We start from the raw sequence: 230,686 nt of genomic DNA, 5'->3' as shown, positions 1-230,686 counted from the left end.
CTGGTGCCCACGGCGGGCGGCGTCGAGTATCTGCGTCTGCTCGGCCGGTCCACCCGATTCCGGCGCACCGACGGCGAGTTCGCGGTGGCCGAGGAGGTTCCGCTGCTCGGCCGGTGGAGCACGTGGCTCGCGGACCGCGCCGGTGTGCCCGGATCGAGCGTGCTGTTGGCGATGACCGATCTGCTCACCCAGGCGTGGGTGACCGGCCAGAGCGCACTGGAGGACGGCGACCTGGCCGCGCTGCTCGCCTGGATCGACCCGCCGGCCGGGCAGCGCGGGGATCAGGCGGCCCGCGAGGTCGAGGGCGGCCCGACCGCGGGGCCCGCGACCGATCCGGCGTTCGACGAGCGCCTGGTGCCGCTGATCGCCGCATTCGACGAGGCGGTGGCGGCGGAACGGGCCGAGGCGGCGGACACCGGTGTGCGCACCGATCCGGGGCCGCGCGGTCGGGATGCCGAGCAGGCGATCCGCACCGCGCTGGCCGCCGAGTTGCTGCCGACCTGGGATCGCATGTGGCGCGGTGTGGAACTGCTCGGCGCGCTGCCCCCGGGCGGGTCGGTGGCCGGGCGTTGGGAGGCCGATCGGGCCTCGTACAGCTTCTTCGCCGCCGATCTGGCCGACCCCGAGTCGCGTCCGCAACCGCGGGTGCCCGGTGCGGTCTCGGCCGCGGCCCAACTGGCGACCCGGGAACGGGCGCAGGCCCGGTTGCATGCCGAACAGGTGCGCGACGACCCGCTGTTGATGGCCGCCGTCCGGCTCGCGGGGGAGGCCTTCCGCGGCGAGCTGATCGCGGTGGACGCCGAGCGCACGGTCACCGAGCCCGGGAAGAAGACCGCCCGCCCGCGTCCGATGTTGACCTTCGCCACCGACGACGAACCGCTGTTCGGGCCGGGTACCGACCTCGCGTGCGTCGAACGCCCGGACGCGAAGGCTCGGGTCCTGGAGACCGAGCCCGGCCGGGTCGTGCTGGAACTGCGCGGCGGGATGGGCGGCGGCAAGGCGCCCAAGCCGGGCAGCGTGCCCGAACCGGGCGAAGTCCTGTGCTGGACCTCGCTGATCGCCGAATTCCGGCGCGGCCCGGACTGGCCCGCGGTCGAGGACACCCCCTGGACTCACGGCGGCCCGCCGCCGGAGCCCGAGCCCGAGGCCGCCCCGGAGGCGGACGACGACGCGTTGGAGGAGTGGTCGTGACGACCGTGCGGACCGCTCACCCCGAGGGCAACCCGGCCGCGCTCGCCGCCGCCGCGACCGACGCCGTGCTCGCCGACCTCGGCTCCGGTGCGCATCGCGGCGTCGTGGTCGATTCGCCCCCCGGCGCGGGCAAGTCGACGCTGGTGGTGCGCGCGGCGGGGGAGCTGGCCCGAGGCGGCGAGCGGCTGATGATCGTCGCGCAGACCAACAACCAGGTCGACGACCTGCTGGTCCGGCTGGTCGAGGACCACCCGGGGCTGACCGTGGGTCGGTTGTCCGCCACCGGGTACCGGCTGCCGCCCGCGCTGGTGGGCACGTCGGTGCTCAACGCGGAGAAGGCCGAGGCGCTGGACGCGTGTGCGGTGGTGGTGGCCACCGCCGCCAAGTGGGCGCTCGTGCAGGACCGGCGCTGGCCGTGGGCGATCGTCGACGAGGCGTACCAGATGCGCTCGGACGCGCTGCTGCTGGTGGCCCGGCTGTTCGACCGGGCACTGTTCGTGGGCGACCCCGGCCAACTCGACCCGTTCGCGACCGTGGACACCTCGCGCTGGCACAGCCTCAGCTACGACCCGTCGCAGAGTGCGGTGGTCGTGCTGCGGCGGCACAACCCGGATCTGCCGGTGCATCGACTCCCGGTGTCCTGGCGGCTGCCCGCGAGCGCGGCGCCGCTGGTGTCGGAGGCGTTCTACCCGTTCACCCCGTTCCGGTCGGGGACCGGTCCGGGCGAGCGGCTGCTGCACTTCGGCGCGGCCCGCGCCCACGACGCGTACGACGCGGCCGTGGACGTCGCGGCGACGTCCGGGTGGGGCCTGCTGGAGTTGCCCGCGCGGTTCACCGCGGCGGCCGACGACGAGGCGGTACAGGCGGTCGCCACGCTGGCCGCGCGGCTGCTCGCCCGGGGCGGGACCGCGATCGGCGAGCGCACCCCGGACGGGGTGCCGCTGGACGCGTCCCGGATCGCGATCGGCGTCAGCCACCGCGAGCAGCGGGCGCGGGTCGAGTCGGCGCTGCGCGACCTGGGCGCGTCCCGAATCGTGGTGGACACCGCGAACCGGCTCCAGGGTCGCGAATTCGACGTGACCGTGGTGCTGCATCCGCTCTCGGGTCGTCGCGACGCGACCGAGTTCCACCTGGAGACCGGCCGGCTGTGCGTGCTGACCTCGCGGCATCGGCATGCGTGTCTGGTGGTCGCCCGGGCCGGCATCCCCGAACTGCTCGACGCGCATCCCACCGCCGACCCGGTCCACCTCGGGGTGCCGGTCAGCTTCCCGGACGGCTGGGAGGCGAACCAAGCGGTGCTGGCCGAACTCGCCCGGCACCGGGTCGCACTGTCCGGGTGAGCACACACGCACGCCGGTCGGGCCGGGCCCGACCGGTGCGCGGGCCCCGGTGCGGCGCCGGCTACTCGCCGCGCTCCAGCAGCAGCTTTCGGCCGTGCTCGATCATCTTCGCCGTGTACTCCTCGCCCCAGCCCGCCCGCGCCGCGACCTGAGCCGTCGTCAGGTGGTCGAAACGATTCGGATCCGCCATCCGCGCCGCGGCCATCGCCTGGTAGTCCACCGCCCGGTCGGCCGCCGCGCGGAACGCCTCGGCCAGGTCCGTCGAGCGGGCCAGCACCTCCTGGGGATCGGTCAGATCGTCCAGGTCGAAGAAGCGTTCGTCGGGCGGCTCGGGTACCGCGGGCTCGAACAACAGCGGCGCGGGCCGCATACGGGGCTTGCGCGACTCGGACGGCATGCGCGGATTCCTTCCGACAGTGCAGACGTGCTGACGACGAAGACGGACACGGGGGAGCGGCGGGATCGGCCGAAACCGGCCCGCAAGATCCCGCGCCCTTGCCATTGTCGCCAACCGGACGCCATCCGAAAGACCCTTGCCCGAAAGAGGGACGACAGCCCGGCACGTGCCCCGATAAACCCCGAATCGGCGGCGGGAACCGGGCCGTGCAGGCGGTTTCGGCGGCCGGTAAACCTCCCGGCGCCGGTCCGCACAGGCGGATGCGCCCCCTCGCACAGTGGCGAGGGGGCGCATCGCGTCCTACCGGTACCGGCCGGGTCGAGCAGGTATTGGGGGAGCCGCTCGTGATGTCAGGTCCCCGACCGGTACGTCCGGGGGGCGATCTCAGATCGCCTGCTGGTGACGCTCGGCGAGCGCGCGGGCGGCCTCGGCGATCGCGGCGCGGACGTGCCGCAGCGTCGTCAGGCGGTTGTCGGGCGTCGGCGGCACGAGCCACACGAGCGGCCCGTCGTTCTGCTCCGGCGGCGGCGGGAAGGTGATCCAGGCACCCCGCCCGTGGTGGCGCGGGCCGAGTCGGCGCTCGCGCGGCCGCATCGGCATCACGGCGGTCGGCGGTACGAGGAACCCGATCCGGCGGTAACGGCGGTCGAAGATGACCGGACCGACCGGCACGCGGTGCGCGTGCAGCGTCGCCAAGGCCTCACGGCCGAGCCGGTCCTCCACCTCGATCACGTCGAACGTCTCGCCGGCTGCGACCAGGCGAGGGGCGTACGGGTTCCGAAGCGCGTCCTGCGGCAGCGCTGCCAGCGTCGTTCGGTTCACGTCGGCGTCCATCGGTGAGGCGGTCCTCTCGTTTCGTCGTGGAAACGGAATCGTCCTCGGGGGCCGGGAGGTCCTCGAAGCGTCCTCTTCGTCCTGCACAAGCCCGAAGCGTCCGACTTCGGGGGCGTCCGCTTCTGCCTTAGATGCAACCAGGTCGGCACACCGTGTGACGAGGCCCGCGGTGGGACTCCTGCAGGACGCGCTGAGGACTCTTGCCGCCCTAACGGGCTAGAGGCATGACGCCGCAGGTGGGACGGGGTCACGATCGAGATCCAGCACGGAGCGGTCGGGCCCGGTCTACCGCGTGACCGGGTCCACGCAGTCATGTCCGTCACCACGACTGTCCGTCACCACGACGCGTATGGGAGGACGCGGTGCAACGACGTACCTTTCTGGCCGGCGCCGCCGTCGCCGGCCTCACCGTCAAGAGTTCCGGCGCATACGCCTCCTCGGGGCCGGCAGCCGCGCTCCCCGATCCCACCGCCTATGTCGCCACCACCGCCCGGCTGCGATCCCGCTACTGGATCGAGGAACCCGGGCGACTGCTGCCGGTGGTGGCCGAACACGCCCGCAACGGCGCCCGGCTGCTGGCCGAGGGGCCGGAGGGGGCGCACTACTCCGCGATCGCGGAGACCGCGCTGCTCGCGTCGAGGATCGCCTTCTTCGACCTGAGCCTGCGCGGGCCGCACGTGCGGCGCTGGCAGGACCTCGCCCTGGACGCGGCGGACCGGGGTCGGGACGGCTCGCTGGCCGCCGCCGTGCTCGGGCACATGGCGTTCGCGCCGGCCTGGACCGGGCGTGGCGGGGAGGCCCGGGACACCCTGGCCGCGGCGCGCGAGCGCACCACGGGCGGCGACGCCGGGCCGACGCTGCGGGCGTGGCTGGACGCGATCGCGGCCGAGGCGGAGGTCCGGCTCGGCACGCCGGACGCGGCCTTTCCGCTGCTGGATCGCGCCGCCGATACGTACGCGCCGCCGGAGACGCCCGGTTCGTGGACGGCGGACGGGCCGCCGGCCTGGCTGGACTGGTTCTCCGCGGCCCGCCTGGAGGGCTTCCGGGGTGCCGCGGAGGTGGCCGCCGGGCGCTCGGCCGAGGCCCGGGCCAGCCTGGAGCGCACGCTCGCCGGGTTGCCTGCGCACAGCCACAAGCAGCGGGCGATGACGCTGGCCGAACTGGCGGCGACGGCGGTGGGGGCGCGCGAGCCGCAAGACGCCTGTCGGCTGTTGGAGGAAGCGCTCGATCTGGTCGGGGTACAGGGGTATGCGACGGCGGTGGATCGGGTGCGCACGGTGCGGGCGTCGCTGGCGCCTTGGGCGCGGGAGTCGTTCGTGCGGGAGGTTGACGATCGGTTGCGCTCGGGCGGCGGGGCGCGGCCGATGGAGGGCTCGGCGTGACGTGCACGGTCTGTGGCCGAGGTGGCCTCAGGCGCCGGCGGGGCTGTTTGGCCTCATGCGCCGGCCGGGCTGGGTTCGCCTCAAGCGCCGGCGGGGCTGAGTGGCCTCAAGCGCCGGCCGGGCTATTTGGCCTCATGCGCCGGCCGGGCTGGTTCGCCTCAAGCGCCGGCGGGGCTGAGTGGCCTCAAGCGCCGGCCGGGCTATTTGGCCTCAAGCGCCGGCCGGGCTGGGTTCGCCTCAAGCGCCGGCGAGGCTGAGTGGCCTCATGGGCCGGCCCGGCTGCTTGGTCTCAAACGCCGGCCTGGGTGAGGGGCCGGCGTTCGGAGGTGGTTTTTTTATGGTTCGGTGATGCCGTTGATGCGGGCGACCGCGGCGGGGAGTTCGCCGAGGGACTCCAGGCGTAGGTCGGTGACTGCGATGAGTTCGGGGTCTTCGGCGACCAGGTAGCCCCAGGGGCCGCGGCGTACGTGGGCGGTGCGGAGGCCGGCCAGGTGGGCCGGGCGGACGTCGTTGTCGAGGCGGTCGCCGACGTACAGGATCTCCTCGGCCGGGCACGGACATTCGGCGACGAGGCGCTCGAAGAAGGCCGGCTCGGGCTTGCTGATGCCCCAGTCGTCGGAGGTCGCCAGCAGGTCCACGCCCAGGTCCAGGCCGCGCAGGATGACGCCCGCGTTCACGGTCTGGTTGCCGACCACGCCCAGCCACAGGCGCTGGTCGCGCAGGGCCTTCAGGCACGGTCGGGTGTCGGCGTAGAGGTCTTCCTCGCCGAACCACTCGGGAAAGCCCGCCTCGGTGCGCGCGGCCCGCTCCACGGTCAGGTCGAAACCGGGCCGAAAGCGCTGGAACACCTCGCGATAGTCGAGGCCCTGCGCGATCACCGCCCCGAAGGTGGCCGCGAACGTGTGTCGGGGCACCCCGAGCCAGTCGGCCCAGGTGCCGTACTCCCGCGATTCGTCGACCAGGGTCTCGCCCACGTCGAACACCACGGCGCTGATCCGCATTACCGCTCCCCGCTGTCGTCGCCTGTCGGCCCCGTCTCTGGTTCGCCGTGCCTCCGTCCACCATGCGGGGTCTGGGCCTGTCAGGCCGAGCCCGACCGGGTTCGTCCGCCGTTGCGGCGGCTTGTCCGATCGGCATGTGCCCGATGACGGAATCCTTGCCGTTGTCGGGCGCGGGACCACCCAGAAGGTACCGCTTGCCTGCGAGGCAAGCGTCGTTCGGAAGTCGTATCCGGCTGACCTTGATCGAAATCGTTCATTGGGCACGATTCGGTGTGATCAGGCGGCGCTTCTTTGATCGACATCGATCGGTTGAACGGTCTGTTTCGACTCGGCCCGGCGCATCGCCACCCCGTCGCGTGTCCGGTCCACCCCGCGCAGCACCCACGGCGACGCGAGCGCGCCCAGCCCCATCACCGCGAGCCCCGCGACCACGTCCGCGAGGTAGTGGTTCGCGGTGCCCAGTACCACCACGACCACGAAGAGCGGATAGAGCACGCCCAGGACGCGCGACACCCGACCGCGACCGTGCCGCCACAACTGCCACCCGCACCAGGCGGCCCAGCCCACGTGCAGGGACGGCATCGCCGCGTACTCGTTGGTCATGTGCTCCATGCCGCGCGGCGCGCTGGCACCCCCGCCCCACCAGCCCCAGGACGCGAAGTGCGCCATGGTGTCGGTGAAGCCGTCGATCATCCGCGGCGGCGCGGTCGGGAAGAGCATGAAGCCCGCCAGCGAGACCACCGTGGCGATCGCCAGCGTGGTGCGCGCGCCCCGGTAGCGCTCGGGGCGCCGCCGCCACAACCAGAACAGCACCAGCGGGGTCACCAGGTAGTGCAGCGTCGCGTACGCGTAGTCGCAGACCACGCCGACGAGCACGTGGTTGGTGACGACCTGGTTGAGCACCCGTTCGGGATCGAGGTGGGTGAGCGACTCGACGTGCAGTATTCGCTCGGCGTTGCGCAGCGCGGCGTCCACGTCGCCGCGGACCACGAGTCGGCTGAGCGAGTACGCCTCGTACAGCACTGCGATCAGCAGCAATTCGGTCCACCAGCGCGGACGCCGGCGGGTCGCGGCGGGGGTCGGAGGCATCCGTCCAGTCTGCAATACCCGCAGGCCGAACCCGGCGCCGCGTTCGGACGGTACGGCCGGCACCCGCCGCCGGGCCCGGTGCGGAGCGGCCTCCAGGCCATTGATGACACGTGTCACACATGATAGAACGTGTTTCACTTTTGTCCGGCGGGCAGCCGCCGACAGCAGGGCGGGGACCGGACGTCGGCAGGGACGCCCGGCCGCGCCGGTCGCACCCGTGCGACGTGGATACCGGAGGTTGTCGTGGCCGACCCCGACGAGGTCACCCGCCCGCAGACGAGCACGCGGGACCTGGCGACGGTGCACGACCAGCTGCTCGCGTGGCTCAGCGGCCGGCTGCCCGAGGGTGCGGCTCCGGAGATCTCCGAGCTCAAGGCCCCCTCCGGCAACGGGATGTCCAGCGAGACGCTGCTGTTCGACGCGACCTGGACGGTGGACGGCGAACGCCGCACCGAGCGCTGCGTGGTGCGGATGCGTCCCTCGATGGACGCCAAGCCGGTCTTCCCGACGTACGACCTGGACAAGCAGTACGCGGTGATGACCCTGGTCGGCGAGCGCTGTTCGATCCCGGTGCCCGCGCTGCTGTGGAACGAGCCGGACGAGGGCCCGCTCGGCGCCCCGTTCTTCGTGATGCGCCGGGCCGAGGGCGCCGCGCCGCCGGACGTGATGCCCTACACGATCGACGGCTGGATGCTCGCCGCCACGCCCGAGCAGCGCCGCCGGCTCCAGGAGGAGTCGGTCGCCGTCGTCGCCGCGATCCACGAAATCGACGCGAGCCCCGAGGAACTGGCCTTCCTCCAGTACGAGGGCACCGGCGAGACCGCGCTGCGCCGGCATCTGGACGACCTGCGCGCGTTCTACGAGTGGGGCATCGAGGGGCAGCGCGTCCCGCTCCTGGATCGTGCGTTCGAGTGGCTGGAGGACAACTTCCCGGCCGAGGTCGGCCCGGACGTGATCAGCTGGGGCGACGCCCGGATCGGCAACATCCTGTACGTGGACTTCGAGCCGACCGCGGTGCTGGACTGGGAGATGGCCGCCGTCGGCCCGCGCGAGCTGGACATCGCGTGGATGATCTTCATCCACGCGTTCTTCCAGGACATCGCCACCCGCTACGGTCTGCCGGGTCTGCCCGACCTCATGCGCACCGAGGACGTGTGCGCGCACTACGAGAAGCTCACCGGCTACACACCGCGCGACATGCGGTACTTCGAGATGTACGCGGCGGTGCGCCACGGCGTGGTGATGGCCCGCATCGCACACCGCCAGTGGCACTTCGGCGAGCGCGAGCAGCCGGCCGACCTGGACGAGACGGTGCTGCACCGCGGACTGATCGAGGCGATGATGGCCGGCACCTACCGGGAGCGCGCCGACGGGAGCTGACCCCCCGTCGTCGCGACCCGCACGCCCGCCGTGCGACGGGTGCGCTCCCCGAGCCCGGTGGGTGCGCACCCGGACAAGATCCCGAGGGGTTAGGCTGGGCTCTTCACCATCATCCGTAGCGGGCGCCATGACCCGTGCGGGTGATCGTGTGTGACGGGCGACATCACGCGGACACCGTCCGTGTTGTTGTCGGTAGCATGAATCACCGGGGGCGACTCCGGGGGTAGCTGCCGGAGGTGCCGCATGACGATCGGGGGACTCGACCCGCCGGCCGGTGCAGGTGTGCCCAAGGGTGCACCGCGAGCCGCGGGTGACGTTCCGAGCCGGAGCATGTCCGACCGCGTCGGACGACTCTCCCGCCGGCCTGTCCAACAACCCATCCAGCGACTGGGTCTGGCCGCTGTCACCTTCCTCACCGGAAGTCGTCGACGCACGCCGGACGCGGTCGAACCGCTGCTCCAGGTGCATCGTGTGCACCACCCGAAGGCCGACGTGACGGCCATTCAGGAGGCGTACGCGGTCGCGGAGTTGTCCCATCGCGGGCAAATGCGCAAGAGCGGCGAGCCGTACATCACGCACCCGCTCGCGGTGGCCACCATCCTGGCCGAGCTGGGCGCGGACACCACGACGCTGGTCGCGGCGCTGCTGCACGACACCGTCGAGGACACCGACCTGACGCTGGAAGAGGTCCGCGCGGCGTTCGGCGACGACGTCACGCACCTGGTCGACGGCGTGACCAAGCTGGAGCGGGTCGACCTGGGCGACCGGGCCGAGGCCGAGACGATGCGCAAGATCATCGTGGCCACCGGCCGGGACCTGCGGGTGACCGTGATCAAGCTGGCCGACCGGCTGCACAACATGCGCACGATCCGATATCGCCGCCGGGCGAGCCAGATCCGCACCGCCGAGGCCACGCAGGAGGTGTTCATCCCGCTCGCCGAGCGGCTGGGCATCCACGTGCTCAAGTCGGAGCTGGAGGACATCGTCTTCGCCACGCTCCGGCCCGAGGAGCACGCCGCGACCGCGCGCACCGTCGGCGCCAGCCAGGCGGCCACCGACGAGGCCGTGTCCAAGCTGTGCACGACCGTCAAACGTGCGCTGCGGGACGCCGGGATCGAAGCGGAGGTATCGCCGCGCGCGCGGCACCACGTATCCGTGCGCCGAGTACAGAAGCGGCGTGGGCGCGAGGAGCTGGGCCCGTTCGACCTCTGCCGGTTGATGATCGTGGTCGACGCGGACACCGACTGTTACGGCGCGCTCGGCGTACTGCACACCTGCTGGTCGCCGATCGCGGGCGAGTTCAAGGACTACATCGCAACCCCCAAGTTCAACCTGTACCAGTCGCTGCACACGGCGATCACGCTGCCCGAGGGCGACAAGGTCGAGGTGCTCATCCGCACCCGACGCATGCATCGTCTGGCCGAGTTCGGCGTGGTCGCGCACACCGGCAAACCGGACACCGGGCCGGACGCCCCCGAGCAGCTCGCGTGGTTGCACCGGCTGCTCGCGTGGCAGGGCGGCATCCCGGACGCGCACGTCTTCTGGAGCTCGCTGACCGCCGACCTGTCGGCGGACCGCGAGCTCCTGGTGTTCACCCCCGGTGGCCGTCCGCTCACCCTGCCCGCCGGATCCACGTGTGTGGACGCGGCCTATGCGATCGACGAGCAGACCGGCCACCGATGTATCGGCGCACAGATCAACGGCCGCCTGGTGGCCCTGAGTTCGGTGCTGGCGGACGGCGAGACGGTATCCATCATCACCGCCCCGCCGGGCGCCGCGGCACCGTCCAAGGAATGGCTCTCGTTCGTCCGCAGCCCCCTGGCCCGGGTCGCGATCGAGGCCTGGTTGGCCAAGTACCCGCACGGCATAGAGGGCCGGATCGACCCCCTGCTCGCCCCGCCGCTGGGCAATCTGGCCGCCACCGGCGAGGCCGCCCGGGGCGCGTCCGCCCCGGGCCCGACCGCACCTGCCGGGGACGCCGCCCAGGCCCCGGCACGGACCCGGCGCCCGCCGTCCGACCCCGGTGAGGCCGTGGTCAGCGTGCCGGGCTCGCCCGGAGCCCCGGTCCGACTGGCCCGCTGCTGCACCCCGGTCCCGCCGGACGAACTCGCCGGCTTCGTGATCCGAGGCGGCACGGTCGCGGTACACCGGGCCGACTGCACCAACGTGCAACAGATGCGCCGCGCGGGCCGGGACGTGGTCGCCGCGACGTGGCTGCCGCACCAGGCCGACCAGGGCTACCGGGTCACCGTGCAGATCGAGGCCCTGGACCGCCCCCGACTGCTCGCCGACGTGACCGCCGCGATCGACGCGGAGGGCGCCGACATCACCTCGGCCTCGATCGCGCCGCCGCAGCAGATGCGCGTACGCCAGACGTACACGATCCGGCTGGCCGACCTCGCGACCCTGCCGAAGCTGCTGCGGGCGTTGCGTCGGGTGCAGGGCGTCTACGACGTGTACCGGGCTCGTCCGCGGGTGCACCCGCGGGTGGCGGACAACTGACGTCGGGCGGCGGTTCGGCTACTGCTGCGGTTGTTGTTCGTGCGCTTCGTGCTGTTCCTGCTCGGCGGGGGCGGCGGCGGGGTCCGCGGTGTCGCCGCGCAGGACGTCGTTGAACCGGGCCAGGTGGTCGGCGAGGGCGCCCAGTTCCTCCTTGGGCCAGGCGGCGAACCGTTCCGCCATCACCGCGAGGCTGCGTTGCCGGGCGTCGGCCAGGCGCTGGTGGCCGGCGTCGGTGAGGGTGATCAGGTGGGACCGCCGATTGGTCGGATCGGTGGTCCGGGTGATCAGCCGGGCCTCCTCGAGCGCGGTCAGTTGTCGGCTGATCGTGGTCTTGTCCAGGCTCAGTCGGCAGGCGAGTTCCTTGCCGGTGGAGGTACCGCGCTCCTCCAGGTGGGCAAGCAGGTGGTATTCCGCCTGGGTGATCCCCGCCGCGTGCAGCGGGGGACCCATCAACAGCCGAATCAACCGGGTGGCCGCACCCACTTCGCGGACCACTCGCCGCTCAACGCTGTCCGACATCGCCTTGCTCCTCAACACCATGCGCCCTGAATGTGCGCCAAGAGTGCCCGAAACAGTTGCAAAACACAACAAGCTGTAAGGGCCATCCGAGTGCCACTCCCCGAAGCCCGCGAACCCACCCCCGAACCCGACCGCGAGTCGGCGGCGACCCACGCGAGATCCGACCGGGATCGACGGTGCCGAACGGGCATCGGGCGTTGATCGCCGGCCGGGCGCCTCCCGTCCCGCCGTCGTCCACCCGGCCCGGGCATCCGGACGCCGCTGCTCGGGTCACGGCATCCCGGGCAGGTCCGGCAGGTCCGTGCTGACCCGGAGGGCGAAGTCGGGGCGGCGCTTTTCCAGGAAGGCCGACACGCCCTCCCGGACGTCGGCCGAGCCGCCCGTCCAGTGCAGGGCGCGGGACTCGTGCAGGTGGGCGGTTTCCGGGTCGGGGACGGTCTGCATGCCCCACAACAACCGCCGGGTCAGCGCGATGGCCACCGCCGGGGTGTTCTCGGCGATCGTACGGGCCAGTTCACGGGCCCGCGGCAGCAGGTCCTGCGGCGGGACCGACTCGCGGATCAGGCCCGCCTCCTTCGCCTCCGCCGCGTCGAAGACCCGGCCGGTGAAGCACCATTCGAGGGCCCGGTCCAGGCCCACCACCCGCGGCAGGAACCACGTCGAGCAACCGTCGGGAGTGATCCCGCGGCGGGCGAAGACGAAGCCGAAGCGGGCGGCGGAGGAGGCGATCCGGATGTCCATCGGCAGCGTCATGGTCGCGCCCACGCCCACCGCCGGACCGTTGATCGCCGCGATCAGCGGCTTCTTCGAGCGGTACAGCCGCAGCACCAGTCGGCCGCCGTCGTCGCGGAACGTGTCCGCGTCGTCCACCGCCTCCTCGAAGCGCTTCGCGTGTGCGGCCGGGTCGAACGAGTCGGCGCCCGTCTCCAGATCGGCTCCCGCGCAAAACGCCCGCCCGCTCCCGGTGAACACCACCACCCGGACCTCGTCGTCCGCGTCCGCCCGGTCCAACGCGTGCGAGATCTCCCGGCGCATCCGGTAGGTGTACGCGTTGAGGCGGTCCGGTCGGTCCAGCGTCACGGTCAACACGTTGTCCTCGACGGCCGTCGAGATCTGCTCGTAGTCCACCCAAGCCCCCCGGTTCGCACGCGTGTCGGTGGTACCCGTCCGGCCACCCTGCCGGGTGATCATGTCGATTGCCAGGGTTCCCGCAATGCGATCTCCGCACTAGCTTTGATGCGCTCCTACCCCGGTACAAGTCGCTCGCAGTGTGCAGGAGGTGGACCCACCGGATGCTGGATCGGACACAGGCCCTGGCCGAGCTCACCGGACCCGAATCGGCCTACGCGATCGAGGAGGTCGTCCACGACGGCATCCCCTGGCGGGTTCTGAGCAAGGCTCCGCCGACGCTGCGTGCGGTCTTCGAGGACCTGGCGGCATACGGGACCCGGGACGCGCTGGTCGCCGGCGACGAGCGGATCGACTACGCCGAGCAGCATCGACTGGTCGCCCACCTGGCCCGGCACCTGGCCGTCGAGTGCGGGGTGCGGCGCGGCGACCGGGTGGCCATCGCGATGCGAAACCACCTCGAATGGCCGCTCGCGTTCTGGGCGACCCAGGTCATGGGTGCGGTCGCAGTGCCGCTCAACGCGTGGTGGACCGCCGACGAACTGCTGTACGCCGTGGAGGACTCCGGCAGCACGGTGCTGATCTGCGACGGCGAACGCGCCGACCTGGTCCGGGGCCGGCCGGCCCCGAGCACGGCGCCCCGGCTGCTGGTGGTCCGTCCCGAGGAGCCGCCGGCCGCCGGCGAGACCGACCTGTCCGCGCTGCTGCGCTCCTTCACCGGCGAGTGTGCGCTGCCGGCGGAGGGCCCGGAGCCGTTCGACGACGCGACCATCCTGTACACGTCCGGCACCACCGGACGGCCCAAGGGCGCGGTCGCCACGCATCACAACCACACCACCAACCTGCACACGATGCAGCTGATGAAGGCCGTCGGGCTGGTTCGACTGGGCCTGCCCGCCGCCGAGTTGGCCAAGGGTCCGGCCGTGTTCGAGGAGCTGGGGGCGGGCCTGCCCACGCCGAGCAACCTGCAGGTCTACCCGTTCTTCCACATTGCCGGGCTGGCCGGTCTGTACATCGGCGCGGCGCAGGGCGCGAAGTTGTGCCTGATGCACCACTGGGACACCGCCACGGCGCTGGAGCTGATCGAGACCGAGCGGATCACCACCGCCAACATGGTGCCCACCCTGCTGCGTCGCCTGGTCGAGTCACCGCTGCGGGCCGGGCGCGACCTGTCCAGCCTGACCAGCCTGGGTGCCGGCGGCTCGCCGGTGCCGCCGGACCTGGTCGGGCAGGTGGGCGCCATGTCCGGCAATCCGATCGTGCCGTTGAACGCCTACGGGATGACCGAGACCACGTGCGTGGTGGTGGCGAACTCGGGCGACGACTACTACGCCCATCCGGACAGCGTCGGGCGGCCGGTGCCCACGACGGATCTGCGGGTGGCCGATCCGCTGACCGGCGAGGAGTTGCCGACCGGGCGCACGGGCGAGATCCGCTTCCGCGGCCCGCAGGTGGTCCGCGGCTACTGGAACCGGCCGCGGGAGAGCGAGGAGGCGTTCCCGGACGGGTGGTTCCGCACCGGGGACCTCGGCTACACCGATGCCGACGGGCTGCTGTACGTGGTCGACCGGCTCAAGGACGTGATCATCCGCGGCGGGGAGAACGTCTACTCGGCCGAGGTCGAGGCGGTCCTGTTCGAGCATCCGGCCGTATCCGACGTCGCGGTGGTCGGGGTGCCGCACCACGACCTCGGCGAGGAGGTGGCCGCCGTGGTCCGGCTGCACGTGGCGGGCGCGGTCACCGCGGCCGAACTGCGCGGGCACGTGGCGCGCCGGCTGGCCGCGTTCAAGGTGCCCACGCTGGTGCGGTTCACCGAGCGGGCGCTGCCGCGGAACGCGGTGGGCAAGGTGCTCAAGCGCGAACTGCGCGACATGCTGACCCTGTGACGTCGGGAGCCGCTCACGCCTCGTCCCGGAAGCCGTAGCCGTCCAGGCGGTGCTCCCAGTGGGTGAGGTCGTCCCAGACCTCGATGACCAGCTCGTGATTGGGGCCCAGCACCCGGATGACGTCCGGGACGAGCGCACGCAGATGCAGCACCGCGCCCACGTAGTTGCCCGCCTCGCCGTCCCAGCGGGCCCGTTCGCGGCGGACCCGCAGGGTCTCCAGGTGGTCGGTGCCCAGCACGTGGACCTGATCCTGCAGCAGGTTCTTCAGCAACTGCGCCGCGTCGGCCGGGCGGCCCGCCTTCCCGGTCCAGTGCGCCAGTGCCCGCCGGGCGCGCAGCGTGTCCGGGGACAGCGCGCCGCGCAACCGTCCGCCGTCGGAGATCACCCCGCGCAGCAGGGTTATCGCCGCGACCGGATCCCCGTCCTTGCCCAGCCGCGCGGCCAACTGCTCGCGCAGCATCAGCGTATCCGGGTGGTCCACCCCGAACTCGCGCATCCGCTGCCCGAGTTCGGCGCGCAGCGCTTGGAGCGAGTCGCTCGCGTGGACCGGGCGCGGCTCGGCCACGTTCGGGACCAGCCGGACCGGCTCGTCCCCCGTCGGTCGCGGATCCTCCGCCACGATCGGGTCCGAGGTCGGTACTCCCCACGGTTGCGGTGCGAGGTTGCGCGGCGGCACGACCGACAGCTCCAACAACCGATCGCACACCTCCGCCGCGCTCGCCGGCCGGTTCTCCGGTCGCTTGGCGAGCAGCGCGAGCACGAGCGCGGCCAGGTCCTCGGGCACCTCCAGCCGAGTGTTGCGGACCGATTCGGGTGCGCGTTGCAGATGGGCGGTCATCATCGAATGCGGACGGTCCAGGCCGAACGGCGGCGCACCGGTCAACAATTCGTGCAGCACACAGCCCACGCTGTACAGGTCGGCTCGGCCGTCGATGCGCCCGCCGAGGATCTGCTCGGGCGACATGTAGGCGGGCGTGCCGATCATGCTTCCGGGCATCGTGATGCCCGCGCGCGAGGACACCTTCTCCATGTATCGCGCTATGCCGAAGTCGAGCACCTTGACCACGCCGCGCGAGGTCACCATGACGTTCGCGGGCTTGATGTCGCGATGCAGTACGCCGCCCGAGTGCGCGACGTCGAGGCCCTCGCACAGCTGGATCGCCCACCCGACCACGTGGCCGAGCGGCAGCCATGCGCCGTCCGCGACGAGCTGCGCCAGCGAGCGGCCGGTGATCAGCTCCATCGCCAGATACATGACCTTGCCGTCGGTGCGGCGCATGTCGGCCGGTCCCGGGCCGAGGGCGGAGGTGATCTGCGCGTCGTGCACCGTCTCGGCCTCGTGGGTGAACACCCGGGTCTCGGGATCGAGCCGCTCGCGGTCGAGCCGTTCCCGGTCGGACAGCTCCGGCTCGGTCGGCCCGGGACCGGTCCGGCGCTCGACGACCTCCTTCCGGCCCTGGTCGTGCACGACGATGATGTTCGGTGAGGACAGCCCGCCGACGATGATCGCCTCGCGGCCGAACCGGTCCACGCTGTTGTTGGACGCCCCGAACGACTCCTTGAGCACCTTGACCGCGACGAACCGCTGCATCTTCTGGTCCCAGGCCCGCCACACGGTCGCGTTGCCTCCCGAGCCCAGCCTCTTGTCCAGCCGATATCGGCTGCCAAGCCACAACTGAGCCACCGCAAACGCCTCCCCGTACGCGCCGTATGGATGTGATTCTTTCGTAGCAGCGTGCGTGCGGGGAACGGTATGCGACATCACCACCCGCACGCCGATCGGGTCGGCCGCACGGAGATCGCGGCGACCCTCGATCACCTGCGGTGACGGCCGCTACGGTCGAGGCCATGACCGAGATCGTGATTGTGAACTCGCCCGATGAGCCGCCGGACGCGTGGGATGCGAGCGTCTTCCTGGCCGGCCCCACCCCCCGCGCGGCGCACGTGCCCTCCTGGCGACCGGCGGCGCTGAAACTGATCCGGGAGCGCCGGCGCCGGCCGGGCCGCCTGGTGGTGTTCGTGCCCGAGCCCGGCGAGGGGCAGTCGTGGCCCACGCATCAGGTGCAGCGGGACTGGGAGTTGCGCAATCTGGACCGCAGCGATCGGGTGCTCTTCTGGATCCCGCGCGATCTGCGCGACCTGCCCGGACTGACCACCAACGACGAGTGGGGCTGGCTCAAGGACTCGGGCCGCGCGGTGCTGGGCACTCCGCCGGACGCACCGCACGTGCGCTATCAGCGGGCCTATGCGCTCGGTCACGACGTGCCGGTACGCGACACGCTGCCCGCGACGGTCGACACCGCGCTGGACGCGCTCGGGACCGGCGCGCCGCGTACGGGCGGGGAGCGGGACATCCCGCTGAACGTGTGGCTGACCCGGGCCTTCGAGGATTGGTACGCGGCCCAGCGGGCGGCGGGCAACACGCTGCTCGGCGGCCGGATCGCGTGGGTGTGGCGGCGCGGCGCGGCCACGTGGTTGTGGGCGGCGCACGTGAGGGTGGCGATCGCCGCCGAGGGCGGTCGGGTCAAGGACGACGAGGTGGTGCTCGGCCGGCCGGACGTGACCGCGGTGGTGCTCTACCGGCGCGCCGAGCCGCTCACGGCGAGCACCGTGGTGCTGGTGCGCGAGTTCCGCTCGGCGGCCCGTACGAAGGACGGCTTCGTGCACGAACTTCCGGGTGGGAGCGGGTACACGGCGGCGGACGGGTGTACCGAGGTCGGCCAGGAGACCGGTCTGGCGTTGTCGCCGGAGCGGCTGCGCCCGCACGGCTCGCGGCAACTCGCGGGCACCCTGACGGCGCATCACGCGCACGTGTACTCGGCCGAACTCACCGAGGCCGAACTGGCCCTACTACGCAGCGACCCCGGCCCACATGGTGTGGCCGGGGACGGGGAACGCACTGACGTCGAGATCACGACGTACGGCGAACTGCTGCGGTGCGAGCGCGTCGACTGGTCGACGCTGGGGATGCTGGCGGCGGTGTTGACGGGCGCCGCCGAGGATCAGCGGTAGTTGCCCAGGCCCGTGCAGGGGGCGTGCCGCTCGACCAGGCAGACGGTGTCGTCGACGGTCATCAGCCGGCCGCCGACGATCTCCGGGGTACGGAACGCCGGAGTCTGCACGGTGACGAGCGGGCGCGGGCTGAGCGCCGCGACGTACGGCTCGCCACAACGGGTGCACATGGCGGGGGCGGTGAGGGTCTTGAGCATGTCGGCTCCTCCGTGACTGGTGAAGTTAACCTTCCGTTCACCTTCGATTCGGTCTCCAGTTTCCTTCTTGTCTGCGGAAATGTCAACTGTGTTGGCCTACGAGGGTGGCGGCCCATATGGCATCCTGACAGGGTGGATCACGAGGATGTCGACCGGGAGCACCCCGATTCCGCCGGAGCGGGTCTGATCAGGGCCGCGAAGGCGTATCGAAGGACCGAGAAGGCGCACGAAGAGGCGCGTCGAGAACTCAAACGGGCGGCGGTGCGGGCCATGGCCGCAGGGGTCAAGCAGTCCGAGGTGGTCAAGGTGACCGGGTGGACGCGCGAGTACCTGCGCCGGCTGAAGAAGGACAGGAAGGACCACGGCGACGACTGAGGCCGGGCCCCCTCGGGGACCCGGCCTCGGTCGTGTGCGCCCGGCGTGCCCGGGGCTCAGGCGTTGTCGAGGTCGTCCAGATTCTCGAACTCGGACATGTCGGCCGGACCGGGCACGTCCTGGAGCGGGCACAGCACGTGCCGCTCGACCACGTAGGTGGTGCCGGCCGCGTTGAACACGTGCCCGGACACGGGGGCGTCGATGCGCGAGAGGTAGCGCCGCTGGGTGGGGATCAACTGGGCGATGTACGGCTCGTTGCAGCGGGTGCAGGTGGCCGGGGTCGCGGTCGGCGAGGCCGAGGCGTAGCGGTCGAGCGCGTGCACGAGCCGGTCGGCCAGGTGCGCGGCGGTGCGCTGGGTGGTGGCCACCCGGGTGGGGTCGCCCGCCTCGCGGGACTCCGCGCAGGCGCGCATCGCGTCGCCGATGCGGCGCAGCGCGACCTTGTGGAACGGCGGTGCCTGGCTCGCGAGCGCGTCCGCGCGGTCGGCGATCGAACCGGCGGAGCCGGCGAAGGCGGGGTGCCGCTGGGCGCCGGCGGCGCCGAGGGCCGAGACATCGGCGGCAAGACCGCGCAGCGCGGCCACGTGCTCGGGCGTCAAGGTCATGATGTGCCGTTCCTTTCTGCCGTCCGACGGGAGGCAACCCGTCCATAGTGAACAGATTCGATCGATAAACGCCATGGAATGTGACAATCGGCACGTTGGTGCCCGGTTTGCACATGTTTGTCGAACGGTAGACCTCTCTGTCGCCCACCATCCGCGGCGGCGCGGGCCGACATGCCGGGTTCGCGCCGATTCGACCCCCGAGCCGAGCGTGGGGCGACGGTGGCGGCGGTACCTCCTCGGCGTCGTAACGGTCGCGGCGACGTAACCATTACGCAATGGCCGAAAAGATTCCCTTGTGACCGGCGGAGCCGGGGGAGGAGAGTCACGACCAACATCGTTTTAGGGGGAAATGCATGCGCACCATCAAAGTCGGGCTGATCGCGGTGATGCTGACCTGCGCGGTCGGGGCATGTGGGAGCGACGGGGACGGCGGCTTCGGTGGGCTCGGGGCCCCGAAGACCACCGAGGCGAGCTCGGACGCCACGGCGACGGGGAAGACTCCGACGAGCCGGGCCACCGACGAGGACACCCCGCCGCCGACCAGCAGCCGGCCGACCACGTCGCGCCCGCGCACGACGGCGCCGGCCTCGCCGACCTCGACCGGTGCGAGCGGTGGCGGCAACGACTGGAGTTCGCTCTACTCGACGAACTTCCTCAACGGCTGCCTGAGCACGTCGAACAACAACACCCGGTACTGCCAGTGCGCGCTGACCGAACTCCAGGGCAAGTACAGCCAGGCCCAGATGAACGCGTTCGACCAGGAGTACGCCCGGACCAACAAGCTGCCGTCCGAGTTGCAGACCACCGTGCAGAAGTGCCTGAACACCTGAGCAGGCCCGACGACGGTCGAGCCGTGCGGGGGCGCGGCGGACCGGTGTGAACGAGCCGTCCCGCCGCCGCGACCCGATGCGGCCGGCGGGACGGCCCGCGTTCAGTGGGCGATCGCGTCGATCAGCGCTCGGGCGCCGCGGGCGAGCAGTTCGCCGGCCACCACGACGCCGAGCTTGTCCGGCTCGGCGCCGTGGTCGGTGGCCTCCAGCAGGTCCGCGCCGTCGGTGGAGTACACCGCCGCGTGCAGGGTCAGGCCGGTCTCGGTGCCCGTGCAGTAGGCGGCGATCGGGCTGTGGCAGTGGCCGCGCAACTCGCGCAGCAGGGCGCGCTCGGCCTCGACACAGGCCCGGGTGGGCGCGTCGTCCAGGGCCCGTGCGGCGGCCAGGACGGGCGCGTCGTCGATGCGGCACTGCAGGGCCAACACGCCCGCGCCGACCGCGGGCAACATCTGACTGGTGGTCAGGATCTGGGTGATGCGCGGCCCCTGGCCGATGCGTTCGAGGCCCGCGACGGCCAGGATCAGGGCGTCGTATTCGCCCGCGTCCAGCTTGGCCAGCCGGGTGTTCGCCGAGCCGCGGATCGGCACCGCGGTCAGTCGCGGGTGACTGCGCCGCAGTTGCGCCGCGCGCCGGACCGAGCTGGTGCCGACCCGGGCGCCGGGCGGCAGGTCGGCCAACCGCGCGCCGACCACGCAGTCGTGCACGTCGTCCCGGGGCAGGTAGGCGGCGACGGTGAGCCCCTCGGGCAGCGGCACGTCGCCGGGCATGTCCTTGAGACAGTGCACGACCAGGTCCACCTCCCCGTCGAGCTGCGCGCGGTCGAGTTCCTTGACGAACGCGCCCTTGCCGCCGAGTTCGGCCAGGCTGCCGCCCCAGCGGTCGCCGCTGGTGGACATCGGGACGACGACGGGTTCGTGCGGACGTCCGGGCAACAGGGAGGCGACGAGCCGGGCCTGGGCGAGGGCCATGGGGGAGGACCGGGTACCGATGCGGAGCTGCATGGCCGACACGGTAGGCCTGCGGCGCGCCCGGCACCGCATTTTCCCCCGACCCGATCCCTCGAACGTGGGACGCCGACCCGCGGGTCGGTCGGGAGGTCGACCGGACCTGCCGTTCGGCCCAACCCTCGTGTCCTTCGGGCGGTTCGCCGCGTTGGCGGGTTGCGCCCTTCCCGGCGTTCGAGAGCGTCCCGTATCGAGACAAGGATCCGTCCCATGCAGCGCATCGTCCGCGGCCTTCTGGTCAGCACGGCCGTCATCGCGACTCCCATCGTCGGCGCGACCGTGGTGGTCGCCGCCCCGGCCGGCGCCGACACGCACACGGTCCGGGCCGACACGATCGACGCGGCGGGCGGCATCTGCGGCAACGGGGCCGACCTGCCGGGCTTCATCAACCCGGCCTTCGCGCAGCGCTGCTGACGCTCCGTCGGCGGCCGGCACGGGCCCCGGGTGGGCCCGCGCGGACGGCCGCACCGGGCGGGGCCGTGACTCCCCGGCCCGATGCGGCCGTGTTCCGGCGGTGCGCCGTCCCGGCCGCACCGGTGCGGCTCCGGGCCGAGGGGCAGCCCGCCTCGACCCGGGAAGCGCGCCGTCCTAGAGCACGAGGTCCGCACTCAGCCGCAGGTCGCCCACCGAGCGGCCGACGCGCAGCGTGTATGCGCCCGGCGGGGTGGTCCACGCCGCGCCCTGCTCGTCCCAGCGGGCCAGGGTGCGTGCGTCGATCTCCACCGTGGTGGTGACCCGCGCGCCCGCCTCGGCGTCGATCGCGGCGAAGCCGACCAGGCGGATCGGCTCCGGCCGACCCATCAACGTGCCGTCGGCGGTCTCCAGGTACACCTGCGCCACCTCGCGACCCGCCCGCTCACCGGTGTTGGCCACGGTGATCTCGACGCTCACGCCGCTCGCGTCGCCCTTGACCGCGACCTGCTCGTACGCCCAGGTCGTGTAGCCCAGACCGTGCCCGAACGGGTACGCCGGCGCCGCCTGGCCCAGGGCCCAGGCGCGGTAGCCGATGTTGCTGGACTGCACCGCGTAGTGGTGCTCGTCGTTCACCCGGGCGGTGGAGTAGACCGGTACGTCGGCCTCGGCCGCAGGGTAGGTCGTGGGCAGCCGGCCGCCCGGCTCCACCACCCCGGTGAGCACGTCGCCCAGTGCCGCGCCGCCCTCCTGGCCGGGCAGCCATGCCCACAGCACGGCGGCGACCTCGTCCCGCCACGGCATCAGCACGGGCGAGCCCGCGTTGACCACCACGACGGTCCTCGGGTTGACCGCCGCGACCCGGCGCACCAGTTCGTCCGAGCGGCCCGGCAGCGCCAGGTTCTCGCGGTCGAAGCCCTCGGACTCGATGTCGTCGGTGGTGCCGACCACGACCACGGCGACATCGGCGGCGCGCGCGGCCTCGACCGCGGCCTCCAGTTCGGCCTCCTCGGACCGGCGCGGGTCCGCCCAGCCCAGACCGAGTGCGGCCATGAAGAACTGCTCGCCCTGGCTGAAGTCGACCCGGATCCGCATCGGCGTGCCGGCCGTCGCCTCGACCTCGATGCGAGTGGCCTCGGGTCGCATGATCATCTCGATCACGTCGGTGCCCTCGGGGGCGGTCATGTCCACCGTGCGGGTCGCGCCGTCGATGCTCACCTCGAACCGGCCCGCGCCGCGCACATCCAGGATGTTGGTCCCGGACACCGTCGGGGTGACCGTCGTGCGCAGCCGGATCACCGCGGCCCCGGCCGGAATGTTGTCCGGCCAGAACATCAGGCTGGAGCCCGACCGGTGCTCGGAGGAGAGCACGGTGCCCGCGGCGTCGAGGAACTCGGCGCGCAGCCCCGGCTCGCCGCTCTCCGGGTCGACGGCCGTGTCCAGGGACAGGTCGGCGAGCGCACGGTGGGTGAACGCGCCCTCGGTCAGCGTCAGTTCGACGTTCTCACCGAGTGCGGCCCGCAGGCCCTCGGGGATCGAGACCACGTGCGCGGGGTTCACGTGTGCGCTGCCGCCGCCCTGCGCGGACAGCCGCAGCGCGTTCGGGCCGATCAGCGCGACGCGGGAGAGCGCCGAGGGGTCGAGCGGGAGCGTCCCGTCGTTGCCCAGCAGCACCATCGCCCGCGCGGAGATCGCGCGCAGCGTGGCGACCGCGTCCGCGGGCGTGGTGGTCGCGGCCGGCGTGCGCTCGCCGAGCACGCCCACCCGGGCGGCGAGGCGCAGGATCCGGGTGACCCGCTCGTCGATCAGCGATTCGGCGACCCGGCCCTCGCGCACGGCGGCGAGCAGCGGTTCGCCCCACACCTTGGCCGGACCGGGCATCGCGATGTCGGTGCCGCCGGCGGCGGCGGCCTCGGTGGAGCGAACCGCCATCCAGTCCGAGATCACCACCCCGTCGAAGCCCCACTCGTCCTTGAGCACGCCGTTGACCAGCCGCGAGTTCTCGGTCATGGTCTCGCCGTTGACCCGGTTGTACGCGCTCATCACGAGCCAGACCCGACCGGTGCGCACGGCCTCCTCGAACGGCACGAGGTAGACCTCGCGCAGCGAGCGCTCGTCGATCCGCGAGTCGTAGGACATCCGGTCGTCCTCGGTCTCGTTGCCGACGAAGTGCTTGATCGTGGCACCGACACCGGCGGACTGCACGCCCTCGATGAAGGCGGTCGCGATCCGCGCGGTCAGCAGCGGGTCCTCGGAGTAGCACTCGAAGTGCCGACCGCCCAGCGGGCTGCGGTGCAGGTTCACCGTCGGTGCCAGCAGGACGTGGATGTCCTTGTCCCGGGTCTGCGCGCCCATCACGAAGCCGGCTCGGCGGGTGACCTCGGGATCCCAGGCGGCGGCGAGCGCGGTGGGGCTGGGGAACAGGAGCGAGGTGTCGCGCTCGTCCCACGTGACGCCGCGGACGCCGACCGGGCCGTCGGAGACGCGCAGCTTGCGCAGGCCGATGCTCGGGATCTCGGGAAGCGACCAGAAGTCCTCGCCGACGATCAGCGAGAGCTTCTCCTCCAGGGTCAGCCGCGCCACCAGGTCGCGCAGCTCGTCGTCGCCGGGCTCGTTGTCGGTGGGGGTGCTGTGAGACGCCATCGTCTGCCTTCCGCTTGCGTAGCCGATCGACCCGCGGTCCGGGCGACCCGCCGAACGAGTCGCCCGGAGGATCCCGTCGTACGCTAGCCGGAAAACCTATTACACGGTAGCTTTGTTATCGCGACGTAACATACACCTCGACAGGCTCCCGCCGGGACACGGCAGGATGACCACATGGACGCACAACCGGAGGACCTCCCCGTCAACCCGCCGACCCCGAGCCGGGCCGCCCGGGCCAGACCACGCGGCCGCGGATACGCGTCCGGGGATGCCCGACGCACCCGCATCCTCAACATCGCGCTCCAGGAGTTCGCCGAGAACGGCTACCGCGGCACCTCGCTGGCCCGGATCGCCGAGCGCGCCGAACTGACCCAGGCCGGCCTGCTGCACCACTTCCGCAGCAAGCAGGAGCTGCTGATGGCGGTGCTCGACCTGCGCGACCGGATGGACATGGAGCATCTGGACGTGGGCGTGCTTCCGCTCGGTGGCGAGGCGGCCCTGGGCAAGCTCGCCGAACTCGCCGAGCACAACCGCAACATCCCCGGGCTGGTCCAGCTCTTCACCGTGCTCACCGGCGAAGCGGTGACCACCGACCACCCCGCACACGACTGGGCCCAGGACCGCTACGCGGTGCTGCGTTCGAGCATCACCGCGTCGCTGGAGGCCGGCCGGGCATCCGGCGAGCTGCGCGCGGACGTCGATCCGCCCGCGGTCGCGGCGCAGGTCTTCGCGATGATGGACGGCCTGCAACTGCAATGGCTGCTCGACCCCGAACGCGTGGACATGGCAACGCTGTTCCGCGACTACGTGGAGCACCTGCTGCGCCGCATCCGGGCCTGATCCGAGCCCGACCCGAGCCCGGCTACGCGGTCGTGCCCTCGCCCGCGGTCAGCTCGCGCAGCACCGCGCCCAGGTCCCAGTTGGACAGGCCGGCCAGCGCCTCGCGGAAGACGGTGAGCCCGAACAGATCGCCCCGGGCGGTCATCCGACCGGTGGCCAGTGCCTCGCGCGGCGCGTGCCGGTCGTTGAGCAGGATCACCCGGCGCGCGGTGTCGTAGTCCATGTGCACCACCAGATCCGGACCCGGCAACAACCCCGGGCGCACCAGCACGCGGCCCTGGAAGACGTCCAGGTGCAGCTCGGCCGGGTCGTCCCGCTCCGGCACGTCGCTCACCACGATGTCCACGATCGCCGGATGCGACGTGCGCTTCTCCGGATCGGGCGTGATCAGCCGGCTGAGCCGGGACACCGCCGCGATCCACGCGTCCGACATGAACGGGTGCCGATCGAGCGCGGGCTCCTCGTCGCCGACCGGCTCCGGCCCGCCCCGGGTCGGCTCGGGCTCCTCGCGCAGCACCTTCCCGAGCTCCTCGCCGAGCCGACGCGCGGCCGTACGGCGCATCGCCCGGGCCAGCTCGGCCTCCACCGCCCGCAGCGCCAGCGGTCGCATCCGGCGGATCATCTCCGCCGTCTCGTCCGCGTCGCCGTCGGCGGGCAGCAGATGCGACTCCATCAGCCGACCGAACCCCTCGGACACGTGCTCCATCGCCGCACGCAACATCCGCAGCTGCTCGGTGACCGCGGCCACCGGTACGCCGGCCGCGTGCAGCTCGGCGCCCACCGCGAGCTCGCGCGGGCTGGGCACCCGGAACACGGTCAGCGAGTCGTCCTCGGGTTCGAGCAACCCCAGCCGCACCGCCCCGGCGAGCGCGACCGGATCGGACAGGCCGCCGAACATCGCGATCAGCTCGGCCCGGGTCATCCGCTCCGGCGTCTCGTCGCTCCACGGCCCGCTCGCCTCGGCGACCAGCCCGAGCACCGCGCCGAGACTGCGCCCGCCGTCCCACGCGTCGAGCAGTTCCTTGATGCTCACCAGGCTGTAGCCGCGCTCCAGCAACTGGCCGATCAGCCGGAGCCGGCCCAGATGGCCGTCGTCGTACAGGGACACCCGCCCCTGTCGCCTCGGCCGCGGCAACAGCCCGCGATCCTGGTACGCGCGTACATTGCGTACGGTCGTGCCCCCCTCGCGGGCGAGGTCCTCGATCCGGTACTCCGCCAACCTCGTGCCTCACGATCCTCGTGCCCCGTGTCCGCGGCCAACGTAATGCAGATGTGTTCGAGGTTCGATGCGGATCCGATCGAGGTTCGATCACGGGACGCCGGGAAAGGCGCCGGAAGACACGGAAAACGAGCGGCGAGATCACGGCGGAGCCCGGATCGCGCGCGCGGGGACCGTCAGGGAATCACCACGACCGGTCGCTTGGCGTGCTTGACCAGGCGGCACGCGACCGAACCGAAGATCCGGCTGGCCAGCCCGGTGGACCCGCCGACCACGATCGCGTCGGCGGTGAATTCGCGCGCGACGTCCTCGATCTCGTGGCAGATGTCGCCCCCGCGCTCGACCAGGATCCACGGCACGTCGCTGAGGTGATCCGCGCAGGCCAACTCCAGGCCAAGGGCCTCGGAGCGGCTGTCCGGCACGTCGATGAAGACCGGCGGCTCGCAGCCGGCCCACACGGTGGCCGGAATCCGGTTGGCCACATGCACGATCACCAGCCCGCCGCCGAGCCTGCGCGCCATGCCGGACGCGTACGCCAAGGCACGTTCACTGGACTCGGACCCGTCGAAACCGACCACGACGGGATGTTGGAACGCGGGATCGCGCTGATGAGGAGAGTCGGGACGGAGCAACGGAGTGCCGTCCGGAAGGTCACTGAACTCGAAAGCAGCCATGGGAATCGGGCGTCTTTGCTGTGGAGGGGCGCCTCGGGGCTTCCTGGTACCAGATTACTGCGCCGACCCGCACATTCGAAGTGTCGACCGGGGTTCTCCCGGACAAAAACGACACCACGACGCGTGCAGGTCGGGGCTTGGTGAGGTTCGCCGGACCACGCACGGGGATGGCGCCCCCGACAAAGCCTCGGCGAGACACGCACATTAGCCGGACAACGCCGTGAATGGGGAGACCCGGGCAGCCGTGTGGGTGATTGTGATCCGGTCGCAGTCGGTTCCCGGCACTCACCGAGGGCGGTCGGCGGCCCGGTTCGGGCCGGTCGCCGGGCTCGTTCGGGCCGGCCGCGGAGGCTGTACGGGGCGGCTTCGGGCCCGTTCGAGGGTGCGCGCTGACGCCGCAGGAGGGAACGGGCGTTACCCCGGGCCCCGCCCGAGCGTTGGTCAGGACGACACCGTGCGTCCGGGCGACCGCGTCGAAACGGGCGGCGATCCGCAGGTTGGACGCCGACCCTCCCTCACGCCGACCCGCGCCGCGGCGCCGACGTCGAACCTGTCTGACGGCCCGTCACGCGCCGGGCCGTCGGCGGGTTCGACGTACTCCCGGACGCGCGTGCTCGTCGGCGGCCTCCACTCGTCCGCCGGCGGGCCGGTTCGCGGGCGCTCACATGGTCAGCAACACGCCTCCGTAGGCCGCGCCGGCGATCAGCACCCAGGACGCGAAGCCCAGGAGCAGCGCCCGCCAGCCGGTGCGCACCAGCCGATTCAGGTCGACCATGCTGCCCAGGCCGAACAGTGCGGCAGCCAACAGCAGGTCCTGCGCGGTGCCCGCGACCTCCAGCGCCGAGGTCGGCAGCAGACCCGTGCTGCGCACGCCGACCATGGCCAGGAAGCCGACCACGAACAGCGGCATCAGGGCCGGCCGCCGCGCCCCCGCACCCCCGGTGTCGCCCGCTCGCGCGGCCCGGCGGCGCAGCGCGTACCCGGTGCCCACCACGATCGGCGCGAGCAGCAGCACCCGCATCAGCTTGACCACCACCGCGGTGTGCAGCGCGACCGGCCCGGCCACGCCGCCGGCGGCGACCACCTGGCCGACGTCGTGCACGCTCGCGCCGACCCAGCCGCCGTACCGCACCGCATCCAGGCCCAGCGGCGCCCGCAGCAGCGGCAGCGCGACGATCGCCAGGCTTCCGCACAGCGTGACCAGCGCGACGGCGGTGGCCACGTCCTCCTCGTCGCTGTCGCTGACGCCGTTCATCGCGGCCACGGCGGAGGCGCCGCAGATCGAGAAGCCGGTCGCGATCAGCAGCGGTTGATCACCGGGCAGACCGATCCGCCGCCCCAGCCACCGGGTGCCGAAGAAGGTCAGGACGACCACCCCGATCACCATCGCCACCGGCGCGAAACCGAGTCCGACGATGTCGCCGAGGGCGAGCTTGAGGCCCAGCAGCACCACCCCGGCGCGCATCAACCGCTTGCCCGCGAAGCCCAGCCCCGGCGCGGTCGCGGCGGGCAGCGCGCGCACGTTGGCGGCGAGGATGCCCAGGGCGACGGCGACCGTGAGCATCGGCAGGCCGGGCCAGAGCCGATGCGCACCCCAACTCGCGGCCACCGCGAGCACCGCCGCGAGCAGCCCCGGCCACAATCGCGGCTTCGCCGGCTCGGAGCCGGCCGAAAGCTGCGTGTGGTGCGTGCGGTGCGCGGCGGTCAGGGTCATGAACCCCACCCTCGACCCGGCGCACTCGTCCGGGTAGCGGTCGATTGCCTGGTAGGTCATAGGGTTTGGCTATGACCTCGCCGGCGCGCCCCTCGGACCGACTGCCCGACCTGTACACGCTCGAACTGCTCGTCGCGGTGACCGAAAGCGGCAGCCTGGGCAGCGCGGCCCGCCGGTTCGGCATCAGCCAGCCCTCGGCCAGTGCGCGGATGCGCACGCTGGAGCGGCGGCTCGGGGTGCGCCTGCTGGAGCGCAGCACCACCGGCTCGGTGCCCACCGCCGCCGGTCTGGTGATCACCGACTGGGCCCGCGGCGTGCTCGACCAGGCGCACGCGCTCGTGGAGGGGGCGGCCGCGCTCAAGGCCCGGCAGGAGGACCGGCTGCGGGTCGCGGCGAGCCTGACGGTGGCCGAACACCTGGTGCCCGGGTGGCTGACCGCGCTGCGCGAGGCGGTGCCCGGAGTGCACGTGGGCCTGCAGGTGACCAACAGCCTGCACGTGATCGAGGCACTGCGGGCGGGCGAGGCGGATCTGGGCTTCGTCGAGGGGCCGTGGGTCCCGCGCGACCTGCAGTCCGCGGAGGTGGGCCGGGATCGGCTCGTGGTGGTGGTCGCGCCGACGCACCCGTGGGCCCGGCGGCGGCGCCCGATCGCCGCAGCCGAGTTGGCCGCGACGCCGCTGCTGCTGCGCGAGGCGGGTTCGGGCACCCGGGAGACGCTGGAGCGGGCCCTCGCCGCCTATGACGGAGTCGCCGTGCCGGCGCTGGAGTTGGGCGCGACGGCGCCGTTGCGCTCGGCGGCGATCGCCGGGTCCGCGCCCGCGGTGTTGTCCGATCTCGCGGTCCGCGAGGACCTGGCCGACGGGCGTCTGGTGGCCGTGCCGATGGCCGATCTGCCCGCCCTCGACCGGATCCTGCGGGCGGTCTGGCCGCGCGGTCGGGAACTGCCGGAGGCGGCCCTGCACCTGCTGCACGCGGCCCGCAGGCGCCCCGGGGCCTGACGGCTCCGGCAAATGTCGACAAGTTCCGCGATGTGACCACCGTCACAAACACGCATATCTACATAACGTCACGTAGAGAACACCATGCATAGACAAGGTAAGAGAGAGTAAGTTCCGATCTTGGGTTACGTGAGTGACGCCTGTGACCTACTGGGGCGTGAGGGGTGAAGGGGGCGATCGGGGCCATGAGCAGGATCGACAGCCGTAAGGACCGGCGACGAGGGCGAGCCCGCGTGGTCGATGCCGACCACCCGGCCGAGATCGCCGCGATCGACGGCGTCGATGCCGTCCCGGTCGGCGATGCGGACGCGGTGGTGATCGTCGCGGCGTCCACCGTGCTGTCCGAGGCTCCGCCCGAGAGCGACTCGATCGAGGACGACGGCGACCTCACCGACGACATCGACTTCGACGGCGAGTACGACCCCGACGCCGAGGGCGTCCTGGCTCCGGGACGCGAGCGCCCGCTGCTCGGTCGACGTCGCCCGGACACGATCGCGGTGTTGCTGTTCGCGAACTCGCCGATCCTGGAGAGTTCGATCCCGATATCGGTGTTCGGGGTGGATCGACGCGACGCCGGCGTACCGAACTACCGATTACTGGTGTGCGCGGCCGAACCCGGACCGCTCCGCACCACCGGCGGCGTCGAACTGATCGCGCCGTACGGCCTCGACGCCCTCGCCCGGGCGGGCACCGTGATCGTGCCCGCGTGGCACTCGCCGTCCCGGATGCCACCGCCGCCCGTGCTGGAGGCGCTGCGCCGGGCGCACCGCGAGGGAGCCCGGATCGTCGGCCTGTGCGGCGGCGCGTTCGTGCTCGCCGCGGCCGGCCTGCTGGACGACCGTCCGGCGACGACGCACTGGATGTACGCCCCCGCGCTGGCCAAGCGCTACCCGAAGGTCCGGGTCGACCCCCGCGAGCTGTACGTCGACGACGGTGACATCCTCACCAGCGCCGGCACCGCGGCCGGCATCGACCTGTGCCTGCACCTGGTCCGCCTCGACCACGGCCCGGACGCGGCCAACGCGCTCGCCCGCCGACTGGTCGTGCCCGCCCACCGGATCGGCGGTCAGGCGCAGTACATGGACTTGACCCTGCCCGAGGAGATCAGCGGCGACCCGCTGGCCACCGTCATCTCGTGGGCGCTGGAGAACCTGGCCGAGCGCTTCGACATCGAACAGTTGGCGACTCGCGCGTACATGAGTCGGCGCACCTTCGACCGGCGTTTTCGCACCCTCACCGGCAGCGCTCCGCTGCAATGGCTGCTCACCCAGCGGGTGCTCCAGGCCCAGCGGCTGCTGGAGACCACGGACCTCCAGGTCGAGGAGATCGCCCGCCGTTGCGGGTTCCGCTCGCCGGTCGCGCTGCGCGGACATTTCCGCAAACAACTGGGTGTCCCGCCGGCCTCCTATCGGGAGACCTTCCGCACCCGCAGCCCGGAGGAGACCGGCGACGAGGAGGTGTGTGCCCGGGCCGTAGGGTGACCCTATGAACGACCGCTTGGTCTGGATCGACTGTGAGATGACCGGACTCGACCTGTCCCGGGACGCGTTGGTGGAGGTGGCGGCCCTCGTCACCGACTCCGAGCTGAACATCCTGGGCGACGGTGTCGACGTCGTGATCCGCCCGCCCGCCGAGGCGCTGGCCGGCATGCCCGATGTGGTGCGCAAAATGCACACCGCTTCAGGTCTGCTGGAGGAGCTGGAGGCGGGCGTCAGCCTGGCCGAGGCCGAGGCCGAGGTGCTCGCCTACATCAGGAAGCACGTCCCGGACGGGCGCAAGGCACCGCTGTGCGGCAACTCGATCGGCACCGACCGGGGCTTTTTGGCCCGGGACATGCTCGACCTGGAAGCCTTCCTGCACTATCGGGTGATCGACGTCTCCTCGATCAAGGAACTGGCCCGCCGCTGGTATCCGCGGGTCTACTTCCAGAGCCCGCCGAAGGCCGGCAACCACCGCGCGCTGGCCGACATCCACGAGAGCATCGAGGAACTGCGGTACTACCGCGAGGCGATCTTCGTCCCGGACCCCGGTCCGGACAGCGACACCGCCAAGGCGATCGCAGCCAAGTACGGCCACAAGCCGGCCGAACACGCGTAGGCCGTGTCCGGCGGATCCTGGTGCCGCCGCCGAACCGAGCCCGGAATCGACGCCGCGCGGGGCGCCGGATCGGCCTCGCGGAAACCCTGCGGCGAGCAGCCTCCGCGAGCCTGTACACTTTTCCTCGCCGGGACGGAACGCCCCGGCGATGGTGGGTGTAGCTCAGCTGGTAGAGCACCTGGTTGTGGTCCAGGAAGTCGCGGGTTCAAGTCCCGTCACTCACCCCAGACGAGGTCCCGAGGCACGCGAGTGCCTCGGGACCTCGCTCGTTGTGCGCCGGTTGTCGCCTCGATGTGCCCGATGTCGCCGTTCGCGTTGTGTGCGGCGCCGCGTGCGGCGTAGCGTGCGGTCACCTGAGGGTTACGCATGCGTCATCGGGAGGGTTTCGATCATGAGCACCGGCGAGTCCGAGCAGCCGTCGCGGCAGCAGTTGGACGACGAGAAAGCCGCGCTGTACGCCATGGACATCAGCGGTGTCACGTGGATCGGCTACGGCGAGGACACCACCGGCGAAGGCATCGTGGAGACCGCCGAACTGCCCGGTGGGGGCATGGCGATGCGCAACTCGATCCACCCGGAGGGGCCGATCCTGCGGTTCACCGAGGGCGAGTGGACCGCGTTCGTGCTCGGGGTGCGCGACGGCGAGTTCGACCTGGACCGGCTCGCCGAGCCGCTGCCGGAGCAGCGCGGCTGACGACTTCGCCGAGATCTGCTCCGGGCGCCGTCCGGCGCCCGCCCGGCGGCTGACCTGACGCTTCGTCAGGCCGGCGGGCTCGAGGGCGTCATCCGTTTCGCCCGTTTGGCAATCCGTGTACCGGTTATCCCTCGGTGGACGCCCCACCGACGAGGGAGATCCGTGTCCACAACCACCTCCGGGGTGGAGATCAGCGCGGTCGGCCTGGCGGCATCGGGACCGGACGGCACGATCTTTCGCGACGTCCGGCTGACCGCGCCCGCGGCGGGCCTGACCGTGCTCGTCGGGCCCGCCGGCGCCGGCCGCACCTCGCTGCTGCTCGCGCTCGGCGGCCGGTTCCGCACCGACGCCGGCAGCGTGACGGTCGCGGGCAGCCGCAGCGCCGCGACCGCCCGGGCACACACCGCGGTGGCCCGCGCCCGCCCCGGCCTGGACCTGGAACCCCACCTGTTCGTCGCCGAGACGGTCGCCGAGCGCCGGGCCGTCGGCGGCGGCCGGCCCACCGAACCGGCGCTGGCCCGGATGTACGAGTTGTTGCGGATCGACCCGCCCGACCGGGTCCTGGTCGAGCACCTGGCCGCGGTGGACCAGTTGTTGTTCTCGGTCGCGCTGGCCGCGGCCGACCGGCCCGGCGCGGTCCTGGTCGACGACGTGGACAGCGGTATCGCGGGCGCCGACCTGCTGCGCGCGTGGCGGGCCCTGCGCGAGTTGGCCGACACCGGCATCACCGTCGTCGCCACCGCGACCGATGCGCCGCGCGGCGCCGACGTGGTGGTGGATCTGCCCGGACACCACCTGTACCCGAGAGGCGGTACCGCCTGATGGGTGTGCTGCGCCTGGCCTGGCTCGAACTACGGCGCTTCCGGGGCCCGTTGCCCCGGCTGGTCCCGGTCATGCTGATGCTGGTGCCGACCCTGTACGGCGCGCTGTACCTGTGGTCCAACTGGGACCCGTACGGCCGGCTGAACCAGGTTCCGGTCGCGTTCGTGAACGAGGACCGGCCGGTGGACGTGCGCGGGCAGCACATCGACGCGGGCGGCCGGCTGACCGAGGTGATCCGCACGGACGAGAACTTCAAGTGGAAGGTCACCGACGCGAAGCAGGCCCGCAAGGGCCTGGAGGACGGCGACTACCACTTCGTGGTCACCGTGCCGCCGGACTTCAGCGCGACGCTGGCCACCACGGCGTCGGCGCAGCCCAGGCAGGCGAAGTTGTTGATGACGCTCGACGACGCCAACGGCTTCATCATCGGCAAGATGGCCGAGGTGGCCAAGACCCGCCTCCAGCAGCAGGTTTCGGCCACCACGCAGAGCACGCTGGTGCAGCAGCTGTACGGGCAGACCGGGGAGCTCAAGGACCAGCTGGCCCGATCCGCCGACAGTGCGCGGCAATTGGCCGGCGGCGTCGGTACCGCGCCGCCGGATCAGCTCCGGGAGGGAGCCGAGCAGCTCGCCGGCGGCCTGACCCGGTTGAACGAGGCGGTGCCGGCTCCACCGCCGGCGCAGGCCGCGGGCGAGGACGCGCGGGTGCTCGGCGCGCCGGTGACGATCGAGGTGACGAACCTGCATCCGGCGGATCTGTACGGCCGCGGGTTGGCGCCGTTCTTCTTCGGCATCGCGCTGTGGGTGTTCGGGCTGGTCGGCTTCCTGCTCCTGCGGCCGTACAACCCGCATGCGCTCGCGGGGCGTGCGGGCGCGGTCAAGGTGGCCCTCGCCGGCTGGTTGCCCGCCGCCGCGCTCGGCCTGGCGGGTGCGTTCGTGTTGTACGCGGTGGTGCAGCTCGGGCTCGGACTGGATGCCGACGATCCCGGACTGAGCCTGTTGTTGATCGCCCTGGCGGCGGTCACCTTCGTGGCCATTGCGCAGTTCCTGCGGGCCGCGCTCGGCGCGGTGGGGGATGTGCTGATCCTGGTCCTGCTGATGCTCCAGCTCACCTCGTGCGGCGGGTTGTATCCGGTCACCACGACGCCCGAGCCGTTCCAGGCGCTGCATCCGGTGCTGCCGATGACGTACCTGGTGAACGGTCTGCGGGTCACCCTCACGGGTGGTGAAGGGGAACGATTGGCGGTCGCCTTCGCGGTCCTCGGCGGGTATCTGGTGGTGGCGCTGATCGCAACCGTGTTCGTGGTCCGGCATCGGCGGATGTGGACGATGGCGTCGCTGAAACCGGCCGTGGAGTTGTGACCACGCACTACCGATGGGTCAATTCGCTCCCCCGTACGGTTGTACCCGGGGAGCGCAACCACGCCCGCTCCGTGCACGTCGCCCACAATCAGGGGGTACCGCGGGTTTGCCACCTGTGGTGGAGGAGGGAGAATCAGCGGCGATGAACGAGCAGGAGATACAGAAACTGAGGGCCGAGGCCGAGACCCGGGTGCGGGAACTCGGGCCCGAGCACCCCGGTTCGCTCGACGCGCGCGCCGCGTGGGCCCGGGTGGTCGGTGACGAGGGCAGGCCCGCAGAGGCCGCTCGGATGTTCGGCGAGCTCGCGGGTGACTACGCGCGCGTGCTCGGCCCGCAGCATCCCGACACGCTCCTGGCCCGGCACAACCATGCCTACTGCCTGGGGTTGTCCGGGAATGCGGTCACCGCCGAATCGCTGGCGCGCGACGTCGCGGCCGACTGTGTCCTGGTGCTCGGTCAGGACGATCCCGAGACGCTCAACGTGCGTGCCGGGTGGGCCCGATGGATCGGCGAGTCGGGCGACGCCGCGGGCGCGGCGCGGATGTTGCGGCCGATCGTGGAGGAGGCGACCGACGCGCTCGGGCCGGTGCATCCGGACACGCTGACCATCCGACACCAGCACGCGCACTGGGTGGGCCGTTCCGGCGAGACGATCCAGGCTGCCCGGTTGATGGCGGCGATCGCGGACGAGCGCGGCGAGGTGCACGAGCCGGACGACCCCGCGGCGTTGACGGCGCGGCACGACCGGGCGATGTGGGCGGGCGAGGCCGGCGACGTGTCGGTGGCCCGGGACGCGCTGATGCACCTCGTCGAGGACGCGACGCGTGTGCTGGGGCCGGACCACCACGACACGTTGGTGATACGGCACAATCACGCGCACTGGACCGGCGAGTCCGGCGACCCGCTGGGCGCCCGGACGTTGCTGACCCAGCTGGTCGCGGACTGTACGCGGGTGCTCGGCGAGCAGCACCCGGACAGCGAGAACGCCCGACGCGGGCTGATGTGGTGGACCTACGGGCCCAAGGCCAACGACCCGGCGCCCACGTTCGCCACGGCGGTGGGCAACAGCTCGGTGCGGGCGGGGCGGCCGGCGAAGGAGCCCAAGCCACCGAAGCCGCCGAAGCCGGCAAAGGCGGCGAAGGTGCCGAAGCCTGCTCGACCGGCGAAGGCGAAGCGGCCGGAGCCGGCCGGGGAGGCCGGCGGGCCGATTCCGTCGGCCGACGTCGCGTCGCCGTTGCCGGCCGCATCGGCCGCGCCGACCGAGGTGGTCTCGGTCGGGTCCGGGGCCGGTGGCGTCGTAGCGCCGCCGCCCGCGGAGCCGGACGGGGACGTCACCGCGTTCGCGCCGGTGGCCGGGCTCACCTCGGACACCGAGGAGAACGCGGCGGTGTCGGCCGGGTCGGCGGCGCCGGCCGCGCGGCCCCTCGCGACCGAGGAGACGGCCCCGGAGCCCGCTTCGGGTCGGCCGGCCGGGGCATCCGCATCCGCGCGGGACGAGACGCCGGAGAGTGCGGTGACTCGGGTGTCGAGCGTGGCGCCCGACGACGAGCCGACGCACGTGAGTCCGCCGGCTCGGCCGACGTCGGCGCCGGCCGGTGCTGCTTCGGCCGGCTCGGCGGATGAGGTCACCCCGGTCGGGGAATCGGCCGGGGGACGCGACGAAGAGCCGGACGAGACACCAGGCGAGAGGGCCGGCGAGAAGAAGTAGTCGCGAGACGAAGTGGGTCACGACGTGTGGGGCGCCGGCGGAGTCATCCGCCGGCGCCCCACACGCGTGTTCGGTCGGCCGTCGCGGCCGGTTCGTCCGACCCGGCGCTCGGCCGGGCGAAGTGCGCGGCGGCGGGAGCCGTTCGCCTGTGTCCGCCGACCGATCGTGCGTGTCCGCCGACGTGGTTCCGGCCGGGAACCTTGCGCCCGTAATGATCACTTGAGGCCGTCATATGTACGCAACCTGTTCGAAACGGGGAAAGGTCAGGATGCAGGACAGGTAATGGAGGAGGTGTCGCGTGTTGTACCGACTGAGGGTGTCGCTGCCCGATCGGCCCGGATCGCTCGCGCGGGTCACGCAGTTGCTGGGTGCGGCGGGCGCCGACGTGATGCAGATGACCGTGCTCGAACAGCTCGGCGGCCGTGCGGTCGACGAGTTCACGCTCTCCTGGGGTGGTGAGCGGGACATCACCGCGCTGATCGCGGCCATGGAGCGCTCGGTGGGGGTTCGCGTCGAGGGCTGCTGGGCGGCCGGCGAGGTGCCGGGATCCGCGCCGGAGCTGGACGTGCTGGGTCAGGTGGCGCGCGATCCGGGACGGGCGGTGGCCACCCTGATCGACGCGGCGCCCACGCTCTTCCACGCCGACTGGGCGGTCGCCACGCGCGGCGGACGCGGCCGGCAGTTGGTACACCAGAGTTGGCGGGCCCCGGAGGCGCCGGCGCTGCCCGCGCTCACCCCGATGCGGCCGCTGGCCTTCGCCTACGAGGGTGACGCGATCGGTCACGGCGCGGCGGCGCCGATCGGCGCGTCCTGGCTGACCCTGTACGTGGTCCGCCACGAGGGCCCCGCCTTCCACCGCACCGAACTCGAACGCCTGGGTCGCATCGTGGACGTCGCCCTGGGCGTCCTCGGCGAACGCGGCGCGGCAAAGGCCGCGGGCGGCACCGTGTAGGAGCCCGGTCGGGCGTGTCCCGTGCCGCCTACATGCCCATGCCCGGCACCATGCCCGACGCCCCTTCCGCGCCGCCCTCGCGGGTTTGGGATGCCCGGGACGGGAACCATTCGCGGCTATTCGGCGTGTAACGATCGGAACAACTATGATTGTGTAATTGTGCGCGCACTTCGGGCATCGAGCCGAGCGCACATCGAGCGCGGGGGCCCGACGAAGGCGACGACGACGTGCAGGACAAGGATGGGACGTCCCCGGCGGCCGACGCCGTCCCGGGGGCGTCGGGCGGGGAGCCGGGGCCGGGAGGCCCGGGTCGTATAGAACGGCGCGTCCGGGATCGGCGGCGCCGTCGCCGTCGCATCCTCGCGTGGACCGCCGCGGGGCTCGTCACCGTGCTGCTTGCCGCCGGGGGCTTCGGCTGGTGGTTGTACGACCGTCTCAACGGCAACATCCGCACCCAGGACTTCGCCGACCAGCTGACCGATCGACCGCCGCCCACCGGCGGGATGAACGTGCTGCTCGTGGGCTCCGACTCGCGCGCCGGCGACAACGCCGAGTACGGCCGGGACGAGGGCGGCACCCAGCGTTCGGACACCACGATCCTGCTGCACGTGCCGGAGGGGCGGAAGACCGCGATCGCGGTCAGCTTCCCGCGTGACCTGATGGTGAACGTGCCCGCCTGTCGGACCACGGCGGGTGGCACCCAGCGCGCCTACTTCGGCCAGTTCAACAGCGCGATGGAGGTCGGTGGCGTGCCGTGTGTGGCGGCCACCGTGGAACGGCTCACCGGCGCCCGCATCGACCACCAGATCACCGTCGACTTCACCGGCTTCAAGAAGGTCGTGGACGCGCTCGGCGGTGTGCCGATGCACATCGACCAGCCGATCGACGACAGTGCCGCGCATCTGCAACTGCCCGCGGGCGACGTCAATCTCGACGGCGAGCAGGCGCTCGGCTTCGTGCGGGTGCGCAAGAGCATGGGCGACGGCAGCGACATCCAGCGCATCGCCCGTCAGCAGGAGTTCCTCAAGGCCCTGATCAAGAAGGTCCAGGACGAGAACCTGCTGACCAACCCGGCCAGGGCGTACAACGTGATGGATGCCGCGACCAAGGCGATCACCACCGACTCCGGGATCAACTCGCTGGTCAGCCTGTACGACTTCGCCAACGGCCTGCGCGGCATCCCGTTGGACCGGATCGAGTTCACCACCACACCGCTGATCGACTACGCGCCGGACCCCAACCGGGTCGCGCTCAAGCAGCCCGAAGGGGCCCAGTTGTTCACCCGGCTTCGCGACGGTGCGCCGGCGCCCGTCCCGCCGGCGCCCGGAACGGCTGCGCCGGGTAGCACGAATCAGGGCACTGCGGGACGTTAACCGTCACCCGGCCGTGACCCCTGGTCGTTGAACTGTACGGTGCAGGGGTCCACCGACGACGCAGCGTCCGGGCCCTCGGGGCAGACCCGGTAATGGGGCCGCCCGCGACGCTTTACGGTGGACTCGCGAGGGTGCTGGGTGCGGACCGAGGGGCTGGTGGCAGGGGCGCCATGACGGGTCGGGTTCTTCAGGTGGTGCAGGGCACTCGTTGGCGACGGCGCGCGGGTGAGTACACCTCGATCGGGGCCGCGGTCGGTGCCGCGGCGGCGGGCGACTCGATCCTGGTCGCGCCCGGGACGTACCGCGAGGACGTGTCGATCGCCGTCCCGGTGACGGTGGTCGGCTCGGACGGTCCGGGGACGGTGGTGCTGACCGCAGCCGACGGCGTCGCGCTGACGATCACGTCGGATGCGGCCGTGCACGGTCTGGTCGTCGAGGGCGGCGCCGGCGTGTTGTCGCCGGCCATCGTGATCGAGGGCTGCGCGCCGATACTGGAGGAGTGCGTGGTCCGCGCCGCCTCGGTGGTCGGCGTGGAACTGCGCGCGGGAGCCGACCCGATGGTGCGCCGCTGCCGGGTGAGCAACCCGCAGGGGGTGGGCATCGGGGTGACCGGCCGCTCGCGCGGCACCTTCGAGGACTGCGAGATCGGCGACACCGGTCGCGAGGGCTTCGACGTGCGCGAGGGCAGCGCGCCGATCCTGCGTCGCGGGCGGGTGCGCGACGCGTCCGGGCACGGGCTGCGATTCACCGGCCCGGGGACCACCGGCAGCGTGCAGGAGTGCGAGATCCACGACGGCTCCGACGCGGAGCCCGCGGTGTTCGTCGGCGACCAGGCCTCGCCGCACCTGACCGGCCTGCACATCCACGACGTGGGCGGCGGCGGCATCTGCGTCGCGGGCGGCGCCGCGCCGATCATCGCCGACTCGCGGATCGAGCGGGTCGGCTGGGCGGGCATCTCGGTCGGCGGGCAGGGCAGCGCCGGATCGCTCTCGCGTACCGAGATCACCTCGGTCAAGGGCACCGGCGTCCAGGCCGACGACCTGGCCACGTTCTCGCTCGACGACTGCACGATCCGTGATGCCGAGGGCAACGGCGTATCGGTCGACCGCGGCGCCAACCTGACCCTGGTCGGTTGTCGGCTGCGCGACATGGGCCGCAACGGCGTCGACGTGCACGGCCACTCGGAGGTCACCCTCAGCGGCTGCACGATCCGCAGCTTCGGCCGCAACGGCCTCTCCCTCGCCGACCACGGCGCCCGCGCGTCCGCGATCGACTGCGAATTCCACGACTCCACGGGCGGCAAGCCGGCCGTGTGGGTGGCCGACGGTGCCGACGCCGCGCTGGGCGAGTGCCGCATCCACGACGTGCTGGACGGGGTCAAGGTGGCCGGCTCCGGCACCGGCCTGTCCATGCACGACTGCGAGATCCACGACGTGGACGAGACCGGCATCGGGATCGGCGCGGGCGCGGTGGTCTCGGTCAAGTCCTGCAAGGTCCGCAAGGCCACCACCGGCGTGTGGTTCATGGAGTCGGACTGCGGCGGCATCATCGCCGACTGCACGATCGAGGACACCACCGACGGCGTCTCGGTCACCGGCGCGGCCGGTCCCACCGTGCGCCGGGTCCGGGTGGACCGGGCGACCGGTGAGGGCATTCGGATCTCCGGCGGTGGGCGCGGCGACTTCGAGGACTGCGAGGTGCTGGGCGGGCGCGGCTACGGCGTCAACGTGCGCGAGGGCTGCCACCCGGTGTTCACCCGCTGCACCACGCGCGACAACGCCAAGGGCGGCTTCGAGTTCGCCGGCCCGGGCCCGGTGGCGGTCGAGTGCACGTCGCAGGGGGACGGGGCGAGCGGCGCCGAGACACCGGCCGCCGGCGGGATTCTGGGTACGCCGAGCCCGGTCGCGGCGGCCGGCGCGCAGCCGCAGGGCGTGGCCAGGCTCACCGCCACGCTGCCGATCCCGGGCGCGCGCGACGGCGTGGCCGCCGACGAACACATCGCCGAGACGTCCGGGCGCACCGTGGACGAATTGCTCGCCGAATTGGACGGCCTGGTCGGGCTGGCCGGCGTCAAGACCGAGGTGCGCAACCTGATCGACCTGATCTCGGTCGGCCGGCGGCGGGAGGAGGCCGGCCTCAAGGCGCCGACGCTGCGCCGGCACCTGGTCTTCACCGGCTCCCCGGGCACCGGCAAGACCACGGTGGCCCGGCTGTACGGCGAGATCGCGCAGGCGCTCGGCGTGTTGCGGATGGGCCACCTGGTCGAGGTCTCCCGGGTCGACCTGGTCGGCGAACACATCGGCTCGACCGCGCCGCGCACCAAGGAGGTCTTCGACCGGGCCCGCGGTGGCGTGCTGTTCATCGACGAGGCCTACAGCCTGGCTCCGCCGGATCCCTCGCGCGACTTCGGCCGGGAGGCGATCGACACACTGGTGAAGATGATGGAGGACCACCGCGACGACGTCGTGGTGATCGTGGCCGGCTACACCGACGAGATGGAACGCTTCCTGGGCGCCAACCCCGGCTTCGGGTCCCGGTTCTCACGCACCATCACCTTCCAGGACTACTCGGCCGACGAACTGGTCGAGATCACCCGCAAGCAGGTGAGCGAGCACGAGTACGTGCTCACCGACGACGCCTGCGACGCGCTGCTCGGCTACTTCCGCCGGCTTCCGCGCGGTGCCGCGTTCGGCAACGCGCGTGAGGCGCGACGTACGTTCGAGGCGATGATCGAGCGGCATGCGACCCGGTTGGCCCAACTGCCGGGCGCGGGCATGGAGGAGTTGCGCACATTGCATCCGGAGGATCTCCCCGAGTTGCGGTGAATCGGCCCGCGTGGGCGGGGTAACGGCCGATGAGTGCGGTCGTCCCGCGCCGCAGGGGGATGGTGCGCAAGGTTGTGGATGGTTTGCGACGGCGAAGGAGCCTCACGTGCCGGTCATGGGCATCGACATCGGCGGGACCGGGATCAAGGGCGCGCCGGTGGACACCGACGCGGGACGGCTGACCCACGAGCGGGTGCGGCTGCTCACGCCCGAACCGTCCGAGCCGCAGGCGGTGATCGGTGTGGTCCGCGAGGTGCTGGAGCAGTTCGCCGACACCGACGGGCCGGTCGGCATCACCTTCCCGGGCGTGGTCCGGGACGGCATCGTGCGCACCGCGGCGAACGTGGACAAGTCGTGGATCGACCTGGACGCCGACGCGCTGTTCACCGCGACGCTGGGCCGGCCGGTCTCGATGGTCAACGACGCGGACGCGGCCGGGGTGGCCGAGATGCGCTTCGGCGCGGGCGCGGGGCAGCGCGGCACGGTGCTGATGCTGACCTTCGGCACCGGCATCGGCAGCGCGCTGTTCGTGGACGGCAGGCTGGTGCCCAACACCGAGCTGGGCCACCTGGAGCTGGCCGGCCACGAGGCCGAGCACCGGGCCTCGGCGGTGGCCCGGGAGACGCACGAACTGTCCTGGGAGAAGTGGGCCGGGCGGGTACAGGACTACCTGCGGCACGTGGAGATGCTCTTCTCCCCGTCGTTGATCATCATCGGCGGCGGGATCAGCAAGAAGCCGGAGAAGTTCCTGCCGTACATCAAGGTCCGCGCCGACCTGGTGCCCGCGAAGCTGCACAACGACGCGGGCATCGTGGGCGCGGCGATGCTGGTGACCGGCGACTGACGACCGACGCCGAGGCCCTGCGCGCCGACGCGCTCAGAGCGGATCGCCGTGGGTCTGCTCGCCCGCCAGGAAGGTGGCGAGCACGTCGAGATCGGTGATCGCGCTCGGCGCGACCGTGTACGGGTCGGCGGACAGCACCACCAGGTCGGCGTACTTGCCCGGGGTGATCGAGCCCGTGATGTCGTCGGCGAAGAGCTGGTAGGCCGCGTCCAGGGTCTGCGCGCGGATCGCCTGGGCCACCGTCAGCCGCTCCTCGGGGGCGAGCACCCTGCCCCGGCGCGAGCGTCGGGTGGTGGCGACGGTGATGTTGTGCAGCGGGTTCTCCGGCGTGCTGGGCGGGTCGTTGTGCAGCGAGATCCGCATGCCGGCGGCCACCGCGGACCCGGCCGCCGCCCAGCGGGCGCCGTACTTGGGCCCGAACAACTCGTCGGTGAGCACCTCGCCCCAGAAGTAGACGTGGTCCATGAACACGCTCGCGGTCACCCCGAGGGCCGCCGCGCGGGTGAACTGGTCCGGGCGCATCGCGCCGACGTGCTCGATCCGCAGCCGGTGGTCCGGGCGCGGGTAGCGGGTGAGCACGCTCTCGTAGACGTCCAGGATCATGTCGATGGCGAGGTCGCCGTGTGCGTGGCAGGCGAGTTGCCAGCCGTGCGGGAAGTACGCCTCGACCACTTCGGCGAGTTGGTCCCACGTGTAGTTGGTGCTCGCGTGCGGGCGTTCGCCGCCGCCGAGTCGGCGGGTCAGCTCGGTGTCCAGGTACGGGAAGGACACCGCGATCGTGCCCGCCCAGGGTGAGCCGTCGACCCACACCTTGATGCCGTTCTGCCGGATCAGGTCGTCGCCGGCGTCGGGTCGGCCGGTGCTGCGCAGGGCGGCGGAAGCCGGTTCGTACAGGCGCAGTCGGGTGCTCGGCGCGGGTCTGCGGGCGGGGTCGAGCAGCGCGTCGCGCCACGGCGCCAGACAGGCCATCTCGCCGGCCATGGTCAGGCCGACGGCGCTCATCCCGGCCAGGGTGTCGGCCAGGCCGGGCGGCAGTACGTCGCGGCGGCCGGGGAGCGGTCCGGTGGGCGTGGTGATCTCGGCGATCGCCTCGATGCCGTAGGCCGAGCCGTCCGGCTCGCCGTGCGCGTCGCGCCCGTATCGGCCGCCGGGTGGGTCCGGGCTGTTCCGGTCGATGCCGTGTCGACGGCCGGATTCGCGGTTGTACCAGGCCAGATGTCCCGAGTGGTGCACCACCACCAGCGGGCGATCGGGGGCGAGTCGGTCCAGGAAGTCCTGGTCGGCGAGCGGCAGATCGGGAAACGAGAGCGGGTCCCAGCCGTACATCAGCTCGTGCCCGTTCGCGACGCCCGCCCGGATCGCGGCGAGCACGGCCTCGGCGGAGTCCATCGACGCGGCCCGGATGTCCGCAACGGATCCCTTGCCGAACAGCAGTGCCTCGGCCACCGCGTGGCCGTGCGCCTCGACGAATCCGGGGAGCACGCAGCGCTCGCCCAGCTCGACCACGCGGGTGGCGGGCCCGATCGGCATGTCGGCGGCGTCTCCGACCGCCAGGATGCGACCGGCGCCGATCGCCACGGCCTCGGCGCGGGGTCGGTCCTCGTCCACCGTGATCACGGTTCCGGTCAGGACCAGGTCGGCGCTCGGGGTGTCCTGGGCCATGGTGCGGCTGCTCCTGTCGGGACTTTCGGAACTTTCGAGATCCCGGGCGATCCTGGGGATGTGTGGGATCTGCGGGACCTGCGGGATCTGCGTGGGCTCGGCCGTGGTCGGTGCGCCGGGGTCGTGGGCCCGGAGGGGCGGGTGTGGCGCGTGGGGTCTACGGGGCGGATGGTGCCACCGATCGGGTACCCGGTCGATCCCGGCGCGAAGCACGCAGTATGCCGCCCAGCAGCTCGGCGATGTTCCACGCGTCGTCGATGCCTCGGTGGTGGGTGCCCTCCAGCGGGAGGCCGGCGTGCTCCAGGGCGGCGGCCATGCCGAGTTCGCGGTCCAGGCCGTGTGCGAGCGAGTACAGCGACTTGGCGTTGAGGTGGCGGGTGCCGAACGGGTACGGGACGCCCTCGGCGGCGCATTGGCGCTCGAACTGCTGCCGGTCGTACTCGCCCCAGCTCGCCCAGACGCGCTGGTGGGCCCTGAACTCGCCGCGCAACAGGGCGCATGCGTCGGCGAAGGTGTGGCCGGTCGCCACATCCGCCTGGGTCAGCGTGGTCAGCTCGGTGCAGAACGCGCCGACGGTGGAATGGGTGGGGCGAACCAGGATGCCGTGCCGGTCGACGCGCTCACCGGTGGCGATGTCGAGGGTGGCGAGGCCGATCTCGATGATCTCGTTGCGTTGCCCCTCCGGGGTCGGGCCGTCCCAGCAGGTCGCCTCGACATCGATCACCAGCAGCAGGTCCATCAGTCGTTTTGCCATGCCGGTCAGCACAACACCTCGGCGGGCGTGCTACCACTGGTTTTGTTCTGACGGTACGTCAGATGTTTGGTCCACCCGTCCACGGAGGAGTTCGAAATGGGTACGCACAAGACATCACCCGAGACCGGCGTCGTGATCACCGGCGGTGCCTCGGGCATCGGGCGGGCCACCGCGCGGGCGCTGGCGGCGACCGGCCGACCCGTCGCGCTGTGGGACATCGCGGCGGGCCCGGTCGAGGAGGCGGCCAAGGAGATCGAGGCCGAGCACGGGGTGCCGGCGCTCGGTCTGGCCCTGGACGTCACCGACACCGAGGCCCACCCTGCCGCGATCCACGCCTCGGCCGAGGCGCTGGGCACGATCGGCGGCTTCGTGCACGCGGCGGGCATCGTCGACTCGACCCCGATCACCGAGGTCACCGCGGAGAACTGGGACCGCGTCCTGGACGTCAACCTGCGCTCGTTCGCGCTGCTGGTCCAAGCCCTGACCCCGCACCTGCGCGAACACGCCGGGTCCGCGATCGTGGGCATCGCCTCGCTGAACGCGATCGTCGGCAACGCGCTCAACCCGTCCTACTGCGCATCCAAGTCGGGCATGCTCGGCCTGAACCGCTCGATCGCCGCCAAGCTCGCCGAGTACCACATCCGCAGCAACGTGGTCTGCCCCGGCTACATCGAGACCCCGATGCTCGCCCGCTCCTTCGCCCGGCCCGGCACCCGGGAGCGGATGGAGAACAGCTCCCCGCTGCGCAGGCTGGGCCGCCCGGAGGAAATCGCCGGCGCCGTCCGCTTCCTGCTCAGCGACGAGGCCTCCTTCGTGACGGGCACCCACCTGATGGTCGACGGAGGTATGACGGAGACGGTCTGAGCCCATGCCTCCCGGCGGTCGCGGCGCCTCCTCAAGGCCCCGGGACCGCCGGGAGGTGTAGCTCGGACGGGTGAGCCGAGGAGCGACGAGCCGACGTGGGCAGGTGGCGCTGCCAGAATTACGGTGAACCGGCGAGGGAGCCGACGTCCTCGGGAGCGCGCACATGCGTGCCGTTTTCGATCACGAGTGGACCGCCGGAGACGTGTTCGCGGTTCAGGAGAGTTCGCTTGTGCGCATCGAGCTCCTCGATGGTATCCCGTTGTTGTCACCGTTGCCGGGTCGTGGACCCCAAGACCCTGACCGTCGAGACCTACACGCTCGCCGGCGACACGTACGCGGCATCCGGCTCTGCCTAGCCGGGCTCCGTGACCACGCTGCCGGCGTTCGCGCCGATCGTGCTCGACCCGGGCACGTTGCTGCGGATGCGGTGACGGGGCGCCCATCAGGGCTTCGGTTCGAGTCCGCCTACTTCGGGTGGAGTTCCACCATCGTGACCTCCGGGGGTGCGCCGATGCGGACCGGTGGGCCCCAGAAGCCGGCGCCTCTGGTGATGTAGAGCATCGTGTCGTCGACCCTGTGCAGGCCGGCGACGGCCGGCTGGTCGAGCTTGACCAGGAGTTGGACCGGGAACATCTGGCCGCCGTGGGTGTGGCCGGAGAGTTGCACGTCGACGTCGTACTTGGCGGCGTCGTCCACCTGGACCGGCTGGTGGGCGAGCAGCACCACCGGGCGGGACGGGTCGCGATTGCCCAGTGCCTTGGCGAAGTTCGGGCCGTCGTGGTGGGACTTGCCGGTGACGTCGTTGACCCCGGCCAGGTCGAAGGCGGCGCCGCCCCGGGCGATCTCCAGCCGATCGTTGGCCAGCGTGCGTACGTTCAACTCGGCGAGTTCGGCGACCCAGTCCGCCGCACCGGACATGTAGTCGTGGTTGCCGGTGACGAAGAAGCTGCCGTATCGGCTGGTCAGCCGCCGCAACGGCGCGGCGTCGCCGCCCAGTTGCCCGGCCGTGCCGTCGGCCAGGTCGCCGACGATGGCGACCAGGTCCGGATTGGTCCGGTTGATCGTCTCCACCACCCGCGTGGTGTGTGCGCGCCCGAGCAGCGGACCCAGGTGGATGTCGCCGACCACCGCGATCCGGAACCCGGCCAGCCGCGGATCCAGCCGCGCGACCGGTATGCGCACCCGCACCGTGCGCGGTGCGCCCAGGGCCCGGGTCATCCCATAGCCGACGGTGCCCAGCGAGGTGCCCGCCGCCAACAGCGCGACCGACCGGCTCAGCACCAGGCGGCGATCCGGCCCCAGGGGCGTGCCCGGGGCGGCGGCCTGCGGTGCGGGAGCCGGTGGGGCGGGCTCCCCGCCGTCCGGATCCGGCCCGTCCGCGCCGACGGGCACCGCGACCGGCAGTTCGGCCGACAGCTCGGCCGACACCGGCTCGGCCGTCGCGCGCCGCCGCAGCGCCCGCAGCGCGAGCACCCGGGGCACCTCCAGCACTCCGAGCGCGAGCACGACGTACAACAGCAGGGCCATCCAGACGAAGCCCGGCCACGCGATCCACTCCGTGCCGCGCGGGCCGAACGCCTTGGGCAGGACCAGCGCACCCACCATCGACAGCCCGAGGGCGATCACCGCGCCCGCGCCGATCCGCCGCACGAGCCCCGACCGGGTGGTGTCGCGCACCAGCCGCCGCCACACGTAGAGGTGCACGCCGACCAGCAGCGCGAGCACGGCCACGGCCGCGACGATCACCAGGACAACGGTCAAGGCAGGACTCCCGGGTGAATGGATGTTTCCCAGGAAGCGTGTCACGCCCGCGTCGGCACCGGCATCCGGCTCGCGGAGTATCCGAGCCTGCTCCCGTGGGCGCAATGCGGCGCCGTTCGCCGTATTCGGTGTCGAACTCGCCGACGACGCGGTTCGCCTCGCCGACCTCGAACCCGCCCGCTGCCCCACCATCGCCGTGCTCGGCCACGAGAGCGACGGCATCCCGTCCGAGGCGTTCCCCCACCTCGACGAGATGGTGGAGATCCCGATGATCGGCACCGGCACGAGTCTCGATGTCGCGGTGGCCGGGTCCCTGGTCGCGTACAAGCTCGCGGGTCTGCTCCGACGGCGGGTCCTATGCTCGGTGCCATGGTGCGTGTACGAACGTCGCTGGGCGGCCTGATCGGCGAGGAGTCGGACGGTGTTCGGATCTTTCGGGGGGTGCCCTTCGCCGCGCCGCCGCTGGGACCGGCCCGGTTTCGGCCGGCCGGGCCGCCCGCGGCCTGGGACGTGGATCGGGACGCACGCGAGTTCGCCCGCGCGGCGCCGCAGCCGATGGGTCAGTACGGGGCCGCCCCGGTGGCCGTCGACGAGGACTGCCTGTACCTGAACATCCACGCGCCCGCCCAACCCGGCCCGCATCCGGTGCTCGTGTGGGTGCACGGCGGCGGATACACCGGCGGCGCGTCGTTCGAGGGCGTCTACGACGGCAGCGGGTTCGCCCGGCGCGGCGTGGTGGTGGTCACGCTCGCCTACCGGCTCGGCGTACTGGGGCTGTTGCACCTGCGGCACCTGTTGGGCGACGAGTACGCCGCCTCCTCGGCCAATGCGCTCCTGGACGTGGTGCAAGGGCTGCGCTGGGTGCGCGAGCACATCGGCGCGTTCGGCGGGGATCCCCGCCGGGTCACCCTCGGCGGAGTCTCGGCCGGGGCCAAGCTCACCGCCAATCTGCTCGCGCTGCCCGCCGCGCGCGGGCTCTTCCGGCGGGCGATCGTGCAGAGCGGCGGGGCGCAGACGTTGCGCAGCGTGCCCGAGGCCGAGCAGGCCACCGGTGACGTGCTGGCCGCGCTCGGGATCACCCCGGACCGGGCCGCGGAGCTGATCGAGGTGCCCGTGGCCGACCTGCTCGATGCACAGGCCGAGGCGATCGGGCGCGGCACGGCGCGGTTCGTGTTCCGGCCGGTGGTCGACCCGGCCGGGCCGCTGCCGGTGGCCCCGCTGCGGGCGATCCGGGGCGACGTGCCGATCCTGCTCGGGTCCAACCAGGACGAGGAGCAGATGTTCGTGGTCACGGAGGGCACGGCCGCACGCGAGCCGGTACCCGCCGACCTGGCCAACCTGCGCCGTCCGGACGCGCTGGCCGACCTGGTGCGCACGTACGCGGAGCTCTACCCGGAGCTGAACGGGCGCTCGCGGCGGATCCGGCTGCTCACCGCCGAGTCCTACGGGATACCGACCGTCCGGCTCGCCGAGGCGCAGCTCGCGGCCGGCGGCACGGCCTACATGTACCGCTTCCGCTGGGCGCCCAGGGCGCATCCGCAACGACTCGGGTCGCCGCACGCGATCGACATCCCGTTCGTGTTCGGCACGCTCGACACGCCGCTCGGCCGCTGGCTGACCGGGGGTGTGCCGCCCGCGGCACAGGAGTTGTCCGACCGGATCCAGCAGGCGTGGGCCGCGTTCGTCCGGGGCGGGCCTCCGGTGGCCGACGGGCTGCCGGAGTGGCCCCGGTACGACCCGATCGAGCGGCACACGATGCTGCTCGACGTGCCGGCGACGGTGGTCGGGGATCCGGATCGGGAGGAGCGGCGGGTGTGGGACCACGCGATGTGAGCCCGGTCGGGACGGCCGCGCTCGCCGACCTGATGCCGTGGGGGACGAGCGGGATCGGCACGGGACGGACGTGGGTGTACGCGCCCGAACGGGAGACGCTGCGTCGGCGCTGGGCCCGGTTGGCCGCCGCCGAGGACCGGAACGCCCTGTTGCAGCCGACCCGTTCGCGGAACGAGACGTCCCGGCCCGCGCCGTTGCCCGGGTGTGACGCGCCGGCCGGGCCGCTGGCGCGTGAGGTCGGTGCGACGCCTCGGCTGGTGCGGGTCGCCCGGCGGCCGTTCGATCGGCAGTGGTTGGTCGCCGACCACCGTGTGGTGGACTTCGCCCGGCCCGAGTTGTGGCGGGTGCGCGGGGATCGGCAGGTCTACCTGACGCAGCGTCAAGCGGGGGATCCGTGGCCGCTGTTGTGCAGTGCCCTGCTGCCGGACGCGGCCCACCACGGCGGTCGCGGCGGGCGGGTCGCGCCGCTGTATCGGGACCCGGCGGGCCGAGAGCCCAACCTGGCGCCCGGACTGGTCGAACTGCTCGCGGCCCGGCTCGCCGTCCCGGTCGCGGCCGAGGACCTGTTCGCCTGGATCGTGGCGGTGACGGTGGACCCGGCGCGGGTGCCGCTGACCGCCGACCCGCGACTGTGGGCGGCGGGCGTCGAGCTCGGCCGTCGACTGATCGCCCTGTACACGTTCGGCGCGCGGTTCGGCCGCCCCGGCGAGGGCAAACCCCGACTGCCGGGCGGCCGGCGCCCGTTCGTTCGCGAACCGGTGCCGGCCCGGCCGATCGGCGCGACCTACGACGAGGAGAGCCGTTCGCTGCTGCTGGGCACCGGCCGGATCGGGCCCGTCCCGCGCGAGGTGTGGGACCTGGGCATCCTCGAACCGTGGATCGCGGCCCGCACCGAGCCCCCGGGCGAGGGCCTGGAACGCGTCCGCGAGCGCACCTGGTCGAGCGATCTGACCAGCGAACTGATCGACCTGCTGCACGTGTTGGGCCTGCTCGCCGACCTGGCCGAGGAGCAGGCCACGCTCCGCACCCGGGCCGCCGAAGCCCCCACCCTCGACCCCTGCGCCCTGCTCCCGCCCGCCCCCGCGACCCGCCGCCCACCGACGGTCCTCGACATCACCGAGGAGGGCCCGGGCGGCCAGGCCGTCCTGGTCTGACCACCCGGCGGGTTCAGCGAAAGAAGATCGACGTGTCGAGGACGGCGTCGAAGGGGTCGGGCACGGGAATGCGGCCACCGAAGGGGACGGTGTGCCGCTCCTGGTACTTGCCGTCCGAAGGGGATGCGAAGAGGGTGACTTCCTGTCGGAGCGGGTCGATCAACAGGTAGAGCGGGATCGGCCCGGAGGCGTAGCCGAATGGCTTGACCTCACGGTCGTCGTGTTGACTTTCGCGACCGGCGGAGACGACCTCGACGACGAGATGGACGACGTCGGCGGGAAGCTTCCAGTCATCGAAGTCCCAGTTTGCGTCTTCGTCGAAGACAACCATGTCGGGGACGTATCCGTCACCACCGATGCCGGGAAGCATGATGGTGACGGGGGACATCGGAACGTCCATGCCTTCGGGAAGGTTCGGTTCCAGGAACCTCGAGAACAGTCGGCGCAGCAGCCCGCCATGTCCGCTGACAGGAGTGGGTGACATCACGATGCGGCCTCCGATCAGCTCCACCTGGACGGTTTCCGGTGCCTCTATCGACTCGAAGAGGGCAGCGATAACGGAGTCGGTGGACTGGGGGCCGTTGCCCATCTCGATGCCTCCTGTGGATGCCTGCGAACGCTTACCACCCTACCGAGGCACGAGAATCACTTTCCCGATATGTGACAAACCGGGAAGGTGTTCCGTTGTGTGGTGGTGCCGGGCTCAGATCGGACGCGGGGTGTTCAGTTCCCTGGCGTTTCCGCCCATGATCATGGCTTTGGTGCCTTCGTCGAAGGGCTCGAGTTCGCTTTCGTAGTCCCTCGGGTCGGGGAGACCCTCGATGTGCGGCCAGTCGGAGCCGAAGACGACGCGACCGGGGCCCATCAGGTCGACCACCTCGGTGAGGTCGTCCTCCCAGAACGGGTTGATCCAGACGTGCCGCCTGAAGGTCTCCACCGGGTCCTCGGGAAACAGACCGGGGATCTTGCGGCCGACCGACCGCAGCTTGCGGAAGAGATCGCCGAGGAACTCGGAGCCGTTCTCCACCGAGACCACGCGCACGTTCGGGAAGCGCTGGAACAGGCGATCCAGGATCAGCGACGCGAGGAAGTCGAAGATCGGCCGCTCCATCGTCCACAGCATGGTCACCGACGGACCGCCTCCCCCCTTGAAGTCGGTGCGCAGGCCCTGTTTGCGGCTGTATCCGTTGGCCGAGTAGCCACTGTCGCCCGCGTGCACGATCACCGGCACGCCGGCCTCGTTCACCCGGGCCCAGAACGGGTCGAAGACCGGGTGCCCGGGTGGGTACGGGCCGTCCGCCGTGTTCGGCGCGGCCGGGCGCATGCACACGATCCGGGCGCCGCCCGCCAGCGCGCGATCCAGGTCGGCGAGGGCGGTTTGCGGGTCGGCGAGCGCGATGTAGGGCGCGGCGAAGATCCGGTCCCGGTAGGCGTACCCCCAGTCCTCCTCCAGCCAGCGGTTGAACGACGAGTACAACTGCCCGACCGCCGCCGGATCGTGCGCGAGCGCCGCCTCGTAGACCATCCCCAGCGTCGGGAACAGCCAGATCCCGTCCAGCCCCTGACTGTCCATCACCGCCAGCCGGGCGTCCCGGTCGCGGTATTCGGGGCGGATCGGCTCGCGCTCGCGCAGGTACTCCAGCGGGTTGCGCCCGGAGGGGTTGCCCCGGAAGTACTCGGCCATCGCGCCGGCCTTGGCGATCGGGTCGAAGGTCGGGTTGACCACGGCGTGGTTCACCGTGCCGCCGATCACGTGGTACTTGCGGCCGTTGATCTCGCACCACTGGATGACCTGTTCGCCCAGCCTCGGATCCAGGTGTCGGGTGAAGGCGTCGATGGCCTCGTAGTAGTGGTTGTCGGCGTCGAAGACGCGCATGGCGAAGACCCCCTCGGAGCGGCACGAATCCGGACGCGGTCCGGACGCGGTTCCGGATCGGGGTTCGGCTCCGGCTCCGGTCCCGGTGTCCCGGGATTGTCGCTCGAATCGTGACGCCGTTACAAGGTAAGGAAGGCTGTCTTTTTTTGGGATGTCGATCAGTTCGCCGTCCGGTGCTCCCGCGCGGTTCGGCACCGAAGCTGCGCCGGTGTCGCGGTGCGGGACTTCCCGTGTGGGTGATGGCTGCTGGGCCGAACGAGGGAACGGTTCGCGCGGCGAAGGTCGGGGACGGGCCCGGCGACCTAGCGTGGTCGGGTGAGCAGACACGGAAACCGTCGGGCGGCGTCGCTGGTGGTCGCGCTCGGCGTGACCGTGCTCGGCGCGGCCGCGGTCCCGGTCGGGGCCGCGGTGCCGCTCACCGGATCCTCGCCCGCGGTCGGCCGCAGTTCGGCCGAGGCGCTTCGCCGGCCGATCCCGCCCCCGTTGCCGTCGCTGTCACCGTTGCCGTCGAGCCGGCCGCTCCGGCCGGGCGTGCGGCTGCCCGGGATGGACGCGATCCCCGCGGAGCCCTGTCCCGACCCGAGGCTTTCGAGCGCGACGGATCGGGACGAGGCGGACTTCACCTCGCTCCTGCACGACCGCACCCGCACCCTCGGCGGCGCTCCGAGCCGGCCGGACTGCCCCGGCCTGCCGGATGCCGCCCGCAGCGCCGAGCCGGGCGCCGCGCCGGCGGTGTCGCCCGGCGCCCCGACCCGGCCCGAGGCCGATCGAGCCGGAGCCGGACCGCATCGACGGCGGGCGGACGGTCGCGCGCCGTCGGTCCCCGGCAAACTCCCGCGTCGGCCCGGCTCTCCCGGCCCGCGCGACGCCGTGGCCAAGGACCGCGGCGCCGCCGCCAAGCGGGCGGTCCACGACGGGCCCGCCGTGATCGCCCGCCGAGCCATCACCGACCACGTCGCGAACACCGGCTCGGCCCCGCTGCTGCCGCTGAGCCTGGCGGCGGGCGCCCTACTGCTCGTCGGCGGCCTGACCCGCGCCGCCGGCCGCCGCGACCGCCGCTGAGGCGAGCGCTCGCCGCTCCCGAGCGCACGGCCCCGTCCGTTGGGTTGCGCGGCGAAGCGGCTCGTGTGCCCCTCCGCTCACCGTGCCTCGCAGCGCCGCGTCCCGGCCCCGTCCGGCCGCGACCCGCCCCGCTCGCGCGTCCCCTACCGCTCCAGGCACCCCCGTACCGCGTCGATCAGGCCGAGTGCCCGTACGTCCGTATGTAGGGGGGACTGGCCGTTCGTCACGTATGCGAAGGCCAGCCCCGATGCCGGGTCGGCGAAGGCCAACGGGCCGCCGCTGCCCGGGTGGCCGAATGCGGCGGAGTCGGTGGAGACGGCGAAGAACGCGGTCTCCGGCTTCATGAACCCGAGGCTGAACGCGGTGTGTTCACCCAGGATCCGATCCGGACCCTCGACCACCGTGCGGGTCACCTCGGTGACGGTCGCGGGCGAGAGCAATCGCACACCGTCCAGCGTGCCGCCCCCGGCGAGCATCGCGTACACCCGGGCCAGCGCCCGGGCGTTGGTGACACCGAGCCCGGAGGGCACCTCCCACGTGAGTACGTCCGGGTCGTGATCCGCGCCGGGAGCGGCGAGTTCGGGCAGTGCGAGCATCGCCCGTCCGAGGTCGGAGTCCAGGTCGAGCAGCGCGGGATCCGTCGGTGCGAGAGTGGTCAGGTGCGCGAGCCTGGGCACCACGGTCGCGGGCAGGCCGATGTGCGCGTCCACGCCGAGCGGTCCGGCCACCTCCTCGGCCAGGAACGTGCCCACCGTGCGACCGTCCACCCGGCGGATCAGCTCGCTCGCGTAGAAGCCCCAGGTCACCGCGTGATAGCCGTGCGCCGAACCGGGTTCCCATACGGGCCGCTGGGCGGCCAACGCATCCGCCAGCGCGTCCGGAACGGCCACCTGGGCGAGTGTGATCGGCTCGTCCAGGAACGGCAACCCGGCCTGATGCGAGAGCAGTTGGGCCACCGTCACGTCGCGCTTGCCGGCCGCCGCGAACTCCGGCCAGTAGCGGCACACCGGCAGCGCGGGATCGAGCAGCCCCCGGTCGATCAGCACCGCCAGGCAGGTCGCCACCAGGCCCTTGGTGACCGACCAGACCACCTGTACGGTGTCCGGCTCCCAACTGCGCCCCGCGTCCGGTTCGGCCAATCCGCCCCACAGGTCCACCACGGGCGCCCCGTGCAGGTGGACCGCCAGCGCGGCGCCCACCTCGCCGCGGAGCGCGAAGTTCTCCTCGAACGCGGCCTGTACGGGCGCGAATCCGGGCGCGACGAAACCGTCGACGTGCATCGTGTGGTCCTTTCGCGAGCGCTCGAAGTACCCCACCCCCGCCGGCGTGGCCGGCGGCCTTCGCCTCGTCAGTTCCGGGGGGTGACGCCTTCCAGTACGAGCGCCGTGAATTGGGCTTCCAATTCGGGCAGAGTGCGGTCGACGCCGGACTTCCAGCCGGCGGTCAGCCACAGCGGATAGGCGAGATAGCGGTAGACCAGCTCCGGGTCCAGATCGGCGCGGAACTCCCCGGACTCGATCCCCTCTCGGAGGGTGTTCAGCCACAGGTCGCGGACGCGCATACCGTCCATCGCCAGATGCGCGAAGCGCGGCAGCGTGGCCAGGTACGCGTAGTCCCGGACGTACATCGTCGCCGCGTCGGGGTGGTGCTCGATGGTGCGGAACGCGGCATGCACGAGCCCGCGCAGCCGGTCGCTCGACGTCTGCGCATCGGCGAACGCCTCGTCGTACCAGGTGGACAGGTCGCGCATCGCGGCGGTGAGGATCTCGTCGACCAAGTCCTCTTTGGAACCGAACCAGTGGTAGATGCTGCCCGCGAGGATGCCCGACGCGTCGGCGATCTCACGGACCGTCGACGCGACAACGCCCTTGCGGGCGAACAGCGTTGCGGCCTCGGACAGGATCACCTCCCGGCGCGGAAGTGCTTCGGGTTCCGTCTTCCTGCGTGCCATGAGCGCCCGTTCTCGGTCCGGCGGGTGGATGAGGCTGCCTTGGTGCTGTGCAGCCTAACCGCAGGTGGAGCGGTTGCCGTTGATCTGTGGGGGATTGCCTTCAGGGAGAACCTAAGGAAGAACCTGACTGCCTATCTAACATTTGTTAGATTGTGCTGAACCTTCTACGCCAGTTCCCGAAGCGCTGTCAAGTCCCTTGCCGGCGAAGGTGGTTGCGGTCTAGCTTGAGCCGCATCCGGGACTCCGTGGGGGATGGCCGGGCGGGGAGACGACGCGAGAGGCGTTGGCTCCCATGGCTCGTTGGACGACACACACGGCGCATGCCGTGCGCACGACATGCACCGCGAGAGCAGGGCGAACCAGTCGGCGACCCGTCGGGGGCGATCCCCGTACGGGCGGCTCGATCCGGTCCGCCCGCATCGCGCCGTCGATCGGCGCCCGCGGCAGCGCATCGGCCGAACTCCCGGCGTCCGTACCCGGCGTGTCCTGAATCATGGCCCGCCTCGTCGCGCCGCTTGCCGCCGTCGCCCACCCGGCGATCGGCTGCCCGGTCACCGGTCCGGGGGAACTCCCGTGGACCGGCCACCGGTTGCGTGACACCCCGGGGATGTTGACGCGTCCGGTTCCGATTCCCGTGTTCGTGGTGCGCCCGCAGGGGCTGTTCCCGACTCGGGCGACCGGATCGGGCGGGACGAGATGAACCAAACCGGTACAGAAATCGTGTCGTGGCCGGGAGGTGACGCCGGGTCAGGAGGGGAGTCGGCGTCCGACCGGGGCGCGGGGGCCGCCCCGGATACATCCGGGTCGTGGTCGGACGGGGCGGGGGAGCCCTGTTCGCCCATCGATCCGGCTTCCGGTTCGGCCCCCGATACGGGTGGTGCGCGGGCGGGGGGTGACGCCGTGTCAGGTATGGCGTCCGGTCCCGCGCGCCGCCCGGGGGAAGGGTCCGAGGCCGGGGCGCGCCCGCATGCGCGCCCCGGCTCGGGGCCCGGAGGGCCGTGCGGTCGGCGGCCCGAGGCAAGGCTCGCCGCGGCTGCTGTCGCCGCGGCGTACGCGGAACCGCTCGGGGAAGCGGTGCCCGCGGGTTCGAGCGACCCGGCCACGCGTGCGCGAACGGCCGTCGTGCACGCGCGCGAGCCGGGTCATTCGAAGGAGGGCGACCATGCCTGACCCGGTGCGGCTGTACGCGTCCGGACCCGAACCGATCCCGGCCACCGCTTCCGATCAGGTCCGCCAACCCGTCCTGCGGGCCCGGGACATCCGGGTGGACTTCGCCGGGGTCCGCGCCGTGGACGAGGTGTCCGTGCGGGTGGATCGCGGCGAGGCGGTCGGCGTGATCGGCCCGCACGGCAGCGGCAAGACCACCCTGTTGAACGCGATCACCGGAGTGGTGCCGGCCACCGGCGATCTGTTCGTGGCCGGGCTGCCGGTCCGCCTGGGCAGCCCCGAACGCTCGCGCCGGGCCGGCCTGGTCCGGATGTTCCAGACGCCGCAACCGGTGCGTGCGCTCTCCGGCGCGGACAACGTCGTGCTCGCCGGCTCGGACATCCGGCATCGAGGGCTGCTCGCGGCCTGGTTGTCCCGCCCGCTGATGGCGCGGGTCGAGCGGGAGCGGCAGTTCGGTACCCGGGTCACCCCGGATCGGGCCGGTGCGCGGGGTCGATCCGAACGCGGCGCGGACGTACTGACCTACGGCGAACGGCGGTTGCTGGACATCGCGCGCGGGATGGTGGCGGTGCCTCGGGTGCTGATCCTGGACGAGCCGAGCGCCGGGTTGAACGAGCGCGAGACGGACGCCCTGCTGCTGCTTCTGCGCGGCGTAGCGGCGGACGGTGTGGGGCTGTTGGTGGTGGACCACAAGATCGACTTCGTCGACGCATTGTGCGATCGGGTCACCGTGTTGGAATCCGGCCGCGTGGTTGCGGAGGGCACGCCGGCCGAGGTGCGGCGGGACCGCCGCGCCGTGGACGCATGTTCCGGGGGAGTACGCGATGCCTGAGACCGAAATGCCACACGTCGACGTCGACCACGTCACCGAAATCGCCGGGATCGGCAGGATCCCGGAGCAGCGGGCGGGCACACCGGACCCGGCCGAGGGCCGCCGGATCGGCGCGCTCGCCGAGACCGCCGCGACCGGTGCGATCCGGGAGCGGCGGGCGGGCACACCGGGGCCGATCGAAGGCGCCCGGTCCGCGGTCGACGGGCTGCCCGGCGATCTCGGCGCCCTGCCGTACGAACCCGACGCCCCGCGCACCCAGACGCGACTCGTGGTCGCGGTCGGCGCGAAGCCGGGCGGACGCGAGCCGCGCGCCGCGCACGGGATCGGTCGCGCACGGCGCTGGATCCGGCTGCGTCGGTCGTAGCGGTGCCGGGCGGAGCATCGAAGACCCGCCCTACAGCCCCGGCGCGCCCGGCGGGTACTTGATCGCGTTCTTGACCATCTTGTCCCGCAGCGCCTGCGCCGGGTCGATGCCGAGCCGGTCCGCGAGCCCGAGCAGGTAGGCCAGCACGTCCGCGATCTCCTCCCGGACGTGCTCGCCGCGCGCCGGGTCCGACATCACGTCGGCGGCCTGCTCCGGGGTCAGCCACTGGAAGATCTCCACCAACTCCGCCGCCTCCACGCTCAGCGCCATCACCAGGTTCTTCGGCGTGTGGAAGGGCTGCCAGTGCCGCTCCGCGGAGAACGCGACGAGCGCGGCGGTCAGGTCGGCGAGGTCGGAACGGGCCGGGGGAGTGGTGTCCATCCCCCATGCCTACCGCATCCGACGCGCCCGGCGCGCACCGGTCGTGTCACCCCGACGAGAGAGAATGACCGTGGACACGTCCGGTCGATCCGGCGGGTCCGAAAGCCGTCGTCCGCTCTGGAAGGTTCGCATGAGGGTCGCCACCTGGAACATCAACTCGATCGGGGCCCGGCTGCCCAAGCTCCTCGAGTGGCTGGAGCGGGCCGCGCCCGACGTGGTGTGCCTACAGGAGCTCAAGTCCACGCCCGAGGCATACCCGACCAAGGAGCTTCAGGAGATCGGCTACGAGTCGGCCGTCAACGCCGGCGGGCGCTGGAACGGCGTCGCGGTGTTGTCCAAGGTCGGCCTGGCGGACGTCACCCTCGGTCTGGAGGCCGGGCCGGGCTTCCCGGAGGTCGACGGGCCGCACGAGGCCCGGGCGGTCTCCGCGACCTGCGGCGGCGTGCGCGTGTGGTCGGTCTACGTGCCCAACGGTCGCGAGGTGGACAACCCGCACTACGCCTACAAGCTGAAGTGGTTGACCGCGCTGCGCGCCGCGGTCGCCGCGGATGCGGCGGGCCCGCGACCCTTCGCCGTGCTCGGCGACTTCAACGTCGCGCCCACCGACCGGGACGTGTGGGACATCTCGCTGTTCGGCGAGAACTCCACGCACGTGACGCAGGCCGAGCGGGACGCGGTCACCGCGCTGGAGGGGGTCGGGCTGCGCGAGGTGATGCCCCGGGCGCTCAAGTACGACGTCCCGTTCACCTACTGGGACTACCGCGAACTGGGCTTCCCGAAGAACAAGGGCATGCGGATCGACCTGGTCTACGGCAACACGCCGTTCACGACTTCGGTCACCGACGCGTACGTCGACCGGGAGGCCCGCAAGGGCAAGGGCACCAGCGACCACGCGCCGGTCGTGGTGGACCTGGACGTCTAGTCCCGCGCCCGGCCACGTTCACCCCGTCGCGGCGCCCGGCACGGCACCTCGCCGCCCCGCCGAGAACGTCGCCGGGCGCGGCACCAGGATCCTGCCCGCTCTCGGAGGCCGTCGGTCGGCTCCGAGAGCGGGTGCGTTCGGGCGCGTTGCGCCGCGGTCGGGCGCACGACAGGTCGGGCGGGCTACAGATACAACCCCTCGCCGCCGTGTTGCGGTCGTTCGACCTCCACCGGTGCCGCGCCGTTGCGCAGCGCGTACAGCTCGGCGAGGGTGGCCTGGGTGCCGATGCCGTCGGCCGTGCCGAGCCACTCGCGCGCCTCGGTGAAGTCCAGCGGGCCGACGTCGATCTGGGCCAGGCACCGACCCGGGCGGACCACCGCCGGATGCAACCGGCCGAGGTTCTCGTTGGTGGTGATCGCGACCATCACGTTGCGGCCCTGCCCGAGCAGCCCGTCGGTCAGGTTCAACAACCGGGACAACGCCTGACCGGCCGAGCGCTTGGCCTCGCCCCGGATCAGTTCGTCGCAGTCCTCCAGGACCAGCAGCCGCCACCGCTGCTTCTTGGACTTGTCCTGCGACTCCTCGTCCTCGTCGCCGCGCCCGATCGCGACGTCCATCAGATAGCCGGTGTCGCCGAACAGCGCCTCCGGGTCGAGCACGCAGTCCATCCGGCACCAGTCCTGCCACGAGCGGGCCAGCGCGCGCAGCGCCGTGGTCTTGCCGGTGCCGGGCGGGCCGTGCAGCAGGATCAGCCGGCCGGACACGTCGTCCGGGGTGACCTTCATCAGCCGATCGAAGGCGCCGGCGGTCGGCGCGGTGTAGTTGCGGCGGATGTCCTCCCACGGCGCGGCGGTGATCGCCCTGGTGGTGCGGTACGGCCCGCGCCGGGCGGAGAAGTACCAGAAGCCCATAGCGACGGCCTCGTCCTTGGGCGGCGGATCGGCCACCGCACCCTTGACTGCCTTCTTCAGCACCGCGCGGCCGACCTTCTCGTCGACGGCGGTCACGGTCACCTCGCCGCCGCCGCTGCGCCAGCGGACCGAGCGCAGGGTCCAGCCGTCGCCGACGGCGAGTTGGGAGGAGCGGTCGTCCTCCTCGACGGCGCGCACCACCTTGGCGCCGCGGGGCACGAGTCGGGCGCCGGGTTTGACCCGGTCCAGGCGGGTGGTCCGGGCCCACGGCTGGGCGCCGGTCAGGAAGGCGGCGAGAGCGAGTCCGTCCACGGCGTCGTACGGGGTGTCCGCGTCATCGAGCCCGAACACGAAGGGCAGCAGCGTTGAGGGGTCGTCACCGGCTGAACTCGGCGCCCCATCCGCTGGGCGGGGCGTCTGGCGAGGCATCGACATGATTTCGATGATCCGGTGCCTCGGGCCGTCCGTACAGGGGTTTTCGGGTAGCGGTTTCCCGGCCCGACCGGTGCCGGCCGGCGACATACGGTGACGGTTCCGGGTCGCCGCGCGGGGGCGGGCGCCCGGGTGGGACGGGCGTTCGAGGGCTCGACCCGGGCCCGGTTCGGCGGCCCGACCAAGATCCGCCGGGCGCGGCACTAGCCGTCGTAGACCGCGTCGAAAGCGGTGAGCGCGGTCGTGATCGCCTCGTCGCGGGTCAGGCCGAGCCGGTGCGCGCGGTGCGCGTATTCGAGGGCGGCCTCGCTCGCGGCACGCTGTGTGGTGTCGCCGACGGCGGCGACGAAGCTCCCGGACCGGCCCCGGGTCTCGATCACACCGTCCGCCTCCAACTCGCGGTAGGCGCGGGCGACGGTGTTGGGTGCGAGTCCGAGTTCGCCGGCCAGCCCGCGCACGGTGGGCAGCCGGGTGCCGGCAGGCAGCACGCCGGCCCGGGCCTGATCGGCCAACTGGGCCCGGATCTGTTCGAACGGCGCGACGGCGGAGGTCGGATCGATGGTGATCACCATGCCCGCGAGCGTAGTGCCGAGGGCGCCGCCGACACCGGTTTGCGCACCGGGAGGGTCGTGCGGTGGGCGTCGGTCCACCGGCCGCCCTGTCGGTTTTCGGATCCGGGAATCGCCGGACGGTCGCAAGCCGGTCCGGCAGGGTGGGAGGACGGCGACGGACGGGGGCTTGGCGTGGCGGCGGAGACGTACGACGAGCGGTTGGGCGCGGAGGACGTGGCCGAGTGGCGGCGGATCGGCCGGGTTCGGCGATACACGGACGGCGATCGGCTGATGCGCGAGGGTGAGCACGCCACCGAGGCGCTGTTCCTGGCGGCCGGCCGGGTCAAGGTGGTCAGCAGCTCGGAGGACGGCCGGGAGGTCGTGCTCGCGTACCGCCGACCCGGCGAGGTGTTCGGCGAGATCGCCGCGCTGGACCGGGGTCCGCACTCGGCCACGGTGATCGCCATCGGCGACGTACTGGCCTGGTCGCTGACCACGGATCAGTTCCTGCTCTTCCTGAACCGGCGGCCCGGGGTGGCTATCGGCCTGCTGATGGTGATGACCCGTCGGCTGCGCCAGGCCGACGCGCAGCGGCTGAACTACCGGGCCAGGAACGTGCTGGAGCGGATGGCCGAGCGCCTGCTCACGCTCGCCGAGCAATGCGGTGAAGAGGTCGGCGACGGTCGCCGTCGGGTGGCGATCCGGGTCACCATGCCCGAGCTCGGCGCTTCGGTCGCGGCCGGGCGCGAGTCGGCGGTCAAGGCCTTCGCCCGGCTGCGCGAGATGGGCGCGGTCTCCGTCGATGCCGAGCGCAGATTCGTCATCGAGGATGCCGAATCACTCGCCCGCCTCGCGGCGGGTCGCGCCCGCGAATCCTGAGCGGAGGGTAAAAGTACGCGGCGCCGAGCGCACGGCTGCGGCACGGTGGACCCGTCGAACCCAGCGTGGTCACACGCTCACCGAAGGGGGAATCCGTGTCCGATATGCCATCGATCCGGGCATTGTTCGCCGTGGACGCCGAGAAGTTCACGCACAACCGGGACGTACTGCTGCCCAAGGTTCGCGAGGCCATCGGCACGGTGGTCCGGGAGGCGTTCGCGCGGGCCGGTCTGGACTGGGACGAGCAGGTGGCGCACGTCGACGACACCGGCGACGGGCTGATCCTGACCATGGCCGACGACCGCACACATCAACTGGTCGACGCGGTCTACTGGTTGGATCGCGGGCTGCGCAGCCGGGCGCGCCTGCACGAGGGCCCGTCGCTGCGGATGCGAGCCGCCGTGCACGTGGGCCCGATCCACGTGTCCGACGGTTCGGGGGCGGCCAAGAACGAGCTGTGTCGACTGCTGGACGACGCCTTCGTGCGCGCCGCGCTGCGGTCGACCAAGGGCCATGTCGCCGCGATCGTCTCGGACATCGTGTACCGCACCGCCGTGCTGGGCGGATACACGGAGGCGGTCGAACCGGCCTGGTTCCGCCGAGTCGAGTCGCACGTCAAGGACACCCGGCAACTCGCGTGGGTACACGCGCCGGCGAACGATCTGCCGGCGGCGCTGGACCCGGCGCCGGCGGCCGAACCCGAGCGACGACCGGAACCGGTGGCCGCATCCGCCCGGCCTGCGGCCGGCGCGCCGCGTCCGGAACCGGGCGCGGGCGGGCAGCAGTTCCACATCGGCGGCAACCTGCACGGGAACAACGTGCTGGGCAGCACCCACCACGGCGACATGAACTTCGGCACCGACGGCCGGAACGACCACCGGGACCCGGACGACGAGCCGCACTTCGGCGGCCCGGCCCGAGGCGTCTGAGATGACCGTCCCGGACACGCGACCGCTCGACCCGGTCGCCTCGGTCGACGGCGGACCGCCGCACGAGGGCGTCGACGAAGTCGGCGGGGATCGGCCGCGGTTCGACCCGCAGCAGAGCGACGAAGCGTGGGCCGACGAGGAGTTCGCGCTCCTGGACGCGGCCACGACGGTGATCGTCAACTTCAACGGCACGACCGGCAACCACGTCTTCGGATCGCGGATGTTCGGGGACATGACCGCCGCCGGCGGCCCCGGCACCGCGAGCCGGCCGCGGCAGGCGCGGGAGGGCCCGATCTGGAAGGAGGAGAGCGATCTCGTCTGCCGCACGTTCGTGCCGCCGAAGGGATACCTGCGGGCCCGCGGCATGATGGCGCGGCATCTGATCCTGCTGACCGGCGAGGCGGAGTCGGGAAAGCGCACGCTGGCCCTGCACCTGATGCAGGACCAGTACGTCGAGAAGGTGATCGCGCTCGACCCCGAAGAAGACCTGATGACCCGCCGGATCCAGCGCGGCCGGGGCTACGTGATCGACTCCGCCGCCGCGGACCTGCTGGCCGGCTACACCCGCCACGACCTCGAAATGTTGCGCCGCCGGCTGGCCGAGCGGGACAGCGTGCTGGTGGTGACGGCGGTCGCCACCGCGCCGGTGCTCGCGCTCTGGGCGCCCTGGCACGTGCCGTGCGAACGGCCCGATCCGCTCCAGGTGCTGCACAGCCACCTCGCCTACCACCTGGGTCGGGATTGGGAGCGCCGGCATCTGGACCTGGTCGACGAGGACATCGCCGAACTGGTGCGTGCCGACGGCGGCCGGCCGGATCGGGCCGCGACCATCGCCGGCGACCTGGCCGATCTGGCCGACGGCAGGTTCACCAGGACCGAGGTGTTGACCGCGCTGCGTGATCGCGACCATGCCGCCGTGGACGGCTGGCTGCGCGCCAATCCCGGGCGCGCGGACTGGGCGCTGATGATCGCGGCGGCGGTCTTCGAGGGGCAGGACTACGGCATCGTCACCGAGCGGGCGACGGCGCTGCGCGAGACGTTGGCCGAGCACCTGCCGATCGCGACCGGCGAACCGCTCGACGGCTGGCCGCCTCGGGCCCGCGCGGCCCGGCTGGAGTCGATCAACGCGACCTCGGTGGCCGCCGACGCGACCCGGGGTGGTGCCCGCTACCGGCTCGACGTGGTCGGCTTCAACCGGCCGCACTGGGCGGCGTCGGTGCGGGCGCACATCTGGGACGTGTATCCGGACCTGCGCGACCCGCTCCTGGACTGGTTGGCCGCGACCCCACGGCACCCGCTGGACGTCTACCGGGTCGCCGCCCGGGCCGCCGGCGACTTCATCGCCACCGGCCGCGGGCACCGGCCGCTGGCGCCGGTGCTGCGCTGGGCCCGGGACGACGACGCCAAGCGCGCGATGGCGGTGCTGGCGTTGAAGACGGCGGCCCAGGACGCGGTCGTGGCCACCCAGGTGCGGCATCTGCTGACGAGTTGGAGCCGGGACACCACCCGCTCGGGGCTGCGGCTGATGGCGGCCCGGGCGTACCCGGGGCTGGCGTCGGTCTATCCCGGCCGCACGTTGACCGACCTGCTCCGCCTCGCCCGGACCGGGGACCGTTCGGTGGCGGCGGCGGCTCGGGAGGGAATCGTGGCGCTGTGCCGGGACGGCATGCGCGCGGAGTCGGTGCTGGAGCGGGTGGAGGACTGGGAGGAGGCGACGGCCGCCGCCGAGATGGCGGCCGCGCTGGTCGGCGAGGACGCCGGCAGCGAACTGCTGACCGGTGAGCGGTTCCTCGCGGTGATCCGGCTCGCGGTCCGCGATCGGGACGGATACGCCGTGGTGGCCCGGATGTTCACCACGCTGCTCGGCTCCACCCGCGGTGACCGCGAGCGCGCCGCAGCCCTGCGGGAGACCTTCGCGCTGCTGTTCCGGCCCGGGCGCGGCTACGGCCTGGAACGCCTCGCGTACGACCTGACCCGGCTGGCCTACGAGGGCCTGCCCAACGGCGACGTGATCGACATCGCGGTGCTCGAACCCGCCATCAACGCGTTCGAGGAGCCGCCGGTCCCAACGAACGGGGGAGCAAGCTCATGACCGACCACCACACCCTCCTGGTCCGGCCCGCCACCGGCTCGCGCGGCCTGACCTGGCTTCGCCATCGGCTGGGGCTGCACGCCGATCACGTGCTGGTGGTGCCGTCGAGCGCGCGCCCGACGCCGACCTTCGCGGAGGTGCGCGGGGCTCCCGAGCTGTGGTGGGTGGCGGCGCGCGAGTTCGCCGACATCCGTGACTTCGAACTGCGGGTCGGACCGGACGGGGAGCGCGTCTGTCGAGTGCAGGTACAGCTGCACTGGTGGGTACACGACGCCAGGACGGTCGCGCTGCATCGCCCCGTCGACGCCTTCTCCTTCATTTGCCGTGACGTGGAGAATCGCATCCGCAAGGCGACGGCCGGGGTGCACGACGCCGACGAGGGTCGACTCCAGGACGAACTCGACGCCGCATTGGCCCACCCGATGGCGCTGGCGGAATACGGGCTCAGCTATCGCCCGGTGGGCGCCTTCCTGCACGCCGAGGGAATTCCGGACGTTGTCCGCGCGGCGCTGGACCAGGCGCGCTGGGCGGTGCCGCTGGAAAAGGAGGAACAGCGGCTCACCCGGGTGCGGTTGGAGTTTCACCGGGCGCTCATTCGAGAGGGCCCGGAGGCGCTGGTCGCGTACTGGCTGACCCGATTTCCCGATCAGATCAAGGCGGTGGTCGATCATCTCGATCGCCACGGCTCGGCCGCGAGTGCGGATCTCACGTTGAGCACGGAATTGCTTGCCCTGCTCGGCAGCGCCGATGACTTCGAGCGCAATCAACTGCGGAAGTCGATCGTCGCCGGCCTTGCCGCCTCCGGGCCGCGGGGGGTGGAGCTGCTGGGCACCCTGGGCCTGTGGGACGGCCTGGTGGAAGGCGGTCCGGACCCGAGGGGCGAACCGGGGACGCGCGGGTAGTGAATCGGGCACGGCCAGGGGCCGCGTACCATTTTCGGTGCGCGGCCCCGGTGGTTCGGACGGTTCGGCGGTTCCGGCGGCGGCGTGTCCGTCGCGTTTCACGGACGCCCTACTGCCCGTCCGTCTCCCGGTTCATCGTTCGTGCGGCCCGATTCATCGGCCCGCTTATCGACCGCTTCCCGGTCCGCTTATCGTTCCTCGCGGAAGAGCACGTGCTTTCCGGCGGCCGGGTCGTACTTGCGCAGCGTCATCCGGTCCGGATCGTTGCGCCGGTTCTTTCTGGTCACATAGGTGAAACCGGTCCCGGCCGTGGACCGAAGCTTCACGATCGGACGAAGCTCGTTGCGAGCCATGCACGCCTCCCGGAGTTTCGAAGTCTTGTCCCGATGTTGCTTCAAGGCGCCCGGGTGTCCGGATATTCCGTTGCCCCGGACCCGGCCGATTCGACACCCGACGGGGCGTGCTCGGCGTTTCCCGGGGATCGGCGAGCCCGTCCCGACCCGTGATCGACGGGCCCGGAAACTCCGGGCGCGGCACGGGTCCCCGATGGGATGCTGACCGGGTGAATCGATCGGATGTGCTGCTTCAGATCCCCGCCGAGTTGCAACAGTTCCTGCCGCCGAGGCTGCGCGGGCTGCCGGTGAGCATTCCCGCCGACGGTGATTCGACGATCGGACACCTGGTGGAGTCGGCCGGACCGCCGCTGCCCGAGGTCGGCGGCCTGCTGGTGAACGGCCGCGAGGTCGGGCCGGGACACCGACCGGTCGGCGGCGAGGTGGTGGACGTGCTGCCGATCCGGCGCCCGCAGGCCATCCCGGAGTACGCCGACACGCCGCCGCGTTTCCTGCTCGATGTGCACCTGGGCGCGCTGGCCCGCCGGATGCGCCTGGTCGGGATCGATACGGCCTACCACAACGACTGCGACGACCCGACCCTGGTGATCCAGGCCAACGCCGAACGTCGGGTGCTGCTCACCCAGGACCGCGGCCTGCTCCGGCGCAAGAACCTGTGGTTCGGCGCATACGTCTACGGGATCCGCGCGGACGGCCAACTCGACGACCTGCTGCGCCGGTTCGCGCTGCCGCTCGCGCCCTGGACGCGCTGTACGGCGTGCAACGGCGAGCTGCGGGCGGCGACGCGCGAGGAGGTCGAGTCCGAGGTCGAGGCGGGCACGCTGGACAAGGTGGACTCGTTCGCCCGGTGCCGCGCGTGCGACCGGGTGTACTGGCACGGCGCGCACGGGGGTCACCTGGACGCGATCGTGGAGGCGGCCCAGCGTACTGTCGCGAGCATCCGCTGATGGTTACGGTCGGGGCATGGACGCTCGCACCGGTAGGCGCTGCCACAACGTACTGAACCCGCTGCATTCGCTCGTCTACTTCGCACCCGAAGGCGATGTCGAGTTCGCCGCCATCGGGCTGAAGAAGGGGCGGATGGGCTACTTCGCGTCCCGGGCCGCGCCGATGGGAGCGGTCGGCGCGGCCGTCGTTCGGGCGACCTTCTACAACTTCGGCCCGGACCTGATCGGCAAGCACATCCCGGCCGCCTGGGACCTGGCCGCCCCGGAGGCGGTGCACGCGGCCCGGATGCGCGTGGTCGACCGGGCGCTGCGTCGACTCCTGGGCGAGGACGTGATCCGCTCGGCGGAATTGCGCGAGGCGGCCGACCTGTCCCTGTCCTGCGCGCGGGCGGGCGGCCCGGGGGGCCGGGCGCTGTACGCGGCGTACGCCGAACTCGACCCGCCCGACCCGGCGGAACAGCCGCACCTGGCGCTGTGGCACGCCGCCACGCTGATTCGCGAATATCGCGGCGACGGGCATGTGATGGCCCTGGTCGATGCCGAACTGGACGGCATCGAGGCGCTGTTCACGCACACCGCGACCGGGCGCGGGTTCGTCCCGGAGTTCGCGGTGGGCAGCCGCGGCTGGACGGCCGAGCAGTGGGAGGCGGCCCGCGACCGGCTGGCCGGCCGCGGCCTGGTCGACCCGACCGGCGCCCTCACCGACGCGGGCCGGGCGCTGCGGCGCTCCATCGAGGAACACACCGACCGCCTCGGCCGCGCCCCGTTCGACCACCTCGGCGACACCGCCACGGCCCGCCTCACCGACCTGGCCGCGATGTTGACCGGTACGGCCCTGGCCAACGGCGCGTTCCCGGCGGGGGTGTTTGCCACGCCGACGGGCTGATCCGGGCGGGCTGAGCGGCCCGGAGGGTCGGCCCGGGGCGGGGTCGGCCCGCACGAGTGCCGATCTCGCGATCTCGCGATCGAGGGCCGGCCCGGCCTCGGCCTCCGCTTCGGCTCGGTGCGCCCGGCCCCGCCCCGCCCTCGACTCAGCGCACCCGGCCCCGGGCCCGCAGGGGTACGGACGGCAATGCCGGCGCGTCCATCCGAGGTCCGTCGTAGCCGGTCACCGTGCCGAAGTCGGACCCATCCGCCCACGCCGTGCGCGCGGCGGTGATCTCCTCGCCGGTGCGCGCGACGAAGTTCCACCACATCACTATCTCCTCGGCGAACGGCTCGCCGCCGAGCAGCATCAGATCGGCCCCGTTCGCCGACCGGATCGACAGCGAGGTCCGCCCGCAGCCCAGATACAGCAACCCGCCGGGGGTGAGCGGCACACCGTCCACCTCGGCCTCGCCCGACATCGACATCACCGCGTACTCGAAGTCCGGCTCCAGCGGCGGCCGGACATCGGTGCCCGGCGCCAGGGTCAGATCCGCGCCGACGAGGGGGCTGTAGGTGGTGCCGGGCGAGGTGGACCCGTCCAGGGTGCCCATGATCACCGTCGCGGTCAGTCCGCCGCCGGTGACCAAGGGCAGTTCGGCGTGGTGCTCGAAGTGCGGGTCCACGTGCCGATGCGCGTCCGGCAGCGCGACCCACAACTGCGCGCCGTGCAACAACCGGGCGTGCTCGCGCGGCGACTCCTCGGAGTGCGAGATCGCCCGGCCCGAGGTCATCAGCCCCAGTTCGCCGGGCCGCACGGTGGCGAGGCTGCCCAGGCTGTCCCGGTGGAGCACGCTGCCCTCGCGCAGCCAACTCACCGTCTGGAGTCCCAGGTGCGGATGCGGCGGCACCTGCATGCCGGGCTCGTCCGCGATGTCGTCCGGCCCGTAGTGGTCCACGAAGCACCACGCGCCGATCATCCGTCGACCCAGGCTCGGCAACAACCGGCGGACCATGGTGCTCTCGCCCAGCTGTACATCGCGCGACTTCAGCAACTCGCGGACGGGTTCGCCGGGCACATCGGCCCGGCCTCCGCACGTGGTCAGGGTCGGTCGGGTATCGAGATTGCTCATGGCGCCAACGGTACGCGGACCGGGAGAGGGCGCATTCGGCGCTGCGCGACCGGGGCCGTGTCTCCGGCCCCGCGCGGGCCGGTCCGAGGGCGGGTTCTAGGATCGGCAGGAAACGGACGATCCCGCGAATTCCTCCGGGACTTCTCCCGGCCCGGAGGGACGACACGCGTGCGGCTCGGCTTCCTCACCCATGTGGCCGGCGCCGGAGACGCCCGTACGGTCTACCGCGAGACCATCGAACTCGCGGTGGCCGCCGAGGAGTTCGGCTACGACTCGTTCTGGGTCGCACAGCACCACCTGGGTGCACAGGGCGCGTTGTCGCCGTCACCGTTCGTACTGCTCGCCGCGATCGCCGAACGCACCACCCGGATCCGCCTGGGCACGGCGGTCGTGGTGGGCCCGACCGAGCACCCGATCCGCCTCGCCGAGGACGCCGCCGTGCTGGACACGCTCAGCGGCGGCCGGCTCGAACTGGGCCTGGGCGCGGGCTCCGACCCGGCCACATCCGAACGGTTCGGCATCGCGCACGAGAACCGCCACGCCCGCCTCCGGGAGACCGTGGACACCGTGCTCGACCTGTTGACCGGCGCCGACCTGGTCCCACCCGCACCCACGCTGCGCGACCGGATATGGCTCGGCACCGGCAGCCCGGACGGCATCGCCTGGGCGGTCGACCGCGGCCTCGGCATCCTCTCCGGCCGCCGCTCCAGTGGCCCGGCCGGCCCGCTGCCGGGCGACCGCGAGGCGGCGGAACACCTGGCCCGCCACACCCCGGGCAGGGTGGCCCTGTCCCGCCCGATCCACCCCGGCCCGCCGGACACCCTGGCCGAGCACCTGCTTCCCTGGATCACCCGAGCCCACGCCGCCGGCCGCTTCCCGGTCGATTTCACGCCGACCGACTACCTGGCAATCGGCAACATGTACACCGGTCCCCCGGAATCCGTGGCCCGTTCCCTGATGGCCGACCCCGGCTACCCGCACGCCACCGACCTCCTCTGCCACACCCAACCGGCCCGCCTCCCGCCGGCCGCCCTGCTCCCCGCAATGCGCCGCACGGCCCGAGAGGTCCGACCGCTCCTGGCCGCCGGATAGTCCGGGTCAGGCCGCCGGCCCGTTCTGGCTGAGCGCGAAGGCGGTGGCCTGGAGGGCGACGGCGGCGAGGACCAGGGGGAGGGTGATCGTGGCGCGGCGGCCGCCGGGTCCGCGCGAGGGTCGTACCAGCGCGATCAGTGCGGTCACGAAGCTGATCGCGAACAGGCCGAAGACCCAGGGCAGTCGGGTTTCGTACCAGTCGCGGCACGTCTGGTTGGCGCAGGATTCGGTGGCGCCGCCGAAGCCGATCAGGACGAACAGGTCGGTCATGGCGACCACGACGAACGCGAACAGGCCGACGACGAACGCCGCCGCACGGGCGAAGCCGTCGCCGTTGCCGCTCGGGGTAGGCGTGTAGGTCATGCGGGTCACGCTAGGCGGCGGGTCCGACGCGGGCATCCGTACAAGTACTCACTTCCCGCACTCGAGCGTCCGCCCACCGGAGCGGTGCCGAAGCGGCGCCGGTGCGTACCCGGGGCACCCGCTCGATGCGCGCGTCCCTACAGCACCACCACCAACGGCGTCCCCGTCCGCGGGTGCGTCCGGACCTCCGTGTCGATGCGGTACACCCGCTCGATCGTCGGCGCCGTCAGGACCTCCGCCGGTGTGCCGGTCGCCACCTGCCGGCCGTCGGCCAGCAGGCAGATCCGGTCGCAGAACATCGCCGCCAGGTTGAGGTCGTGCAGTGCCACCAGCACACTCACGCCCAGTCGGCGGACCAACCGCAACAACCCGAGCTGGTGGTGGATGTCGAGGTGGTTGGTCGGCTCGTCCATCACCAGCAGGCCCGGCTGCTGCACCAACGCCCTTGCCACCAGCGCCCGTTGCCGCTCGCCGCCGGAGAGCAGCGCGAACGTCCGCTCGGTCAGGTCGGCGAGTTCGAGCAGCTCGACCGCCGCCGTCACGATCGCCCGGTCGGCCGCGTCGTCCGGATCGAGCAGGCCCTTGTGTGCCGAGCGGCCCATCGCGACCACGTCCCGCACGGTCAGCGGAAAGTCGGTCGGCATGTCCTGGAGCACCGTGCCGATCCGCCGCGCGGTCCAGCGCGCCGAATGGGTCCACACGTCCTCGTCGTCCAGAAGCACCCGGCCCGAGGTCGGTCGGTTCACCCGGTACACGCTGCGCAGCAGGGTCGATTTGCCACTGCCGTTGGGACCGAGCAGGCCGACCACCTCGCCGGGCAGCACGGTCAGCGACACCGCGTCCACCAGAGCCCGGTCGCCGACGGCGAAGGTGACCTCGTCCAGGACCAGGCGCGCCGCGGGTCCGCTCATCGCGCGCCCGCTTCCCGGCGCGCGTCCCGGCGCAGCAGCCAGACGAAGAACGGGCCGCCCACCAGCGAGGTCACGATGCCCACCGGCAACTCCTGCGGGGCGAGCACCGTACGCGCCACCAGGTCCGCGCAGATCGCGAACACCGCGCCGAGCAGCGCGGCCACCGGCAGCGCCCGCCGATGGTCGGCGCCGACCAGCAGCCGGACCACGTGCGGCAACATCAGGCCGACGAAGCCGATCACCCCGCTGACCGCGACCACGACCCCGGTGAGCACCGCGGCGAGCAGGAACATCCCCTGCCGGAACCGCTGGACGTCCAGACCGAGCGCCGCGGCGCTCTCCTCGCCGGCCAGGAGCAGGTTGAGGTTGCGTGCCTGGAGGAGCAGTACGACCAGGCCGAGCGCGAGCGCGAGGGCCGGTACGAGCAGCAGCGTCCAGCGGGCCGCGCCGAAGCCGCCCAGCGTCCAGAACAGCACCTGGGCGGCGAGTTGCGGATCCGGTGAGGTGAGCACGAGCAGGCTGGTCAGCGAGGACAACACGGCGCTGACCGCGACCCCGGCCAGGACCAGCCGTACCGCGGTGACCCGGCCGCCGGAGCGGGCCACCGAGAACACCACGAGCAGGGTGAGCAGGCCGCCGGCGAACGCGGCCGCGTTGAGGGTGAGCGCGCCGAGCGACAGGCCGCCGACCGACGCCACGCCCCAGCGCATCACCAGGACCGCGCCGCCGGCCGCGCCGGCGGAGACGCCGAGCACGTCCGGCCCGGCCAGCGGGTTGCGCACGATCGCCTGGATCACCATGCCCACCACGGCCAGCGTCGCGCCGACGACCGCCGCGAGCAGCACCCTGGGCAGTCGGGTGTCGGCGATGATCAGGTCGTGGGCGCGGCTCCAGGACGGTTGCACCCACGCGTCGCCGCCGATCCGATGCGCGAGGATGCGCCACGTCTCCGACCACGGCACGGGCACCGATCCCACCAGCAGCCCGGCCGTCGCCGCCGCGAACAGCGCCACGAGCAGGGCACCGACCACCAGCGGGAGCCGTACCCGGCCGCCCGGCACGTCGACCGGGCGGCCCGGGCCCGGCACCGCCGGCGGGCCGCCGCGCAGGATGGCGACCCGTACCGCCGTCGGGTCCCGATCGATCGTCATGACCGGTCGGGGTGCAGCTGCTTCGCGAGTTCCTCGACCGCGTCCACGGAGCGCGGTCCGGGCTGGGCGACGGACAGCGAGACCACCGGGAAGGCGTTCGCGCGCAGTGCGGGTACGTCGGCGAGTACGGGAACGGCCCTGAGTGTGCTGATCTTGGCTTCCACCGACGGCGTCACGTAGTCGTAGATCAGCACCACGTCCGGCTTGCGTTCGGCCACCTGTTCCCAGGAGACCTTGGTCCAGCGCTCGTTCAGATCGGCGAACACGTTGGTGCCGCCGGCGCGGGTGATGATCTCGTCGAGCATCGAGTTGCCGCCCGTGGTCTGCGCGGCGTCGGCGCCCGAGTTGTACACGAACACCTTGACCGGTGTCGTGCCCGCGAGCCGCGCGGTGACCGCGTCCAGCCGTCGGCGCAGTTCGGCGACCGAGTGTTCGGCACGCTCGGGGACGCCGAAGATGCCGCCGATGGAGCGGAGTTCGTCGTAGAGCCGGTCGAAGGTGACCGGCGCCTTGGCGCAGCCCTCGGGGTTGAGGTGGGTCCTGACGTTCAGCTCGCCGAGCCGGGCGCGGGTGTGGCCGGACGACTCCGAGAAGCCGTCGGGGTAGCCCGAGTAGACGAAGTCCGGCGTGGCTTCGAGCAGTTTCTCCAGTGAGGGCTGCGCGTCGGCGAGCACCGGGATGCGCGCGTACGCCTCCTTGTACCTGTCGCCGATGGTGCGGCCCTTGAGGTACGCGGTGCCCACCATTCGGTCGGCCAGCCCCAGTTCGAGCATCAGCTCGGTGGCGTTCGAGGTCAGCGTGGCGGCGCGTTGCGGCGGCCGGTCGTAGGTCGTGGTGACGCCGCAGTTGTCGGCGTCGGTGTACGGCTTGTAGGCGACGGGCGCGGGCGCGCTCGGCTTCTTGTCCTGCACCGCACCGCCGCACGCGGTCGCGAACAGCGCGAGCGCGGCAACCGCGGCGGCCCACGTGCGGGTGCGGGGCATCGGGGTCGGTATCCGCCCAGGCATCGGCGTCCGTATCCGCCCAGGTGTCCGCCTCGGAATCGGCGTCCGTGTCCGCCCCGGTATCGGCGTCCGTGTCCACATTCGTGTCGGCATCGTCGAAGCTCTCCCTTGCGAGTCCTCGTCGGGGAACTCGGGAGGGAGCGCGGCGGCGGACACCGTGCGGCGCCGTCGTCCGACGGACCCGCCCGCGAGGTCCCGGAAGTCCGCGTGCGCGAGGCGAACGCGGGCGACGGCAGGTCTTCGGACTCGTGGGCGGGTTCCGATCGCCACGGGTGTGGCCGGATTTCCTACCGGTCGCCGCTTCCCGGATCCCGTATCACCGGGCCCAGTGCGTGATGGCGACTTTCGTTCCCACTTACCGCTGCGGGGCAGTTCCGGATTCGCACCGGATTCCCTCTTGCGACACCCGGAATCGGTCGAAGCCGGGTGAACCGTTCGCAAGGGCAGCCTAACCATGGTCGATTCGGCGGCCGACCGAGGGGGCCGCGCGGGTCGCCGCAAGCAGGGGCACCGGGGCTTGGATCGGCCCGATCCGGATCGGCGGGCGAGGCGGTTCGGGGCGGGCCGATCCGCGCGAGGTCGGCCCGGGCGAGGTCGCCCCGACCGAGTGGCCCGGAGCCCGTGGCGCCGCCCGTCGCTTCGGCCGCTACTCGGCGACCAGGATCTCCAGCCCCACGTCGCGCAGCGCGTCGAGCGTGTCCGGGTCGGCCGGTCCGCTGGTGATCAGCAGGTCGATGTCCGCCAGCGGGCATACCTCGGCGAGTTCGACCCGACCCAGCTTCGACCCGTCGGCGACCACGACCCGACGCCCGGCCGCCCGCAACATCGCCCGCTTGGCCTCGGCCTCGGGCAGGTTCACGTTGGTGATGCCGCCCGTGGGGTGCACGCCGTTGCAGCCGAGGAAGACCGTGTCGGCGTGGATGCGCTCCAGGATGTGGTCGCCGAGCGGATTGATCAGGGAATGCTGCAACGGCCGCAGGGTGCCGCCGGTGACCACGACCGAGAACCGGGGGATGGCCCGCTCCAGCTCCAGGGCGATGGTCAGCCCGTTGGTGAACACCACGAGGTCGCGCAGGTCGTCGCGGTCCACCAGGGCCCGGGCCACGAACGTGGTGGTCGTACCCACGTCCAGGACCACGCTCTCGGACGGCGACACCAGCGCCGCGGCAGCCTGCCCGATCAGCGTCTTCGCGGGTGATGCCGAGGTCAGCGCCTCCTCGAAGGACGGCTCGACCCGGGGATCGCGACCGGTGAACATGGCGCCGCCGCGGACTCGGCGCAGCCGGCCCTGGCGCTCCAGCACCTCCAGGTCGGCCCGGACCGTCACGCGCGAGATGCCGAACGCCTCGGCCAGGTCGGTGACCTTGGCGAAGCCTCGATCCGCGATCGTCGCGGCCATCCGGGCGCGGCGGCCCTCGGCGGGCAGACCGTCGGTGTCGTCGTCAGGCATGGCCGCCATCTTGCGGACACCTTCCGAAACTTGTCAAACCGCAGGTGGTCCCGGGCGGATGGCGTCCGGGACGGCAGAAATGGCAAGCGTCCTGGGCGCTACGACTTTCTGATTGACAAGTTTTGGAAAGCTTCGCAAGATTGAATACATGAAGAAGACGCAGGCCGTCATGGCCGACGGTCGCGAGATCGTCTACTACGACACGCGGGACGACGCGGTCCGCACCGCCGTCGATCCGCGTGATCTCGCCCCCGTGGTCAGTGGCTCCGAGATGCGCTACGACCGACTGCTCGACGAGTGGGTCGTGGTCGCTTCGCACCGGCAGACCAGGACCCACCTGCCCGCCGCCGACGCGTGCCCGCTGTGCCCGTCCACGCCCGAGCGGGCCACCGAGGTCGCCGAGGCCGACTACGAGGTCGTCGTCTTCGAGAACCGCTTCCCGTCGATGTCCGGGTCCTCGACCTCCGGCCGGGCAGGCCAGGACCCTTCGACACCCGTTGCCGGCGGCGCTGCGGCCGGGCGGCCCGAGCCCGGCTGGGACCACGACCCGTTCCCGAGCCGGCCGTCCGGCGGACGGTGCGAGGTGATGTGCTTCACCCCCGAGCACGACGCGTCCTTCAAGGACCTCACCCCCGAGCGGGTGCGCCTGGTACTGGACGCGTGGACCGACCGCACCGCCGAATTGTCCGCGCTGCCCGGCGTCGAGCAGGTGTACTGCTTCGAGAACCGCGGCCGGGAGATCGGCGTCACGCTGCCGCACTCGCACGGGCAGATCTACGCCTACCCGTTCGTCACCCCGCGCACGGCCACGATGATCGCGAGCACGGCCGCGCACCGGCACCGCACCGGTCGCAACCTGTTCGAGGACGTGCTCGCCGCGGAGCGGGCCGACGGATCGCGGATCGTGGCCGAGGGCGAGCACTGGACCGCGTTCGTGCCCGCCGCCGCGCGCTGGCCGTACGAGGTGCACCTGTACCCGAACCGCCGGGTGCCGGACCTGCTCGCGCTGGAGGAGGCCGCGCGCGCCGAGTTCGGCCCGATGTACCTGGATCTGCTCGGCCGCTTCGACCGCCTCTTCGACGGCGAGCCCGCGCCGTACATCGCCGCCTGGCAGCAGGCGCCGGTCCGCTCGGGCCGGGTCGACTTCGCGCTCCACCTGGAACTTTTCTCGATTCGACGGGCACCGGGCAAGCTGAAGTACCTTGCCGGGAGCGAATCGGGGATGGGTGTGTTCATCAGCGACGTTCCGCCGGAGACCGCGGCGGCACGACTGCGGGAGGTCGGCGAATGAGGCTCATGGTCACCGGCGGAGCGGGCTACGTGGGCAGCGTCGTCGCCGCCCACCTGGTCGCGGCCGGCCACGACGTGGTGGTGCTCGACGACCTGTCCACCGGGCATCGCGACGCGGTCCCGGACAAGGCGGTGTTCGTCGAGGGCCGGGTCCAGGACGCCGCCCGGCACCTGGACCCGTCGTTCGACGCGGTCCTGCACTTCGCCGCGTCCTCCCTGGTCGGCGAGTCCGTCACCGGGCCGGCCGGGTACTGGCACAACAACGTGGGCGGCTCGCTCGCGCTGCTGGACGCGCTGCGTACGCACGGCATCACCCGCTTCGTGTTCTCCTCCACCGCGGCCGTCTACGGTGCCCCCGAGGTCTCACCGATCACCGAGGACGCGCCGTGCGCGCCGACGAACCCGTACGGCGCCTCGAAGCTGACGGTCGATCACCTGATCACCTCGTACTGCGCCGCGTACGGCCTGCGGGCGGTGAGTCTGCGCTACTTCAACGTCGCGGGCGCGTACGGCCGGTACGGCGAGCGGCATGCGACCGAGACCCACCTGATCCCGCTGGCCCTCCAGGTGCCCAACGGCACCCGCGGCTCGGTCGCGCTGTACGGCACCGACTACCCGACGCCGGACGGGACGTGCGTGCGCGACTACATCCACGTCGCCGACCTGGCCGACGCGCACCTGCTCGCGCTCGCCGCGACCGGCGAGGGCGGCGCCGCGACCGGGCACCTGATCTGCAACCTCGGCAACGGGACCGGCTTCTCGGTCCGGGACGTGGTGGACGCGGTCCGCACGGTGACCGGCTGCGCGGTACCGGCGCACGAGGCGCCGCGCCGGGCGGGCGATCCGCCGGTGCTGGTGGCCGCCGCCGACCGGGCGCGCGACGTGCTGGGCTGGCGGCCGACCCGGACCTCGCTGGAGGACATCGTGGCGGACGCGTGGACGTTCCTGCGGGACGGCGAGGCGGCGTGGTGAGCGAGTTCCGCGTCGAAGGCGTCTGGGCGGCGCCGGGCCGGGTCAACGTGATCGGCGAACACACCGACTACAACAACGGGTTCGTACTGCCGATCGCGATCCCGCACACCGCGCGTGCCGCCGTCGGACGGCGTACGGACGGCCGGCTGCGGCTGGCATCCGGGCACGCCGGGAGCGAATCGGTCGACCTGGCGATCGCCGACCTGGCGCCCGGCGCACTGGACGGATGGGCCGCGTACCCGGCGGGCGTGGTGTGGGCGCTGCGCGCGGCGGGGCACGAGGTCGGCGGAGCCGACATCAGGATCGACAGCGACGTGCCGGTGGGAGCGGGGCTGTCCTCGTCGGCGGCACTGTCCTGCGCGGTCGTGCTGGCGCTCGACGACCTGTACGAACTGGGCCTGGATCGCGTCGAGTCGGCCCGGGTCGCGCAGCGCGTGGAGACCGACTTCGTGGGCGTCCCGGTCGGCATGCTGGACCAGATGGCCTCGCTCGGCTGCGTCGCGGGCCATGCGTTCTTCCTCGACTGCCGCGATCTGACCGGCAGACACGTCCCGTTCGACTGTGCGAGCGCGGGGTTGCGGCTGCTGGTGATCGACACCCGGGCCCGGCACGCGCTCGTGGACGGCGGGTACGCGGAGCGCCGGACCTCCTGCGAGGAGGCGGCGCGACTGCTCGGGGTGCCGTCGCTGCGCGAGGTGGCCGATCCGGACGCGGCCCTCGCGGCGCTGCCGGACGGGCCGTTGCGCCGTCGGGTGCGGCACGTGCTCACCGAGAACGCGCGGGTGCTGCGTGTGGTCGAGGCGCTGGAGGCCGGCGATGTCCGGGCGATCGGGCCCGAGTTGACCGCGTCGCACGCGTCGATGCGGGACGACTACACGATCTCCTGCGCCGAACTGGACACCGCCGTGGACACCGCGCTGGCGACCGGCGCGCTGGGCGCCCGGCTGGTCGGCGGCGGCTTCGGCGGCTCGGCCATCGCGCTGGTCGACGCGGACCGCTGCGCGGCGGTCGAGGAGGCGGTCGAAAAGGCCTTCGCGGCCCGCGGCTTCACCGCACCGCGGTTCTTCCAGGCGGTGCCGTCGGCGGGCGCACGCCGCGAATCCTGACCGACCCCGGGCCCGGCTCCACATCGGACCCGGGGTCCACCACCCTCGGGCGGCCGAACGACCATCGCGGTCGCCCGGCCGCCCGATCCGCCATCGGGGACCGGAAGCCGACGGCGACGCGGAGGTTCCCCGCGACCTCACGCGCGCCCCCTCGCGTTCCCTCCGCCGCCGGCTCCAGGCAGTCGGCCTGAGGCCGGCCCTGTTCCGGGCACCTGCCGCCGTGTGATGTCCACCGGTATCCGCGACGACGGCCGGTCGCAAATCCCCAACATCGGCCTCGGCGCCTTGGTACCGGGTGTACCCGATTGCCCACCTGACCGACGCCGAGGCGGCCACACTCGCCGAGACGCTGCTCCGGCCCCGGCGCATCCGATGACCGCCGACAGCCACGAACCGGGCACCACCGAGGAGACCACCGCCCCGAGGAGATCACCGCCGAACTCCACGACCGTCCCGCCCCGGCCCCGCCCGTGCCGCGCGACCGCCCGAGCAACGCCCTTCCGAACCCGGTCCTCCATGCTTCCGAGCCCGGCTTTCCGCACTGCGGGACCCGTATGTTTCCGGCCGGCACACCGCCTTGCGCAAACGGCACGAAGGGGGCACATCGCGGATCCGGGCGGCCGTGAGGAGGCACCCCGTCACCGCTTGCGCAAGCTCGGTCACGGTCGGGTGCCGGCCGTTCCGCGAGCACCCGACGGCCTACCGGTACGGCCGCCGGGCATGCGCGTGCGCACCTGCTCTGACCTGCGCGGACGCCGCCCGGGGGTGCGGGCGGCGGACGGCGGCGTGGCGGTGCCCCCGGCAGGACTCGAACCTGCGACCAAGTGCTTAGAAGGCACCTGCTCTGTCCACTGAGCTACGAGGGCGTGGGCGAATCAGGATCTTGCACCGGATCCGGTCGCGGCACAACAGAATAGGGCCGTGTGCATGCCTCACCGGCGTTCCGGTGGTCACCGTTACCTGATCAGACGCAGTTGGCGGCCAGAATGTGATCAGAGAAGGGCCGAAACGGGCTGAGGGAGGCGCAGTGGGTCCCACAAGGACTGTACTTGTCGGCTATGGCGTGGGGGGCTCGGCCTTCCACGCGCCGGTCATCGAGGCCGTGGAGGGGCTGGAGCTGGTTGCCGTGGTGACCGGGAATCCGGAGCGCGGGGCGCAGGTGCGCAAGCGGCATCCGCAGGCCGAGGTGATCGGGACGACCGACGAGATGTTCGCTCGCGCGGGTGACTTCGACCTCGTGGTGATCACCGTGCCGAACCGCTTCCATGTCCCGCTGGCGACCCGTGCGTTGGAAGCCGGGCTGCATGTGGTGGTGGACAAGCCGTTCGCCGGGACCGTCGCCGAGGGTCGGGAGCTGGTTCTGACCGCGACCCGCCGGCATCGGAGGCTGGGGGTCTACCAGAACCGCCGGTTCGACGGTGACTTCCGGACCGTGCGGCGTCTGGTCGAGGAGGGGCGACTCGGCGAGGTGTACCGGTTCGAGTCGCGGTTCGAGCGGTGGCGTCCACAGGTGCGGACCTCCGGGTGGAAGGAGCAGGCCGATCCGGCGGCGCTGGGCGGGATCCTGTACGACCTGGGGACTCACCTGATCGATCAGGCCGTGGCGCTGTTCGGGCGACCCACGCACGTGTACGCCGAGTTGGGCATCCGGCGGCCGGGGGCGCTCGTGGACGACGACAGCTTCGTGGCGCTCACCCACGCGGGTGGCGTGCGGTCGCACCTGTGGATGAGTGCGACGGCGGCCGACCTCGGACCGCGTTTTCGAGTGCTCGGGTCGACGGCGTCGTACGTGAAGTTCGGGATGGACCCGCAGGAGGAACTGCTGCGCGCCGGGGCCGAGGTCGGTACGCCCGGGTGGGGGACCGAGCCGCCGGCGGCGTGGGGAGTGCTCGGTACACCCGGCGACACGGTGCCGGTGGAGACCGAGCCGGGCGCCTATCAGGACTACTACGCCGCGTTCGCGCGTGCGGTGCGCGACGAGGGTGAGCCGCCGGTGTCGTTCGATGAGGCGCTGGCCGTACTGGAGACGATCGAGGCGGCGCAGCGATCCTCCGCCGACGGAGTGACCGTCACGCTGTAACGGTGGCGGCGCGTTGGGAATACGGACAATTCGGGCAGTGGTCGCCCGTGGTGATCATGGGAAGCGACACCTTGTCCGCAGCCCTCGCCGACCTACGGGACAGGGTCGCGGCGACGTGCTTCCCGCTCGACGTGCCCGGCGCCGTGCAGGCGCGGCTGGCCCGCCGCGAGTTGATCGAACAACTCGACGACTACCTGCTGCCCCGCCTCGCGGCGCCGCGCGCACCGCTGCTGGCGGTGGTCGGCGGGTCCACCGGTGCGGGCCGGTCCACCCTGGTGAACGCGTTGGTCGGGCGCGAGGTCACGCCGGCCGGGCCGCTGCGGCCGACCACGCGGGTACCGGTCCTGGTGTGCCGCTCGGGGGATCGGCACTGGTTCGCCGCGGAAGCCGGGATCGGGCTGCGGTTGGACGAGCGGGTGCCGCCCGGGATGGCGCTGCTCGACGTACCGGACATCGACTCGGTCTCCGCCGACAACCGGCGGGTGGCGGTACGTCTGCTCGGCGCCGCCGACCTGTGGATCTTCGTCACCACCGCGTCGCGCTACGCGGATGCCGCGCCGTGGCATCTGCTCCGGCTCGCACGCGAGCGCAACACGCGTCTGGCGATCGTGTTGAACCGGGTGCCGACGGAGGTGCTCGACGGGGTTCGGGCCGACCTCGTGCGGCTGTTGCGGCAGGCGGGGCTGGGCGACGTGCCGCTGTATCCGATCGTGGAGACCGAGCCCGGTGCCGGGCTGCCCGAGCGCAACGTGGTGCCGATTCGCACCTGGCTCGCGGAGCGCGGCGCGGATCCCGACGCGCGGGCCGCGGTGGTCCGGCGCACCGTCGGCGGGCTGCTGCACAGCCTCGATCGGCGGGTGCCGCCGCTCGCGCAGGCGGCGGGACGACAGTACGAGGCGGTCGATCGGGCGCGGGCCTGTGTGGACACGGCCTACGCGGCGACCTCGCAGTGGGCGCTCCGGGCGCTCGACGACGGGTCGTTGTTGTGCGGCGCGGCGGCGGGGCGTTGGGCCGACGGTGACGTCGCGGGAGCCGCGCGGGCGGTCCGGGAGAGCCTGGACGCGTTGGTGGCGGACGCGTTCGCGCGAGGCGCCGAGCGCTCGGCGGGATGCCTGCCGCCGGGCGCGGTGCGCCGGTCGGCGCCGGAACCGCTCGCGTGGCCTGGCGATGGCGAGCCGCTCGCGCTGATCGCGGCGGTCGGCGGCCCCGTGTCGGGGCCCGGCATCGGCCGGGAGGCGGCCGGCCGGCTCGGCACCCGGATCGGATCCGAGCCCGCCGCACGGCTGATCCTGGACGTCCACCGGGGACTGCGCGGCGTCGTCGCGGCGGCACTCGACGGCGAGCGGGCACGCCGGGTGGCGGCGATGACCCCGCTGCCCGCGCAGGACGGGACGGGGCTGATCGAGGCGCTCGACACGGTGCGGAGGAGCGCGTGAGCGCGCGGGCCACGGGTGCGGGCCACACGGAGCGCGTGTTGCGCGACGGGTGGGGGAAGGGTCGCGGCGCGGGCGGGGGACGGGTGCGCGTGGGGCCCGAGGGTCGCGGTGACATGGATGTGTCCTGCCGGGCCCGGGGTGTTGTGGATTTCGGTGGGTTCGCCGGCGCGCGTTCCCGGGTGTGTGGCGTGTGGTGCGACGTGTTGTGGACGAGCGGATGACCGCCGGTGGGCAGTATGTCGATCGGTTTGCCGTGCGGCGGGCCCGGCATGCGAGTGGGACCGAGGAGTCCGGGCGGCTGATGGCCCGATTGGCCGCACTCGATCGGACCGCGACGCTGGCCCGGGACCGGCTGCCCGACGCCGATCTCGCGTTGATCCACGATTTGCTCGGCCACGCCGAGACCCGGCTGGGTACCGCCGGCTGGCACACCGTGGTCGCGCTCGCGGGTGCCACCGGCGGTGGCAAGTCGTCGTTGTTCAACGTGCTCACCGGGCTGCGGCTGGCGGATACCGGTGCGCGGCGGCCGACCACCCGAACCACCCTGGCGTGCGCGTGGGACCCCGAGGGCGCGGCGCCGTTGCTGGATTTGCTCGGCATCGAACCGGTGCGCCGGGTGGCCCGGCACGGATCGCTGGACGCGCGGCGAGGCGGCGGGATGCCCTCCGGTCTGGTCCTGCTCGATCTGCCCGACCACGACTCGCTCGACCTCGCGCACCGGGCGGAGGTGGACGCGGTGGTGGCGGTCGCCGACCACATCGTGTGGGTGCTCGATCCGCAGAAGTACGCGGACGCGATCGTGCACGATCGCTATCTGCGGCCGTTGCGGCACCACGGTCACAGCATGACGGTCGTGCTCAACCACGCGGACCGGTTGCCGGCCGGGGACCTCGCGGCGTGCCTGACCGATGTGCGGGCGCTGCTGGCGGCGGAAGGGCTCGCGGGCGTACGGGTGTTGGCGACGTCGCCGGAGACCGGGCTGGGGATCGCCGAACTGCGCCGGGTGGTGGTGGCCGCGGCCGGGTCCGGCGAGGCGTCGGTGACCAGGCTGGCGGCGGACCTGGATGCGCTGACCGAGCGCCTGGATCCCTATTTCGCCGGTGTGGTGCCGGGCGGGGACGCGTTCACCGCCGAGGACCGCGGTGCGCTGGTGGACGGTCTGTGCGACGCGGCGGGGGTGGGGGTCGTCGCGGCGGCCGCAGGCGCGGGGTTGCGGACTCCGCGGGGGCCGCTGTCGCGGCGTCGGGTACGGCGGCCCGCGGTGCGGCCCGGGCCGGTGCAGGCGCATCGCGCCGAGCAGGCGATCCGGCAGGCGGGGACGAGGCTGACGCAGGGGTTGCCGGCGCACTGGGCCGGCGGGGTGCATCGGGTGCTGGCCGAGGGACTGCGGGGATTGCCGGACGAGTTGGACGCGATGCCCGCGGGGGCGGTGCCGGAGGCCGCGGCGCCGACGGTCGCGGCGCGGGCGGCGGTGGGCGCGCAGTGGGTCGGGGTGGTTGCGGTGCCGGCCGGATTGGTGGCGGCCGGATCGGCCTGGACGGGGGTGCCGGTGGTGCGTTGGTTCGGGGTGCCGGGGCCGTGGTGGGTGGTGCTGGCGGGGCTGGTCGTGGGGATGGTGGGCGTGTGGTTCGGGCGGCGGGTGACGGGCTCGGCCGTGGAGCGGCGCACGGCGGAGGTGGCGGCGGCGCTGCGGACGCGGGTGGCGGAGGCGGCGGATCGGTTGGTGGTGGGGCCGGCGGAGGCGGAGTTGGCGCGGTATCGGGAGGCGCACGCGTATTTCGTGGCGGCTCGGGAGCCGATGCGGCGGGGGTGAGGGGGTGCGGGGTGCGGCCGGGGGCGCCTACGTGGGTGAGAGGGCGGCGGGAGTGTCACCCACGTGAGTGACGGACGGCCGGGGCGTCCCTCACGTGGGCGACCTCGCGTGATGCACAGGGGCCGAGTTGTGCACAGCCCGCCGGGGTCTTCGCCGGGCGACCGCCGGATGCCGGATCGTCGAGGGCGGACGGCGATGTTGCGGGGCACGCCGGTGACACACGGAGGCAAGCGTGGACACGTACGTGACGGTGATCGGCAACGCCGCGAGCGATGTCCGGGTCCAGATGACCCAGGCCGGCGTGCCCTTGGCGCGCTTTCGGATGGCCGTGTCGCCCAGGCGCTTCGACCGTGAGACGGGCACGTGGGTCTCGGGCGACGCGTCCTTCTACACGATCGTGTGCTTTCGCGGGCTGGCGGAGAACGTGACGAGTTCGATCGACAAGGGCGACCCGCTGGTGGTGACCGGACGGCTGCGGGTGCGCGAGTGGGAGCGGGAGGGGAGGTGGTGGACCGTCACCGAGATCGACGCGTCCTCGGTGGGACACGACCTGACCCGGGGGGTCGCGGAGTTCCGCCGGGTGGGTCGGCCGGCGCGCCTGTCCGTCGTGGCGGACGACGGGGTGGCCGGGCCGATGGCCGAACAGGGCGCCCTCGCGATCGGGGCCGACATCGGGTCCGTCGGCGAAGAGGAGGCCGCATGAATTGCGCGGACGACTGATCACGTGTTCACGAAAGCCATTCATTGGCGATACCGGCGATAATTCAAGTCGATTTCTGGGACGAATTTGAAACAGAATTGTGACGACGCCGACGGCGGTACGATAGGCCCCAATCGGACCAATAGCCGCATCTCGCTCAACCATTGGGCTGGAGGGTCGTAAAGAGTCGGATCGTGGAGGCGAATAGCGGCCGAGTCAAGGCATTGATCACAGTAGGACCGATTCGCGCGGGTTTGCACCTTGACAAATCAATAGTGAGCGAGATCGCCCTGATCGGCGCTTATGCGGCTTGCCGCGCCCCATAGGCGGCTATATCCGTCGAAGACTTGTCGACTTCGCGATATCCGAAAAGACATCCTCGACGTGGATCTTCTCCCGAGGTAAAGAACGTGAAACAAATGACTACCCCGGGTCGCGAGAGGTGGCCCGGCTGCTCATACCATTCAACGGTTCTTTACTCGCGCCCCGCTCGGGGGAACCATGCGCCGCGCGAGTCGGCTTACATTTTTCGAGGGGACCACCACATGTTCCGTACACCGGGACGGACGGCCACCCGCTTGTCGGCCATGGTCATTGCCGGCGGCTTGGCGGCGGCCGGCGTGATCGGTTTCGCGGGTGCGGCCAGTGCGGAAGGCGCCAAGGGCGTCTACAAGGGCGGCGATGTCGGTGCCAACATCTACCTGAAGGGCAAGGCGGATTCGCAGCGCGCCTCGATCCTGAAGCTCGAGGTCGACGGCAAGATCCTGCGCACCTACTGCATCGACTTCCACACCCTGGTGCGCGACGAGGCGAAGTACGACGAGTCGGGCTGGAAGGAGACCTCCTTCGGCACGAAGGCCGACAAGGCCAAGGTCAAGTGGGTTCTGCTGAACTCCTTCCCGACCGTGGACCTGGCGGGCGTGCGCAAGGCCGTCAGCGCTCCGGAGCTGACCGAGGGCGAGGCCGCCGCGGCCACGCAGGCCGCCATCTGGCACTTCACCGACGGCCAGAACCTGGACGACGGCAACAACAAGAACGACGGCGATGTCGTCAAGCTGTACAAGTACCTGGTCGGCGACGCCAACAAGGGCGACGTCACCGAGCCCCCCGTCTCGCTCTCGGTGACCCCGGGCGAGAAGGCCGGCAAGATCAACGACAAGCCCGGCATCGGCCCGTTCGAGGTCAAGACCAACGCCGAGGGCAAGTCGATCAACGCCAAGCTGCTCGCCGGCGACACCGACGCCAAGGCCACCCTGGTGGACGCCGACGGCAAGCCGGTCGCCAAGGTCGGCAACGGCGACAAGCTCTATGTGGACGCCTCCAAGGCCACCAAGGCGGGCAGCCAGTCCCTCGAGGTCTCCGGCGAGTCGACCGTGCAGGCGGGTCGGGTCTTCCAGGGCGTCAACAAGGACGGGTCGACCAGCCAGCTGCTGATCGTCGCGGACAAGCAGAAGGTGCAGACCTCCGACAAGGCGATCGCCAAGTGGGGCAACCCCGGCAAGGGCCCGCTCCCGGAGATCAACGCCACCAAGGACTGCGTCGACGGCGGCGTCAAGGTCACCGTCAAGAACAGCGGCGACGAGTCGTACAAGTTCAAGCTCGACGGCAAGGAAACCACCGTCCAGCCCGGCAAGTCGGTCGACCAGGTCGTCAAGGTCGCCGAGGACCAGGCGTACAAGATCACCATCCTGGGCCCCGACGGCAAGACCGCCAAGGAGTTCACCGGCACGCTCGACTGCAAGACCGCCGGTGCCACCGAAGGTGTGACGGGTGGTACCTCGGGTGGCAGCACCGGTGGGACGCCGGCTCCGGTGAACCCGAAGGGTCCGGACCTGGCCGCGACCGGTAGCGACAGCAGCAACACCCCCGCGATCCTGGGCGGCGCCGGTGCGCTCCTCCTCGCGGGTGGCGGCCTGGTGTTCTACATGCGCCGCCGCAACAACGGCTCGAACGGCGCCGCTGCCTGATAGAGGCACCACCGCTCGAACCACGCTGACAGCCGGGCCCCGGCGCACACCCCGTGCGCCGGGGCCCGACGTCACCCCACCCCAGAGGCCCACACCGCACCACCGTGGGCTCGAATCGCACCGCACCGCCCCCGGCCCAAATCTCGGCCATCTCCAGCCCGTCCGGCGTTCGAGGACAAGCGGGCCGCAGGCCGCCGAGCCGACCACAGGTCATCACGTACCGGCCGGGCACCCACGCAAGCAGGCCGATCCCGCGCCCTCCGGGCACCCATGCACGGGCACTGCTCGGCAGACCATAGGCTTGGACGCATGGCTGAGTACATCTACACCATGCGCAAGGCGCGTAAAGCGCACGGCGACAAGGTGATCCTCGACGACGTGACGCTCAGCTTCCTGCCGGGAGCCAAGATCGGCGTCGTCGGCCCGAACGGCGCGGGTAAGTCGACCGTTCTGAAGATCATGGCCGGGCTGGAGCAGCCGTCCAACGGCGACGCGTTTCTGTCCCCCGGTTACACCGTCGGCATCCTGCTCCAGGAACCTCCGCTGGACGAGTCCAAGACCGTCCTGGAGAACGTCGAGGACGGCGTCAAGGAGATCAAGGGCAAGCTGGACCGGTTCAACGCCATCGCCGAGGAGATGGCGACCAACTACACCGACGAGCTGATGGCCGAGATGGGCGAGCTGCAGGACCAGCTCGACCACGCCAACGCCTGGGAGCTCGACTCGCAGCTCGAACAGGCCATGGACGCGCTGGGCTGCCCGCCCGGCGACTGGCCCATCGTGAACCTCTCCGGTGGCGAGAAGCGTCGCGTGGCGCTGTGCAAGCTGCTCCTGGAGGCGCCCGACCTGCTCCTCCTGGACGAGCCGACCAACCACCTCGACGCGGAGAGCGTGCAGTGGCTGGAGCAGCACCTGGAGAAGTACGCCGGCACCGTCGTCGCGGTCACCCACGACCGGTACTTCCTGAACAACGTCGCCCAGTGGATCTGTGAGGTCGACCGCGGTCGGCTGCACCCCTACGAGGGCAACTACTCCACCTACCTGGACACCAAAGCCACCCGCCTGAAGGTCGAAGGGCAGAAGGACGCCAAGCGGCAGAAGCGCCTCAAGGACGAGCTCGAATGGGTCCGCTCCAACGCGAAGGGCCGCCAGGTCAAGAGCAAGGCGCGCCTGGCCCGTTACGAGGAGATGGCCGCCGAGGCGGACAAGATGCGGAAGCTGGACTTCGAGGAGATCCAGATCCCGCCGGGTCCGCGCCTGGGCAACGTCGTGGTCGAGGTGGACCACCTCACCAAGGGCTTCGACGAGAAGCTGCTGATCGACGACCTGTCCTTCACGCTGCCGCGCAACGGCATCGTCGGCATCATCGGTCCCAACGGCGCGGGCAAGACCACGCTGTTCAAGATGCTGATCGACGCCGAGACGCCGGACGCGGGCAACATCAAGGTCGGCGAGACGGTCAAGGTCTCCTACGTCGACCAGTCGCGTGGCGGCCTGGACCCGAAGAAGAATCTGTGGGAGGTCGTCTCCGACGGCCTGGACTACATCAAGGTCGGCAACGTCGAGGTGCCGTCGCGGGCCTACGTCAGCGCGTTCGGGTTCAAGGGCCCGGACCAGCAGAAGCCGACCGGCGTGCTGTCCGGCGGTGAGCGCAACCGGCTCAACCTGGCGCTGACGCTCAAGCAGGGCGGCAACCTGCTGCTGCTCGACGAACCGACCAACGACCTCGACGTCGAGACCTTGTCCAGCCTGGAGAACGCGCTCCTGGAGTTCCCGGGCTGCGCCGTGGTCGTCTCGCACGACCGCTGGTTCCTGGACCGGGTGACCACGCACATCCTCGCCTACGAGGGCGAGTCGAAGTGGTTCTGGTTCGAGGGCAACTTCGAGTCGTACGAGAAGAACAAGGTCGAGCGCCTGGGCGCGGACGCTGCCCGGCCGCACCGGGCGACGTACAAGAAGCTCAAGCGCAACTGACCGACCCGGTCGGCGCGGCGTGACCGGTGGCCTGTCGTATGCCCGCATACGGCAGGCCACCGGCATCACCCGGCGGCACGCGGTCGCATCGACGGGGAAGACCGACGGGGAAGACCGACGGGGAACAGAGAAGAGGACTGGGCACGTGGCCAGGCACATCTACCAGGCGACGCTTCGGTGGTCCGACATGGACGCCTACCGGCACATCAACAATGTGCAGTACCTCCGTTACCTGGAGGAGGCGCGCGTGGACATGATGTTCACCCTCGGGCAGCGCGAGGGGGCCAAGACGCTCTCCGAGGGTGTGGTGATCGCCCGGCACGAGATCGACTACAAGCGACCGCTGGTCTGGCGCGCCGAGCCGGTACGGGTGGAGACCTGGGTGACCCGGATCGGGGCCGCCCGATTCACGCTGGCCTACGAGATCAAGGACGACGAGCAGGTGTACGCGACGGCGTTGTCCGTACTGGTGCCGTATTCGCTCGACGAGCAGCGTCCCCGGCGGCTGAACGAGGACGAGCGGGCCTACCTGGAGCGCTTCGTCGAGCCGCAGGACGAGCCGGCGGGGCGGCCGGTCCGGCCATGACCGTGCTGCGACTCGCCGATTCGGCCGCCGCCGCGGACCTGGGCGGCTACCTGACCCGACTGCTGCGCTACGACCGCCGCGCGGTGGTGCGGATGCGCGCCGAGGGGTCGGTGCTCGGTACGTTCGGCCACCCGCCCTTCGGGGAGGCCGCGTCGGGGGTGATCACGCTGCGGGCCAGTGGGTTGGCCGTACCCGCGACCGCGGACGTGACCGTGTCCGCGGGGCAGCTCCTGGACGCGATCGCGGACGACGCGAGCGTGACCCTGCCGGCGTCGGTGACCGGCCCGGGCTGGGCCGGCATGTTGCCGCCGCGCACCGGCTGGGAACGGGTCGCCGAACTGGGCGTGCTCGACCTGGGCCGGGAAGTGGCCGCCGGTGTCGCGGAGTTCCGCTCCCGGACCGAACCCGGCATGCCGCGCGCGGAGTTCGACCGGATCGCCGCCGACATCTGGACCCGTCCGCTGCCGGGCCGACTCCCGCTGCGGGCCGCACACGCCGCCCAATCCTTCGGCTTCCTCGGCCCGCCGGATCCCGAGGGCCGAGTCGAGGTGCTGACCGCCGGAGCCTGGCTGCGCCTCGAAGCCCGCTACGGCTCGGTCTCGGTCCGCCGCCCCGATGCCCCCGGCCTGCTCTTCACCCGCTGAACCACCCGCTGAGCCGATCCCCGCTCGACCACCACACGGCCGTATCCGACGGCACGACGAGTCGACCGCCCGAACGGTGGCGCGTCGTCGGCCCACGGATCGGCACCCGGCATCCGCCGGGGCCCGGGAGCCGCCCGCCCGAGCGCGGAAACGCCGGGCCGGGTCCCGGCGCACCTCGGCGGGCAGATTTCCAGCTCGGGCAGGCCCTGCTCGTCGCCCCGGCAGAGGTGGGGTGTGGCTGCCGCCGCGTCAGTCGAGCCGGTTCACCATCGACTGCGCCGCGTAGACCAGGTAGTCCCACAGGGTGTTCTCCTGCTCGGCGGGCAACGCGATGTCGTCGACCGCCGCGCGCATGTGCCGCAGCCACGCGTCCCGGGCCTCCTCGGTCACCGCGAACGGCGCGTGCCGCATCCGCAGCCGAGGGTGCCCGCGCTGATCGCTGTAGGTGCGCGGCCCGCCCCAGTACTGCACCAGGAACATCCGCAGGCGGTCCTCGGCCCCGGCGAGGTCCTCCTCCGGATACATCGGGCGCAGCAGAGGATCCTCGCGCACGCCCTGGTAGAAGCGGTGCACGAGCTTGACGAACGTCTCCTCGCCGCCCACGGCTTCGTAGAGACTCGGTTCCGGCTCTCGCATCTGGGTCACCGTCCCATCCTCCCAGATGGCCCGCCGGCCCGGGGATGCTCGGCCCGATCGTTCGAGTCGGGCCGCCGGCCGAGGGAGCGGCTCAGCCCGATTGCTCCGCGGCCCGGGTGATGCCCCGGCGCATGCCGCCGAAGACGATGCCGTGGAAGGGGAACACGGCCCACCAGTACGCGTGCCCGAGCAGTCCTCGCGGATGGAACAGCGCCCGTTGGCGGTAGTACGTCCTGCCGTGCGCGGACGAGACGGTGAACTCCAGCCAGGCCAGGCCCGGCAGCCGCATCTCCGCGCGCAGCCGGAGCAGCTCGCCGGGCACCACCTCCTCGACCCGCCAGAAGTCGAGCGAATCGCCGACCCGCAGGCGTTGCGGGTCCCGGCGCCCGCGACGCAGCCCGACGCCGCCCATGATCCGGTCCAACGCGCCGCGCACCGACCAGGCCAGCGGCCACGAGTGCCAGCCGTTGTCGCCGCCGATGCCCTCGATCACTCGCCACACCTGCGCCGGGGTCGCGGCCGGTTGCGCCTCGCGGACGTCCTCGTAGAGCGAGCCGCCGGACCAGTCCGGGTCGGTGGGCAGTGGGTCGCTGGGGGCGCCGGGCAGGGATGCCGAGGACCAGCGGGTGGCCACATCCGTCTCCCGGATGCGCTTGAGGGCCAATTCGAGCGCGCGGTCGAAGCCGGTCAGGCCCTCCGGCGGGTCCGGGATCCAGCGGGCGATGTCGTGCTCGTGGCAGACCACCTCGCTGCGCAGCGACTCCACCAGCGGTCGGGCCAGGCCGCCGGGCACCGGGGTGATCAGGCCCACCCAGTGGCTGGACAACGACGGCGTGAGCATCGGTACCGGCAGCACTCGGCGTCGGCGCAGGCCCGCCACCGCCGCGTAGCGCTGCATCATCCGCTCGTAGGTGAGCACGTCGGGTCCGCCGATGTCGAAGGCGCGGTCGACCTCCGGGGGCAGCGCGACGCAGCCCACCAGGTAGTGCAGCACGTCCCGGACCGCGATCGGCTGGATCCGCGAGGTGACCCAGCGGGGCGTGACCATCACCGGCAGCCGCTCGGTCAGGTAGCGCAACATCTCGAAGGAGGCCGACCCCGAGCCGATGATCACCGCGGCGCGCAGCACGGCGGTGGGCACCGCACCGGCGAGCAGGATCTCGCCGACCTCGGCGCGCGAGCGCAGGTGCGGGGAGGAGTCGCGGGCGGTGGAGCCGGCGGCCGGGCCCAGACCGCCCAGGTAGACCAGCCGGCCCACGCCCGCGTCCTCGGCCGCGGCGGCGAAGGTGCGTGCGGTCTCGCGGTCGGTGACGGCGAAGCGCGGGCCGCTGCCGAGCGCGTGGATCAGGTAGTAGGCGACGTCCACGCCGTCGAGGGCGCGGCGGACCTCCTCGGGGTCGAGCGCGTCGGCGCGGACGATCTCGACGCGGTCCGCCCACGGGTGGTCGCGCAGCTTGTTCGGAGTCCGGGCCATGCAGCGCACGCGATAGCCGGCCGCGAGCAGTTCGGGTACGAGCCGGCCGCCGAGGTAGCCGGTGGCGCCGGTGACCAGACACAGGGGAGAGTCCACCCGACCCAGTGTCGGTGACACCCGGGACGGATCCGGTGCGGGCGCGCCCGGCGATGACCCGTTCGGTCCCGACTCAGGCGCCCGGCGCCCCGGGTGCCTGCGGTGTCGGCGGGGTCGGCGGCGGGTTCACCGGGACCGGTGCGGGCTCGGCCGGAGCCGGCGCGGGCCCCTCGTCGCCCGCCGGCCCGGTCGCGCTCGCGATCGGCTCGCTGATCCGGATGCCCGCGTCGTCGAACGCCCGCTTGAGTCGGCCGCGCAACTCGCGAGCCACCGGCAACTCCTGACCCGGCATGGTCTTGATCTGCACCTGGAGAACCACCGCGTCCGGGGTCACCGATTCCATCCCGACCACGGTGGCCGAACCCCACATGCGCTCGTTCCACGGCTCGATCTCGGCCAGCGCCTCGGCGGTCGAGGCGATCACCGCGCGCACCTTGTCCAGGTCCTCGTGGTAGCCGACCTGGACGTCCACCTTGGCGGTGCCCCAGCCCTGGCTCTTGTTGCCGATCCGCTTGATCTCGCCGTTGCGGATGTACCAGACGGTGCCGTCCACGTCGCGCAGCTTGGTGATCCGCAGGCCCACCTCGACCACCGTGCCGGTCGCGGCGCCCGCGTCGACCAGGTCGCCCACGCCGTACTGGTCCTCCAGGATCATGAACATCCCGGACAGGAAGTCGGTGACCAGGTTGCGCGCGCCGAAGCCCAGCGCGATGCCGGCGATACCCGCGCTGGCCAGCAGCGGGGCGAGGTTGACCTTGAACTCGCCGAGCACCATCAGTCCGGCGATGCCCAGGATCACGAACGAGGCGGTGCTGCGCAGCACCGAACCGACCGTCTCGGCGCGCTGACGGCGCCGTTCGGCGTTCAGCAGGAAGCCGGTCACCGGCCGCCCGCTGCTGTCCGTGCCGCTGTTGGCCATCCGGCCGACCAATTGGGTGATCAGCTTCCGGGTCACCGCCCGCAGGATGAGCGCGACCAGGATGATCACGAGGATCCGAATCGGCGTCACCACGAGGGCCTCGCCGTGTCGGTCGAACCAGGACGACACCTTGCCGTCGCCCTCGGCGACGTCGAACGACAGCAGGATTCCGGGGACGGGCGCGGACACGTACGAGACCTTTCGGACGACGAGCGGAGGAGCCTCCCCCTGCGGCGGGGGATCGGTTCCCCACAGTAGTCACGAGTGCGGTGGGCCTCGTGCGATACCTCTGGTTCGTACCTTCTGTCGCTGATCACCGCTACGTCACCGATCCCCACCTTCGTCGTGGTCGCCGTTCCCGCCGTGCTTGCCGCCGAGCGCGTCGAGGTGCGGCGTGGCCAGGTCCAGTCCGGTGCGGTCGGCCAGGAAGGACAGGGTGTCCACGGTGAGTTCGACGGTGCGCGAGACCGAGCGGGCCGCGTGACCGACCTCGGCCTCGGCACGCAGCAGCACCGGGCGCCCGCTCGAAGTCGCGTCCTGTAGGGCCGCGCACATCTTGCGCGCGTGCAGCGGGTCCACCCGGCTGTCCCCCTCGAACACGGTGAACAGCACCGCCGGGTAGGCCACCCCCGCGCGCACGTGGTGATACGGCGAGTAGCCCAGCAGCCAGTCCAGTTCCTCGGCCACCTCGGCGCTGCCGTACTCGTCGGACCACAACCGGCCCAGCCCGAACCGCTCGTAGCGGACCATGTCCAGGAGCGGCATCGAGCAGGCCACCGCCGCGTACAGCTCCGGCCGCTGGGTCAGCGCGGCGCCCACGAGCAGCCCGCCGTTGGAGCCGCCGGACGCGGCCAGCCGCTCGGGCGTGCTCCAGCCCCGGGTGGTCAAGTGCTCCGCAGCGGCGTGGAAATCCTCGAACACGCGTTGCTTGTGCCCGCGCATGCCCGCTCGATGCCACTCCTCGCCCTCTTCCGAGCCGCCGCGCAGGTTCGCGATCGCGTACACGCCGCCGGCCTCCACCCACGCGAGCACGCCTGCCGAGTAGGCGGGGCCGAGCGCGACGCCGAAGCCGCCGTAGCCGTACAACACGGCGGGCCTGGGCCGGTCCGGTTCGGCGGTCGGCGCGATCACGAACATCCGGACCGTGGTGCCGTCCGCCGAGCGGTAGGACTCCTGGCGCACGTGTACGCGCGGCAGCCGTGCGGTGCCGGGTGCTTCGGCCCAGGTCTCGATCGCGCCGGTGCGCGCGTCGTAACGCAGCACCGCCGACGGCGCGGTGTAGTCCGACCAGCCGAACCACGCCTCGTGCCCGCCCTCGGGGTGCTCGGCCAGACCGCCGATCGAACCGGGCGAGCCGCCGGGCGTCGCCGGCCGGGCCAACACCTCCCCGGTGGCCAGGTCGCACGCGGTCAACTCGCCCACCGCGTGCCGGGTCCGGGTGAGCAGCAGCGTCGGCCGCGGCGCGTGCGGGCCGTCCAGGATCGCGTAGCCGGTGAGTACCGCGTCCGGTTCCTCGGGCACCAGGTCGCGCCAGCCCTCGGGCCCAGGCGCCGACGGGTCGGCCACGCACAGCCGTCCGCGTGGCGCATCCAGGTCGGTGAACACGTACAGCCGCCCGTCCCGGCCCACCCGCACGCCGGTGAGCGCATCCAGGCCCACCGCCACCGGGCGCAACCGCGGCCGGTCCGGCGCGCTCGCGCGCAGGTCGGCCAGCCACAGGTCGTTGCGCGGCGCGGTGCCCGCGGACGCGGACACGGTGAGCCAGTGGCCGTCGCGGCTGACTCCGACGCCGAAGTAGGTGGCCGGTTCGCTGCCCGCGCCGAACACCTCGACGTCCGTCGCCGGGTCGGTGCCGACCCGATGGAGGTACACCCGGCGGTGGTGTTGTTCCTCGCCCGCGGGCACCGCCTCCGGCGGCAGCCGGCGCACCAGGTAGAACGCGTCGCCGCCGGGCAACCAGGCGATCGAGGTGTCGCGCACCCGCTCGATCGGGCCCTCGACACGCTCGCCGGTGCGCACGTCCAGCACGTACAGGCACGACTCCTCGTCGCCACCGGTGGAGAGCAGGTAGGCGAGCCGATCGCCCTCGTCCGAGGGGATCCACTGGTCCAGCGTGGTGGTGCCGCTCGGGTCGATCGCGACCGGATCCACCAGCGCGCGCTCGGTCCCGTCCGGCTCGACCACGAACAACACCGCGTGCTCACGACCGGGGTCGCGGCGGATCAGGAAGTGCCGGTCACCGCGCCAGCAGGGCAGCCCGGTCAGGCCGGTGGCGAACAGATCGGCCAGTCGCGCGCGCAGCCGGTCGCGTCCGGCCAGATGGTCCACATGGGCGTGGAACCACTCGTCCTGCGCGGCGGACCAGGCACGGGTGGCCGGCGCGTCCGGGTCCTCCAGCGCCCGATAGGGGTCCGGCACGGGGCGGCCGAAGAGCACGTCGACCGTGTCGCCACGGGCGGCGGCGGGGGCGCGCGGGGTCTCGTGGGGGGCGTGTTCCGCAGGCTGCACAGAGCGCGTCATGGGCGCACCCTAGACGTCCGAGCCCATCGGTGCGCACCGTCACCGGTCGACCACGTGGGGCCACTCGTGCAGGTGAACGCTCTGTGACCTTGTCGATTCCTGGTAGCGCAGGGGGTATCCCGGCATGGACACTGGAGGCCGATCGTCCCCGGCGCGAGCCACGCGCTGTCGGCGTCACAGGGAGGCATACGTGCCGCATTCGCTGGTCCTCAACGCGTCGTACGAGCCCCTGTGCGTGGTGCCCGTTCGCCGCGCACTGATCCTCGTGCTGAACGACAAGGCAATGTGCCTGGAAGAAACAGGCACCATCCTGCACAGCGCCACCACCGAGATTCCCGTACCCAGTGTGATCAGACTGACCCGTTTCGTCCGTATCCCTTTTCGGGGCCAAGTACCGCTCACCCGTCGTGCGCTGTTCGCTCGCGACGGCGGGCGTTGTGTCTACTGCGGAAGCGCCGCCACCAGCGTCGACCACGTCGTCCCGCGCAGCCGGGGTGGGCAGCACACGTGGGACAACGTGGTCTCGGCGTGTCGTCGCTGCAATCACGTCAAGAGCGACCGGTACATCGCCGAGCTGGGCTGGCGAATGCCGCGCACCCCATCCCAACCCACCGGTCTGGCGTGGCGGATCCTGGGCACCGGGTTCCGCGATCCACGCTGGGAGCCATACCTGGCGCCGTACGGTGCGCAGGAGGCGGGCTTCGACCATTTCGACCAGGTCGCGAGCGCCTAGACGGCGGCGGATTCCTCCGGGGAGCCCGTCGCCGTTTTTGTTTCGGCGGGTTCTCCGGAGCAGCGCTCCGGAACCCGACACACCTGCTCGCGTGTCGGTCGGACACGCCGACACCGGGACCGTTCGGGTGCGATGCTCGCGGGCATGGAGGAACCACGCGTATCGCAGTTGTCTCCCGAATTGGTCCGGCTCGCCTCCGCGTTCGGAGTGGCCACGGAGTACCGGGGGTGGCGCGGCGAGCCCGTGCACGCCGCCCCGGCGACGGTGACAGCGGTGCTCGGGGCACTCGGCGTGGACGCGTCGACACCCGAGGCCGCCCGGGCCGCGCTCGCCGCGCACGAGGAACTGCGCCGGACCCGGCTGTTGCCGCCGGTGCTGGTGCTGCGCTCGGGCCGGGCGTCCGGCTTCACCGTCAACGTGCCGGCCGGCCATCGGGTCGAGTTGTGGATCGAGCTGGAGGACGGCGGGATCCGCCGCGACCTCGGCCCGGGACCCGACCTCGGGCCGCTCGGCGACCCGGTCGGCGCACACCGCATTCCCCCCGATCTACCGCTGGGCTGGCACACCCTGCACGCCCGCTGCTCGCCCGAACCCGAGGAATCGCTGGGCTCGGGCGGGGTGCCGAGCGCGACAGGCGAGGACACCCGCGCGTCGTGCCCGGTCGCGATCACCCCGGCGGTGTTGCCCACGCCGGCGGAGCGCACGTGGGGATACATGGTCCAGCTGTATTCGCTGCCCTCGCGCCGTTCGTGGGGGATCGGCGACCTGGCCGACCTGGCCGACCTGGCGGTGTGGTCGGCGCGTACCCAGGGCGCCGGGTTCGTGCTGGTCAACCCGCTGCACGCGGCCTCGCCGGTGCCGCCGGTGGAGGCGTCGCCGTATCTGCCGGTCAGCCGGCGCTTTCCGGACCCGATGTACGTCCGGGTCGAGGCCATTCCGGAGTTCGCCTACCTGACCCCGGTCGAGCGGGCGGTCGCCGAGGAGCTTCGGGCCGCGGCGGGGGACGGGCACGACGGCGCCGAGCACCTGGATCGGGACGCGGTGCGGGTGGCCAAGCGGCAGGCGCTCGCGCTGGTCCACAAGGTGCCGCGCAGCCTGGGCCGGGACGCGGAGTACCGCGCCTTCGTCGCGCGCGAGGGCCGGTGGCTGACCGACTTCGCCACGTGGTGCGCCCTGGTCGAGGAGTACGGCCCGTCCTGGCGGAACTGGCCCGCGCACCTGCACGACCCGGACTCGGCCGAGGTCGCCGCCGAGCGCGAACGGCTCGCCGGCGCGCTCGACTTCCACCGGTGGACCCAGTGGGTGCTGGCCGACCAGTTGCAGGCCGCGCAGGACGCGGCGACGCACGCGGGCATGCCGGTGGGCATCGTGCACGACCTCGCGGTCGGCGTGCACCCCGACGGCGCGGACGCGTGGGTGCTCGGCTCTGAGCGCGGCGGCCGGGTGCTCGCGCTCGGCGCCACCGGCGGCGCGCCGCCGGACGCGATGAACCAGATCGGACAGGACTGGAACCAGCCGCCGTGGCATCCGCTGCGGCTGGCCGAGACGGGCTACGCGCCGTACCGGGAGCTGCTGCGCGCGGTGTTTCGGCACGCCGGCGCGGTGCGGGTGGACCACGTGCTCGGTCTGTTCCGGTTCTGGTGGGTGCCCCAGGGCAACAGCCCCGCCGAAGGCGCGTACGTGCGCTACGACCACGAGGCGATGGTCGGCATCCTGGCCCTGGAGGCGCACCGGGCGGGCGCGGTGGTGATCGGCGAGGACCTGGGCACGGTGGAGCCGTGGGTGCGCGTCTACCTGGCCGAGCGCGGCATCCTGGGCACCTCGGTGTTGTGGTTCGAACGCGACGACAAGGGTCGGCCGCTGCCGCCCGAGCAGTGGCGGGCCGGTTCGCTGGCCACGGTGACCACGCACGACCTGCCTCCCACCGCGGCCCGACTCGCCGGTGAGCACATCGACCTGTGGGAGCGGCTGAACCTGCTGGTGCGCGACGTGGACACCGAACGGGCCGAGGACCTCGCCGATCGCGAGCAGTGGCTCGAACTGCTGCGCCGGCGCGGCTACCTGCGGCCCGGCGCGGGCGAGCGGGAGACGGTCGAGGCGCTGCACCGGCTGCTCGCCGCGACGCCGTGCCGGATGCTCGGCGTATGGCTGCCGGACGGGGTGGGCGACCGTCGCCCGCAGAACCTGCCCGGCACCTGGAACCAGTATCCGAACTGGCTGCTGCCGGTGGCCGACGCCGAGGGGCGGCACGTCTACCTGGAGGACCTGCCGGTCAACCCTCGTGCGGTGTCGCTGGCCAGGGCCTTCCGCGGTCGGTAGGGCCGAGGCCGACGGCGGGACGCGCCGAAGCCGCCGAGCGGGTGTGGACCCGGTCGGCGGCTTCGGGGAAGGTCAGTGCTGCTGCTTCTTCTTGATGATGTCCGGAAGCATCACGAGACCCGCGATGATCACGAAGGCCAGGACCGGGAGGCCGACGAAGATCCCGAGGGTCTCGCCGATACCCATGCTCGGAGCCGGGTCGTCGCCGTCGTCGCGGATGTTCGCGAAGGCCGGCGCCGAGATCAGCGACATGAGCGTGACAACGGCCGACACGGCCCCGGCGCGAAGTGCATTCCTGTTCACCACGAAACCCACGCTACCGGGCCGGTGGACGAACCCACGCACCGGGTTGACCCTTCCGTGCGAACCGCCTCCCGGCCGGGGCCTCGGCACAACCGGCGGCCTCGAACACGGGCCGGTGGCTCGAAACACCGGCCGGTCTCGAACGCCGGCCCGTCCGACGTTCGAGACCGGCCGGGCCCTTGGCCGGCCGGCCCCGCGCGCTACCGCGCGTCTCGCGCCTGTGCCCGAAGCGCTCGGGCCACTCCGTCCCGGCTCTCGACCACCAGGCGCCGCAGGCCCGCCGGGTGCTCGGCGCTCGCGAGCCACGCGTCGGTGCGGTCCAGGGTGTCCGGGGTGACCTGGAGGGTCGGGTACAGGCCGATCACGATCTGCTGGGCGATCTCGTTGGTGCGGGTCGCCCAGACGTCCGCGATCGCGGCGAAGTAGCGCTCGGTGTAGGCCGCGAGCAGGTCGCGCTGGGCCGGCTGGACGAAGCCGCCGATCACCGCCGCCTGGATCGCGTTGGGCAGCGCGTCGGACTCCACGACCGACGCCCACGCCTCGTCCTTGGCCGCGGCCGTCGGCCGCGCCGCACGAGCCGCCGCCGCGTGCCGACGGCCGGCCGCGGTGGAGTCGCGCTCCAGTTCGGCGTCCACGTCGGCGTCGCCGGCCACCCCGGTCGCGGACAACCGGAGCAGCAGCGCCCAGCGCAGGTCCGCGTCCACGGCCAGGCCCTCGATTTGCTCCGAGCCGTCGAGCAGACCGCGCAGGATCGCCAGGTGGTCCGGCCGGGCCGCCACCGAGGCCAGGCAGCGCACCCAGGCCAGCTGGTGGTCGCTGCCCGGCTCGGCCGCGCGCAGGAAGCGCTCGGCCGCCACGGCCAGTTCGGCCAGCGAACGCTCGCGGTGCGCCGGGTCGGTGTACAGCTCCAGCGCGCTGGTGACCTGCCGCTGCAGCGACTGGACGATGTTGATGTCCTTCTCGCCGCCCGCGCCGGCCAGCACGAGCTTGAGGTAGTCGCTCGCCGCCATCTCCGCATCGCGCGTCATGTCCCACGCCGCGGCCCAGCACAGCGCCCGCGGCAGCGGGTCGACGAACTCGCCGATCGCGTCGGTGACGAAGGCGAGCGAGTCCTGGTCGAGCCGGATCTTGGTGTAGGTCAGGTCGTCGTCGTTGAGCAGCACCACGTCCGGCCGGGCCAGCCCGACCAGGTCGGCGACCTCGGTCCGCGCGCCGGTGATGTCCAGCTCCAGCCGGTGGGTGCGGACCAGGCCCGCGTCGGTGCGGTTGTAGAAGCCGATCGCGATCCGGTGCGAGCGCAGCGTCGGCCACGCCTCGGGAGCCTCCTGGAGCACCGCGAAGGAGGCGATCACCCCGTCCGAGGAGGTCTCGATCGCGGGCCGCAGCGTGTTCACGCCCGCGGTCTCCAGCCACTCGCGCGACCACGCCTTGAGGTCCCGGCCCGAGGTCTCCTCCAACGCGCCGAGCAGGTCGGCCAGCCGGCTGTTGCCCCACGCGTGCTTCTTGAAGTACGCCCGCACGCCCGCGAAGAAGTTCTCGCTGCCCACGTAGGCGACCAGCTGCTTGAGCACCGAGGCGCCCTTGGCGTAGGTGATGCCGTCGAAGTTGACCTCGACGTCCTCCAGGTCCCGGATGTCGGCGAAGATCGGGTGTGTGGAGGGCAGTTGGTCCTGCCGGTAGGCCCAGGTCTTCATCCGGTTGCCGAACGTGGCCCACGCGTGCGACCAGCGGGTCACCTCGGCCTGGCAGCGCACCGACGCGTAGGTGGCGAACGACTCGTTCAGCCACAGGTCGTCCCACCACTGCATGGTGACCAGGTCGCCGAACCACATGTGCGCGAGCTCGTGCAGGATGGTCTCCGCACGCGTCTCGTACGACGTGTCGGTGACCTTCGAGCGGAAGACGTAGTCCTCCAGGATCGTCACGCAGCCCGCGTTCTCCATCGCGCCCGCGTTGTACTCCGGCACGAAGAGCTGGTCGTACTTGGCGAACGGGTACGCGAAGTCGAACTGCTTCAGGAAGTAGTCGAAGCCCTGCTTGGTGACGTCGAAGATGTTGTCCGCGTCCAGGAACGGCGCGAGCGAGGACCGGCAGTACACACCGAGCGGGACGACCGTGCCGTCCGCGGCGGTGTAGCTGTCCCGCACCGCGTGGTAGTGGCCGGCCACCAGCGCGGTGATGTAGGTGGAGATCCTGGGCGTCGGTTCGAACGTCCACACCGAGGTGCCGTCGGCACCGGCCGAGGGCTCGGGGGTGGGCGAGCAGGAGACCACGTGCCACTCGCTGGGCGCACTGATCGTGAAGGCGAACGTGGCCTTGAGGTCCGGCTGTTCGAAGTTGGCGAAGACCCGGCGTGCGTCGGCCACCTCGAACTGGGTGTAGAGGTAGGTCTTGCCGTCGACGGGGTCGACGAAGCGGTGCAGGCCCTCGCCGGTGTTCATGTACGCGCAGGACGCGACCACCCGCAGCTCGTTGTGTTCGGCGAGGTCGGTCAGCGCGATCCGGCTGTCCGCGTACACCGAGGCGACGTCGAGCGCCTTGCCGTTGAGGGTGATCTCGTGCACCTCGGGGGCGATCAGATCGACGAACGTGGTCGCGCCCGGTTCGGTACAACCGAACTTCAGCACGGTCGTGGACGGGAACGTCGCACCGGTGCCGGTCAGGTCGAGGGTGATGTCGTACGAGTCGACGGACAGGATCCGGGCCCGCTCGCGGGCTTCGTCACGCGTCAGGTTGGTTCCGGGCACGCTGCGCTCCTTGTGGGATGGGCGCCGCCGGGGAAGGGCGGCCGACGGGTCGGACCCCGCCCGGGATGGCGGCGGGGTCCGGGAGGGTGGGTCAGTTCCGCTGGTCGCGGGCGCGGGCCTGGAGCGCGCGGGCCACGTCGTCGCGGCATTCCAGGACCAGCCGGCGCAGCGCCGGCACCGGCTCGGTCGCGGCCAGCCAGTCGTCGGTGCGACGCAGCGTGTCGACGTCGATGCGACCGGACGGGTACAGGCCGACCACGATCCGGCGGGCGATCTCGATCGAGCGGTCTCGCCACACCGGTGCGAGGGCGGCGAAGTAGCGGTCGGTGTACGGGTCGGTCAGGTCCTCCTGACCGGGTGTGGAGAAGCCCGCGATGACCGCGTTGAGCATCGCGTTGGGCAGTTCGTCGGTCTCCACCACCAGGCGCCATGCCTCGGCCTTGGCCTCGGGCGTGGGGCGCGCGGCGCGGCACTCGATCGCGTGCCGGCGACCCGCCGCGGTGCCGTCGCGCTCCAGCTCGGCGGCGATGTCGGGCTCGTCGGCGGCTCCGCCCGTGCACAGCGCGCGCAACATCGCCCAGCGCAGCTCGGTGTCCACGGTCAACCCGGCGACCTCCTGGTCACCGGTCAACAGGTCGCGCAGGAAGGCGAGTTCCTCGGCCGTGGCGGAGGCCGAGGCCAGGCAGCGGGCCCAGGCCAACTGGTGGTCGCCGCCCGGGGTCGCGGCCCCCAGCTCGGCCAACGAGCCGGCCGCGAGCAGTTGCAGGCCCTCGGCCCGGAAGGCCGGGTCGGTGTAGCGGTCCAGGCCGGTTTTGACCTGTACCTGGAGCTTTTGCACCACGCCCACGTCGCTCTCCCGACCCGCGTGCCGCAGCACCAGGGCCAGGTAGTCGCGCGCGGGCAGTTCGCCGTCCCGGGTCATGTCCCACGCCGCGCCCCAGCACAGCGCGCGGGCGAGCGAGGAGTCCAGCTCGCCGAGCGCGTCGAGCACCGCCTGCCAGGACCGCGGGTCGAAGCGCACCTTCGCGTAGGTGAGGTCGTCGTCGTTGAGCAGGATCAGCGGCGTGCGCACCCGGCCGACCAGCTCGGGCACCTCGGTGCGGGCGCCGACCACGTCCACCTCGACCCGGGCGACCCGCTCGGCGCCGTCGTACAGGCCGATCGCGATCCGGTGCGGACGCAGCGTCGGGAACGCGGACGCGGCCTCCTGGAGCACCGCGAACGAGGTGATCACACCGTCCGCGTCGGTCTCGATCGCCGGTCGCAGCGTGTTCACGCCGGAGGTCTCCAGCCAGTCCGCCGACCAGGACTTGAGGTCGCGGCCGGAGGTCTCCTCCAGGGCGGAGAGGAAGTCGGCGAGGGTGGTGTTGCCCCACGCGTGCTTTTTGAAGTACGACCTGGCACCCGCGAAGAACTCGTCCTCGCCCACATAGGCGACCAGTTGCTTGAGCACCGAGGCGCCCTTGGCATAGGTGATCCCGTCGAAGTTGAGCTTGGCGTCCTCCAGGTCGTTGATCACCGCCACGATCGGGTGGGTGGTGGGCAACTGGTCCTGGCGGTACGCCCAGTCCTTGCGGCGGGCGGCGAAACTGGTCCAGGCGTCGGTCCAGCGGGTCGCCGCGCCCTGCGAGTAGGAGCCCATGAAGTCCGCGAAGGACTCCTTCAGCCACAGGTCGTCCCACCAGCGCGGGGTGACCAGGTCGCCGAACCACATGTGTGCCATCTCGTGCAGGATCACGTTGGCGCGGTTCTCGTACGCCGAGTCGGTGACCTTGGAGCGGAAGACGAAGTCCTCGGTGAAGGTGACCGCACCCGGGTTCTCCATCGCGCCGAGGTTGTACTCGGGCACGAAGAGCTGGTCGTACTTCCCGAACGGATAGGGGAAGTCGAACCGGTCGTGGAACAGGTCCAGGCCCTGCCGGGTGACCGCGAAGATCTCTTCGTGGTCGAACGCGTCGGCCAGCGACGCGCGGCAGAATCCGCCGAGCGGGACGACGAGGCCGTCCGGGCCGGTGTAGGTGTCGAAGACCGCGTGGTAGGGACCGGCCACGACCGCCGTCAGGTAGGTGGAGATGCGCGGCGTGGGCGCGAAGTCCCAACGTGCGACCCCTTCGCGGACCGGCACCGGGTCCGGCGTGGTCGAGTTCGACACCACGTGCCAGTCGGCCGGCGCGGTCACCGAGAACCGGAACGAGGCCTTGAGGTCGGGCTGTTCGAAGTTGGCGAAGACCCGGCGCGAGTCGGCGGGCTCGTACTGGGTGTAGAGGTAGACCCGATCGTCGACCGGGTCGACGAAGCGGTGCAGGCCCTCGCCGGTGCGGCTGTAGGCGCACGACGCGAGCACGCGCAGTTCGTTGGCTCCCTCGACCAGGTCGTCGAGCAGTACGCGGGTGCCGTCGAAGACCTGCGCGGGGTCGAGCGTGCGGCCGTTGAGCACGACCTCGTGTACGTCCGGGGCGAGCAGGTCCACGAACGTGGCCGCGCCCGCCTCGCGGCAGCCGAAACGGAGCACCGTCTCGGAGCGGAACGTCTCCGTGCTGTCGGTGGTGACATCGAGCCTGACGTCGTAGTCCTCGACGCTCAGGATCCGGGCCCGCGTGCGGGCCTCCTCGCGGGTCAGATTCCTGCCGGGCACTGGATCACTCCCTGGTTGGCTGCGGTCCGGGCGATCCTTTCACGGCGGGGGCGGAAGTGTCGGCCCGGTTCTCGGCCCGATCCCCGGCCGGAATCCCGGTCGGGCACGGGCCGTCGGTGCGGGCACCGGCCCGGGACGGCAGGATTGACCCGATCCGCAGGAATGGCGGGGTGCGGTCGGCGGTTGCACAGCATCGACGGCCGGACCGCCGTCCGCCGGCACGCCCCGGATGCGGTGCGGCCGGGCGCAGGGCATCGCGCGGCCGGGTGCAGGGCATCGTGAACAAGGCATCAGGATCGAGAGGAACTCCACAGTGACCACCAAGGACAACGGACCTGCCCGCGACACAGCGCACTTCTGGTTCGACCCGCTGTGTCCGTGGGCGTGGATGACGTCGCGCTGGATGCTGGAGGTGGAGAAGATCCGCCCGGTGGACGTGCAGTGGCACGTGATGAGCCTGTCCGTGCTCAACAGCGGGCGGGACGACATCCCGGAGGCGTACAAGGAGATGCTGGAGCGCGGCTGGGGCCCGGTGCGGGTGTGCATCGCCGCCGAGCAGCGGTTCGGCAACGAGGTGTTGCTGCCGCTCTACACCGCGCTGGGCAACCGTCGGCACCCGGGCGGCGAGGAGTTCACCCGCGAGATGATCGAGGCGGCGCTGACCGAGGCCGGACTGCCCACCGAACTCGCCGACGCCGCCGACTCGACCGAGTACGACGAGGCGCTGATCAAATCGCACCACGACGGCATGGACCGGGTGGGCATGGACGTCGGCACCCCGGTGATCAGCGTCAACGGCGTGTCGTTCTTCGGTCCGGTGGTGACGCCGGCGCCCAAGGGCGAGGACGCGGGCAAGCTCTGGGACGGCGTGGTCCTGGTCGCGGGCACGCCGGGGTTCTTCGAGATAAAGCGCACCCGGGACCAGGGGCCGATCTTCGACTGATCGGTTTCGACTGACCGGATGAAACCTGTCGGGTCCGACTCCGAATCGACAACAAAGTAAAACAAAGCTAATTAATCTGGATAAATGACGGCTCCGGAACGCCAGAGCAGCGTGATCCACACCTCCCGTACCGGGCGGCCGGATCCCCGCACGCCCAACGGCAACGCCCCCTACGCCTCACGTATGCCGCGGCTGCGCGACCGCGCGCTCGCCTTCGGGCTGCGCGCGGTCGTGCCGCTGTGGCGGTGTGTGGGGTTGCGCACGGGCGCCGCTTCGCTGCGGCATTACCTGACCGGGCGTGGCGCGCCGCTCGTGATCGACCCGGCCCAGCCGCTGCGGGCCAAGCCGTTCCGCCGCGCGGCGCTCACCCACTTCGAGGAGTGGTGGGCGCTCGCGGCGATCCGCTGGCACGACAGCGGCGGCATCGAGAGCATCTTCGAGACCACCACGCACTGGCACGGGGTGCTGATCCGGCGCGCGGACGACACCGACTGGTGGCTGGCCATGCGCGGCCTGCAGTACCGGATCACCGGCCGGATCGAGGTGCTGCCCGGCGGCACGCCTCTCCCGGGCTCGCCGGTGTTGCCCGACGTGCGACTGGTGTATCGGGTCGAGGTGTACAAGGACTGGGGCTTCGACAAGGGCCAGGGCGAGTACGGGGTGTCCTTCACGCCGCTCGCGCGCCTGCACGAGGTCGGCCTGGCCCGCGAATTCCCGGTCACCGGCCGGAGCGGCGAACTGGTGTGGACCTCGAACGGGCCGCACGGCTTCGGGAGCTGAGGCACCCGGCGGCAGCCGCGACCTGCGCGGTCGCCGTGTCGGTGTGCGGAAATCGAGGCGGGCCGGCCCTGGGGATTGCACACGTGTCGACGTACCCTCGGCGGGTGCCGTGGCCGAGCACCGGTGAACGTCCCGGCCGCGGTGCCATGTCCCAGTGGCAAGCGGCGAGGAGTTCGGCGGCATGACCAAGGCTTACGACACGATCTACATCGACGGCGCGTGGACGGCGCCCTCGTCGACCGAGACCATCGACGTCGTCGACCCCAACACCGAGCAGGTCGTGGCGACCGTGCCGCAGTGCACGCCCGCCGACGTGGACCGGGCCGTGGCCGCCGCCAAGCGCGCCTTCCCCGGGTGGGCCGCGACCGCGCCGGCCGAGCGGGCCGCGCTGCTCGCGAAGGCGCGGGACCTGCTCGCCGAGCGTTCGGCCGAGATGACCGCGGTGATCATCGCGGACATGGGCGCCCCGGCGGCCCTGGTCGAGCGGGTGCACCTGGGTCTGCCGCTCGTGGTGCTGGGCAGCTTCGTCGAGCTCGCCGCCGAGTTCGAGTGGGAGGAGACCATCGGCTCCTCGCTCGTGGTGCGCGAACCGGTCGGCGTGGTCGGGGCCATCACCCCGTGGAACTTCCCGCTGCACCAGATCACCAACAAGCTCGGCCCCGCCCTGGTCGCCGGCTGCACCGTGGTGCTCAAGGCCAGCGAGGTCGCGCCGCAGGCCGCGCACCTGTTCTTCGAGATCCTGCACGACGCGGGCTTCCCGGCGGGCGTGGTCAACCTGGTCTCCGGCACCGGCCCGGTGGTCGGCGAGGCGATCGCGTCGCATCCGGACGTCGACATGGTCTCGTTCACCGGCTCGACCCGGGCCGGCACCCGTGTGGCCGAGCTCGCGTCCGCGACGGTCAAGCGGGTCGCGCTCGAACTCGGCGGCAAGTCCGCCAATGTGATCCTGCCCGGGGCCGATCTGGAGAAGGCGGTGCGCGCGGGCATCGGCGGCGCGTATCGCAACAGCGGGCAGACGTGCAGTGCGCTGACCCGGATGCTGGTGCACCGCGACGACCTGCCGCGTGCGGTCGAGCTGGCCGAGGAGGCCGCGACGGCGATGACCGGCAAGCTCGGTCCGCTGGTGAACGCGACCCAGTTCGAGCGGGTGCGCGGCTACATCGCCAAGGGCATCGAGGAGGGCGCCACCCTGGTGACCGGCGGCGCGGACCTGCCCGAGGGCGTGCAGAACGGCTATCACGTGCGGCCCACGGTCTTCTCCGACGTGACCGGCGACATGACGATCGCCCGCGAGGAGATCTTCGGCCCGGTGTTGTCGATCCTGCCCTACGACACCGAGGAGGAGGCCGAGCGGATCGCCAACGACACCCCGTACGGTCTGTCCGGCGCGGTGTGGGGACCCAGCCGGGAGGCGGCGGTGGCGTTCGCGCGCAAGCTGCGTACCGGCCAGGTGGAGATCAACGGCGGCGCCTTCAACCCGCTTGCCCCGTTCGGCGGTTACAAGCAGTCCGGCAACGGGCGTGAGCTGGGCCGATTCGGCCTGGAGGAGTACCTGGAGGTCAAGGCACTGCAACTGTGACGCGGGCGACCACTCGCGCCGACGGTGACCCGGGATCGACGCTTTCGGTGGTGTTCGACAAAGTACGGATCGGTACCTTGTCGGACACCCCCGTGATCGTTCGATGTCCGATTGGTTAAGTTCATCGGGTCCCGCAACCCAAGAGTGTGGAGTCCGCTGTGAGTACTGCCCTTCTCGACGCGCGCCGCCCCGTCCTGGCCGACCTGGTCCCGGCCCAGGTCTTCAAGGGCGCCGCCGTGCGCGACGCCGCGCTGGTCGTCGGCGCATCCGCGTTCGTCGGCCTCGCCGCCCAGATCTCCGTCCCGGTGCCCGGCTCGCCGGTCCCGGTGACCGGCCAGACCTTCGCCGTGCTGCTCGCCGGCAGCGCGCTCGGCGCGTGGCGCGGCCTCGCCGCGATGGTGCTCTACCTGGGCCTGGGCGCGGCGGGCATGCCGTGGTTCGCGGAGGGCACCTCCGGCACCGGGTTCCCGACCCTGGGCTACGTGCTCGGCATGGTGCTCGCGGCGACGGTGGCCGGCTTCCTGGCCCAGCGCGGTACCGACCGCAGCCCGCTGCGCACCGCCGGCACGATGGTGCTGGGCAACGCGGTGATCTACGCGGCAGGCCTCACCTACCTCGCGCACGACCTGGGCATCTCGATGTCCAAGGCGTACGAGATCGGCATGCAGAACTACCTCTTCGGCGACGCGGTCAAGATCGCCCTGGCGATGGCACTGCTGCCCGCCGCCTGGAAGTTGGTCGGTCGGCGCGGCTGACGCCCCGGTCACCGTTCGGACCCCGTTTCCCCGTATAGGGGAAGCGGGGTCCGATTTCTTTGGCGAGCGGCCCCCGAGGGCGCCTAGTCTCGTCCCATGAGACCGGGGGCAACCAAGCGCATCACCATCAGCGGAACCGTCGTCGCGTTCCTGATCGTGGCCGGACTGGGCAACCAGTGGGTGTTCAAGGAGGCATGGGGCGCGAGCAGCGACCGCGACGAGTGGTACATGGAGCTGCTGCGGTTCCTCAGCCATCCGCTGTGGATCGCGGACAAGGGCGACCTCGGCGACGAGTTCCGCTTCAGCTTCACCACCAGGGACGTCACCTCGGGCTATGTCGGCATCGCGGTGCTGTTCGTGGTGGTCGCCGCCGTACTCGCGGCGGGCGCGCGCGGCCTGAACGAGCGCGCCGGCGGGTTCGTGGCGTTCGTCGTCGGCTGGTTCGCGCTGGTGCTCGGCGGCGCCCTGCACGCGCTGACCGTGTTCGCGATCGCGTACGACCAGGCCGGGCGCCGGCACGAGGGCTCGGGCTTCCACAGCGCGATGACCGCGATGCAGGCGGGGGCCCTCTTCGGTCTGCTCACCGGATGGCTGGTGGGCCTGGCCGCGGCGGCCGGATACGCGGGGTCGCGCGGAGCGGCCGGCCCGATCGGCTACCCGCCGTCGAACATCTACGGCCAACCCGCCGGCTACGGCCTGCCCGGCGCCCCGGGCAACCTCGGCTACGGCCTCCCGCCGCAGTCGCCGCACGACGCCCCCACCGCCATCCGGCCGGCCGGCCCGCCGCCCTCCGCGCCGCCGCGGCCGACCGGTGCGCCGGACACGCCACCCGGTGGATACCGGCCCTGATGGGACGTTCGGGACCGCGCCTGAGAGACTGCGGCCCATGCGCGTTTACCTCGGCTCCGACCATGCCGGCTACGACCTCAAACAGCACCTCGTCACGTGGCTCGACGCCAACGGCCACGAGGCCGTCGACTGCGGCCCGGCGGTACAGGCCGACTCCTACGACTACCCCGTGTACTGCCTGCGGGCCGGCGAGCGGGTGGCCGCCGACCCGGGCAGCCTCGGCGTCGTGCTCGGCGGCTCCGGCAACGGCGAGGCGATCGCGGCGAACAAGGTCAAGGGTGTGCGCTGCGCCCTGGTGTGGAGCCAGGAGACCGCGTCGCTGGCCCGCGAGCACAACAATGCGAACGTGATCTCCATGGGTGCGCGCATGCACTCGCTCGAGGACGCCACGAAGTTCCTGGAGGTCTTCGTGAACACCCCGTACAGCGAGGCCGAGCGACACACCCGCCGGATCAACATGCTCACCAAGTACGAGAACACCGGCGAACTGCCGACCCTGCCGTAGTCCACGCCGTACCCACCCGCCCCCGATCGGTCCGTCCGGTCGGGGGCGTCGGCATGTCGGTGCGGGTCGGTAGCGTTGAGGTGTCACACCACCCCACATTCCGTCCGACCGTCGTCGCTGCGTTGGAGGCCGCGTGCCCGAGGGCCACACCATTCACCGTCTCGCCACCGCCCACCGGGAGCGGTTCGCCGGCCTGCCGCTGCGGCTGACCAGCCCACAGGGACGCTTCGCGGAGAGCGCGGCACTGCTCGACGGCGAGCGGCTGGTCGCCACCGACGCACACGGGAAACACCTGTTCCTGGAGTTCTCCGGCGAGCGCTTCATCCACGTGCACCTGGGCCTGTACGGACAGTTCTCCTTCGGCGAGGGCGAGGCACTGCCCGACCCGGTCGGCCAGGTCCGACTGCGACTGGCCGCGAAGGTGCCCGGCGGGGCGGCCTGGGCGGATCTGCGCGGGCCGACCGCGTGCCGCCTCCTGGACCTGGCCGAGAAGGACACGGTGCACGCCCGGCTGGGCCCCGACCCGCTGCGGGCGGATGCCGACCCGGCGGCGGCATGGCGCCGGATCCAGCGCAGCGCGAAGCCGATCGGCGCCCTGCTGATGGAACAGGACGTGCTCGCCGGCGTGGGCAACGTGTACCGCGCCGAGGTGCTGTTCCGGTTCGGGGTCGACCCGACGCTGCCCGGCAACCGGCTCGCGCGGGCCACCTGGGATGCGATGTGGGCCGACCTGGTGCTGCTCATGCGCGAGGGCGTGCGGCTGGGTCGGATCGACACCGTGCGGCCCGAGCACACCCCCGAGGCGATGGGCCGCGAGCCGCGCAAGGACGACCACGGCGGCGAGGTCTACGTCTACCGGCGCACCGACATGCCCTGCTTGATATGCGAAACCCACATCAAGACCGTCGAGTTGGTCGGCCGGAATCTGTTCTGGTGTCCCACCTGTCAGCCGTCGGCGTAACCTCCGGTTGATGACCGTTCGGTAGGGTCACCGGGTGGCCGCGCCGACGAGCAGGGGAAACCGGGTGGGCAGGACCGGGAGGCGCGCGGCACTGGCGCGCTCCGCTCGGCGCGTCGTGTCCTGGCTGCGGCACCGGGTGTTGCCCTCGGACGGGTTCGCCCTGGCCGGACTGCTGGCCTCGGTCACCGCCTGCGGCCTGCTGTCGGACGTGGACGCGTCGTGGTTTCCGGCGACGATGACGGCGGTGCCCATCCTGGTCGGCGGGCTGGTGCTGCGGATGCCCAGCCTGCTGCTCCTGTACGCGGCCACCGCCGGTGTCCTGGTCGCCCAGCATCAGGTGCACGACACCGACGAGGTCACCGGCGGCACCATCCTGGTGGTCGGGGCGATCGCCGGCATCGTGTTGCTGATGGCTCGGATGCGGACCCGCCTGGGAGTGCAGTGGACCCGCGGCGAGTCGATGTTGTTCGACCTGCGCGACCGGTTGCGGGCGCAGGGCGAGATGCCGGTGCTGCCGCCGCAGTGGCACACCGAGGTGGTGCTGCGGCCGGCCGGTGGGCAGTCGTTCTCCGGCGACTTCCTGGTCGCCTCCCGGGGCGCCGGCGGCGGGCGGGTGCTGGAGGTGGTGCTCGTCGACGTCTCCGGCAAGGGGCTGGCCGCGGGATCGCGCGCGCTGATGCTCTCCGGCGCGTTCGGCGGGCTGCTCGGGTCGTTGCCGCCACGCGACTTCCTGCCGGCGGCGAACGACTACCTGCTGCGCCAGGAGTGGGCGGAGGGCTTCGCGACGGCGGTGCACGTGGTGCTCGACCTGGAGTCGGGCGAGTACGAGTTGATCTCGGCGGGCCATCCGCCGGGCGTGCACTGGATCGCCGGCTCCGGACGCTGGCAGGTGCTGGAGGCGGTCGGCCCGCTCCTGGGGGTGATCGAGGACGCCGGTTTCGAAGGTGTCAAGGGTCGGTTGGGTCCCGGCGACGCGCTCCTGCTGTTCACCGACGGCATGGTGGAGATGCCCGGCGAGGACATCGCCACCGGCATCGACCGCTTCCTCGGTGAGGCCGAGCGCATGGTCCGGGACGACTTCCACGACGCGGCGCGCCGGATCGTGGCGGCGGCCGGTCGCAATGTGGGGGACGACCGCGCGGTGGTGCTGCTGCGCCGGCGGTGAGCGGGCCGGGCCAGGTCGGGGGATTCCGATGGATCAGGCCGCCGGACAGGACCGCCGGATCAGGCCGCGTCGTCCGGTGGCGGGATGCGGGTGCCCGGGGCGCGGCACCCACCGGGCCGCGCGGGACTCGGCCCGGGCGGCCCGGAGCGCACGGCCGGCCGGGGCTGCGGGACCGGACATGCGTCCGGGGCCCGCGTCCGATCAGTGCGCGCGGGTCTCGGCGGTGGACGGCCGGACCGCCAGGGCCGCCAGCTCGGCCGGTGTCCGGGGCAGGCCGCCCGTCGGCGTCAGGCCGTGCGCGGCCAGCACGGCGGCGGCCGCGTGGGCCCAAGTCGGCCGCAGACTCGCCGCGGCCAGCAACGCGGTGTCCGCGAGCAGCACCTCCGCCGGCCCGGTGTGCAGGCGCCCGTCGGCCAACACGGCCGCGTCGTCGGCCCAGCGCAGCGCGAGGTCCACGTCGTGCGTGGCCATCACCACCGTGGTCCCGGCCGCACGCAACTCGGCCAGGGTGTCCAGGAGGGCCTCCTGTCCGGCCGGGTCCAGGCCGGCGGTCGGCTCGTCCAGCACCAGCACCTCGGGCCGCATCGCGATCGCACCGGCGATGGCGACCCGCTTGCGCTGGCCGAAGGACAGCAGGTGCACCGGTCGTTCGGCCAGCGCGGTGATCCCGAGCGCGGCGAGCGCCTCGGCCACCCGCGAACGCACCTCGGCCGGGTCCAGGCCCAGATTGAGCGGCCCGAACGAGACGTCCTGGCCCACCGACGCGGAGAACAGCTGGTCGTCGGGATCCTGGACGACCAGCTGCACGACCCGACGCAGCGCGGTGAGTCCCTTGCGGTCGTGCCGAATCGGCACCCCGTGCAATTCGACCCGCCCCGAATCCGGCACCAGGCCGCCGGTCAACAGCCGCAGCAGCGTGGTCTTCCCGCAGCCGTTCGGCCCGAGCAGGGCCAGCGCGCGGCCGGCCGGAACGGCCAGGGACAACCCGCTCAACACCGGCGGCCCGTCCTCGTAGGCGTAGCCGATCTCTCGTACCCGCAACGGAATCACGGCACCACCGATACCAGGAGAAGGGTGGCGGCGACGACCGCCGCCACCACGAACAGGGAGCCCACGACGAAGGCACGCGAGATTCGTACCTCGTCCACGAGCACCCGCAGGCGCCCGTCGTAGCCGCGCCCGGCCAGGCCCGCCTCCAGGCGTTGGGCGCGAGCGAACGCGTGCACGAACACCGCCGAGCCGAGCCCGGCCACCGAGCGCCACCGGGCCCGACGGGTGCGATGGCCCAGCCGGCCGGCCTGCGCCTGGTTGATCCTCGCGGTCGTGTCGTAGAGCACGAACAACATCCGGTACATCACCGCCGCGACGTCCACCACGGCGGCCGGGACACCCACCCGGGTCAGCCGGGGCAACACGTCCGACAGCGGCGTGGTGAACGCGAACAGCAACATCGCGAGGCCGGCGGCACCGGAGCGGGCGAGCAACTCGGCCGCGTGGCGCGGTCCGTCCTCGGCCCACCCGACGCCGTCCGCGCCGATGCTCACGAGCAGCGTCAGGGCGCCGGTGGCGGCGAAGCCGAGCGGGGCGCGGGCGGCCCGCCACAACCGCCGGGCGGGCACCTTGGCGAACCCGAACGCGACGACCAGGACGGTCCCGGCGACCAGGACCGCGCCCGGCCACGGCGGCAGCGCGACCGCGCAGCCGAGCAGCCCGAAGGAGAGCACGGCCTTGTCGGCCGGGTGGCGGCGGCGCCACGAACTCGCGTGCGCCGCCGCATCGATCGGCAACACGGGATCAGCGACCCGGGGCCGATACCGGTGCCTCGGCGGCGGCGTCCGCCGGCTCGTCGGGTGTGTCCGCGGCCTCGGGCGCGAGTCGGCGACGGGTGCGCTTGACGCCGAACACGTAGCCGACCACGCCTGCGCCGACTGCGGCCTGCAACGCGAACAGGCCGGACTCGATCTCGCCGGACGGCGGTTCGTACAGCGGGCTGAACCACGGTTCGTAGTCCGGGTCGTTCTCGGTGATCGCGGTCTCGGCCTGGGTGTCGGAGCCCGCGAACGGCTCGTCCTTGTGGTCGCCCATCCCGAACACCACGGGCAGCGCCGCGAGCAGCACCACGGCCAGCACGATCAGCAGGTTGATCTTCGTCGAGCGCTTCACTTGGTCTTCTCCTCCTCGCGCGCGACCCGCGCGTCGGTGACCACACCGAGGCGGATCAGGTCGCCTCGGCTGGACTGCCGCAGCAAGCGCACGACCAGGACGGTCAGCAGACCCTCACTGATCGCCAGCGGGATCTGGGTGAGCGAGAAGATGCCGCCGAACTTGGCCAGGGCGCCGGGGAATCCGCTGTCGGGGTCGGGGAAGGCGAGGGCCAGTTGCACGCTTGTCACGCAGTACGTGCTCAGGTCCGCGACGAACGCGCCCAGGAACACCGCGACATCCAGCGGCATGGTGCCGCCGCGTCGATCGAGTAGTGAGCGGGCCAGTCGATAGGCGCCGTAACCCGCCCACGGGCCGACGATCGCCATCGAGAACGCGTTCGCGCCGAGTGTGGTCAGCCCGCCGTGCGCCAGCAACAACGCCTGGAAGAGCAGGGTGATCGTGCCCAGCACGGCCATGATCGGTGGTCGGAACAGGATGGCGCCCAGTCCGGTACCGGTGGGATGCGAGCAACTCCCGGTGACGGAGGGGATCTTCAGTGCGGACAGCACGAACGAGAACGCGCCGGACGCGCCCAGCAGCAGGGTGTTCTCGGGGCGGTCGCGTACCTCGCGGGTGAGCGCGCGGGCACCGTGGACGACGAACGGGGTCGACGCGACGCCCCAGGCGACGGCGTGTTCCCAGGGCAGATAGCCCTCGGCGATATGCATGAGGAAGGGTCCCTCTCCAACACCTCGTGGACGGACGATCGCCGTGGCCGGTCTCCTGGCTGACGGGTCGTACGTTCACGTCTCCGCCTTCCCGGGGCCGCGCAAGCGGTCCCAGTGGCTTCCCCGAGACGACGAATCAACGTTTTCGCGGGGGTGGAGGAGAACTTCCCGATCACAGTGGCGAGGGCCGCGCCGGCATCGAACCGGCTTCCCGAACACCACGGCGAGCCGACACTAGTGGTCGGATGGACATGGCGACAAGGTGGCTTTTGCAAACCGTGCGCAAGACCACAAGATGGGCGGAGCGGCCGATCAATAGCCGCATTCCGGAAACGGGCCGCAGCTGTCCTGGCCTTGCGCGCACTCGCGCGGTCCACGATCCGGGGCGGCCCGCGGGAGGGCGACCCGGGTCGCAGGCGGCGCGGACGAGTGCCGTGCGGCCGGCTCAGTCCAGGCCGGGGCCGCGGCCGCGGACGACCAGGGTGCCCGCCACCCGATCGCCGACCCGCTGCCGTCGCTCGCTGCCGAGCACCGCGGTCAGCCCGATCGCGCCGAGTGCGAACGCGTCGACGGCCAACAGCAGCCAGCGGATCCCGAGTTGGCGCCGGCCGGCACGTCCGCCGGACACGTCCACGACGCGGATGCCGAACACCTGCATGCCCCACGTGCGCCCGTCGTGCTCGGCGGGACGCAGCACCCAGTACCAGAACAGGATCGCGACCGCGACGACGATCACGCCGGCGGTGATCGTCGTGGTCAGCGGACCGCTGCGGATCGAGCCGTCGGGGTGCGTGGGCAGCAGGACGAACAGGAACATCGCGGCTCCGGGCAACAGCGCGGAGGCCACCACGTCCACCAGGAACTGGCCGATTCGGCGCCACAGCACCGAGGGGACGAGCGGGCTCTCGACCGCGGGCAGCCACAGTCGGGCACCCGACCGGGCGGGACGTGCCGAGCGCGCGAAGTGCTGCGGAAGGCTCCGTTCGTACATGTCCTTGTACTTTCCGCTACCGGGCGAGTTGACTCCCGGCGCGGCCGGATATCGCAGAGATTGCGCCCGGTCGGCGGACATGGAGGCCGACCGGACACGGAGGGGAGGCGGGCGGTCACCGGAATCGACCGGAGGACGTCGTTCGATGACCCGAAGCCGAGTCGTGCGGTGCCGCGCCGCGCCGTATCGAGCCGAGCCCGCGCCGCGACGCGGCGGACGTGGTCCGGCGCGGCGCCGGCCGATCAGGGCGTCATCGGACCGTCCGCCCCGAACAGGTCCGGCTCGGAGCGGCTGATCACGTCGTACAGCGGCTTGTAGTTGATCCAGGCCACCGTGTCGTTGCCCAGCTGTTCGCGGGTCAGCCGGGCGTTCTCCGGCGAGATCGGCTTGAGTTCGCCGGCCGCCTGGGCGAGCAGCTGCACCTGGCAGGAGCGCTCCATGGTGATGAACCACCACGCCGCGGCGTCGACCGACTGCCCGACCGTGAGCAGGCCGTGATTGCGCAGGATCAGCGCCTTGCGCGGGCCGAGCGTCTCGGCGATCCGGCGGCCCTCCTCGGCGTCGAGCACGACACCCGCGTAGTCGTCGAACAGCTCGTGGTCCTCGTAGAAGGGGCACACGTCCTGGGTGATCGGTTCGAGCCTGATGCCGAGCGCGGAGATCGCCCGCCCGTGCACGGAGTGGCTGTGCGCCGCCGCGACCACGTCCGGGCGGGCCGCGTGGATCTGCGAGTGGATCGCGAACGCGGCCTGGTTGACGTGGAATCGACCCTCGACGACCTGCCCCTCGTGGTTGACCAGGATCAGGTCGTCCACGGTGATGTGCTTGAACGACATCCCGAACGGGTTGACCCAGAAGTGATCGGTGAGCTCCGGGTCGCGTGCGGTGATGTGCCCGGCCACGCCCTCCTCGAAGCCGAAGCGGCCGAACAGTCGCAGCGCGGCGGTCAAGCGTTCCTTGCGGTGCCGGCGCTCCTGCTCGACGGTCTCGAAGGTGGGCGGCAGCGCGAAGCTCAGGTCCGCCGGCGATACCGGCCGCGGCGGGGTCGGCCGCGGCGGGGTCACCCGCCCTGCCTGCACGTCCTGGGCTTGCTGCGCATCGGTGCCGGACATGTCCATCTCCTCGGACTCGGGTCGCGCGGGACTTCGGCCGACGCTACCGGCGAGTCACATCCGGGGACAGCCCTCGGTGGACGCGCCTTCGCACGAAGCCGCGGATTCTAGCGACCCACGGTCGTCCGGGTCGGGTTTCCGGGAATTAAGCGAATATTGCCCGCAGTCCGCTTCGGGCTGCTTCTACGCTGCCGTTCAGCGAGTCCGGGAGGTCGAGTTCGAAGCAGTCGAACTCGAATTCACCGGGCCCGCACGACGATGCACACATTTGCAGGCGACGGGCGAGTTGCGGGCGGCGCACAGTTGCGGGCGATGCGCATGTGTCACCGGCCACGCGCCGTCGCGGCGACATACGAAGTCGCCGGCGACGCGCGGAAGTCGGCGCACAAAAGATGGAAGGGGCGCGTGACGTGAGCGACGGGGGCGAGAATTCGACGGAGGTCGTCGGTATCGGCGCCCGGGCACCCGCGGGGCCCGGGTTCGGCCGCGCCGATCCGGGGCCGTCCCGGGCCAGGGCGGACCGGGCCCGGGCGGACCCGGGCCGGCGGGGGCCGCTCGCGCCGGGTTCGACGCCGCGCAGCCCGATGGCGAGGAGCCGGCCGGAGATGGCACAACCCCCGAGGCGGTCGCGGCCGTCCCGACGCAGATCAGGCGGCCCGCCGGCCGGGTCCGACACCGAGCGGGGTGCTGTGACCGAGGCGGATGTCATCGCAACAATCGAGGCCGATCCGCACGTGGCGGGCGATGCCGAACCGATCGAGCCCGCTCCGGTCGCCATGCCTGCCCCGGGGATCGCACCGCCCGAGGACGAGCCCGTCGGAGTCCACCGGAAAGCCGCACCGCCGATCGCCTCGGAGGCAATCATGGCCAATATGGAAACGGCCCTCAAGGAAGCAATGACGATCGAGGGCGCCGTGGGTGTGGCCCTGGTCGATTACACCAGCGGAATGGCGCTGGGAATTCTCGGCGGCAGCAAGGAACTCGACCTGAATGTGGCCGCCGCCGGAAACACCGACGTGATGCGCGCCAAGATGCGCACGATGGAGATGTTGCACCTCGGCGATCAGATCGAGGACGTCCTGATCACGCTCGGCAAGCAATACCACGTGATTCGGCCGCTGAGCGGGCGGGCCGGGAAGGGCCTGTTCCTGTACCTCGTGCTGCTGAAGGACCGCGCCAATCTCGCGCTGGCCCGACACAGCCTCAAGCGTATCGAGGAGGAGATCGAGGTCTGAGTTCGCGCTCCGCCGACGCGCCGAGGCGCGCCGTCGGGGCGCGCAGGCCCATCCTCGATACCCCGGGCGTCCTCCGCCACCCCCGTGCGGAGGGCGCCTTCGGGGTGTCCGGCGACACGTGCGGACCCCCTGGCCTCCCCGCACCGTCTCGGATATGACGGTACGTCAGATGTACCGTCGAGCTCGACGCCGTATGTCGCGTACGGATCGCAGCCGGATCCCGTACGGATCGCGTACCCGAGTCACCCGAGGAGCCGCATGCTGTCCGGCGAGAAGATCCTGATCACCGGCCCCGCGGGCCAGATCGCCTACCCGCTGACCGAGTACCTGGCCCGGGACAACGAGGTGTGGGGCATCGCCCGCTTCTCGAACGCCGAGGACCGCAAGCGGGTGGACGCACTGGGTGTGACCACGCGCGCCGTCGACCTCGGCGCGGGCACGTTCGACGAACTGCCCCAGGACTTCACCTACGTCCTGCACCTGGCCACCTTCCAGGGCCCCGGACTCGACTACGACGAGGCGCTGCGGGTCAACGCGGAGGGCACCGGGCTCTTGCTCCAGCACTGTCGCCGGGCCAAGGCGGCGCTGGTGATGTCCACCGCGTCGGTGCTCAAGCCGCACCCGGACCCGATGCACGTCTTCCACGAGAGCGACCCGCTGGGCGACGCCAACGTCTCGCACGCACCGACCTACTCGGTGTCCAAGACCGCCGAGGAAGCCGTTTCGCGCTACTGCGCCCGCGCGTTCGACCTGCCGGTGGTGATCGCCCGGATGAACGCCTCCTACGGCCCGCGCGGCGGCCTGCCGACCATGCACCTGGACGCCGTGCTGGCCGGGCAGCCGATCGTCACCCGCTGGGATCCGTGCATGTACAGCCCGATCCACCAGGACGACATCAACAGCCAGACGGCGGCCCTGCTGGACGCGGCGTCCACTCCCGCGACGGTGGTCAACTGGGGCGGCGACGAGCCGGTGAGCGTGCAGGAGTGGGCGGCGCACATGGCCGACCTGAGCGGGCTGCCCGCCGAGGTGGTGGTCCGCGAGCAGCCGGGCACGCTGCGCGGACAGGTGCAGGACACCGCCAGGCGCGCGGCGATCACCGGGCCGTGTGCGGTGGGGTGGCGCGCGGGGCTGGCGGATGTCCACGCCGCCCGCCGCGGTGATTCGGCCTGACCGGGTCGGGCAGCCTACGGCTGTGCTCGATAGCGTCGAGTCTTCAGGTCTTACTCGCGCCGTCTCGAAGCGCTCCACCTCATCGGATCGCGTCGCTGCGAGCGGCACCACGCAGGAAGGACAACGATCATGGCCATCCTCGATACCCCCATCGCCACGCTGGCGGGGGAGGGCACGACCCTGGGCGGCATCACCGAGGGCAAGGTCGCACTGGTCGTCAACGTCGCGTCCAAGTGCGGCCTGACCCCGCAGTACACCGGCCTCGAAGAATTGCAGAAGGAACTGGGCGCACGCGGCTTCACCGTGGTGGGCGTGCCGTGCAACCAGTTCATGGGCCAGGAACCGGGCAGCGCCGAGGAGATCCTCGAATTCTGCTCGACGACCTACGGTGTGACGTTTCCGCTGACCGAGAAGATCGACGTCAACGGTCCGGACCGGCACCCGCTCTACGACGTGCTCACCGCGGCCTCCGACGCCGAGGGCGGCTCGGGTGACGTGCAGTGGAACTTCGAGAAGTTCCTGCTCTCCGCCGACGGCGCGATCGTCGGCCGGTTCCGCCCGCAGACCGACCCGCACGACCCGAACCTGATCGCCGCGATCGAGAGCGTGCTGCCGAAATAAGGCGGCGGGTGGGTCGAACGCCGGTCGGGTCGTCGGGGGCCCGGCCGGTGTTCGCGGGCCCACCGGGGTGCGGGTGGCGTTCGCGGGACGGCTTCGCGTCGTGCGCCGCGGACGTCTTCGCGCCGCGGACTCTTTCGCGGGCGGACCTAGACCAACGCCCACACGGCCGTCGCGTCGTCGCAGATCTTTCCGCGCGGCCATCTGGACCCGTCCGCGTCGGAGTTCTCCGCGGCCCGCACCCGGGCCAACAACTCGGCCGGCCCGAAGTGTCGCAGCGTGGTCATCAGCCGATCCCAATCGCTCAGCCCGTACCGGTCGACCAGCCGACTGGCACCGTCGCTCAGCGCCGCCATCGCGTGTACCTCGCCCAGCGCCAGACCACCCGTCAGCGCCTCGTCGGCCGCCGCGGGATCGGCCGCCGCGACCCAGTAGCCGCCCGCGACGTTCCGCGCCGCCCGCAGGGTGTCCTGGTACTCCTGATGCGCCGTCAGGTAGGCCTCCGAGCCGACGGCGTGCTCGTCCCGACGCCGTCGTGCCGCCGCGCCGATCACGTCCAGGCGATCGTCGGTGACCACCGTCAGGTCCTCGTCGCGCTCGATCAACAGCGTCGAGTCGGACAGTACGAGGTATTCCAAACGATCCTCGACCACCCGCACCACCACCGCCGTTGCGGCGGGCGCGTCCGGCCGGCCCAGGTCGCAACCGTCCACGTGCAGCGCCGAGGTGTCCTCGATCGCGTCGTGCAGGCACTCGGCCAGGGAGCGGTCCGGCCGCCCGCCGCTGTGCGTGAACAGGGCGGTGCCCAACCGCTGGACGAACCACGGCACACCGTGTTTGCAGCCGTTGTCCGAACTGGAGGTCACGCCGTCGAGCAGCACCACCGTCGTCGGCCCCGCGACGACGAAGTCCTCGTTCGGTTTGCCCGGATGACCCGGTTCTGTCGCGAATTCCACGCGCATCGCGGACATCCCTCCCTTTTAGGTGCCACGCCGTACGGCTGCCCAGCCCTCGGGGGTGGGAAACGGTGGTTGATCATGCCCTGTGCGCGGTAGCGGCCACATAAGTTCACAGCGGTTTCACGCATCGGTTTCGTGCGAGGTCTCGTGTCGATCGGCGAACTGCCCCTAATCTCTGGCTGCGAGACACCTTCAGGCCCCATTTCTACGCGCGTCACCACCGCGCGCCCTCGGAAGGGATCCCATGCTCGGGAACAAACGACGCCGCGGTCGGCTCGCCCTCACCGGTCTGGTCGCCGCGAGCCTGCTGGCGATGAGCGGCCCGGCCACGGCCGACGCCCGCACCGGTGACGGCCGGCCCTCCGGCACGACGGACCTCGAATTCCTCGCACTCAACGACCTGCACGGCAACCTGGAGGAACCGCAGGGTTCCGCCGGAACCGTCACCGAGCTCGGTCCCGACGGCAAGCCCGTCGTGATCCCGGCCGGCGGCATCGAGCACCTCGCGACCCAACTGCGCGCGGAGCGGGCGAAGAACCCCGACTCGCTGACCATCGCGGCCGGCGACATGATCGGCGCGAGTCCGCTCCTGTCGGGGCTGTTCCACGACGAGCCGACGATCGAGGCGCTGAACAAGGTCGGCCTGGACGTCACTTCGGTGGGCAACCACGAGTTCGACGAGGGCAAGAAGGAACTGCAGCGCATGCAGTGGGGCGGTTGCCACCCGACCGAGGGGTGCTACACACCCGGACGCACGTTCGAGGGCGCCGACTTCCAGTACCTGGCTGCCAACGTGCTCGACGAGCGCACCGGCCTGCCGATCCTGGCCCCGGTGAGCGTCAAGAACGTGGGCGGTGCCCGGATCGGCTTCATCGGCATGACCCTGGAGGGCACGCCGGACATCGTCACGGCCGAGGGCGTCAAGGGCCTGAAGTTCAAGGACGAGATCAAGACCGCGAACACCATCGTGCCGTGGCTGCGCCTGATCGGCGTCGAGTCGATCGTGGTGCTGCTGCACGAGGGCGGCCTGCCCACGAGCAACGCGTACAACTACGACTGCAACGCGGGCGGCAACCTGGGCCTGTCCGGACCGGTCGTGGACATCGCCAAGGGCCTGGACCCGGCGATCGACATGGTCGTCACCGGCCACACGCACCAGGCGTACTCGTGCAACATCCCGGACCCCGCAGGGCAGCCGCGGATGGTCACCAGCGCCTCGTCGTTCGGCAAGATGTACACGAAGATCGACGCCACCTACGACAAGCGCACCCGCGACATCGTGCGGACCTCGGTCAAGGCGCAGAACACGGTTGTGCGCCGGGACACCCCGAAGGCCCCGGACCTGACGCAGTTGCTCGCCGACTGGCAGAAGCTCGCGGCTCCGGTCGCCAACCGCTCGATCGGGTACATCACCGCCGACATCCGCGGTCGCGGCGCGACCACGCCCGAGTCGCCGCTCGGCGACGTGATCGCCGACGCGCAACTGGAGGCGACCGCACCGGCCGACAAGGGCGGCGCGCAGATCGCGTTCATGAACCCGGGCGGGATCCGGTCCGACCTGCAATACGCGGCGGCCGGCAGCGAAGGGGACGGCGTCGTCACCTACGGCGAGGCATTCACCGTGCAGCCGTTCACCAACATGATGCAGACCTTGGACCTCAAGGGTCAGGCCGTGCTCGACCTGCTCGCACAGCAGTACACCGGTGGCAACGCGGCCAACCCGAAGGTGCTCCAGATCTCCAAGGGCCTGACCTACACGGTGGATCGGTCGCAGACCGGCGCGGCCAGGATCGTGCCGGGCAGCGTCAAGCTGAACGGCGTGCCGATCGACCCGGCGGCGACCTACAAGGTCAGCGCGAACGAGTTCCTGGCCGGTGGCGGCGACGGCTTCGCGGCCTTCAAGACCGGCGTGAACAAGCGCGTCGGCGGGTCCGACCTGGAGGCGTTGCTGGCGTACTTCGCGGCCCACTCCTCGGCGAGCGCGCCGCTTGCGCCGCCGGCGGCGGACCGGATCACCTTCATCGGGTGAGGTCGGCCTCGACCGGCCGAGTCGATCGGTTCGCGTGAGGTCGGCCTCGACCGGCCGACGTCGGTGCGATTCGGCCGAGGTCGGCCTCGTTCGGGGGAAGCTCGTCCGCTTCCGGTGAGGTCCGTCGATGGCGGGCGAGGTTCGTCGGATGTTCGTGAAAGGCCCGGTCGCGGTGCGGCCGGGCCTTTCTGATACACAGTCAGCCATTCCGGGACGAGTGCCTCGACACGAAAGTGACGGGGCCGCCCGTGCGTCGGATGCGGTCTCGACCTGGGCGACAATCGCCCCATGAGCACAACGAGACGCCCCCCGACCGGGGCCGACGTGGCCCGTGCCGCAGGCGTTTCGCGCGCGACGGTGTCGTACGCGATGAACGACGTCCAGGACAGCCGGATCCCGGAGGAGACCAGGCGCCGGGTCCGTGAGATCGCGGCCGGCCTGGGCTACGAGCCGCGCTCGGACGCCCGTTCGCTTCGGCGCGGGCGCACCGATCTGGTACTCGTACCGACCTACGAGGTGCCGTTCGGCCAACTGATCCAGCGCTTCCTGGACGGCCTGGCCCGCGAACTGCACGGCCTGGGACACACCCTGGTGATCCACGGCAATCCCGCCACGCACGGCATCGAGGCGGCGAAGGCGTGGGGCGCGCTGAATCCGGCGGTGGTGCTGGTGCTGCCGGAGCGGATGTCGGCCGACGGCGTCGAGTACCTGGTCGCCCGCGGCATCGCCGTGGTGGCCCTGGGCGAGAGTTCCGCGCCGATCGCGCTCGGACTCAAGGTCGATCACGTGGCGGCGGGCGGCCGGGCCGCCGAGCACCTGATCGCCCGGGGCCGACGGGATTTCGCCGTGGTGGTGCCGCGCGAGTCGGGCCTGGCCGCGTTGGGCCTGGCGCGGCTCGCGGGCTTTCGCGCCGTGGCGGAGCCCGCGGGTGGCACCATCCGGATGGTCGAGATGGCCGAGGATCCCGCCGAGGCCGCGCGGCTCGCGCGGGAGTGGCGGGCCGAGGGCCGCCCCGACGCGGTGTACGGCTACAACGACGAATACGCGGCGCTGCTGCTCGGCGCGTTGGCCGACGTCGGCGTCCGGGTTCCGGAACAGGTCGCCGTCGTCGGTACGGACGACCTGACGCTGTGCGAGATGGTCCGCCCCCGATTGACCTCGGTCGCGTTCGAACAACTGCTGCCGATGAGCGCGGTGGCGGCGGCCATCGTCGCGGCCGGCGAAGGGGCTGTCCAGGACGACCTGACGCTGTGGCAGATGACGTTGCGGGCCCGGGACTCGAGCTGATTCGGCGGCGGGGCGCGGTGCGCGTCGACGGTTGAGCCGATTCGGCGGCGCGGCGCGGGTGCGTGTCGCTGGTCGAGTCGATTCGGCGGCGCGGCGCGGTGCGTATCGATGGTCGAGCTGATTCCGCGGCGCGGCTGCGTGTCGACGTCCCGCCGGCCGAGAGCGGGAGGCTGGGTTGCGTCCGGCGGATCCCGGTGGGGCCGCGCCGCCCGGCACCGCACCTCGCCGCACCGGAGAAACAGCCGAATGGAACCACTATGCGGCTGCTTCTCCGGCACGCCGAGCCACGGCACCGGACGACGCGACCTCATCCACCAAGATCCACCGGACACGGCCTAGGCGCGCGAGCTCGCCAGGAGCTTGGTGATCTGGCGGACGACGACGTCGTCGGGGGGCAGGGCGGGCTTGGTCGCGGACAGATCCGCGTTGCTGACCACCACGAGCGTCGGGCCGACGCGAACCACGATCAAGCCCAGCGCGCCGCCCGCCTGGGGAGTCATCCCGATCGCGAGCGACTCGTCGCCGAGGGATGCGTGCGGGATCGCGGCGTAGGCGTCGGTGCTCGTGGCACCGTCGGAGTCGGTGGAGGTGACCGACGCACAGTTCGGGAGCGCCGCACGGCCCCGGGCGAACAGGTCCTGCGCACCGGTGCCGGCGAAGGAGAACAACTCGATGATGGTGAAGCCGGTCGGCGTCGGATCACCCCGGGTCACCGATGCCTGGGCGGACGCGGCCGGCGCCGAGGCCGCCTGCCCGGGGCGCATCAGGTCGATGAGGGGCTGGCAGCCGGCCTCCCGGGCGGTCTCCCGGGTCTCGGTGCCGTCCGAGTCGACCTCGTAGGCGCCCGCCGGCATTTCCGCGGCGGTCAACAGGGCGGCGGTGAGGCGGGATTTGGAGGCCGGGTCGGAGCCGTTCTCGTTTCCGTTCCCGTTGCCATTCTCGTTGCCGTTCGCGTTCCCGCTTCCGTTTCCGGAGGGGGCGGGCGACTCGTCCGTGGGTGGCTGCGCGGGCGGGGGTTCGCCGGGGGAGGAGGCCGCGGCGGGTGGCGCGGCGGCCGGCGGGGCGGAGCCGGTGGGCGTGCCCGCGGACGGTGCCGGGGCGCCCGCGGTGCCCGCCTCCGGCGCGGCTGTCTGCGCGTTCGCGTACTCGCGCGCCAACGCCTCCTCGTCACGACCGCACGCGGTGGCCGCCAGGAGCAGGCTCCCGGCGATCACCGCCGTGCCCACCCGGATCACGATCTTGCGCATAGGCGGCTTCCTCCGAAGCAACGGGCCCGGCCCGCCGTGGGTTCGCCTGCCGAGGCGGGCGACGGGGCGACGGGGATCCGATGAGCCATCAGGACACGAACCCGCGGCCGCCGGCCGCGTGCTCGTTCCACCCACGAGCCGACCGGGTGCCCCTCGAGGCGGCGGAGTGCGGTCCCTCGTCGTGCCCCGGAACGATGGCGCCCGGTCCGGTGCGGGTGGTGCGTCGTCGAGTCGGCGACGCGAGGGGCCTCATCATCGCGGACGCCGCTCGGCTTTGCCAACCGTCCGATGCCGGCCCGGTGGTCGGCCGCGTGGCACCTGATCAACCGTCAAAAAGCCTTGAAGGTCGCCAGGTTCGATCTTGGGTGAGTGGGCGAGTGGGTGAGTGGGTGAGTGGGTGAGGGGATGGCGGTGGGTCGGTCGACGGCGCCGACCGACCCACCGGCTCGGGTCAGCCCTTGGCCGCCGTCACGATCTTCTCGACCTGCTTGGTCACCAGGGCGGTGTCCGGCAACTCGGGGGTGGTGCCGGTGAACTCCACGGACCTGACGACGATCAACGTGGAGCCGACGCGGACCACGATCTGCCCACCCGCGCCGCCATCCGCCGGCGTGCTCACGGTCGCGAGGGTGTCGTCGCCGAGCTTGGGATGAGCGGCCTCGGCATGCTTGACGGTCGAGGTCTCGCCCTCTTCGTCCTTGGTGGAGAGTGAGCCGCACTTCCCGAGCGCGGTGCGCGCCTTGCCCAGAATCGTTTCCGCGTCGGTGCCCGCATAGGAGAACAGCTCGGTGGTGATCATCGCCGACGGCATCGGGGCGCCGATCGTCACGCCGGCCTGGGCCACGCCGACCGGCTTGGTGGCGCCCTGTCGCGGCAGGAACAGGTCGGTGAGCGGTTGGCATTCGGGCGACGTCGCGGTCACCCGCTCGCGGGCGCCCTTCGGTTCCCGGGTGACGTACATCCCCTGTGGCAGGTCCGACGCTGCGAGTACCGCCTTCTCCAACTGGGCGGCGGTCAAAGGAGTTGCCGCAGGAGCGCTCGACGAGAGGGGCGCGGGCGCGCTCGGTGCCACCGCGCCCGGCGAGGGTGCGGCGGCCGGCGCGCCGGTGGTCGTGGTGCTCGCGGCCGGCTTTCCGCTGTCCTTCTTGTCGTCGTCGGCGGAACCGCACGCGGTCGCCGCGAACAGTACCGAACCGACGACCGCGACCGAACTCAGTCGAAACAGGGACTTGCGTATGAAAAAAGGATCCTCCGGGGTGTTTCGGCTGCACACCGGGCAGCACCGCGTCGTACGCGGGAGTGCGCGAGGCGGAATGAACGGGATGTGATCGGCCGTCGAGAAAAGCGGTGGCAGCGACCGCGTGCCGATCGACGTCCCCCCACGAAACGTGCGCTCGACGGCGAAGAGGCCGAGGACTCCCGTCCAGCGCGGCACGAACCGGCCCACAGAGCACGGGAGTCGCGCTCGAGTGACGAGAGCGCGCCCATCATGATGCAGCGTCGTCGACTCCGCCAACCATTTGAGCGGGCTCCGGGGAAACCGTCTCCTGCCACCAAGTCGGCAGTGGTTCGCGGTACTTCACCCACCCCGGGGGCAACTCGGCGCGGATGCCCACGATTCCACCCACGATCGCGCACGTGGTGTCCACGTCGCCGCCCGCGCTCGCGGTGGACCAGAACGCCGCCGCGTAGTCGTCGAGGTGCCTGGCCGCGGACCACACCGCGAACGGGACGGTGTCGGGGGCGCTCACCTGGCGGCCGTTGCCGAGCAGCCGGCCGACCTCGCGCGAGTCCTGACGGCCCACCAGATCCAGTGCGGCGCCCAGCCGTTCGCGCACCAGGCCGGCGGGTGTGCGATCGCGGACGAAGCTCACGAAGTCGCCCGCACCCGGCCGGTCCAGCGTCACCGCACCCGCAGCCGCGACGGCCACCGCCACCGCGCCGGCGATGCCCTCGGGATGCATGTGCGTCACCTCCGCGGACCACGCGGCCTGCGCCACCACCACGTCCAGGTCGTCGGCGAACCACGCACCCAACGGGGCGACCCGCATGGCGGCTCCGTTGCCCCACGACCCCTGCCCGTCGAACGGTGCGGCGGCCAGGCCGCGCCAGTCACCGCCCTGCCGCACCAGCCGCAACATGCGATTGGTGGTCGGACCGTAGCCTCGATCGAAGTCGTGCCGGCGGGCGAAGGCCTTGATCAACTCGTCCTGGTCGACCGTGCCGCGCAGCGTCAACTCGGCGTGCAGGACGCAGGCCATCTCGGTGTCGTCGGTCCATGGCCAACTGCCCTCGGGCAGGCTGCGTTCGGCCAGGTGCGGGAGGTTGTCGGGGACGAAGAACTGGGCGCCGAGCGCGTCGCCGAGCGCGAGGCCGCGCAGCGAGGCAAGGGCGGAAGAGGTGTGCGTCATATGGGCGGTCATTATTCCGCCACCCATGCTTGGATGTCCCGGATGACGTCTCCTCGGATCGTGGAAGCCACCGCCACCGCCGAGTTGCGCGTACACGGGGCTCGGACGATGGCCGACCACGTGCCGCCGATGGTCGATCGGCAGCCCTGGGTGGCTGCCTGTGCGCTCGGGGCGGCTGACCGTGTGTTCGGGAGGGCAGCCCGGGTGCCTGGGGCGGCCGTCCGTGTGCTCGGTTTCCCGGAGCCGGCGTGCGGGTCGGTTCCCGGGATGACGCCCTTCGGGGCGATCCACCGGCCCCACCGGCACGCGTGACCCCGGCGGTCACCGCCGTCGTACTCGGTGCGGCCGGGTTGCACGCGGCCTGGAACGCGCTTGCGCACGGGCTCGAAGACCGGCTCGGGACGATGGTGATGATCCAGGCGGCGAGTCTGGCCATCGGCCTGTCCTGGCTGCCCTTCGTCGGCGCTCCGGCCGCCGGCGCCTGGCCGTGGCTGCTCGGCTCGGCGGCGCTGCACGTGGCCTACAACCTGCTCCTGCTGGAGACCTACCGGCTGGGCGACTTCGGCCAGGTGTACCCGATCGCCCGCGGCACCTCCCCGTGGGTCACCGCCCTGATCGGGGTGACCCTGCTGCACGAATACCTGACGGTGACGCAGACCGTCGGCGTGGTGGTGATCTCGGCCGGCATGCTCGTCCTCGCCCTGGCCGGCGGCATCCCGCGCCGCACCGAGGCCGCCGCGGTGCTCGCGGCACTGGCCACGGGCTGCGCGATCGCGCTGTACACCGTCCTGGACGGCGTCGGCGCACGCTCCTCGGGCTCGGCGATGTCCTACGCGGCCTGGCTGTTCGTCCTCCAATCGGCGCCGACCATCCTGCTCCTGCACCGCCGCCGCGACCCCGCCGCCGCACCCAACCGACAACGCGCCTGGGGCCTCCTCGGCGGCGCCATGTCCCTCGCCGCCTACACCCTCGTCATCTGGGCCCAGACCCGAGGCACCCTGGCCACGATCGCCGCACTGCGCGAAACATCGGTCGTCATCGGCGCGATCATCGGGACGCTGATCTTCCACGAAACGTACGGCCGATACCGAATAGCCGCGACGGTGCTGGTCCTGGGGGCATTACGGCGATCAACATTCCGTAGGCCGTGGCGTGAGGTCGTGAGGTCGTGAGGCCGTGGCGGGGGTCGCGGTCGTCGGCCGGTCGGCGGGGGTGGGTCGCCGGTTGGTCGTCCGGTGGGGTGGGTGCGTATCGCTTTCGTGGCCGGCAAATGCCTACCGAACACCTTCCGCGTTCCGGCCCTCACCCGGGTTTCAGGCCATACGGTCGAATGGTCGGCGTCCACCCGTCGACCCGTCCGCCCGTCCGCCCGTCGACCAAATCAACCACCCAACCGACCAACCGCCCGATTGACCACCGAGCACCGAGCATCGACCACCAACCCCCGACCACCGACCAACCGGAGGCGTACGTGCGATTCGGCGTGAACATCCCCAACTACGGGCCGACCGCGAGCCCCGACGCGATGCTCGCCTCGGTCCGGCACGCCGAGGATCTCGGCCTGGACCTGGCCATGTTGTCCGACCACATCGCGGTCACCCCGGACGTCGCGGCCCAATACCCGGCACCGTTCTACGAGCCGCTGACCGCGCTCGCCTGGCTGGCCGGTCGTACCGAGCGCATCCGACTGGGCACGACCGTACTGATCCTGCCCTACCGCGACCCGCTGCTCACCGCTCGCGTGACCGCCAACCTGGACCGCTACAGCGCCGGCCGGTTGGTCCTGGGTGTCGGCGTCGGCTGGGCCGAAGACGAGTTCGCCGCCTTGAAGATCCCGTTCGCCGAGCGCGGCCGGATCACCGACGAATACCTCGCGGCCCTGCACACCCTGTGGACCGAGGACGTCGCCTCGTTCGAGGGCGCACACACCTCCTTCCACGACGTGCACACGGCCCCGCGCCCGCTCCAGTCCCCACGCCCACCCGTCTGGATCGGCGGCAACAGCCCCGCCGCGATCCGCCGCACGGTCCGCCACGGCGACACCTGGCACCCCCTCGGCGTCACCACCGAGTGGCTCGAAAAGCAGGGCCTCCCCGCACTCCGCGCCGCCGCGGAACAAGCGGCCCGGCCCATCCCCACAGTCGCCCTACGCACCCCGCTCCAGGTGACCGCCACACCCCTCCCGGACGCCGACCGCCTCCCCTGCGAAGGGACCCTCGACCAAATCGAGGCCGACCTGTCCACCCTCGCCGCCCTGGGCATCGACCACGTCCTCCTCGACCCCCGCTACCGCGATTCCACCCGCCTACAACGCCCCGAATCAGACCGCACAACCCTGGAAGCCGCAGCCCCCCTCCTCACCCCCCACCAAACCTGACCGGACCTGCCCGGACGTGACCTACCCGGCCAGGCCAGGCCGGGCCAGACCCGACGTGACGTGACGTGACCTGACCCGGGCCCGACAGCCCGGGACCGGTGGGGAGACCACCGACCCGGCGTCGTGCCGGAGACCGATGGTGGTGGTGCCGCAGCTGCACGCGGCCGGGCGCTGTCCACGGCCCGGCCGGAACCCACCGAGAGGAGGCTCATCGAGGGACCCGGACCCGGGCCGCCGGCGGGGACCCAAACCGCACCACCCCCGAAACGCAGCGGCAGCCCGATGAGGAACACAGCCCAACCGCGACCGAAGTCCGCCCGCCCGCCGGTCGCGGTGCGCCCGTCTGCCCGATCTGCCCGACGCCCTCCGAACACTCGACCGACGCCCGCCCCCCAAACCACAACCGTGAGATTCCCGACATCACAGACACCTCACGCGCAGCCGTCCCATACCGCCCCCACGGCCGAAACCCACCCCCGACAGCCCAAAGCGAAACCCCCAGCCCTGCCCGCTACCGGGACCAAAGCCCCCAGCCCGCCACCCACAGTCCGGGCACGACAAAGGCCCAGATCAGAGAAACAACCTCTGACCTGGGCCTTTACCTTTGGAGCGGGTGACGAGGATCGAACTCGCACCACTAGCTTGGAAGGCTAGGGCTCTACCATTGAGCTACACCCGCAGCTGGTGTGGCGTGCACGTGGCGCCTAGGTTAGCGGATTGGTGCGCGGCCAGTGCAGACTCTAGCGTGTCGTCCTCTAGACTTCATCGGGCGCCACGGGGCGTAGCGTAGTGGCTAGCGCGCCTGCTTTGGGAGCAGGAGATCGGGAGTTCGAGTCTCCCCGCCCCGACCACCACATCATGAATTCGCTGCAGGATGGATCGGTACCACCGGTTCTGAACCTTCAGTGTGCCGTCAGGCAAGATGCACAGGCCCGGAAGAACAGCCCGCAGCAAGGAGACCCTTACCGTGAAGAGCGCCGTCGAGACGCTGAACCCGACCCGGGTTCGGCTCACCGTCGAGGTTCCCTCCGAGGAGCTGAAGCCCAGCCTCGACGCGGCGTACAAGAAGATCGGCAAGCAGGTGACGGTCCCGGGCTTCCGTAAGGGCAAGATCCCTGCGCGCATCATCGACCAGCGCTTCGGCCGTGAGGCCGTCTTCGTCGAGGCGTTCGATGACATCCTCTCCTCCTCGTACGGCAAGGCCGTCGAGGAGAACGAGCTGCGCGTCCTGGGCCAGCCCGAGGTCACCGAGGTCACCGACGTGACCGAGCTGGCCGGCGGCGCCGATCTGAAGTTCACCGCAGAGGTCGACACCCGTCCCGAGATCGAGCTGCCGGACTACTCCGGCATCGAGGTCGAGGTCGATGACATCACCGTCACCGACGAGGACGTCGCCGAGAAGATCGAAGAGCTGCGTGACCGCTTCGGTGCGCTGAACACCGTCGAGCGGGCCGCGGCCGAGGGCGACACCGTCGTCATCGACATCGAGGCCAAGGTCGACGGCGAGGTGCTGGAGGACGGCGTCGCCAAGGCGATGTCGTACCAGATCGGCGGCGACACGATGCTGGACGGCCTCGACGCCGCCGTCATCGGTGCGTCGGCCGGTGAGACCAAGACCTTCGAGACCGAGCTCCAGGGTGGCAGCGCCGCCGGGCAGACGGCCGAGGTCACGGTCGAGGTGACCACCGTCAAGGCCAAGGAGCTCCCCGAGCTCGACGACGACTTCGCGCAGCTGGCGAGCGAGTTCGACACGCTGGACGAGCTGAAGGCGGACCTGCGCGAGAAGCTCGACCACCAGAAGCTGCACGACCAGCAGAACGAGGGCCGGGACAAGGTTCTGGAAGCCCTGCTCGAGCAGATCGAGGTGCCGCTGCCGGAGAGCATCGTCACCGAGGAGATCGAGCAGCGTCGCGGTCAGCTGGAGCAGCAGCTCGGCATGATGGGCATGGACCTGGCCAAGTGGCTGGAGATCCAGGGCCAGACCGCCGAGGAGTACGAGAGCGAACTCCAGGAGAGCGTCCGCAAGGGCATGCGTGCCCAGTTCGTGCTCGACGAGGTCGTGAAGAAGGAGCAGCTCTCCGTCAACCAGGAAGAGCTGACCCAGCACCTCATCCAGCGCGCGCAGCAGTCCGGCATGAGCCCGGACCAGTTCGCGCAGCAGGTCATGCAGTCCGGCTATGTGCCGGTCCTGGTCGGCGAGGTTGCTCGCGGCAAGGCCCTCGAGGTCATCGCCAAGGGCGCCAAGGCCAAGGACGCGTCCGGCAACGAGGTCAGCCTCGGTGTCGACCTGCACGCGGACGACGCGGACAACCACGAGGGCCACGACCACGCCGAGACCGAAGAGGTCGCCGCGGCGTCGGACGAGGCCTCGGAGGAGAAGGCCGAGGCCTGATCCACCCGGGCGATCCGCGACCGCCGCGTACGTCGCGGCGCGCGGAATTCGCGCAGGACCCGTCACCCGGGCCCGATCACCGTCAGCCGGTGGTCGGGCCCGCGTGCGTTCCGAGGGCCTGCGTGTACTGCGAGGGCCGTGTGCGTTCCGAGGGGGCCGTGTGCGTTCCGTACGGGTACGGATCGTGATGACCCGTCACTCGATCGACCCAACCCGTTCGGATACCGTCCCGCCCGAGCATCCCGGCCGGGCCGACCCGTCCGTGGCGTACGACGCCTCGCAAAGGCGCTGCATTCGGAGCCGACCCGCCTGGCTGGGCGGGATGGTGCCCGCCGTCAACGGCTGCGCGGAGAGCGCGAAACGGGCGCTGCCCGCCCCTCGACGTTGAAGGGGCCGAGTGCTCATGCTCCTCATCCGGATGGGCCGCGAGAACCTCCGACACGGCTTGTGACGGCTATCAGACCGCCACCCTCGGGACCGCCGCTCTCAGGCCACCGCCCTACTGCCACCGCTCTCGGGCCACCGCTCACAGGCCACCACCCTCAGGACCGCCACTCTCAGGACCACCGCCCCACGGCCCGTCTGTACACGCGCACACCGGCCCACCAGGGCCGGGCACGGGCGAATCGTCCCTCACCGGCAGCGGCACGCGGTCGTCGGCCGGCTCCGGGCCCCGACCCGGCCCCGACCCGACCCCGGCCGGGCTCCGGGCTCCGGCCCCCGTCCCCGTCCCCGCGGCGCGCCGGCCTCCGTCGCGCCGACATGGCCGACCCGACCCGACCGCCCACCCGCCGTACGATCCGCGCGACTACCCCGATACCGCCCGGATACCGCCTTGCTGCGCTCTGGGCGAACAGTCCTGAGTCTGGGATGGCCTGCGACGATCCGCGCGTTAGGGTCGCTGTACGAAGGGGGTCACCCGCCACGAACGCAGGTGCCTCCCAAGGTCGACTTCGTGACGGCTCGGGATTGCCGTCGGAAACGAGCAGGTGGATACGTGACGAATCCGCAGATCGTGACTCCGGGGCTCGCGGTGCCCACTTCGCGTGCATCTCAGCCGGGTGGGATGGGGCTCGACGACCAGGTCTACAACCGGTTGCTGCGCGAGCGGATCATCTTCCTCGGCTCGGTGGTCGAGGACCAGATCGCCAACGCGATCTCCGCCCAGCTCCTGTTGCTGAACGCAGAGGACCCGGAAAAGGACATCTGGCTCTACGTCAACTCGCCGGGTGGCTCCATCACCGCCGGCATGGCGATCTACGACACGATGCAGTGGATCAGCAACGATGTCGCGACCGTCGCGATGGGCCTGGCCGCCTCCATGGGCCAGTTCCTGTTGACCGCCGGAGCCCCCGGCAAGCGCATCGCGCTCGCCAACTCCGAGATCCTGATGCACCAGCCGTCCGCCGGTCTCGGCGGCTCGGCGTCGGACATCAAGATCCAGGCCGAGCAGCTCCTGCGCACCAAGCGCAAGATGACTCGCCTGATCGCGCACCATTCCGGGCAGACCCCCGAGAAGATCGAGCACGACTCGGACCGCGACCGCTGGTTCTCCGCCGAGGAGGCCAAGGAATACGGCCTGGTGGACCACGTGGTTCGCAGTGCGGCCGAGGTTCCCAACACCGGCAGCACCAGCTGACACCGGCGGCTGCACACAGCTGATCCCGGCCGAAGAACAGCCGGGGAAAGCCGATCCAGCTTTCAGTCGCCCAGCCACTGAGTCGAGTCCGCAGTCCCGGAGGGCTGAGATTTCCATGAATGACAATCTGTTCCACCGGCCCGAGGGCCTGGCACCGCTTGCCTCGCGCAGCGCCGAGAGCCGTTACGTCCTGCCGCGCTTCATCGAGCGCACGTCGCAGGGTTTCCGCGAGCAGGACCCGTACACCAAGCTGTTCGAAGAGCGCATCATCTTCCTGGGCGTCCAGGTCGACGACGCGTCCGCGAACGACGTGATGGCGCAGCTCCTGACGCTGGAGTCGATGGACCCCGATCGGGACATCTCGATCTACATCAACTCGCCCGGCGGTTCCTTCACGGCGCTCACCGCCATCTACGACACGATGCAGTTCGTGCGCCCCGACATCCAGACGGTGTGCATGGGCCAGGCGGCCTCCGCAGCCGCCGTTCTGCTCGCCGCGGGAACTCCGGGCAAGCGAATGGCGCTGCCGAACTCCCGCATCCTCATCCACCAGCCGTACAGTGAAACCGGGCGCGCGCAAGTCAGCGACCTGGAGATCCAGGCTCGTGAGATCCAGCGCATGCGCACCATGCTGGAAACCATGCTCGCGCAGCACAGCACGAGGCCGATCGAGCAGGTTCGCGACGACATCGAGCGCGACAAGATTCTGACGGCCGAAGAGGCGCTTGCGTACGGCCTCATCGACGAGATCACCGCACCTCGGAAGGTCATCGGCTAGTGTCCCCGCCCGGTCGGCGGCTTGCCGCCGACCGGACAACGGTGACCGGTTGATGGTCAAAACCGGGGGATCGGAGATTCCGGCGGGGTACCGTCGAAAGACCAGGCACCAGGTCCGGGACATCCGGGGCCCAGGCGAAGGAGATGCACCTCGTGGCACGCATCGGTGACGGTGGCGACCTGCTCAAGTGCTCGTTCTGCGGAAAGAGCCAGAAGCAGGTGAAGAAGCTCATTGCCGGTCCGGGTGTCTACATCTGTGACGAGTGCATCGACCTGTGCAACGAGATCATCGAGGAGGAGCTCTCCGAGTCCTCCGAGTTGAAGTTCGAGGAGCTCCCCAAGCCACGGGAGATCTACGAGTTCCTCGACGGCTACGTGGTCGGGCAGGAAGTCGCCAAGAAGGCGCTCTCGGTGGCGGTGTACAACCACTACAAGCGGGTCCAGGCCGGTGAGTCGGCCAAGGCGTCCCGCGACGACGGCGTCGAACTGGCCAAGTCGAACATCCTGCTGCTCGGGCCGACCGGCTGCGGCAAGACGCTGCTGGCGCAGACCCTGGCCCGGATGCTGAACGTGCCGTTCGCCATCGCCGACGCGACCGCGCTCACCGAGGCGGGCTACGTCGGCGAGGACGTCGAGAACATCCTGCTGAAGCTGATCCAGGCGGCCGACTACGACGTCAAGAAGGCCGAGACCGGGATCATCTACATCGACGAGGTCGACAAGATCGCCCGCAAGAGCGAGAACCCGTCGATCACCCGCGATGTGTCCGGTGAGGGCGTCCAGCAGGCGCTGCTGAAGATCATCGAGGGCACCACCGCGAGTGTGCCGCCGCAGGGCGGGCGCAAGCACCCGCACCAGGAGTTCATCCAGATCGACACGACGAACGTGCTGTTCATCGTGGGCGGGGCGTTCGCCGGCCTGGAGAAGATCATCGAGGGCCGGGTCGGCCGCAAGGGCATCGGCTTCGGCGCGCAGATCCGCTCCAAGCGCGATGTGGAGAGCGCCGACTCGTTCGCCGACGTGATGCCGGAGGACCTGCTCAAGTTCGGCATGATCCCCGAGTTCATCGGCCGGCTCCCGGTGCTCACCTCGGTGCACAACCTGGACCGCGAGGCTCTCATCCAGATCCTGACCGAGCCCAAGAACGCGCTGGTGAAGCAGTACCGCCGGCTGTTCGAACTCGACGGCGTCGAGCTGGACTTCGAGATGGAGGCGCTGGAGGCGATCGCCGACCAGGCGATCATGCGCGGCACCGGTGCGCGCGGCCTGCGGGCGATCCTCGAAGAGGTGCTCCAGTCGGTGATGTACGAGGTCCCGTCCCGCAAGGACGTGGCCCGCGTCGTGGTCACCGACCAGGTGGTCCTCAAGCACGTCAATCCCACGCTCGTGCCGCGTGACGTGGTCAAGCGCGAGCGGCGCGACAAGAGCGCCTGAGTCGAGCGGCGAGGCGCCGGCCGGGTTCCGGCCGGCGGCACGGCTCGCCCGCACATTCGCACCCCGCGCCGCACGTTCGCACCCCGCGCCCGACCGGCGGGCACAGCCCGCTCACCCGTCCGCGACCACTTGCCGTCGCCGCACAGGCGGCCCTAGCGGGCACTGCCCGCATACACGTTCGCGATCACCAGTCGGGCGTGTGCGACGCCGGCTCCGTCGCTGACGTAGACGAGGTCGTGGTCGTCGCCCCACAGACACATCGCCGTGGTGGGGTTGCTCCAGCAGCGGAGCACCCCCGGCGGGCCGGGGACGGCCGGGTCCTCGGCCACCGGGACGGCCGGCACGAAGTCCCGGACGTACTCGGCGGGCACCCGGTCGCGCCGGGCGGCCAGGGTCAGCAGCACCGTCTCGCTGGTCTGCCCGCCGCCGAAGACCTCGGTGCGGACGTCCGCGAAGGTACGCCCTATCGTCGCGTTCAGATCGGCGACCGTCGACGGCAGTGCGGTCCGGGCGACCGGGCCGCGGGCCCCGATCGTGGCCGGCATGACGAGCGGTCCGGCACTGCGGGTGCTCGCCGGCGCGGTGGGCAGTCCGCGCGGCTCCGGGGCGTCGTCGCCGCCGGAGTCGAGCAGCAGCACCACGACCACCACGGCGGCGACCACCACGGCCACGCTGCCCAGTACGCCGACCAGGATCGCGATCCGGTCCCGGGAGCGGCTCTCCGCAGGCGGCGCGGCCCCCGGCGGCCCGGTCGGATACCCCGCCCCGCCGGTCCCGGGCCCCTGCCACCCGCCGTATCCGTCGCCCATCGCCCCCACCACCCGCGGTTCGGCCGAACGTCATCGGTACCCGGTACAACGACGCTACGGCCGCCAGGCGACGCGCGAACCGGCGTTCGACCCCGAACCACCGCCGCCGCACGGGGTCGCTACCGCTCCAGATCCGCGCGCATCGCCTTGAACTTCGCCGCGGCCCGGTCCGCCGACAACTGATCGAAATACGCCACGGCCGTCGTGTCCTGGTCCGCCCACCCGCAGATCGCCGCCGGCTGTGCGACCGAGGCCGGCATGCACTCCAGCGTGCCGCCCAGCGGGCCGGGATCATAGCCCTTCATCGTCACCCCGTCCGGGACGCTGCCGCCGCTGCCGTTCACGTACTCGACCATGCCGCGGACCATGTGCTCCATGCGCTTGCCGTCGATCCCGGTCATCCCGTCCACCCCGACGAACAGCACCGAGCGCGGTCCGGCCCCGGTCGCGCCGTACGCCGCGACCAGCACGTTGTTGGCCGGGGAGCGCACCTCGCCCGGGTCGACCGGGACGTCGGTGGGCCCGCCGTCGAGCAGCCGGGCCAGGTCTCCGGCCCGGGCGGCGGGCCGGAGCTTGTGCGGGCCGGCCGCGGTCGGGGGTCGCCCGGACGGGACCGACGTCGACGGCGCAGACGCGGTCGGCTTGGCCTTGCCGGTCGGCACCTCCGCCGGCCGCGTCACGGACGCGGTCGTCCCGGGGTCGACCGGTTGGGTCGTCGCGGTGACCGCCGGGCCGCTTCTGTCGGCCTTGTCGTCCTTGCCGTCCTTGGCCTGACACCCCGTCAGTACGGCCGTCCCGAGCACGGAGACGGTGACGGCGACGAACAGTGTGCGAGTGCGAGAGCCGGCACGAGTACCGGAGCCGGCACGAGGACGAGAGTCGACACGAGTACGAGTGTGAGTGCGAGTGCGCACGAGATCCCCCCGGATTCACGAAGTCACGGATACGGGCCCCGCTCCGGCGCTCCGACCGATGCCCCCATCGTCGAAACCCGGATACCGGCCCACGGCGCAAACTAGCGGTCCCCGGCCCCCGCCGGCGTCGCGGTGACACCACGGTGACAAGGGTGGGACGCCACCGGCGACAAAGGCGGAACGCCGGCGGCGGGACCCCGACCGGCGACAACCGGTCGGTCCGGCGACGTCGCCCCAGGGCCGCCGCCCGCGCCGCCCACCGCCCTGTTCCCGCCTTGCCGCCGGCGCGTCGAAGGTGCCCGTGCGCCTTCCGTAGACTGGGGCGGTGACCGAGAACACCACTCCCGCAGCCGCTGCCGCCGAGCAGCCGCAGGCCCTTCCCTCCCAGTACACCCCCGCCGAGGTAGAGGGGAAGCTGTACGAGCGCTGGGTAGCCGCGGGTTGGTTCGAGGCCGACGCCAAGAGCGACAAGCCGCCGTACACGATCGTCATCCCGCCGCCGAACGTCACCGGACAACTGCACCTGGGCCACGCGTTCCAGCACACGCTGATGGACGCGCTCACCCGCCGCAAGCGCATGCAGGGCTTCGAGGCGCTGTGGCTGCCCGGCATGGACCACGCCGGCATCGCCACCCAGAACGTGGTCGAGCGCGAGCTGGCCAAGGAGGGCAAGTCGCGGCACGACCTGGGCCGCGAGGCGTTCGTGGACCGGGTCTGGCAGTGGAAGGAAGAGTACGGCGGGAAGATCCTCGGCCAGATGCGTCGCCTCGGCGACGGCGTGGACTGGTCGCGTGAGCGCTTCACCATGGACGAGGGCCTGTCCCAGGCCGTGCAGACCATCTTCAAGCGGCTCTACGACGACGAGTTGATCTACCGCGCCGAGCGGATCATCAACTGGTGTCCGCGCTGTCTGACCGCGATCTCCGACATCGAGGTCGAGCACCAGGACGACGACGGCGAACTCGTCTCGATCCGCTACGGCGACGGCGACGACGCGATCGTGGTGGCCACCACGCGCGCCGAGACCATGCTCGGCGACACCGCCGTCGCGGTGCACCCGAGCGACGAGCGGTACGCGCACCTGGTCGGCACCGAGATCGAACTGCCGCTCACCGGGCGGCGGATCCCGATCGTGGCGGACGAGCACGTGGACCCGGAGTTCGGCACCGGCGCGGTCAAGGTGACCCCGGCGCACGACCCGAACGACTTCGAGATCGGCCGCCGGCACAACCTGCCGATGCCCACGGTCATGAACGAGCGGGCGATCATCACGGTGCACGGCCCGTTCGAGGGCCTGGACCGCTACGAGGCGCGTTTCGCGATCGTGGCCGCACTGCGCGAGCAGGGTCGGATCGTCGCCGAGAAGCGCCCGTACACGCACGCGGTCGGGCACTGCTCGCGCTGCAAGACCACCGTCGAGCCGCGGCTGTCCATGCAGTGGTGGGTCAGGGTCGAGCCGTTGGCCAAGGCCGCCGGCGACGCGGTGCGCGACGGTCGGGTGGCCATCCACCCGCAGGAGCTGGCCGGGCGCTACTTCGGCTGGGTCGACAACATGCACGACTGGTGCATCTCGCGGCAGTTGTGGTGGGGCCACCGAATCCCGGTCTGGTACGGCCCGAACGGCGAGACGGTCTGTGTGGGCCCGAACGACGAGGCGCCCACCGGCGAGGGCTGGACGCAGGACACCGACGTGCTCGACACGTGGTTCTCCTCCGCGCTGTGGCCGTTCTCCACGCTGGGCTGGCCCGAGCAGACCGCCGACCTGGCCAAGTTCTATCCGACCGACGTGCTGCTGACCGGGCACGACATCATCTTCTTCTGGGTCGCCCGGATGATGATGTTCGGGCTGTACGCGATGGACGGGCAGGCGCCGTTCCACACCATCACGCTCACCGGCCTGGTTCGCGACCAGTTCGGCAAGAAGATGTCCAAGTCGTTCGGCAACGTGGTCGACCCGATCGACTGGATGGACGCGTACGGCACCGACGCGCTGCGCTTCACCCTGGCCCGCGGCGCCAACCCCGGCACCGACGTGCCGATCGGCGAGGACTGGGTCCAGGGCTCGCGCAACTTCTGCAACAAGATCTGGAACGCCACCCGGTTCGCGCTGATGAACGGCGCCACCGTCGAGGGCCCGATGCCGGCCGCCGAGCAGCTCTCGGCGACCGACCGCTGGATCCTGTCCCGGCTGGACGCGGTCGTGGCCGAGGTGGACGCGTACTACGAGGACTACCAGTTCGCGAAGCTCTCCGACACGCTGTTCCACTTCGCCTGGGACGAGGTCTTCGACTGGTACGTCGAGCTGGCCAAGCTGCCGCTGAACGGCGACGACGAGGCCGCCGCACAGGCCACCCGGCGGGTCCTGGGCCACGTCCTGGACGTGACGCTGCGGCTGCTGCACCCGATCGTGCCGTTCGTGACCGAGGAGTTGTGGACCACGCTCACCGGTGGCGAGTCGCTCGTCGTGGCCCAGTGGCCCACCCCGAGCGGGTTCGCCGACCCGGCCGCCGAGGCCGAGATCACCACGCTCCAGCAGGTGGTCACCGAGGTCCGCCGGTTCCGCTCGGACCAGGGCCTCAAGCCCGGTCAGCGGGTGCCGGCCAACATCTCGCTCGCGGGCACCGCGATCGCCGCGCACGAGGCGGCGCTGCGTCAGCTGGCCCGCTGCACGCCGGCCGGCGAGGGCTTCTCGGCGACCACGTCCTTCCCGGTCGCGGGCGCCGTGATCGAGCTGGACCTCTCCGGCGCGATCGACTTCGCCGCCGAGCGCAAGCGCCTGTCCAAGGACCTGGCCGAGGCGGAGAAGGTCCGCGACGTGAACACGAAGAAGCTCGGCAACGCGGGCTTCCTGGCCAAGGCCGCCCCCGACGTGGTGGACAAGGTCCGGGACAAGCTGGCCGGCGCCGAGGCCGACATCGAACGCATCAAGGGCCAGCTGGACCGGCTGCCCACCGGCTGACCCGATCGCCCGCACGGGCCCGGGCACACCCACCCGGGCCGTGCGGGCGGCCACCCCACCAGCAACCCATCAGCAACCCACCAGCTCCCGCAGAACTCGATCAGAACCGGTGACACCTGTGACAGACCCCGCCGAGGCACTGGCCGCGCAGCGCGCCGTCGAGGCCGAGCTGATCGGGCGCTGGCCCGAGACGAAGCTCGACCCGTCCACCGACCGCGTGGTCGCGCTGATGGACGTGCTCGGTGAACCCCAGCGGGCGTACCCGGTCATCCACATCACCGGCACCAACGGCAAGACCAGCACGGCCCGGATGATCGAGGCGCTGCTGCGCGCCTTCCAACTGCGCACCGGCCGCTTCACCAGCCCGCACGTGGAGTCGATGACGGAGCGGATCAGCCTGGACGGCGAGCCGATCAGCGCCGAGCGGTTCGTCGAGACCTACCGCGACATCGAGCCCTACATCGGCATCGTGGACGCCGCGCAGCCGTACCGGCTGTCCTTCTTCGAGGTGATCACCGCAATGGCGTACGCGGCCTTCGCCGACGCGCCGGTGGACGTCGCGGTGGTCGAGGTCGGCATGGGCGGCACATGGGACGCGACCAACGTGGTCGACGGCACCGTCGCCGTGGTCACCCCGATCGCGGTGGACCACGCCGCCCGGCTGGGGAACACGCCGGGCGAGATCGCGGTGGAGAAGGCCGGGATCATCAAGCAGGACAGCCTGGTCGTGCTGGCACACCAGCCGGTGGACGCCGCCGAGGCGCTGATCCGGCGCGCGGTCGAGGTGGACGCGACGGTGGCCCGCGAGGGCATGGAGTTCGGCGTGGTCCGGCGCGACCTGGCGGTCGGCGGGCAGTTGCTCACCCTGCGCGGCCTGGCGGGGGAGTACGAGGACGTCTTCCTGCCGCTGCACGGCAGCCACCAGGCGCACAATGCCGCGGTCGCGCTGGCCGCGGTGGAGGCGTTCCTGGGCGTCGGCGTGGCCGACCGGCCCGGGCTCACCAGCGGCGGCGCGCTGAACGCCGACCTGGTCCGGGAGGCGTTCGCATCGGTCACCTCGCCCGGTCGGCTCGAGATCGTGCGACGCAGCCCCACCGTCCTGATCGACGCCGCACACAACCCGGCCGGTGCCCTGGCCGCCGCGCAGGCGATGACCGACTCGTTCGACTTCCGGCATCTGGTCGGCGTGGTCGGCGTGATGGGCGACAAGGACGTCCGAGGTGTCCTGGAGGCCCTCGAACCGGTGCTCGCCGAGGTCGTGGTGACGCAGAACTCGCAGCCGCGGGCGATGCCGGTCGACGAACTCGCCGCGCTCGCGGTCGAGGTGTTCGGCGCGGATCGGGTCGAGGTGCAGCCGAGCCTGCCGGACGCCATCGAGGCCGCCGTCACGCTCGCCGAGGAGGAGGGCGACCTCGGTGGTGCGGGCGTGTTGATCACCGGCTCCGTGGTCACCGTGGGCGAGGCCCGGGTGCTCCTCAAGGGCGGTGAACCGGGCGCGGGCCCGGGGGCCGGCCCATCCGGCGGAAGCGGCGGAGGCAACCGCAACGGAAGGGACGCCTGAGCATGCGCGCGCTGTGTTCGACCCATCTGATCGGCCAGGCCCTGGTGATCTGTCTCGCCGCGTTGGTGGCGATGCAGCTCACCGACATCTCCACGGGCGTGTTGTGGGCGGTCGCCGGACCGTCCGCCCTCGTCTGCGTCTGGCTGTGCGCCAAGCTCGGCCGGCCGTGGGCGGTCACCGCGGGCTGGGTGCTGCAACTCGGCCTGTTCCTGACCGGTTTCGTGGTCCCGATGATGTTCCTGATCGGCGTGGTGTTCGCCGTGATCTGGTATGGCTGCGTCCGGGTCGGGCGGGTCATCGACGACGCCAAGGCGGCCCGCGCGGCCCTCGCGGACTGAGTCGCGACATACGGCCGAAAGGTTGATGCGTTACCCCGGATAGGCTCTGGGCGTTGACCGTTCGTCGGGTCGCAAGGTTCGTACCCGTACCCCCTCTTCGAGGAAGCAAGGAGCCAAACGTGTCCGAGCGCACGCTCGTCCTGGTCAAGCCGGACGGAGTCCGGCGTGGTCTCGTCGGCGAGGTCATCGGCCGCATCGAGCGCAAGGGCTTCACCCTGGCGGCGCTCGATCTGCGCGTGATGGATCGCGAGACGATCGAGCGGCACTACGCCGAGCACGAGGGCAAGCCGTTCTACGCCCCGCTCGTGGAGTTCATGACCTCGGCCCCCTCCGTGGCGCTGATCGTCGAGGGCGAGCGGGTGATCGAGTCCTTCCGCGTGCTCGCCGGCGTCACCGACCCGATCAAGGCTCTGCCGGGCACCATTCGCGGCGACTTCGCCACGATCACCCGGGAGAACATCGTGCACGGCTCCGACTCGCCGGAATCCGCCGAGCGCGAGATCAAGAACTTCTTCCCCGAACACGCCTGACGATTTCGTCGCGGCGCCCGGTGCGCCGCGCGGAATCGGTTCGCGATCCCCGCCGCGACGATCGCGCCGCCACCGTGCCCGAAGGTCGCGCGACGCGCGCGGACTGCGCGGGAAATCGATTTTTTTCGCGACCACGCCGGGCGGACCTCCGCGCGCCCCGCCGGGGTGCCTATCTGGCCCCGACCGTGCGCTGTTAGAGGGAAATCCCTCCACTTGCCGCGCGTGGCACGCAACCCCTCGCACCGTGATCACGTCATGGTGGATGGAGGGTGCAGCCGTGCCCCGGTACGTCGCGGGTTCTGCCGCCGGTACACCGTGCCTACGATTGTGGTCGGTCGATCCGGCGTTCTCGGTACGACGTCCCTCGGCCGGCTCATGTCCTCATGGCTACGAGCTCGGGAAGGCCCTAGGTTCTTTATATGGCGAACAACTTGTCGTTCATCGGTCGTGACATGGCGGTCGACCTCGGTACGGCCAACACGCTGGTGTACGTCAGAGGCCGCGGCATCGTCCTGAACGAGCCGTCGGTGGTCGCCAAGAACACCACCACCGGGGGCATCCTGGCGGTCGGCGCCGAGGCGAAGAAGATGATCGGCCGCACGCCCGGCAACATCGTGGCGATCCGGCCGCTCAAGGACGGCGTGATCGCCGACTTCGAGATCACCGAGCGCATGTTGCGCTACTTCATCCTCAAGGTGCACCGCCGCCGGTACCTGGCCCGTCCGCGCGTGGTGATCTGCGTGCCCTCGGGCATCACCGGCGTCGAGCGCCGCGCCGTGGTCGAGGCGTCCAGCCAGGCCGGTGCGCGCAGCGTGCACATCATCGAGGAGCCGATGGCCGCCGCGATCGGCGCCGGTCTGCCGGTGCACGAGGCGACCGGCAACATGGTCGTCGACATCGGCGGCGGCACCACCGAGGTCGCGGTGATCTCGCTCGGCGGCATCGTCACGGCCCAGTCGATCCGGGTGGCCGGCGACGAGTTGGACAACGCGATCATCGCCTACGTCAAGAAGGAGTACTCGCTGCTCCTGGGCGAGCGCAGCGCCGAGGAAATCAAGATGTCGATCGGCTCGGCCTTCGACCTCGGCGAGGACGAGCACAGCGAGATTCGTGGTCGCGACCTGGTCAGCGGCCTGCCCAAGACGATCGTGATCTCCACCTCGGAGGTCCGCAAGGCGATCGAGGAACCGGTCAACACCGTTGTGGACGCGGTCAAGAGCACGCTGGACCAGTGTCCGCCCGAACTCGCCGGCGACGTGATGGATCGCGGCATCGTGCTCACCGGCGGCGGCGCCCTGCTGCGCGGCCTCGACGAGCGGCTGCGCACCGAGACCGGCATGCCGATCCACATCGCCGACAACCCGCTGGACTCGGTGGCTCTGGGCGCGGGCAAGTGCGTCGAGGAGTACGAGAAGCTCCAGCAGGTATTGGATGCCCAACCGCGCCGCTGACCGAGGACGCGGGGGCGGTCGGTCGGACCGCCGCCCACCGCGTTCGGCCCGGCACGGCCACACACCACAACTGCCCACAAGCGCCGCAACGTACGAAAGGGGCGGGCGCGCATCGTGAGGGACTCCCGGCACGGTCGGCTGGTCCTCGTGCTGCTGCTAGCGATCTCTTTCGCCCTCATCACCGTGGACATTCGCGGTGGCCGGAACTCGCCCATCGCGAACGTCCGCGACTGGGCCTCGGCCGTGTTCGGTCCCGCCGAACGCGGCGTGTCCGCCGCAGTGGACCCCGTCGGTCGGGCCGTGAACGCGGTCAAGGACGCGGGATCCCACGAGGGCGAGAAGAAGCGCCTGCAGGACGAGAACGCCAAGCTTCGTCAACAGGTGGACAACATCGAGTTCGACCGCAATCGGGCGGCCGAGTTGGACAAACTGCTCAAGGTCTCCTCGGCCGGGCAGTACAAGATCAAGCCCGCGCGTGTGGTCGCCATCGGCCCCGCCCAGGGCTTTTCCTGGACGGTCACCATCGACGCGGGCGCGGGCGACGGCATCAAGCCGGACATGACCGTGATCAACGGCGACGGACTGGTCGGCCGGGTGACCCAGGTGGGTCCGATGACCGCGACCGTGCTGCTCGCCACCGACCCCGGATTCGCGGTCGGCACGCGGCTGGCCGGATCGATGGAAATAGGGATCACTTCCGGCCGCGGCGACAAGCCGATGAACCTCAAGCTGCTCAACGGCCAGGCCAACGTCAAGAAGGGCGACCGGCTGGTGACGTTCGGCTCGCAGGGCGGCAAGCCGTTCGTGGCGGGCGTACCGGTGGGCGAGGTCGCCGAGGTGCGCAACACCCCGGGTGAACTCACCCGCAGCGTCGAGGTGAAGTCGTACGTGCACTTCTCCAGGCTGGACACGGTGGGCGTGGTGATCGAGCCGCCGCGCACCGATCCGCGCGACGCGGTGCTGCCGCCGATCGCCCAGGAGGTCGCCACGCCGCCGAGCGCCGCACCGCCGCCGCCCCCGCCCGCGTCCACCGAGCCGCCCAAGGGCGCCTCGGCGGCCAAGCCGCCCGCCGGCGGCACCCGGAGCACCAACGCGAACGCGGCCGACACCGCCGCCGGCGACGGCCGCCGCAAGCCGCCGCCCGGCGGCACGGCCCCACCGACCGGAAGGGACTGAGACGGTGCGGATCTCCCGCGTGTTCTATGCCGCGCTGCTGATCGTCGTCGCGCTCGTCGTCCAGGTGAGCGTGTTCGCGCGGCTCGGTCTGCCCGGCGCGGTGCCGGACCTGCTGCTTCTGGTGGTGGTCGGGCTCGCGCTGACCTACGGGCCGACCTCGGGCTGCGTGATCGGCTTCGCGGCCGGCCTGTGCGCCGACCTCGCGCCGCCCGCGGACCACGCGGCGGGCCGGTACGCGTTCGTGTTGTGCCTGACCGGATACATCGCCGGCCTGTTCGTGCCGCGCAGCCCCAGACGCTCGGTGCTCGCGCCGATCGCCGTGGTGGCATTCGCCGCGGCGGGCACCACGGTGTTGTACGCGGCGGTCGGTGCGCTGGTCGGCGACGGAGCGGTGCGCCAGGTGGGGCTGACCAAGCTGTTGCTGACGGCGGTGGTCTACGACGCGATCCTGGCGCCGTTCGTGGTGCCGTGGGTGATGGCGCTGGCCCGCAAGGTGGATCCGAAACCGATGCTCTCGGGCCTGTCCCGATAGGGGGTGAACGCCCAAGATGCGTAAACGCATGCCGAGTTTGCTCAACGCCGGCCGCTCCAGGGGAGACGGCGCGCACAGCGTGCGCGTGCGGATGGTGATCCTGCAGGTTCTGGTCCTGTCGCTGATGATCACCCTCTTCGGCCGGCTGTGGTACCTGCAGATCCGCGAGGGCGACCACTACGCCGCGGCCGCCTCGCAGAACCAGGTCCGGGACGTGGTGACCCCGGCGGTGCGCGGTCGGATCCTCGACGACAAGGGCCGCCCGCTCGTCAACAACCGCACCGCGCTGGTGGTCTCGGTCAGCCGCACCGAACTGCTGCGGATGCCCGACTCCGGCGCCGGCGTGTTGAGCAGGCTGGCCGACGTGCTGCAACTGCCCGCCGACGAGGTCAAGGCACGCACCCGGCTGTGTGAGCGAAACGTGCCCAAGCCGTGCTGGAACGGCTCGCCGTACCAGCCGATCCCGGTCACCGACAACGCCACCACCGAGCAGGCGCTGACCATCATGGAGCACCGCGAGGACTTCCCCGGGGTGACCGCCGAGCCCACCGCGGTGCGCCAGTATCCGGCACCCGAGGGAGCCAACGCCGCACACGTCGTGGGTTATCTCTCGCCGGTCTCCGACGACGAGTTGAACAAGCAGAAGGCCGAGGGCAGGAAGGACCTCCAGCGGGCGGACGAGGTCGGCCGCAGCGGTCTCGAACGCAGCTACGACGCGGACCTGCGCGGGAAGTCCGGGGTCACCGGACTGTCCGTGGACCACCTCGGACGGGTCACCGGCACCGTCTCGGAGACCCCGCCGGTGCCCGGGAACCACCTGGTGACCAGCATCGACGCGAAGATCCAGGCGATCACCGAGCAGCAGCTCGACGAGGCGATGAAGCGGGCCCGGGCGACCTTCGACGCGGGCAACACGCACAAGAACTTCATCGCCGACGCGGGCGCGGCCGTGGTGATGGACATCAAGACCGGCCGGGTGATCGCGATGGCCAGCGCACCCAGCTACGACCCGTCGGTGTGGGTGGGCGGCATCTCGCCGCAGGACTACCAGGCGCTCACCGACGAGAAGGCCGGCGTGCCGCTGGTGGCCCGGGCCATACAGGGTCAGTTCGCGCCGGGCTCGATCTTCAAGGTGATCTCCACCTCGGCCGCCGCCGAGTCGGGCTACTCCACCAAGGCCAATTACGACTGCTCGCCCAGCATCACGGTCGGCGGCACGACCTTCAACAACCTGGAGTCCAGGGGCTACGGCCCGATCTCGCTCCAGCGCGCCCTGGAGGTCTCCTGCAACACCGTCTTCTACGGCATCGGCTACGACATGTGGCTCAAGGACGGCGGGATCTTCGGGAAGAACCCCAAGGACCCGATGGTCACCATGGCCAAGAACTACGGCCTGGGCGCCCCCACCGGCATCGACCTGCCCGGCGAGTCCGGCGGACGGATCGCCGACCGGGCCTGGAAGAAGCGCAACTGGGAGCAGAACAAGGAAGCGTGGTGCAAGCAGGGCAACACCGGCAACGAGTACGTGGACAAGATCGCCAAGGAGAACTGCGTCGACGGCTGGCAGTTCCGCGCCGGTGACGCGATCAACTTCGCGATCGGCCAGGGCGACACCACGGTCACCCCGTTGCAGATGGCCCGGGTCTACGCGGCGATCGCCAACGGCGGCACGTTGTGGAAGCCGACCCTGGGCAAGGCCGTGATCAGTCCGAGCGGGAAGCTCGTACGCGAGATCCAGCCCCAGGCGGCGGCCAAGTTGCCGATAAGCGACGCCACGATCAAGTACCTGCAGAACGCGCTGATCGGCGTCGAGATGAACGGCACCGCGGCCGGCGTGTTCGCCAACTGGCCCAATGCCCAGATGCCGATAGCGGCCAAGACCGGCACCGGCTCGGTGTACGGCAAGCAGAGCACGTCCTGGTTCGCCACGTACGGCGGTCCCAAGGACGGCCCGCAGTACGCCGTGGTGATGATGGTCAGCCAGGGCGGCACCGGTTCCGGCACCTCGGGCCCGTCCGTGCGCAAGATCTACGAGGCCCTGCTCGGCGTCGACGACAAGGGCGTGATCGACCCGAGCAAGGCGCTGTTGCCCGCCCCGCCCGCGGGGCTGCCACAGGTCAAGGAGGACGGCACCGTCGTGCCCGCCTCCTACGTGCTGCCGCCGCACCCCGGCGGTGGTCAAGGCCCCACCACCACCGCGTTGTCCGCGCCCGGGGCCCTGCCCCCCGAGCGGCCGGCGTACCGGACGGGGAGAGGGACATGAGCCTGAAACTGCGACCCGCCTCGCGGGTGGCCGGATTCGGTACGCCGGATCTGGGCCGACTCGCGCCGGTGTTCACCCCGCGCCGGTCGATCACCCGACAGATCATCCAGCGCGACGCCCCGGTGCGTCGGCTGGACTGGATACTCCTGGGACCCGCGCTCGCGCTGTCGGTGGTGGGTTCGCTGCTGGTGTGGTCCGCGACCCGCAATCGGCGCGGCATCACCGGCGGGGATCCGCAGTTCTTCTTCAAGCGGCACCTGCTCAACCTGGCGATCGGGCTGGTCCTGGCCACCGTGGTGGCGATAATCGGTCACCGTCGGATAAGGGCCTTCGCGCCGTTCGTCGGGATCGCCGCGGTGCTCGGCCTGATGGCCGCGCTCAGTCCGTTGGGCAGCACGATCAACGGTCAGCGGGCCTGGATCCAACTGGGTGCGGGCTTCTCGGTGCAGCCCGCCGAGTTGGCCAAGATCGCGATCATCCTGTGCATGGGCATGATCCTGTCCGAACGGGTGGACACCGGGGATCTGGCCAAGCCGGGCGACAAGGCGGTGTTCTGGGCGCTCGTGGTGGCCGCCGTGCCGATGGCGGTGATCATGCTGATGCCCGACCTCGGCTCGGTCATGGTGCTGGCGATGATCGTGCTCGGCGTGTTGCTGGCGTCCGGCGCCCGGGCGCGGTGGATGGTCGCGCTGATCGCGATGGCCGCCGCCGGTGCGGTCGCGGTCGTACACCTCGGGCTGCTCAGCGAATACCAGATCGACCGGTTCCGGGCCTTCGCCGACCCGAACTTCGACCCGGGCGGCGTCGGCTACAACACCGCGATGGCCCGACTGGCGATCGGCTCGGGCGGGCTCATGGGCAAGGGTTTGTTCCACGGCGAGCAGACCAGCGGCCAGTACGTGCCCGAACAGCAGACCGACTTCGTCTTCTCGGTGGCCGGCGAGGAGTTGGGCTTCATCGGCTGCTGCGTGGTCATCGCGCTGTTCGGGATACTGCTGTGGCGCGGGATCCGGATCGCGCTGCACGCCGACGACCTGTACGGCACGATCGTCGCGGCGGGCGTGGTCGCGTGGTTCGCCTTCCAGGCCTTCGAGAACATCGGGATGAACCTGGGCATCATGCCGGTGGCCGGACTGCCGCTGCCGTTCGTCTCCTACGGCGGCTCCTCGATGTTCGCGATCTGGATGGGGATAGGGCTGTTGCAGTCGGTGCACATGCGCCATGCCGGCGCCTTCAAGTCCGCCTGATCGCGGTCGCGACCGCGCCCGACCGACCCGTGCGTCCGCCGGGCGCACCCGGCGGATCCCCGTGGCACCGACACCGGACCACCCCCGCGGGCGGGCTTCCACCGAGGATCTCGGTAGGGGGTCCGCCCGCTTCGCGTTAGGCTGGGAGGTCGATCCCCCTCCCAGCCCATCGGAAGGACCGCCATGCCCGTCGAGTCCCTGTTCCCGCGTCTGGAGCCGCTTTTGCCCCAGGTGCAGAAGCCCATCCAGTACGTCGGTGGCGAACTCAACTCGACCGTCAAGGACTGGGACGCGTGTGCGGTCCGCTGGGCGCTGATGTACCCGGACGCCTACGAGGTCGGTCTGCCCAACCAGGGCGTGATGATCCTGTACGAGGTCCTCAACGAGGTCGCCGACGTGCTCGCGGAGCGCACCTACGCGGTGTGGGGCGACCTGGAAAAGCTGATGCGCGAGCACGACGTGCCGCAGTTCACCGTGGACGGACACCGGCCCGTCGGTGCGTTCGACGTGTTCGGGCTGAGCTTCTCCACCGAGCTGGGCTACACGAACATGCTCAACGCGCTCGACCTGGCCGGCATCCCGATCGAGGCCGCGGATCGCACCGAGGACCACCCGATCGTGCTCGCCGGCGGACACGCCGCGTTCAACCCCGAGCCGATCGCGGACTTCATCGACTGCGCCGTGGTCGGCGACGGCGAGCAGGCCGTGCTCCAGATCACCGACATCATCCGGGCCTGGAAGGCCGAGGGCCGGCCGGGCGGTCGGGACGAACTGCTCTTCCGCCTCGCCGTCACCGGCAACGTCTACGTGCCGCGCTTCTACGACGTGGACTACCTCGACGACGGGCGCATCCAGCGGGTCGCGCCGAACCGCTCGGGCGTGCCGTGGCGGGTGTCCAAGCACACCGTGATGGACCTGGACGAGTGGCCCTACCCCAAGCAGCCGCTGGTCCCGCTCGCCGAGACGGTGCACGAGCGCATGTCGGTGGAGATCTTCCGCGGCTGCACCCGTGGTTGCCGGTTCTGCCAGGCCGGCATGATCACCCGGCCGGTCCGCGAGCGCAGCATCAAGGGCATCGGCGAGATGGTCGACAAGGGCCTGAAGGCGACCGGCTTCGAGGAGGTCGGCCTGCTGTCGTTGTCCTCCGCCGACCACACCGAGATCGCCGAGGTGGCCAAGGGCCTCGCGGACCGGTACACGGACGACAAGATCGGCCTGTCGCTGCCCTCCACCCGGGTGGACGCGTTCAACATCGACCTGGCCAACGAGCTGACCCGCAACGGTCGTCGCTCGGGGCTGACCTTCGCGCCCGAGGGCGGCAGCGAGCGGCTGCGCAAGGTGATCAACAAGATGGTGTCCGAGGAGGACCTCATCCGCACGGTCGCCACCGCGTACGGCAACGGCTGGCGGCAGGTGAAGCTCTACTTCATGGTCGGCCTGCCCACCGAGACCGACGAGGACGTGCTCCAGATCGCGGACATGGCCAAGAAGGTCATCCAGAAGGGCCGCGAGGTCTCCGGGAGCCGCGACATCCGGTGCACGGTGTCCATCGGCGGTTTCGTGCCCAAGCCGCACACCCCCTTCCAGTGGGCGCCGCAACTGGATCCCGCGGCCACCGACGCGCGGCTGCACAAGCTGCGCGACGCGATCCGCGCGGACCGGCAGTACGGCAAGTCGATCGGCTTCCGCTACCACGACGGCAAGCCGGGCGCGATCGAGGGCCTGCTCTCCCGCGGCGACCGGCGGGTCGGTCGGATCATCCGCGCGGTCTGGGAGGACGGCGGCCGATTCGACGGCTGGAGCGAGCACTTCAGCTACGACCGCTGGGTGCGCTGCGCGGAGAAGGCGCTGGCCGACGAGCCGGTGGACCTGAACTGGTACACCACGCGCGAGCGCGAGTGGAACGAGGTGCTCCCGTGGGACCACCTCGACTCCGGCCTGGACAAGGACTGGTTGTGGGAGGACTGGCAGGACGCGCTCGACGAGACCGAGGTCGACGACTGCCGCTGGAGCCCGTGCTTCGACTGCGGTGTTTGCCCGCAAATGGGAACCGAGATCCAGATCGGCCCGACGGGACAGAAGTTGTTGCCGCTGAGCGTCGTCAAGTAGTCGGATAATCACGCAAAGCAGCATCCGTGGTCCCGCTCCCTCTCCGGGGGCGGGGCCACTAATCTGCCCGGGTGAATGCAAACGGGGACCAACCGGATCGGGTGCCGTGGACACCATCGACCCACAACAACCCACCGGGCGCGCCCGAGCCGCCCGGATGGCAGCAGCACGCCGAACACGCGTACCCACCGCGCACCGGCGCCGGTCCCGAACCGGGTGAGGGCTGCCTGTACGCGGTGGTCCGCTGGCCCGCCCGGATCATCGCGCTGATCGTCGTGGTGCCGCTGCGCCTGTTGTGGGAGCTGCTGCGACTGATCGGCAGGGGGATCAAATTCCTGTTCTGGGACTGGTTCCTGCGCCCGATTCTCAAGGGCCTGAAGATCCTGCTGTGGGACTGGTTCCTGTACCCGGTGCTGCGCTTCGTCGGCCGCTACATCCTGGTTCCTATCGGCAACGCCATCGCGTGGGTGGTCGTCCACGTGATCGTGCGACCGCTCGCCTTCGTGTTCCGGCACCTCCTGTACAAACCCGCGGTGCTGCTGTGGCGATACGTGCTGCGTCCGGTCGGACGCGCGACGCTCCAGGCGCTGCGGTTCGCGTGGGAAGTGTCCACCGCCGTCTTCAACTTCCTGATCGTGCGGCCGCTGTCCTGGCTGTGGCGGGCCGTGCTGGTGCCGATCGGTCGCGGCATCGCGGTGGTCTGGCACCACCTGGTCGTGCTGCCGGTGTCCTGGGCCTGGCGCAACGTGCTCGCGCCGATCGGCAGGGCGATCCGCGCCGTCTGGCGATTCGTGGTCGTGGCCCCGCTGCGCTGGGTCGGCCGCCACGTGCTCCGGCCGATCGGTCGGGCCACCGCGGAGGTGCTGCGAGCGCTCGGAATCGGGGGGCGCTGACCCGACCCGTGCGATGGCCGTAGGCTTGGATCGACTTCTGCCCACCCACTTGAGCCAAGGACTGAGCGAAACTGGCACGACGTACGCCCGAGGGACCGCCGCCCGCGCCGACGGTCCAGCGACTGCGCCTCCGGTACACCAAGCGCGGCCGCCTCCGGTTCACCAGCCACCGGGATTTCCAGCGCGCGTTCGAGCGGGCCCTGCGTCGGGCGGAAGTGCCGATGGCCTACTCCGCCGGTTTCACCCCCCACCCCAAGGTGTCCTACGCGGGAGCGGCGCCCACCGGCGTCGCCAGCGAGGCCGAGTATCTCGAGATCGGCGTGGCCACGCACTGTGACCCGGCGCGTCTGCGAGACCTGCTCGACGCGTCCCTGCCGACCGGTCTCGACGTGCTCGAGATCGTCGAGGCACACGGCGGCAACCTGCCCGAACGCCTGGAGGCGTCGGTCTGGGAGCTGGTCCTCGCGGGCGTCACCCGCGAGGAGGCCGAGCGCGCGGTCGGCGTGTTCCTGGCCGCCGAGGCCGTCGAGGTGCAGCGGATGAGCAAGAACGGAATGCGTACATTCGACGCCCGTGAGGCGGTGATCGCGCTGACCGTCACCACCCCCGACGGGAACGACGCAGGTCACCAGGGTGTCGATGCGGGTAGTGCCGCACCCTGTGCGATACTGCGACTGGTTGTCCGGCACACCACACCCGCCGTTCGACCCGACGACGTTCTGTCCGGTCTTCGCTCGGTCGCCGAACTTGTTACGCCCACCGCCGCCGCGGTCACCCGCCTGGCGCAGGGGCCGCTCGACACCGCGACCGATTCGGTGACCGACCCGCTCGCGCCCGACCGCGCAGCATCGGCGGTGGAGCACACCTCGCAGGGGGGCGAGGAACTCCGGACCGGCCCGCAGGGCGGTGCAGAACCCGTCGTCGAAGCCTCGAATCGGTGACGACCGGGTACACGAGGCCCAAGGCTTGAATTTCCGACAGACTTATCGCCCGGATCACGGCCGCAAGGTCGGGACCGGCGAGTGAGAGAGAAGCTTCCGCGCGGCGCCCTGCGTTGGAGCGCCCGGAAGCGTGACGGGAGACAGACCCGCATGCTCGACACCGAGCCCAACGACACGCCTGAGACATCAGGTACACCCGGGGTTGTGAACTCCGGTACTTCCGACAACGACAACAGCACGAAGGACGACACGGCCACGACGCCGGCCCCGCGCCGCCGCCGCGCCGCCAGTCGCCCCGCAGGACCGCCGAGCGTGCCCTCTGCCGAGGCCGCGCCGGTTCAGGCTGCCGTGACACCCGAGGTTCCCGCGCCCTCCGACGAGGAGGAGCCGGAGGCCGAGGAGGCCGCAGTGGCCGAGACCACCCCCGAGCCCCAGCCCGAGCCGGAGGCCCCGCGACGTGCGCGGCGCACCCGCAAGCGGGTGACCGCGCCGGTCACCGACACGGCCGAGGTCGCGTCCGCACCGGTGGAGGCTGCCGAGCCCGCACCGGTGGCGGCCGAGCCCGAGCCGGAGCCGGAGGAGGCGCCCCGGCGCGTCCGGCGCACCCGCAAGCGGGCGGCGGTCGCTCCCGAGGCAACCCCGGACGAGGTCGTGCCCGAGCCTGCCGCCACGTCGGCGCAGGCCGAGCCGGCGCAGCCGGAGACCGAGGCCGAGCCGGCCGAGGAGGCCCCGCGACGGACCCGGCGTACCCGCAAGCGTGCGGTGCCCGTCGAGGTGACCGAGGAGACCCCGATCGCCGAGGCCGAGCCGGTCGTTCCGCCCGAGCCGGAGCCGGAGGCTGTCCCCGAGCCGCGGGGCAGGGGTGGCCGCAAGACGCCGCCGCCGGTGTTCCAGCCGCTGTTCCAGGCTCCGCAGGCGGCCGTCTTCGCCGCGCCCCAGCGCGCGGCCGAGCCGACCCCCGCCCCGGCGCCGGCCGTCGCCGAGCCCGAGCCGGAGGCCCGGACCGAGTCCGACGAGCCGCGTGGTCGGCGTCGCCGCCGGCGCGCGCTGCCGGTGGACGAGGTGCACACGGCCGCCGAGGCCGAGCCGCAGGACTCGCGCTACCAGGACGAGCAGGAGCGGCACGTGGACCGCTCGGTCGCCGCGACCGAGCAGCCCGAGCCGACGGAGGAGCCGGAGGGCTCCGAGGCGCACGAGGACGACACCGAGGGCGAGCGCCCGACCCGGCGTCGTCGGCGCGGTGGCCGTCGGCGTCGCGGCCGCGGTGACGACGGTGCCGAGGACAACGGCTCCGACGAGGACGGCGAGCAGCAGGCCGAAGGCGTCGGCGACGGTCCCGACGACGACGAGGACACCGACGAGCCGGGCGACGCCGGGGCGACCACCAGCAGCCGGCGCCGGCGTCGGCGGCGGCGCCGTGACGGTGCGGGCGACGAGCCGGCGGCCGAGCCGCAGGACGACCCCGAGCGCACCGTGGTCAAGGTCCGCGAGCCGCGCAAGCGCGAGGCGCTCGCGGAAAGCCCGACCGACGAGGTCCAGGGCGTCAAGGGCTCGACCCGCCTGGAGGCCAAGAAGCAGCGCCGCCGCGAGGGGCGCGAGCAGGGCCGGCGTCGGGTGCCGATCATCACCGAGTCGGAGTTCCTGGCCCGCCGCGAGGCGGTCGAGCGGGTGATGGTGGTGCGCCAGAACGGCGAGCGCACCCAGATCGGCGTGCTCGAGGACGACGTGCTCGTCGAGCACTACGTCAGCCGCAGCCAGGACAACCAGTCCGCGTACGTCGGCAACGTCTACCTGGGCAAGGTCCAGAACGTGCTGCCGTCGATGGAGGCCGCCTTCGTCGACATCGGCAAGGGCCGCAACGCGGTGCTGTACGCCGGCGAGGTCAACTTCGAGGCGGCGGGCTTCAGCGGCCCGCGCCGGATCGAGGCCGTGCTCAAGCCCGGCCAGTCGGTCCTGGTGCAGGTCACCAAGGACCCGATCGGCCACAAGGGCGCCCGGCTGACCAGCCAGGTGTCGCTGCCCGGTCGTTACCTGGTCTACGTGCCCGAGGGCACCATGACCGGCATCAGCCGCAAGCTCCCGGACACCGAGCGGGCGCGGCTGAAGACCATCCTCAAGAAGATCGTGCCGGAGAACGCGGGCGTCATCGTGCGCACCGCCGCCGAGGGCGCGACCGAGGAGGACCTGACCCGCGACGTGACGCGGCTGCAGGCCCAGTGGGAAGAGATCAAGAAGAAGTCCAAGATGATCACGACCAGTTCGCCCTCGCTGCTGTACGGCGAGCCGGACATGACGGTTCGGGTCATCCGCGACATCTTCAACGAGGACTTCTCGAAGCTGATCGTCTCGGGCGACGAGGCGTGGGACGTCATCCACGACTACGTCGGCCACGTGGCCCCCGACCTGGCCCCGCGCCTGTCCCGGTGGACCAGCGAGGTGGACGTCTTCGCGACGTACCGCATCGACGAGCAGCTGATGAAGGCGTTGGACCGCAAGGTCTGGCTGCCCAGTGGCGGCTCGCTGGTGATCGACCGCACCGAGGCGATGGTCGTGGTCGACGTCAACACCGGGAAGTTCACCGGTCAGGGCGGCAACCTCGAGGAGACCGTCACCCGCAACAACCTGGAGGCGGCCGAGGAGATCGTGCGCCAGCTCCGGCTGCGCGACCTCGGCGGGATCATCGTCGTCGACTTCATCGACATGGTCCTGGAGGGCAACCGCGACCTCGTGCTGCGGCGCCTGATGGAGTGCCTGGGCCGGGACCGGACCAAGCACCAGGTCGCCGAGGTCACCTCGCTCGGCCTGGTCCAGATGACCCGCAAGCGGGTCGGCCAGGGTCTGCTCGAAGCCTTCTCGGAGAACTGCGAGCGGTGCAACGGGCGCGGCGTGATCGTGCACATGGACGCGCCGGAGACCAAGGGCCACGGCAACGGCGGCCACATCCACGGCGGCAACGGCAACGGAGCCCCCGCGGGTTCCGGGCGGCGCAAGCGCAACAAGGGCAACGCCGACAAGAACGGCAGCGGTCCGATCACCGAGATCGTCGACACCGACGAGACGGTGGAGCTGGACGGGCCGGAGCTCGAAGACGTCGCGGTGGACACCGAGCTGCCCGAGGTCGCCGCCCTCGGCTCGGTCGAGCCGGTCGAGGTCGCCGAGGCGATCGAGACCGTGGAGGCCGTGGAGGTCGCCGTCGAGCCCGAGCCGGCCCCGCCGGTCGAGGCCGAGGTGACCACCGAGGCACCGGCCGAGGAGACCCCGGCGGAGCCGGTGGTCGAGGCCGAGCCGGAGGAGGCCGTCGAGGAGGCCCCGGCGCCGGCCAAGCGGGTACGCAAGGCCGCCGCCAAGAAGACGGTCGCCAAGAAGGCCGCGGCCAAGACCGCACCGGCGAAGAAGACCGCCGCCGCCAAGACGCCGCGGAAGTCGGCCAAGAAGATCGCCGCCGAGGCGGCCGAGGCAGCGGCGGCGAGCGAGGTACCGGCCGAGCAGCCGGCAGCCGAGCCGACGCCGGAACCGGCCCCGAAGGCGGCCGGGTCGACCCGGGCGGGCAGGACCGCGGCCAAGGCCAAGGCCGCCGCCGAGGCCCCGGCCGAGGCGGAAGCCGAGCCGGCCAAGCCCGCCAAGGCAGCCGCCAAGCCGCGCAAGACGTCGCGGCGGGCGACCCGGCCCGCCGGTCCGCCGGAGGGCGCCGTGGACGGCGCCGAGCCGGTTTCGGCGGCGAGCGGAACCTGAGTCACCACGGGTCCGTCCCGGGTTCAAACCCCCGGGACGGACCCGTTTGGCCTTCGCCCCCGGGGATCCTGTAACCTTTGCCCTTGGTGTGCTTAGGCACAGGCTCCTGAGCAACCACCCTCCGGAACGCAAGCTTCGGAGGAGGCCCCCGATTTCTGTTCGGTGTGGCTGGCTTCAGGGGCTCGGACCCTGCAGAGAGAGAGATCCACGGTGTACGCGATCGTTCGCGCCGGTGGCAGGCAGCACAAGGTTGCCGTCGGTGACGTCGTCCAGGTCGACCGCATTCGCGGTGCGGCCGGTTCGGCAGTTGAGCTCCAGGCCATCCTCGTCGTAGACGGTGAAGCCGTGACGAGTGACCCGTGGGTCCTCGCGGGTGTGAAGGTGACGGCCGAGGTCGTCGATCACACCAAGGGCAAGAAGATCGACATTCTGAAGTACAAGAACAAGACCGGTTACCGCAAGCGCATGGGTCACCGCCAGCAGCACACCCAGCTGAAGATCACCGGCATCAACTCCGGGAAGTAGGGAGAAGCGACATGGCACACAAGAAGGGTGCATCTTCCACCCGGAACGGCCGTGACTCGAACGCTCAGCGCCTCGGCGTCAAGCGCTTCGGCGGCCAGGTCGTCAACGCCGGCGAGATCATCGTCCGCCAGCGGGGCACGCACTTCCACCCCGGCACCAACGTCGGCCGCGGTGGCGACGACACGCTGTTCGCGCTGTCGGCCGGTGCCGTGCAGTTCGGCACCGCGCGCGGTCGCCGCGTCGTGAACATCGTCCCGGCGGAATAATCACGCCGCGGCATTCGCTTTGACACCCGAGGGCGGACCCCATGCGGTCCGCCCTCGGGTGTTTGTCCACAGTGTTTCGCTCCCCGCTCGGGGAGCCGAGGAGGAATCCACGTGACGACCTTCGTCGACCGCGTCGTGCTGCATGTCGCGGCGGGTAACGGGGGCCACGGCGTGGCCTCCGTCCACCGTGAGAAGTTCAAGCCGCTCGGCGGCCCCGACGGTGGCAACGGCGGTCGGGGCGGCGACGTCACGCTGGTCGTGGACGCCAACACCACCACGCTGCTCGAATACCACCACCACCCGCACCGCAAGGCCACCAACGGCAAGCCCGGCGCGGGCGCCAACCGGACCGGCCCCAACGGCGCGGACGTGATCCTCCCGGTGCCGGACGGCACGGTGGTCAAGCGACTGCTGCCCAACGGCGACGAGGAATTCGTCGAGGACCTGGTCGGCAACGGCGCCAGCTACGTGATCGCCCAGGGCGGTCGCGGCGGCCTCGGCAACGCGGCACTGGCCTCCCCGCGCCGCAAGGCCCCCGGCTTCGCGCTGCTCGGCGAGCCCGGCGAGGCCGGCGACTTCGTCCTGGAACTCAAGACCGTCGCGGACGTCGCGCTCGTGGGCTATCCGAGCGCCGGCAAGTCCTCGCTGATCGCCACGCTCAGCGCCGCGCGGCCCAAGATCGCCGACTACCCCTTCACCACGCTGGTGCCGAACCTGGGCGTGGTCACCGCCGGCGACGTGGTCTACACCGTCGCCGACGTGCCCGGGCTGATTCCCGGCGCGAGCGAGGGCAAGGGCCTGGGCCTGGAGTTCCTGCGGCACGTCGAGCGCTGCAAGGCGCTCGTGCACGTGCTCGACTGCGCGACGCTGGAGCCCGGCCGCGACCCGATCAGCGACCTGGACACGATCGAGGCCGAGCTGAAGGCGTACGGCGGCTTGGAGGACCGGCCGCGGATGGTCGCGCTGAACAAGATCGACGTGCCGGACGGCAACGACCTGGCCGACATGGTCAAGGCCGAATTGGAGGCGCGCGGGCTCCAGGTGTTCGCGGTCTCCGCGGTCAGCCGGGCCGGCCTGCGCGAGTTGTCCTTCGCGATGGCCGCCCAGGTGCAGGGTGCGCGCGACGCCGCGCCGGCGCCCGAGGCGACCCGGATCGTGCTGCGGCCGACCGCCGTGGACGACAGCGGCTTCACCGTCACCCGGCGCGACGAGGCGTTCATCGTGCGCGGGACCAAGCCCGAACGCTGGGTGCGCCAGACCGACTTCAGCAACGACGAGGCGGTGGGCTACCTGGCCGACCGGCTCGCCCGGCTCGGCGTCGAGGAGGCGCTGTGGTCGGCCGGCGCCGTTCCCGGGGCCGAGGTCGTCATCGGCGACGACGTCAACGGTGTGGTCTTCGACTGGGAGCCCACCGTGGCGGCCGGCGCCGAGATGCTGGGTCGCCGCGGCGAGGACCACCGTCTGCAGACGCACCGCCCGGCGGTGGACCGCCGACGCGAGCGCGACGCGATCGAGTCGCAGTACGAGGAGTTCGACCCCTTCTCGGACTCCTGACCGACGGGTGCCGCGCGCACGACGGTGATTCCCGACGTTTTTGGGTGACTCCGGATGCTTTCGAGCGCCGGATGCTTTTCGAACAGGGAAGGCGGGGCCTGAAGTGCTCACTGGGGACGACGCGGCGCGCGAGGACGTGACCTCCGCGCGCCGCATCGTGGTCAAGGTCGGTTCGTCCTCGTTGACGACCGCGCAGGGGGGCCTCGACGCGGACCGCGTCGACGCCCTCGTGGACGTGATAGCGGCCAAGCGGGCCGAGGGGGTCCAGGTCGTACTGGTCTCCTCCGGTGCGATCGCCGCCGGGCTGGCCCCGCTGGGCCTGCCGCGCCGACCGCGTGACCTGGCCACCCAGCAGGCCGCGGCGAGCGTGGGCCAGGGGCTGCTGGTGGCCCGCTACACCGCGTCGTTCGCCCGGTACGGCCTGCGGGTCGGCCAGGTGCTGCTGACCGTGGACGACGTCACCCGCCGCGCGCACTACCGCAACGCCTACAACACGCTGGACAAGCTGCTCGCGATGGGCGCGGTGCCGGTGGTCAACGAGAACGACACGGTGGCCACCGAGGAGATCCGGTTCGGCGACAACGACCGGCTCGCCGCGCTGGTCGCGCACGTCGTGCACGCCGATCTGCTCGTGCTGCTGTCCGATGTGGACGGGCTCTACAACGGCGACCCGGCGAAGCCGAGTTCGGCCCGGGTCCCGTTCGTGGCCGGACCGCAGGATCTCGAAGGCATCGAGATCGGCAAGGCGGGCAAGGCCGGCCTGGGTACCGGCGGCATGGTCACCAAGGTCGAGGCGGCGGGCATCGCGACCTCGGCGGGCATCCCCGTGGTGCTCACCGCGGCCCGCTTCGCGTCCGACGCGCTGGCCGGCAAGGACACCGGAACCCTCTTCCACCGCACCGGAGTTCGCACCGCCGACCGACTCCTGTGGCTGGCCCACGCAAGCACCGCACGCGGTCGGCTCACGCTGGATCCGGGCGCGGTCCGGGCCGTGGTCGAGCGACACAGCTCGCTGCTGCCCGCCGGGATCACCGGTGTCCAGGGCGGTTTCGTCGCCGGCGATCCGGTGGACCTGGTTGACGAAAACGGTCACATCGTGGCCCGCGGACTGGTCAACTTTGATGCGAAGGAACTGCCGGGCCTGTTCGGGCGATCGACTCGAGAGTTGGCTCGGGAGTTGGGTCCGGCCTACGAGCGCGAGGTCGTCCACCGCGACGACCTGGTGCTGCTGCGCCGCTGAGCGACGACCACCGAAGATCAGCAGCTCGCCGACGGGAGGCCGGCAGTGCCGGAGCGTGGGGAACGCCCCTGGGGACAGCCGAATACGACGGCGCGGGTCGAGCACGAGGACGCGGGCCGGATGTGGCACATCACGCTGACCCTCGCCGGCAAGCCGGGTGACCCCGAGGACGTGCGGCGCGCGCTGGAACGACTCGCCCACGAACACCCCTTCCTGCTCGCCGGACGCTACGCGGCCGACCACGCCGAGGTGCGGTACTGGGAGGAGGCGCCCAACCTGCACGACGCCGCGGCGATCGCGCTTCGGTTGTGGGGCGAGCACCGGCAGAGCGCGGGACTGCCGCCGTGGGAACTGATCGGGCTGGAGGTGGTGGACCGCCCGACGTACCAGAAGCGGGCCGGCGCACCGGCTCCGCTGCCGGTGCAACCGGGCCGGGTGCAGCCCTTCTAGGCCCCTGGCGGCGAGCCTTGGTGGGGGCCACGCGCGCTTGGCATCGCGCCTCGTCGGCGGTCCCGGTCCGTGGCCCCCCGCGCCGTCGGCGAGCCGATCGGCGCCGGTCGTGCGCTCGGGCGTGGGCGAATAATGCGTGGCCCGAAAAACTCTCGCGCGTTAGCGTCGCGGAACAATGCGTACGTTTCCCGTCGCCGACCCAGGCGATCCCGATATCCGGTCGGCGGGCCGATACCTGATCTGGCTCGCCGCTCGTTGCCGCCGGACGATCACCATGGGCATCCTGTGGGCGTCGGTCTGGATGGTCGCGCAAGCCCTGATGCCCGCCGCGGTCGGCCGGGCGATCGACGCGATCGAGGCGCGCGACGAGCAGGGACTGCTCGGGTGGTCCGGCGCGCTGCTGGGCATCGCGATCCTGATCGGCTTCACCGGGATCATGCGACACCGCAACGCGGTCGCCAACTTCCTGGACGGCGCGTTCCGCACGATCCAACTGGTCACCCGGCACTCGTCCCGGCTCGGGGCCGCCCTCCAGCACCGGATCGCCTCCGGCGAGGTGGTCGGTGTGGGCACCTCGGACGTGGACGCGATCGGCGGCGTGCTCGACATCACCGCCCGCGGCTGCGCATCGGTCGTCACGCTCGGTGTGGTCGCCGTGGTGCTGCTGAACATGTCGGTGCCGCTGGGCCTGCTCGTCCTGATCGGCGTGCCGCTGCTGATGGGCCTGGTCTCGCTGCTGCTGCGTCCGCTGCACCGACGCCAGAACGCCTACCGCGACCTGCAGACCGGCTTGGCCGATCGGGCCGTGGACATCGCCTCCGGCCTGCGGGTGCTGCGCGGGATCGGCGGTGAGCGCACGTTCGGTGCCCGCTACCGGCGCGAGTCGCAACAGTTGCGGGCGGCCGGCGTACGCACCGCCCGGGTCGAATCCCTGCTGGAGGCCGCCCAGTTCCTGGTGCCGGGCTTCTTCGTCGCATTCGGTACCTGGCTGGCCGCCCGGTTCGCCCTCGACGGCCGGTTGACGATCGGTCAGATGGTGTCCTTCTACGGCTACGCGGCGTTCCTGACCGTGCCGCTGTCCACCATCACCGAGTTCGCCGACCGGGTGGTGCGCGGCCATGTCGCGGCCCGGCGGGTGACGCGCGTGCTCGCCCTGGAGCCGGAAGTGACGGAGACCGCCGAGCCGGTCGCGTGGCCGCCGCCGGGAGACCTGGTGGACCGGCGCTCGGGCCTGCTCGTCCGGCCCGGTGTGCTGCTCGGGATCGCCTGCGAGGACCCGCAGGAGGCACCCGCGCTGGCCGATCGGCTCGGGCGCTACCAGGAGGCCGACGTGCTCTATGCCGACGTACGGCTCGCCGACCTCGCGCTCGCCGACGTGCGGGAGCGGATCCTGGTCGGACATCACGACGCCGGGCTGTTCTCCGGGCCGCTGCGCCGCGAACTGACGCCGGGCGGCGGCGGAACGGGCGATCTGGCGACAGCGGTCGAGGTGGCCTGCGCCGACGACGTGATCGACGCTCTGGACGCGGGACTGGACACCGAGATCGCGGCGCGCGGCCGGGAGTTCTCCGGCGGGCAGGTGCAACGCCTGCGCCTGGTCCGGGCGTTGGTCGCCGACCCGCAGACGTTGGTGCTGATCGAACCCACCAGCGCGGTGGACGCGCACACCGAGGCGCGGATCGCCGCCCGGCTCGCCGCACACCGGCGAGGCCGCACCACGGTGGTCGCCACCACGAGTCCGCTCGTGCTGGACACCATGGACGAGGTCGCCTACGTCGAGGACGGCAAGGTCATGGCGGTCGGTCCGCACCGCGAACTGCTGGCGACCGAGCCGCGGTACGCCGCGCTGGTCACCCGGGTCGACGAGGACGACCGGGACGACCGGGACGACCGGGACGACCGGGACGACGAAGGCGACAACGACGACAACGACAACGACAACGACGACAAGGGTCACGAAAGCGAGGAGGTCGCGTGAGCGCGCGGGAACTGCTCCCGATCGCGCCGGCTGCCGAGGTCGGCCGGCACGCCGTGCGACTGTTGCGCGAGCGGCGCCGCGATCTGATCCTGACCGTCCTGTTCTACGCGCTCGCCGCGGTGGCCGGTCTGGTTGCGCCGCGGTTGCTCGGGGTGTTGATCGAGAAGGTCCGCGCGGACAGCCCGACCCGCACGATTGACCTGCTCGGCCTGGGCATCGCCGGTGCGCTGTTGCTCCAGGCGCTGATCGTGCGGCAGGCCGCGGTGGCCGCCGCACGGCTGGGCGAGGGACTGCTCGCGCAGGTCCGCGAGGAGTTCGTGGACCGGATTCTGGACCTGCCGCTGTCCACCGTCGAGCGGGCCGGCTCCGGCGACCTGCTCGGGCGGGCGAACCGCGACGTGGCCGCGATGTCCCGGTCGGCCCGGCGGGCGGTGCCGTCCGTGCTGGTCGCCGTGGTGACGATCGTGCTCACCTTCGCCGGACTACTGCTGCTCAATCCGCTGCTGGCGCTGCCGCTGTTGATCACGCTGCCGCTGCTGGTGCCGATCACGTACTGGTACCTGCGCCGCGCGCCGGCCGGCTACCTGCGCGAGAACGCGGCGTGGGCGCAGGTGACCGACTCACTGGCGGAGACGGTCGAGGGGGCGCGCACGGTCGAGGCGCTGCGGCTGGCGGACCGGCGCCGGCGGCGTGGCGACGAGGACGTCGCGCAGGCGTATGCGGCCGAGCGGTACACGCTGTGGTTGCGCACGATCTGGTTCCCGACGGTCGACTTCGGCTACGTGCTGCCGGTGGTGGCCACCACGGCCTTCGGCGGGTGGGCGTATCTGCACGGATGGGCCACGCTCGGCGAGGTGGCGACCGCGGTGCTGTACGTGCAGTTGATCATCGGGCCGATGGACGAGTTGCTGAACTGGCTGGACGAGGTGCAGATCTCGGCGGCTTCGCTGGCCCGGTTGCTGGGCGTGGCCGACGTGCCCTCCGACCGCGAGCCGACCGACGCCGAGCCGGTGGACGAGACGTTGACCGTGCGCGATGTGCGGTTCGCCTATGCGACGGGCCGCGAGGTGCTGCACGGCATCGACCTGACCATCCGGCCGGGGGAGCGGATCGCCGTGGTGGGCCCCAGCGGGGCCGGGAAGTCCACGCTGGGGCGGCTGCTGGCGGGGGTCAACGCGCCCACGTCCGGGAGCGTGACGGTGGGCGGGGTGCCACTGGTCGGTCTGCCGCTGGACGAGCTGCGCGGCCGGGTCGCGTTGGTGACGCAGGAGCACCACGTCTTCCGGGGCACACTGCGGGACAACCTGCTGCTGGCCCGCGAGGACGCCTCCGACGACGAGATGCGGGATGCGTTGCGGGCGGTCGACGCGGACTGGGTGGCGGCATTGCCTGCCGGCGTGGACACCCGAGTCGGGCCCAAGGGCCACGAGTTGACCGCGCCGCAGGCGCAACAGCTGGCGCTGGCCCGGCTGGTGCTGGCCGATCCGCACACGCTCGTGCTGGATGAGGCCACCTCGCTGATCGATCCGCGGGCGGCGCGGCATCTGGAGCGGTCGTTGGGTGCGGTCATCTCGGGGCGGACGGTGATTGCGATCGCGCACCGGTTGTATACGGCGCACGACGCGGATCGGGTTGCGGTGGTGGAGGACGGGCGGATCACCGAACTCGGCAGTCATCGGGAGTTGATTGCGGCCGACGGTGCCTATGCTGCGCTCTGGCGGTCCTGGCACGGGTGAGCCGATGGTGGGTTCGCCCCTTCGCCGGCGGGGCTGCTTGGCCTCAAGCGCCGGCCGGGCTGCTTCGCCTCAAGCGCCGGCGAGGCTGGGTGGCCTCAAGCGCCGGCCGGGCTGTTGGACCCGGCCTTCGGCCGAGGTGGCCTCAAGCGCCGGCCGGGCTGATTCGCCTCAAGCGCCGGCGGGGCTGATTTGGTCTCATGCGCCGGCCGGGCTGCTTGGTCTCGAGCGTCGGCTCGGCCGGCGTTTGGGGGTGGGGGTTTTGGGCGTTGGGTGGGTCAGGGGTTTTCGGTGGCCAGGGATGCGTGTTCTTCGCGGAGTCGGCGTTTGAGGATTTTGCCGCTCGGGTTTTTGGGGAGGGCGTCGGTCAGGACCACGTACTTGGGGACCTTGAAGCCGGCGAGGTGGGATCGGCAGTGTTCGGTCAGTTGTTCCGGGGTGATCTCTTCGCCGGGCTTCGGGACGACCACCGCGGTGACGGCCTCGATCCAGTACGGGTGCGGGACACCGAAGACGGCGGCCTCGGCGACGGCGGGGTGGGCGTGGATGACCTCCTCGACCTCGCGGCCCGCGACGTTTTCGCCACCGGTCTTGACCATGTCCTTCTTGCGGTCCACCACCGTGAGGTAGCCCTCGTCGTCGAGCACGCCCAGGTCACCGCTGTGGAACCAGCCGCCGCGGAACGCCTCGGCGGTGCGCTCGGGGTCGTTCCAGTAGCCCAGCATCGTGTGCGGGCCCCGGTGCACGATCTCGCCGACCACGCCGGGCGGCACCGGCCGGTCCTGCTCGTCGACCACGACGGTCTGTACGTTCAGCCCCGCGCGTCCGGCCGAGCCGGCCTTCCGCTCCTGCTCCTCCGGGCCCAGGATGGTGGCGACCGGCGACATCTCGGTCTGGCCGTAGAAGTTGTACAGCCGCAACCGCGGTAGCCGGCGGCGCAGTTCCGCCAGCACCTCGACCGGCATCGCGGCCGCGCCGTAGTAGCCCTTGCGCAGACTGGACAGGTCCCGCGTGTCGAAGTCGGGATGGCGCAGCAGCGCGATCCACACCGTGGGCGGGCAGAACAACTTGGTCACCCGCTCGCGCTCGACGGTGGCGAGCAGCGTGGCCGGGTCCGGCGCGGGCAGGATGATCGAGGTCGCGCCCAGGTAGACGTCCGGCGTCAGGAAGCAGTGCAGCTGCGCGCAGTGGTAGAGCGGCAGCGCGTGGATCTCCACGTCGTCCGCGGCCATCCCGCCGTCGATGATCGCGGTCGCGTACTGCGCGATCAGGTTGCGGCTGGTCATCACCGCGCCCTTGGGCCGGGACTCGGTGCCGGAGGTGTACATGATCTGCACCGGATCGTCGTCGTCCAAGTCGAGATCGGGCACCGGGCCGCCCTCGGCGAGCAGCGTCGCGAACGGCTCCCAGCCCGGGACGGCCGGGCCGAACACCACGCGCAGCGCCTCGCGGCCGGCCAGTGCGGCGTCGGCGGTGTCGGTCAGCTCGGGACCGGCCAGGACGGCGCGGGCGCCCGCGTGCTCCAGGACGTAGCCCACCTCGGGCGCGGTGAGCATGAAGTTGACCGGGACGGAGATCGCGCCGAGCCGGGCCAGCGCGAAGTAGGCCACCGCGAAGCCGTGCGAATTGCGGGAGAGCAGCACGACCCGGTCGCCCTTGCCGATGCCGCGCGCGGCGAGCGCACCGGCCGCGGCCGATACCGCGGCGTCGAACTCGGCGAAGGTCTGTCGCAGGTCGCCGGCCACGATCGCGAGCCGGTTCGGCAGCCGGGCGGCGGTGCGCGCGAGCAGGTCGGCGACGCCGTGCCGGCGGGCCTGTACAGCGGTCACGGATGGCTCCTTGCCTCTGTGCAGCACATGGAGGCGTCATTGTGTCCGGCACGGCCGCCGGGGGGAAGCGTCTCGCCCGCCGAAATCCTCGTGTTGATTACCGATCCGGCTAGGTAGGCTTGCCCACATGACCAGCAGCGAAGCCTCCGCAGTCCTCGACACCGCCCGTCGCGCCCGGGAGGCCGCCGCCGTCCTCGCGCCACTGTCCCGCCGGGCCAAGGACGACGCGCTCCTCGCGCTCGCCGACGCCCTCGTGGCCCGTTCGGCCGAGATCGTCCTCGCCAACACGGAGGACGTCGAGCGGGCCCGCGCCAACGGCACCGGCGAGGCGATGATCGACCGGCTGACCCTGACCGACGAGCGGATCGCCGCGATCGCCTCGGACGTGCGCGACGTGGTCGGTCTGCCGGACCCGGTCGGCGAGGTGCTGCGCGGCTCGACCCTGCCCAACGGTCTGGAGCTGCGCCAGGTGCGGGTGCCGCTCGGCGTGGTCGGGATCATCTACGAGGCCCGTCCCAACGTCACGGTGGACGGCGCCGCGCTGTGCCTGAAGTCGGGCAACGCGGTGCTGCTGCGCGGCTCCTCGTCGGCCTACCGCTCGAACACCGCGCTCGTCGCGGTGATGCGCGACGCGATCGTCGCGGCCGGCCTGCCCGCCGACGCGATCCAGTTGGTGCCGGGCGAGACGCACGACTCGGTGAAGGAGCTGATGACCGCGCGCGGCCTGGTGGACGTGCTGATCCCGCGCGGCGGGGCCGGTCTGATCCGCACCGTGGTCGAGGGTTCGACCGTGCCGGTGATCGAGACCGGCGTGGGCAACTGCCACGTCTACGTCGATGCGCAGACCGACCTGGAGATGGCGGTGAACATCCTGGTCAACTCCAAGGCGCACCGGGTCAGCGTGTGCAACTCGGCCGAGACGCTGCTCGTGCACCGGGACGCGGCGGAGGCCTTCGTGCCGCTCGCGCTGGCCGCCCTGAAGGACGCGGGCGTGACCGTGCACGGTGACGCCGCGGTGCAGGCGTTCTCGGCCGACGTGGTGCCCGCCACGGACGCCGACTGGGACACCGAATACCTCTCCTACGACATCGCCGCCGCCGTGGTGCCCTCGCTGCACGACGCGGTCGCACACATCCGCCGGCACAGCTCCGGCCACACCGAGGCGATCGTGACCACGTCGCAGGCCGCGGCCCGCGAGTTCGTCAGCCTGGTCGACTCGACCGCCGTCATGGTCAACGCGTCGACCCGGTTCACCGACGGCGGCCAGTTCGGCTTCGGTGCGGAGATCGGCATCTCGACGCAGAAGCTGCACGCCCGCGGGCCGATGGGTCTGCCCGAGCTGACCAGCACGAAGTACGTGGTCACCGGCGACGGTCATGTGCGTGCCTGATCCGGGAGCACCGGGACCGGGGTCGGCGGACCCGCGATCGGCCCGGATCGTGCACGGGCGCTCGACCGGTGCGATGAATCGGTACCCATCCGGGCGCCTGCGGTAATACTGTCTAGGAGTGCCCGAATCACCAGGGCCAGAGTTCCCGGACGGCCCAGACTTTCCCGAGTTCTCGGAGGATGAGCTCTCCTCCGTCGTTTTCGACGAGTCGTTCGTGCGCGCCGCCCGCGTGCACGAGCCCTCGGCGAACGAGCGTGGCGCGGCGATCGATGCTGCGCCGACACCCACCCCGGCCGCGCCCGAGCGGACCGACAAGAAGGCCGAACAGGCCGATCGTTCCGACTGGTTCGACGACGGGTATCCGGCGGACGGCGAGGACCCATGGCGGGCCCGGACCCTGTCCGGGCACGACCACGCGCCGCTGTCGGCGGACGTGCCCACCTGGTTCGCGAGCGAGCCGTGGACCCGATCCGCGCGGTCCACTCGTTGGCGGCGCGGGGTGGCCTGGGTGCTGGCGCTGCTGATGGGCGTCGGTGTGGTGGCGATCGCGGTGACCGCGTTCTACCGCAGCGGATCCTCCCAGGGCCCCACCACGCCCCGGCAGCCCTCGGTGGGCTCGGGCCGGAGTGCGACGACCGACAACAACCCGGTGTTCGCGCCGCTTCCGGGGCAGGACACGTCCCAGGTGCTGGTCACCGTGCCGCCTGCGGACCCCGGTGTGACGGACCGGTCCGTACCGGCCCCGTCGTTGCCCGGTTCGGCCCGTTCGGGGCCCGGCTGACCGGGCGCAACCCCCTGCCCGGGTGCATATCCACCCGCTCGTGGGCGACTTAGGCTGGGTGTATGTCCGGACGGGGAGTGCCCCCCGAAGGCCCGAACCGGGGTGGGCCCGACGGCGAGGACGAGTTCAGCGCCGTCGTATTCGACGCGACCTTCGTGCGCGCCGCGGGACTGCACGAGCCGTCGGCGCGGGAACGACTGCACGGAGGCAAGCGTCCGCATCGGCAGCGTCGGGTGTTCGGCGTACGGGTGCGCACGCTGCGCGGCGCGCTGGGCGCGTTGCTCGTGCTGCTGGTGATCGGCGGTGCGAGCTATCTGGGCGCGCGGCGGGCCGCCGCGCCCGGCCCGCGGGTGGAGATCGGCCCGGCGGTGCTGCACCGGGTCTCGCTGCTGCCCCCGGTGGGTTATGCGACGGGTGCGCTGCCCGCCGATCCGATGGCGGGTGGTCCGGCCGCCGGTTGGGCACAGGGCGCCGCCGGGATCGTCGTGGGCGAACGCCGTGCGACCGCACACTTCTCCGCCACCCGGGTCGGCCAAGCCCTGGACCTGGTGCGCGAGTTCGTGGTCGGCACCCAGCTCGACCCGACCGTGCTCGCGGGTGGCCGACCGTGGGCCGCACTGCCGCTGTTGCGATCGGAGCAGCGCGATCAACTCGAGGCGGCGCTGATCGCTCCGCGCGACGACGACACGTCGGCGCCCACCGGGTGGATCACCCGATTCGATCCGGCGGCGGTCAAGGTCCTGGACGCGCCGGTGAAGGTCGCGGGCACGCTCGCGGTCGCCGAGCACGCGCGCACCGACCTGGTGATCACCGCCGACGTGGTGTTCGTGTACGCGGTCGCCCAGGTCGGCGGGCCGGGCTGGACCCGATTCGTGCTGCACCGGGTGTGGGACTTCCATCTGGACCCGGCGATGTTGCGCGACGGGCTGCTCCAGGTCCGCCGGATCGTCACGCTGGCCGGGCCGCAGGCGTGCGACGCGGATACCTCGGTCTGGTTCCGGCCGGCCTTCACCGGCCCGGCACCGAGCGACGCGCCGCCGGCGGCCGAGCAGGTGGATCCGTTCCGCTCGGCCCCGACCGGCACGTGCGCCCGGTTGGCGGGCCCGCCCTGACGACCGGTCAGGCGCCGCCGCCGTGCGTCGAGGTCGCCCCCGGTTCCTCGCGGCGCCCGGTGAACCTGTCGCGGAGCTTGCCGCCCGCGTCCGCCGCGCCGTCGGCGAGGTCGCGCAGCAGCCCGAACAGCGGGTCGGTGGTGGTGCGTACCGATTCGCGGTAGGCGCTCGCCGAGGCCTTGGCCTCCTCGCGCACCGACGCGTTCGGGTCGTCCGCGCGACGCGGATACTCGCCCGCGATGATCCGTGCGTACTCCCCGCCGTCCGCCCACTTGCGCAGTTCGGCCACCCGGACCACCGGGAACGGGTGCGAACGCCCGAGCAGGTTCATCAACTTGAGCACGCTGTCGCGCAGGTCGCCGGCGCCCTCGTACTCGGCGGCCTGCTCCAGGAACGCGTCCGTGCTCATCTCGTGCAACTGCGAGCCGCCCGCCACCTTCATCAGCGCGCGCATCGACACCTCGGGGTCCTGGCCGACCAGGAGACCGGCTCGGTCGCAGGACAGTTCGGACTTGCGGAACCACTCCTGCAGCGCGGTGATGATCGCGTGCACACCCAGCGAACCGAGCGGGATCCCGGACAGCGCGGAGGCGAACCGGGTCAGGATCAGCAACATCGTGCGGTACACCGCGTGCCCGGACAGGATGTGCCCGGTCTCGTGCCCGATCACCGTGCGCATCTCGTCGTCGTCGAGCAACTCGACCAGGCCCGAGGTGACCACGATGAACGGCCTGTCCATGCCGATCGCCATCGCGTTCGGCTGCGGGTCCATGCTGACGTACAGCTCGGGCACGGCGGGCAGGTCCAGGATGTACGCGGCCTCGCGGACCATCTCGTGCAACCGGCGGAACTGCTGCTCGCTCGTGCGCACCGAGCCCGCGAGGAAGGCGAGCCGGATGGCCCGTTCGGACACCATGCCCGACATCTGCTTGAGCACCGTGTCGAACCCGCTGAGCCGGCGCATCGCCACCAGCGCGGTGCGGTCGGCGGGATGTTCGTACGCCCGGGAGGAGATCCCGGGGAAGCGCCTGCGCCCCTCGAAGGCCTCGATCGTCTTGTCGTCCGGCATTCCGTGCCCCCTTGCCTCGACCAACGTGCCTCCCACAGTAGGGCCCATCAACGCGGACCATCCGAGTCACGGGGAGTCGGGCGGCAGTTGGGGTGTGTGAGTCGGGCGCGCGAGGGTCGGGGGTGCCGACGCGCCGGGGCGGGTGAGGTCGCGTGGTCGGGTCGGCCGTGGTGAGGGCGGGGCCTGGACGCGCGATTCGTTGTGTGCGCCCGTACGATGTCGTGCGCACACGTCGGCAAAAACTACGCAAGGGCTGACCACGGATGACCCAGCACGCGACGACCGTCCTGACCACGCTGGCCGGCGAGAGCGGCAAGCACGACAACCTGAACCCGCTGGGCGCCGGCATCGGTGCGCTGGCCGTGCTTCTCGTCCTGCTGTTCGTGGTGACGCGGTACAACAAGGACCGCTGAGCACCCGTTGCCGAGGCCGGGCGCGGGCGTCCGGTTCGTCGATTCCTTCCCCCGCCGGCCGAGGCGGCCCTTTGCCGTCCCGGCACTTTGCCGTGCGCGTTAAGGTGACGCCAGATCAGGGGCGGCCGGGGGAGGACGCGATGCGCACATTCGCCATGGGCGAGAAGACGAAGCTGGACGATTCGGCCATCGGGGTGGAGTTCGAGGTCTCGGGCGAGGGCCTGGCCGCGTACTGCTTCAGCCTGGGCACGGCGGATCTGGATGTGGTCTGTACGGCCCGGCCCGCGTCGCTGACGAGCGCGGTCGCGCTGGTGGCGGGCGGCGCCGGAACGGCCGAGTTCCATGTGGACCTGTCCGCCGTGGACGACGCGGTGGACCGCCTGGTGTTCGCGATCGGCGCGCAGGAGCCCGGATTCGGCGCCGGGTCGCTGATCCGCCTGTCCGGCGCCGACGGCGAGATCGGACGCTTCGTGCTGCCGGTGGCGGATCTGACCCGCGAACGTGCGCTGATCCTGGCCGAGGTGTATCGGCGGGACGGCTGGCGGTTCGGCGCGGTCGGCCAGGGCTACGAGGCGGGCGTCGAGGAACTCGTCCGCGACCTGGGCGGGGATCCCGAACAGACGTTGATCGTGGCGGCGATACCGGCCGACGCGGAGCCGGTGCGCCCGTCGCCGGTGATCGCGAGGCCGGACGTGGCCGGTCCGGACCCGACGGCCGGGCACCCCGAGCCGCAGGCGAATCCCGAGCCCGCCGAGCCGATCGCCGCGGAGCGCGACGCCGAGCCGGCCGCGCCGTCGGAGTTGGTGCCGGAGACGGCATCGGGTGCGGAATCGGCCGCGGAGACGGCATCGGCGGCATCGGGTGCGAAACCGGGGGCGGAGGCGGACCGGGAACCGACGTCCCACACGGAACCGACGCGAGAGCCGGAACCGGAGCCGGAGCCGGAGTCCGGATCCGCCGCCGTCGAGGAGCCGTCCGCTCCCGCCGCCGTGTACGACGGTCGCGGTGACAAGGTGCTCTCGATCACCCGTCCGGTCGAAGTCGGCCCCTTCCTGGTCGAGTTGGAAGCCCGCGGCAGCGACAACTTCGTGGTGTGGACGCTGGATGCCGACCTGGAGACGGACAAGCTGCTGGCCAACGCGATCGGCGCCTACCGGGGCCGGGCCCTGGTGGACGAACGCGGCGGCCACACCTCGCGGCTGAAGATCGAGGCCGACGGCGAGTGGACCGTGCGACTGCTCGCTCCCGGGGCGGCCCGGGTGTTGACCGACCGGCTGACCGGCAGCGGCCCGGAGACGGTGCGCTGGACCGGCCCGCGCACGGTGCTCGCGATGACCCACGCGGGCGTCAGCAACTTCATCGTCGGCACCTTCGCCGAACACGGCGGGGACGAGGCCTACCTGGGCACTCTGGCCAACGCGATCGGCGACTACGAGGGTGAGTCGATCCTGCCCAAAGGCCCGTGCCTGATCGAACTCGAAGCCGACGGCGACTGGTCCCTGACCCCCGTCGCCGGCTGAGCCCAGCGGCATCGACACGCCACCGTTGGGGGTAAATAAAGCGACAAGGGCGGTTTGCTTGATCTGCTGACCCGGTGAACCACATGCTGCGTCGTCGCGGGCTCTGGGCCGTCGCGCTCGCACTCGTCGCCTCCGTCGTCGGGTGCGGAGGCGGCAGTTCGGGCCCACCGGTGCTCAATTGGTATGTGCCACCGGACAACGGGGCCTACCAAAAGCTCGCGGACCGGTGCAGCCAGGCGTCGGGCGGCGCCTATCGGGTCAAGGTCTCGGTATTGCCCACCGACGCGTCCGGGCAGCGTGAGCAGTTGGTGCGGCGCCTGGCCGCCAAGGACTCCTCGATCGACGTGATGGCGCTCGACCCGGTCTTCGTACCGGAGTTCGCCGAGGCGGGCTTTCTGCGCCCGTTCGATCCGGCCGAGGCCGCGGCGCTCACCGAGGGCATGCTGAGCAGCGCGGTGGAGTCCTCGGGCTGGCGCGATCGACTGGTCGCCGCGCCGTTCCGGGCGAACACCCAACTGCTGTGGTACCGCAAGTCGGTGGCCGCGGCAGCCGGGCTCGACCTGAGCCGGCCGGTCGGCTGGGACGAGGTGATCAGCGCCGCCGAGAAGACGCACAAGACCCTCGCGGTGCCCGCCAAGCGCTACGAGGGCATCACCGTCTGGGTCAACGGCCTGGTCACCGGCGCCGGCGGCGCGATCGTGCGGGACGTGGAGAAGGGCGTCGACCTCAAGGCCACGCTCCAGGAGGGTGGTTCGGGCAAGCGGGCCGCCGAGATCATGCGCCGACTCGGCCGCTCGTCCGCCGCGCCGCCCAACCTGGCCACCTCGATCGAGGACGACACCCGGACCACGTTCCAGTCCGGCTCCGGCGGCTTCATGGTCAACTGGACGTACGCACGCGGCGCCGCGGTCGAGGCGGTGGCCGACGGTCAACTCGCACGCGAGGTGCTCGACGACTACGGCTGGGCGCGCTACCCGCAGACCGACGTCGGCAAGGCCTCCAAGCCCCCCTTCGGCGGCATCGCGCTGGGCGTCAGCAAGTACGGCAGGCACACCGCGGCGGCGGTGAGCGCGGTGCGCTGCGCGGGCACGCTGGAGAACCAGATCACCTACATGCTGGAGTCCAAGGAGACCACGGCCAAGGCCGCCGCCTACGACGATCCGCGAGTGCGCGAGGCGTTGCCGATGGCCGATCTGATCAAGGAATCGCTCGACCAGGCCGGCCCGCGCCCGCGCACCCCGTACTACAACGACGTCTCCGCGTCCGTACAGCGCATGTACCACCCGCCCGCGAACGTCGACCCGAACACCGCCCCGCGCGAGACCGACGACCTGATCACCGGGGTCCTGCACGACAAGGTGCTGCTGTGAGCACGGTATCCACGGCCGACGCCGCGCCTCGGCACAAGAAGCCCCGCAAGCAGCTCGACCACGCCCAGCGGATGCGGCGCACCGGGTGGCTGCTCTCCGCGCCCGCCGTGGCGATCATGATCCTGGTTGCGATCGCGCCGCTGGTCGACGCGGGTTGGCTCTCGCTCTTCCACAAGCGGCTGACCACACCGGATGCGAACTCGTTCGCGGGCCTGTCCAACTACTGGGTGGTGCTCAAGGACCCGCTGTGGTGGACCGACGTGTGGACCACGCTGGCGCTGACCGTGGCCACCGTGTCGGTGGAGTTCGTGATCGGACTCGGGCTCGCCCAGTTGATGCAGCGCGCGTTGTACCTGCGCCGCAGCCTGCGCACGATCGTGCTGATCCCGTACGGCATCGTCACCGTGGTCTCCGCCTATGCGTGGCGCTACGCGTTCGACCCGTCCACCGGGTTCGTCAACGACTGGTTCGGCACCGACATCGCGTGGTTCGACCACCGCTGGTCGGCGCTGTTCGTGATCGCCCTCTCGGAGATCTGGAAGACCACGCCGTTCATGTCGCTGCTGCTGCTCGGTGGCCTCATCCAGGTCTCCCCGGACGTGCACGAGGCGGCGCGGGTGGACGGCGCGGGTCCGTGGCAGCGGCTCACCCGGGTCACCCTGCCGATCATGAAGCAGGCCATCCTGGTCGCGCTGCTGTTTCGCACGATGGACGCGTTCCGGATCTTCGACTCGGTGTTCGTGATGACCGGCGGCGCCAACGACACCGAGACGGTGTCCTTCCTGGCCTACCGGCAACTGGTCAGCCGCACCGCGCTGGGTCTGGGTTCGGCGATCTCGGTGTTGTTGTTCGCCTGCGTGCTGCTGATCGCGTTCCTGTTCATCAAGCTCTTCCGTACCGACGTGAGCAAGCTCGGGAGTCCCGCGTGAGTCAGCCCAACCCGGCCCGGGAGGGCGCCCGTGTCCTGGTCAGCGTCCTGGTGATCGCGATCACCGTGCTTCCGCTGGCCTGGATGGTGTCGTTGTCGTTCAAGGGCGGCGACGACATCAACAACGCGAAGTTCCTGCCCAGAACCTGGAGTTGGGACAACTATCGGACCGTCTTCAAGAACGACCTGTTCACCGACGCGCTGCGCAACTCGATCGGCATCTCGGTGATCGCCACGGTGATCGCGGTCGCCTGCGCGACCGGCACCGCGTACGCGATCGTGCGGATGGAGTTCCCGGGCAAGAAGCTGATCCTGCTCGGCGCGCTGGCGATCGCGATGTTCCCGACCATCGCGGTGGTCGGTCCGCTGTTCGACATGTGGCGCCGCATCGGCCTGTTCGACACCTGGATCGGGCTGATCCTGCCGTATCTGTCCTTCACCATGCCGCTGTCGATCTGGACCCTGACCTCGTTCTTCAAGCAGATCCCGTGGGCCCTGGAGGACGCCGCGCGGATCGACGGCGCGTCCGCATGGCAGGCGTTTCGCTACGTGATCGCGCCGATGGCGGTGCCCGCCGTGGTGACCACCGCGATCCTGGTGTTCTTCTTCGCGTGGAACGACTTCGTCTTCTCGGTGTCGCTGACCTCGACCAACAGCTCGCGTACGGTGCCCGCCGCACTGGCCTTCTTCACCGGTGCCTCGCAGTTCCAGCAGCCCACCGCGGCGATCGCCGCGGCGTCGGTCGTGGTGAGCATTCCGGTGGTCGCCCTGGTGCTGGTTTTCCAGAAGCGGATCGTTGCGGGCATCACCTCGGGCGCGGTCAAGGAGTAGGGACCGATAGATTCTCGCGCCATGAGCGAGCGGAACAGACGTGTCGGTGTCATGGGCGGCACCTTCGATCCCATCCACCACGGACACCTCGTCGCCGCGAGCGAGGTGGCGGGCCAGTTCGGGCTCGACGAGGTGGTGTTCGTGCCGACCGGGCGGCCGTGGCAGAAGTCCGCAGAGGACGTGTCCTCGCCCGAGGACCGCTACCTGATGACGGTGATCGCCACCGCGTCCAACCCGACCTTCTCGGTGAGCCGGGTGGACATCGACCGCGCGGGCGAGACGTACACCCTCGACACGCTGCGCGACCTGCGCGAGTCCTCGCCGGAGGGGACCGAAATATTCTTCATCACCGGCGCCGACGCGCTGTCCCAGATCTTTTCCTGGCACAACGCGCACGAGATGTTCGAGCTGGCGCATTTCGTGGGTTGCACCCGTCCGGGGCACACTCTGTCCGACCCGGGTTTCCCGGACGGCGGCGTGAGCCTGGTGGAGGTCCCCGCACTGGCCATCTCGTCGACCGACATCCGTGCAAGGGTGGCCGGGGGTGATCCGGTCTGGTACCTGGTGCCGGACGGGGTCGTCCAATACATCAGCAAGCGGCGGCTGTACCGGGGAGCTTCGTGAGCAACGACGACCGGCGCGAGTGGGAGCCTTACGGCACCGAGCGAGGGGACGGCGGACAGGCGCAGGAGCCTTACGACACCGGGCGAGGCGACGGCGCGCAGGCACAGGGGCAGCAGCCCGGGTACGGCTCGTACGGTCCGGACGGCGGCTACCCGGGGTACGACGGGCAGCCGGTGCAGCCGGTGCAGCCCGGGCAGCCGGGGCCGGACGGGCTCGACCCGGTGAGCTTCACCCCGCAGCAGTACTCGTACGACCCGAACGCATACGGCCGGGGCGGCTACGACCCGAACGCGTACGACCCGAACGCCTATCGGTCCGGGACCCATCCGTCGGGCGGCTACGACCCGAACGGGTACGACCAGGGCACCGGGACGTACGACCCGAACGGGTACGGCGGCGCCGCGCAGGGCGGCTACGACCCGACGGCCTATGCCGCCCCGGAGTTTCCGCAGCAGGGCGGCCGGGGCGGCTACCCGGACCCGCAACAGGGCGCGACCGGGTACTCGGAGCCGGTCCAGGGCTACTACGAACCGCAGCAGCCCGCTGCCCACTACGAGCAGCCGCCCGCACCGCCCGCACCGCAGGTGCCTGCGAGTCGGCCGGCGCCCGCCGGGCCGCTGCCGGCGGCCGGTGCGGATCCGGCCTCGACCGGGATCGCGGCGGGCTCGATCCCGGTTCGCCCGCCGGCCGGCCCGACCCGTTCACGATCCGACCGTTCGCGGTCCGCGGCCTCCGGGGCTTCGGCGCCGACGTCCTCGGCACCGGGTTCGGTCGAGGCAGGGTCCGGATCCGGGTCCGGCGGCGGCAGGTCCGGGTCGTCGACCGAGGACGGCCGGGTGCCGGCGCCCAGGGCACGGCGGCCCGGACCGGGTCGGCCGGGCCGACCCGGCTACGGCTCGGACGAGTTCGCGTTCGTCGACGACGAGAGCGAGCAGGCCGAGGACGTGATCGACTGGCTGTCGTTCGCCGAGACCCGCTCCGAGCGCCGGGACGAGAAGCGCCGGGCGATCCGGCAGCGACTGATCGCGCTCGCGGTGGTGCTCGCGGTGGCCCTGCTCGGCGTCGGCGGCTACTTCGCCTGGGACACCTGGATCCGCGAGGAGAAGGCGGTCGCCGCGCCCGGCAAGAACGGCGGCGTGCTGGTGCAACTGCGCGCCAAGGACGGCCAGGCTTCGGCCAACGCACTGCTCACCGTCGACCCGGCGAAGAACACCGCGTCCATGGTCAGCGTGTCCTCGGTCGTGGTCGTCAACTCCGACAACAACTCGTTCCCGCTCGGCCGGCTGATGGCCGAGGAGGGCCCGGGGGCGTCCCGGGATGCGCTTTCCGACCTGCTCGGCGTCAAGCTGGACGGCTCGTGGGTGATCTCCGAACCGGTCCTGCAGGGGCTGGTCGACCTGGCGGGCGGCATCCAGCTCAACGCCGACGTCGAGGTCAAGGGCCCGGACGGCAAGGTGCTGGTCGGGCAGGGCCGCAATCCCGCGAACGGCGTCGCGGCGCTGGCCTTCGCCACCTACAAGCAGCCCAACGAGGCGCCCGCGGTGGTCGGCGATCGGTTCGGCCGGGTCCTCCAGGGCCTGCTGGCCTCGTTCCCGACCCAGCCGGACGCGATCCTGACGCTGCTCGCCAACATGGCCAACCTGCCCGACCCCTCGTTGCCGGACGACAAGCTCAGCGTGCTGCTGGCGAATCTGGCCAAGGCCACCCAGGCGAAGCAATTGCAGGTCCGGGCGCTCCCGGTGTCCCCGGAGGGCATCCTGGACGGCCCGGCGGCGGTGCCGATCGTGCGCGAGTTGCTCGGCGGCACGGTACGCCAGGGCAAGGTCGCGACAGGACCGGTCCGGGTGATGGTGGAGGACGCCAGCGGCAAGACCGGCGCCCAGCAGGACGCGAACGTGCGGCTGCTCAACGCGGGTGTCACGTACGTCCCGGGTGGTGCCGCGGGCAAGCGCACCCAGCCGGCGTCGACCGTGCAGTACGCCGACGACGCCCGCAAGGGCGACGCGGACCAGGTCGCGCTGACCCTGCGCCTGCCACCGACCGCGGTGAAGAAGGCCACCGGCGAGATGCTCGCCGACGTGGTGGTCACGCTCGGGCAGGACTACACCCCGAACAAGCCCTAGCCACGGGTGCGGCCGACCCCGGACACCGGTTCGGGGTCGGCAGCACTTCGCCGCGGCGGGTCGGCGGCGGGTCGACACCGTGGTCCGCGAACGGGCGTCGGTCGGGAACGCGCGAATAACGAGTGGCCGTCGCATGCCCCGCGTGTGAGACCCTGAACGGTAATCCCCTTGTCGTCCGCAGGAAGCGAATCGTGACCGCAACCCCCCACGCCCTGGAGCTCGCCACCGCGGCTGCCGTGGCATGTGCAGAGAAGCTCGCCACCGACGTCGTCGCCTACGACGTGAGCGAGGTCGTCACGATCACCGACGTGTTCGTGCTCGCCTCCGCGTCCAACGACCGCCAGGTCAAGGCGATCATGGACGAGGTCGAGGAAGCGTTGCGCGGGCTCGGCGCCAAGCCGGTCCGTCGCGAGGGTGAGCGCGAAGGGCGCTGGATCCTCCTCGACTACATCGACATCGTGGTGCACGTCCAGCACGCCGAGGAGCGGGCCTACTACTCGCTCGAGAAGTTGTGGAAGGACTGCCCGCGCATCGAGCTGCCCGAATCGGTGCGGCTGGGCAACGAGCAGGCCAAGGCCGCGGAGGCGGCGGAGGGCGCGCTCTGAGCGGGAAGGGGCGCCGTGTCCTGCTGTGGCGGCACGGCCAGACCACGTGGAACGTCGAGCGGCGCTTCCAGGGGCAGACCGACATCCCGCTGACCGACGAGGGGCTGGGCCAGGCCCGGCGCTCGGCCCGGCTGCTCGCGGCGCTGCGTCCGGACGTGATCGTGGCGTCCGACCTGACCCGCGCGGTGGACACCGCCGCCGAACTGGCCCGGCTGGTCGACGTCCCGGTCACCCTGGATCCCGCGCTGCGCGAGACGTACGCGGGGGAGTGGCAGGGGCTGACCAACCGGGAGATCGAGGAGACCTTCCCCGAGCAGTTCGCCGCCTGGCGGCGCGGTGAACCGGTGCGGCGCGGCGGCGGCGAGTTGGAGAGCGAGGTCGCCGAGCGGATGGCCGAGGCGATCGGGCTCGCGGTGGAGAAGCTGCCGGAGGACGGCACGCTCGTGGTCGTCTCGCACGGCGGCGCGATTCGCTGCGGCCTCGGCGCGATGCTGGGCCTGCCCCGGGAGACCTGGAGCGCGCTGGGCGCGCTGTCCAACTGCTGCTGGTCGGTGCTCGGCCCCGGGGCGCGTGGATGGCGGCTCCTGGAGCACAACGCCGGCACCCTGCCCGAGCCGGTCATCGGCGACGACGTCTGAGCCGGCCGCGACCAGGACGACCGATCCGGTCGCGGACGAGAACGATCCCGGAGTCGAGGGCGCCCCGATGGGGCCGCTTCCCTCGACTCCGGGATCGTTTTCGTCGTCCGGCGCCGGCGGTGCGTGTGCTCAGCCCTCCCCGGCCTGCTTGCGGTACAGCTCCTCCAGGTCGGCGAGCATGCCGTCGGCGAGATCGCGTTCGGCCTGCCAGTAGCGCTCGCTCCACTTGAGCACCAGGGCCGGGAAGGGCCAGCGGTCCTGGGCGGAGTCCTCGCTTGCGCGCACCTCGTCCAGCGTGCCCGCCGCGTAGTCGCGGTGTTCCACCAGCGTCTTGCGCAGTTCCTCCGGCTCGCTGAGGTGGCCGAGCCAGACCCGCAGTGCGACGCCGTGCTTGAGCACGGGCGGTCCGGCCGGGGTCTCCCGGGTCCAGGCCGCCAGGGCCTCCTGGCCGGATGCGGTGATGCTGTACAGCCGCTTGTTGCGCAGTTCGTCCTGGGACGCGATGCGGGAGACGGCGAAGCCGAGCTGCTCCAGGCGCTTGAGTTCGCTGTAGATCTGACTCAGCGCCGGGCTCCAGTAGAAGAAGCGCAGGGACGCGTCGGCCCACTTCTTGAGGTCGTATCCGGAGCGCTCGCCCGGGAACGACAAGAGGCCGAGTACGGCCCACGCGGTTGCGGGCAGTTTCGGGAGCGGATCCCCCGTCATCGTGGCCTCCATCGGTACGCGTCAACTTTTTCTGATTCTACGTCAGCCGCCTATTGACCTGACTGGTCGTCATATATCTAATTGAAGTATTCCACGCCTCGCGCACCAGGAGTACGGCATGCAGTTCTCGATGATCTTCGAAGCCCAGATGGCCAACCCCACGGCAGAGCACGAGCGCGAGGTCATCCTCAACTCCGTGGATCAGGCCGTGTACGCCGAGCAGATGGGCTTCGACCGGATCTGGGCGGTCGAGCATCACTCGACCAAGTGGTACTCGCACATGAGCGCCCCGGAGATCTTCCTGACCTGGGTGGCCGCGCGGACCAGCCGGATCCGGATCGCGCACGGCGCGGTCTGCATGCCGTTCAACTTCAACCACCCGGCCCGGGTCGCCGAGCGGATCGGCATGCTCGACACGCTCTCCGGCGGCCGGCTCGACGTCGGCGCGGCCCGCGGCGGCACGCTCCAGGAGTCCTCGCTGTGCGGGGTGGACATCGAGCAGACCAAGGCCCAGGTCGAGGAGGCGCTGCGGATCATCGGCGCCGCGTGGCAGCAGGACGAACTGGTCTGGCACGGCGACGTGCTCGACATCGAGGGCTCGCACCCGATCCTGCCGCGCCCGGTGCAGACCCCGCACCCGCCGCTGTTCCTGGCCTGCAGCAAGCAGCCGAGCCTGGTCGAGGCGGCGGAGTACGGCGTCGGCGCGCTGGTGCTCGGGTTCGCCGGTCCCGAGGAGGTGGCGAACCTCAACCAGATCTATCGGGACGCGATCAAGGAGCGCACCGGCGAGCGGTTCGTGTCCTCGGTGACCAACGACCACCTGGTCGCGCTGTGTCCGACGATCGTCTCCGAGGACGGCGCCCGCGCCCGCCAGGTGGGCGCCCGCGGCCAGCGCTTCTTCGCGCAGTCGATCGCGCACTGGTTCTCCGGCGGCAAGTCCGGCATCCCGGACGAGGCCGTGGTCGAGGGCCGGGACGAGGTGGCGATCATCAACGAGGCCGCCGAACAGCAGGTCGCCATGCTGCACGAGGCGAAGATCCCGGTCACGGTGAACGCGACCGCCACGTACAACATCAACCACGCCTACGGCACGGCCGAGGACGCGATCGGCTACGTGCAGAAGCTGATCGACGCGGGCGCCGACGAGATCATGTGCCTGATCCAGATGGGCACGATCCCGCAGGAGGACTGCATGGAGACGATCCGCATCTGGGGCGAGAAGGTCATCCCGCACTTCCGGGCCAAGTACGGGGCCTGACGGGCGGGCCGGCCCCGGTGGGTCGGTGCACGGGGATCGAGACTTCGTTCGGGACGTGGTACGCACGCCGTGGTCGTCCCGGACGAGACCGGCCCGGTCGGATCCGGTGCGGAGGACCGGGTCCGACCGGGCCGCTTGTCGGGCGCGGATGTGGTCGGGTCGAGGACGGAACCTGCGGAGGCGGTACGCATGGCTGATCTGAGGGGCAAGGTGGCGATCGTCACCGGGGCGGCGCGGGGGCAGGGGGAGGCCGAGGCGCGGTTGTTGGCCGCGCGCGGGGCGAAGGTCGTGGTGACCGACCTGCTGGTGGAGGAGGGGACCGCGGTCGCCGCCGGGATCGGGGACGCGGCGCGGTTCGTGCGGCACGACGTCTCGGACGCGGCGGACTGGGCGGCGGTCGTCGAGGTCGCCGTGCGCGAGTTCGGCGGTGTGCACGTCCTGGTCAACAACGCGGGCATCCTGTGGACCAAGCCGATCCTGGAGGAGACGCCCGAGGGGCTGGATCGCATTCTCAAGGTCAACCTGTTCGGCACCTTCCACGGCATCCAGGCGGTGGCCCCGCTGATGCGGGCCGACGGTGGCGGGTCGATCGTGAACATCTCCTCGCTCGCGGGGCTCCAGGGCATCCCGGGGCATGCGGCCTACGGGTCCTCCAAGTGGGCGATCCGCGGACTGACCAAGACCGCCGCGCTGGAACTGGGCGAGTACGGGATCCGGGTCAACTCGGTGCACCCCGGCGCCGTCGACACGCCGATGATCGGCAACCGCTTCACGCGCGGCGCGGGCAACTTCCCGACCGTGCCGCTGCGTCGGGTCGGCGAGCCGGAGGACATCGGCGAGTTGGTGGTCTTCCTCGCGTCGGACGAGTCCTCCTGGATCACCGGGACCGAGTTCGTCATCGACGGGGGCTCGATGGCGGGCATCGTGCCGCCGGTGCGGGGGTAACGGCCGCGGCACGCGGTGGCCACTCGGCAACCGTTCGTTTGTTTGTCGGATTTGCTTAGTTGTACTATGCAAATGCGAGCCGAGAAGTCGGCAGGCACAGATCGAAGGAACACATCATGGCTGAACTCCAGGGCCCCAACCTGACCGACAAGGTCGTCATCGTCACCGGTGGTGCCCGCGGGCTGGGCGCCGCCGCGGCCGAGCAGATCGTCGCCGGCGGCGGGCGCGTGGTGATCTCCGATCTGCTGGACGAGGGCGCCGACACGGCCGCCGCCCTGGGCGCGAACGCGCGCTTCCACAAGCACGACGTGACCAGCGAGGAGCAGTGGAAGGCGGTCGTGGACTTCACGATCGCCGAGTTCGGCCGGGTCGACGGGCTGGTCAACAACGCGGGCGTGTCCACCGGCGCGATGTTCGACACCGAGACGCTCGAACACTTCGAGTTCGTGATCAAGGTCAACCTGACCGGCGTCTGGCTGGGCATGCAGGCGGTCATCCCGCACCTGAAGGCGGGCGGCGGCGGCTCGATCGTCAACATCTCCTCCGCGGCCGGACTGATGGGCCTGGCGATGACCGGCTCCTACGGCGCGTCCAAGTGGGCGGTGCGCGGAATGAGCAAGGTCGCCGCGGTCGAACTGGGCACGGCCGGGATCCGGGTCAACTCGGTGCACCCCGGCATGGTCTACACGCCGATGACCTCGTCGGTGGGCATCCTGCGCGGCGAGGGCAACTACCCGAACACCCCGATGGGCCGGGTCGGCGAGCCGAGCGAGATCGGCTCGGCGGTTGCCTTCCTGCTCTCCGACGCCGCGTCCTATGTGACCGGCGCGGAGCTGGCCGTGGACGGCGGCTGGACCACCGGGCCGACGGTGAAGTACGTGATGGGTGGCTGACGGGATGGCGGCCGTGCCGTCGCAGCGTTCGCATCGATCGAGGAAAGGTGGCATCCCATGGCGGATCTGACCGGCAAGGTCGCGATAATCACCGGCGCCGCACGCGGCCAGGGCGCGGCCGAGGCCCGGCTGTTCGTTGCGCACGGCGCCCGGGTCGTGCTGACCGACCTGTTGGTGGAGGAGGGTACGAAGATCGCCGCGGAGCTGGGCGAGGCGGCGCGCTTCGTCCGGCACGACGTCTCGGATCCGGCCGACTGGGCCGAGGTGGTCGCCGTCGCCGTCGCCGAGTTCGGCGGCCTCGACATCCTGGTCAACAACGCCGCGATCTACTGGACCAAGGGCTTCGCGGACGAGACGCCCGAGCGGGTCGAGCGCATCCTCCAGGTCAACTTCTTCGGCGTCTGGCACGGCATGCAGGCGGTGCTGCCCGCGATGAAGGAGCGCGGCGGCGGCTCGATCGTCAACATCTCCTCGCAGGCCGGCCTGGAGGGCATGCCGGGGCATGCGGCCTACGGCGCGACCAAGTGGGCCGTACGCGGCCTGTCCAAGACGGTCGCCCTGGAGGTCGGTGAGCACGGCATCCGGGTCAACTCGGTGCACCCGGGCACGATCGACACCCCGATGATCGCCGCGGTCGGCCTGGAACAGGGTGCGGGCCGGTTCCCCTCCGTCCCGCTGCGCCGGATCGCCGCGCCGGAGGAGGTCGCCGAGGTGGTCGCCTTCGTCGCCTCCGACGCGGCGTCCTACCTGACCGGCACCGAGCTGGTCGTCGACGGCGGTGCGATGGCCGGGATGACCCGGCCCGTCGGCAGCTTCTGAGTCGCCTCCGGGGTTCGCGGGGAAGACACCGCGAACCCCGGGGCCTCCCGGGACCGGCCCCGGCAAAGGCGTTTGGATGCGGCGCGGGGGAGCGTGTAAAGTACTCGTGGTCGAGCGGGTAAGCCGGTCGGCCCAGTTGAATAGCGGGGCTGTAGCTCAGTTGGTAGAGCGCTTGCATGGCATGCAAGAGGTCCGGAGTTCAATTCTCCGTAGCTCCACAGACAAGACCGCCTCCCGGATCCGTCCGGGAGGCGGTCTTTTTCGTACCCGGGCCCTTCGTGAGGGGGCGGCGGACCAGGCGGGCGCCATACGGGTGGGGGCAGGATCGGCGCCGAGCCCGCCGTAAATAGTATGAAAGCCCCGTACCGGGCATTGTCTCTCCGTGACTACGACGAAGGTGAGCGTGCGATGACGGAGAGTCGATTCTGGGAGCGGGCGATGGACCGGACGATCGTGCCCGGATACAGCCGGATCGGGTACGGGGTGCGCCGGCGAACCGGGTTTCCCGGCGATCCGGAGCCGGCGGCGCTCAAGGGGCGGACCGTCGTGGTGACCGGCGCGTCCTCCGGCATCGGCGAGGCGGCGGTGACCGGCCTGGCCCGGCTCGGCGCGACCGTGGTCCTGGTCGGACGCGACGAGGAGCGCACCGAGGCGGCCCGTCGGCGAGTGCTGGACCGGGTCCCGGGCGCCGAGGCGACCGTGCGCCGCTGCGACGTGGGCAGCCTGCCGGACGTGGCCAGGTTCGCCAAGGCGCTGCGCTCCGAACACGGCCCGCTGCACGCCCTGGTGCACAACGCCGGTGCGATGCCCGCCGAGCGCACCGAGACCGCCGAGGGGCACGAGTTGTCGCTCGCCGTGCACGTGCTCGGGCCGCACCTGCTCAGCCGCCTCGTGGCCGCCGACCCCGCGTCCTGCGCGCGGGTGGTGTGGATGAGCTCGGGCGGGATGTACACCCAGCGGTTGCCGGTGGACGACATCGAGTACCAACGCGGCCCGTACCGGGCGACCGTCGCGTACGCGCGCACCAAGCGCATGCAGGTCGTGCTCACCGAGCTGTGGGCCGAACACCTGGGCGCCGGCGGCCCGGTCGTGCACGCCACCCACCCGGGGTGGGTGGACACCCCGGGCCTGCGTGCGTCGATGCCGACCTTCCGCCGGCTGACCGCGCCCCTGCTGCGCACTCCGGAACAGGGCGCGGACACCGCCGTGTGGTTGTGCGCGGCCGACGAACCGGGCCGCGAGACCGGCCTGTTCTGGCAGGACCGGGCCCCGCGGCCGACCCACTACCGGACGGCGACCCGGGAGAGCCGGCCGGACCGGGCCTGGTTCTGGCGCCGCTGCCAGGAACTGACCCACCCGTGGGCAGCCGAGTGCGGCAGCCGCGCGGACCAGGCATAGGTCCGGTTCCACCCGGCCCCGGCCCCGGCCCGGGCCCAACCCGGCGCGGTCACGCGAGCGGGAAAGTGATCCCGTGTTCCTCGACCGGGCGCGGCCCGTGGATGCGGCGGTCGGCCTCGGTGATCACCACGTCGTTGATGCTCGCCTCGCGCCGCCGCATCAGACCGTCCTCGGCGAACTCCCACAACTCGTTGCCGTAGCTGCGCCGGAAGCCGCCCGCGCCGTCGTGCCACTCGTACTGGAAGCGCACCGCGATCCGATCGGCGGTGTACGCCCACAGTTCCTTGCGCAGTGCGTAGTCGTGCTCGCGGGCCCACTTCTCGGTCAGGAAGGCCACGATCGCCGCGCGCCCGGTGACGAACCGGTCGCGATTGCGCCAGACCGAGTCGGGTGTGTAGGCGAGCGCGACGCGTTCGGGATCGCGGGTGTTCCAGGCGTCCTCGGCGGCCTGCACCTTGGCCCGCGCGTCGGCCTCGGTGAACGGGGGCAGCGGCGGCTTCACTCGGACCACCCCGACTGCTCGATCACGTCGACGAAGTTCGTCCGCTCGAAGCCCGGTACGAACCGGTCGAGCACATCGGCCTTGACGTTGCCGAACGTGGTCTGCGGGCGGTGTTCGATGCCCTCGGTGAAGGCCCGCAGGATCCGCCGCGCGAAGTCCGGGCGGGGGTGCGCGGCGACCACGGCGGCGCGCGCCGGAGCCGGGATGTCGTCGAGGCCCAGGCCGAGCACGTCCAGCTCGACACCGGCGGTCACCAGTGCCACCTCCGGCTCCATCCGGGTCGGGATTTCCGGGGTGGTGTGCAGCGCGATGGCGGTCCACACGATCCGCGCGCGGTCGGCGGACAGGCCGTGCCGCAGCACGAAGTCGCGGGCGGCTTCCGCGCCGTCGAGTTCGAAGCGCTGCTGCGAGGCCCGGTACCCGGCGGTCAGCCCGAGGTCGTGGAACATCGCGCCCACGTAGAGCAGTTCGGGGTCGAAGTCCAGCCCTCTTCGGCGTCCCTGGAGGGCGCCGAACAGGTAGACGCGGCGCGAGTGGTCGTACAGCAGCGGTCCGGCGGTGTCCCGGACCAATTCGGTGGCCTCCTTGGCGAGCGCGCTGTCGGGGATGTCGACGTCGGCGATGCGGTCGGGCATGAGGGCGGTCCTTTCCGAGGTGAGGCGGCTTGTTTCGGTGCCTCGAGCCTCTCTCCGCGGGCCCGATCGGCGCCATGTCCATCCGGACACCGATCCCTCGCATTCGGACACGGCCGCCAGGTAGCGTCGAGGTCATGCGACGAAGGAACGTGGCGGTGCTCGGGTACGACGGGGTCCGGCTGATGGACGTGACCGCGCCCCTGGAGGTGTTCGGCACGGCCGAGCGACTGGGCGGCGCGTACACGCTGACGCTGTGCTCGCCGACCGGCGCGCCGGTGACCACGTCGGCGGGCACCCGGCTGGTGGTCGACGCGGCCGCGACGGAGATCGACGGCGCCCACACGCTGGTCGTGCCGGGGTCGGTCGACTTCCCGCACCGGGCGCCGTCGGCGGAACTCCTGGAGGCGGTGACCGCGCTCGCCGCGACCTCCGGGCGGATCGCGTCGGTGTGCACCGGCGCGTTCCTGCTCGCCCGGGCGGGGCTGCTCGACGGGCGTCGGGCCGTGACGCACTGGCGGCACACGGCGGTGCTGGCCAGGCGGTATCCGAGCGTCTCGGTCGAGCCGGACGCGATCTTCGTCCGGGACGGCTCGGTCTACACGTCCGCGGGGGTGACCGCCGGCATCGACCTCGCACTGGCCCTGGTCGAGGCCGACGAGGGCGCCGATCTGGCCCGCGAGGTGGCCCGCGACCTGGTGGTGTTCCTGCGCCGACCGGGCGGCCAATCGCAGTTCTCGGTGCCCTCCCGGGCCCGCGCCGGCGCCGACGACCCGCTGCGCCCGGTCCTGGACGCGGTGGCCGCGGACCCGGCGGCCGACCACTCGCTGCCCGCACTCGCCCGGCTGAGCGGCTTCAGCCCACGCCACCTCACCCGCCTGTTCCACGAGCGGGTCGGCTCGACCCCCGCGGTCTACGTCGAGGCCGTGCGCATCGAGGCAGCCCAATCCCTCCTGGCCGCCGGCGCCACGGTCACCGCTGCCGCCACCCACAGCGGCCTCGGCAGCGACGAGTCGCTCCGCCGCGCCTTCCTCCGCCGCCTCGGCATCACCCCCTCCACCTACCGCGCCCGCTTCCGCACCACGGCGTAGTGCCGCGCCCCATGCCACCCCCCACGATTGCGTTCGATCGTGTGCGGGCACCGGAGGCGGGTGACCGTCGGACTCGGGCTGGGCCTTGTCGTCGCGTGGTACGTACTACGCGGTCTCGGCCGCCGTTGGGGCTGGGCCCGGCGCTGCGTGCGGGTGCTGAGCCCGTGGACCGCACGGTTGCACGCGTGGGTGTTGTCCGCGCCGATCACCTTCACCTACATCGCCGTCTTCACCGCGTCCACCGTGGTGCAACGCACGTCGCCGCCCCGGCTGATCGACCTGCTCACCAAGCTGAACAGCACCAACCTGTTCCGGCTCGGCGACGATCCGCTGGAGGCGCTGCTCACCAGCGCGTTCTGGGTCGCCGACCACGGCTCGGGACTGGCCGGCTACGTGGTCGTGTTCGGCACGCTGGTGGCCTGGGCGGAACGCCGCTACGGGTCGCCCAGGATGTTGTTGATCGGGGCGAGCGGGCACGTGTTCGGGTCGTTGTTGACGGCCGCCGTGGAGAAGGGGGCGATCGAGGCGGGCCGTCTCCCGGACAGGATCGCGTTCGCGACCGATGTGGGGGTGAGCTACGTCGAGGTGGGCTCGTGCGCGGCGGCGGTGCTGATCATGTCCGGCTGGATCCGGCTCGCGGGCGCCGCGGTGATGTTCGTCTCGGTCGGCCTGCCGGTGATCGTGGACCACACCATCTGGGACTTCGGCCACCTGTTCGCGACGCTGTGCGGCCTGGCCGCCGCAGTGCTGTTGCGGATGGTCGGGCCGCTGCGCAAACCGGCGCCGCTGCGGACCCCCTTGGTCGTGAGCACTGCGGCCGACCCGGTAGACTTGTGACGTATTCACGCGGGGCTGTAGCTCAGTTGGTAGAGCGCTTGCATGGCATGCAAGAGGTCCGGAGTTCAATTCTCCGTAGCTCCACGGCAATCCCGAAGGCCGCTTCCCTCAGGAAGCGGCCTTCGGTCGTTTCGGGTCGCCCGATCGGTTCGCGCCCGCCCGTGCGCTTCGGCCCGCCCGATCGGTTCGACGAGCGTTACCGCTCCAGCTCCGCGAAGAACTCCCGGATGTCGCCGATCAGCAGCTCCGGCTGCTCCAGCGACAGGAAGTTGCCACCCCGCTCGAACTCGGTCCAGCGCACCACGTTGTGGTCGCGTTCGGCGAACCGACGGATCGCCACGTCCGACGGCAGCGCCACGGCCACCGCCGTCGGTACCGTGCCGCGCTCCTTGGGTGCCCACGCACTCGGGTCGTGCGCCATCTCGTAGTAGAGGTTGGCCGAGGAACCGGCCGTGCCGGTGAACCAGTACAGGCTGATGTTCGTGAGCAGGGTGTCCCGGTCCACCGCGTCCTCGGGCAGCTCGCTCGCGGCGTCCGTCCACTCCTTGAACTTCTCCACGATCCACGCGAGCTGGCCGACCGGGGAGTCGTGCAGCCCGTGGGCGAGCGTCTGCGGCCGGGTCGACTGGATCGCGTTGAAGCCCATCTTGTCGTCCCGGAACTCCTGGAGCCGGGCGAGCCTGGACTGTTCGCCCTCGGTCAACCCGACGAAGTCGGCCGGGTCCTCGGACGGGAAGGTGACCAGGCCGTTGACGTGGATCCCGATGACGTTCTCCGGCGCGATCCGACCCATCTCACCGGCGATCCACGCACCGCCACCGTTGCCCTGCACGCCGTAGCGCGCGTAGCCCAGGCGCGCCATCAACTCGGTGAACGCACCCGCGATCCGGCCGGTGTTCCACCCGGGACCGGACAGCGGGCCGGAGAAGCCGACTCCCGGGGTGTCGGTGACCACGACGTGGAAGTCGCGCGACAGCGGCTCGATCACGTCGACGAACTGCACGAACGAGCCCGGCCAGTCGTGGATCAACAACAGCGCGGGGGCGTCGGGCCGGGCCGAGCGCACGTGTGCGAAGTGGACGTCCTGGCCGTCGATTTCGGTGACGAACTGCGGGAACTCGTTCAGCCGGGCCTCCGCCTTGCGCCAGTCGAATCCGTCCGCCCAGTACGCCGCCAGCCCCCGGAGGTAGTCCGCCGGCACCCCGCGCGTCCAGCCGGGCACGCCCGGGACGTCGGCGGCCCAGCGGGTGCGGGCGAGGCGATCGCGCAGGTCGTCGAGATCGGCCTGGGCGATCCCGATCCGGAAGGGGCGGATCGCGGTGGCGTCGGCGGTGACGGTCTCGGCTGCGGTGTTGCTGCTGGTCTCCATGAGAAGAAGACTAGGATCCCATTGGGAACACTACGTTCCTATTGAAGCGTCAGGCTGAGAAAATGTTGGAAACCTCCGCGCGCCTGCTGCGCCTGTTGTCCCTGCTCCAGACCTCGCGGGAGTGGCCCGGTTCGGAACTGGCCGAACGCCTGGGCGTGACCGGTCGCACGATCCGCAAGGACGTCGAGCGGCTGCGCGAACTCGGCTACCCGGTCGATGCCACCCGCGGGTCCACCGGCGGCTATCGGCTGGCCGCAGGCGCCGCGATGCCGCCGCTGCTGTTGACCGACGACGAGGCGGTCGCGGTCACCATCGGGCTGGGCACGGTCGCCCGAGGCGCGATGGCGGGCATGGAGGAGACCTCCATACAGGCACTGGCCAAACTGGAACAGGTACTGCCGGCGCGGCTGCGCCGACGGGTGCGGACGTTGCAGCGGTACGCGGTGCCGGTGCCCGCGGACCGGCCGAGCGCGAAGGTGGACACCGACGTGCTCACCGCCCTGGTCGCGGCCTGCCGGGACCGCGAGCGACTGCGCCTGGACTACCTCGACCACGCCGGGGAGGTCACCCGGCGCACCGTCGAGCCGCAACGCGTGGTCAACTGGGGCCGACGCTGGTATCTGGTCGCGTGGGACGTGGACCGCGACGACTGGCGCACCTTCCGGGTCGACCGGATCACCCCGCGCACCCCCACCGGCCCCAGGTTCGCGCCGCGCGAGGACCCGGACGGCGACGCGGCGACCTACGTCGCGGGCAAGGTCTCCGCCGCCGCGTGGCGCCACCGCGCCCGCGTCCTCGTGCACGCGCCTGCCGCCGAGATCCTGGACCGGATCAACCCGGCCGTCGGCACGGTCGAGCCGATCGACGCCGACACCTGCGTCCTGGACACCGGCGCCGACTCGCTCGACAACCTGGCCGTGCACCTGGGCATGCTCGGCCACGACTTCGACGTCACCGACCCCCCGGAACTGGTCGCCCACCTACGCACCTTGGCCACCCGCTACACCCGAGCGACACCGCCGCATCCGCCGCAGGCGTGAACACTCGGCGCACCGGCGAGGCCGAGTCGATGTCGATCGCGAACGGTACGAGCAGTGCGAGCCGCACCCGCTCGACGGCCGTCGCCACGTACGTGCCCCTGGTCGGCTCCGACATGCCGCCCGGGTCGAACTCGCCGCCCACGACGCGGCGGTCACCGACGGGGAACTGTTCCACCGCTTCGAGCGCATGTGAGTGCGGCCGCGCGCAGGTGCGGTCCGGCCGCTCGTCGGGAGCCCTGATCGGTCGGATCCGAGCGGGCGCGGGCGGGCGGGTGAGCGGGCGCGGACCGGTTCCTCGGGCACCGGGTGATCACGATTGAGGTCTTTCCCGTCACGGTTGCGTGACGGGTCGAACGAGTGGGCGAATGGTCCGGTTTCCGGCCAGTAGTGTCGCCGGACGTGACCCTCACCGCAGTACTCGTGCTGGTGCTCGCGAGCCTGCTCGCGGTCGCCGACTGGGTGGTCGTCGCGCGGGGACGCCTCCCGCTCGATCGGCTCCCCCTCGATCGCCTCCTGAAGGCCGCGGTGATCTGTGCCCTGGTGGTCGTCGTCTGGTCGTTCGACGAGGTCGACGGGGCACTGCGCGCGTTGTTCAGCGTCGCGCTCGCGCTGTCGCTGCTGCGCGACCTGCTCGCCCCGCGCTGGTTCGCCGGCGCGGTCGCGGCCTCGCTGCTCGCCCACGTCGGCTACGTCGCGGGCTTCCAACGCATGGGGTGGTCCTGGTTGTGGGCCGCCGCCGGCATCGTGGTCGTGCTGTTCGCGGCGGCTGCCTACGCGGTGCGCCTGGTCACCGGCGCACGCGAGAGCGCGCCCACCTACGTCGGCATGGTGCTGCTCTACGTCGGCGTGGTCTCGCTGATGGTGGTCGCCGCGGCGGCCACCGGCCGACCGAGTGCGGTGGCCGGCGCGTTCCTGTTCTACGTCTCCGACACCCTGGTCGGCTGGAACCGGTTCCGTGCCCCGACGCCGTACGCGCCGGTGTTGATCGTGGTCGCCTACCACCTCGCCCAGATGTTGCTGGTGTTGTCGCTGTCCACCGGGCCGGCTCCGGGGCTGTGACCGGACCGGGGCGGCGCGGGGCCGGGGATCGTGGTGGCCGCCTCGGGACCGTGACCGCGTCGGCCCGGGTACTGCCACCGGGCCGCGACCGTATTGAAGTAACCTCGGGCCGCCTGCGGTAACCTGAGGGCATGCGTGCCGTACTGCTGCTTACCGGGCCGCGCTGAGCAGGCCGGGTGGAGGACCGCTCCCACCCGACTCGGCGCGGCGACCCCTCCTGAGCGAGGGGTCTTTTCGTTTCCAGAAACGGTCGCTTCGCGCAAGCGACGAAACCGGAAGCAGCCGAAGGCTGCCCACACCCCGATGGTTGAGGACGATGACCGAGATGACGCAGGGTTCTGCCGGCAACACCGACGCCCCGACCGAGCCCTACCGCTACAACGCCGTCCTGGCGGGCGACATCGAGGCGCGGTGGCAGGACCGTTGGGAGGCCGACGGCACGTTCGAGGCGCCGAACCCGGCCGGTCCGCTGGCCGAGCCGGAGAAGGTCGCCGGCCGGCCCAAGATGATGGTGATGGACATGTTCCCCTACCCCTCGGGTGTGGGCCTGCATGTCGGACACCCGCTGGGCTTCATCGCGACCGACGTATACGCCCGGTTCAAGCGCATGACCGGCCACAACGTGCTGCACACCCTGGGCTACGACGCGTTCGGCCTGCCCGCCGAGCAGTACGCGGTGCAGACCGGCACGCACCCGCGGGTGACCACCGAGGCGAACATCGCCAACATGCGCCGCCAGCTGCGCCGGCTGGGCCTGGGCCACGACCAGCGCCGCTCGGTGGCCACCACCGACCCGGCGTACTACCGCTGGACGCAGTGGATCTTCCTGCAGATCTTCAACTCCTGGTACGACCCCGAGGCGCCCGGTGCGGACGGCGGCGTCGGTCGTGCCCGCCCGATCGCCGAACTGGTCGAGCAGTTCGAGAAGGGCGACCGGGCCACCCCGGACGGGCGCGCGTGGGCCGACCTGACCGGCACCGAGCGTTCGGCCGTGCTGGACGAGTACCGCCTGGCGTACGTCTCGCAGGCCCCGGTCAACTGGGCGCCGGGCCTGGGCACCGTGCTGGCCAACGAGGAGGTCACCGCCGACGGCCGCAGCGAGCGCGGCAACTTCCCCGTGTTCAAGTCCAACCTGCGGCAGTGGATGATGCGGATCACCGCGTACTCCGACCGCCTGCTGGGCGACCTGGACAAGTTGGACTGGCCCGAGCCGATCAAGATCATGCAGCGCAACTGGATCGGCCGATCCGAGGGCGCCAAGGTCTCCTTCGCGACCGACGCGGCGCCGATCGAGGTCTTCACGACCCGGCCCGACACGCTGTTCGGCGCCACCTACATGGTGCTGGCGCCGGAGCACGAACTGGTCGACGCCATCGTTGCGGACGCCTGGCCCGAGGGCATCCCGGCGGTGTGGACGGGCGGCGCGGCCACCCCGGCCGAGGCGGTCGCGGCGTACCGCCGATTCGCCGGCTCCAAGAGCGACGTCGAGCGACAGAGCGAGGGCAAGGACAAGACCGGCGTCTTCACCGGCGCCTATGCGACCAACCCGGTCGACGGCGCGCGGGTGCCGGTCTTCATCGCCGACTACGTGCTGATGGGCTACGGCACCGGCGCGATCATGGCGGTGCCCGCGCACGACCACCGCGACTTCGAGTTCGCGCGCGCCTTCGAGCTGCCGATCCGCTGCGTGGTGCAGCCCACCGACGAGCGCTCGATCGACGACACCACCGACTGGGCCGACGCGTTCGTGTCCTACGACGCGAAGCTGGTGAACAGCTCCGGCGAGGGCATCTCCCTGGACGGCCTGGGCGTGGTCGACGCCAAGAAGGCGATCACCGAGTGGCTGGCCGAGCGCGGCATCGGCGAGGGCACGATCAACTTCAAGCTGCGCGACTGGCTGTTCTCCCGGCAGCGTTACTGGGGCGAGCCGTTCCCGATCGTGTTCGACGAGGACGGTGTCGCGCACGCGCTGCCGGACTCGATGCTGCCCGTCGAGCTGCCCGAGATCGACGACTACCGCCCGCGCACCTTCGACCCGGACGACGCGGACACCAAGCCGGAGACGCCGCTGTCGCGCAACGCCGACTGGGTGAACGTCACGCTGGACCTGGGCGATGGGCCCCGGCAGTACCGCCGCGAGACCAACACCATGCCCAACTGGGCCGGTTCGTGCTGGTACGAGCTGCGCTACCTGGACCCGACCAACACCGAGGCGCTGGTCGACCCCGAGGTCGAGAAGTACTGGATGGGGCCGAGGCACGAGGGTCACACCGGCGGCGTGGACCTGTACGTCGGCGGCGTCGAGCACGCGGTGCTGCACCTGCTGTACTCGCGCTTCTGGCACAAGGTGCTGTTCGACCTGGGCCACGTGTCCTCGTCCGAGCCGTTCCACAAGCTGTTCAACCAGGGCTACATCCAGGCGTTCGCGTACAAGGACGAGCGCGGCGTGTACGTCGAGGCGAGCGAAGTCGAGGAGCGGGACGGGAAGTTCTTCCTGGGCGAGCAGGCGGTCAGCCGCGAGTACGGGAAGATGGGCAAGTCGCTGAAGAACTCGGTGACGCCCGACCAGATGGCCGAGGAGTACGGCGCGGACACGCTGCGCCTGTACGAGATGTCGATGGGCCCGCTGGAGATCTCCCGGCCGTGGGACACCCGCGCGGTGGTCGGCTCGTACCGCTTCCTGCAGCGGCTGTGGCGCAACATGGTGGACGAGCGCACGGGCATGCCGACCGTGGTCGACGAGCCGGCCGACGAGGCCACGCTGCGGGCCACCCACAAGGCGATCGACGGCATGCGGCGGGACATGGACGCGCTGCGCTTCAACACCGCCATCGCCAAGGCGATCGAGCTGAACAACGCGCTGGTCAAGCTGCCGGCCGTGCCGCGCGAGATCGCGGAGAAGCTGGTCCTGATGGTCGCGCCGCTGGTGCCGCACGTGGCCGAGGAGCTGTGGTCCCGGCTGGGGCACGGCGACACGGTCACCTACGAGGCGTTCCCGCAGGCGGACCCGGCCTACCTGGTCGAGGACACGGTCACCTGCGTCGTGCAGATCAAGGGCAAGGTACGGGCCCGCCTGGACGTCCCGCCGAGCATCGGCGAGGACGAGCTGAAGGCGCTGGCGCTGGCCGATCCGACGGTGCTGTCCGCGCTGGACGGGGCCGGGGTGCGGATGGTGATCGTCAAGCCGCCGAAGCTGGTGAACATCGTTCCGGCTTAGGTCGGTGGGGTGGGTCGGTCGATGGGGGCGGCTGGTGTCGGTTGGCGTCGGCTGGTCGGTTGGCATCGGTCGGTGGGAGTCAGTCGGGGTCGGTCGGGTGGGTCGGTCGCCTGCCGGGTGGGGTGGTCGGTGGGAGCCGACCGCCTGTTCGGCGGGCGGTCGGCCGTGCCTGGTGGGCGATTCCCGGGCCGTGTCCGGATGGCTTCCGGGGGGCTTACGGTCCGCTTCCCGTCGGCCTCCGTCGGTGGGGTCGGCCGCTCGTTCGGTGGGCGGTCGGTCGTGCGCGGTAAGCGATTTCCGGGCTGTGTCCGGACCGTTTCCGGTCGGTGACGATCGGTCTGGAACGCGGTGTTTTCCGCCGCGTGCGTATCGGAGCGGCCCGGCGGCGTTAGTGTGAGGGGACACCTTCCGGCCCCGACCAGGCAGGAGACGCCTCGTGGCCCTCGCCGACGTTCCCGCGACCACCGACTCGTTGGCCGATGGCGCCGAGACCTTCGGCGTCGTGCTGGGCGCCGGTGTGCTCGCGTGTCTCGTGCTCGTGGGCGTCGTGGTGGGCCTGATCACGATGACGCGGCGGGCGGTGCGCCGCCGGATCGACCGGCATGCGCCCCGGGTCCGCGGCCTCGTGGAGGACGCCACGTCCAAGGCCCGTGCGTACACCCTCACGGGTGGTGCGGGCGAGGCGGCGCGCATGCGCGGGTCGATGCGGCGTTCGCTGGACCAGACCCGCCGGGTGCTGGAAGCGGGCTACGCGCAGGATGCGCAGCTCTCCGACGCGGTCGCGCTGCTGCGTCGGCTGGACGAATTCGCCAAGGCCCTGGACACCGATCTCAAGCTGGTCGAGCGCGAGCCCGATCGGGACCGGGTCGCCCGCGAGTTGCCCGGCCTCAAGGACCGCGCGGACCGCATCGAGCACGCTGCGGCCTCGCTGCGGTGGGCCGTCCAGGATCGCGAACGCCACCTGGGCGAGGACGAGTTGGACCGGCTCGGCACGGACGTCGAGCGCGAGGCCGCGGCCCTGCGCGCACACGCGGACGAGAGCCGATCCGAGAGCAAGCGGCTGACCTGAGCAGCCGCCGCCGGCGGGCCCCGACGACGGGACGCGCCGGCCGCACCGCGGCGCGCGTCACCCGCGCGTCGGGGCGTGGCATGGTGACCGAATATTGAATGTGGTGTCTCGACTCAGCGACCCGACACGGGGTAGCCGAGACACCGACCCCGCCCCCCTGTCGTCTCACATCCGGGTGGTTGCCCGCTCATGCCGACGATGCCGACCGATCTTGCCGTGGTCACGGACTCCACGGCCTACCTACCCGAGGAGCTCGTGGAGCGGCACCGCCTCGTGGTGGTCCCGCTCAAGGTCGTCCTGCGCGGACGGCCGCTGGACGACGGCATCGAGGCCACGCCCGCCCAACTCACCGACGCGCTGCGCGGGCGTCGGGTGGTGACCACGTCGCGCCCGGCGCCCGAGACGTTTGCCGAGGTCTATCGCGAACTCGCCGAGAAGGGCGCGACGGGCATCGTCTCGATCCACCTCTCCGGCGAGTTGTCCGGCACGTACGAGGCCGCGCTGCTCGCGGCGCGGGACGCCGACGTGCCGGTGCGCGTGGTGGACTCGCGCACGCTGGGCATGGGGATGGGCTTCTCCGTGCTGGCCGCGGCGGAGGCGGCGGCCGACGGCGCATCCCTGGAGGAGGCGGCGATCGCGGCGGAGAAGCGCGCGCAGACCACGTCCGCGCTGTTCTACGTGGACACGCTGGAGTATCTGCGCCGGGGCGGGCGGATCGGGGCGGCGGCGGCGTTCATGGGCACGGCGCTGGCGGTCAAGCCGCTGTTGCACGTGAGCGACGGGTTGATCGGGCCGCTGGAGAAGGTCCGCACGGCGACGCGCGCGATCAGCCGACTGGAGGAGTTGGCGGTGGAGCGGGCGGGGGCCGGGGAGGTCGACGTCGCGGTGCATCACCTGGCCAGTCCGGAGCGCGCGGAGGCGCTGGCCGGGCGGTTGCGGGAGCGGTTGCCCGGGCTGGGGGAGCTGTATGTGAGCGAGGTGGGCGCGGTGATCGGCGCGCATGCGGGGCCGGGGTTGTTGGCGGTGGTGGTTGCGCCTCGGTGAGAGGTGGGGGCGGATGGGGTTGGGGTCGGGTTTGGTCGGGTTTGGTCGGGTTGCTCGGGGTGTGATGGGGCTGGGTTGGGGGTTGGGTCACCCACGTGGGTGGGTTCCGTTTCCACAGCCTGCCGGGTTGTGCACAGGCGGATTCGGTGAGCGGGAGCGGGTGAGCGGGGAGACCTAGCTTCGAGGCATGTCCGGATCGCCGCCCTCGTTTTCGTCCTCGTTTCCGTCATCGCCACCGCCTTCTTCACCGCCGCCGTTCTCGTCCCCGCCGTCCCCGTCCCCGTCGCCGTCGTCCTTCGCCTCTTCGCCGCCGCCCGGCTTTTCGGTTCTCGGGCGTTGGGCGCCGTCCGCCGGACATGCGTCTTCCGGTCGCGCCTCGCCTGGCCGTGCCTCCCCTGCTCGTGCCTCCCCTGATCGTGAGTCGCACGATCTTGCGTCGCCCGACCGTGCGTCCTCGGCGTTGCCGCGGTCGAGTGCCGAGCGGGTCGCCGCGCTGCTCGGGTCGGGGGAGCCGGATGCCCCTCGGGGGCCGGCCCCCGGGCGGCGGATGGCCGAGGCGGTCGCGGATCGGCTGCCGGCTCGACTGCGGGTGGGCGTGGATCGGCGTGCGGTGGCCGCGGTCGCGGTGCTCGCACTGGTGGCGGTTGCCCTTGCGGTGGGCGGATGGTGGCGGGCGCGTCCGCAGAGTGTGGCGGCGCCCGCGCCGGCCGGGCAGGCGACGGGCGTCCCGGCGCCGGGGTTCGCGACGACGGCAGGCTCGCCGGCGCCGTCGTCGGCTGCCGGACCGGCGCCCGCGGTCGGGCCGATCACGGTGCACGTGGCCGGGAAGGTGGCGCGTCCGGGGGTGGTGGTGTTGCCGCCGGGGGCGCGGGTGGCGGACGCGGTACAGGCCGCGGGAGGTGCGCTGCCGGCGGCGGATCTGGCCACGCTGAACCTGGCCCGCCCACTGGCCGACGGCGAACAGATCCCGGTCGGTGTCCCGGGCGCCCCGATCCAGGTCGCTCCGACCCCGACGGGTGGCCCGACGGCTCCGGGCGCGCTCGTCGACATCAACGCGGCAACGGCCGAACAACTGGAGCAACTTCCCGGCGTAGGGCCGGTCCTGGCCCGCCAAATCATCGAGAAGCGCACCCAGCTCGGCCGCTTCGCCACGATCGACCAGCTCCGCCAGATCCGCGGGATCGGCGAGCGCAAGTACAGCGACCTGAAACCAAAGGTCCGAGTATGAGCGGTCCGTTCGCAGGCATGGATCGCCCGCCCACCTGCCCGGCGTTGCACCGCGACCGCCGGCTCCGCCCGGTGCAGGCCTGCGAGGGGCGCGGAGCGCGGCCGTCGGTGGGTTGCGGAGTCGGGATGGGTTCGACGGTGGGGCAGGAGCGCGGGGTCCGGTCGGGTCCGGTCCGAGTCGGTACATCCGTGGCCACCGCCGTTTCCGTGGTTTCCGTGGTCTCCGTGCCGAAACGCGACGGGGGCGCGGGCGGGGATGCTCTCGGCCCGACCGAGACGTGACTGCCGCTCATGGTCCGTAGCCGTCCGACTCCCGCCGGCCGGCGCGAGCGGCCGACGGATGCTCGGCTGCTTCCCGGCGCGATCGCCGCCTGGGCAGCGGCGTGGACCGCGCCGCTGGTTCCCCTCTGGGCCACCACGACCACGAGCGCCTGCGCAGTCCTCGGCGCCGCCGCGCTCGCGCGTGTGCCCACCATCCGTCGCCGGGCGGTCCTCGCCGTCGTCCTCGTATGCCTCGCGGCCGGCGGCCTGGTGGCCGGCCTGCGCACCGCCGCCGACCGGGCCGGCCCCGTCGCCGCCGCTGCCCGCCACCGCACCGAGGCCACCGTCGACCTGACCGTACGCACCGACCCGGAACGCCGCGTCACCCGCGTCCGAGGCAGCGAACTCGGCCAACCACCCACGATCTTCGCCGCGCGCATCGACCACCTGAGCACCGCACCAACCCCACCGACCCAACCCGGCCGCCCCGACCCGACAGGCAACCTGATCCGGCCCGACCAACCAGCCCAACCAGCCCAACCCGACCCAGCCGACGGCCGATCCGACCCGTCGGGCAACCTGCTCCGGTCCGGCCGACCTGCCCAACCCGGCCTGGTCGGTGGCCGATTCGGCCGATCCGAACTGTCGGGTAGCTTCGGCGCACCGGTCCAACTCGGCCCAGCCGGTAGCCGATCCGGCCGACCCGGCCTCCTGGGCCCGACTGGCCCGACTGGCCCGCTTGGTACGCGAGTTCGTACCCCCGTCACCGTCATGGTCAGCGGGGCCGAGGCCGGGTCCTGGATGGGTCTGCTTCCGAGTACGCCGATCCGGGTCCATGGTCGCCTCGTTCCGGGGCGGGACGGGCGGGCCCTTCTCCTGGTGCGGTCCGCCCCGGAGCGCATCGGCGTTCCCGCGGCTCACCAGCGCTTCGCGGGGCGGCTTCGTGCCGACCTCCGCGCGGCGTGTGCGGACCTGCCGCCCGCTGCCCGCGGTCTGCTTCCGGGTCTGGTGGTCGGCGATACGAGCATGCTGCCCGCCGACCTCGAAGCCGACTTCCAGACCACCGAACTCACCCACCTGACGGCGGTGAGCGGCACCAACATCACGATCCTGTTGGGCTTCGTCCTCCTGGTGCTCCGCCGCAGCGGTCTGCGCGGTCGGGCGCTGCCCATCACGGGCGCGGTGGCCGTGGCGTGCTTCGTGGTCGTGGCTCGGCCCGAACCGAGCGTGCTGCGCGCCGCGGTGATGGGTCTGGTCACCGTGGTCGCGCTGTACACCGGCCGGCCCCGGCGCGGGCTTCCTGCGCTGGCCGTCGCCGTGCTGGGCCTGGTGCTGTTCGATCCGACCCTGGCCCGCTCGTACGGATTCGCGTTGTCCGTACTGGCCACGGGTGCGCTGTTGTTGCTCGCGCCGCACTGGGCGGCGCGGCTGTGTGCCCGAGGTTGGCCGAAGTGGGCTGCGGTCATGGTCGCCGTGCCACTGGCCGCGCAGGCCGTGTGCGGACCGCTCGTGGTGACCTTTGCGGGCCGGGTCGGCCTGATGGCCGTCCCGTGCAACCTGCTCGCCGAGTTCGCGGTCGCGCCGGCCACGATCCTCGGCTTCGTCGCCCTGGTGACGGCGCCGGTATGCCTACCGCTTGCGCAGTCGGCCGCGTGGCTGGCTTCCTGGCCGATCCGGTGGATCGTGACCGTGGCCCACACCGGCGCCGCGCTGCCCGGCGCGGCCGTCACCTGGCCGACCGGCGTCTTCGGCGGTGTGGTGCTCGCGGCGATCACCGTCGCGGCCGTGCCGACGCTGCGTGTCCTGCGCCGTCCACGGTCGACTCGACCCACCGGATGGCCGCGCGCCATGACCGCCGCGCTGCTCGCCACACTCGCGGTGGTGCTCCTGCTGCGCCCGCCGGCCGTGGTCCGCCCGCTGACCGGCTGGCCGCCCCCGAACTGGCACCTGGTGATGTGCGACGTCGGCCAGGGCGATGCCATCGTGCTCAACGCGGGCCCCGGCACCGGGATCCTGATCGACGCCGGACCCGACCCGCATGCGGTCGATCGTTGCCTGCGCGACCTCGGGATCCGGCGCCTGCCGCTGATCCTGCTCAGCCACTTCCACGCCGACCATGTCGAGGGCCTGCCGGGCGCGTTGCGCGGTCGCGCGGTGGGCCTGATCCAGGGCACGTCGGTCCTCGAACCGATGGCCGAGGTCATCCGAGTCCGCCGCTGGGCCGCTGCCGCCGGCATCCCGCTCTCCACCCCCACCGACGGCGAACGCCGCACCCGGGCCGCCCTGACCTGGCAAACCCTCACCCCACCCCCGAACACCCCACGCCCCAGACCCGCACCCGGGACACCCACCCGCCCCAACTCCCCACTCTCCGAAGCCCGTTCGCCCAGCCCACCCCCTGCCTCCGGACCGACTCCGGCCCCGCCGCCCAACCCTCCGGCCACCAGGGCCGAGGGCCCGGGTCGGGGGCCCGCTTCGTCGCCATCGGACGTACCGGTTGGGCCCGACGTACGGGAGTGGGCAGCAGCGCCGGGACTTCCGGTGGGGAGCGTGCCGGGTGGGTCGGTGGCCAACAACGCGAGTCTCGTGGTCCTTGCGGAGCGGCACGGCGTTCGGATGTTGCTTACGGGGGATGCCGAGACCGAGGCCCAAGAGGTGCTGCGGGCGCGGTTGGCCGGGGTACGGGTGGACGTGCTCAAGGTCGCTCATCACGGCTCGGCCCGCCAGGATCCGGGGCTCGTACTCGGATTGCACCCACGCCTCGCGCTCGTCTCGGTGGGTAAGGGCAACCCGTACGGCCATCCGTCCCCCTCCGCCCGCGCCCTGGTGGCGGCCACCGGCGCCCGCCTCCTGCGCACCGACACCGACGGCCCGATCGCGGTATCCGGCTCTCCGACCCATCTGAACGCGGTGGCCCGCGGCCCCGACACAGCCACCCGCGCCGACCACCCACCCGCCCCCATCCCTGCGTCGGTGCAGGTCATTGCCCCTGCCCGACCACGGCCATCCGCTCCCGCCGGCACCCGCGCCGGCCGTCTCCCGCGCGGGTTCGGCTCCGGCCGGTGTGGCAGACCGGTCACCCGCCCTCACGCCCGTGGTGGTGCCGGACGTCGCGTCCGCCCGTGACGGCTGCCCGCCCCCGCCGCCTCCCGCGCGGGTTCGGCCGCGATCGGCGGCTACCGCGCATTGCTTGGGCGTGCGTGCAGTGCATGGCATGCTCCGCATGCCGCCCGTGTGGGTTCCTTTCGGGTTGCGGGTGGCTGCTTCGCGTGGGGATCGGGTGCGCGTAGCGCACTGTGGGCGCCGCGCATCGGCTCGGGCAGGTCTTGCTTTTCCTGTCCCGATGGACGGCGACCCGCTCCGCGTCGCCCGCGCATGTCCGGCCTACGGCCTGAGTCGCCGCCCTGTGCGGGTGCCGTTCCGATCGACGGCGACCGACCGTCCGCCGCCGAACCCGCACAGGGCGGCGAGCGGCGCCGCCGTCCGTATTCGACGTGGTGACCGCGTGCGCATCCGCCGCTCCTCGGGTGTGTGGTGATCACCCGGCGTCGGGGGATCGGTGTCCGTCGGGCGTGGGATGCTTGGTCGGGTGGCCAGGAGAATGCAGGATGACCCGCTCGCGCCTGTGACGCTCGTCGTCGGGCCCGAGGAATTGCTGGTGGATCGGGCGATCGGCGAAGTGGTGCGCGCCGTGCGGGCGCTGGACCCCGATGCCGATGTGCGCGACCTCGCGCCGGGCGCGCTGCAGGCGGGGATGTTGTCCGAATTGGCCAGTCCGTCGTTGTTCGGCGAGCGCAAGGTCATCGTGATCCGGTCCGCGCAGGACCTCGGGGCGGACCTGGCCGGCGAGGTCAAGAAGCTGATCGCCGATCCGGCCGACGAGATCGTGCTCGTGCTCGCCCATCTCGGCGGACCCAAGGGCAAGAACCTCCTGGACGCCGTCCGCAAGGTCGGCGTGCGCGAGGTCACGTGCCCCAAGGTCACCAAGGTCGGCGATCGGGTCGCCTTCGCCCGGTCCGAGTTCCGGATCGCAGGTCGCTCGCTCACCGAGGACGCCTGCCGCACGCTGGTCGAGGCGATCGGCAACGACCTGCGCGAATTGGCGTCCGCGTGCAGCCAGCTGATGGCGGACACCGACGGCGTGGTCGACGAGGAAGTGGTCGCGCGCTACTACAGCGGGGTCGCCGAGGCGTCCAGCTTCACCGTCGCCGACAAGACCGTCGAGGGCCGTACCGCCGAGGCGCTGGAGCAGTTGCGCTGGGCGCTTTCGGTCGGTGTCGCGCCGGTCATGGTCACCAGTGCGCTCGCGCAGAGTGTGCGGCAGATCGCTCGGGTCGGGGCCGCCCCGCGCAATGCCCGGCCCAACGACCTGGCCCGCGACCTGGGTATGCCCCCGTGGAAGGTGGACCGGGTGCGGCAACAATTGCGCGGCTGGACCCCGGACGGCATCGTGCGCGCGCTGTGCGCCGTCGCCGACGCGGATGCGGCGGTCAAGGGTGGCGGTACGGATCCGGCCTATGCGCTGGAGAAGGCCGTCGTGACGGTCTCCACGGTCCGCAACATCTGACCGGGACTCTCGGCCCTCGTCCCCGGCCCTCAGCCTCACCCCACCCGGAAGCCCGAAGACGTCGCTCGCCCGCCCACACGCGACATCCCACACCCCCGCGGACACCACAAAGGCGCCGCCCCCGAGAGATCCGGGGACGGCGCCTTCGAAGTCACTACGAGCGCAAGCGCTCGGGTGTCACACGGTGCGGATGCGCGAATCAGGCCTTGGCCGTCGCGACACGCTTCTCCAGCGCCGACTTCTTGTTGGCGGCCTGGTTCTTGTGGATGACACCCTTGCTGACGGCCTTGTCGAGCTTGCGGGCCGCGAGGCGGGTGAGCGCCTCGGCCTGCTCGACGTTGCCGGCCTCGGCCGCCTCGCGCGCCTTGCGCACGAAGGTCTTGAGCTCCGACTTGACGGCCTTGTTGCGCTGACGCGCAATCTCGTTCGTCTTGTTGCGCTTGATCTGGGACTTGATGTTCGCCACGAAAGAGCCTTCTGAGTACTAGGTCGGGATCCGATCCAGGGAGAGGGCCCGTTCGGACGTTGACTTGCGTGGCAGAGACACGTACGCCACACGCGATCCATCAGATTACCAGCCATCGGCGGGCTTCCACGACACGGTCGGCCATCCCGGCCGGATCCGCCCCCGTCCGCGGCCCACGCCCACCTTGTTCACCCGTGTGGGTGGCGACCCGAACAGGCTCGGCCGGCTCCACCAACACGGCTCACCCATGCCGCATGGGACCATGTAGGGAACACCGGCGATCCCACACCGATCCCACGTGCCACCCGCAGGACCTGCACAGGACGCAGGACGTTCGACACCGCAGGACCCCCGCAGGACCGCAGGACCCCCGCCACACCGCAGGACCTCCGCAAGACCGCACACCGCAAGGCCGTACGACCCCGCAAGACCGCAGAGCGCAAACCGCAGACCGCAGACCCCGCAACCCCTCGCCAGTCCACCCGATCGAGAATCTGGAAGCCCGCGTGCCCGCGACCCCGCCAGTGAACGTGCCGGAGCCCAGCCGTACCGACCCGGCGCTGATCCGGAACTTCTGCATCATCGCCCACATCGACCACGGCAAGTCGACGCTCGCCGACCGGATGCTTCAGATCACCGGTGTGGTCGATGCGCGACAGATGCGCGCGCAGTACCTCGACCGCATGGACATCGAGCGTGAGCGCGGAATCACCATCAAGTCGCAGGCGGTGCGGCTGCCGTGGACGGCCCCCGACGGCCAAATCCACATCCTCAACATGATCGACACCCCCGGCCACGTGGACTTCACGTACGAGGTGTCCCGTTCGCTCGCGGCCTGCGAGGGCGCGATCCTCCTGGTCGACGCGGCGCAGGGGATCGAGGCGCAGACGCTGGCCAACCTCTACCTGGCGCTGGAGAACGACCTCCAGATCATCCCGGTGCTGAACAAGATCGACCTGCCGGCCGCCCAGCCCGAGAAGTACGCGGCGGAGCTCGCGCACATCATCGGCTGCGACCCGGAGGATGTGCTCAAGGTCTCCGGGAAGACCGGCGTGGGTGTGGCCGAGCTGCTGGACGAGTGCGTACGCCTGGTCCCGCCGCCGATCGGCGCCAAGGACGCGCCCGCCCGCGCGATGATCTTCGACTCGGTCTACGACTCGTACCGGGGCGTGGTCACCTACGTCCGCGTGATCGACGGCGACCTGAAGAAGCGCGAGCGGATCCAGATGATGTCGACGGGGGTGACCCACGAGCTCCTGGAGATCGGGGTCATCTCGCCCGAGCCCAAGCCCTCCGACGGCCTGAGCGTCGGCGAGGTCGGCTACATCATCACCGGCGTGAAGGACGTTCGGCAGTCCCGGGTGGGTGACACGATCACCTCGCTGCACCACGGTGCGACCGAGGCGCTCGGGGGTTACAAGGACCCGAAGCCGATGGTGTTCTCCGGTCTGTATCCGCTGGACGGATCGGACTACCCCGAGCTGCGCGACGCGCTCGACAAACTCCAGCTCAACGACGCCGCGCTGGTGTACGAGCCGGAGACCTCGGTCGCACTCGGCTTCGGTTTCCGCTGCGGCTTCCTGGGCCTGCTGCACCTGGAGATCGTCCGGGAGCGGCTGGAGCGCGAGTTCAACCTGGAGCTCATCTCCACCGCGCCGAGCGTGGTGTACCGCGTCGTCATGGAGGACGGCACCGAGCACACCGTGACCAACCCGAGCGAGTTCCCCGGCGGCAAGATCGCCGAGGTGCACGAGCCGGTGGTGCGGGCCACGATCCTGGCGCCGAGCGAGTACATCGGCACGATCATGGAGCTGTGCCAGACCCGGCGCGGGGTCCAGATCGGAATGGACTACCTCTCCGAGGACCGGGTCGAGCTGCGCTACACGCTGCCGCTCGCGGAGATCGTGTTCGACTTCTTCGACGCGCTCAAGTCCAAGACGCGCGGATACGCGTCGCTCGACTACGAGACCACCGGCGAGCAGGAATCCGCGCTGGTCAAGGTCGACATTCTGCTCCAGGGCGAGGCGGTCGACGCATTCAGCGCGATCGTGCACAAGGACAAGGCGTACAACTACGGCGTCGAGATGACCAAGAAGCTGCGCGAATTGATTCCTCGTCAGCAGTTCGAGGTGCCGATCCAGGCGGCGGTCGGGGCGCGGGTGATCGCCCGCGAGAACATCCGCGCGATCCGCAAGGACGTGCTTGCCAAGTGCTACGGCGGTGACATCAGCCGCAAGCGCAAGCTGCTCGAGAAGCAGAAGGAAGGCAAGAAGCGGATGAAGATGGTCGGCCGCGTCGAGGTGCCGCAGGAGGCCTTCATCGCGGCGCTGTCCACCGACGACAGCGGCGGCAAGAAGTAGACGGCGGCGGCAGGAAGTAGCGGTACGCGGGGCGCAGAGGCAGGGAGCGGCAGGCACGGCCGGGTCGGCCGGCGGAGTTTGGCGACGCGGATTCGCAGGCGGATCCGGGCGAAGCTACTACCGCGTAGCCCTGTGGCGGCGTACGTTGCGGGTGCATCGGGCACAACCCGATGCACCCGCTTTGTTTTTACTCCCGCTATACCGAGCCCCCCGCACTCCGTCCGCTGCCGATATCCGGCTCTCGTCGCCGTCGATACCGGTATCGACACCAGTACTCGGCATCGCCAGCACTCCCTGAGATCCGCCCAGGCTGCAATGCGCCCAAGGACATGGAGGCCGCAGTGAGTCCAGAGTCAGTCGGCATCGACAATCGCCCGCCGTCCATCGCCGTGGACTTTCTGGAGCGCATTCGCGCGACGCCCGAACGTGAGGCGTATCGGCATCCGGTGGCAGTGGGCGACGGCGACCGCGAGGAATGGCGTTCGATCACCTGGGGGCAGGCCGGTGATCGGGCCAAGGCGATCGCCGCCGGTCTGGTGGTGCTGGGGGTCGAGCCCGAGGACCGGGTCGCGATCGTCGCCGAGACCAGGCTCGACTGGGTGCTCGCGGACCTGGGCATCATGTGCGCCGGCGCGGCCACCACCACCGTCTATCCGACCACCAACGCCGACGAGGCGGCCTTCATCCTGGCCGACTCCGGCAGTGTGCTGGCCTTCGTCGCCGACGACGCCCAACTCGCCAAGCTGCGCGGCGAGCGGGCCGCCCTCGGCGCGGTGCGCAAGGTCGTCGTCTTCGACCACGCGCCCGACGCCGACGGCGGCGCCGACGACTGGGTGATCACCCTCGCCGACCTGGAGGAACTCGGCCGGGCCCGGCTGGAGAAGGAGCCCGACCTGATCGAGACCCGGGTCGCCGCGATCACCCGGGACCAGCTCGCGACGTTGATCTACACCTCCGGGACGACCGGCCGGCCCAAGGGTGTTCGGCTCGCGCACGACACGTGGGCCTATCAGGCCGCCGCGCAGGCCGCGATGGGGATGACCGACCCGGACGAGCTGCAGTACCTGTGGCTGCCGCTCGCGCATTGCTACGGCAAGGTGATGATGTCCGGCCAGATCCGGATCGGCTACCCGACCGCGATCGACGGTCGGATTCCCAAGCTGATCACCAACCTTCCGATCGTGCGGCCGACCTTCATGGCCGCCGCGCCGCGGGTGTTCGAGAAGGTGTACAACTCCGTGCATGTGCGGATGCGGGCCGAGGGCGGGCTCAAGTACAGGATCTTCCGCTGGGCGGTCGGTGTCGGCCGGGAGATGTCGCAGACCCGGCAGGCCGGTCGCACCCCCTCCGTGCTGCTGAACGCCAAGTACCGACTGGCCGACCGGCTCGTCTTCGGCAAGCTGCGCGACCTGTTCGGCGGCCGGCTCAAGGGCTGTATCTCCGGCAGTGTGGCGCTCTCGCCCGACGTGGCGGAGTTCTTCGACGCGATCGGCATTCCCATCCTGGAGGGCTACGGCCTGACCGAGGCCAGCGCGGGCAGCTCGGTCAACCGCTACGACGCGCACCGCATCGGCACCGTCGGCTTGGTACTGCCCGGCTCCGAGCTGCGCATCGCCGAGGACGGCGAGCTGCTCGTGCGCGGGCCGGCGGTGATGCAGGGCTATCACAACGACCCGGAGGCCACCGCCGAGGTGCTCACCGAGGACGGCTGGCTGCGCACCGGCGACATCGCGGTGATCGAGGACGGCTTCCTGCGCATCACCGACCGCAAGAAGGACCTGATCAAGACGTCCGGCGGAAAGTACGTGGCGCCCAGCGAGATCGAGGGCCGGTTCAAAGGCATGTGCCCGTACGTCGGCAACATCCTCGTGCACGGCGAGGGCCGCAACTTCTGCACCGCGCTGATCACCCTGGACCCGGACGCGATCCGGAGCTGGGCTGCCGACCGGCCGGAACTGCGGGACAAGTCGTACGAGGAACTGGCCGGCAGCGCCGAGGCCCGCGCGCTCATCGCCGAATGTCTCGACGAGCTCAACGCGGGTCTTCAGCGCTGGCAGACGGTGAAGAAATTCGCCATCCTGCCGCGCGACCTGAGCGTCGAGCACGGTGAGCTGACGCCCAGCCTCAAGGTCAAGCGGCGGGTGGTGGAGCGGCAGTACGCGGAGCTGTTGGAGGACATGTACAAGGGCACGCTGGTCACCTGAGCGCCGGGGGCACGGCCGGTCACCCAGTCCGGGGTCGGCCCGAAGGTGTCGACGGCCGCCGGGCCCGGTCGCCGGCTCGTGGACAATGGGAGGATGCCCTCCGCACCCCCCGACGGTCTGCCCGTGCCCGAAGACGGTTCGCTGCCCGCGTCCGCACTCGCCGAGTTCGCGGGCGCGAGTCGCCCGTTCGGCTTCTACGTGCACGTGCCCTACTGCGCGTCACGGTGCGGCTACTGCGACTTCAACACCTACACCGCCACCGAGCTGGGCGGATCGGCTTCGCAGGGGTCGTACGCGGACGACGCGATCGCCGAGATCCGGATGGCCCGGCGGTTGCTGGGCGAGGTGGACCGGCCGGTGGAGACGGTGTTCTTCGGCGGGGGCACGCCCACCCTGCTCCCGGCTTCGGACCTGGCCCGGATCCTGGGCGCGATCCGGGACGAGTTCGGCCTCGCCGCCGGGGCCGAGGTGACCACCGAGGCCAATCCCGAGTCGGTGGATCCGGCCTATCTGGACACGCTGCTCGCGGGCGGCTTCAACCGGCTGTCGTTCGGCATGCAGAGCGCGCGCCGGCACGTGTTGCAGATCCTGGACCGCAGGCACACCCCGGGTCGGCCGGAGCAGTGCGTGGCCGACGCGCGCGCGGCCGGGTTCGAGCACGTCAACCTGGACCTGATCTACGGCACGCCGGGAGAGTCCGACGACGACTGGCGGGCCTCGCTGGACGCGGTGCTCGGTGCCCGTCCCGACCACGTCTCGGCGTATGCGCTGATCGTCGAGGACGGTACTCGACTGGCCGGCCGGGTGCGTCGCGGCGAGCTGCCGATGCCGGACGACGACGTGCTCGCGGACCGATACCTGATGGCGGACGAGGCGTTCACCGGCGCCGGGCTCGGCTGGTACGAGGTGTCCAACTGGGCGACCGATGCCGCCGCGCGCTGCCGGCACAACGAGCTGTACTGGACCGGCGCGGACTGGTGGGGTGCGGGGCCGGGTGCGCACAGCCACGTGGGGGGCGTGCGGTGGTGGAACGTCCGGCATCCCGCCGCGTACGCGCAGCGGCTGGCCGCGGACACCTCTCCCGCGCAGGCGCGCGAGCTGCTCACCGCGGAGGACCGTCGGGTCGAGCGGATCCTGCTCGAACTGCGGCTGTCCGACGGCGTCCCGCGCTCGCTCCTGACGGAGGTGGGGCGGAAGGCGGCGGACCGGGCCGTGGCCGATGGCCTGCTCGAGCCCATTGCGGGGGATCGGGCGGTTCTCACGCTTCGCGGGCGGTTGTTGGCCGACGCCGTCGTGCGGGATTTGGTCGACTAGGAGGCGATGAGCGCCTTCGGCCTCGAACGCCGACCGGGCTGTCGTCGGCCCGGCCGGTGGTCGGTGACGGGGTCCGTGGTTACATCGCCACGTCCATGATCAGGTCGGCCAGGGATTCGTCGATGCGGTTCAGTTCCTGGGCGTAGCGGCGCATCTCGGTGCCTTCGCGCTTGGCATCCGACTCGCCCTGTTCCTTGGTGCGCAGGGCTGCGCCCACCTCGTCGCGGATCGACTTGATTTCCGCGTCCAGACCCTGGGCGATCGCGTCGCGCATCTTGCGGAGTTGCTTGACCACCTCTTCGCCCAGGTTGGTCACGTCGGTGTCGGCCTGCTTGCGCAGTTCCAGTTGGACCTGCTCGGCGACCTGCTCCTTGAGTCGGCGGTTGGCCTTGTTCAATTGCAGCGCGCCCTTGAACACGGTCGACCCGAGCACCGCGCCGAGGATCACGAACGGGCCCAGGCCGACCAGGAACGCCGCCGTGCCGACCGCGATCTGCGGCAGGAGTGCGGTGAGCATCGACCTGAGGTTGAACTTGCCGCCGGAGACCGCGGTCGCCGGGTCGAGCACGAAGCTGACCGCGTCCGCGAGCAACCGCTCGATCGGCGTCGAGGGTTTGCCGTCCTCGTCGGTGCCGACCGGGCCTGCGGTGAGCGACGCACGGATCTCGTCGATCCGCGTGACGAACTGCTTCACGTCGTCGTCGATCATCCGCTCCATGTCCTCGACGCGACGCGCGACGAGCGGCTTGAGCTCGCTCTCCTGCCACTGTGCGAATTCGACCTGGACCCGTCCGGAGAGATGGTCGGTGATCTCCTTGACCGCCGCCTCCATCTTCTCGCGCGCGTTGAACGGATTGGCGCCGATGGTGTTGCTCGGGTCGTACTCCTGGGCCCAGTTCGGGATGTTCGCGGCGACCCGGTCCATGAACCGCCGGGTCGCGGCCTCGACTTCGCCGCGGGTCTCGCGCAGGTGCTCCTCCATCTGCGCGACGATCACCCGCCGATTCTGCTCCAGCCGGGTCAGCGGACCCTGGACCCGCTCGTAGGTGGCCCGCAACTCCTCGACGTCCTGGGTCAGGAGCGCCTCCTTGCGGTCGATCTGCTCGCGCGCCTCGATCAGCAGGTACTTGAGCTCCCGGGCGGGCGAGAGGATCTTGGCCCGGCCGCGCTCGCGGGTCAGGAAGTCCTCCAGGCCGCGTTCCAGTTCGGGCATCCCGGAGCCGGCCAGCAGGTCCGGGTCGCCCTTCTGCCGGCCGGTGAGCGCGGCCCGGGCGTTGACGAAGAAGACCCGGTCCGGGCGGGAGAGGTAGGGGGAGAGGCGCTTGCGGATCTCCCGCTGTACGTCCTCGCGCTCCTCCTCCTCGACCAGGTTGATCTTGTTCCCGACGTAGAACACGTCCTCGTGCCCGCGCGCCTTGACGTGCACGTCCAGGAAGAGCTGTTCGCTGCGCGACATCGCGGCCTGGCAGTCCACCACGAACACCAGCACGTCGGCCTGTTCGAGGTAGTTCAGGGTGACCTTCTCGCGCTCGGGGGCCTCGTTCAGGCCCGGCGAGTCGACCACCACGACGCCGTTGCGGCACAGTTCGAGCGGCCAGCGCACCACCGCCCGCTCGTACGGGTTCGGGGTGTTGTCGTCGTCCGCGCCGATGGTGACGTAGTCGGCGATCTCGTCCACGCCGACGGTCAGCGGGTCGCCCGCCGTGCCGTCCGCCTCCAGCGGATAGATCAGCGCCGAGCGGGTGTCACCCCACGTCACCTCGTTGATGATCGCGGTACACGGACGCGCGAAGGAAGGCAGCACCTTCTCGCCGAGCATCGAGTTGATCACCGTGCTCTTGCCGCGTTTGAACTCGCCGACGATCATCACCTTGAACGCCTCGGACGCGGCCCGTTGCTTCAACGAGTCCAATTTCTTGACGCCCGCGCCGATCCGCAGTCCGGCCACGATCGGCGTGAGCCGGTCGATCAGGCCGACCAGGGTCTCCTGCCGTGCCCGCCACGCGCCGTAACCCGCGTAGGCCCCATCGGCCGCCCCATGACCCCTGTCCACCCTGAACGCTCCCCTCCTCGACGGCTGCTCAGCCTCTGGCGCCCAGCATGGTGTCGAGCTGGACCCCGAGCTGCTCGCTGCGCGAGACGAGATCCTGCCATGCGGGTCCATCCGTGCCGACCTTGGCCAGCGCGGTCTGTCGATCGCTCCGCCATGCCTTCTGGCCGCGCACCGCCTCGTCCATCACCCCGGCGTAGAGCGTGTGCAGGCGCTTGGAGACCTCCTCGGAGAAGCCGCCGAGCACCTCCTCGACCATCGGCTCCAGGGCCTTCATCGCCTGCGCGCGCTGCCCCTCGGTCAGCGACGTCGACTTGACCTCGCCGAGCACCATGCCGCCCGCCGAGGCGGCCATGCTCGCGCCCATCGGCAGCGCCGAGACGCCGCCGGTGAGCGGGATCAGCAGCGCGCCGAGCACGGCGAGGCCGGTCGGGCCGATTCGCCAGGCGAGCTTGCGGCTCTTGAGGTCCTTCAGGCCCAGCGACTCCGCCTCGCCGAGTTCGAACTCGGTGGACAGCTGCTCGACCTTCTCCAGCCGGTATCCGCTGCCGCGTCCGAAGTGCAGCTTCATCTTCGCGTCCAGCCACTGCACGTCGGCCTGCACGCTGGAATGCAGCTGGGCCTCGAACTTCTTGGCCAGCGCCGTGAGTTCGCGGCGGAGTCGGAACGGCAGGTCGCGTTCCCACCAGGTCCGCGGGTCGGGCGCGCGCTCCATTTCGTAGCGCAGCGTGTCCAACAGGTCGCCGCGCGAGAGCTGGAGGTGCTCGCGGAACTTCTCCGCGGTCTGCGTGCGCCGCTGCTGGAGTTCGACCCGGACCTTGCCCCACTCGGCGGACATCCGGTCGATCTCGACCTCGGACTGCTCGACGGCGCGCTGTCGTTCGGCCGCACCGAGCTCGGCCGCGGCCAGGCCGTCCCGACCCACCTGGGCCATCTCCGCCAGCAGCGCGAGCAGTTGGCCCGCGGTCTGCCGCGAGCGCATGCTGCGCCGGCCGGCGGAGGTGGTGTACTCGGTGATCCGCTCGATCACGCCGGCCACCGGCGAGACGTCCTCGCGATGCGGGCCGGCGAGCACCTGCAGGGTCGGCGAGATGCGGCGCACCCGGCCGCCGAGGTAGTCGACGATGTCCTCGCGCTCGTCCTCGTCGACGGTGTCCAGCTTGGACACCACCACGGTGATCCGCGGCACGTGCCGGGCGATCACCTCCTCCTCCAGGAACGCGGTCTCGGACAGGCCGAGCGGCGCGCTCGCGGAGACCACCATCAGCACCGCGTCGCTGGCCGCGACGGTGCGCCGGACCAGGTCCTCGGTCCGGCGGTCGTGCTCCTCGGCGTCGGTGCCCTTGCCGCGCCCGGCGTTGACGCCGGGCGTGTCCACCAACTCGACGTCCAGTCGGGCCAGTTCCGGCTCGGCGACGAGCACGCGCACGCCGACCAGTCGGGCCTGGTCCGGATCCCGATGTTCACTCAGCCGGTGCACCTCGTCCCACGACGCGGACACCGCCGGCCTGGGTTCGGCCCGCCCGTCGGCGAACTGCAATTCCAGGCGCGGTTCCGGCCCGGCGGCGATCACCAGCGGGACCGGGGTGTGCCGACCCTCGGGCAGCACCGGGACGCCGAGCAGCCGGTTGATCAGCGAGGACTTGCCGCGGCCGAATTCGCCCACCACCGCGATCCGTAGACCGGGCCGGCGCATCCTGGCCCGCAACCGGTCGAGTTCGGCGGCGATGGCGTCCAGGCCGAAGTCGCCGGCGATCGCCTGCGCGTCGTTGATCCGTCGGCCGAGCGTGGTGGCCGACGGCGCCTGCTTGACCAGGCTGGTCACCGACCCGGCGGGCACGGCGGCGGCCGGCGCGGGCGTACGCGGAGCCGGCGTCACGGGCGCGACCCGCGCCGCCGGGGCGACCCGAGCGGCAGCCGGCGGCGCGGCTGGTGCCGCCGACCCACCCGCGCCGGACGGGCCGCCCGCGAGGCGACCCGCCCAGCCCGGGTTCGGCCCCGGAGCACTCGAAGCATCGCCCGCCGGGCGCGGACCCGGAGCCGGGGCCTGCCTCCGGTCCGCCGTCTGCCCCGACGGGCCGGGTCGGCCGGTGGGCGAGTCGCCCGAGTCGCGCCGCGCCGCCGCCTCACGCGGTGCGCCGGCACGCAGCCACGAGGCCGTGCTCGGCACGAGTCGGTGATACGCGGCCACCGCGCCGGCGGGCATCACCCGCGCGTAGAGTCCGGCGAGGATCTTCGGGCCGCCCTTCGCGTCCGCGTCGGGGTCGGCCAGGAAGCGGCCCAGCGACTGGAAGAAGCGGGCCCGCTCGGCCAGCGCCTCCGGCTGCATGGACAGCGCCCAGGCGGCCTCGTCCCCGATGGTGCTCTCCACCGACGCGGCGACCTCGGGCAACTCGGTCAGCTTGACGTGCCGCAGCACGTCCTCGGACGGCCAGCCCCACTGGACCGCGCCCCACACCGGGTGGATCGGCAGTTCGCGGCGCCCCGGGACGGCCTTGCCGACCCCGATCAGGCTCCACAACGTCCAGCCGTTCGCGGTCCGTTCGGGCACCGGCGGCAGTGCCACCGATTCCATGGTGACCCAGCCGCGCAGCTCGTCGCTGCGGTGGATCCCGCTCAACAGGCCCGCGACGCCCGGACGGCGGCGCGGCTGTACCTGTGCGGCCTGGCGCAGCACGTGTTCACGATCGAACGACATGTGTTGTCCCTACTCCCATCGAATCCGTTGTGATGTCGAACGATCAGGCGTGCGTCGGGTGGGCGACGATCATCGTGGTGTCCCGGTCCTGCCACGCGTTGACGAAGTCCGCCAGCGGAATCGGCTCGGTCTGGCCGAACGGCGCACCCGGGTCGTTGAGCAGGACGTAGACCGAGCCGTCGGGCTGGGTGTCGATGCCGGTGACCCACACGGCGTGTCCCATCGTGGGGTCCTGCTCCAGCGGCGCACCGGTGGCCGGGTCCTGCATCGGAGACCAGATCTCCTGCGCGTCCAGGGCGACGATGACCTGGTCGCCCTTCTCCAGCGCGTCGAGCATCTGCCGCATGTCGGCGCCCGGCACCATGTCGGTGTCCACGCCGTGCATTTCGAGCAGCTTGCCGATGTCGTCGGTTCTGGTGCCGTTCTCGGGGTCGTAGATGCCGGCCTGCTGGGCCTCGGTCATCAGCGCGTTCTCGTCCAGCGGCAGACCGGTGAGCTTCTCCAGGATCATCCCCTGGGAGACCACCGCGCAGCTGGTCGGGCTGACCTGCTGCTGCCAGTACTGCGCGTCGCCGACCGGGTCGCCGAAGCCGTCGAACTGCGCGGGCGTCCAGTTGTCCGGCGCGTGGTACTCCCAGTTGCCCTGCTCGTCGGAGACCGCGCCCCACGCGGCGGGCACGCCGGGCTCGGTGTTGCCCGTGCCCGGGTAGCTCGCCGGGTCCGCGTACGGGTCGTTGCCCTGCGGCTCGCCGTAGGGATCCATGCCGTACGGGTCGCCGTAGGGGTCCGCGTACGGGTCTCCGTAGGGATCGGCGTACGGGTCGTTGGCGACCTGGTCGTCGTACCACTGCCGACTGGGCGTGGGGACGGGCTCGTTGTTGTCGTTGGGGTCGAACATGTGCGGGTCGTACGCGTCGATCCGGCCGTCGCCGTCGCTGTCCGCGTGGAACGGGTCGTAGTTCGGGTCGTTGAGCGGATCGAAGTTCGGGTCCGTGTACGGCAGAGTGGAGTTGGGGTAGGTACCGCCGTTGCTCTCGCCGCCCGCGTCGGTCTCCCACAGTGGTGCCGCCGCTACAGTGCCCCCGTCGGCGGTGTCCAGTGTGTCGATGGTGTCGTCGGAGACCACCGCGAACAGGTCGTCGTCGTGCGTGTAGTCGCTCATCTGCCGAATTCCCCCCGGCGTGTGAGGCGCTCGCGTTGGTTGTTCACCGTGTCGCGGCGCCGTTCCGTCTGCCTGTCCGCGTCCTGCAACAGGCTTCTGCGAGCCGCGAGAATATCCTCACGGCGGTGATGCTCGGTCACCAGTTCGGCGACCGTCGCCTCGTACCTGGCCCGGTAGCGGTCCACGTGTTGTGAGACGTCCAGCGAGTAGTGCGTCGTGGCCGTGCCGACGGCCTCGTCGATCTGTCGGGACAAACCGTCGGCGACGGTTCGCAGTGTCTGATGCATTTCGGCGCGTGCGCGGTTCCGCAGAGCCGTCATGTCAGTGGATGACAGCGAATCGGCCACTTTGGCCATGAATCCACCGAAGCCGGCCCGGCCGGAGGGCGTGCCCGGGTCGCCGTTTCGGGCGCCGCCGAACCACTGGTCCAGGGCGCCGCCGATCCGCGCGCCGGGGGTGCGCGGGGTGGTCGGGTCCAGTCGCACGGCGCGGATCTGCTGGGTGACCCCGGAGACCGAGTCCTGATAGGCGCGCATCGCCGCGTCCGCGAGTTGATGTCCGGTCAGCACGGTGACCCGGTCCGGTCCGGCCGGTCGGTGGATGGCGCCGAGCTTGCGGTACGCCGCCTCGAACGCGGCGTCGGCGGCCGACCGGGCGCTCTCGGCGGCGGTGGCCAGCGCGCCGGTGACGGCCTGCTGCACGATGTCGCCGATCCGGGGCAGGCCCTGCCGGATCAGTTCCGGCGCGCGGACGGCGATCACCGCGCGCAGTTCGTCCGGGGTTTCCGCGCCGTCGAGCGCGTGGTCGATCTCGGCCTGGGTGTAGCGCCACCACTGCGGGGCCATGCCGCCGACCGCCTGTTGGGCACGCTGGGCGCCGGCGCCGAGCAGGCGCGCGGTCTCGCCGTGTTGGGCCCGGACGAATGCGGCCATGTCGGCGATGCGGGCATCCGCGAGTTCGGCTTCCTCCGCGTCCAGCCGCTGCTCGGCCAGGGTCACCTCGCGGCGCAGTTCGTCGAGCAGGTCCTCCAGGAGCCGCAGCAGGTGGTCGGACACCGCGACGATGCGCTGACGCTGCATCAGGTCCCGGAGTCGGGCCACCGTGCGCGGGAACTCCTCGGCCCAGTAGGCCTGTTCCGGGCCGCGCAGCGGTCGTCCTGAGGCGAGTCGGACCACCGGCTCGGCGGCGACCGGTTCGACCACCGGGTCGGCCGTGCCCAGCATCCGGGCGAACCGCTGCCGGACGTGCGCGAGCAGGTCCTCGCGTTCGTCCTCGTCGATGTGATCCATCTTGGTGACCAGGACGATGCAGCGGCGCAGTTGCCCGGGGTCGAGCGCGTCGGTCAGGAACTCGGCCAGCGACACCGGCGAGGGCGACGTGGACGCGGTCAGCACCGCCGCGACGTCGGCGATGTCGCGCATCACCGCGCGGGTGATCTCGGTGTGTCCGACGCGGGCGTTGGTGCCGGGCGTGTCGATGATCACCAGCCCGTCGCGCAGTGCGTCGGCGGGGTGGCGGACCTCCAGGCTCTGTACCCGTGGCGCGATCGTGTCGTCGGCGGTGAGCAGCCGCAGGATGCCGGCCGTGTCGTCGGGAACGGGCACGTCCGGGGCGAGATGCGCGAGCATCCGGCCGAGCGGACTGGCCGCGCCGGTGTATCGCCCGGAGGGGTAGACGTAGCGGATCCCGTCGCCGTTGAAGCGCACCTCGACGGAGAATTCGTCACCGTGGGTGATCCTGGTCGCGGCGCCGGTGGTGGGCAGCGCCGAGGTGGGCAGCAGGTCCTCGGCCAGCAGCGCGTTGATGAAGGTGCTCTTGCCGGCCGAGAACTCGCCGATCACGGCGAGGTAGTACCGGTCGTCGCGCAGGCGCGTCTCGATCTCGCGGATACGTTCGGTCAGTTGGGTCAGTCGCTCCTGATCGCCGACGATGCGGCGGACCATGGCGAGTGCGAAGTCGAGGTGGTCGGAGGTCTCGGTGAGCGCCTCGACCACATCGCGTCGCTTCGAACGATCCCCGGCCATGCCGCGAGAATCCACCACCGCGCCCCCTCCCGACGGTGCCCTCCCCGATGTACGGGCGATCCTGTCACGAGGTCCGGAATCCCGTCTCGGTGGATTCGGATGCCGGCCGGACCGATCCGTGGAACCCCTGTGGCCCTTGTGAGACGGCCGTCGAAATGGTGCGATATAGGCGCCGAGGCGATCCCTCGTACCTGATCCACGTCGTCGCCCCATTCGGCCCGATCGGTATGAATGGTAGGAATTCGACGCATACTGGTTGCGTGTGGGTGCCTCGGCTCGTCCGGCGAGTCGATTCCGATGCGATCAGGAGATGGCATGTTCGAGGAGGCCCAGTATCTGGCCCCGGTCACCCGTAGGGCCGACGGCGGCGTCGAGGTCGAGCTGTCCCGCAGCCACCCGGGGTTCGCGGACGCGGTGTACCGCGAGCGCCGGAATCGGATCGCGGAGCTGGCCTTGGACCACCGGCGCGGCGACCCGATCCCGGAGGTCGAGTACACCGAAGAGGAGCACGAGGTCTGGCGCCTCGTCTCGCACGAGTTGTCCGTCTCCCACGCGGAGTACGCGGTCTCGGACTACCTGGAGGGCACGGCGCGGCTGAAACTGCCGACCGACCGGATCCCCCAGTTGGAGGAGGTCAGCGGCGCGCTGCAACCGCTCACCGGGTTCCGTTACCTGCCCGCGGCCGGTCTGGTCCCGCTGCGCGACTTCTACGGATCACTGGCCGACTCGTACTTCCACTCGACCCAGTACATCCGCCACCACAGCGTGCCGCTGTACACGCCCGAGCCGGACGTCGTGCACGAGGTGATCGGGCACGCCAACATGCTCGCCTCGGACCGGTTCGCCGCGCTGTACCGGGTGGCCGGCGAGGCGGCCCGCCGGGTGGAGAGCCGCGAGGCGCTGGAGTTCGTCTCGAAGGTCTTCTGGTTCACCCTGGAATTCGGCGTCATGCACGAGGGGGGCGCACTCAAGGCCTACGGCGCGGGGATCCTGTCGTCCTACGGCGAGATCCGCGAGTTCCGCACCGTCGACATCCGCGAACTGGACCTGGTGGCGATGGGCACGATGCAGTACGACATCACCCACTACCAGGACATCCTGTACGCGGCACACTCGATGACCCACCTGGAGGACCTCGTCGGCACCTTCTGGGCCACGTGCACCGACGACTCGATCGCCGCCCTGACGGCGTCGGCGAAGACGCCGTAGACCCTTCCCCCGTGGTCGTTCACTCGGTCGGGTGATCGGGCGCCAAACGTCCGGTCACCTGCCCGAGTGGCTCTTCATGCTCGCTGACGCTCTTCTCGGCGCCCAAGGGCGACGACTACACGGAGAGCTACACCGGCCCGTTCGGCAAGCAGATCGATCTGCCCGCGCCGTTCTCGACGGCCTTGGACACCACCAGGTTCGTCTGACGCTCGGCGGCACTTCGGTCGGGGGCGCTCACACCCGCCGTACGAATACCCGGCCGAAGTCGCCGCCCGTGGCCAGGAGGGTGCCGTCGGTGGAGAAGGCCAGGCGGCGTACGCGTTGGTCGTCGTAGCCGGGGAGCGGGCGGCTGGACGCCTCGCGCAGGTTCGCGTCGTACACGTGCAGCGCGCCCGTGCGGTGGCCGCCGATCGCAATCCGCCCGCCGTCCGGCGAGTAGGCCCACGCGTAGCACGTGGCCCAGCCGTTCGGGTGGTGCGGGTTGGTGAAGTGCCAGGCCGGTTCGCCGGTGTCGATCGAGAGTGCGAACGGCCCGTTCACCCGCCTCTGGTTGACAAGGAGCAGGGTCTCGCTCGGATCGAAGCCGAGGTCGCCGATCTCCCACGCGAGCGGCACCCGAGCGGTCGGGCGACCGGTCTCCACGTCCCACACCTCGACCTCGTTGGTCGGATCGTCGGTCGCGTCCCGGTGCCCGTAGACCACACCGCGGCTGACCCGCCACACCGCCAACAACCGGCCCGAGGGCGACAGCGCGGCCCCCCGGCACTCGGTGGTCGCCGACTGCGTCGAAACCTCGAACACCTGCGTGCCGGCCGCGTCCAGGACGCGCACCCGGTCGCCGGCGTCGAACACCACGAGTCGTCGGCGGGCCGCGTCCCAGGACGGCTGCACGGTGTACGGATTGAACAGGGCATCCTCGAACTGCCGGTAACAGGCGAGCTGTTCCTCATGCAGGGTGGTCAGGTCGAGCCGGCGTGTGGCGCCGCCGACCGTGTAGACCACGGCCGTTCCCGTCGCGTCGAACAACACGCTGTCGATGCCGGTCAGCCGCTCGGCCGTCGGCACCGCGTGCACCGTGCGCCGAACCCCGGTGGCCACGTCCACGAGACGGATCGCACCGCCGTAGGCGATCAGCACCGTGTGCCCGTCCGGATGCAGGTCCAGTGCCCGCGACGAGGTCTTGCCCGGCGGCATGAACTCCAGCGCCACCGGATCCTCCGCCCCGCCCAGCCGGACGAACCCGGCCCGCAGCGCCTTGTCCGCCTCCCGCCGCAGCGCGACCACGGCGGCGGCCGGGTCCGTGAACTCCTTGCGCGTCTCCCGGGCCTTCCCGTTCCCCGACCACGCGGCCCGGACGAACTCGGCCCCGGACACGCCGAATCTCCGGTACTTGGGCCCGGCCGAGTCCGGCAGCACGAGCGTGACCTGTTCCTGTCGCATCGGAGCACGCTAGCGCCGCGGCCGGGAAACGGGCATCGGGCGGCGGACGCGACTCACACCTCGGACGGGGATGTCACGAAATCGATCAGTTCCTCCACCCTCCCCAGCAGCGCGGGCTCCAGATCGCGGTACGAATCCACCGCGGCGAGAATGCGACGCCACGCCTGCGGCGGATCCACCGGCCAGCCGAGCGCCGCGCAGACCCCTTCCTTCCACGGCACACCGCGCGGTACGTCCGGCCACGCCGCGATGCCCACCGACGCCGGCCGGACCGCCTGCCACACGTCGATATAGGGGTGTCCCACCACGAGCACCTGATCACCGGTCACCTGCGCCGCGATCCGGCTCTCCTTCGAGCCGGGCACCAGGTGGTCCACCAGCACGCCCAGCCGTCGACCCGGGCCCGGCGCGAACTCGCGCACCAGCGCCGGAAGATCGTCGACGCCCTCCAGATACTCCACGACCACGCCCTCGATCCGCAGGTCGTCGCCCCACACCCGCTCGACCAACTCCGCGTCGTGCCGGCCCTCCACATAGATCCGGCCGGCCCGCGCCACCCTGGCCCGGGCGCCCCGGACCGCCACCGAACCCGACGCGGTCCGCCCGGGAGTGCGCGCGGGTCCGGGCGTGCGCGGGCGGACCAGGGTGACGACCTCGCCGTCGATCAGGAACCCGCGCGGATCCAGCGGGAAGACCCGGAGCCGGCCGTGCCGATCCTCCAGGGTGACGGTGAACCCCTCCGGGGTCTTCTCCACCCGGACCACCGCACCGCAGAAGCCGGTGGACGCCTCCTCCACCACCAGATCGCGTTCGGCCTCGACCTCGGGGACGGGCTTGTCCTTCTTCCATCCCGGGATCAGCGACTCGGGTCCATAGCTGCGCATGAGAGTGACGCTAGCCGGGTGACGGTGCGTCAGTCCGGTACGACGCGCCCGGCGGCGACCTCGGCCAGCCAGTGGTTCTGTCGGATCACGAACTCCTCGTCCACCACCGCACCGTGCCCGGGCAGCCAGACACTCGCGTCCAGCGCCCGGACCCGTGCCAGCGAATCGCTCCACTCGGCGGCGAACGCGTCCGAGCCGAACACCGGCGGCCCGCTCTCCTCCACCATGTCGCCGGCGATCAGCACGCCGCAGTCGGGCACGTGCACGACCACATCGTGGTCGGTGTGTCCGCGGCCCGGCGCGTACAGCACCACCTCGCGCCCGCCCAGGTCCACAGTCACCGGCTGCTCGCGGGTCACCGTGCGGGTCGGCGGCACGATCCGCGCGGCGTTCATCAGCTCCGGGTCGAAGCCGTGCGAGATGCCGCTCGCCCGACCGGCGTCGGCGTACCGCTCGAGATAGGCCGGCAGATCCGCGTGGCCCCAGACCTCGGCGTCGGGGAAGGCACGCAGCACCTCGTCGTTGCCGTAACAGTGGTCGAAGTGACCGTGTGTGTTCACCACCGCGACCACCCGGTCGGGCAATCCGTGCGCGGGCAGTTCGCGGGCCAGCGAGGCCAACAGGTCGGCGGCCTCGTGGTCGTGCGAACCGGTGTCCACGAGCAGGATCCCCTCGCGACCCGTGACGACCGCCACATTCAGTTCCAGGCCGGGCAGCCGGCGGCGCAGGACGCCCGGTGCGATCGGCTCCCAGGTGGCGTGTTTCGGCTGTTCGGCGCGTAGCATGCGTCAACCTTGGCACGGACTCAGGGGTACGGTCCGGATCGGGTGACCCGTACACTGGCACTCGGCGGGACGGAGTGCCAACCAGTGGGACGAACCACCGCCGACGGGACACGGCAACGGGTGGAAGAACGGGTCAGGGAGGTGCGCACCATGCTCGACGATCGCAAGCAGGACGTGCTGCGTGCCATCGTGCAGGACTATGTGGCGACCCAGGAGCCGGTGGGTTCCAAGGCGCTCGCGGACCGACACAACCTCGGGGTCTCCCCGGCCACCATTCGCAACGACATGGCCGCGCTGGAGGAGGAGGGCTACATCACGCAGCCCCACACCAGCGCCGGCCGCGTGCCCACGGACAAGGGCTACCGGCTGTTCGTCGACCGGCTCGCGGGCGTCAAGCCGCTGTCGGGCGCCGAGCGCCGGGCGATCCAGACCTTCCTGGCCGGCGCGGTGGACCTGGACGACGTGGTGGGCCGGACGGTGCGGCTGCTGGCGCAGCTGACCCATCAGGTCGCCGTCGTGCAGTACCCCTCGCTGACCCGCTCGACGATCCGGCACGTCGAGTTGCTCACCCTGGCGCCCACGCGCGTGATGCTCGTGCTGATCACCAGCACGGGTCGGGTCGAGCAGCGGGTGATGGACACACCGGGCCCGGTCGGCGAGAACCTGCTCGCCGACGTCCGCGCGCGACTGAACAGCCGGATCACCGGCAAGCGGTTCGCCGATGTGCCGTTGTTGGTCCAGGATCTCGCCGAGCCGTTCACCGCCGAGGAACGGCCGATCGTGGCGGACATCCTGGCGACCCTGCTCGACACCCTGGTCGAGCACAAGGAAGAGAAGGTCGTCCTGGCCGGGACGGCCAACCTGACCCGTTTCGGCATGGACTTCCCGAACACGATCCGCCCGGTCCTCGAAGCACTCGAGGAGCACGTCGTGCTGCTGCGCCTGTTGGGTGAGGCGACCGACCCGGGCATGGTCGTGCGGATCGGACACGAGAACATGCACGAAGGACTGGCCGCGACCTCGGTGGTCGCCGTCGGATACGGCAGTGGGCAGGAAACGCTGGCGAAGCTCGGGGTGCTCGGGCCGACCCGAATGGACTACCCCGGAACGATGGGAGCGGTGCGCGCCGTGGCACGGTACGTCGGACAGATCCTCGCGGAGTCGTAGAGTTGGCTACCGATTACTACGAGGTCCTCGGGGTGCGGCGGGACGCCACCCCGGAGGAAATCAAGAAGGCCTTCCGCCGGCTCGCTCGGGAGCTGCACCCGGACGTCAATCCGGACCCGAAGACGCAGGACCGGTTCAAGGAGATCAACAACGCCTACGAGGTCCTCTCGGACCCGCAGAAGCGACAGATGTACGACCTCGGCGGCGACCCGCTGTCCTCCGGGGGCGGCGCGGGCGGCGGCTTCGGCCAGGCCGGCTTCGGCTTCAGCGACATCATGGACGCGTTCTTCGGCCAGGCCAGCCAGCGCGGACCGCGCTCGCGCACGCGCCGCGGCCAGGACGCGATGATCCGGATCGAGATCACCCTCGAAGAGGCCGCGTTCGGCACCACCCGGGAAATCCAGGTGGACACCGCCGTCACGTGCAATACGTGCAACGGCGAGGGCGCGGCCCCGGGTACCTCGGCGCAGACCTGCGACATGTGTCGCGGGCGCGGCGAGGTCAGCCAGGTCACCAAGTCCTTCCTGGGCCAGGTCATGACGTCGCGGCCGTGTCCGCAGTGCCAGGGCTTCGGCACCGTGGTCCCGCACCCGTGCCCCGAGTGCGCGGGCGACGGGCGGATCCGCGCGCGGCGCACGCTCACCGTCAAGATCCCGGCGGGCGTGGACAGCGGCACCCGGATCCAGCTCGCGGGCGAGGGCGAGGTCGGCCCCGGTGGCGGACCGGCCGGCGACCTGTACGTGGAGATCGTCGAGGTCCCGCACACCACGTTCCAGCGGCGCGGTGACGACCTGCACTGCACGGTCACCATCCCGATGACGGCGGCGTCGCTGGGCACCAAGGTGCCGTTGCAGACGCTGGACGGCACCGAGGAGATCGACATCCGCCCCGGCACCCAGTCGGGCCAGTCGATCCCGCTGCACGGACGCGGCATCACCCACCTGCGCGGCGGCGGCCGGGGCGACCTGGTCGTGCACGTCGAGGTGCAGACGCCGAGCAAGCTCGACCCCGAGCAGGAGGAGCTGCTGCGACGGCTCGCCAAGCTGCGCGGCGAGGAACGGCCTTCCGGCCAGTTCACGCCGGGCCAGCAGGGCCTGTTCTCCCGCCTCAAGGACGCGTTCAACGGTCGCTGAACCGACGCGCGGCACGCACAGCGCGCGCGGGTGTCCGGGGTGGGTGTGTCGTGATGTCCGCACGCGCCGGACGGGCCGAAATCGGCCCGTCCGGCGCGTGCGCGCGTATCCGCGGCGGACCTGTGCCGCGAGGTCGGGGCGAGGCACGTCCCGGGCTCGGTCGGACCTAGGCTTGGTCGAACGAGGCGAGCCGAGCCGTCCTCCGAGCGAACGGGGAGCATGATGCCGACGACGACCGACCCCACCCGGCTGACCGCGCTGCCGATCGTGCAGGCACCGATGGCCGGTGCGGCCGGCTTCGCCCTCGCGGCGGCGGTCATCCGCTCGGGCGGGCTCGGTTTCCTGGCCGCCGGGTATCGCTCGGCCGACGCGCTGGCCGCCGAGATCGACGAACTGCGCGCGCTGATCGGCGATGCGCCGTTCGGGGTCAACGCGTTCATGCCGCACCCCGTGCCCACCCGCGCCCAGGACGAGCTCACCCGGCGCTACGCGGCGTCGCTGGCCCGAGCCGCCGCGCACTACGGCGGCACCGTCGGCACACCCGCCCCCGGCTCGGAACGCGACGACTGGGACGCCAAGCTCGCGCTGCTGCTCGCCCACCCGGTCCCGGTGGTGAGCTTCACCTTCGGCCTGCCCGACCCCGCCGCGATCACCGCGCTGCGGGCCGCCGGCACGCTGACCGTGGCCACCGTCACCACACCCGAGGAGGCCCGCGTCGCCGCCGGTGGCGGGGTCGACGCGCTGTGCGTACAGGGCGCCGAGGCCGGCGGTCACCAGGGCGGCTTCGCCAATCCGGACGAGCCCGCCCCGTACGGCCTGCTCACCCTGCTCACCCTGATCGCCGCCGAGACCGAACTGCCGCTGATCGCCGCCGGCGGCCTGATGACGGGCCGGCAGATCGAGGCGGTGCGGCTCGCCGGCGCGAGTGCCGCCCAGCTGGGCACCGCCTTCCTGCGCTGCCCGGAAGCCGTCGCGCCCGCCGCGCACAAGGCCGCGCTGGCCGATCCGGCCTTCGACCGCAGCGTGCTCACCCGCGCGTTCTCCGGCCGCTGGGCCCGGGGACTGCGCAACGGTTTCGTGGCCCGTCACGAGGCCGAGGCCCCCGGGGTCTACCCCTACGTCCACCACCTGGTCTCGCCGATCCGCAAGGCCGCCGCCGCCCGGGGCGAGGCCGACGGCCTGGCCCTGTGGGCCGGTCAGGGCTGGCGCCTCGCCCGCGAGGAGCCCGCCGCCGAGGTGATCAACCGGCTCGTCGACGAGATGGCCGCCGCCCGAAAGGCACATGCGTGAGCGCCCCCGTCTTCCTCGCCCCCGGCGAGGCCATCCGGCACGGCCGGCAGGTCGTCCTGGACGGCGCCGAGGGTCGACACGCCGTCACGGTGCGCCGCCTCGTCGCCGGTGAGCCGATCGTCCTGGCCGACGGCGCCGGACTGGCCGTGCACGGCACGGTCAACCGCACCGAGGGCAAGGACACGCTGTACGTCGACGTCGACTCGCGCACCGAGGAACCCGCCCCCGCCCCCCGGATCGTGGTGGTCCAGGCACTGCCCAAGGGCGACCGCGGCGAACTCGCGGTGGAGACGATGACCGAGGTCGGCGTCGACGTGATCGTGCCCTGGGCCGCCGCCCGCTGCATCACCCAGTGGAAGGGCGAGCGCGGCGCGAAGGCGCTGGCCAAGTGGCGCTCGACCGCTCGCGAGGCGGGCAAGCAGGCCCGCCGGCTGCACCTGCCCGAGGTCACCGAGCAGATGAGTACGCGCCAGGTGGCCGCGCTGCTCGGCGCCGCCGCGTTCGCGGGCGTGCTGCACGAGTCGGCCGCCGCGCCGATCGCGACCGCCGCCACGCCGACCGAGGGCGACCTGGTCCTGGTGGTCGGCCCCGAGGGCGGGGTGTCGCCGGACGAACTGGCCGCGTTCGCCGCGGCAGGCGCGAGCGCGTACCGTCTGGGCCCGACCGTGCTGCGCACCTCCACGGCCGGCGTCTCGGCGGCGTCCGTGTTGTTGGCCCGATCCGGCCGCTGGGGCTGACGCGTCGGGCGGTACACCTGACTACGATCGGGGCGACCGCCCGTGATCGACTCGGACCCGATGGAGGCACCCATGGCTGCGGGGGAACCCCAGGCCGACTGCCTGTTCTGCAAGATCCTCGCCGGCGACGTCCCGGCCACGATCGTCCACGAGACCAAGGACGTGGTGGCCTTCCGGGACATCAACCCGCAGGCGCCCACACACGTCCTGGTCATCCCGCGCGCGCACTACGCCAACGCGGGCGAACTGGGCGCCGAGGCCCCCGAACTGGCGGGCACCCTGCTCGCCGAGGCGGCGGTCGTCGCAGCCGCCGAGGACCTCGCCGAAGCGGGCTACCGGATAGTCTTCAACACCGGTACAGGCGCCGGGCAGACCGTCTTCCACGTGCACGCGCACCTCCTCGGCGGTCGCGGGCTGAGCTGGCCTCCCGGCTAGTCGAACGTGTCCACCAGGGAATTCGTCGTCCTCGGCACCGCGAGCCAGGCTCCGACCCGGCACCGCAACCACAACGGCTACCTGTTGCGGTGGGACGGCGAAGGGCTGCTGTTCGACCCCGGGGAGGGCACCCAGCGGCAGATGTTGCACGCCGGGGTGGCCGCGCACGACATCACCCGGATCTGCGTCACGCACTTCCACGGTGACCACTGCCTCGGCCTCCCCGGCGTGATCCAACGCATGTCGCTGGACCGGGTCGCGCACCCGGTGACCGCGCACTACCCGGCGAGCGGACAGCGGTGGTTCGACCGGCTGCACCACGCGACCGCGTTCCACGAGACCGCCGTGCTGATCGAGCACCCGCTGGCGGGAGAGCACGTCGAACTGCCCGCCGGGCCGTTCACCCTGGAGGCACGCCTGCTCTCCCACCCGGTCGAGTCGTACGGCTACCGGGTGGTCGAACCGGACGGCCGTCGGATGGTGCCCGACCTGCTCGCCGCACATGGCATGTCCGGGCCCGACGTGGGCCGGATCCAGCGCGAGGGCCGAGTCGGCGAGGTCACCCTCGAACAGGTCAGCGTGCCTCGCCCCGGGCAGAAGTTCGCGTTCGTGATGGACACCCGGATGTGTCCGGGCGCGGTCGAGCTCGCCCGCGACGTGGACCTGCTCGTGTGCGAGTCCACGTTCGCCGACGCCGATGCCGACCTCGCCCGTGAGGTCGGCCACCTCACCGCCCGCGAGGCGGCGGGCATCGCCGCCGAGGCGGGCGCGCGCCGGCTGGTGCTGACCCACTTCTCGCAGCGCTACGCCGACGTGACACCGCTCCTGGAGCAGGCCGGGGAGGTTTTCCCGGACACCGTCGCGGCGCACGACCTGGACCGGATCGAGGTTCCCAGGCGGCGGCAGGTGCCGGAATAATCCCCGGGTCCGCCGGGTCCGGAGAGTTACCATTGAGCGGCATCGAACCGCTTCCCGAGCACGGAAATGAGGCGTGATCAGGCCGCCAAGGCCGCCCATGGCTCCCACGACGAACGCGCGAGGCGCGAGCTCCGAGAACACCGCGCGCGAGAGCACGCGCGAAACTCCGGCCGCGCAGGCCCAGGCGAAGATCACGATCCCCGCCAAGCACCCCATGGTGGCGCTCCTCGGTTCCGGCGACTCGTTCCTGCGAGTGGTCGAGCAGGGGTTCCCCGACACCGACATCCACGTCCGAGGCAACGAGGTCACCGTCTCCGGTACCGAGGCCGACGTGGCCCTGGTCCGCAGGCTCTTCGACGAGCTCCTGGTCATCGTGCGCACCGGCCAGCCGCTCAACGAGGAGGCGGTCGAGCGCTCGGTGGCGATGGTCCGCTCCAACGACGGGCACGGTCCGGCCGAGGTGATGACCCTCAACATCCTGTCCAACCGCGGCCGCACGATCCGTCCCAAGACGCTCAATCAGAAGAGCTACGTGGACGCGATCGACGAACACACCATCGTGTTCGGCCTCGGCCCGGCGGGCACCGGCAAGACCTACCTGGCGATGGCCAAGGCGGTTCAGGCCCTGCAATCCAAGCAGGTCACCCGGATCATCCTGACCCGCCCGGCGGTCGAGGCGGGCGAGCGGCTCGGCTTCCTGCCCGGCACGCTCTACGAGAAGATCGACCCGTACCTGCGCCCGCTCTACGACGCGCTGCACGACATGATCGACCCCGACTCGATCCCGCGCCTGATGGCCGCGGGCACCATCGAGGTGGCCCCGCTCGCCTACATGCGCGGCCGTACGCTGAACGACGCGTTCATCATCCTGGACGAGGCGCAGAACACCTCGGCCGAGCAGATGAAGATGTTCCTGACCCGGTTGGGCTTCGGCTCGCGCATGGTGGTCACCGGCGACACGACCCAGGTCGACCTGCCCGGTGGCACCCAGTCCGGGCTGCGCGTGGTGCAGGAGATCCTGCGTGGCGTGGACGACATCGCATTCTGCAGCCTCACCAGCGAGGATGTGGTGCGACACAAGCTCGTCGGCCGGATCGTGGACGCGTACGCGCGCTACGACGTCCTGGTCGAGGCCGACGGTCGCGCGAACGGCGGCACCGGCAACGGTGACGGGCCCGGGTCGCGCGGGCGGCGGGCGGGCGACCGGAATGGCCGGGGCAAGCACACCGTTGTGAACATGCAAACAGTGGAACGGGAAGTGAACTGAAGGCCATGTCCATCGACATCGCCAACGAGTCCGGCACGGGGGTGGACGAACACGCGATCGTGGACGTCGCCCGGTGGACGCTGGACCGTATGCGCATCCATCCACTGGCGGAACTGTCCGTGGTCATCGTGGACGAACCCGCGATGGAACAACTGCACATCCAATGGATGGACCTGCCCGGTCCGACCGACGTGATGTCCTTCCCGATGGACGAACTGCGTCCCGGCAAGGCCGACGAGGACCCCCCGCAGGGGTTGCTCGGCGACGTCGTGCTGTGTCCGACCGTCGCGCAGCGCCAGGGCGCGGCGGCCGGCCACTCCATGGACGACGAACTGCACCTGCTCACCGTGCACGGCGTGCTGCACCTGCTCGGCTACGACCACGCCGAGCCGGACGAGGAGCGCGAGATGTTCGCGCTCCAGAAGGAGTTGCTCGAATCCTGGCGGGAGGCCCGTCGCGCCGCGGGAGACCGCGGATGATCCCGCCACCGGATACATCCGACCCGAGCCGGAACCGGCCCTGGGGCGGCAGTGCCCGCTGACAGCGTGCTGCAACTCGTGGTCGGTGCGATCGTCCTGGTCGTCGTGGCCGGCCTCTTCGCCTGCCTGGAGACCGCTCTCGCGCGGATCTCCCGGGTCCGCGCCGAGGAGTTGGTCCGCGAGGAACGCCGGGGCGCCAAGCGCCTGTTGACGGTGGTTCAGGATCCCGCCCGGTATCTCAACCTGGCCCTGCTGGTGCGGGTCGCGTGCGAGCTGTCGGCGGCCGTCCTGGTCACCGTCGTGTGCATGGACGACTTCGCCGAGACCTGGCAGGCGGTGCTGGTCACCATCGGCATCATGGTCGTGGTGTCCTACGTCGCCGTCGGGGTGTCCCCGCGCACCGTCGGCCGCCAGCACCCGGTCACCGTGGCCACCATCGGCGCACCCGTGCTGTTCGGGCTCGCCCGCGTGCTCGGGCCGCTGCCGAAGCTGCTGATCCTGCTGGGCAACGCGCTCACGCCGGGCAAGGGTTTTCGGGAGGGGCCGTTCGCGTCCGAGGCCGAACTGCGCGCGTTCGTGGACCTGGCCGAGAAGGACTCGCTGATCGAGGACGACGAGCGCGAGATGTTGCACTCGGTGCTGCAACTGGGCGACACCATCGTGCGCGAGGTGATGGTGCCCCGTCCGGACATGGTCTTCATCGAACGGCACAAGACGCTGCGCCAGGCGATGTCGCTGGCACTGCGCAGCGGCTACTCGCGGATCCCGGTGATCGGCGAGAACGAGGACGACGTGGTGGGCATCGTCTTCCTCAAGGACCTGGCCCGGCGCAGCACCATGGGCGATCCCGGCTGGGCCAAGG

General features: G+C 71.5%; 192 protein-coding genes, 6 tRNA genes, 1 pseudogene and 2 riboswitches (2 of these 201 running past the window's edge). Of the genes and pseudogenes, 133 read left to right on the top strand and 66 right to left on the bottom strand.

What is annotated here, in order from left to right; genetic code table 11:
* Together ACFZBU_RS10195 and ACFZBU_RS10190 are read left to right on the top strand one after the other, a co-directional pair.
* On the top strand, positions 1 to 1,191 hold the 3' portion of the coding sequence (locus tag ACFZBU_RS10195; RefSeq protein ID WP_391583009.1) for a hypothetical protein. Its footprint begins 348 nt before the window's first position; the window shows 1,191 of its 1,539 coding nt (coding positions 349-1,539); its start codon lies beyond the left edge, outside the window; it ends in the stop codon at positions 1,189 to 1,191.
* Complete coding sequence (locus ACFZBU_RS10190) at positions 1,182 to 2,531, top strand: AAA family ATPase (RefSeq protein WP_391583008.1); 1,350 nt, start codon at positions 1,182 to 1,184, stop codon at positions 2,529 to 2,531. Before ACFZBU_RS10195 ends, ACFZBU_RS10190 begins: the two co-directional genes overlap by 10 nt.
* A gap of 61 nt (positions 2,532 to 2,592) precedes the next feature.
* Here ACFZBU_RS10190 and ACFZBU_RS10185 read toward each other — a convergent pair whose 3' ends face one another.
* Together ACFZBU_RS10185 and ACFZBU_RS10180 are read right to left on the bottom strand one after the other, a co-directional pair.
* On the bottom strand, positions 2,593 to 2,928 hold the full coding sequence (locus ACFZBU_RS10185) for a hypothetical protein (protein ID WP_026218229.1): 336 nt from the start codon (positions 2,926 to 2,928) through the stop codon (positions 2,593 to 2,595).
* A gap of 384 nt (positions 2,929 to 3,312) precedes the next feature.
* Positions 3,313 to 3,750: a hypothetical protein gene (locus tag ACFZBU_RS10180; RefSeq protein ID WP_391583007.1), complete on the bottom strand. Its 438-nt coding sequence runs from the start codon at positions 3,748 to 3,750 to the stop codon at positions 3,313 to 3,315.
* Between the two features lie 374 nt (positions 3,751 to 4,124).
* On the opposite strand from ACFZBU_RS10180, the gene ACFZBU_RS10175 reads away from it, so the two are divergent.
* On the top strand, positions 4,125 to 5,144 hold the full coding sequence (locus tag ACFZBU_RS10175) for a transcriptional regulator (protein WP_391583006.1): 1,020 nt from the start codon (positions 4,125 to 4,127) through the stop codon (positions 5,142 to 5,144).
* A 335-nt stretch (positions 5,145 to 5,479) separates the two neighbouring features.
* Here the strand turns inward: ACFZBU_RS10175 and ACFZBU_RS10170 are convergent, their stop codons facing one another.
* Both ACFZBU_RS10170 and ACFZBU_RS10165 read right to left on the bottom strand, forming a co-directional pair.
* Positions 5,480 to 6,145 carry an HAD family hydrolase gene (locus ACFZBU_RS10170; protein ID WP_391583005.1) on the bottom strand — a complete coding sequence of 222 codons (666 nt, stop codon included), beginning with the start codon at positions 6,143 to 6,145 and terminating at the stop codon, positions 5,480 to 5,482.
* Positions 6,146 to 6,421: 276 nt separating this feature from the next.
* Complete coding sequence (locus ACFZBU_RS10165; RefSeq protein WP_391583004.1) at positions 6,422 to 7,234, bottom strand: phosphatase PAP2 family protein; 813 nt, start codon at positions 7,232 to 7,234, stop codon at positions 6,422 to 6,424.
* 243 nt (positions 7,235 to 7,477) lie between these two features.
* On the opposite strand from ACFZBU_RS10165, the gene ACFZBU_RS10160 reads away from it, so the two are divergent.
* Both ACFZBU_RS10160 and ACFZBU_RS10155 read left to right on the top strand, forming a co-directional pair.
* Positions 7,478 to 8,614, top strand: coding sequence for a phosphotransferase family protein (locus tag ACFZBU_RS10160; protein WP_391583003.1), 1,137 nt, complete (start codon positions 7,478 to 7,480; stop codon positions 8,612 to 8,614).
* 243 nt (positions 8,615 to 8,857) lie between these two features.
* Positions 8,858 to 11,116, top strand: coding sequence for a RelA/SpoT family protein (locus ACFZBU_RS10155; protein ID WP_391583002.1), 2,259 nt, complete (start codon positions 8,858 to 8,860; stop codon positions 11,114 to 11,116).
* Positions 11,117 to 11,134: 18 nt separating this feature from the next.
* Here the strand turns inward: ACFZBU_RS10155 and ACFZBU_RS10150 are convergent, their stop codons facing one another.
* Both ACFZBU_RS10150 and ACFZBU_RS10145 read right to left on the bottom strand, forming a co-directional pair.
* A complete protein-coding gene (locus tag ACFZBU_RS10150; RefSeq protein ID WP_391583001.1) occupies positions 11,135 to 11,635 on the bottom strand; it encodes a MarR family winged helix-turn-helix transcriptional regulator in 501 nt (166 codons plus the stop codon).
* 270 nt (positions 11,636 to 11,905) lie between these two features.
* Positions 11,906 to 12,763, bottom strand: coding sequence for an enoyl-CoA hydratase-related protein (locus ACFZBU_RS10145; protein ID WP_391583000.1), 858 nt, complete (start codon positions 12,761 to 12,763; stop codon positions 11,906 to 11,908).
* Positions 12,764 to 12,927: 164 nt separating this feature from the next.
* Between ACFZBU_RS10145 and ACFZBU_RS10140 the strand changes: the two genes are divergently transcribed.
* Entirely contained in the window at positions 12,928 to 14,649 is a 1,722-nt protein-coding gene (locus tag ACFZBU_RS10140) for a class I adenylate-forming enzyme family protein (RefSeq protein WP_391582999.1), read from the top strand.
* Between the two features lie 13 nt (positions 14,650 to 14,662).
* Here ACFZBU_RS10140 and ACFZBU_RS10135 read toward each other — a convergent pair whose 3' ends face one another.
* The gene (locus tag ACFZBU_RS10135) at positions 14,663 to 16,333 is read right to left on the bottom strand and encodes a protein kinase (RefSeq protein ID WP_391582998.1); all 1,671 of its coding nucleotides are present in this window, start codon (positions 16,331 to 16,333) and stop codon (positions 14,663 to 14,665) included.
* A gap of 164 nt (positions 16,334 to 16,497) precedes the next feature.
* Here ACFZBU_RS10135 and ACFZBU_RS10130 point away from each other — a divergent pair, with 164 nt between their 5' ends.
* Complete coding sequence (locus ACFZBU_RS10130) at positions 16,498 to 17,661, top strand: nucleoside 2-deoxyribosyltransferase domain-containing protein (protein WP_391582997.1); 1,164 nt, start codon at positions 16,498 to 16,500, stop codon at positions 17,659 to 17,661.
* Here the strand turns inward: ACFZBU_RS10130 and ACFZBU_RS10125 are convergent.
* Positions 17,652 to 17,858, bottom strand: a complete 207-nt coding sequence (locus tag ACFZBU_RS10125) for a hypothetical protein (RefSeq protein WP_391582996.1) — start codon at positions 17,856 to 17,858, stop codon at positions 17,652 to 17,654. The genes ACFZBU_RS10130 and ACFZBU_RS10125 overlap by 10 nt on opposite strands.
* A 132-nt stretch (positions 17,859 to 17,990) precedes the next feature.
* Between ACFZBU_RS10125 and ACFZBU_RS10120 the strand changes: the two genes are divergently transcribed.
* Positions 17,991 to 18,233, top strand: a complete 243-nt coding sequence (locus ACFZBU_RS10120; RefSeq protein ID WP_391582995.1) for a hypothetical protein — start codon at positions 17,991 to 17,993, stop codon at positions 18,231 to 18,233.
* A 56-nt stretch (positions 18,234 to 18,289) separates the two neighbouring features.
* Here ACFZBU_RS10120 and ACFZBU_RS10115 read toward each other — a convergent pair whose 3' ends face one another.
* Positions 18,290 to 18,838: a hypothetical protein gene (locus ACFZBU_RS10115; RefSeq protein ID WP_391582994.1), complete on the bottom strand. Its 549-nt coding sequence runs from the start codon at positions 18,836 to 18,838 to the stop codon at positions 18,290 to 18,292.
* A 353-nt stretch (positions 18,839 to 19,191) separates the two neighbouring features.
* On the opposite strand from ACFZBU_RS10115, the gene ACFZBU_RS10110 reads away from it, so the two are divergent.
* Entirely contained in the window at positions 19,192 to 19,668 is a 477-nt protein-coding gene (locus tag ACFZBU_RS10110) for a hypothetical protein (protein WP_391582993.1), read from the top strand.
* Positions 19,669 to 19,769: 101 nt separating this feature from the next.
* On the opposite strand, the gene hemC is transcribed toward ACFZBU_RS10110, so the two are convergent.
* Positions 19,770 to 20,669: a hydroxymethylbilane synthase gene (gene hemC / locus ACFZBU_RS10105; RefSeq protein WP_391582992.1), complete on the bottom strand. Its 900-nt coding sequence runs from the start codon at positions 20,667 to 20,669 to the stop codon at positions 19,770 to 19,772.
* Positions 20,670 to 20,882: 213 nt separating this feature from the next.
* On the opposite strand from hemC, the gene ACFZBU_RS10100 reads away from it, so the two are divergent.
* Positions 20,883 to 21,086 (top strand): hypothetical protein, encoded by a 204-nt coding sequence (locus ACFZBU_RS10100; protein ID WP_391582991.1) that lies wholly within the window; start codon positions 20,883 to 20,885, stop codon positions 21,084 to 21,086.
* A gap of 174 nt (positions 21,087 to 21,260) precedes the next feature.
* Here ACFZBU_RS10100 and ACFZBU_RS10095 read toward each other — a convergent pair whose 3' ends face one another.
* On the bottom strand, positions 21,261 to 23,726 hold the full coding sequence (locus tag ACFZBU_RS10095; protein WP_391582990.1) for a beta-glucosidase: 2,466 nt from the start codon (positions 23,724 to 23,726) through the stop codon (positions 21,261 to 21,263).
* Between the two features lie 174 nt (positions 23,727 to 23,900).
* On the opposite strand from ACFZBU_RS10095, the gene ACFZBU_RS10090 reads away from it, so the two are divergent.
* Positions 23,901 to 24,566, top strand: a complete 666-nt coding sequence (locus ACFZBU_RS10090) for a TetR/AcrR family transcriptional regulator (RefSeq protein ID WP_391582989.1) — start codon at positions 23,901 to 23,903, stop codon at positions 24,564 to 24,566.
* Positions 24,567 to 24,588: 22 nt separating this feature from the next.
* Here the strand turns inward: ACFZBU_RS10090 and ACFZBU_RS10085 are convergent, their stop codons facing one another.
* The 3 genes from ACFZBU_RS10085 to ACFZBU_RS10075 form a co-directional block, all read right to left on the bottom strand.
* Positions 24,589 to 25,785 carry a MerR family transcriptional regulator gene (locus ACFZBU_RS10085; protein ID WP_391582988.1) on the bottom strand — a complete coding sequence of 399 codons (1,197 nt, stop codon included), beginning with the start codon at positions 25,783 to 25,785 and terminating at the stop codon, positions 24,589 to 24,591.
* 176 nt (positions 25,786 to 25,961) lie between these two features.
* The gene (locus ACFZBU_RS10080; protein ID WP_020550635.1) at positions 25,962 to 26,459 is read right to left on the bottom strand and encodes a universal stress protein; all 498 of its coding nucleotides are present in this window, start codon (positions 26,457 to 26,459) and stop codon (positions 25,962 to 25,964) included.
* A gap of 661 nt (positions 26,460 to 27,120) precedes the next feature.
* A complete protein-coding gene (locus ACFZBU_RS10075) occupies positions 27,121 to 28,233 on the bottom strand; it encodes a YeiH family protein (protein ID WP_391582987.1) in 1,113 nt (370 codons plus the stop codon).
* Positions 28,234 to 28,244: 11 nt separating this feature from the next.
* Between ACFZBU_RS10075 and ACFZBU_RS10070 the strand changes: the two genes are divergently transcribed.
* The 12 genes from ACFZBU_RS10070 to ppgK all read left to right on the top strand — a co-directional run bounded on the left by ACFZBU_RS10070 (position 28,245) and on the right by ppgK (position 41,847).
* Positions 28,245 to 29,171, top strand: coding sequence for a LysR substrate-binding domain-containing protein (locus ACFZBU_RS10070; RefSeq protein WP_391582986.1), 927 nt, complete (start codon positions 28,245 to 28,247; stop codon positions 29,169 to 29,171).
* Positions 29,172 to 29,356: 185 nt separating this feature from the next.
* Entirely contained in the window at positions 29,357 to 30,652 is a 1,296-nt protein-coding gene (locus ACFZBU_RS10065) for a GlxA family transcriptional regulator (protein ID WP_391582985.1), read from the top strand.
* Between the two features lie 4 nt (positions 30,653 to 30,656).
* Entirely contained in the window at positions 30,657 to 31,268 is a 612-nt protein-coding gene (gene orn / locus ACFZBU_RS10060) for an oligoribonuclease (protein ID WP_391582984.1), read from the top strand.
* A gap of 151 nt (positions 31,269 to 31,419) precedes the next feature.
* Positions 31,420 to 31,495: transfer RNA gene (locus ACFZBU_RS10055), tRNA-His, on the top strand.
* A 164-nt stretch (positions 31,496 to 31,659) separates the two neighbouring features.
* A complete protein-coding gene (locus ACFZBU_RS10050; protein ID WP_020550640.1) occupies positions 31,660 to 31,962 on the top strand; it encodes a DUF397 domain-containing protein in 303 nt (100 codons plus the stop codon).
* A gap of 162 nt (positions 31,963 to 32,124) precedes the next feature.
* On the top strand, positions 32,125 to 32,784 hold the full coding sequence (locus ACFZBU_RS10045; protein WP_391582983.1) for an ATP-binding cassette domain-containing protein: 660 nt from the start codon (positions 32,125 to 32,127) through the stop codon (positions 32,782 to 32,784).
* Positions 32,784 to 34,145: a YhgE/Pip domain-containing protein gene (locus ACFZBU_RS10040; RefSeq protein WP_391582982.1), complete on the top strand. Its 1,362-nt coding sequence runs from the start codon at positions 32,784 to 32,786 to the stop codon at positions 34,143 to 34,145. The genes ACFZBU_RS10045 and ACFZBU_RS10040 overlap by 1 nt, the downstream gene beginning before the upstream one ends.
* A 142-nt stretch (positions 34,146 to 34,287) precedes the next feature.
* Positions 34,288 to 35,853 carry a tetratricopeptide repeat protein gene (locus ACFZBU_RS10035; RefSeq protein WP_391582981.1) on the top strand — a complete coding sequence of 522 codons (1,566 nt, stop codon included), beginning with the start codon at positions 34,288 to 34,290 and terminating at the stop codon, positions 35,851 to 35,853.
* Between the two features lie 298 nt (positions 35,854 to 36,151).
* Positions 36,152 to 36,805: an ACT domain-containing protein gene (locus ACFZBU_RS10030; RefSeq protein WP_391582980.1), complete on the top strand. Its 654-nt coding sequence runs from the start codon at positions 36,152 to 36,154 to the stop codon at positions 36,803 to 36,805.
* 389 nt (positions 36,806 to 37,194) lie between these two features.
* Entirely contained in the window at positions 37,195 to 38,178 is a 984-nt protein-coding gene (locus ACFZBU_RS10025; RefSeq protein ID WP_391582979.1) for an LCP family protein, read from the top strand.
* A gap of 170 nt (positions 38,179 to 38,348) precedes the next feature.
* On the top strand, positions 38,349 to 41,003 hold the full coding sequence (locus tag ACFZBU_RS10020) for a right-handed parallel beta-helix repeat-containing protein (RefSeq protein ID WP_391582978.1): 2,655 nt from the start codon (positions 38,349 to 38,351) through the stop codon (positions 41,001 to 41,003).
* A gap of 115 nt (positions 41,004 to 41,118) precedes the next feature.
* Complete coding sequence (gene ppgK, locus ACFZBU_RS10015; protein WP_391583088.1) at positions 41,119 to 41,847, top strand: polyphosphate--glucose phosphotransferase; 729 nt, start codon at positions 41,119 to 41,121, stop codon at positions 41,845 to 41,847.
* Between the two features lie 33 nt (positions 41,848 to 41,880).
* Here ppgK and ACFZBU_RS10010 read toward each other — a convergent pair whose 3' ends face one another.
* On the bottom strand, positions 41,881 to 43,509 hold the full coding sequence (locus ACFZBU_RS10010; RefSeq protein WP_391582977.1) for an amidohydrolase: 1,629 nt from the start codon (positions 43,507 to 43,509) through the stop codon (positions 41,881 to 41,883).
* 157 nt (positions 43,510 to 43,666) lie between these two features.
* A complete protein-coding gene (locus ACFZBU_RS10005; protein WP_391582976.1) occupies positions 43,667 to 44,263 on the bottom strand; it encodes an exonuclease domain-containing protein in 597 nt (198 codons plus the stop codon).
* A 96-nt stretch (positions 44,264 to 44,359) separates the two neighbouring features.
* Between ACFZBU_RS10005 and ACFZBU_RS10000 the strand changes: the two genes are divergently transcribed.
* Complete coding sequence (locus ACFZBU_RS10000) at positions 44,360 to 45,127, top strand: SDR family NAD(P)-dependent oxidoreductase (protein ID WP_391582975.1); 768 nt, start codon at positions 44,360 to 44,362, stop codon at positions 45,125 to 45,127.
* 465 nt (positions 45,128 to 45,592) lie between these two features.
* On the opposite strand, the gene ACFZBU_RS09995 is transcribed toward ACFZBU_RS10000, so the two are convergent.
* Positions 45,593 to 46,888 carry a metallophosphoesterase gene (locus tag ACFZBU_RS09995; protein WP_391582974.1) on the bottom strand — a complete coding sequence of 432 codons (1,296 nt, stop codon included), beginning with the start codon at positions 46,886 to 46,888 and terminating at the stop codon, positions 45,593 to 45,595.
* A 22-nt stretch (positions 46,889 to 46,910) separates the two neighbouring features.
* On the opposite strand from ACFZBU_RS09995, the gene ACFZBU_RS09990 reads away from it, so the two are divergent.
* From ACFZBU_RS09990 to ACFZBU_RS09980, 3 genes are read left to right on the top strand one after another with little or no spacing between them, the layout of a single operon-like run.
* On the top strand, positions 46,911 to 47,291 hold the full coding sequence (locus ACFZBU_RS09990) for a TrmH family RNA methyltransferase (RefSeq protein ID WP_391582973.1): 381 nt from the start codon (positions 46,911 to 46,913) through the stop codon (positions 47,289 to 47,291).
* On the top strand, positions 47,258 to 48,721 hold the full coding sequence (locus tag ACFZBU_RS09985; protein ID WP_391582972.1) for a carboxylesterase/lipase family protein: 1,464 nt from the start codon (positions 47,258 to 47,260) through the stop codon (positions 48,719 to 48,721). Before ACFZBU_RS09990 ends, ACFZBU_RS09985 begins: the two co-directional genes overlap by 34 nt.
* Positions 48,703 to 49,875: a type ISP restriction/modification enzyme gene (locus tag ACFZBU_RS09980; protein ID WP_391582971.1), complete on the top strand. Its 1,173-nt coding sequence runs from the start codon at positions 48,703 to 48,705 to the stop codon at positions 49,873 to 49,875. Before ACFZBU_RS09985 ends, ACFZBU_RS09980 begins: the two co-directional genes overlap by 19 nt.
* A gap of 13 nt (positions 49,876 to 49,888) precedes the next feature.
* Here the strand turns inward: ACFZBU_RS09980 and ACFZBU_RS09975 are convergent, their stop codons facing one another.
* Together ACFZBU_RS09975 and ACFZBU_RS09970 are read right to left on the bottom strand one after the other, a co-directional pair.
* A complete protein-coding gene (locus ACFZBU_RS09975; protein WP_391582970.1) occupies positions 49,889 to 50,464 on the bottom strand; it encodes a Uma2 family endonuclease in 576 nt (191 codons plus the stop codon).
* A 114-nt stretch (positions 50,465 to 50,578) separates the two neighbouring features.
* Entirely contained in the window at positions 50,579 to 51,751 is a 1,173-nt protein-coding gene (locus tag ACFZBU_RS09970) for an amidohydrolase family protein (protein WP_391582969.1), read from the bottom strand.
* 315 nt (positions 51,752 to 52,066) lie between these two features.
* Between ACFZBU_RS09970 and ACFZBU_RS09965 the strand changes: the two genes are divergently transcribed.
* Positions 52,067 to 52,813, top strand: coding sequence for a hypothetical protein (locus ACFZBU_RS09965; protein WP_391582968.1), 747 nt, complete (start codon positions 52,067 to 52,069; stop codon positions 52,811 to 52,813).
* A gap of 143 nt (positions 52,814 to 52,956) precedes the next feature.
* Here ACFZBU_RS09965 and ACFZBU_RS09960 read toward each other — a convergent pair whose 3' ends face one another.
* Entirely contained in the window at positions 52,957 to 54,093 is a 1,137-nt protein-coding gene (locus tag ACFZBU_RS09960; RefSeq protein ID WP_391582967.1) for a serine hydrolase domain-containing protein, read from the bottom strand.
* A 68-nt stretch (positions 54,094 to 54,161) separates the two neighbouring features.
* Positions 54,162 to 54,764: a TetR/AcrR family transcriptional regulator gene (locus ACFZBU_RS09955; protein WP_391582966.1), complete on the bottom strand. Its 603-nt coding sequence runs from the start codon at positions 54,762 to 54,764 to the stop codon at positions 54,162 to 54,164.
* 1,162 nt (positions 54,765 to 55,926) lie between these two features.
* On the opposite strand from ACFZBU_RS09955, the gene ACFZBU_RS09950 reads away from it, so the two are divergent.
* Together ACFZBU_RS09950 and ACFZBU_RS09945 are read left to right on the top strand one after the other, a co-directional pair.
* Entirely contained in the window at positions 55,927 to 56,763 is an 837-nt protein-coding gene (locus ACFZBU_RS09950) for an ABC transporter ATP-binding protein (protein WP_391582965.1), read from the top strand.
* A complete protein-coding gene (locus ACFZBU_RS09945; RefSeq protein ID WP_391582964.1) occupies positions 56,756 to 57,127 on the top strand; it encodes a hypothetical protein in 372 nt (123 codons plus the stop codon). Before ACFZBU_RS09950 ends, ACFZBU_RS09945 begins: the two co-directional genes overlap by 8 nt.
* Positions 57,128 to 57,157: 30 nt before the next feature.
* Here the strand turns inward: ACFZBU_RS09945 and ACFZBU_RS09940 are convergent, their stop codons facing one another.
* Positions 57,158 to 57,508: a nucleotide pyrophosphohydrolase gene (locus ACFZBU_RS09940; RefSeq protein ID WP_391582963.1), complete on the bottom strand. Its 351-nt coding sequence runs from the start codon at positions 57,506 to 57,508 to the stop codon at positions 57,158 to 57,160.
* Between the two features lie 130 nt (positions 57,509 to 57,638).
* On the opposite strand from ACFZBU_RS09940, the gene ACFZBU_RS09935 reads away from it, so the two are divergent.
* On the top strand, positions 57,639 to 58,430 hold the full coding sequence (locus ACFZBU_RS09935; protein ID WP_391582962.1) for an exodeoxyribonuclease III: 792 nt from the start codon (positions 57,639 to 57,641) through the stop codon (positions 58,428 to 58,430).
* 182 nt (positions 58,431 to 58,612) lie between these two features.
* On the opposite strand, the gene ACFZBU_RS09930 is transcribed toward ACFZBU_RS09935, so the two are convergent.
* Together ACFZBU_RS09930 and ACFZBU_RS09925 are read right to left on the bottom strand one after the other, a co-directional pair.
* A complete protein-coding gene (locus ACFZBU_RS09930) occupies positions 58,613 to 59,770 on the bottom strand; it encodes a DUF5925 domain-containing protein (protein WP_391583087.1) in 1,158 nt (385 codons plus the stop codon).
* A gap of 206 nt (positions 59,771 to 59,976) precedes the next feature.
* On the bottom strand, positions 59,977 to 60,345 hold the full coding sequence (locus tag ACFZBU_RS09925) for a GntR family transcriptional regulator (protein WP_391582961.1): 369 nt from the start codon (positions 60,343 to 60,345) through the stop codon (positions 59,977 to 59,979).
* Between the two features lie 171 nt (positions 60,346 to 60,516).
* On the opposite strand from ACFZBU_RS09925, the gene ACFZBU_RS09920 reads away from it, so the two are divergent.
* The 4 genes from ACFZBU_RS09920 (at position 60,517) to ACFZBU_RS09905 (ending at position 65,126) form a co-directional block, all read left to right on the top strand.
* On the top strand, positions 60,517 to 61,203 hold the full coding sequence (locus tag ACFZBU_RS09920; RefSeq protein WP_391582960.1) for a Crp/Fnr family transcriptional regulator: 687 nt from the start codon (positions 60,517 to 60,519) through the stop codon (positions 61,201 to 61,203).
* Positions 61,204 to 61,298: 95 nt separating this feature from the next.
* Positions 61,299 to 62,132, top strand: coding sequence for a hypothetical protein (locus tag ACFZBU_RS09915; protein WP_391582959.1), 834 nt, complete (start codon positions 61,299 to 61,301; stop codon positions 62,130 to 62,132).
* Between the two features lies 1 nt (position 62,133).
* Positions 62,134 to 64,224, top strand: a complete 2,091-nt coding sequence (locus tag ACFZBU_RS09910) for a hypothetical protein (RefSeq protein ID WP_391582958.1) — start codon at positions 62,134 to 62,136, stop codon at positions 64,222 to 64,224.
* A complete protein-coding gene (locus tag ACFZBU_RS09905; protein ID WP_391582957.1) occupies positions 64,221 to 65,126 on the top strand; it encodes a hypothetical protein in 906 nt (301 codons plus the stop codon). The genes ACFZBU_RS09910 and ACFZBU_RS09905 overlap by 4 nt, the downstream gene beginning before the upstream one ends.
* A 188-nt stretch (positions 65,127 to 65,314) precedes the next feature.
* On the opposite strand, the gene rpmG is transcribed toward ACFZBU_RS09905, so the two are convergent.
* A complete protein-coding gene (rpmG, locus tag ACFZBU_RS09900) occupies positions 65,315 to 65,479 on the bottom strand; it encodes a 50S ribosomal protein L33 (RefSeq protein WP_020550670.1) in 165 nt (54 codons plus the stop codon).
* Positions 65,480 to 65,688: 209 nt separating this feature from the next.
* Here rpmG and ACFZBU_RS09895 point away from each other — a divergent pair, with 209 nt between their 5' ends.
* Both ACFZBU_RS09895 and ACFZBU_RS09890 read left to right on the top strand, forming a co-directional pair.
* On the top strand, positions 65,689 to 66,426 hold the full coding sequence (locus tag ACFZBU_RS09895) for a Mut7-C RNAse domain-containing protein (RefSeq protein ID WP_391582956.1): 738 nt from the start codon (positions 65,689 to 65,691) through the stop codon (positions 66,424 to 66,426).
* Between the two features lie 16 nt (positions 66,427 to 66,442).
* Positions 66,443 to 67,312, top strand: coding sequence for a hypothetical protein (locus tag ACFZBU_RS09890; protein ID WP_391582955.1), 870 nt, complete (start codon positions 66,443 to 66,445; stop codon positions 67,310 to 67,312).
* 145 nt (positions 67,313 to 67,457) lie between these two features.
* Here the strand turns inward: ACFZBU_RS09890 and ACFZBU_RS09885 are convergent, their stop codons facing one another.
* The gene (locus ACFZBU_RS09885) at positions 67,458 to 68,423 is read right to left on the bottom strand and encodes a pirin family protein (protein WP_391582954.1); all 966 of its coding nucleotides are present in this window, start codon (positions 68,421 to 68,423) and stop codon (positions 67,458 to 67,460) included.
* A 168-nt stretch (positions 68,424 to 68,591) separates the two neighbouring features.
* Here ACFZBU_RS09885 and ACFZBU_RS09880 point away from each other — a divergent pair, with 168 nt between their 5' ends.
* A complete protein-coding gene (locus tag ACFZBU_RS09880; RefSeq protein ID WP_391582953.1) occupies positions 68,592 to 69,515 on the top strand; it encodes an LLM class flavin-dependent oxidoreductase in 924 nt (307 codons plus the stop codon).
* A gap of 6 nt (positions 69,516 to 69,521) precedes the next feature.
* Here the strand turns inward: ACFZBU_RS09880 and ACFZBU_RS09875 are convergent, their stop codons facing one another.
* From ACFZBU_RS09875 to ACFZBU_RS09855, 5 genes are all read right to left on the bottom strand, one after another.
* Positions 69,522 to 69,878 carry a hypothetical protein gene (locus tag ACFZBU_RS09875; RefSeq protein WP_391582952.1) on the bottom strand — a complete coding sequence of 119 codons (357 nt, stop codon included), beginning with the start codon at positions 69,876 to 69,878 and terminating at the stop codon, positions 69,522 to 69,524.
* 137 nt (positions 69,879 to 70,015) lie between these two features.
* Entirely contained in the window at positions 70,016 to 70,789 is a 774-nt protein-coding gene (locus ACFZBU_RS09870) for an ABC transporter ATP-binding protein (protein WP_391582951.1), read from the bottom strand.
* Positions 70,786 to 71,940: a FecCD family ABC transporter permease gene (locus ACFZBU_RS09865; RefSeq protein ID WP_391582950.1), complete on the bottom strand. Its 1,155-nt coding sequence runs from the start codon at positions 71,938 to 71,940 to the stop codon at positions 70,786 to 70,788. The genes ACFZBU_RS09870 and ACFZBU_RS09865 overlap by 4 nt, the downstream gene beginning before the upstream one ends.
* Positions 71,937 to 72,923, bottom strand: a complete 987-nt coding sequence (locus ACFZBU_RS09860) for an ABC transporter substrate-binding protein (protein WP_391582949.1) — start codon at positions 72,921 to 72,923, stop codon at positions 71,937 to 71,939. Before ACFZBU_RS09860 ends, ACFZBU_RS09865 begins: the two co-directional genes overlap by 4 nt.
* 234 nt (positions 72,924 to 73,157) lie before the next feature.
* Positions 73,158 to 73,395, bottom strand: a riboswitch (cobalamin riboswitch).
* A 195-nt stretch (positions 73,396 to 73,590) separates the two neighbouring features.
* Positions 73,591 to 74,394: a DeoR/GlpR family DNA-binding transcription regulator gene (locus ACFZBU_RS09855; RefSeq protein WP_391582948.1), complete on the bottom strand. Its 804-nt coding sequence runs from the start codon at positions 74,392 to 74,394 to the stop codon at positions 73,591 to 73,593.
* 148 nt (positions 74,395 to 74,542) lie between these two features.
* On the opposite strand from ACFZBU_RS09855, the gene galT reads away from it, so the two are divergent.
* From galT to galK, 3 genes are read left to right on the top strand one after another with little or no spacing between them, the layout of a single operon-like run.
* Positions 74,543 to 75,685, top strand: coding sequence for a galactose-1-phosphate uridylyltransferase (galT, locus tag ACFZBU_RS09850; RefSeq protein WP_391582947.1), 1,143 nt, complete (start codon positions 74,543 to 74,545; stop codon positions 75,683 to 75,685).
* Positions 75,686 to 75,690: 5 nt separating this feature from the next.
* A complete protein-coding gene (gene galE / locus ACFZBU_RS09845; protein WP_391583086.1) occupies positions 75,691 to 76,656 on the top strand; it encodes a UDP-glucose 4-epimerase GalE in 966 nt (321 codons plus the stop codon).
* Positions 76,650 to 77,762, top strand: a complete 1,113-nt coding sequence (gene galK / locus ACFZBU_RS09840) for a galactokinase (protein WP_391583085.1) — start codon at positions 76,650 to 76,652, stop codon at positions 77,760 to 77,762. Before galE ends, galK begins: the two co-directional genes overlap by 7 nt.
* Before the next feature lie 793 nt (positions 77,763 to 78,555).
* Here galK and ACFZBU_RS09835 read toward each other — a convergent pair.
* Positions 78,556 to 78,628 (bottom strand) — tRNA-Arg (locus ACFZBU_RS09835).
* Between the two features lie 161 nt (positions 78,629 to 78,789).
* On the opposite strand from ACFZBU_RS09835, the gene ACFZBU_RS09830 reads away from it, so the two are divergent.
* The 8 genes from ACFZBU_RS09830 to ACFZBU_RS09795 all read left to right on the top strand — a co-directional run bounded on the left by ACFZBU_RS09830 (position 78,790) and on the right by ACFZBU_RS09795 (position 88,962).
* Positions 78,790 to 79,842, top strand: a complete 1,053-nt coding sequence (locus tag ACFZBU_RS09830) for a Gfo/Idh/MocA family oxidoreductase (RefSeq protein ID WP_391582946.1) — start codon at positions 78,790 to 78,792, stop codon at positions 79,840 to 79,842.
* A gap of 56 nt (positions 79,843 to 79,898) precedes the next feature.
* Entirely contained in the window at positions 79,899 to 81,278 is a 1,380-nt protein-coding gene (locus tag ACFZBU_RS09825; RefSeq protein ID WP_391582945.1) for a GTPase, read from the top strand.
* 190 nt (positions 81,279 to 81,468) lie between these two features.
* Positions 81,469 to 83,091 carry a GTPase gene (locus tag ACFZBU_RS09820; protein WP_391582944.1) on the top strand — a complete coding sequence of 541 codons (1,623 nt, stop codon included), beginning with the start codon at positions 81,469 to 81,471 and terminating at the stop codon, positions 83,089 to 83,091.
* A 232-nt stretch (positions 83,092 to 83,323) separates the two neighbouring features.
* Positions 83,324 to 83,794 carry a single-stranded DNA-binding protein gene (locus ACFZBU_RS09815; RefSeq protein ID WP_391582943.1) on the top strand — a complete coding sequence of 157 codons (471 nt, stop codon included), beginning with the start codon at positions 83,324 to 83,326 and terminating at the stop codon, positions 83,792 to 83,794.
* A gap of 542 nt (positions 83,795 to 84,336) precedes the next feature.
* On the top strand, positions 84,337 to 85,758 hold the full coding sequence (locus ACFZBU_RS09810) for a thioester domain-containing protein (protein ID WP_391582942.1): 1,422 nt from the start codon (positions 84,337 to 84,339) through the stop codon (positions 85,756 to 85,758).
* 309 nt (positions 85,759 to 86,067) lie between these two features.
* Entirely contained in the window at positions 86,068 to 87,732 is a 1,665-nt protein-coding gene (gene ettA, locus ACFZBU_RS09805) for an energy-dependent translational throttle protein EttA (RefSeq protein WP_391582941.1), read from the top strand.
* A 145-nt stretch (positions 87,733 to 87,877) separates the two neighbouring features.
* On the top strand, positions 87,878 to 88,318 hold the full coding sequence (locus tag ACFZBU_RS09800) for an acyl-CoA thioesterase (RefSeq protein WP_391582940.1): 441 nt from the start codon (positions 87,878 to 87,880) through the stop codon (positions 88,316 to 88,318).
* Positions 88,315 to 88,962, top strand: coding sequence for a hypothetical protein (locus ACFZBU_RS09795; RefSeq protein ID WP_391582939.1), 648 nt, complete (start codon positions 88,315 to 88,317; stop codon positions 88,960 to 88,962). Before ACFZBU_RS09800 ends, ACFZBU_RS09795 begins: the two co-directional genes overlap by 4 nt.
* Before the next feature lie 249 nt (positions 88,963 to 89,211).
* On the opposite strand, the gene ACFZBU_RS09790 is transcribed toward ACFZBU_RS09795, so the two are convergent.
* From ACFZBU_RS09790 to ACFZBU_RS09775, 4 genes are all read right to left on the bottom strand, one after another.
* Positions 89,212 to 89,598 carry a globin gene (locus ACFZBU_RS09790; RefSeq protein ID WP_391583084.1) on the bottom strand — a complete coding sequence of 129 codons (387 nt, stop codon included), beginning with the start codon at positions 89,596 to 89,598 and terminating at the stop codon, positions 89,212 to 89,214.
* A gap of 91 nt (positions 89,599 to 89,689) precedes the next feature.
* Entirely contained in the window at positions 89,690 to 91,168 is a 1,479-nt protein-coding gene (locus ACFZBU_RS09785; RefSeq protein WP_391582938.1) for an SDR family oxidoreductase, read from the bottom strand.
* Between the two features lie 73 nt (positions 91,169 to 91,241).
* Positions 91,242 to 92,276, bottom strand: a complete 1,035-nt coding sequence (locus tag ACFZBU_RS09780; RefSeq protein ID WP_391582937.1) for a mechanosensitive ion channel family protein — start codon at positions 92,274 to 92,276, stop codon at positions 91,242 to 91,244.
* Between the two features lie 135 nt (positions 92,277 to 92,411).
* Positions 92,412 to 94,607: a prolyl oligopeptidase family protein gene (locus tag ACFZBU_RS09775; RefSeq protein ID WP_391582936.1), complete on the bottom strand. Its 2,196-nt coding sequence runs from the start codon at positions 94,605 to 94,607 to the stop codon at positions 92,412 to 92,414.
* Between the two features lie 190 nt (positions 94,608 to 94,797).
* On the opposite strand from ACFZBU_RS09775, the gene ACFZBU_RS09770 reads away from it, so the two are divergent.
* Both ACFZBU_RS09770 and malQ read left to right on the top strand, forming a co-directional pair.
* A complete protein-coding gene (locus ACFZBU_RS09770; protein WP_391582935.1) occupies positions 94,798 to 95,340 on the top strand; it encodes an HNH endonuclease in 543 nt (180 codons plus the stop codon).
* A 144-nt stretch (positions 95,341 to 95,484) separates the two neighbouring features.
* Positions 95,485 to 97,659, top strand: a complete 2,175-nt coding sequence (gene malQ / locus ACFZBU_RS09765; RefSeq protein ID WP_391582934.1) for a 4-alpha-glucanotransferase — start codon at positions 95,485 to 95,487, stop codon at positions 97,657 to 97,659.
* 72 nt (positions 97,660 to 97,731) lie between these two features.
* Here malQ and ACFZBU_RS09760 read toward each other — a convergent pair whose 3' ends face one another.
* From ACFZBU_RS09760 to pepN (ACFZBU_RS09750), 3 genes are all read right to left on the bottom strand, one after another.
* Positions 97,732 to 97,974, bottom strand: a complete 243-nt coding sequence (locus tag ACFZBU_RS09760) for a hypothetical protein (protein WP_391583083.1) — start codon at positions 97,972 to 97,974, stop codon at positions 97,732 to 97,734.
* Between the two features lie 188 nt (positions 97,975 to 98,162).
* On the bottom strand, positions 98,163 to 100,709 hold the full coding sequence (gene pepN, locus ACFZBU_RS09755; protein ID WP_391582933.1) for an aminopeptidase N: 2,547 nt from the start codon (positions 100,707 to 100,709) through the stop codon (positions 98,163 to 98,165).
* 91 nt (positions 100,710 to 100,800) lie between these two features.
* A complete protein-coding gene (pepN, locus tag ACFZBU_RS09750) occupies positions 100,801 to 103,344 on the bottom strand; it encodes an aminopeptidase N (RefSeq protein WP_391582932.1) in 2,544 nt (847 codons plus the stop codon).
* 313 nt (positions 103,345 to 103,657) lie between these two features.
* Here pepN (ACFZBU_RS09750) and ACFZBU_RS09745 point away from each other — a divergent pair, with 313 nt between their 5' ends.
* From ACFZBU_RS09745 to ACFZBU_RS09710, 8 genes are all read left to right on the top strand, one after another.
* Positions 103,658 to 104,287 (top strand): disulfide bond formation protein DsbA, encoded by a 630-nt coding sequence (locus ACFZBU_RS09745; RefSeq protein ID WP_391582931.1) that lies wholly within the window; start codon positions 103,658 to 103,660, stop codon positions 104,285 to 104,287.
* Between the two features lie 84 nt (positions 104,288 to 104,371).
* Positions 104,372 to 105,067, top strand: a complete 696-nt coding sequence (locus ACFZBU_RS09740) for a hypothetical protein (RefSeq protein WP_391582930.1) — start codon at positions 104,372 to 104,374, stop codon at positions 105,065 to 105,067.
* 181 nt (positions 105,068 to 105,248) lie between these two features.
* Positions 105,249 to 106,646 (top strand): aldehyde dehydrogenase family protein, encoded by a 1,398-nt coding sequence (locus ACFZBU_RS09735; RefSeq protein WP_391582929.1) that lies wholly within the window; start codon positions 105,249 to 105,251, stop codon positions 106,644 to 106,646.
* 158 nt (positions 106,647 to 106,804) lie between these two features.
* Entirely contained in the window at positions 106,805 to 107,401 is a 597-nt protein-coding gene (locus tag ACFZBU_RS09730; RefSeq protein WP_391582928.1) for a biotin transporter BioY, read from the top strand.
* 96 nt (positions 107,402 to 107,497) lie between these two features.
* Positions 107,498 to 108,250: a hypothetical protein gene (locus ACFZBU_RS09725; protein WP_391582927.1), complete on the top strand. Its 753-nt coding sequence runs from the start codon at positions 107,498 to 107,500 to the stop codon at positions 108,248 to 108,250.
* Between the two features lie 37 nt (positions 108,251 to 108,287).
* Positions 108,288 to 108,755 carry a ribose-5-phosphate isomerase gene (locus ACFZBU_RS09720; protein WP_391582926.1) on the top strand — a complete coding sequence of 156 codons (468 nt, stop codon included), beginning with the start codon at positions 108,288 to 108,290 and terminating at the stop codon, positions 108,753 to 108,755.
* A 133-nt stretch (positions 108,756 to 108,888) separates the two neighbouring features.
* Positions 108,889 to 109,716, top strand: coding sequence for an Fpg/Nei family DNA glycosylase (locus ACFZBU_RS09715; protein ID WP_391582925.1), 828 nt, complete (start codon positions 108,889 to 108,891; stop codon positions 109,714 to 109,716).
* Between the two features lie 64 nt (positions 109,717 to 109,780).
* Positions 109,781 to 110,881 (top strand): PP2C family protein-serine/threonine phosphatase, encoded by a 1,101-nt coding sequence (locus ACFZBU_RS09710; protein WP_391582924.1) that lies wholly within the window; start codon positions 109,781 to 109,783, stop codon positions 110,879 to 110,881.
* 201 nt (positions 110,882 to 111,082) lie between these two features.
* On the opposite strand, the gene ACFZBU_RS09705 is transcribed toward ACFZBU_RS09710, so the two are convergent.
* From ACFZBU_RS09705 to ACFZBU_RS09680, 6 genes are all read right to left on the bottom strand, one after another.
* A complete protein-coding gene (locus tag ACFZBU_RS09705) occupies positions 111,083 to 111,931 on the bottom strand; it encodes an energy-coupling factor ABC transporter ATP-binding protein (protein ID WP_391582923.1) in 849 nt (282 codons plus the stop codon).
* Positions 111,928 to 112,671 carry a cobalt ECF transporter T component CbiQ gene (gene cbiQ / locus ACFZBU_RS09700; RefSeq protein ID WP_391582922.1) on the bottom strand — a complete coding sequence of 248 codons (744 nt, stop codon included), beginning with the start codon at positions 112,669 to 112,671 and terminating at the stop codon, positions 111,928 to 111,930. The genes ACFZBU_RS09705 and cbiQ overlap by 4 nt, the downstream gene beginning before the upstream one ends.
* Positions 112,672 to 112,675: 4 nt before the next feature.
* Positions 112,676 to 113,044, bottom strand: a complete 369-nt coding sequence (locus ACFZBU_RS09695) for an energy-coupling factor ABC transporter substrate-binding protein (RefSeq protein WP_391582921.1) — start codon at positions 113,042 to 113,044, stop codon at positions 112,676 to 112,678.
* A complete protein-coding gene (locus ACFZBU_RS09690; RefSeq protein WP_391582920.1) occupies positions 113,041 to 113,754 on the bottom strand; it encodes an energy-coupling factor ABC transporter permease in 714 nt (237 codons plus the stop codon). The genes ACFZBU_RS09695 and ACFZBU_RS09690 overlap by 4 nt, the downstream gene beginning before the upstream one ends.
* 27 nt (positions 113,755 to 113,781) lie before the next feature.
* Positions 113,782 to 113,992: riboswitch (cobalamin riboswitch) on the bottom strand.
* A gap of 207 nt (positions 113,993 to 114,199) precedes the next feature.
* Positions 114,200 to 114,745: an RDD family protein gene (locus ACFZBU_RS09685; protein WP_391582919.1), complete on the bottom strand. Its 546-nt coding sequence runs from the start codon at positions 114,743 to 114,745 to the stop codon at positions 114,200 to 114,202.
* A 242-nt stretch (positions 114,746 to 114,987) separates the two neighbouring features.
* A complete protein-coding gene (locus ACFZBU_RS09680; RefSeq protein ID WP_391582918.1) occupies positions 114,988 to 115,857 on the bottom strand; it encodes a class II aldolase/adducin family protein in 870 nt (289 codons plus the stop codon).
* A gap of 863 nt (positions 115,858 to 116,720) precedes the next feature.
* Here ACFZBU_RS09680 and ACFZBU_RS09675 point away from each other — a divergent pair.
* From ACFZBU_RS09675 to ACFZBU_RS09665, 3 genes are all read left to right on the top strand, one after another.
* Positions 116,721 to 117,092, top strand: a complete 372-nt coding sequence (locus ACFZBU_RS09675; RefSeq protein ID WP_391583082.1) for a hypothetical protein — start codon at positions 116,721 to 116,723, stop codon at positions 117,090 to 117,092.
* 258 nt (positions 117,093 to 117,350) lie between these two features.
* Entirely contained in the window at positions 117,351 to 118,265 is a 915-nt protein-coding gene (locus ACFZBU_RS09670) for an NAD-dependent epimerase/dehydratase family protein (protein ID WP_391582917.1), read from the top strand.
* 129 nt (positions 118,266 to 118,394) lie between these two features.
* Positions 118,395 to 118,886, top strand: a complete 492-nt coding sequence (locus ACFZBU_RS09665; RefSeq protein ID WP_391582916.1) for a glutathione peroxidase — start codon at positions 118,395 to 118,397, stop codon at positions 118,884 to 118,886.
* Between the two features lie 146 nt (positions 118,887 to 119,032).
* On the opposite strand, the gene ACFZBU_RS09660 is transcribed toward ACFZBU_RS09665, so the two are convergent.
* Positions 119,033 to 119,845, bottom strand: a complete 813-nt coding sequence (locus ACFZBU_RS09660; protein WP_391582915.1) for an integrase — start codon at positions 119,843 to 119,845, stop codon at positions 119,033 to 119,035.
* A 241-nt stretch (positions 119,846 to 120,086) separates the two neighbouring features.
* Here ACFZBU_RS09660 and ACFZBU_RS09655 point away from each other — a divergent pair, with 241 nt between their 5' ends.
* Both ACFZBU_RS09655 and ACFZBU_RS09650 read left to right on the top strand, forming a co-directional pair.
* The gene (locus ACFZBU_RS09655) at positions 120,087 to 121,871 is read left to right on the top strand and encodes a bifunctional metallophosphatase/5'-nucleotidase (RefSeq protein WP_391582914.1); all 1,785 of its coding nucleotides are present in this window, start codon (positions 120,087 to 120,089) and stop codon (positions 121,869 to 121,871) included.
* A gap of 288 nt (positions 121,872 to 122,159) precedes the next feature.
* Positions 122,160 to 123,158 carry a LacI family DNA-binding transcriptional regulator gene (locus ACFZBU_RS09650; RefSeq protein WP_391582913.1) on the top strand — a complete coding sequence of 333 codons (999 nt, stop codon included), beginning with the start codon at positions 122,160 to 122,162 and terminating at the stop codon, positions 123,156 to 123,158.
* A gap of 335 nt (positions 123,159 to 123,493) precedes the next feature.
* On the opposite strand, the gene ACFZBU_RS09645 is transcribed toward ACFZBU_RS09650, so the two are convergent.
* The 3 genes from ACFZBU_RS09645 to ACFZBU_RS09635 form a co-directional block, all read right to left on the bottom strand.
* Positions 123,494 to 124,405: a hypothetical protein gene (locus ACFZBU_RS09645; RefSeq protein ID WP_391582912.1), complete on the bottom strand. Its 912-nt coding sequence runs from the start codon at positions 124,403 to 124,405 to the stop codon at positions 123,494 to 123,496.
* 451 nt (positions 124,406 to 124,856) lie between these two features.
* Entirely contained in the window at positions 124,857 to 125,678 is an 822-nt protein-coding gene (locus tag ACFZBU_RS09640) for a hypothetical protein (RefSeq protein WP_391582911.1), read from the bottom strand.
* A 214-nt stretch (positions 125,679 to 125,892) separates the two neighbouring features.
* Positions 125,893 to 126,816, bottom strand: a complete 924-nt coding sequence (locus ACFZBU_RS09635; RefSeq protein ID WP_391582910.1) for an ADP-ribosylglycohydrolase family protein — start codon at positions 126,814 to 126,816, stop codon at positions 125,893 to 125,895.
* A 308-nt stretch (positions 126,817 to 127,124) separates the two neighbouring features.
* Here ACFZBU_RS09635 and ACFZBU_RS09630 point away from each other — a divergent pair, with 308 nt between their 5' ends.
* Together ACFZBU_RS09630 and ACFZBU_RS09625 are read left to right on the top strand one after the other, a co-directional pair.
* Positions 127,125 to 127,988: an EamA family transporter gene (locus tag ACFZBU_RS09630; protein ID WP_391582909.1), complete on the top strand. Its 864-nt coding sequence runs from the start codon at positions 127,125 to 127,127 to the stop codon at positions 127,986 to 127,988.
* 299 nt (positions 127,989 to 128,287) lie between these two features.
* Positions 128,288 to 129,193, top strand: a complete 906-nt coding sequence (locus tag ACFZBU_RS09625) for a TIGR03619 family F420-dependent LLM class oxidoreductase (RefSeq protein WP_391582908.1) — start codon at positions 128,288 to 128,290, stop codon at positions 129,191 to 129,193.
* 605 nt (positions 129,194 to 129,798) lie between these two features.
* Here the strand turns inward: ACFZBU_RS09625 and ACFZBU_RS09620 are convergent.
* Positions 129,799 to 129,872: transfer RNA gene (locus tag ACFZBU_RS09620), tRNA-Gly, on the bottom strand.
* Positions 129,873 to 129,968: 96 nt separating this feature from the next.
* Here ACFZBU_RS09620 and ACFZBU_RS09615 point away from each other — a divergent pair.
* The 5 genes from ACFZBU_RS09615 to clpX all read left to right on the top strand — a co-directional run bounded on the left by ACFZBU_RS09615 (position 129,969) and on the right by clpX (position 135,435).
* Positions 129,969 to 130,044: transfer RNA gene (locus ACFZBU_RS09615), tRNA-Pro, on the top strand.
* 116 nt (positions 130,045 to 130,160) lie between these two features.
* Positions 130,161 to 131,585, top strand: coding sequence for a trigger factor (gene tig / locus ACFZBU_RS09610; protein ID WP_391582907.1), 1,425 nt, complete (start codon positions 130,161 to 130,163; stop codon positions 131,583 to 131,585).
* Positions 131,586 to 132,582: 997 nt separating this feature from the next.
* The gene (locus ACFZBU_RS09605) at positions 132,583 to 133,224 is read left to right on the top strand and encodes an ATP-dependent Clp protease proteolytic subunit (RefSeq protein WP_371863129.1); all 642 of its coding nucleotides are present in this window, start codon (positions 132,583 to 132,585) and stop codon (positions 133,222 to 133,224) included.
* A 115-nt stretch (positions 133,225 to 133,339) separates the two neighbouring features.
* Entirely contained in the window at positions 133,340 to 134,002 is a 663-nt protein-coding gene (locus tag ACFZBU_RS09600; RefSeq protein WP_391582906.1) for an ATP-dependent Clp protease proteolytic subunit, read from the top strand.
* 152 nt (positions 134,003 to 134,154) lie between these two features.
* A complete protein-coding gene (clpX, locus tag ACFZBU_RS09595; protein ID WP_360304477.1) occupies positions 134,155 to 135,435 on the top strand; it encodes an ATP-dependent Clp protease ATP-binding subunit ClpX in 1,281 nt (426 codons plus the stop codon).
* A gap of 152 nt (positions 135,436 to 135,587) precedes the next feature.
* On the opposite strand, the gene ACFZBU_RS09590 is transcribed toward clpX, so the two are convergent.
* Entirely contained in the window at positions 135,588 to 136,244 is a 657-nt protein-coding gene (locus tag ACFZBU_RS09590) for a hypothetical protein (RefSeq protein WP_391582905.1), read from the bottom strand.
* Positions 136,245 to 136,363: 119 nt separating this feature from the next.
* Positions 136,364 to 137,047 carry a hypothetical protein gene (locus ACFZBU_RS09585; RefSeq protein WP_391582904.1) on the bottom strand — a complete coding sequence of 228 codons (684 nt, stop codon included), beginning with the start codon at positions 137,045 to 137,047 and terminating at the stop codon, positions 136,364 to 136,366.
* Positions 137,048 to 137,483: 436 nt separating this feature from the next.
* Here ACFZBU_RS09585 and ACFZBU_RS09580 point away from each other — a divergent pair, with 436 nt between their 5' ends.
* The 20 genes and pseudogenes from ACFZBU_RS09580 (at position 137,484) to ACFZBU_RS09485 (ending at position 164,639) form a co-directional block, all read left to right on the top strand.
* The gene (locus ACFZBU_RS09580; protein ID WP_391582903.1) at positions 137,484 to 140,117 is read left to right on the top strand and encodes a valine--tRNA ligase; all 2,634 of its coding nucleotides are present in this window, start codon (positions 137,484 to 137,486) and stop codon (positions 140,115 to 140,117) included.
* Between the two features lie 118 nt (positions 140,118 to 140,235).
* Entirely contained in the window at positions 140,236 to 141,678 is a 1,443-nt protein-coding gene (locus tag ACFZBU_RS09575; RefSeq protein WP_391582902.1) for a bifunctional folylpolyglutamate synthase/dihydrofolate synthase, read from the top strand.
* 2 nt (positions 141,679 to 141,680) lie between these two features.
* Entirely contained in the window at positions 141,681 to 142,016 is a 336-nt protein-coding gene (locus tag ACFZBU_RS09570; RefSeq protein ID WP_391582901.1) for a DUF4233 domain-containing protein, read from the top strand.
* 119 nt (positions 142,017 to 142,135) lie between these two features.
* Positions 142,136 to 142,546: a nucleoside-diphosphate kinase gene (gene ndk / locus ACFZBU_RS09565; protein WP_020550731.1), complete on the top strand. Its 411-nt coding sequence runs from the start codon at positions 142,136 to 142,138 to the stop codon at positions 142,544 to 142,546.
* A gap of 431 nt (positions 142,547 to 142,977) precedes the next feature.
* On the top strand, positions 142,978 to 143,997 hold the full coding sequence (locus ACFZBU_RS09560; protein ID WP_078979486.1) for a rod shape-determining protein: 1,020 nt from the start codon (positions 142,978 to 142,980) through the stop codon (positions 143,995 to 143,997).
* Between the two features lie 114 nt (positions 143,998 to 144,111).
* Positions 144,112 to 145,173, top strand: coding sequence for a rod shape-determining protein MreC (gene mreC / locus ACFZBU_RS09555; protein ID WP_391582900.1), 1,062 nt, complete (start codon positions 144,112 to 144,114; stop codon positions 145,171 to 145,173).
* Positions 145,174 to 145,177: 4 nt separating this feature from the next.
* Positions 145,178 to 145,684, top strand: a pseudogene (mreD, locus tag ACFZBU_RS09550) (rod shape-determining protein MreD); the annotation flags it as partial.
* Between the two features lie 49 nt (positions 145,685 to 145,733).
* On the top strand, positions 145,734 to 147,968 hold the full coding sequence (mrdA, locus tag ACFZBU_RS09545; protein WP_391582899.1) for a penicillin-binding protein 2: 2,235 nt from the start codon (positions 145,734 to 145,736) through the stop codon (positions 147,966 to 147,968).
* Positions 147,965 to 149,215, top strand: a complete 1,251-nt coding sequence (rodA, locus tag ACFZBU_RS09540; RefSeq protein ID WP_391582898.1) for a rod shape-determining protein RodA — start codon at positions 147,965 to 147,967, stop codon at positions 149,213 to 149,215. Before mrdA ends, rodA begins: the two co-directional genes overlap by 4 nt.
* A 183-nt stretch (positions 149,216 to 149,398) precedes the next feature.
* Positions 149,399 to 151,324, top strand: a complete 1,926-nt coding sequence (locus ACFZBU_RS09535; RefSeq protein WP_391582897.1) for a TIGR03960 family B12-binding radical SAM protein — start codon at positions 149,399 to 149,401, stop codon at positions 151,322 to 151,324.
* A 71-nt stretch (positions 151,325 to 151,395) separates the two neighbouring features.
* A complete protein-coding gene (locus ACFZBU_RS09530) occupies positions 151,396 to 152,217 on the top strand; it encodes a hypothetical protein (protein ID WP_391582896.1) in 822 nt (273 codons plus the stop codon).
* Between the two features lie 71 nt (positions 152,218 to 152,288).
* A complete protein-coding gene (locus tag ACFZBU_RS09525; protein ID WP_391583081.1) occupies positions 152,289 to 153,158 on the top strand; it encodes a TIGR03936 family radical SAM-associated protein in 870 nt (289 codons plus the stop codon).
* Between the two features lie 150 nt (positions 153,159 to 153,308).
* On the top strand, positions 153,309 to 156,890 hold the full coding sequence (locus ACFZBU_RS09520) for an Rne/Rng family ribonuclease (RefSeq protein WP_391582895.1): 3,582 nt from the start codon (positions 153,309 to 153,311) through the stop codon (positions 156,888 to 156,890).
* Between the two features lie 210 nt (positions 156,891 to 157,100).
* Complete coding sequence (gene rplU / locus ACFZBU_RS09515; RefSeq protein WP_026218258.1) at positions 157,101 to 157,415, top strand: 50S ribosomal protein L21; 315 nt, start codon at positions 157,101 to 157,103, stop codon at positions 157,413 to 157,415.
* 11 nt (positions 157,416 to 157,426) lie between these two features.
* Positions 157,427 to 157,681, top strand: a complete 255-nt coding sequence (gene rpmA / locus ACFZBU_RS09510) for a 50S ribosomal protein L27 (protein WP_020550744.1) — start codon at positions 157,427 to 157,429, stop codon at positions 157,679 to 157,681.
* Positions 157,682 to 157,792: 111 nt separating this feature from the next.
* Positions 157,793 to 159,235, top strand: coding sequence for a GTPase ObgE (obgE, locus tag ACFZBU_RS09505; RefSeq protein WP_391582894.1), 1,443 nt, complete (start codon positions 157,793 to 157,795; stop codon positions 159,233 to 159,235).
* Between the two features lie 136 nt (positions 159,236 to 159,371).
* Positions 159,372 to 160,475, top strand: a complete 1,104-nt coding sequence (proB, locus tag ACFZBU_RS09500; RefSeq protein ID WP_391583080.1) for a glutamate 5-kinase — start codon at positions 159,372 to 159,374, stop codon at positions 160,473 to 160,475.
* Positions 160,476 to 160,520: 45 nt separating this feature from the next.
* Positions 160,521 to 160,925 carry a hypothetical protein gene (locus ACFZBU_RS09495; protein ID WP_391582893.1) on the top strand — a complete coding sequence of 135 codons (405 nt, stop codon included), beginning with the start codon at positions 160,521 to 160,523 and terminating at the stop codon, positions 160,923 to 160,925.
* A 175-nt stretch (positions 160,926 to 161,100) separates the two neighbouring features.
* Positions 161,101 to 162,903 (top strand): ABC transporter transmembrane domain-containing protein, encoded by a 1,803-nt coding sequence (locus tag ACFZBU_RS09490; RefSeq protein WP_391582892.1) that lies wholly within the window; start codon positions 161,101 to 161,103, stop codon positions 162,901 to 162,903.
* A complete protein-coding gene (locus ACFZBU_RS09485; RefSeq protein WP_391582891.1) occupies positions 162,900 to 164,639 on the top strand; it encodes an ABC transporter ATP-binding protein in 1,740 nt (579 codons plus the stop codon). The genes ACFZBU_RS09490 and ACFZBU_RS09485 overlap by 4 nt, the downstream gene beginning before the upstream one ends.
* A gap of 275 nt (positions 164,640 to 164,914) precedes the next feature.
* Here ACFZBU_RS09485 and ACFZBU_RS09480 read toward each other — a convergent pair whose 3' ends face one another.
* Complete coding sequence (locus ACFZBU_RS09480; RefSeq protein ID WP_391582890.1) at positions 164,915 to 166,465, bottom strand: fatty acyl-CoA synthetase; 1,551 nt, start codon at positions 166,463 to 166,465, stop codon at positions 164,915 to 164,917.
* A 127-nt stretch (positions 166,466 to 166,592) separates the two neighbouring features.
* On the opposite strand from ACFZBU_RS09480, the gene ACFZBU_RS09475 reads away from it, so the two are divergent.
* From ACFZBU_RS09475 to ACFZBU_RS09465, 3 genes are all read left to right on the top strand, one after another.
* Positions 166,593 to 167,855 carry a glutamate-5-semialdehyde dehydrogenase gene (locus tag ACFZBU_RS09475; RefSeq protein WP_391582889.1) on the top strand — a complete coding sequence of 421 codons (1,263 nt, stop codon included), beginning with the start codon at positions 166,593 to 166,595 and terminating at the stop codon, positions 167,853 to 167,855.
* A 214-nt stretch (positions 167,856 to 168,069) separates the two neighbouring features.
* Positions 168,070 to 168,636, top strand: a complete 567-nt coding sequence (locus ACFZBU_RS09470; RefSeq protein WP_391582888.1) for a hypothetical protein — start codon at positions 168,070 to 168,072, stop codon at positions 168,634 to 168,636.
* A gap of 62 nt (positions 168,637 to 168,698) precedes the next feature.
* Positions 168,699 to 169,748, top strand: a complete 1,050-nt coding sequence (locus tag ACFZBU_RS09465; protein WP_391582887.1) for a hypothetical protein — start codon at positions 168,699 to 168,701, stop codon at positions 169,746 to 169,748.
* 7 nt (positions 169,749 to 169,755) lie between these two features.
* On the opposite strand, the gene ACFZBU_RS09460 is transcribed toward ACFZBU_RS09465, so the two are convergent.
* Positions 169,756 to 170,817, bottom strand: a complete 1,062-nt coding sequence (locus ACFZBU_RS09460) for a M48 family metallopeptidase (protein WP_391582886.1) — start codon at positions 170,815 to 170,817, stop codon at positions 169,756 to 169,758.
* Between the two features lie 263 nt (positions 170,818 to 171,080).
* Between ACFZBU_RS09460 and ACFZBU_RS09455 the strand changes: the two genes are divergently transcribed.
* The 9 genes from ACFZBU_RS09455 (at position 171,081) to ACFZBU_RS09415 (ending at position 179,869) form a co-directional block, all read left to right on the top strand.
* Complete coding sequence (locus ACFZBU_RS09455) at positions 171,081 to 171,230, top strand: hypothetical protein (protein ID WP_020549751.1); 150 nt, start codon at positions 171,081 to 171,083, stop codon at positions 171,228 to 171,230.
* A 140-nt stretch (positions 171,231 to 171,370) separates the two neighbouring features.
* Complete coding sequence (locus ACFZBU_RS09450) at positions 171,371 to 172,750, top strand: TerD family protein (RefSeq protein ID WP_391582885.1); 1,380 nt, start codon at positions 171,371 to 171,373, stop codon at positions 172,748 to 172,750.
* A gap of 83 nt (positions 172,751 to 172,833) precedes the next feature.
* Positions 172,834 to 174,120, top strand: coding sequence for an extracellular solute-binding protein (locus ACFZBU_RS09445; protein ID WP_391582884.1), 1,287 nt, complete (start codon positions 172,834 to 172,836; stop codon positions 174,118 to 174,120).
* The gene (locus tag ACFZBU_RS09440; protein ID WP_391582883.1) at positions 174,117 to 175,049 is read left to right on the top strand and encodes a carbohydrate ABC transporter permease; all 933 of its coding nucleotides are present in this window, start codon (positions 174,117 to 174,119) and stop codon (positions 175,047 to 175,049) included. Before ACFZBU_RS09445 ends, ACFZBU_RS09440 begins: the two co-directional genes overlap by 4 nt.
* A complete protein-coding gene (locus tag ACFZBU_RS09435) occupies positions 175,046 to 175,879 on the top strand; it encodes a carbohydrate ABC transporter permease (protein ID WP_391582882.1) in 834 nt (277 codons plus the stop codon). Before ACFZBU_RS09440 ends, ACFZBU_RS09435 begins: the two co-directional genes overlap by 4 nt.
* A 21-nt stretch (positions 175,880 to 175,900) precedes the next feature.
* Positions 175,901 to 176,503 (top strand): nicotinate-nucleotide adenylyltransferase, encoded by a 603-nt coding sequence (nadD, locus tag ACFZBU_RS09430; RefSeq protein WP_391582881.1) that lies wholly within the window; start codon positions 175,901 to 175,903, stop codon positions 176,501 to 176,503.
* Positions 176,500 to 178,626, top strand: a complete 2,127-nt coding sequence (locus ACFZBU_RS09425) for an LCP family protein (protein WP_391582880.1) — start codon at positions 176,500 to 176,502, stop codon at positions 178,624 to 178,626. Before nadD ends, ACFZBU_RS09425 begins: the two co-directional genes overlap by 4 nt.
* A 191-nt stretch (positions 178,627 to 178,817) precedes the next feature.
* Entirely contained in the window at positions 178,818 to 179,231 is a 414-nt protein-coding gene (rsfS, locus tag ACFZBU_RS09420; RefSeq protein ID WP_020549744.1) for a ribosome silencing factor, read from the top strand.
* Positions 179,228 to 179,869 carry a histidine phosphatase family protein gene (locus tag ACFZBU_RS09415; RefSeq protein ID WP_391583079.1) on the top strand — a complete coding sequence of 214 codons (642 nt, stop codon included), beginning with the start codon at positions 179,228 to 179,230 and terminating at the stop codon, positions 179,867 to 179,869. The genes rsfS and ACFZBU_RS09415 overlap by 4 nt, the downstream gene beginning before the upstream one ends.
* A 129-nt stretch (positions 179,870 to 179,998) precedes the next feature.
* On the opposite strand, the gene ACFZBU_RS09410 is transcribed toward ACFZBU_RS09415, so the two are convergent.
* The gene (locus ACFZBU_RS09410; RefSeq protein WP_391582879.1) at positions 179,999 to 180,574 is read right to left on the bottom strand and encodes a helix-turn-helix transcriptional regulator; all 576 of its coding nucleotides are present in this window, start codon (positions 180,572 to 180,574) and stop codon (positions 179,999 to 180,001) included.
* Between the two features lie 118 nt (positions 180,575 to 180,692).
* On the opposite strand from ACFZBU_RS09410, the gene ACFZBU_RS09405 reads away from it, so the two are divergent.
* The 6 genes from ACFZBU_RS09405 (at position 180,693) to ACFZBU_RS09380 (ending at position 185,887) form a co-directional block, all read left to right on the top strand.
* Positions 180,693 to 181,832: an LLM class flavin-dependent oxidoreductase gene (locus tag ACFZBU_RS09405; protein WP_355544145.1), complete on the top strand. Its 1,140-nt coding sequence runs from the start codon at positions 180,693 to 180,695 to the stop codon at positions 181,830 to 181,832.
* 189 nt (positions 181,833 to 182,021) lie between these two features.
* Positions 182,022 to 182,777: a glucose 1-dehydrogenase gene (locus tag ACFZBU_RS09400; protein ID WP_391582878.1), complete on the top strand. Its 756-nt coding sequence runs from the start codon at positions 182,022 to 182,024 to the stop codon at positions 182,775 to 182,777.
* Between the two features lie 116 nt (positions 182,778 to 182,893).
* Positions 182,894 to 183,670 carry a glucose 1-dehydrogenase gene (locus tag ACFZBU_RS09395; RefSeq protein WP_391582877.1) on the top strand — a complete coding sequence of 259 codons (777 nt, stop codon included), beginning with the start codon at positions 182,894 to 182,896 and terminating at the stop codon, positions 183,668 to 183,670.
* 57 nt (positions 183,671 to 183,727) lie between these two features.
* Positions 183,728 to 184,489 (top strand): SDR family NAD(P)-dependent oxidoreductase, encoded by a 762-nt coding sequence (locus ACFZBU_RS09390; protein ID WP_391582876.1) that lies wholly within the window; start codon positions 183,728 to 183,730, stop codon positions 184,487 to 184,489.
* 145 nt (positions 184,490 to 184,634) lie between these two features.
* Positions 184,635 to 184,707: transfer RNA gene (locus ACFZBU_RS09385), tRNA-Ala, on the top strand.
* A 190-nt stretch (positions 184,708 to 184,897) separates the two neighbouring features.
* A complete protein-coding gene (locus tag ACFZBU_RS09380) occupies positions 184,898 to 185,887 on the top strand; it encodes an SDR family NAD(P)-dependent oxidoreductase (protein ID WP_391582875.1) in 990 nt (329 codons plus the stop codon).
* A gap of 49 nt (positions 185,888 to 185,936) precedes the next feature.
* On the opposite strand, the gene ACFZBU_RS09375 is transcribed toward ACFZBU_RS09380, so the two are convergent.
* Together ACFZBU_RS09375 and ACFZBU_RS09370 are read right to left on the bottom strand one after the other, a co-directional pair.
* A complete protein-coding gene (locus ACFZBU_RS09375; protein WP_391582874.1) occupies positions 185,937 to 186,389 on the bottom strand; it encodes a nuclear transport factor 2 family protein in 453 nt (150 codons plus the stop codon).
* Positions 186,386 to 187,024 (bottom strand): HD domain-containing protein, encoded by a 639-nt coding sequence (locus tag ACFZBU_RS09370; RefSeq protein ID WP_391582873.1) that lies wholly within the window; start codon positions 187,022 to 187,024, stop codon positions 186,386 to 186,388. Before ACFZBU_RS09370 ends, ACFZBU_RS09375 begins: the two co-directional genes overlap by 4 nt.
* 134 nt (positions 187,025 to 187,158) lie before the next feature.
* Between ACFZBU_RS09370 and ACFZBU_RS09365 the strand changes: the two genes are divergently transcribed.
* From ACFZBU_RS09365 to ACFZBU_RS09355, 3 genes are all read left to right on the top strand, one after another.
* Positions 187,159 to 188,112, top strand: coding sequence for a GlxA family transcriptional regulator (locus tag ACFZBU_RS09365; RefSeq protein ID WP_391582872.1), 954 nt, complete (start codon positions 187,159 to 187,161; stop codon positions 188,110 to 188,112).
* A gap of 60 nt (positions 188,113 to 188,172) precedes the next feature.
* Entirely contained in the window at positions 188,173 to 188,949 is a 777-nt protein-coding gene (locus ACFZBU_RS09360; protein WP_391582871.1) for a rhomboid-like protein, read from the top strand.
* Positions 188,950 to 188,960: 11 nt separating this feature from the next.
* Positions 188,961 to 189,033 (top strand) — tRNA-Ala (locus tag ACFZBU_RS09355).
* Positions 189,034 to 189,145: 112 nt separating this feature from the next.
* On the opposite strand, the gene ACFZBU_RS09350 is transcribed toward ACFZBU_RS09355, so the two are convergent.
* Complete coding sequence (locus ACFZBU_RS09350) at positions 189,146 to 190,318, bottom strand: epoxide hydrolase family protein (RefSeq protein ID WP_391582870.1); 1,173 nt, start codon at positions 190,316 to 190,318, stop codon at positions 189,146 to 189,148.
* 62 nt (positions 190,319 to 190,380) lie between these two features.
* Between ACFZBU_RS09350 and ACFZBU_RS09345 the strand changes: the two genes are divergently transcribed.
* The 8 genes from ACFZBU_RS09345 to holA all read left to right on the top strand — a co-directional run bounded on the left by ACFZBU_RS09345 (position 190,381) and on the right by holA (position 203,802).
* Positions 190,381 to 191,358 (top strand): helix-turn-helix transcriptional regulator, encoded by a 978-nt coding sequence (locus ACFZBU_RS09345; protein WP_391582869.1) that lies wholly within the window; start codon positions 190,381 to 190,383, stop codon positions 191,356 to 191,358.
* A gap of 399 nt (positions 191,359 to 191,757) precedes the next feature.
* A complete protein-coding gene (locus tag ACFZBU_RS09340) occupies positions 191,758 to 192,417 on the top strand; it encodes a lysoplasmalogenase family protein (RefSeq protein ID WP_391582868.1) in 660 nt (219 codons plus the stop codon).
* Between the two features lie 316 nt (positions 192,418 to 192,733).
* Positions 192,734 to 195,634: a leucine--tRNA ligase gene (leuS, locus tag ACFZBU_RS09335; protein ID WP_391582867.1), complete on the top strand. Its 2,901-nt coding sequence runs from the start codon at positions 192,734 to 192,736 to the stop codon at positions 195,632 to 195,634.
* A 436-nt stretch (positions 195,635 to 196,070) separates the two neighbouring features.
* Complete coding sequence (locus tag ACFZBU_RS09330; RefSeq protein WP_391582866.1) at positions 196,071 to 196,703, top strand: hypothetical protein; 633 nt, start codon at positions 196,071 to 196,073, stop codon at positions 196,701 to 196,703.
* Between the two features lie 198 nt (positions 196,704 to 196,901).
* Positions 196,902 to 197,747, top strand: coding sequence for a DegV family protein (locus ACFZBU_RS09325; protein ID WP_391582865.1), 846 nt, complete (start codon positions 196,902 to 196,904; stop codon positions 197,745 to 197,747).
* Positions 197,748 to 198,294: 547 nt separating this feature from the next.
* Positions 198,295 to 198,975, top strand: coding sequence for a helix-hairpin-helix domain-containing protein (locus ACFZBU_RS09320; RefSeq protein ID WP_391582864.1), 681 nt, complete (start codon positions 198,295 to 198,297; stop codon positions 198,973 to 198,975).
* Between the two features lie 290 nt (positions 198,976 to 199,265).
* Positions 199,266 to 202,361, top strand: a complete 3,096-nt coding sequence (locus ACFZBU_RS09315) for a ComEC/Rec2 family competence protein (RefSeq protein ID WP_391582863.1) — start codon at positions 199,266 to 199,268, stop codon at positions 202,359 to 202,361.
* A 451-nt stretch (positions 202,362 to 202,812) separates the two neighbouring features.
* Positions 202,813 to 203,802, top strand: a complete 990-nt coding sequence (holA, locus tag ACFZBU_RS09310) for a DNA polymerase III subunit delta (RefSeq protein ID WP_391583078.1) — start codon at positions 202,813 to 202,815, stop codon at positions 203,800 to 203,802.
* Between the two features lie 199 nt (positions 203,803 to 204,001).
* Here the strand turns inward: holA and rpsT are convergent, their stop codons facing one another.
* Positions 204,002 to 204,268 carry a 30S ribosomal protein S20 gene (gene rpsT / locus ACFZBU_RS09305; RefSeq protein ID WP_020553196.1) on the bottom strand — a complete coding sequence of 89 codons (267 nt, stop codon included), beginning with the start codon at positions 204,266 to 204,268 and terminating at the stop codon, positions 204,002 to 204,004.
* Between the two features lie 506 nt (positions 204,269 to 204,774).
* Here rpsT and lepA point away from each other — a divergent pair.
* The 3 genes from lepA to hemW all read left to right on the top strand — a co-directional run bounded on the left by lepA (position 204,775) and on the right by hemW (position 210,146).
* Positions 204,775 to 206,628: a translation elongation factor 4 gene (gene lepA, locus ACFZBU_RS09300; protein WP_391582862.1), complete on the top strand. Its 1,854-nt coding sequence runs from the start codon at positions 204,775 to 204,777 to the stop codon at positions 206,626 to 206,628.
* 329 nt (positions 206,629 to 206,957) lie between these two features.
* Positions 206,958 to 208,832: an AMP-dependent synthetase/ligase gene (locus ACFZBU_RS09295; protein ID WP_391582861.1), complete on the top strand. Its 1,875-nt coding sequence runs from the start codon at positions 206,958 to 206,960 to the stop codon at positions 208,830 to 208,832.
* A 93-nt stretch (positions 208,833 to 208,925) separates the two neighbouring features.
* Entirely contained in the window at positions 208,926 to 210,146 is a 1,221-nt protein-coding gene (gene hemW, locus ACFZBU_RS09290) for a radical SAM family heme chaperone HemW (protein WP_391582860.1), read from the top strand.
* 79 nt (positions 210,147 to 210,225) lie between these two features.
* On the opposite strand, the gene ACFZBU_RS09285 is transcribed toward hemW, so the two are convergent.
* Genes ACFZBU_RS09285 through ACFZBU_RS09270 form a run of 4 tightly spaced genes read right to left on the bottom strand, consistent with a single transcriptional unit; the run spans position 210,226 to position 218,080 of the window.
* The gene (locus tag ACFZBU_RS09285; protein ID WP_391582859.1) at positions 210,226 to 212,199 is read right to left on the bottom strand and encodes a dynamin family protein; all 1,974 of its coding nucleotides are present in this window, start codon (positions 212,197 to 212,199) and stop codon (positions 210,226 to 210,228) included.
* Positions 212,200 to 212,227: 28 nt separating this feature from the next.
* Complete coding sequence (locus ACFZBU_RS09280) at positions 212,228 to 214,894, bottom strand: dynamin family protein (RefSeq protein WP_391582858.1); 2,667 nt, start codon at positions 214,892 to 214,894, stop codon at positions 212,228 to 212,230.
* A gap of 43 nt (positions 214,895 to 214,937) precedes the next feature.
* A complete protein-coding gene (locus tag ACFZBU_RS09275) occupies positions 214,938 to 216,056 on the bottom strand; it encodes a hypothetical protein (RefSeq protein WP_391582857.1) in 1,119 nt (372 codons plus the stop codon).
* Complete coding sequence (locus ACFZBU_RS09270; protein WP_391582856.1) at positions 216,053 to 218,080, bottom strand: dynamin family protein; 2,028 nt, start codon at positions 218,078 to 218,080, stop codon at positions 216,053 to 216,055. Before ACFZBU_RS09270 ends, ACFZBU_RS09275 begins: the two co-directional genes overlap by 4 nt.
* A gap of 315 nt (positions 218,081 to 218,395) precedes the next feature.
* On the opposite strand from ACFZBU_RS09270, the gene ACFZBU_RS09265 reads away from it, so the two are divergent.
* Positions 218,396 to 219,289, top strand: coding sequence for a phenylalanine 4-monooxygenase (locus ACFZBU_RS09265; protein ID WP_391582855.1), 894 nt, complete (start codon positions 218,396 to 218,398; stop codon positions 219,287 to 219,289).
* Positions 219,290 to 219,523: 234 nt separating this feature from the next.
* Here the strand turns inward: ACFZBU_RS09265 and ACFZBU_RS09260 are convergent, their stop codons facing one another.
* Genes ACFZBU_RS09260 through ACFZBU_RS09250 form a run of 3 tightly spaced genes read right to left on the bottom strand, consistent with a single transcriptional unit; the run spans position 219,524 to position 222,398 of the window.
* A complete protein-coding gene (locus ACFZBU_RS09260; RefSeq protein WP_391582854.1) occupies positions 219,524 to 220,729 on the bottom strand; it encodes a WD40 repeat domain-containing protein in 1,206 nt (401 codons plus the stop codon).
* A 53-nt stretch (positions 220,730 to 220,782) separates the two neighbouring features.
* Complete coding sequence (locus ACFZBU_RS09255) at positions 220,783 to 221,613, bottom strand: DUF3097 domain-containing protein (protein WP_391582853.1); 831 nt, start codon at positions 221,611 to 221,613, stop codon at positions 220,783 to 220,785.
* A 29-nt stretch (positions 221,614 to 221,642) separates the two neighbouring features.
* Positions 221,643 to 222,398 (bottom strand): MBL fold metallo-hydrolase, encoded by a 756-nt coding sequence (locus ACFZBU_RS09250; protein ID WP_391582852.1) that lies wholly within the window; start codon positions 222,396 to 222,398, stop codon positions 221,643 to 221,645.
* Positions 222,399 to 222,548: 150 nt separating this feature from the next.
* Between ACFZBU_RS09250 and hrcA the strand changes: the two genes are divergently transcribed.
* From hrcA to ACFZBU_RS09205, 9 genes are all read left to right on the top strand, one after another.
* Positions 222,549 to 223,565, top strand: coding sequence for a heat-inducible transcriptional repressor HrcA (gene hrcA, locus ACFZBU_RS09245; protein WP_078979500.1), 1,017 nt, complete (start codon positions 222,549 to 222,551; stop codon positions 223,563 to 223,565).
* A 2-nt stretch (positions 223,566 to 223,567) separates the two neighbouring features.
* Entirely contained in the window at positions 223,568 to 224,698 is a 1,131-nt protein-coding gene (gene dnaJ / locus ACFZBU_RS09240; protein WP_391582851.1) for a molecular chaperone DnaJ, read from the top strand.
* Positions 224,699 to 224,920: 222 nt separating this feature from the next.
* Entirely contained in the window at positions 224,921 to 225,988 is a 1,068-nt protein-coding gene (locus ACFZBU_RS09235; protein ID WP_391583077.1) for an NAD(P)H-dependent flavin oxidoreductase, read from the top strand.
* Positions 225,985 to 226,725, top strand: a complete 741-nt coding sequence (locus ACFZBU_RS09230) for a 16S rRNA (uracil(1498)-N(3))-methyltransferase (protein ID WP_391582850.1) — start codon at positions 225,985 to 225,987, stop codon at positions 226,723 to 226,725. Before ACFZBU_RS09235 ends, ACFZBU_RS09230 begins: the two co-directional genes overlap by 4 nt.
* A gap of 72 nt (positions 226,726 to 226,797) precedes the next feature.
* Positions 226,798 to 227,160, top strand: a complete 363-nt coding sequence (locus ACFZBU_RS09225) for a histidine triad nucleotide-binding protein (RefSeq protein WP_391582849.1) — start codon at positions 226,798 to 226,800, stop codon at positions 227,158 to 227,160.
* Between the two features lie 6 nt (positions 227,161 to 227,166).
* Positions 227,167 to 228,078 carry a ribonuclease Z gene (locus tag ACFZBU_RS09220; RefSeq protein WP_391582848.1) on the top strand — a complete coding sequence of 304 codons (912 nt, stop codon included), beginning with the start codon at positions 227,167 to 227,169 and terminating at the stop codon, positions 228,076 to 228,078.
* A 214-nt stretch (positions 228,079 to 228,292) separates the two neighbouring features.
* Positions 228,293 to 229,345 carry a PhoH family protein gene (locus tag ACFZBU_RS09215; protein ID WP_391583076.1) on the top strand — a complete coding sequence of 351 codons (1,053 nt, stop codon included), beginning with the start codon at positions 228,293 to 228,295 and terminating at the stop codon, positions 229,343 to 229,345.
* Between the two features lie 5 nt (positions 229,346 to 229,350).
* Positions 229,351 to 229,824 (top strand): rRNA maturation RNase YbeY, encoded by a 474-nt coding sequence (gene ybeY, locus ACFZBU_RS09210; RefSeq protein WP_360304623.1) that lies wholly within the window; start codon positions 229,351 to 229,353, stop codon positions 229,822 to 229,824.
* A 51-nt stretch (positions 229,825 to 229,875) separates the two neighbouring features.
* A protein-coding gene (locus ACFZBU_RS09205; protein WP_391582847.1) for a hemolysin family protein crosses the window boundary here: on the top strand, positions 229,876 to 230,686 show its 5' portion. The gene runs 518 nt beyond the window's last position; only the first 811 of its 1,329 coding nucleotides appear in the window; its start codon is at positions 229,876 to 229,878; the stop codon falls past the right edge of the window.

The sequence above is a fragment of the Embleya sp. NPDC008237 genome, from assembly GCF_042956465.1.
GTDB lineage: Bacteria > Actinomycetota > Actinomycetes > Streptomycetales > Streptomycetaceae > Embleya.
This window is presented reverse-complemented; position numbering and strand designations above follow the sequence as displayed.

Coding starts and splice junctions, on each gene's coding strand:
- ACFZBU_RS10185 (WP_026218229.1), bottom strand. CDS start 2,928: ATGCCGTCCGAGTCGCGCAAGCCCCGTATGCGGCCCGCGCCGCTGTTG.
- ACFZBU_RS10170 (WP_391583005.1), bottom strand. CDS start 6,145: ATGCGGATCAGCGCCGTGGTGTTCGACGTGGGCGAGACCCTGGTCGAC.
- ACFZBU_RS10165 (WP_391583004.1), bottom strand. CDS start 7,234: ATGCCTCCGACCCCCGCCGCGACCCGCCGGCGTCCGCGCTGGTGGACC.
- ACFZBU_RS10155 (WP_391583002.1), top strand. CDS start 8,858: ATGACGATCGGGGGACTCGACCCGCCGGCCGGTGCAGGTGTGCCCAAG.
- ACFZBU_RS10150 (WP_391583001.1), bottom strand. CDS start 11,635: ATGTCGGACAGCGTTGAGCGGCGAGTGGTCCGCGAAGTGGGTGCGGCC.
- ACFZBU_RS10140 (WP_391582999.1), top strand. CDS start 12,928: ATGCTGGATCGGACACAGGCCCTGGCCGAGCTCACCGGACCCGAATCG.
- ACFZBU_RS10130 (WP_391582997.1), top strand. CDS start 16,498: ATGACCGAGATCGTGATTGTGAACTCGCCCGATGAGCCGCCGGACGCG.
- ACFZBU_RS10125 (WP_391582996.1), bottom strand. CDS start 17,858: ATGCTCAAGACCCTCACCGCCCCCGCCATGTGCACCCGTTGTGGCGAG.
- ACFZBU_RS10115 (WP_391582994.1), bottom strand. CDS start 18,838: ATGACCTTGACGCCCGAGCACGTGGCCGCGCTGCGCGGTCTTGCCGCC.
- ACFZBU_RS10110 (WP_391582993.1), top strand. CDS start 19,192: ATGCGCACCATCAAAGTCGGGCTGATCGCGGTGATGCTGACCTGCGCG.
- hemC (WP_391582992.1), bottom strand. CDS start 20,669: ATGCAGCTCCGCATCGGTACCCGGTCCTCCCCCATGGCCCTCGCCCAG.
- ACFZBU_RS10100 (WP_391582991.1), top strand. CDS start 20,883: ATGCAGCGCATCGTCCGCGGCCTTCTGGTCAGCACGGCCGTCATCGCG.
- ACFZBU_RS10095 (WP_391582990.1), bottom strand. CDS start 23,726: ATGGCGTCTCACAGCACCCCCACCGACAACGAGCCCGGCGACGACGAG.
- ACFZBU_RS10090 (WP_391582989.1), top strand. CDS start 23,901: ATGGACGCACAACCGGAGGACCTCCCCGTCAACCCGCCGACCCCGAGC.
- ACFZBU_RS10080 (WP_020550635.1), bottom strand. CDS start 26,459: ATGGCTGCTTTCGAGTTCAGTGACCTTCCGGACGGCACTCCGTTGCTC.
- ACFZBU_RS10075 (WP_391582987.1), bottom strand. CDS start 28,233: ATGACCTACCAGGCAATCGACCGCTACCCGGACGAGTGCGCCGGGTCG.
- ACFZBU_RS10070 (WP_391582986.1), top strand. CDS start 28,245: ATGACCTCGCCGGCGCGCCCCTCGGACCGACTGCCCGACCTGTACACG.
- ACFZBU_RS10065 (WP_391582985.1), top strand. CDS start 29,357: ATGAGCAGGATCGACAGCCGTAAGGACCGGCGACGAGGGCGAGCCCGC.
- orn (WP_391582984.1), top strand. CDS start 30,657: ATGAACGACCGCTTGGTCTGGATCGACTGTGAGATGACCGGACTCGAC.
- ACFZBU_RS10050 (WP_020550640.1), top strand. CDS start 31,660: ATGAGCACCGGCGAGTCCGAGCAGCCGTCGCGGCAGCAGTTGGACGAC.
- ACFZBU_RS10040 (WP_391582982.1), top strand. CDS start 32,784: ATGGGTGTGCTGCGCCTGGCCTGGCTCGAACTACGGCGCTTCCGGGGC.
- ACFZBU_RS10035 (WP_391582981.1), top strand. CDS start 34,288: ATGAACGAGCAGGAGATACAGAAACTGAGGGCCGAGGCCGAGACCCGG.
- ACFZBU_RS10020 (WP_391582978.1), top strand. CDS start 38,349: ATGACGGGTCGGGTTCTTCAGGTGGTGCAGGGCACTCGTTGGCGACGG.
- ppgK (WP_391583088.1), top strand. CDS start 41,119: ATGGGCATCGACATCGGCGGGACCGGGATCAAGGGCGCGCCGGTGGAC.
- ACFZBU_RS10010 (WP_391582977.1), bottom strand. CDS start 43,509: ATGGCCCAGGACACCCCGAGCGCCGACCTGGTCCTGACCGGAACCGTG.
- ACFZBU_RS10005 (WP_391582976.1), bottom strand. CDS start 44,263: ATGGCAAAACGACTGATGGACCTGCTGCTGGTGATCGATGTCGAGGCG.
- ACFZBU_RS10000 (WP_391582975.1), top strand. CDS start 44,360: ATGGGTACGCACAAGACATCACCCGAGACCGGCGTCGTGATCACCGGC.
- ACFZBU_RS09990 (WP_391582973.1), top strand. CDS start 46,911: ATGTTTCCCAGGAAGCGTGTCACGCCCGCGTCGGCACCGGCATCCGGC.
- ACFZBU_RS09985 (WP_391582972.1), top strand. CDS start 47,258: ATGGTGCGTGTACGAACGTCGCTGGGCGGCCTGATCGGCGAGGAGTCG.
- ACFZBU_RS09975 (WP_391582970.1), bottom strand. CDS start 50,464: ATGGGCAACGGCCCCCAGTCCACCGACTCCGTTATCGCTGCCCTCTTC.
- ACFZBU_RS09970 (WP_391582969.1), bottom strand. CDS start 51,751: ATGCGCGTCTTCGACGCCGACAACCACTACTACGAGGCCATCGACGCC.
- ACFZBU_RS09960 (WP_391582967.1), bottom strand. CDS start 54,093: ATGCACGTCGACGGTTTCGTCGCGCCCGGATTCGCGCCCGTACAGGCC.
- ACFZBU_RS09955 (WP_391582966.1), bottom strand. CDS start 54,764: ATGGCACGCAGGAAGACGGAACCCGAAGCACTTCCGCGCCGGGAGGTG.
- ACFZBU_RS09950 (WP_391582965.1), top strand. CDS start 55,927: ATGCCTGACCCGGTGCGGCTGTACGCGTCCGGACCCGAACCGATCCCG.
- ACFZBU_RS09945 (WP_391582964.1), top strand. CDS start 56,756: ATGCCTGAGACCGAAATGCCACACGTCGACGTCGACCACGTCACCGAA.
- ACFZBU_RS09940 (WP_391582963.1), bottom strand. CDS start 57,508: ATGGACACCACTCCCCCGGCCCGTTCCGACCTCGCCGACCTGACCGCC.
- ACFZBU_RS09935 (WP_391582962.1), top strand. CDS start 57,639: ATGAGGGTCGCCACCTGGAACATCAACTCGATCGGGGCCCGGCTGCCC.
- ACFZBU_RS09930 (WP_391583087.1), bottom strand. CDS start 59,770: ATGCCTCGCCAGACGCCCCGCCCAGCGGATGGGGCGCCGAGTTCAGCC.
- ACFZBU_RS09925 (WP_391582961.1), bottom strand. CDS start 60,345: ATGGTGATCACCATCGATCCGACCTCCGCCGTCGCGCCGTTCGAACAG.
- ACFZBU_RS09910 (WP_391582958.1), top strand. CDS start 62,134: ATGACCGTCCCGGACACGCGACCGCTCGACCCGGTCGCCTCGGTCGAC.
- ACFZBU_RS09905 (WP_391582957.1), top strand. CDS start 64,221: ATGACCGACCACCACACCCTCCTGGTCCGGCCCGCCACCGGCTCGCGC.
- rpmG (WP_020550670.1), bottom strand. CDS start 65,479: ATGGCTCGCAACGAGCTTCGTCCGATCGTGAAGCTTCGGTCCACGGCC.
- ACFZBU_RS09890 (WP_391582955.1), top strand. CDS start 66,443: ATGGACGCTCGCACCGGTAGGCGCTGCCACAACGTACTGAACCCGCTG.
- ACFZBU_RS09885 (WP_391582954.1), bottom strand. CDS start 68,423: ATGAGCAATCTCGATACCCGACCGACCCTGACCACGTGCGGAGGCCGG.
- ACFZBU_RS09875 (WP_391582952.1), bottom strand. CDS start 69,878: ATGACCTACACGCCTACCCCGAGCGGCAACGGCGACGGCTTCGCCCGT.
- ACFZBU_RS09870 (WP_391582951.1), bottom strand. CDS start 70,789: ATGAGCGGACCCGCGGCGCGCCTGGTCCTGGACGAGGTCACCTTCGCC.
- ACFZBU_RS09865 (WP_391582950.1), bottom strand. CDS start 71,940: ATGACGATCGATCGGGACCCGACGGCGGTACGGGTCGCCATCCTGCGC.
- ACFZBU_RS09860 (WP_391582949.1), bottom strand. CDS start 72,923: ATGCCCCGCACCCGCACGTGGGCCGCCGCGGTTGCCGCGCTCGCGCTG.
- ACFZBU_RS09855 (WP_391582948.1), bottom strand. CDS start 74,394: ATGCCTGACGACGACACCGACGGTCTGCCCGCCGAGGGCCGCCGCGCC.
- galT (WP_391582947.1), top strand. CDS start 74,543: ATGAAGAAGACGCAGGCCGTCATGGCCGACGGTCGCGAGATCGTCTAC.
- galE (WP_391583086.1), top strand. CDS start 75,691: ATGGTCACCGGCGGAGCGGGCTACGTGGGCAGCGTCGTCGCCGCCCAC.
- ACFZBU_RS09825 (WP_391582945.1), top strand. CDS start 79,899: ATGGGAAGCGACACCTTGTCCGCAGCCCTCGCCGACCTACGGGACAGG.
- ACFZBU_RS09810 (WP_391582942.1), top strand. CDS start 84,337: ATGTTCCGTACACCGGGACGGACGGCCACCCGCTTGTCGGCCATGGTC.
- ettA (WP_391582941.1), top strand. CDS start 86,068: ATGGCTGAGTACATCTACACCATGCGCAAGGCGCGTAAAGCGCACGGC.
- ACFZBU_RS09795 (WP_391582939.1), top strand. CDS start 88,315: ATGACCGTGCTGCGACTCGCCGATTCGGCCGCCGCCGCGGACCTGGGC.
- ACFZBU_RS09790 (WP_391583084.1), bottom strand. CDS start 89,598: ATGCGAGAGCCGGAACCGAGTCTCTACGAAGCCGTGGGCGGCGAGGAG.
- ACFZBU_RS09775 (WP_391582936.1), bottom strand. CDS start 94,607: ATGACGCGCTCTGTGCAGCCTGCGGAACACGCCCCCCACGAGACCCCG.
- malQ (WP_391582934.1), top strand. CDS start 95,485: ATGGAGGAACCACGCGTATCGCAGTTGTCTCCCGAATTGGTCCGGCTC.
- ACFZBU_RS09740 (WP_391582930.1), top strand. CDS start 104,372: ATGACGGCTCCGGAACGCCAGAGCAGCGTGATCCACACCTCCCGTACC.
- ACFZBU_RS09735 (WP_391582929.1), top strand. CDS start 105,249: ATGACCAAGGCTTACGACACGATCTACATCGACGGCGCGTGGACGGCG.
- ACFZBU_RS09725 (WP_391582927.1), top strand. CDS start 107,498: ATGAGACCGGGGGCAACCAAGCGCATCACCATCAGCGGAACCGTCGTC.
- ACFZBU_RS09720 (WP_391582926.1), top strand. CDS start 108,288: ATGCGCGTTTACCTCGGCTCCGACCATGCCGGCTACGACCTCAAACAG.
- ACFZBU_RS09690 (WP_391582920.1), bottom strand. CDS start 113,754: ATGCATATCGCCGAGGGCTATCTGCCCTGGGAACACGCCGTCGCCTGG.
- ACFZBU_RS09685 (WP_391582919.1), bottom strand. CDS start 114,745: ATGTACGAACGGAGCCTTCCGCAGCACTTCGCGCGCTCGGCACGTCCC.
- ACFZBU_RS09680 (WP_391582918.1), bottom strand. CDS start 115,857: ATGTCCGGCACCGATGCGCAGCAAGCCCAGGACGTGCAGGCAGGGCGG.
- ACFZBU_RS09675 (WP_391583082.1), top strand. CDS start 116,721: ATGGCCAATATGGAAACGGCCCTCAAGGAAGCAATGACGATCGAGGGC.
- ACFZBU_RS09670 (WP_391582917.1), top strand. CDS start 117,351: ATGCTGTCCGGCGAGAAGATCCTGATCACCGGCCCCGCGGGCCAGATC.
- ACFZBU_RS09665 (WP_391582916.1), top strand. CDS start 118,395: ATGGCCATCCTCGATACCCCCATCGCCACGCTGGCGGGGGAGGGCACG.
- ACFZBU_RS09660 (WP_391582915.1), bottom strand. CDS start 119,845: ATGCGCGTGGAATTCGCGACAGAACCGGGTCATCCGGGCAAACCGAAC.
- ACFZBU_RS09655 (WP_391582914.1), top strand. CDS start 120,087: ATGCTCGGGAACAAACGACGCCGCGGTCGGCTCGCCCTCACCGGTCTG.
- ACFZBU_RS09650 (WP_391582913.1), top strand. CDS start 122,160: ATGAGCACAACGAGACGCCCCCCGACCGGGGCCGACGTGGCCCGTGCC.
- ACFZBU_RS09645 (WP_391582912.1), bottom strand. CDS start 124,405: ATGCGCAAGATCGTGATCCGGGTGGGCACGGCGGTGATCGCCGGGAGC.
- ACFZBU_RS09635 (WP_391582910.1), bottom strand. CDS start 126,816: ATGACGCACACCTCTTCCGCCCTTGCCTCGCTGCGCGGCCTCGCGCTC.
- ACFZBU_RS09600 (WP_391582906.1), top strand. CDS start 133,340: ATGAATGACAATCTGTTCCACCGGCCCGAGGGCCTGGCACCGCTTGCC.
- ACFZBU_RS09590 (WP_391582905.1), bottom strand. CDS start 136,244: ATGGGCGACGGATACGGCGGGTGGCAGGGGCCCGGGACCGGCGGGGCG.
- ACFZBU_RS09570 (WP_391582901.1), top strand. CDS start 141,681: ATGCGCGCGCTGTGTTCGACCCATCTGATCGGCCAGGCCCTGGTGATC.
- mrdA (WP_391582899.1), top strand. CDS start 145,734: ATGCCGAGTTTGCTCAACGCCGGCCGCTCCAGGGGAGACGGCGCGCAC.
- rodA (WP_391582898.1), top strand. CDS start 147,965: ATGAGCCTGAAACTGCGACCCGCCTCGCGGGTGGCCGGATTCGGTACG.
- ACFZBU_RS09535 (WP_391582897.1), top strand. CDS start 149,399: ATGCCCGTCGAGTCCCTGTTCCCGCGTCTGGAGCCGCTTTTGCCCCAG.
- ACFZBU_RS09520 (WP_391582895.1), top strand. CDS start 153,309: ATGCTCGACACCGAGCCCAACGACACGCCTGAGACATCAGGTACACCC.
- rpmA (WP_020550744.1), top strand. CDS start 157,427: ATGGCACACAAGAAGGGTGCATCTTCCACCCGGAACGGCCGTGACTCG.
- ACFZBU_RS09490 (WP_391582892.1), top strand. CDS start 161,101: ATGCGTACGTTTCCCGTCGCCGACCCAGGCGATCCCGATATCCGGTCG.
- ACFZBU_RS09475 (WP_391582889.1), top strand. CDS start 166,593: ATGACCAGCAGCGAAGCCTCCGCAGTCCTCGACACCGCCCGTCGCGCC.
- ACFZBU_RS09465 (WP_391582887.1), top strand. CDS start 168,699: ATGTCCGGACGGGGAGTGCCCCCCGAAGGCCCGAACCGGGGTGGGCCC.
- ACFZBU_RS09460 (WP_391582886.1), bottom strand. CDS start 170,817: ATGCCGGACGACAAGACGATCGAGGCCTTCGAGGGGCGCAGGCGCTTC.
- ACFZBU_RS09455 (WP_020549751.1), top strand. CDS start 171,081: ATGACCCAGCACGCGACGACCGTCCTGACCACGCTGGCCGGCGAGAGC.
- ACFZBU_RS09450 (WP_391582885.1), top strand. CDS start 171,371: ATGCGCACATTCGCCATGGGCGAGAAGACGAAGCTGGACGATTCGGCC.
- ACFZBU_RS09445 (WP_391582884.1), top strand. CDS start 172,834: ATGCTGCGTCGTCGCGGGCTCTGGGCCGTCGCGCTCGCACTCGTCGCC.
- nadD (WP_391582881.1), top strand. CDS start 175,901: ATGAGCGAGCGGAACAGACGTGTCGGTGTCATGGGCGGCACCTTCGAT.
- ACFZBU_RS09410 (WP_391582879.1), bottom strand. CDS start 180,574: ATGACGGGGGATCCGCTCCCGAAACTGCCCGCAACCGCGTGGGCCGTA.
- ACFZBU_RS09405 (WP_355544145.1), top strand. CDS start 180,693: ATGCAGTTCTCGATGATCTTCGAAGCCCAGATGGCCAACCCCACGGCA.
- ACFZBU_RS09400 (WP_391582878.1), top strand. CDS start 182,022: ATGGCTGATCTGAGGGGCAAGGTGGCGATCGTCACCGGGGCGGCGCGG.
- ACFZBU_RS09395 (WP_391582877.1), top strand. CDS start 182,894: ATGGCTGAACTCCAGGGCCCCAACCTGACCGACAAGGTCGTCATCGTC.
- ACFZBU_RS09390 (WP_391582876.1), top strand. CDS start 183,728: ATGGCGGATCTGACCGGCAAGGTCGCGATAATCACCGGCGCCGCACGC.
- ACFZBU_RS09380 (WP_391582875.1), top strand. CDS start 184,898: ATGACGGAGAGTCGATTCTGGGAGCGGGCGATGGACCGGACGATCGTG.
- ACFZBU_RS09370 (WP_391582873.1), bottom strand. CDS start 187,024: ATGCCCGACCGCATCGCCGACGTCGACATCCCCGACAGCGCGCTCGCC.
- ACFZBU_RS09365 (WP_391582872.1), top strand. CDS start 187,159: ATGCGACGAAGGAACGTGGCGGTGCTCGGGTACGACGGGGTCCGGCTG.
- ACFZBU_RS09350 (WP_391582870.1), bottom strand. CDS start 190,318: ATGGAGACCAGCAGCAACACCGCAGCCGAGACCGTCACCGCCGACGCC.
- ACFZBU_RS09345 (WP_391582869.1), top strand. CDS start 190,381: ATGTTGGAAACCTCCGCGCGCCTGCTGCGCCTGTTGTCCCTGCTCCAG.
- leuS (WP_391582867.1), top strand. CDS start 192,734: ATGACCGAGATGACGCAGGGTTCTGCCGGCAACACCGACGCCCCGACC.
- ACFZBU_RS09325 (WP_391582865.1), top strand. CDS start 196,902: ATGCCGACCGATCTTGCCGTGGTCACGGACTCCACGGCCTACCTACCC.
- ACFZBU_RS09320 (WP_391582864.1), top strand. CDS start 198,295: ATGGCCGAGGCGGTCGCGGATCGGCTGCCGGCTCGACTGCGGGTGGGC.
- ACFZBU_RS09315 (WP_391582863.1), top strand. CDS start 199,266: ATGGTCCGTAGCCGTCCGACTCCCGCCGGCCGGCGCGAGCGGCCGACG.
- holA (WP_391583078.1), top strand. CDS start 202,813: ATGCTTGGTCGGGTGGCCAGGAGAATGCAGGATGACCCGCTCGCGCCT.
- ACFZBU_RS09295 (WP_391582861.1), top strand. CDS start 206,958: ATGGAGGCCGCAGTGAGTCCAGAGTCAGTCGGCATCGACAATCGCCCG.
- hemW (WP_391582860.1), top strand. CDS start 208,926: ATGCCCTCCGCACCCCCCGACGGTCTGCCCGTGCCCGAAGACGGTTCG.
- ACFZBU_RS09280 (WP_391582858.1), bottom strand. CDS start 214,894: ATGTCGTTCGATCGTGAACACGTGCTGCGCCAGGCCGCACAGGTACAG.
- ACFZBU_RS09275 (WP_391582857.1), bottom strand. CDS start 216,056: ATGAGCGACTACACGCACGACGACGACCTGTTCGCGGTGGTCTCCGAC.
- ACFZBU_RS09270 (WP_391582856.1), bottom strand. CDS start 218,080: ATGGCCGGGGATCGTTCGAAGCGACGCGATGTGGTCGAGGCGCTCACC.
- ACFZBU_RS09265 (WP_391582855.1), top strand. CDS start 218,396: ATGTTCGAGGAGGCCCAGTATCTGGCCCCGGTCACCCGTAGGGCCGAC.
- ACFZBU_RS09260 (WP_391582854.1), bottom strand. CDS start 220,729: ATGCGACAGGAACAGGTCACGCTCGTGCTGCCGGACTCGGCCGGGCCC.
- ACFZBU_RS09255 (WP_391582853.1), bottom strand. CDS start 221,613: ATGCGCAGCTATGGACCCGAGTCGCTGATCCCGGGATGGAAGAAGGAC.
- ACFZBU_RS09250 (WP_391582852.1), bottom strand. CDS start 222,398: ATGCTACGCGCCGAACAGCCGAAACACGCCACCTGGGAGCCGATCGCA.
- hrcA (WP_078979500.1), top strand. CDS start 222,549: ATGCTCGACGATCGCAAGCAGGACGTGCTGCGTGCCATCGTGCAGGAC.
- ACFZBU_RS09235 (WP_391583077.1), top strand. CDS start 224,921: ATGCCGACGACGACCGACCCCACCCGGCTGACCGCGCTGCCGATCGTG.
- ACFZBU_RS09225 (WP_391582849.1), top strand. CDS start 226,798: ATGGCTGCGGGGGAACCCCAGGCCGACTGCCTGTTCTGCAAGATCCTC.
- ACFZBU_RS09215 (WP_391583076.1), top strand. CDS start 228,293: ATGGTGGCGCTCCTCGGTTCCGGCGACTCGTTCCTGCGAGTGGTCGAG.
- ybeY (WP_360304623.1), top strand. CDS start 229,351: ATGTCCATCGACATCGCCAACGAGTCCGGCACGGGGGTGGACGAACAC.